Raw genomic sequence first — 226698 nt, 5'->3', positions numbered from 1 at the left:
AGGCCGGCCCACTCCGCGGGGGTCAGGTCCAGGTGCGCCACCTGGCCGCGCGCGTGCACGCCGGTGTCGGTGCGCCCCGCCACGGCGACCCGCACCGGGCGCCGGACCAGCACGGCGAGGGCGTCCTCCAGCGACCCCTGCACGGTGGGCAGTCCCGGCTGCCGGGCCCAGCCGGAGAAGGGGGCGCCGTCGTAGGCCAGGTCGAGGCGCACGCGCACGGCGGGCTCGGACGGGCTCATGCTCAGCTCCTGGTCGGATTTCGGTGGGGGCGGGCACGACGACGCCGCCGGGGACCAGGTCCCCGGCGGCGTCGCGGTGGTCGTGCGGCGGGACGTCCGGTCAGCGCATCTTCTGCGCGGCGGCGCCGCCGGCCGGCTGGAAGCCGGCGGCCTCGGCGTTGGCCGGGGAGTCGAACCAGATCTCGGCGGTGGTCCCCGCGTACCAGCGCGAGCCGGGCACGTGGTACTTCATCGAGTTCTTGTTGCCCTTGACCTCGAAGCCCTCGGGGGCCTCGCCGGACTCGAGCGGGGCGTGCGAACCGGGGAACTCCGCGTCGGTGTTCTCGGCGGCGACCTCGGCGGCCTGCTCCGAGCCGACCTCGGGGGCCTGCTCGTCGGCGGGGATCTCCTCGGCGGCGACCTCGTCGGCGGTGGACTCCGCCGGGGTGTCGACCGGGGCGGCGGGGGCCGGGGCGGCCTTCGCGGTGGCGCGCTCGGCCTCGGCGACGGTCGCCTTGGTCGCGACGGGCTCCATCACGAGCTCGATGACGGCCATGGGGGCGTTGTCGCCCTTGCGGTTGCCGATCTTGGTGATCCGGGTGTAGCCGCCGTTGCGGTCCTCCATCGCCGAGGCGATGGTCGTGAACAGCTCGTGCACCACGGACTTGTCGCTCAGCTGGGCGAGCACGCGCCGGCGGGCGGCCAGGTCACCGCGCTTGGCGAAGGTGATGAGCCGCTCGGCGTAGGGACGCATCCGCTTCGCCTTCGTCACCGTGGTGGTGATGCGCTTGTGCTCGAACAGCTGCTGCGAGAGGTTCGCGAGCATCAGGCGCTCGTGCGCGGGTCCGCCTCCGAGGCGGGGTCCCTTGGTGGGAGTAGGCATGGTTGTTGATCTCCTGGAAGTCTGTCCCGGCCCGGGCGGGCACCCGTCGGGACGTCAGCGGGAAGGACTAGTGGTCGTCGTCGTCGAACGGGTTCTCGTCGTCGATCGCGGCGGCGCGAGCGGCGAGGTCGAAACCGGGGGGCGAGTCCTTGAGGGACAGGCCGAGGTCGACGAGCTTGGCCTTGACCTCGTCGATCGACTTGGCGCCGAAGTTGCGGATGTCCATCAGGTCCGCCTCGGAACGGCCCACGAGCTCACCCACGGTGTGGATGCCCTCGCGCTTGAGGCAGTTGTAGGACCGCACCGTGAGCTCGAGGTCCTCGATGGGCAGCGCCATGTCGGCGGCCATCGCGGCGTCGGTCGGCGAGGGCCCGATCTCGATGCCCTCGGCGGCCGTGTTGAGCTCCCGGGCGAGACCGAACAGCTCGACCAGGGTGGTGCCGGCGGAGGCCACCGCGTCGCGCGGGGTGATCGCCTCCTTCGTCTCCACGTCCAGGACCAGCTTGTCGAAGTCGGTGCGCTGCTCCACGCGGGTGGCCTCCACGCGGAAGGTCACCTTCAGGACGGGCGAGTAGATCGAGTCGACCGGGATGCGCCCGATCTCCGCGTCCCCTGCCTTGTTCTGGGCGGCGGACACGTAGCCGCGGCCGCGCTCGATGGTCAGCTCGAGCTCGAGCTGGCCCTTCGCGTTGAGGGTCGCGATGTGCAGGTCCGGGTTGTGGATCTCCACACCGGCCGGGGCCGTGATGTCCGCGGCGGTGACGACGCCGGGACCCTGCTTGCGCAGGTAGGCGACGACGGGCTCGTCCTGCTCCGAGGAGACGGCGAGCTTCTTGACGTTGAGGATGACCTCGGAGACGTCCTCCTTGACGCCCTCCACGGTGGAGAACTCGTGGAGCACCCCGTCGAGCCGGATGCTGGTCACGGCCGCACCGGGGATCGAGGACAGGAGGGTGCGGCGGAGGGAGTTGCCGAGGGTGTAGCCGAAGCCGGGCTCGAGCGGTTCGATCACGAAGCGGGACCGGTTGTCGGCCACGACCTCTTCGGAGAGGGTGGGGCGCTGTGCGATGAGCACTGATGTTTCCTTTCAGCGGGCATCCGCTATATGACGCGCGCAAATGGTGGAAAACAGTTGAGGGGTGCGGACCGGTGCCGGTCCGTTGTCGGCACGCGCACCGGGACCCCGCGGGGTCCCGGTGGGCGTGCTCGCATCAGACGCGCCGGCGCTTCGGCGGGCGGCACCCGTTGTGCGCGCTCGGGGTGACGTCCGAGATGGAGCCGACCTCGAGACCCGTGGCCTGCAGGGAGCGGATGGCCGTCTCGCGCCCGGAGCCCGGGCCCTTGACGAACACGTCGACCTTGCGCACGCCGTGCTCCTGCGCGCGCTTCGCGGCCGCCTCGGCGGCCATCTGGGCCGCGAAGGGGGTGGACTTGCGCGAGCCCTTGAAACCCATCTCGCCGGCGGACGACCAGGACAGGACGGCGCCGGAGGGATCGGTGATGGTGACGATGGTGTTGTTGAACGTCGACTTGATGTGGGCCTGGCCCTGGGTGACGTTCTTCTTGTCCTTGCGACGAGGCTTGCGGGCAGCCGTCGCTCGTGTCTTCGGGGGCATGGAGATCTCCTACAAAGTATGGAAGGGCGGTGAAGAGTGTTGATGGGCCGCTCGGGGACCGCGGGGTCCGCGCGCGAGCGGCAGCGGGCTACTTCTTCTTGCCGGCGACCGTGCGCTTGGGACCCTTGCGGGTGCGGGCGTTGGTCTTGGTGCGCTGACCGTGCACCGGCAGGCCGCGGCGGTGCCGGATGCCCTGGTAGCTGCCGATCTCGACCTTGCGGCGGATGTCGGCGGCCACCTCGCGGCGGAGGTCACCCTCGACCTTGTAGTTGTCCTCGATGTAGTCGCGCAGCTCCACGAGCTGGGCATCGGTGAGCTCGCGCACGCGCAGGTCGCCCGAGATGCCGGTGGCCTCCAGGGTTGCCAGCGCGCGGGTGCGACCCACGCCGTAGATGTAGGTGAGCGCGATCTCCAACCGCTTCTCACGGGGAAGGTCGACGCCTGCGAGACGAGCCATATCGGCGGTTCTCCTTGTGGTGTTCCAGAGGTCTGGAGCATCGCTGCCCGGTCGGGGACGTCACGTCCGTCCGCCGGTCCCCGGCCTCTGTACCGGGGGCACCCGCCTGGATCTCTCCGGTCGGGAGCGGTGCCTATGTCGATCCACTTGCGTGGGTGGTCGGGGCTGGTCAGCCCTGACGCTGTTTGTGGCGCGGGTTCTCGCAGATCACCATGACCCGCCCGTTGCGGCGGATCACCTTGCACTTGTCGCAGATCGGCTTCACGCTCGGTTGGACCTTCATCGCATTCCTTCGCGTCGTTCTCTCGAGTGGTGTGCGGCCCGGACGGCCGCCGGTCCTACTTGTAGCGGTAGACGATACGACCGCGAGTGAGGTCGTACGGGCTGAGCTCCACCACCACGCGGTCCTCGGGGAGGATCCGGATGTAGTGCTGTCGCATCTTCCCGGAGATGTGGGCGAGGACCAGGTGACCGTTGTTCAGCTCAACGCGGAACATCGCGTTGGGCAGAGCCTCGACCACAGTGCCTTCGATCTCGATGACTCCGTCTTTCTTGGCCATATCCTCCGCTAACTTCAGGTGCCCCCCGCCGGGGCGGCGGGCAGGGTTTCGGGTGTACTTGATCGTTAAACGCCGCGGCGGACCCGTACGCGTGCACCATCACCGTTCGTGGTGCACGGTGAGGGTCGGCGCGGCCCGATGAGTGCGGAATCGCTGGAGCACAGACAACCAACAGGACACTCTACGGGATCGGGGCCGCCTCCCGCAACGCGGGAGGCGGCCCCGCCCGTCAGCGGCGGGCCGGTGACGGGCCGGTGACGGGCCGGCGGGACCGGCGGCGCCGTGTCAGACGGTCGCGGCGAGCTGCCCGCAGGCGCCGTCGATGTCGGAGCCGCGGGTGTCGCGCACGGTGGTGGGGATGCCGTGGGCGCGCAGGCGCTCCACGAAGTTCTGCTCCACGCCCGGTCGCGAGGCGGTCCACTTGGAGCCGGGCGTCGGGTTGAGCGGGATCGGGTTGACGTGCACCCATCCCCCGCCGCGGGCGTTGAGCTTCTCCCCGAGGAGGTCGGCCCGCCACCCGTGGTCGTTGATGTCGCGGATCAGGGCGTACTCGATCGACACGCGCCGCCCGGTGGCCCGGTAGTAGTCGTAGGCGGCGTCGAGGGCCTCGTCGACCTTCCAGCGGGTGTTGATGGGGATCAGCTCGTCGCGCAGCTCGTCGTCGGGGGCGTGCAGGGACAGCGCCAGGGTGACCGGCAGCTTCTCCTGGGTGAACTTCCGGATCCCGGGCACCAGACCCACCGTGGACATGGTGATGCCGCGGGCCGAGATGCCGAGGCCCTCCGGGGAGGGGTCGATGAGCCGGTGGATCGCGCCGATGGAGGCCTTGTAGTTGGCCAGGGCCTCCCCCATGCCCATGAAGACGATGTTGGAGACCCGCAGGGGCTCCTGCTCGGCGCGTCCCACCCGGCCGCCGCGGAGCATCCGCGCGCCCTGCACCACCTGCTCGACCATCTCGGCGGTCGAGAGGTTGCGGGTGAGCCCGGCCTGGCCGGTCGCGCAGAAGGGGCAGTTCATGCCGCACCCGGCCTGGGAGGAGATGCACATGGTCACGCGGTGGGTGTAGCGCATGAGCACGGACTCCACGGTGGCCCCGTCGAAGCACCGGTGCACGTTCTTCACGGTGGCGCCCTGGTCGGCCTCGAGGGTGCGCACGCTCGTCAGCAGCGGCGGCAGGGCCTGGGCCACGAGCTCCTCCCGCCCGGCCGCGGGCAGGTCGGTCATGTCCTCGGGGGCGGTGGCGAACCGGTCGAAGTAGTGCCGGGAGAGCTGGCCCGCGCGGAAGGGCTGGTGGCCCAGCTCGGCGAGGAACTGCCGGCGGCCCGCCATGTCGAAGTCGGCGAGGTGCCGGGGCGGCTTGCCGCGGCGCGGCGCGGCGAAGGTCAGCTGACCGGGCTTCGGCTTCACGGTGAGCTCGACGGCGGTGCGGGTCGTGCCGGTCTGCTGCGGCTGCTGGGCCACGGTGTTCTCCTCGCGGGGTCGCGGGTCCTGGACGGTCGGGGGCTGCCGGCTCACGGCAGGTCCTCCGGGATGGGGACGGGGCGCACGCCGAGGGGCTCCAGCTCGGAGGCCCCGCCGTCCTCGGCCGTGAGCACCCAGACGCCGTCGGCGTGCAGCGCCACGGAGTGCTCCCACTGGCTGGAGCGGGCCCCGTCGGTGGTGACCACGGTCCACTCGTCGTCGAGCACCCGGGTGCCGATCCCGCCGCGCACGAGCATCGGCTCGATCGCCAGCGCCATGCCGGCGCGCAGGCGGGGCCCGCGGTCGGTGCTGCGGAAGTTGAGGACGTCGGGGGCCATGTGCATCTTGGAGCCGATGCCGTGGCCCACGTACTCCTCGAGGATCCCGAAGCGGTGCCCGGAGACCCTGCGCACGTAGTCCTCCACGGCCGCGCCGATGTCCCCCACGTGCGTGCCGGTGGCCGCCGCCGCGATGCCGTGCCACATGGCGTGGCGGGTCACGTCGGAGAGCTCGGCGTCGGCGGGGTCGGGCCGGCCGAGCAGCACGGTGCGGGCGGAGTCCCCGTGCCAGCCTTCGACGATCGCCCCGCCGTCCACGGAGAGGATGTCCCCCTCCTGCAGCACCTGCTCCCCCGGGATGCCGTGGACCACGACCTCGTTGACGGACACGCACACCGCGGCCGGGTAGCCGTAGTAGCCGAGGAAGTTGGAGCTCGCCCCGTGCTCGTCGAGGACGGACCGGAACACGCCGTCGAGGGACGCGGTGGTCGCCCCCGGGACGGCGGCCGCCACGGCGGCGTCGAGGGCGCGCGAGGTCACCACCCCGGCGCGCTGCATGGCGCGCAGCTGGGCGTTGGTCTTGTACTCGATCCGGCGGCGGCCGAACATGCGGTCTTCCTTCCGAGCCGCTCCCCCGGTCGGGGAGCTCGCGGCTGTCGTGGGTTAAACGTGAGACCCCCGGGGGTGTCCGGGGGTGTCACGGCGTCGGTGGTGCGGGGCGGTGCGTCAGGACAGCGCCGTCATGATCCGCTGGGAGACCTCGTCGACGGTTCCCAGCCCGTCGACCTCGCGGACGATGCCGCGCCGGTCGTAGACGTCGACGACCGCGGCGGTCTCCGCGTCGTACACGTCGAGGCGGTGCCGGATGACGTCCTCCGTGTCGTCGGTGCGCCCCTCCTTCCGGGCCCGCCCGAGCAGCCGCTCCACGAGCTCGTCCCGGTCGGCGGTCAGCTTCAGCACCACGTCGAGCTCCTGGCCCAGTTCGGCGAGGATGGCGTCCAGCTCGTCGACCTGCGCGGCGTTGCGGGGATAGCCGTCCAGCAGGAAGCCGTCGGCCGTGTCCGTCTCGGCCAGGCGGTCCCGCACCATGCGGTTGGTCACCGAGTCCGGGACGAGGTCCCCGGCGTCGATGTAGCTCTTGGCCTCCTCGCCCAGCGCCGTCCGCCCCTTGATGTTGGCCCGGAAGATGTCCCCGGTCGAGATCGCCGGGATGCCGAGCCGCTCCGAGATGCGCACGGCCTGGGTGCCCTTGCCTGCGCCGGGGGGGCCGATGATGAGCATGCGGGTCATGAAGTCTCCTTGCGGTCGGTGGTGGCTGCGGTCACAGTCTATCGGGAGGGCCCCTGCGCCCGGGGGCCGGGGCTCAGCGCAATAGGCCCTCGTAGTTGCGCTGCTGCAGCTGCGCCTCGATCTGCTTCACCGTGTCCAGGCCCACGCCCACCATGATCAGCAGGGACGGCCCGCCGAAGGGGAAGTTCTGGTTGGCGTCGACCAGCACGAGCGCCACGAGCGGGATCATGGACACGATGCCCAGGTACAGGGCGCCCGGGAACGTGATGCGGCTCAGCACGTAGGCGAGGTACTTCTCGGTGGGCCGGCCGGCGCGGATCCCCGGGATGAAGCCGCCGTAGCGCTTCATGTTGTTGGAGACCTCCTCCGGGTTGAACGTGATCGACACGTAGAAGTACGTGAAGAACACGATCATCAGGAAGTACATCACCATGTACACGGGGTGGTCGCCGGTGACGAGGTAGCTGTTGATCCAGTTGACCCAGCCGGGGATGTCCGTCCCGTCGTCCGGCATCCCGAACTGGGCGAGCATGCCGGGCAGCATCAGCATCGAGGACGCGAAGATGATGGGGATCACGCCGGCCATGTTGACCTTGAGCGGGATGTAGGTGGTGGTGCCGCCGATCGTGCGCCGGCCCACCATCCGCTTGGCGTACTGGACCGGCACGCGGCGCTGGGACTGCTCCACGAACACCACGCAGGTGATCACCACGAGACCCACGGCGAGCACCGAGAGGAACACGCCCCAGCCCCGGGTGCGGAGGATCTCGCCCAGCGCGGAGGGGAAGGTCGCGGCGATCGAGGTGAAGATGAGCAGCGACATGCCGTTGCCCACGCCCTTCTCGGTGATCCGCTCCCCCAGCCACATGATGATCGCTGTGCCCGCGGTCATCGTGATGATGATGATCAGCACGGTCAGCCAGGTGTCCTCGGGGATGATCGGCAGCGGGCAGTTGCCCAGCAGGGCGCCGGAGCGGGCCAGCGAGACCACCGTGGTGGCGTTGAGCAGCGCGAGGCCGATGGTGAGGTAGCGGGTGTACTGGGTCAGCTGCGTCTGCCCCTGCGCGCCCTCCTCGTGCAGCTCCTGGAAGCGCGGGATGACCACGCGCAGCAGCTGCACGATGATGCTCGCGGTGATGTAGGGCATCACGCCCAGGGCGAAGACCGACAGCTGCAGCAGGGCGCCGCCGCTGAAGAGGTTCACCATGTCGTACACGCCGCCCGTGGTGGTCCCCAGGGCGAGGCACTGCTGCACGTTGCCGTAGTCGACGCCCGGCGCCGGGATGAACGTGCCCAGACGGTAGAGCACGATGAGGGCGAGGGTGAACCCCAGCTTGCGTCGCAGGTCGGGGGTTCGCAACGCCCGTCCGAAAGCGCTGAGCACATGTCCTCCTAGAGACTGGGTCCGACCGGCATCCGGTGACGGGGGGTGGTGGGGCGGGAGCTCGGTCCTGGGTCCGCCCCCGGGGTCCGGGTGCGGACGGCTCCGGCAAGTCTAGCGAACGCGCCGGGTCCGGGACTCACCCGGGGGCGCGCCACGGCGCGGGCCGGCTCCCGCCGCCGACGGGTCAGGCCCCGTCCACGCTGGCGTGGACGGGGCCTGGCCGTCGGTGCCGCGGTGCCGGGGCGGGCCCGGCACCGCGGCGCGCGCTCACAGCGCGGTGGTGCTGCCGCCGGCGGCGGCGATCTTCTCGGCGGCGGAGCCGGAGAAGGCGTGCGCCTTCACGTCGACCGCGACCGCGATCTCGCCCGAGCCCAGCACCTTGACGGGCTGGTTCTTGCGGACCGCACCGCGGGCCACGAGCGACTCCACGGTCACCTCGCCGCCCTCCGGGAACAGCTCGGTGAGCTTGTCCAGGTTGACGACCTGGTACTCCACGCGGAACGGGTTCTTGAACCCGCGCAGCTTGGGCAGGCGCATGTGCAGCGGCAGCTGCCCGCCCGCGAAGCCCGCCTTGACCTGGTACCGGGCACTGGTGCCCTTGGTGCCGCGGCCGGCGGTCTTGCCCTTGGAGCCCTCACCGCGACCCACACGGGTCTTGGCGGTCTTCGCGCCCGGGGCCGGACGCAGGTGGTGCACCTTGAGGGCGTGCACCTTCTCGTTCTTCTCTGCAGTGTTCTCTGCCATGGTTACTTGGCCTCCTCGACCTTGACCAGGTGGGCGACGGTGTTGACCATGCCCGCGGTCACGCCGTCGGCCTTGCGGACCACGACGTTGCCCGGCCGCTTGAGGCCGAGGGACCGCAGGGTGTTGCGCATGTTCTGCTTCTGGCCGACCACCGACCGGATCTGCGTGATGCGCAGCTCCGCGCCGTCGGGCTGGATACGCTTGCCGGACATCAGGCACCTGCCTTCTGGATCGAGCGCAGCAACGGCGCGGGGACGACCTCGTCGATCGGCAGCCCACGGCGGGCCGCGACGGCCGCCGGCTCCTCGAGCTGACGGAGCGCCTCGATGGTTGCGTGCACGATGTTGATCTGGTTCGACGAGCCGAGGGACTTCGACAGCACGTCGTGGATGCCGGCGCACTCGAGCACGGCGCGGACCGGGCCACCGGCGATCACACCGGTACCGGGGGTCGCCGGGCGCAGCATGACGACGCCGGCAGCGGCCTCGCCCTGCACGCGGTGCGGGATGGTGCGGTCCTCGATGCGCGGGACGCGGAAGAAGTTCTTCTTCGCCTCCTCGACGCCCTTCGAGATCGCGGCCGGCACCTCCTTGGCCTTGCCGTAGCCGACGCCGACCATGCCGTTGCCGTCGCCGACGACGACGAGGGCGGTGAAGCTGAAGCGGCGACCGCCCTTGACGACCTTGGAGACACGGTTGATGGTCACGACGCGCTCGAGGAACTTGTCCTTCTCCTCGTCGCGGCCGCCGCGGCCGCCGCGGCCGCCGCGCTCGCCACGGCCCCCGCGCTCACCGCGGCCGCCGCGCTCGCCACGGCCCCCGCGGTCGCCGCGGGAGTCCTGGGAGCGGGTGGTCTCGGTGGTCTGCCCGGTCGCCTCCGTGGAGGCAGTGCTCGCTTCGGTCACCTGGGTTTCCTTCTCGTTGTTCCGCTCGGTGTTCTGCTCGCTCACAGTGCCAGACCTCCTTCGCGGGCGCCGTCGGCGACAGCCGCCACGCGACCGTGGTACTTGTTGCCGCCGCGGTCGAACACGACGGCCTCGACACCGGCCGCCTTGGCGCGCTCGGCCACGAGCTCACCGACGCGCTTGGCCTTCGCGGTCTTGTCCGCGTCGGCGCCGCGCAGGTCGGCCTCCATGGTGGACGCCGAGGCGACGGTGACACCCTGGGTGTCGTCGACGACCTGGACGAACACGTGGCGGGCCGAGCGGTTGACGACCAGGCGCGGGCGCGCGGCTGTGCCGGCCAGGTGCTTGCGCACCCGGACGTGGCGGCGGCTGCGGGCGGCGGCCTTGGACTTGCCCTTGATCTTCAGAGCCATGATTACTTACCAGCCTTTCCGGCCTTGCGGCGGATCTGCTCGCCGGCGTACCGCACGCCCTTGCCCTTGTAGGGCTCGGGGGCGCGGAGCTTGCGGATCTTCGCGGCGACCTCGCCGACCTGCTGCTTGTCGATGCCGTTGACCGAGAGCTTGTTGACGCCCTCGACGGCGAACGAGATGCCCTCCGGGGCCTTGAAGGTGATCGGGTGGCTGTAGCCGAGGGCGAACTCGAGGTCCTGGCCCTTGGCCTGCACGCGGTACCCGGTGCCCACGATCTCGATGCCCTTGGAGTAGCCCTGGGTGACGCCCTGGATCATGTTGGCGATCAGGGTGCGGGTGAGGCCGTGCAGCGAGCGGGACTCGCGCTCGTCGTCGGGTCGGGTGACGGTGAGGGTGCTGTCCTCGAGCGCGACGGTGATCGGGCTGGCAACGGTGTGCTGCAGCTCGCCCTTCGCGCCCTTGACGGAGACGACGTTGCCGTCGACCTTGATCTCCACACCGGCCGGCACAGAGATGGGGAGACGTCCGATACGTGACATGTTCTCTTCCTTTCTGTTCCGGGTTACCAGACGTACGCGAGGACTTCGCCGCCCACGCCCTTCTTCGCGGCCTGCTTGTCGGTCAGCAGCCCGGAAGAGGTGGACAGGATGGCGATGCCCAGGCCGCCCAGGACCTTGGGGAGGTTGGTGGACTTGGCGTACACGCGCAGGCCCGGCTTGGAGATGCGCCGGACGCCGGCGATGGACCGCTCACGGTTGGGACCGAACTTCAGCGACAGCGTGAGGGTCTTGCCGACCTCCGCCGCCTCCTCGCGGTAGTCCGCGATGTAGCCCTCGGCCTTGAGGATGTCCGCCACGCGGGCCTTAAGCTTCGAGTACGGCATGCTCACGGAGTCGTGGTAGGCGGAGTTGGCGTTGCGCAGACGCGTCAGCATGTCCGCGACAGGATCTGTCATTGTCATTTTGGGGGCACGTGCCCTTCCTCGTCCCGGTTTCCACCGGCGCCGTGCGGCGCGCGGGCGGACCTGGAACGTAGCGAGATTAGTTGGTCTTGAAGGGGAAGCCGAGCGCCTTCAGCAGCGCGCGGCCCTCGTCGTCGGTCTTCGCGGTGGTGACCACCGTGATGTCCATGCCGCGGACCCGGTCGATGCGGTCCTGGTCGATCTCGTGGAACATGGACTGCTCGGTGAGGCCGAAGGTGTAGTTGCCGTTGCCGTCGAACTGGCGGTCGGACAGACCGCGGAAGTCGCGGATGCGCGGCAGGGCCAGGGTCACCAGGCGGTCGAGGAACTCCCACATGCGGTCGCCGCGCAGCGTGGTGTGCGCGCCGATCGGCATGCCCTCGCGAAGCTTGAACTGCGCGATGGACTTCTTCGCCCGGGTCACGAGCGGCTTCTGGCCCGTGATGGCGGTGAGGTCGCGGACGGCGCCGTCGATGAGCTTCGAGTCCTTCGCGGCGTCGCCGACGCCCATGTTCACGACGACCTTGACGACGCGCGGGATCTCCATGACGTTGCCGTAGCCGAACTGCTCCTGCAGCGCGGGCACGACGGTCTCCTGGTACTTGTCCTTGAAGCGCGGGGACACGCTGATCTCGGTGGTTTCGCTCATCACAGGTCCTTGCCGGTGCTCTTGGAGACGCGGACGCGGACGGTCTTCTGGCGTCCGTTGCGCTCCACGGTCTCGGTGCGGTAGCCGACGCGGGTCGGCTTCTGGGTCTCCGGGTCCACGAGCGCCACGTTGGAGACGTGGATCGGGGCCTCGACCTTGTCGATGCCGCCGGCCTCGCCCTGCATGGTCGCCTTGCGGTGGCGGGTGATCACGTTGATGCCCTCCACGACCACGCGGGAGGTCTCCGGGATCACGCGCAGGACCTTGCCCTGCTTGCCCTTGTTGTCCTTGCTGCCGGAGATGACCTGCACCAGGTCGCCGGTCTTGATCTTGAACTTCGCCATGGTCAGAGCACCTCCGGGGCCAGCGAGATGATCTTCATGAACTTCTTGTCGCGCAGCTCGCGGCCCACGGGGCCGAAGATGCGGGTACCACGGGGGTCACCGTCGTTCTTCAGGATCACTGCGGCGTTCTCGTCGAACTTGATGTAGGAGCCGTCCGGACGACGGCGCTCCTTCTTGGTGCGGACGATGACGGCCTTGACGACGTCGCCCTTCTTCACGTTGCCGCCCGGGATCGCGTCCTTGACGGTGGCGACGATGATGTCGCCGATGCCTGCGTAGCGACGTCCGGATCCACCGAGAACACGGATGGTGAGGATCTCCTTCGCACCCGTGTTGTCGGCGACCTTCAGTCGCGACTCCTGCTGAATCACTGATTACTCCTGTCGTCTCGCCGGTTCCAACACCGATCGAGAGCACGGTGCGGGCCTTGCGGAACAGCTTGTCGGATGATGTGCCCTCCCCCGGCGTCGCACGCCGGACCGGGCCAGCCCTCCATGCCAGGAGCATCTGAACCCGCCACCAGGTGGCACGGGGGCGCCCTGCACGCGGTCATTATGCGCTGGCACGAAGAGCTGTGGGTCGTACGGGCGGACAAATCGGCCCATACAAGCTCACCAGCCTAGCACAGCCGGCGGCGGGTGCGGGCGGGGCGGTGGACGGACGACGGCCCGCCCCTCGCACGGAGGGACGGGCCGTCGTCGTGGCCGTGGCCGGCGCTAGCGCGACCGGGTCACTTGGCCTTCTCGAGGATCTCCACGATCCGCCACCGCTTGGTGGCGGACAGCGGGCGGGTCTCGGAGATCAGGACGAGGTCGCCGACACCGGCGGAGTTCTGCTCGTCGTGGGCCTTGACCTTCGAGGAGCGGCGCATGACTTTGCCGTACAGCGAGTGCTTGACGTTGTCCTGCAGCTGGACGACGACGGTCTTGTCCATCTTGTCGGAGACCACGTAGCCGCGACGGCTCTTGCGGTCACCGCGCTCGGGGGCCTGCTCGGCCCCGTTGTTGATCTGCTCGGTCACTTGGCGTCCTCCTCGGAGGTGTTCTCGGCGGTGGTCTCGGCGTCGCCCGCCTGGGGCCGGATGCCGAGCTCGCGCTCGCGCAGCACCGTGTAGATGCGGGCGATGTCGCGCTTGACCGCCTTGAGGCGGCCGTTGTTCTCGAGCTGACCGGTTGCGGACTGGAAGCGGAGGTTGAACAGCTCCTCCTTCGCCTTGCGCAGCGCCTCACCCAGAGAGTCCTTGTCGAGGGCCGCGAGGTTCTCGATGCTCAGATCCTTGGATCCAACAGCCATTCTCATTCACCACCTTCGCGACGCACGATGCGTGCCTTCATCGGGAGCTTGTGGATCGCCAGGCGCAGGGCCTCGCGGGCGACCTCTTCGGAGACACCGGAGAGCTCGAACATCACGCGCCCGGGCTTGACGTTGGCGACCCACCACTCGGGGGAGCCCTTGCCGGAGCCCATGCGGGTCTCGGCGGGCTTCTTGGTCAGGGGACGGTCCGGGTAGATGTTGATCCAGACCTTGCCGCCACGCTTGATGTGGCGGGTCATGGCGATACGGGCGGCCTCGATCTGACGGTTCGTCACGTAGGCCGGCGTGAGCGCCTGGATGCCCCACTCGCCGAAGGCGACGGTGGTGCCGCCCTTGGCAGCGCCCGACCGCTTCGGGTGGTGCTGCTTGCGGAACTTCACACGACGTGGGATGAGCATTTACTTACCACCCTCTGCGTTGGTCGCCCCCGCGGCCGGGGCCGGGGAGGCGGCGGAGTCGTTGCGCTCACGGCGTCCGCCACGGTCGTTACGGTCGGTGCGCCGGCGGTCGCCGCCGCCGCCGCGACGCTCGCCCGGGCCGCCACGACGGTCACGGTCGCCGCCGCGGCCGCGCGAGGGAGCGGCGGCCTGCTGGGCCGCCAGTTCCTTCGCGGTGAGGTCGCCCTTGTAGATCCAGACCTTCACGCCGATGCGGCCGAAGGTGGTCTTGGCCTCGAAGAACCCGTAGTCGATGTTCGCGCGCAGGGTGTGCAGGGGCACACGGCCTTCGCGGTAGAACTCGGAGCGGCTCATCTCGGCGCCGCCGAGGCGGCCGGCGCACTGGATGCGGATACCCTTCGCGCCGGCGCGCTGCGCCGACTGGATGGCCTTCTTCATGGCGCGGCGGAAGGCCACGCGGGAGGCGAGCTGCTCGGCGACGCCCTGGGCGACCAGCTGGGCGTCCACCTCGGGGTTCTTGACCTCGAGGATGTTCAGCTGGATCTGCTTGCCGGTGAGCTTCTCGAGCTCGCCGCGGATGCGGTCCGCCTCGGCGCCGCGGCGGCCGATCACGATGCCGGGGCGGGCGGTGTGGATGTCCACGCGCACGCGGTCCCGGGTCCGCTCGATCTCGACCTTGGAGATGCCGGCCCGCTCCATGCCCGTGGACATGAGCTTGCGGATCTTGATGTCCTCGCGGACGTAGTCCTTGTAGCGCTGGCCCTCCTTGGTGGAGTCCGCGTACCAGTGCGACACGTGGTCGGTGGTGATGCCCAGCCGGAACCCGTGCGGGTTGATCTTCTGTCCCACTTAGCGGACCTCCTCGCTGTCAGGGCTGGCCACGATCACGGTGATGTGGCTCGTGCGCTTGTTGATGCGGTAGGCGCGGCCCTGGGCCCGCGGCTGGAACCGCTTCATGGTCGGACCCTCGTCGACGAAGGCCTCGCTCACCACGAGCTCCTCCTCCTTGAACGGCAGGCCGTCGCGGTCGGCCAGCTGGCGCGCGTTGGCGACCGCCGACTGGAGGACCTTGAACACCGGCTCCGAAGCGCCCTGGGGGGCGAACTTCAGAATCGCCAGAGCCTCATTCGCCTGTTGGCCACGAATCAGGTTGACGACGCGCCGGGCCTTCATAGGCGTCACGCGGATGTAGCGCGCAGATGCCTTGGCTTCCATTGCTTTCCTTCTCTCGTCTTCTCGAAGTGCTCACGCTGCGGGATCCCGGAGGATCAGCGGCGCTTGCCCTTCTTGTCGTCCTTCACATGGCCGCGGAAGGTCCGCGTGGGGGCGAACTCGCCGAGCTTGTGCCCGACCATCGACTCGGTGATGAACACGGGGATGTGCTTGCGTCCGTCGTGCACGGCGATCGTGTGGCCCAGCATGTCGGGCACGATCATCGAGCGGCGGGACCACGTCTTGATGACGTTCTTGGTGCCCTTGTCGTTCTCCTTGGCGACCTTCAGGTAAAGGTGCTGATCGACGAAAGGGCCCTTCTTCAGGCTGCGTGGCATGTGTCAGGCTCCTTAGCGCTTGTTCTTGCCGGTACGACGACGGCGGACGATGAGCTTGTCGCTCTCCTTGTTGGGGCGGCGGGTGCGGCCCTCGGGCTTGCCGTTCGGGTTGACCGGGTGGCGGCCACCGGAGGTCTTGCCCTCGCCACCACCGTGGGGGTGGTCGACCGGGTTCATGACCACACCGCGGACGGTCGGGCGGACGCCCTTCCAGCGGTTGCGGCCGGCCTTGCCCCAGTTGATGTTCGACTGCTCGGCGTTGCCGACCTCGCCGACCGTGGCGCGGCAGCGCACGTCGACGTTGCGGATCTCGCCGGAGGGCAGGCGGAGCTGGCCGTACTTGCCCTCCTTGGCCACGAGCTGCACGGACGCGCCGGCGGAGCGGGCGAGCTTGGCGCCGCCGCCCGGACGGAGCTCCACGGCGTGGATCACGGTGCCGACGGGGATGTTGCGCAGCGGCAGGTTGTTGCCGGGCTTGATGTCGGCGCCGGGGCCCGACTCGACGACGTCGCCCTGGGCGAGGCGGTTCGGCGCGATGATGTAGCGCTTGGAGCCGTCCACGAAGTGCAGCAGCGCGATGCGCGCGGTGCGGTTCGGGTCGTACTCGATGTGCGCGACCTTGGCGTCGACGCCGTCCTTGTCGTGGCGACGGAAGTCGATGACGCGGTACTGCCGCTTGTGCCCGCCACCCTTGTGCCGGGTGGTGATGCGGCCGGTGTTGTTCCGCCCGCCCTTCTTGGGCAGCGGCCGGACCAGCGACTTCTCGGGGGTCGTGCGCGTGATTTCTGCGAAGTCGGCAACGGAGGAGCCGCGACGGCCCGGGGTTGTCGGCTTGTGCTTACGGATAGCCATGTGTCAGTTCCTCGTTAAAGTGGTCTCCGCTCAGGCGAGCGGACCGCCGAAGATGTCGATGGTGCCTTCCTTCAGGGTCACAACGGCACGCTTGGTGCCCTTGCGCTGACCCCAGCCGAAGCGCGTGCGCTTCCGCTTCCCGGCACGGTTGATGGTGTTCACGGACCCGACCTTGACGCCGAAGATCTGCTCCACGGCGTACTTGATCTCGGTCTTGTTCGAGTCGGCCGCCACGAAGAACGTGTAGCGGCCCTCGTCGATGAGCCCGTAGGACTTCTCCGAGACGACCGGCGCGATGATGACGTCCCGGGGATCCTTGATGGTGGTCGCGCTCACTTGGCGTCCTCCTGCTTCTTCTTGCTGGCGGCCGCCACGAAGGACTCGAACGCGTCCTTCGTGAAGACCACGTCGTCGGAGACCAGCACGTCGTAGGTGTTGAGCTGGTCGGCGTAGACGGTGTGGACGTCGGCGAGGTTGCGCACCGACAGCGCGGACGCGTCGTCCGAGCGGTGCAGGACGACCAGCAGGTTCTTGCGGTCGGTGAGCCCGCGCAGCGTCGCCTGGGCGGCCTTCGTGTTGGGGACGGTGCCCTCCACGAGAGCCTCCAGGACGTGGATGCGGCCGTTGCGCGCCCGGTCCGAAAGGGCACCGCGCAGCGCGGCGGCCTTCATCTTCTTGGGGGTGCGCTGGCTGTAGTCGCGCGGGGTGGGGCCGTGCACCACGCCGCCGCCGGTCATGTGCGGGGCGCGGATGGAGCCCTGGCGCGCCCGGCCGGTGCCCTTCTGCTTGAAGGGCTTGCGGCCGGCGCCGGAGACCTCGGCGCGGTTCTTGGTCTTGTGCGTGCCCTGGCGGGCAGCGGCCAGCTGAGCGACGACGACCTGGTGCAGCAGCGGCACGTTGGTCTGGACGTCGAAGATCTCGGCGGGCAGGTCGACGTTGACGGTCTGAGTTGCCATGGTCTGATCAGGCTCCCTTCACTGCGGTGCGGACGAGGACGACCGAACCCTTGGGGCCCGGCAGGGCGCCCTTGATGAGCAGCAGGGAGTTCTCGGCGTCCACGGCGTGAACGGTGAGGTTCTGCGTCGTGTGACGGACGGCGCCCATGCGGCCCGCCATGCGCATGCCCTTGAACACGCGGGCGGGGTAGGACGCGCCGCCGATGGATCCCGGCTTGCGGTGGTTCTTGTGGGCACCGTGGGAGGCGCCGACGCCGGAGAAGCCGTGGCGCTTCATGACACCGGCCGTGCCCTTGCCCTTGGTCTTGCCGATCACGTCGACCTTCTGGCCGGCCTCGAAGAGCTCGACGGAGAGCTCCTGGCCCAGCTCGTAGGTGTCGGCGTCGGCCGTGCGCAGCTCCACGACGTGGCGGCGCGGCGTCACGCCGGCCTTCTCGAAATGGCCGGCCAGCGGCTGGGTGACCTTGCGGGGGTCGATCGCACCGAACCCGATCTGGACGGCGGAGTAGCCGTCGCGGTCCTGGGTGCGCAGCTGGGTGACGACGTTGGAGTCCGCCTTGACGACGGTCACCGGCACGAGCTTCCCGTTCTCGTCCCAGACCTGGGTCATGCCGAGCTTCGTGCCCAGCAGGCCCTTCACCTGGCGTTCGAAAGTGGTAGTCATTGGGATGCGATCCTCTTTACAGCTTGATTTCGATGTTCACGTCAGCCGGCAGGTCGAGGCGCATGAGCGAGTCGACGGCCTTCGGCGTGGGGTCGATGATGTCGATCAGCCGCTTGTGCGTGCGCATCTCGAAGTGCTCACGGCTGTCCTTGTACTTGTGCGGCGAGCGGATGACGCAGTACACGTTCTTCTCCGTGGGCAGCGGCACGGGGCCGACCACCGTGGCGCCTGCGCGCGTCACCGTCTCAACGATCTTCCGGGCCGAGACGTCGATGACCTCGTGGTCATAAGACTTCAGCCGGATGCGGATTTTCTGTCCCGCCATGGCGTCGTGACTCTCTTTCTTGAACGTACTTCCCTGTGACGGAGCCTGGGGACTCCTTGTGCATGGCGCCTCCTGGTGGGCGCCCCTCCACGCAGGCTGAATCCGGAGTGATCCGGGTTCCTCACCCTGCTGGAGCTCCGACCCCCGAACTCGGGCGTGTCGCCTCGTGCAGAGCACGAGGGCGCACCGGGTCCGTTTCTCGGGGTGGGCTGTCTTGTGGTCCGTGCGTGGCAGCTTCCACGAGCTGCTGGCCCCCGGTTCTGCTTCGGGACCCGATGGTGTCCTGGGGTCTGCCGGTTCGAACCGTTGAGAGCACGCGTCGGCGCTTGAACAACGTCCTCCATCCTGCCAGAGAAGCCGACCCCGTGCAAACGCCGGGTCCGGACCCCGGGAGCCGGGCGCGCACGGGGGGCCGTGCGCAACCGTGCCGCAACCGTGAGCCGCCCGCAACCACAGGCGGCGCCGGCGGCCGTATCCTGGGCGCGTCCACACCCCGACGCCCGCAGGAGATGGGTCCCATGCTGTCCACCGCGCGACTGGTCGCGATCGTTCCCGTCCGGGAGCTCGAGCGCGCCCGGCAGTTCTACCAGGAGACCCTCGGCCTCTCCCCCGGCCCCGAGCTCGAGGCCGACAGCGTCCTGTTCAGCGAGGACGGGCACGCCGGTCTGCAGCTGCTGCTGCGCCCGGACGCCCCCGCCTCGGAACTGACGCAGGCCAGCTTCGAGGTCCCCGACGTCGAGGCCGCGGTGCGCGAGCTCGAGGGCCGGGGCGTGCACTTCGAGGACTACGACCTGCCCGGCCTGCGGACCGTGGACCACGTCCTCACCGCCGAGGGCATGAAGGCGGCGTGGTTCACCGACTCCGAGGGCAACGTCCTGTGCCTGCACCAGGTGACGGGCTGAGTCCCGGCCCACCGGCCCCGGACGTGCGGAACCCCCCGCCGCTGACGAGAGCGGCGGGGGGTTCCGTGCAGATCGGCAGTCCGGGGACTACTTGATGATCTTGGTGACGCGGCCGGAGCCCACGGTGCGGCCACCCTCGCGGATGGCGAAGCCGAGGCCCTCCTCCATGGCGATCGGCTGGATCAGCGCGACCGTCATCTCGGTGTTGTCGCCCGGCATGACCATCTCGGTGCCCTCGGGCAGCGTGATGACGCCGGTGACGTCGGTCGTCCGGAAGTAGAACTGCGGACGGTAGTTGGAGTAGAACGGGTTGTGACGCCCGCCCTCCTCCTTGGAGAGGATGTAGACGTTGGCCTCGAAGTCGGTGTGCGGGGTGATGGAACCCGGCTTGCACACGACCTGGCCGCGCTCGACGTCGTCCCGCTTGAGACCGCGCAGCAGCAGGCCGCAGTTCTCGCCGGCCATGGCCTCGTCCATCTGCTTGTGGAACATCTCGATGCCGGTGACCGTGGTCTTCTGGACCGGGCGGATGCCGACGATCTCGACCTCGGAGTTGATCGGCAGCGTGCCGCGCTCGGCACGGCCGGTCACCACGGTGCCGCGGCCGGTGATCGTGAAGACGTCCTCGATGGGCATGAGGAACGGCTTGTCCATCTCGCGGACGGGGTCCGGCACGTTCTCGTCGACGGCTTCCATGAGCTCCTCGACCTTGGCGACCCACTCGGGGTCGCCCTCGAGGGCCTTGAGGGCCGAGACGCGCACGACCGGGGCGTTGTCGCCGTCGAAGCCCTGGTCGGAAAGGAGCTCGCGCACCTCCATCTCGACGAGGTCCAGCAGCTCCTCGTCGTCGACCATGTCGGACTTGTTCAGGGCCACCAGCAGGTAGGGCACGCCCACCTGGCGGGCGAGCAGCACGTGCTCGCGGGTCTGGGCCATGGGGCCGTCGGTGGCGGCGACCACGAGGATGGCGCCGTCCATCTGCGCCGCACCGGTGATCATGTTCTTGACGTAGTCGGCGTGGCCCGGGGCGTCGACGTGGGCGTAGTGACGCTTCTCCGTCTGGTACTCGATGTGCGCGATGTTGATGGTGATGCCGCGCTGCTTCTCCTCCGGGGCGGAGTCGATGGCGCCGAAGTCGCGCTGCTCGTTGAGGTCCGGGTACTTGTCGTGCAGGACCTTCGAGATGGCAGCGGTGAGCGTCGTCTTGCCGTGGTCGACGTGGCCGATGGTGCCGATGTTGACGTGCGGCTTGGTGCGCTCGAACTTGGCCTTCGCCATGGTTGTTCCTCCTAGAACATTTGTCGAAACTTGCTCAGCACTTCCCCGCCGCAGATGTCCGGGGGGAGCTTGAGGCACTCAGCAGTACTGAAACCTCTGCAAGTCTACTTTGGCTGTGCGTGATTGATGAAATTCCCGGCCGGGGCCGAGGGGTGGTGCCTACTCGCCGCGGTTCTTCTGGACGATCTCCTCGGCGACGGCCTTGGGGACCTCCGAGTAGCTGTCGAACTGCATCGAGTACACGGCGCGGCCCTGGGTCTTGGACCGGAGGTCGCCGATGTAGCCGAACATCTCGGACAGCGGGACGAGGGCCTTGACCAGCTTGACGCCCGAGACGTCCTCCATGGACTGGATCTGGCCGCGGCGGGAGTTCAGGTCGCCGATGACCTCGCCCATGTACTCCTCGGGCGTGCGGACCTCGACGGCCATCAGCGGCTCGAGCAGCACGGGCTGGGCCCGGCGGGCGCCCTCCTTGAAGACCATGGAGCCGGCGATCTTGAACGCCATCTCGGAGGAGTCGACGTCGTGGTAGGCGCCGTCGAGCAGCGTGGCCTTCACGCCGACCATCGGGTACCCGGCGAGGATGCCCAGGCGCATCGCGTCCTGGATGCCGGCGTCCACGGAGGGGATGTACTCGCGCGGGACGCGGCCGCCGGTGACCTTGTTGTCGAACTCGTAGAGCTCCTCGGCGTCCAGCGGGATCGGCTCGAAGGCGACCTGCACCTTGGCGAACTGGCCGGAGCCGCCGGTCTGCTTCTTGTGCGTGTAGTCGACCTTGTCGACGGCCTTCTTGATGGTCTCGCGGTAGGCGACCTGGGGCTTGCCCACGTTCGCCTCGACGCGGAACTCGCGCTTCATGCGGTCCACCAGGATGTCCAGGTGGAGCTCGCCCATGCCGCCGATCTCGGTCTGGCCGGTCTCCTCGTTGAGGGACACGGTGAACGTGGGGTCCTCGGCGGAGAGCTTCTGGATCGCGGTGGAGAGCTTCTCCTGGTCGCCCTTGGTCTTGGGCTCGATGGCCACGGAGATCACGGGGGCGGGGAAGGTCATCGACTCGAGCACGATGGGCTCCTGCGGGGAGCACAGGGTGTCGCCCGTGGTGGTGTCCTTCAGCCCGATGGCCGCGTAGATGTGGCCGGCGCGGATCTCGTCGACCGGGTTCTCCTTGTTGGAGTGCATCTGGAACAGCTTGCCGATGCGCTCCTTCTTGCCCTTGGTCGAGTTGAGGACCTGCTCGCCGTTGACGGCCTTGCCGGAGTACACGCGGATGTAGGTCAGCTGCCCGTAGAAGGGGTGCGAGGCGACCTTGAACGCCAGCGCCGAGAAGGGCGCGCTGTAGTCGACGGGGCGGGTGAGGATCTCCTCCTCGTCGTTGAGCGCGTGGCCCTCGACGTTCGGCACGTCCAGCGGGGACGGCAGGAAGTCGATGACGGCGTCGAGCATCGGCTGCACGCCGCGGTTCTTGAACGCGGAGCCGCACAGCACGGGGTAGGCCTCGGAGTTGATGGTCAGCTTCCGGATGCCGGCCTTGAGCTCCTCGAGGGTGAGCTCCTCGCCGCCCAGGTACTTCTCCATGAGCTCGTCGTCGGCCTCGGCCACGGACTCGACCAGCTGGTTGCGGTACTCCTCGGCGCGCTCCTGCAGATCGGCGGGGATCTCCTCGATCTCGTACTTCGCGCCCAGGGACACGTCGCCCTTGGAGTCGCCCGGCCAGACGAAGGCCTTCATGGTGAGCAGGTCGACGACGCCGGTGAAGTCGGACTCGGCGCCGATCGGCAGCTGCATGACCAGCGGCTTCGCCCCGAGGCGGTTGATGATGGTGTCGACCGTGAAGTAGAAGTCGGCGCCCAGCTTGTCCATCTTGTTGACGAAGCAGATGCGGGGGACGTCGTACTTGTCGGCCTGGCGCCAGACCGTCTCCGACTGGGGCTCGACGCCCTCCTTGCCGTCGAAGACCGCCACGGCGCCGTCGAGCACGCGCAGGGAGCGCTCGACCTCGACCGTGAAGTCCACGTGACCGGGGGTGTCGATGATGTTGATCTGGTTGTCGTGCCAGTAGCAGGACGTCGCGGCGGACGTGATCGTGATGCCGCGCTCCTGCTCCTGAGCCATCCAGTCCATGGTGGAGGCACCATCGTGGGTCTCGCCGAGCTTGTGGGAGATACCGGTGTAGAACAGGATGCGTTCGGTGGTGGTGGTCTTGCCGGCATCGATGTGCGCCATGATGCCGATGTTGCGGACCTTCTTGAGGTCGGTAAGCACGTCAAGTGCCACGGTGATTCCCTTTCGGAGATGGTGCCGGCGGCCTGCCGGCCCTGGTGGGGCCGACAGGCCTGGAAGATTCTACCAGCGGTAGTGGGCGAAGGCCTTGTTGGACTCCGCCATCTTGTGGGTGTCCTCGCGGCGCTTCACGGCGGCACCGAGACCGTTGGACGCGTCCAGGATCTCGTTCTGCAGACGCTCGGTCATGGTGTTCTCGCGGCGGATCTTCGAGTAGCCGACGAGCCAGCGCAGGGACAGCGCCTGGGCGCGGCCCGGCTTCACCTCGACCGGGACCTGGTAGGTGGCACCGCCGACGCGGCGGGACTTCACCTCGAGGGCCGGCTTGACGTTCTCCAGGGCCTTCTTGAGGGTGACGACCGGGTCGGCGCCGGACTTCGCCCGGACGCCCTCGAGGGCGCCGTAGACGATGCGCTCGGCGGTGGACTTCTTGCCGTCCTGGAGGACCTTGTTGATCAGCTGCGTGACGACCGGGGAGCTGTAGACCGGGTCGACGACGAGCGGGCGCTTGGGAGCGGGACCCTTACGAGGCATTACTTCTTCTCCTTCTTGGCGCCGTAACGGGAACGGGCCTGCTGGCGGCCCTTGACACCCTGGGTGTCGAGCGCGCCGCGGACGATCTTGTAGCGGACACCGGGGAGGTCCTTCACGCGACCGCCGCGGACGAGCACGATGGAGTGCTCCTGGAGGTTGTGGCCCTCACCGGGGATGTAGGCCGTGACCTCCACGCCGCCGTTGAGCTTCACGCGGGCGACCTTGCGCAGCGCGGAGTTCGGCTTCTTGGGGGTGGTGGTGTACACGCGGGTGCACACCCCGCGCTTCATGGGGCTGCCCTTGAGTGCGGGCGCCTTGGTCTTGACGACCTTCGGGGTCCGGCCCTTGCGGACCAGCTGCTGGATTGTAGGCACAGTGTCTCCTGATCGGACGGGACGCGTCAGCGGCCCGCTGGGTGTTCGGTTCCCGCGCGGCCGGGGCCGGGTGCGGGTGCGGTGCGCGGGGCGGACCCGGCGGGCGGGCGCCCCGGTCGTCGCGCCGAAGGTAGCTGGGCAGACGAAAAGGATGGCATTTCGGTACACACCGCGTACCTGAGGACCGAGTCCGTTCTGCCATGATTTTTCCGGCCTCCGGGGGCGGCGGGCGCCGAGGGATGACCGTTCAATTCCTCGACAGCCTATCAGACCCGGGCAGGGCGGGAAAACGCGACCGGTCGCCGCGGGGAGACCCGCCCGCGGGCCCGGCGCTCAGCGCCCGGTGGCGGCGAGGTCGGCGGAGATCCGCCGGGCGCACTCGAGCAGCGGCGGCACCACGTCCGCCACGGGGTCGCCGGCGCTCGCGCCCGGCATCCCCACCCGCATCGAGACGTTCACGGCCGCGACCACGCGCCCGCTGCCGTCCGTGACGGGGGCGGCGACCGAGCGCAGCCCGATCTCGAGCTCCTGGTCCACGAGGGCCCAGCCCTGGGCGCGGACCCGGCGCAGGTCGGCCTCGAGGGCCGCGCGGTCGGTGAGGGTGTGCTCGGTCAGGGGCTCGATCCGGGCCGTGCGGAAGTACCCGGCCAGCTCCTCGGGCCCGAGGGCGGCGAGCAGGACCCGGCCCATGGAGGTGGCGTGGGCGGGGAACCGGGTGCCCACGGCGATCGCCACGGTCATGATCCGGTGCGTGGAGACGCGGGCGACGTAGACGATGTCGGAGCCGTCCAGCACGGAGGCGGACGTGGACTCCTCGACCTGCTCCGAGAGCGTCTCGAGGTGCGGCGCCGCCAGGGCCGGCAGCGAGAGCGAGGAGAGGTAGGAGTAGCCGAGCTGCAGCACCAGGGGGGTGAGCTCGAAGAGCCGCCCGTCGGTCCGGACGTAGCCCAGCTCCTCGAGCGTGAGCAGGAACCGGCGTGCCGTGGCGCGGGTGAGCCCGGTGCGCCGGGCCACGTCGCTGAGGGTCATCCGGGGGTGCCGGGCGTCGAAGGCCGTGATCACACCGAGCCCGCGCGCCAGCGACTGCACGAACTGTCCCGGGCTGCCCCGCTCCCCCGCCGCGGCGGGGTCCTGCTCGTCGGTCATCGGTGGCCTCCTGGGGCCTCGTCCGGGGGCGCGGCGGCCGGTGCCGTCCGCCGCGCCCCGCGGGTCGGTGCGGTGCTCAGCGGGCGGGCCGCAGCGGGACGTCGACGATCCGCTGGAGCTCCTCGAAGCTCGTCCCGAAGGTCTCGCGCACGGACACCCCGTCCTCCTCGATGAGGAACACGGCCTGGTCGGTGTAGATCCGGGACACGCAGGCCACGCCGGTGAGCGGCATGGTGCACTTCTCGACGAGCTTGGACTGGCCCTTCTTCGTCTGCAGCGACATCATCACGAACGTCATCTTCGCACCCGTGGCCAGGTCCATGGCCCCGCCCACCGCGGGGATCGCGTCGGGCTTGCCGGTGTGCCAGTTGGCGAGGTTGCCCTCCCGGTCCACCTGGAACGCGCCGAGCACGCAGCAGTCGAGGTGACCGCCGCGCATCATGGCGAAGGAGTCCGCGTGGTGGAAGTAGGAGCAGCCGGGGGTCTCGACCACGGGGATCTTGCCGGCGTTGATGAGGTCGGCGTCGACCTCGTCGCCGTGGGCCTCCGGGCCCATGCCGAGCATGCCGTTCTCGGTGTGCAGCGTGACGTCGTCCTCGGCCGTCAGGTAGTTGGAGACCAGCGTCGGCTGGCCGATGCCGAGGTTGACGTAGGAGCCGGCGGGGATGTCGCGGGCCACCACGCGGGCCAGCTCCTCGGGGGCGAGCGGGGTCTCGGACGTCCTGGGCACGACGTCCACGGTGTTCTCGCTCATGTCAGAGCTCCTCTCGGGGGTCGGTCTGGGCGGGCGCGTCGATCCGCACGACGGTGTCCACGTAGATGCCCGGGGTCACGACGACCTCGGGGTCGATCCCGCCGCGCTCCACGATCTCCGCGACCTGCACGATGGAGGTGGTGGCGGCGGCGGCCATGATGGGGCCGAAGTTGCGCGCGGTCTTGCGGTAGACGAGGTTGCCCGCCCGGTCCGCGACGTGCGCCTTGGTCAGGGAGAAGTCGGCCCTGATGGGGTGCTCCAGGACGTAGTGGCGGCCGTCGATCTCACGGACCTCCTTGCCCTCGGCCAGCGGGGTGCCGTAGCCGGTGGGGGTGAAGAACGCCCCGATGCCGGCGCCGGCGGCGCGGATCCGCTCGGCGAGGTTGCCCTGCGGGACGACCTCGAGCTCGATCTGCCCGGCCCGGTACCTCTCGTCGAAGTGCCACGAGTCGGACTGGCGCGGGAAGGAGCAGACGATCCTGCGCACCCGCCCGAGCTGGATGAGCCGGGCCAGGCCCACGTCGCCGTTGCCGGCGTTGTTGTTCACGACCGTCAGGTCGGTGGCGCCGTGGTCGATCAGCGCGTCGATGAGCTCGACGGGCTGGCCGGCCACGCCGAAGCCGCCGATCATGACGGTGGCGCCGTCGTGGATCGGGGCCACGGCCTGTGCGCAGCTCTCGGCGATGTTCAGCATGCGGTGTGCCTCTCTTCGGGGGGTCGGGACGGGTCTCAGGCGTTCGGGTTCTCGAGCACCACGGCGAGGCCCTGGCCCACGCCGATGCAGATCGCGGCGACGCCCCAGCGTCCGCCGGAGGCCTGCAGCGACCGTGCGAGGGTGCCGAGGATGCGGGTGCCGGAGGCGCCGAGGGGGTGGCCGATGGCGATGGCGCCGCCGTGCCGGTTGACGATCGCGGGGTCGATGCCCCAGGCGTCGACGCACGCCAGCGACTGCGCGGCGAAGGCCTCGTTGAGCTCCACGGCGGCGACGTCCTCCCACGTGATCCCCGCGCGCCGCAGGGCGAGGTTCGCGGCCTCGACCGGGGCGAAGCCGAAGAACTGGGGCTCGTTGGCCGCGGCGCCCCGGCCGGCGATGCGGGCGAGGGGCTGCAGACCGGTCAGCTCGGCGGCCCGCTCGGAGCCCAGCAGGGCCGCGGAGGCGCCGTCGTTGAGGGGCGAGGCGTTGCCGGCGGTGACGGTGCCGCCCTGCTCCGCGGAGCGGAAGACGGTCTTCAGCCCTCCGAGCTTCTCGACGGTCGAGGACGCGCGGACGGACTCGTCCTGGGTCAGCTCGGTGCCGGGGACCTGGACCGTGAGGTCGGCGTAGAAGCCCTCGTCCCACGCCTGCTGCGTGAGCTGGTGGGAGCGGTACGCGAACTCGTCCATCCGGTCGCGGGTGATGCCGTGCCGCTCGGCGAGCTGCTCGGTGGCCTCGCCCAGGGACACGGTCCACTCCGGGTTCATCCGCGGGTTGACCAGGCGCCAGCCCAGCGTGGTGGAGGCGAGGGTCAGGTCCCCGGCCGGGTAGGGCCGCTCCGTCTTGGGGAGCACCCAGGGGGCCCGGCTCATGGACTCGACGCCGCCGACGAGCATCAGGTCGGCCTCGCCGGCGCCGATCTGGCGGGACGCGATGATCGCGGCGTCCAGGGAGGACCCGCACAGGCGGTTGACGGTGGTGCCGGGGATGCCGACGGGCAGACCGGCGAGCAGCGTGCCCATCCGGGCGACGTTGCGGTTCTCCTCGCCGGCGCCGTTGGCGTTGCCCAGCACGACCTCGTCGATCGCGGCGGGGTCCAGCGCGGACGCGCGGCGGACCTGCTCGCCGATCACCAGCGCGGCCAGGTCGTCGGGGCGCACGCCCGCCAGGGCGCCGCCGAAGCGGCCGAAGGGAGTCCGCACGGCGTCGTAGATGTAGGCGTCGGTCATGGTGTTCCTCACTTGCGTCGTGGCACGTCGGTCACGGGGTGTCGGGGTCAGGGTGTGCCGGGGTCAGGGTGTGCCGGGGTCAGGGTGTCGGGGTCAGGGGTGCCCGGGTCGCGGGGCGCGCGGCCCGGTGGCGCGGAGGTCTCAGGAGCCCTCGGCGTCGAGGGCGTCGAGGACCTGCCGGGCGTGCTTGAAGGCGTTGTTGGCCGAGGGCACGGAGAGGTAGATCGCGGACTGCAGCAGGATCTCCTTGATCTCGTCCCGGTCCAGGCCGTTGCGCAGGGCGGCGCGCACGTGCATCTCGAACTCCTCCCAGTGCCCGGCGGCGATCAGGGCGGTCAGGGTGACGGCGCTGCGCATCCGCCGGTCCAGTCCGGGCCGGGTCCAGATCTCGCCCCACGCGTAGCGGGAGATGAAGTCCTGGAACTCGGCGGTGAAGGCGTCCTTGCCGGCCTCGGCGCGGTCCACGTGGGCGTCGGAGAGCACCTCGCGGCGCACCGCCATGCCCTCCGCGTGCGCCTCCTGCTCGGTGCGCCGGGGGTTGCTGCTCATGCTCGTGCTCCTTCGGGGTCGTGGGAGGGCGGGGTGCGGAAGTGCTCGTCGAGCAGCCGTGCCACGTCCTGCGGGGCCTCGGCGGGCACCAGGTGGGCGGCGTCCTCGACGACGACGAGGCGCCCGCCGGCGGCCTCGGCGAGCTCCGCCACCGACTCCGGCGGCGTCGCGGTGTCGTGCGCACCGGCCACGGCGAGCACCGGCACACCCGCGGGGCCCAGGCCGGCGCGCACGTCGAAGGCGGCGAGTGCCTCGCACGCCCGGGCGTAGGAGAACCGGTCCGCGTCCTGGAGGTCGTGCAGCAGGCCCGTGGTGGTGACGGCGTCCCGCTCGATGAAGCCCGGGGCGAACCACCGCTGCGCGGAGCCCACGACCTGGGTGGGGGTGCCGGCGGCGGCCACGAGCCGGGCGCGCTCCCCCCAGGCACCGGGCTCCCCCACCCGGGCCGCGGTGCTCACGAGGGCGGCGGCGCGGACCCGGCCCGGGGCGTCGAGGAGCAGCTGCTGCCCCACGCAGCCGCCGATCGAGCACCCCGCGTAGAAGAACGGTTGTCCGTTCGGCATCCCGGCGGCCGCCCGGAAGCGGTCCACAGCCGTCAGCACCGCCCCGGCGAGCTCGGCGACCGTGAAGGGGTCGCCGGTGGGCGCGGAGCCGCCGTGCCCGGGCAGGTCCCAGCCCAGGACCCGGACGTCGGCCGCGAGCCGGCGGGCGACGCCGGACCACAGCGAGGTCACGGACGTGCCCAGCGACGGACCGAGCACCAGCAGCGGGGCCTGCGCCGACGGGGCGGGCCGGTCCGTGAACTCGACGAGGGCGAGGACGGGGACGCTCATGCGCTGCTCCTGGGGGTGAGGCCGGCGGGGCCTCCGGCGGCGTCGTGGTCGGCGGCCCCCGCCGGTGTGCCGGGGGCCGCTGGGGGGGCGTCCGCGCCGCGGCGGTGGCGCGCGAGCACCCGGTCGATCAGCAGGTCGTTGGCGCCGAGGTAGCCGGCGGGGTCGAGCAGGTCCGCCACGAGGCCGCGGTCCACGGGCGTGCCGTCGGCCAGGACGGTGCCCGCGGTGAGGTCCAGGAGGGCCTCGAGCATGCCCTCCCGGTCGGTCGCGTGCTCGCGCACGACCGCCTGGACCCGCTGCCGGCCCGTGGCGCCGTCCGGGCCGGGGCCGAGCAGGGGGGCGAGGGCGGCGCTGATCCGCTCGGCGAGCACGGCGGGACCGGAGGCGTCCAGGTTGGCCCGCATCCGGGCGGTGTCCACGCCCAGTCCGGCGGTGAGCTCCTGCGCGTGCGAGGACGCCGCGACGGCGAGCCGGGCGAGCTCCCGCAGCGCCGGCCACTCCGTGTGCCAGGCGCCGTCGGGGCGCTCGTCCACGTACTGGGAGGCGGCGAGGTGCAGCTGGGCCACCAGCTGCGGGGCGGTCAGGGCGGTGCGCCGCAGCAGCACGGAGAGCACGGGGTTCTGCTTCTGCGGCATGGCCGAGGACACGCCGCGTCCCTCCGCGGCCGGTTCGCGCAGCTCGCCGAGCTCGGGCCGGGAGAGCAGCAGGACGTCGTTGGCGATCCGGCCCAGGGCGGCGCACACCGCCCCGAGGGTCTCGGCGCTGCGCAGCACCGGCCGCCTGCTGGTGTGCCACACGTGCGGAGGCGTGCCGAGCCCGAGCTCGTCGGCCCAGCGGCGGGCCAGGTCCACGGCCTGCTCCGCGGCGTCGGGAGCGCCGGGGAAGAGCGCGAGGCTCCCGGCGAGGGTGCCGGCCGCCCCGCCGTAGGCCACCGGCAGCCGGCCCAGCCCGGCGACGTCCTGCTCCAGGTCCTGCAGCCCGGCGAGCCAGCCGGCGGCCTTGAGCCCGAAGGTGCTGGGCAGGGCGTGCTGCGTGAGGGTGCGGGCGGCCTGGACGGTGCCGCGGTGGGCCTCCACCAGCCGGGCCAGGGCCTCCGCGGTGGCGCGGAGCTGCCGCCCCAGGGGCACGGACGCACGGCGCAGCACCAGCATCATGGCCGTGTCCATGACGTCCTGGCTCGTCAGGCCGCGGTGCACGAAGCGCACGGCGCCGGGGTCGAGCTGCTCCAGCCGCCGCCGGTAGTCGGCGAGGAGCGGGATGACCGGGTTCCCGCCGCCCTCGGCGCGCCGGGCGACGTCCACGGCGTCGTAGTCCTCCGCCCGGGCGGCCGCGCGGGCGGCCCCGGCCGCGGCGGGCGGGGCGAGCCCGGCGTCCGCCTGCGCGGCGACCCAGGCCGCCTCGACGTCGAGCAGCGCCTGCAGCACCGCGGTGTCGTCGGTGTGCGCGTCGCCCCGGTGGGTCCCGGGGCTGAGCAGCCCGGCGTCGGTCATGCGCGTTCTCCTCGGGTGGCGTCCGGTCTCCCGGTCGTGGGTGGTGCCGCCGTGGCCGGGGCGGGGCTGCGGCGGGGTGCAGGGGCGGCGTGCGGGGACCCGGCCGGTGCGGCCGGGTCCCCGCACGGACCGGTCAGGGCTCGAGGTTCGGGTAGGTGAGGAAGACGGTCTCGTCCTCCCCCTGCATCCGGACGTCGAAGCGCAGGGAGCCGTCGGCCTCGCGCTCGGCGATCAGCGTGCGGCGCCGGTCCTCCGGCAGCGAGCGCAGCAGCGGGTCGTTGGCCAGCGCCTCGGTGTCCTCCGGCAGGTAGATGCGGGTGAACAGCCGGTTGAGCAGGCCGCGGGCGAAGACCGTCAGGGTGATGAACGGCGCCCTGCCGGGCTCGGTGGGGCCCGGGTCCACGGTGGTGAAGGTGTAGTGGCCCTCGTTGTCGACCGCGGCGCGGCCGAAGCCGGTGAAGGTGTAGCCGTCCCGCACGAGCGAGCCGGTCGCGGTGGGGACCGCGCCGTCGCCGTCCGCCTGCCAGATCTCGAGCATCGCGTCCGGGACGGTGTCGCCGCGGCCGTCGGTGACCGTGCCGTGCAGCCGGACCGCACGGGGGTGCCCCAGCGGCACGAGCAGCTCGCCCTTGTCGTAGGGCAGCGCGTAGCCGAAGAAGGGCCCGATGGTCTGGCCGGGCGTGGCCGGGAGAGCGGGGGTGGCCGAGGTCTCAGACATGGGTGTCGCCTTCCGTCCAGGTGCGGTTCGAGCCGCTGAGCACGATGTCCCAGGTGTAGCCGAGCAGCCACTCGTGCTCGGAGGTCTCGTGGTCGTAGCGGGCCACGAGCCGTTCGCGGGCCTTCGGGTCCACGATGGAGCGGAAGATCGGGTCCAGCGCGAACAGCGGGTCGGAGGGGAAGTACATCTGGGTGATCATCCGCTGGGTGAAGTCCGTGCCGAACAGCGAGAAGTGCACGTGCGCGGGCCGCCAGGCGTTGTGGTGGTTCTTCCAGGGGTACGGCCCGGGCTTGATCGTGACGAACTCGTAGGAGCCGTCCTCGCCGGTCAGGCACCGCCCCACCCCGGTGAAGTTGGGGTCGATGGGCGCGGGGTGCTGGTCCCGCTTGTGGATGTAGCGCCCGGCGGCGTTGGCCTGCCAGATCTCCACGAGCTGATGGCGCACGGGCCGCCCGTCGCCGTCGAGGACCCGGCCGCGGATCTTGATCCGCTCGCCGACGGGCTCCCCGCCCGACTGGATGGTCAGGTCCGACTCGAGCCGGTGCACGTCCCGCTCACCGAAGGCGGGGGCGTGCAGCTCGATGGTCTCGGGGTCGGCGTGGTGCAGGTCCTTGGTGGGGTGCCGCAGGATCGAGCTGCGGTAGGGCGCGTAGTCCAGCCGCGGCTGGGTCTCGGTGCGGTCCGCGGCCGCGTAGTCCGCGCTGATCCCCGCCATCTCGCGGTCGAGGTCGGACTGGGTGTCCGCCGCGTCGTCGGGGCCCTTCGGGGTGAGGTGCACGAAGGCCTCCTCCGGCTCCTGGTCCTGGTCGGTCATGGGTCGACTCCTTCTGTCGCGAGGTGGCTGCCGCACCGGTGGGCGTCGCGCCCGCCGCGGTCGGCGGCTCCCCGGAGACCTCTCCGAGGGTAGCGCAACTGGTGCAGCATTCGCACACATGTTCGTTGTGCGAACTTATTGTGGGGTCACAGTGGGGCGCGCGGCCGTCAGCGGTCGTCGGGCCAGCCGGTGTAGGACTCGGCGAAGTAGGCGGCGCCGCGCGGGGAGCCGGTGATCGCCGTGAACTCGCCGCGCCGGCGCTTCTGGTGGAAGGGGTTCTCCCCCGGCTGGGTGTGCAGGAGCTGGGTGGCCCAGTAGGAGAAGTTCTGCGCCTTCCAGACCCGCTCCAGGGCGGTGGCAGAGTACCCGGCCAGCCCGGAGTCGTCGCCGGAGCGGAAGTACTCCACCAGCGCCGGGGCGAGCACGCGGACGTCGCAGAACGCGAGGTTCAGGCCCTTGGCGCCGGTCGGGGGCACGGTGTGGCCGGCGTCGCCCACGAGGAAGAGGTTGCCGTGGCGCAGGGGCTCGCAGACGTAGGAGCGGAACTTGAGCACCGTCTTGTCGAAGATGGGCCCCTCCTGGAGCCGGAGCCCGTCGGGCCCGGCGACACGGCGCTGGAGCTCGGCCCAGATCCGCTCGTCGTCCCAGTCCTCGACGTCCTCCTCCGGGTCGCACTGGAAGTACATCCGCTGGACGGTGTCGCTGCGGGAGGAGACGAGGGCGAAGCCGTGCTCGGAGTTCGCGTAGATCAGCTCGGGGGCGCTGGGCGGGGCCTCGGCGAGGATCCCGAACCACGCGAAGGGGTACTCGATGAAGTTGTCGGTGCGCTCCTGCTCGGGGATGGCGCGGCGGCAGATGCTCTGCGAGCCGTCGGCGCCCACCAGGATCTCGCAGCGGACCTCGACGTCCTCCCCCGCGGCGTCGGTGAAGCGGATCGCCGGCCGGTCGGTGGTCAGGTCGAGGACCTCGGTGTCGGTGACCGACCAGCGCACGTCGCCGCCGTCGCGCTCCCGCGCCTCGGCCAGGTCGAGGAACACCTCGTTCTGCGGGTAGAGCCACACGGACTCGCCGACGAGCTCCTGGAAGTCGATGCGGTGGCTGCGGCCGTCGAAGCGCAGGACGGTGCCCTCGTGCTCGTGGCCCTCGGTGAGGACCCGGCCGTCGACCCCCTCGTCGACGAGCATCCGCACGGTCGGTGCCTCGAGGATGCCGGCCCGGTGAGTCGCGTGGATGGTCTCCTTGTCGCGCTTCTCCACGACGATGCTGTCGATGCCGGCGCGGCCGAGCATGTGGGCCAGCATCAGCCCGGCCGGGCCTCCGCCGACGATGCCGACCTGGGTGCTGAGTACGGTGCGCTGTGCGCTCATGGGGGCTCCTGGTGGGACGGACGTCGAATCGTGTCCAGTGTCCCAGCGCCCTGTGGGCGGCACCACAGTCGTCCCGTTCAACGGGACGGCGTCGGAGCGGGTCAGCGGTCGGCGTCGCGCAGCGTCCGGCGGATGCCGTGCGCGGCGGTGTGCAGGGCCTGCACGATCGCCCCGGCCCGGGCGGCCGGGTCCCCCGCCGGGGTGATGACGCCCAGGCCGGCCACCACCTGCTCGCCGCGCCCCCGCACGGGCACGGCGATGCCCGCCGTCCCGGTCTCCAGGTAGCCGGTCTGCAGGGCGTGCCCCGCCGCGCGGATCCGCTCGAGCTCGGCGGCGAGGACGCCGGGGTCCGTCGGGGAGAGCTCGGTGAACGCCGGCAGGGGGCCCTGCAGGTACTCCTCCCGGTACTCCGCCGGCGCGTGCGCCAGCAGGACGAGGCCCGTGGCGGACAGGTGCAGGGGCAGCCGGCCCGCCACCTCGGCGCGCACGGGCACGGCGCGGGGGTGCGAGAGCCGCTCCACGAGCAGCACCTCGCGGCCCTCCACGATGCCCAGCTGCACGTGCTGGCGCAGCACGGCGTGGATGTCCCCCATGAACGGGCGGGCGGCGCGGGCCAGCCCGAGCTCGCGGGAGGAGCGGTTGGCCAGCTCCCACAGCCGGGTGCCCACCACGTAGTGGCCGCCCTCCACCCGCTCGAGCCAGCCCTGGCGGGCCATGTCCCGGGCGAGCCGGTGCGCGGTGGCGGTGGGCAGGCCGGTGAGGGCCGCGATCCGGCCCCCCGTCAGCCGGGAGTTCTCGGCGGTGAACGCCGCGAGGATCCGGTCGGCGCGCTCGAGCACCGACTCCCCGGTGGGTGAGTTCGCCATGGTCGTCCCTCGGGCTCCTTCCTGGTCCGCGGCCGTCCGTGCCGGCGTCCCGCCGGACGGGAGCAGCCCCGCCCCGGAAGACGCTGCTTCCGGGACGGGGCTGCCGCGGCGACCACGGGCGTGATCACGTCCTGCTCAGGACACCGGCCTCAGTTGGAGCCGAAGTCGTAGTCCTCCAGCGGGATCGCCTGGAACTCGGCGGGCGAGGAGTTCTCCTCCGCGTAGCTGAAGTCCGAGAACGAGCCCGGCTCCGTGAACAGCGAGGCCTTCGCCTCGTCCGTCGGCTCCACGTCGATGTTGTTGTACCGCGCGAGCCCGGTGCCGGCCGGGATCAGCTTGCCGATGATCACGTTCTCCTTGAGGCCCACCAGCGGGTCGGACTTGCCCTCCATGGCCGCCTGCGTGAGCACGCGGGTGGTCTCCTGGAAGGACGCGGCCGACAGCCACGAGTCGGTGGCCAGCGAGGCCTTCGTGATGCCCATGAGCTCCGGCCGGCCGGCGGCCGGGCGGGTGCTCTCCGCCACGGCCTTGCGGTTGGCCTCGAGGAAGCGCACGTTCTCCACGAGCTCGCCCGGCAGCAGGTCGGTCTCACCGGACTCGATGATCGTCACGCGGCGCAGCATCTGCCGCACGATGACCTCCACGTGCTTGTCGTGGATGCCCACGCCCTGGGAGCGGTACACCCGCTGGACCTCGTCCACGAGGTGCTTCTGCGCCTGCCGCGGACCGCGGATGCGCAGCACCTCCTTGGGGTCCACGGCGCCGGAGACCAGCTGCTGGCCGACCTCGACGTGGTCGCCCTCGGTCACCAGCAGCTTCGCACGGCGCAGCACCGGGTACCCGATCGCCTCGTCCCCGTTGTCCGGGGTCACGACGAGCTTGAGGGCCTTCTCGGTGTCCTCGATGCTGACCCGCCCGGCGACCTCCGAGATCGGCGCCACGCCCTTGGGCGTGCGGGCCTCGAAGAGCTCCTGGATGCGGGGCAGACCCTGGGTGATGTCGCCGTCCGAGGACGCCACACCACCGGTGTGGAAGGTGCGCATGGTGAGCTGGGTGCCCGGCTCACCGATCGACTGCGCGGCGATGATGCCCACCGCCTCGCCGATGTCCACCAGCTGGTTGGAGGCCAGCGAGCGGCCGTAGCACGCGGCGCACACGCCCACCGCCGACTCGCAGGTCAGCACGGAGCGCACGCGCACCGTGTCGGCCCCGCCGGTGAACAGCGCGCTGATGAGCCCGTCGGAGAGGTCCGTGCCGGCCTCGGCCAGGATCTCGCCGTTGGCGTCCACCACGTCCACCGCGAGCACGCGGCCGTGCACGGTGTTCTCGATGTCCTCGTGCAGCACGCGGGCACCGGTCTCCTGCACGTCGGCGAGCGGCAGGTTCAGGCCGCGCTCCGTCATGCAGTCCGCCTCCCGCACGATGACGTCCTGGGAGACGTCCACGAGACGACGGGTCAGGTAGCCCGAGTTCGCCGTGCGCAGCGCGGTGTCGGCCAGTCCCTTGCGGGCGCCGTGGGTCGCGATGAAGTACTCCAGCACCGACAGGCCCTCGCGGTAGGAGGACTTGATCGGGCGGGGCATGATCTCGCCCTTGGGGTTGGACACGAGCCCGCGGATGCCGGCGATCTGGCGGACCTGCATCCAGTTGCCTCGGGCGCCGGAGGACACCATGCGGTTGATGGTGTTCAGCGGGGACAGGTTCGCCTGCATGGCCTGGGCGACCTCGTCCGTGGCCTTGGTCCAGATGTCGATGAGCTCCGAGCGGCGCTCGTCGTCGTCGATCAGACCGCGGTCGTACTGGCCCTGGATCTTCGCGGCCTGCGCCTCGTAGCCCTCCATGATGGCGGGCTTCTCCGGCGGGGTCGCGATGTCCGAGATCGCCACGGTCACGCCCGAGCGGGCCGCCCAGTGGAACCCGGCGTCCTTGAGCTCGTCCAGCGTGTGCGCCACGGTCACCATCGGGTACCGCTCCGCGAGATCGTTGACCAGGGCGGACAGGTGCTTCTTGTCCGCGACGGCCTCGTCCCAGGGGTAGTCCTCGGGCAGGGTCTCGTTGAACAGCACCCGGCCCAGGGTGGTCTCCACGATCACGGGGCGGCCGGGCTCCCAGCCCTCGGGGGCCTGCCAGCCCTCGAACGGCACGAAGTGCTCCAGCTCGATCCGGCACAGCGCGTTCAGGTGCAGCCTGCCGGCGTCGTGGGCCATGATCGCCTCGGCCACCGAGGAGAACGAGCGGCCCTCCCCCTCCTCGCCCTCGCGGACGGTGGTGAGGTGGTAGAGCCCGATGATCATGTCCTGCGAGGGCAGGGCGATGGGCTTGCCGTCCGAGGGCTTCAGGATGTTGTTCGAGGACAGCATCAGGATGCGCGCCTCGGCCTGGGCCTCCGGGGACAGGGGCAGGTGCACGGCCATCTGGTCGCCGTCGAAGTCGGCGTTGAACGCGCCGCACACGAGCGGGTGGAGCTGGATGGCCTTGCCCTCGACGAGCTGCGGCTCGAACGCCTGGATGCCCAGACGGTGCAGGGTGGGCGCACGGTTGAGCAGCACCGGGTGCTCGGTGATGACCTCCTCCAGCACGTCCCACACCTGCGGGCGGTAGCGCTCGACCATGCGCTTGGCCGACTTGATGTTCTGCGCGTGGTTGAGGTCCACGAGCCGCTTCATCACGAACGGCTTGAACAGCTCGAGGGCCATCTGCTTGGGCAGACCGCACTGGTGCAGCTTCAACTGGGGGCCGACCACGATGACCGAGCGGCCGGAGTAGTCGACGCGCTTGCCGAGCAGGTTCTGCCGGAAGCGGCCCTGCTTGCCCTTGAGCATGTCGGACAGCGACTTCAGCGCCCGGTTGCCCGGCCCGGTGACGGGCCGGCCGCGGCGGCCGTTGTCGAACAGCGAGTCCACGGCCTCCTGCAGCATCCGCTTCTCGTTGTTGACGATGATCTCCGGGGCGCCCAGGTCCAGCAGGCGCTTGAGCCGGTTGTTGCGGTTGATCACGCGCCGGTAGAGGTCGTTGAGGTCCGAGGTGGCGAAGCGGCCGCCGTCGAGCTGGACCATCGGCCGCAGCTCCGGCGGGATCACCGGGACGGCGTCCAGGACCATGCCCAGCGGGGAGTTGTCCGTGGTCAGGAACGCGTTGACGACCTTGAGCCGCTTCAGGGCACGGGTCTTGCGCTGGCCCTTGCCGGTCGCGATGGTCTCGCGCAGCGCCTCGGCCTCGGCCTCGAGGTCGAAGGTCTCCAGGCGCTTCTTGATCGCCTCGGCGCCCATCGAGCCCTCGAAGTACATGCCGTAGCGGTCCACCATGACGCGGTAGAGCGCCTCGTCGCCCTCGAGGTCGTTGACCTTGAGGTTCTTGAAGCGGTCCCAGACCTGCTCGAGGCGGTCGATCTCCACGTTGGCGCGCTTGCGCACGTTGGCCATCTGGCGGTCGGCGGAGTCGCGGAGCTTGCGCTTCTCCGCGGCCTTGCCGCCCTCCTCCTCGACGCGGCCGAGCTCGGTCTCGAGGTCCCGGGCGATCGCGGCGATGTCGGAGTCGCGGGTGGACTCCATCTGCGCCTTCTCGCGGTCCACGGCCGCCTGCAGGTTCGGCAGGTCGTCGTGGCGGGCGTCCTCGTCCACCGACGTGATCATGTACGCCGCGAAGTAGATGACCTTCTCCAGGTCCTTCGGGGCGAGGTCCAGCAGGTACCCCAGGCGCGAGGGGACGCCCTTGAAGTACCAGATGTGGGTCACGGGAGCGGCCAGCTCGATGTGGCCCATGCGCTCACGGCGCACCTTGGCCCGGGTGACCTCCACGCCGCAGCGCTCGCAGATGATGCCCTTGTAGCGCACGCGCTTGTACTTGCCGCAGTAGCACTCCCAGTCCCGGGTGGGACCGAAGATCTTCTCGCAGAACAGGCCGTCCTTCTCGGGCTTGAGCGTGCGGTAGTTGATGGTCTCCGGCTTCTTGACCTCGCCGTAGGACCAGGTCCGGATGTCCTCCGCGGTCGCAAGACCGATCCGCATGAGGCCTAGTGAAGATTCGTTGGACATGAGGGTCCTTTATCTCTTTCTCTGGAAAAGTTGACGTCTCGTCGGGCTGGAACGAGGGGGATCAGACCTCTTCGACCGAGCTGGGCTCGGAGTGCGAGAGATCGATGCCCAGTTCCTCGGCCGCCCGGAAGACCTCGTCATCCGAATCGCGCATCTCGATGGTGTTGCCGTCCGCCGAGAGCACCTCGACGTTCAGGCACAGCGACTGCATCTCCTTGATGAGGACCTTGAAGGACTCGGGGACACCCGGCTCGGGGATGTTCTCGCCCTTCACGATGGCCTCGTAGACCTTCACGCGCCCGTGCACGTCGTCCGACTTGACCGTCAGCAGCTCCTGCAGCGTGTAGGCCGCGCCGTACGCCTCGAGCGCCCAGACCTCCATCTCGCCGAAGCGCTGGCCGCCGAACTGCGCCTTACCGCCCAGCGGCTGCTGGGTGATCATGGAGTACGGGCCGGTCGAGCGCGCGTGGATCTTGTCGTCCACGAGGTGGTGCAGCTTCAGGATGTACTGGTAGCCCACCGACACGGGGTCCGGGAACGGCTCGCCGGAGCGCCCGTCGAACAGCCGGGCCTTGCCGGAGCGGTCGATGAGGCGCACGCCGTCGCGCGTGGGGTTGGTGTGGTCCAGGAGGTCGAAGATCTCCTCCTCGCGGGCGCCGTCGAACACCGGGGTGGCCACGTTGGTGGGGCCGGACTGCTTCGGGAAGTTCGGCAGCCGGTCGAGCCACTCCGGCTCGCCCTCGATGTTCCAGCCCTGCTTGGCCAGCCAGCCGGTGTGCACCTCGAGGACCTGCCCGAGGTTCATGCGGCCGGGCACGCCCAGCGGGTTGAGGATGATGTCCACGGGGGTGCCGTCCTCGAGGAACGGCATGTCCTCCAGGGGCAGGATCTTCGAGATGACGCCCTTGTTGCCGTGGCGGCCGGCGAGCTTGTCGCCGTCCGTGATCTTGCGCTTCTGCGCCACGTACACCCGGACCACCTGGTTGACGCCCGCGGGCAGGTCGTCGTCCTCGTCGTCGCGGTCGAAGACGCGCACGCCGATGACGGTGCCGGACTCGCCGTGGGGCACCTTCAGGGACGTGTCGCGCACCTCGCGGGACTTCTCGCCGAAGATCGCCCGGAGCAGGCGCTCCTCCGGGGTCAGCTCGGTCTCGCCCTTCGGGGTGACCTTGCCCACGAGGATGTCGCCGGCCTGGACCTCCGCGCCGATGTGGATGATGCCGCGCTCGTCGAGGGCGGACAGCACCTCCTCGGACACGTTCGGGATGTCCCGGGTGATCTCCTCGGCGCCCAGCTTCGTGTCGCGGGCGTCGATCTCGTGCTCCTCGATGTGGATCGAGGTGAGCACGTCCTCCGAGACCATGCGCTGGGAGAGGATGATCGCGTCCTCGTAGTTGAGGCCCTCCCAGGACATGTAGGCGACCAGCAGGTTCTTGCCCAGGGCCAGCTCGCCCTGGTCGGTGGAGGGGCCGTCGGCGATGACCGAGCGCTCCTCGACCCGCTCGCCCTCGGAGACGATGACGCGCTGGTTGTACGTGTTGCCCGGGTTCGAGCGCGTGAACTTGTTGATCGGGTAGACCGTGGTCGTCCCGTCGTCGTTGAGCACGCGCACGAGGTTCGCCGAGACCTCCTCGACCACGCCGGCCTTGCGGGCCAGCACGGAGTCGCCGGCGTCCAGGGCCGCGTAGCGCTCCATGCCGGTGCCCACGAGCGGGGCCTCGGACTCGAGCAGCGGCACGGCCTGGCGCTGCATGTTGGCGCCCATGAGCGCGCGGTTGGCGTCGTCGTGCTCGAGGTACGGGATCAGGGCCGTCGCCACGGACACCATCTGGCGCGGGGAGACGTCCATGTACTGCACGGCGGTCGGGTCGACCAGCACGGCCTCGCCCGAGCCGTCGGCTGCGCGCGCGAGCACGGCGTCCTCTGCGAACCGGTTGTCCGTGGTCAGCGGGGCGTTGGCCTGCGCGATCGTGACCCCGCGCTCGTCGTCGGCGGTGAGGTACTCGACGTCGTCGGTCACCAGGCCGTCGACGACCTTGCGGTACGGCGTCTCGATGAAGCCGAACGGGTTGATCCGCCCGTAGGTCGCCAGCGAGCCGATCAGACCGATGTTGGAGCCCTCAGGGGTCTCGATCGGGCACATCCGGCCGTAGTGCGAGGGGTGGACGTCACGGACCTCCATGCCGGCGCGGTCGCGGGAGAGACCGCCCGGGCCGAGCGCGGACAGCCGGCGCTTGTGGGTCAGGCCCGCCAGCGGGTTGTTCTGGTCCATGAACTGCGACAGCTGCGAGGTGCCGAAGAACTCCTTGATCGCCGCCACCACGGGACGGATGTTGATCAGGGTCTGCGGGGTGATCGCCTCGACGTCCTGGGTGGTCATCCGCTCGCGCACCACGCGCTCCATCCGGGACAGACCGGTGCGGATCTGGTTCTCGATCAGCTCGCCGACCGCGCGGATGCGGCGGTTGCCGAAGTGGTCGATGTCGTCGACGTCGACCACGACCTCGCGGGGCTCGCCGTCGCGCACGCCCTTCATGGTCTCGCCGCCGGCGTGCAGGGTCACGAGGTAGCGGATCATCGCGACGATGTCGTCGACGGAGAGGACCGAGGCGTCCTCGTCCTCGAACGCCTTGTCGAGGCCCAGCTTCCGGTTGATCTTGTACCGGCCCACCTTCGCCAGGTCGTAGCGCTTGGCGTTGAAGTACATGTTGTCCAGCAGCGCCTGCGCGGCGTCGACCGTGGGCGGCTCCCCCGGGCGCAGCTTGCGGTAGATGTCGAGCAGCGCGTCCTCGCGGGACTCGACGGTGTCCTTCTCGAGGGTCGCCCGGATGGAGTCGAACTCGCCGAACTCCTCGAGGATGCGGGACTCGCTCCAGCCCAGGGCCTTGAGCAGCACGGTCACGGACTGCTTGCGCTTGCGGTCCAGGCGAACGCCCACCTGGTCGCGCTTGTCGATCTCGAGCTCGAACCAGGCGCCGCGGGAGGGGATGATCTTCGCGGAGTAGATGTCCTTGTCCGAGGTGCGGTCCTGGCCGCGCTCGAAGTACGCGCCCGGCGAGCGGACGAGCTGGGAGACCACGACACGCTCGGTGCCGTTGATGACGAAGGTGCCCTTCTCGGTCATCAGCGGGAAGTCGCCCATGAACACGGTCTGCTGCTTGATCTCGCCCGTGTTGTTGTTCATGAACTCGGCCTTGACGTACAGGGGCGCCGAGTAGGTGGCGTCCCGGTCCTTGCACTCGTCCATGGTGTACTTCGGGTCGTAGAACTCCGGCTCCGAGAAGGACAGGGACATGGTGCCCTGGAAGTCCTCGATCGGGGAGATCTCCTCGAAGATGTCGGAGAGCCCGGAAGTGCGGGCGATGCCCTGCTCCCCCGTCTCGATGGCCTGCTGGACGCGGGCCTGCCACCGCTCGTTGCCGACGAGGCGGTCGAAGCTGTCCGTCTGGAGGGCCAGCAGGTTCGGCACGTCCAGCGGTTCGTGGATCTTGGCGAAGGAGATGCGGCGCGGGATGTTCCCGTCGGCCGGTCGGTTAGCGGTTACGTTCGAATCGGTGCTCGAGGCGACCAAGATGGATTCCTTCCACAGACCTGCAGTTGAATCGCGCAGTTCCCGGCTCGGGGTGACGGGTGTGCGAGGTCCAGCGGGCTGACGATGCTGGTTCGCTCCCCGGGGGCGCCCACCGCTATATGAAGGCACGCAGAATGAGGGACAACGCAAAGATCCAGCATAGGCGCGAACGGCGCTCCTGTCCACACGGGCGGTGGACGCGGGCGCCGTCCGCTCGTAGGATGGTAGATTCCGTGTGCCGGGTCTCAGGGCTCCCGGCGGCGCCGGGGCGGCCTGCTCACCGGGCGGCCCCCACGGCTCCGCCGCGCACGGCCGCCGCGTCCGGCTCCGCGCCGGCCGCGGCGGGGGTCTCGACCGCGAAGGCCTCGATCGGCGGGCAGCTGCAGACGAGGTGGCGGTCGCCGGCGGCGTTCTCGACCCGGCCCACGGGCGGCCAGTACTTGGCCAGGCGCAGGGCGGGCAGCGGGTAGGCGGCCCGGGAGCGGGGGTAGGCCCGGTCCCACTCGTCCGCGGTGAGCACCTCCGCGGTGTGCGGGGCGTGGTGCAGCACCGAGTCCTCGAGCGCGACCTCGCCCTGCGCCACGGCGGTCATCTCCGCGTGGATGGCGCGCATCGCGTCCACGAACCGGTCCAGCTCCGCGAGGTTCTCGGACTCCGTCGGCTCGACCATGAGCGTGCCCGCGACCGGGAACGCGAGGGTCGGGGCGTGGAAGCCGTAGTCGACGAGCCGCTTGCACACGTCCTCCGCGGTCACCCCGGAGGCCTTGGTGAGCGCGCGCAGGTCCAGGATGCACTCGTGGGCCACGAGGCCGCCGGGACCCGTGTAGAGCGTGGGGAAGACGTCGGCGAGCCGGACGGAGACGTAGTTCGCGCTGAGGATCGCGGTGCGCGACGACGCCGTGAGGCCCTCGGCCCCGGTCATCGCGATGTACATCCAGGTGATGGGCAGCACCCCGGCCGAGCCGTAGCGGGCCTGGGAGACGGGGAACGTGTCCTCCCCGGTGTCCGCGGCGCCGGGGTCCCCGGGCAGGAACGGCACGAGGTGCTCCGCGACGCCCACGGGCCCCACGCCCGGGCCGCCGCCGCCGTGCGGGATGCAGAAGGTCTTGTGCAGGTTCAGGTGGGAGACGTCCCCGCCGAAGCGGCCCGGCCGGGCGAGGCCCATGAGGGCGTTGAGGTTGGCGCCGTCCACGTAGACCTGGCCCCCCGCGTCGTGCACCGCGGCGCACACCGCGGTGATCTGCTCCTCGAACACGCCGTGCGTGGAGGGGTAGGTGACCATGATGCCCGCGAGCCGGTCGCCCACGGCCTCGATCTTCGCGGCGAGGTCGTCCATGTCCACGGAGCCGTCCTTGGCGGTGGCCACGACCACCACCGTGAGGTCGGCGAGCACCGCGGAGGCGGCGTTGGTGCCGTGGGCCGAGGACGGGATGAGGATCGTGGTGCGCTGCCGGTCGCCCCGGGAGAGGAGGTAGCGCCGGATCGCGAGCAGCCCCGCGAGCTCGCCCTGGGAGCCCGCGTTGGGCTGGACGGAGACCGCGGCGTAGCCGGTGATCTCCGTGAGCCAGGTCTCGAGCTGGGTGATGAGCTCGCGCCAGCCCAGGGTCTGGTCCTCCGGGGCCAGCGGGTGGATCGAGGCGAGCTCGGGCCAGCTGATGGGCTCCATCTCCGCGGCGGCGTTGAGCTTCATGGTGCACGAGCCCAGCGGGATCATGGTCCGGTCCAGGGCCAGGTCCTTGTCGGCGAGCGAGCGCAGCCAGCGCATCATCGCGGTCTCGGAGCGGTGCAGGGTGAACACCGGGTGGGTCAGGTAGGCGTCGGTGCGCAGCAGCTCGGCCGGCAGCTCCCAGGCCGGCCCCGCGCCGCCGTCCGGCGTGGCCGAGGCGCCGAAGGCGGCGAGCACGGCGTCGACGTCCCGCTCGTCGTGGGGCTCGCCCACCGACACGGACACGTGGTCCGGGCCGGCCCGGCGGACGTTGATCCCGCGCTCCGCGGCCGCCGCCACCACGGCGTCGGCGCGGCCGGGGACCTCGGCCAGCACGGTGTCGAAGAACCGCTCGTGCACCACCCGGACGCCGGCCGCGGCGAGCCCGGCGGCCAGGCGGGCGGCCAGGCCGTGCACGCGCTCGGCGATGGCCCGCAGCCCGTCGGGGCCGTGGTAGGCGGCGTAGGCGCCGGCCACGATCGCCAGCAGCGCCTGGGCGGTGCAGATGTTGGAGGTGGCCTTCTCCCGGCGGATGTGCTGCTCCCGGGTCTGCAGGGCCAGCCGGTAGGCGGGCCGGCCGGAGGAGTCCGTCGAGACGCCCACCAGGCGGCCCGGCAGGTTCCGCTCGAGCCCCGTGCGGCAGGCCAGGAACGCGGCGTGGGGCCCTCCGAAGAACAGCGGCACCCCGAAGCGCTGGGCGGAGCCCACGGCGATGTCCGCGCCCTGCTCCCCCGGGGAGCGCAGCAGGGTGAGCGCCAGCAGGTCGGTGGCCACGGCCACGAGCGCGCCCCGCGCGTGCGCCTCCTCGGCGACCCCGGCGAGGGGGACGACCTCCCCGTCGACGCCCACCTGGGTCAGGACCACGCCGAACAGGTCCCCCTCGGGCAGCCCCTCCGCGAGGTCGGTGACGACGAGCTCGATGCCCACGGCCCGGCAGCGCCCGCGGAGCACGGCGAGGGTCTGGGGCAGGGTCCGGGCGTCGACGACGACGCGCCGGCTCGTGGCCCTGCGGTTGGCCCGGCGCATCATGAGCACGGCCTCGGTGACGGCGGTGGCCTCGTCCAGGAGGGAGGCGTTGGCCAGGTCCAGCCCGGTGAGGTCCATGACCGCGTTCTGGAACGTCAGCAGCGCCTCGAGACGGCCCTGGGAGATCTCGGGCTGGTACGGGGTGTAGGACGTGTACCAGGCGGGGTTCTCGAGGATGTTGCGGCGCAGCGCGGGCGGGGTGACGGTGTCCGCGTAGCCCTGTCCGAGCATCTGGGTCATCACGCGGTTCTTCGCGGCCACCCGGCGCAGGGCCGCGAGGGCCTCGTGCTCCGACATCGGGGCGGGCAGCCGCAGGGGCTCGTCCGAGGCGATGGCGGCGGGGACCGCCCGGGCGACGAGCTCGTCGAGGTCGGCGGCGCCGACGGTGCGGAGCATGCTCCGGGTCTCGGCGGCGTCCGGTCCGAGGTGGCGTGGCAGGAAGGTCACAGTGGGCTCCTCGTGGTTCGCGGCCCCGTGGGCGGCCCCGGCCCCGGCCGGGGCGGGTGGGCGGAGCCCGTCGGAGCGGCCTGCTCGCGGCGGTGCCGGGGTCCTCCGGGCGGGAGGTCCTCCGGTGGCGCCGGCGGCAGTCCGGAGCGTGCGCTGCCCCGGGCCGGCCGGTGCGCGTGGGCGGCCGGTGTGGTGGTGCCCTCCAGTGTCCCACAGGGCGGCCGGGACGGCACGAGGCCCCGGACGCCGAGCGTCCGGGGCCTCGCCGGTGCGTTCCCCGCGGGAGCGCACCCGGGGTCCTGCTGGGTCCTACTTGAGGGTGACGGTGGCGCCGGCGCCCTCGAGGGCCTCCTTGGCCTTGTCCGCGGCCTCCTTGTTGGCGCCCTCGAGGACGGCCTTGGGAGCCGAGTCCACGAGGTCCTTGGCCTCCTTGAGGCCGAGGGAGGTCAGCGCGCGGACCTCCTTGATGACCTGGATCTTCTTCTCGCCGGCGGCCTCGAGGACGACGTCGAACTCGGTCTGCTCCTCGGCCTCCTCGGCGGCGGCGGCCGGGGCGGCGGCACCGGCGACGGCCACGGGGGCGGCGGCGGTGACGTCGAAGGTCTCCTCGAAGGCCTTCACGAACTCGGAGAGCTCGATGAGGGAGAGCTCCTTGAACGCGTCGATCAGTTCAGCGGTGGTGAGCTTGGCCATGGTTGTGGCTCCTTTTCGATGGTGTGCCCGGCCGGGTTCGTCGGCGCGGGACGGTCTGGTTCCGTGGTGAGAAAGTGCCTCGCGGCGGGGTGCTGGTCAGGCGTCCTGCTCCTCGACCTTGGCGCGCAGCGCCTCGGCCGTGCGAACCGTCTTCGACAGCGGGGCCTGGAACAGGGCCGCGGCCTGGGACAGGGACGCCTTGGCGGCACCGGCCACCTTGGCCAGCAGCACCTCGCGGGACTCGAGGTCCGCGAGCTGCTTGATCTCCGCGTCGCTGAGCGCCTTGCCCTCGAGGTAGCCGCCCTTGAGGACGAGCTGCGGGTTCGCCTTGGCGAAGTCACGCAGGCTCTTGGCGGCCTCGACGGGATCCCCCGAGATGAAGGCGATCGCGCTCGGGCCGGCGAGCTGGCCGTCGAACGCGTCGATCCCCAGCTCCTTGGCCGCGATCGCGGTCAGCGTGTTCTTCACCACGGCGTATTCGGCGTTCTCACCGAGCGCGCGGCGCAGCTCCTTGAGCTGGGCCACGGTGAGGCCGCGGTACTCAGTCAGGACAGCGGCGTCCGAGTTGGAGAACAGTTCCTTCAACTCGGCGACCGCGGCTGCCTTTTCCGGGTTCGCCATGGTACTCCTTCCGGTCTTCGATGCCGGCCGCTGCCGGAAGGCTCCGGGCACAGAAAAAAGCCCCGCGCAGATGCCCGGGGCTCGGCGTCACGGCCCGTGCAGGACGGGACGTGCTCGCTGTGCTGGTTCACCTGCGCTGGCGGTTCCTGGCGGAACTCTTACGGCCGTCCCCCGTGGCGCTCGCTCCGAAACGGGGCGCACGCGGCAGGAGGACAACGACCGGCGGTCTTTGGTACCCCCAGGCTACCGGAGGGGCCCGCCGCCGCCAAATCGCGGCCGGCGCGGGCCCGTGGCGGGCGGCTCAGGCGGCCGGGAACTCGCGGGCCCACACGCCGCTGCGGCCGGCCACGCGGAAGCCGAGCCGGGCGTTGACCCTGCTCATCCGGTCGTCGCCGCTGTGGCTCCAGGAGTAGAGGGTGCGCACGCTCGGGGCGAGCCGCTCCAGCTGCCGCAGGTTGGCGAGCTTGAGCCGGGTGGCGAGCCACCGGCGGCGGTGCTCGCGCAGGACCACGGTCTCGTCCTGCATCCCGATCGGCGGGTCCTCCCCGGCCAGGACGATCTCGGTCATCCCGACGAGCCGCCCGGTGGGCTCGTGCTCGGCGACGGCCACGAGCGAGAGGTTGCCCGCCTCGGCGCGCAGCTGGTCGGTGCGCCGCACGCGCTCGGCGTCCCAGGGCTCGGGGTCGGCGCCGGCCACGGGGGCCAGGAACGAGTCCGCCGCCATCCGCGAGTGCAGGGCCGCGAGCTCGTCGAGCCGGTCCTCGGGGGCCGGGCCACTCCAGACGTGGATCCGGTAGGGCTCCGGCGCGGGCGAGGCCTCGACCTCGCGCTGCAGCGCCTCGAGGCGGCCGGGCGGCAACGGGACGTCGAGCACCCCGAAGTCGCTCACGGACTCGAGCCGGTAGCCGGCGTGGAGGGCGAAGCGGGTCTGCCGGTTGGACACGGGCAGCCGGCCGGAGCCGTCCGCGGCGTCGACCCACTCGACCATCCCGGGCGTGATCACCGGGAAGACCCCGGTGACGCTGCCGTCGCCCTGGATCTCCTCGGGCCCGGGGTGCTCGGTCTGGATCCGCAGGTGCCGGCGGGACTCCCCGACGGCGAGCTGCTCGGCGGCGGCCAGCAGCTCGGTGCCGGTGCCCTGCGAGGTGACGTCCGGGTCCACGTCCACGGTGATGTGGGCGGAGTCGGTGAGCGCGACCAGGGGCATCCGCACCTCGGCGCGTCCGGCGAGCCGGTCCTGCGACCAGGCGAGCAGGACGACCACGCGCTCGAAGGGGTCGTGCAGGTCCCGGTAGAGCTCCTGGGCGTCGCCGGTGAGGTCGGAGATCCCCCACACGTGCTGCCGGGACCGGCGCACGAGCTCCACGACCCGGCCCAGCAGCTCCTGGGCGTCGGCGTCGAACTCGTCGGGGATACGCATCTGCTCGATGTGCACTGGGGGGTGCTCGCTCACGTGGGGGTCTCCGTTCCGTGGGCGCCGGCGGGCGCCCGTCGGCTGCTGGGTCGTGGGTGGGGTGGTCCCGGAGGACGGGAAGGGGCCCGGCCGCATCGGCCGGGCCCCCCACACCCGTCGGAGCCCCGCGGGCCCCGGTGCACGGCGTCAGGCGCCGACGACGACCTCGGTGGCGTTCGGGTCCACGGGGATGCCCGGGCCGAACGTGGTCGAGACGGTCGCCTTCGTGATGTAGCGGCCCTTCGACGCGGAGGGCTTCAGACGCAGGATCTCCTCGAGGGCCGCGCCGTAGTTCTCCGCGAGCTTCTGCACGTCGAAGGAGGTCTTGCCCACGATGAAGTGCAGGTTCGAGTGCTTGTCGACGCGGAAGTCGATCTTGCCGCCCTTGATGTCGTTGACGGCCTTGGTGACGTCCATGGTCACGGTGCCGGTCTTCGGGTTCGGCATCAGGTTGCGGGGACCGAGCACCTTGCCCAGGCGGCCGACCTTGCCCATCATGTCCGGGGTGGCCACGGCGGCGTCGAAGTCCGTCCAGCCGCCCTGGATGCGGGCGATCAGGTCGTCGGAGCCCACGTGGTCCGCACCGGCCTCCTCGGCCGCGGCGGCCTTGTCGCCGGTCGCGAAGACCACGACGCGGGCGGTCTTGCCGGTGCCGTTGGGCAGGTTCACGGTGCCGCGGACCATCTGGTCGGCCTTGCGGGGGTCGACGCCGAGGCGGAGGACGACCTCCACGGTGGAGTCGGTCTTCGCGGTGTCGAGCTCCTTGGCCAGGGCCACGGCCTCGGCCGGGGCGTACAGCGTGCCCGCGTCGATCTTGGCGGCGGCCGCCTGGTATGCCTTGCTGCGCTTTGCCATCTGCTTCTTCTCCTTGTGCAGTTGTGGTCTGCGGGCCGCGCTCGGCCCTGCCACGTCAATAACGGTGGGTGGTGTCAGCCGAGGCTGATCACTCGACCTCGATGCCCATGGAGCGGGCGGTGCCGGCGATGATCTTCGCGGCGGCGTCGATGTCGTTGGCGTTGAGGTCTTCCTTCTTGGTCTCGGCGATCTCCCGGACCTGGTCCATGCTGAGCTTGCCGACCTTCTGGGTGTGCGGGACACCCGAGCCCTTGGCGACGCCGGCGGCCTTCTTGATCAGCTGCGCGGCGGGCGGGGTCTTGGTGATGAAGGTGAACGAGCGGTCCTCGTAGACCGTGATCTCCACGGGGACGATGTTGCCGCGCTGGGACTCCGTGGCCGCGTTGTAGGCCTTGCAGAATTCCATGATGTTCACGCCGTGCTGGCCGAGAGCCGGACCCACGGGGGGCGCCGGGTTGGCGGCGCCTGCCTGGATCTGCAGCTTGATCAGGCCGGAGACCTTCTTCTTCTTGGGAGCCATGTGCTGGTCCTTCTTCTGCTGGACGTACCGGCGCACAGGAGCGTACGACGGCGGGTGGCCGCCGTGGCGCGGCGGCCGGGCGGCCCCGGCGGCGAAGCATGCACCGCGGGGCCGGGAACTGGGGCGGACCGGAGCGGCCCGCGGGGCTCAGATCTTGGAGACCTGGTTGAAGCCGAGGGTGACGGGGGTCTCGCGCTCGAAGATCGACACGAGGACGACGAGCTGCTGGGACTCCACCTTGATCTCGGAGATCGTGGCGGGGAGGGTCTCGAACGGGCCCTCCTTGACGATGACGGACTCGCCGACCTCGAAGTCGACGTCGACCTGCGGCTGCGCGCTCGGCTGCGCGGCGGACTCGCCGGCCGCGCCCTGCGGGGCCTCGAAGACCGGGTTGAGCATCTCGAAGACCTCGTCCAGGCGCAGCGGGACGGGGTTGTAGGCGTCCTGGCCGACGAAGCCGGTCACCCCTGGGGTGTGGCGGACGGCGCCCCAGGAGGCGTCGGTGAGGTTCATCCGCACCAGCACGTAGCCGGGGATCCGCACCCGGCGCACGATCTTGCGCTGGGCGTTCTTGATCTCGACGACCTCCTCCATCGGCACCTCGATCTGGAAGATGTCGTCCTCCATGTTGAGGGACTGGATGCGGGTCTCGAGGTTCGTCTTCACGCGGTTCTCGTAGCCGGCGTAGGTGTGGATGACGTACCAGTCACCCTCCTGGCGGCGCAGCTTCGACTTGAACTCCTCGACGGGGTCCACGGCGGGGACCTCGTCCTCGGCCGCGGGGGCGTCCGCAGGGGCCGGGGCGTCCTCGTCCGCGGCAGGGGCCTCCTCATCGGCCGCGTCCGCGGCGGCCTCGTCGAGGTCCGGCGCCGCCGGGGCGTCGTCCGGCTCGTGGGCGGCCGCGAAGTCCTCCTCCTGCACGGAGGTCTCGGCCTCCGGCAGCTCCGGAGCCTGCTGGTCGACCTCGGCCGGTGCCTCGGTGCCGTTTTCGAGCTCGTGCTCGGTCACTGGATCTCCCTCACGTTCTTTCGTGGATGTCGTGCTCTGCGTAGGTCACGGTGGCCGGCCGCGCCGGTCCGTGCGCCGCCCGGATCAGCCGGCGGCGTCACCCCGCCCGAAGATCCACAGGGCGGCCTGCCCGAACGCGAGGTCCAGGACCGAGATGAGCACCATCATGAACGCGACGAACACGAGGACCACCAGGACATAGTTGACCAGTTCGTGCCGGGTGGGGGTGACCACCTTCCGGAGCTCCCCCACGACCTGGCGCAGGAACAGGAACAGGCGCCCGAGGACGCCGCGCGGGCTCTCGGCCCCCTGCTCCGGGGGCTGTCCCGACGCCCGGCCGGCGGTGGTCTGCGACATCGGCTCTCCCTGTGTGGACTCGTGCGTGCCGCGCGGTGCTGCCGGCCCGCCGTCGCCGTGGCGGCTCCCGGCACCCCGGTGGAGGGGTGCCGGGGACCGCCCCGGACTGGAGCAGGGCAGACAGGACTCGAACCTGCAACCTGCGGTTTTGGAGACCGCTGCGCTACCAATTGCGCCACTGCCCTACGTGCCTCGCGACCGCCGCCGGCGCCGGAGCGCCGGTCCCGATCGCTCGGACCCGGTTACCGACTCTACCACCCGGTCCCGCCGTGACGGCGCGGCCGAGCAGGCGCCGATGACACCAGTCGACCATCCTAGGCGACCCGGGCGGCGGGGTGCAATCCGGGGCGGACGCCGCACCCGGCGCGCCCGACCCGCCCGCCGGGCCCCGGGCGGTGCGGACGCCCCCGAGTAGCATGGGGGCGTCCGCACCGCCGCCGCACCCGGCGGACACCGCCCGTTCCTTCCAGGAGGCCCCCGGTCATGACCACGTCCCGCATCTCCCGGCGCGTCGGCGCCATCGCAGAGTCCGCGACGCTCGCCGTGGACGCCAAGGCGAAGGCGCTCAAGGCCGCCGGGCGCCCCGTGATCGGCTTCGGCGCCGGGGAGCCCGACTTCCCCACGCCCCAGTACATCGTGGACGCGGCCGCGGCCGCCCTGCAGGACCCGGCGAACTTCCGGTACACGCCCGCCGCCGGCCTGCCCGAGCTGCGGAAGGCGGTGGCGGAGCAGACCGCCCGGGACGACGGGTACACGGTGGAGCCCTCGCAGGTCCTCGTCACCAACGGCGGCAAGCAGGCCGTGTTCCAGGCGTTCGCCACGGTCGTGGACGAGGGCGACGACGTCCTGCTGCCCGCCCCGTACTGGACGACCTACCCCGAGGCCATCAAGCTCGCCGGCGGCAACCCGGTGGAGGTCTTCGCCGGCCCGGAGCTCGGCTACAAGGTCACCCCGGAGCTGCTCGAGGCCGCGTGGACCGAGCGCACCAAGGCCTTGCTGTTCTGCTCGCCGTCCAACCCCACGGGCGCCGTGTACTCCCCCGAGGAGACGGCGGCGGTGGGCCGCTGGGCCGCGGAGAAGGGGATCTTCGTGCTGACGGACGAGATCTACCAGCACCTCACGTACGACGACGTGCCGTTCACCTCGATCGCCGCCGCCGTGCCGGAGCTCGGCGACAACGTGGTGATCCTCAACGGCGTGGCCAAGACCTACGCGATGACCGGCTGGCGGGTGGGCTGGATGATCGGCGCCCCGGACGTTATCAAGGCCGCCACGAACCTGCAGTCCCACCTGACGTCCAACGTCAACAACGTGGCCCAGCGGGCCGCGCTCGCCGCCGTGTCCGGTCCCCTCGACGAGGCCCACCGGATGCGGGAGGCCTTCGACCGCCGGCGCCGGGTCATGGTGGACGCCCTCAACGCCGTCGAGGGCGTGGCGTGCCCGACCCCGACCGGCGCGTTCTACGCCTACGCGGACGTGCGCGGGCTGCTCGGCCGGCGGTTCGGCGACGCGACGCCGCAGACCTCCGCCGAGCTCGCCGAGCTGATCCTGGAGCGGGCGGAGGTCGCGGTGGTCCCCGGCGAGGCGTTCGGCCCCTCCGGCTTCCTGCGCCTGTCCTACGCGCTGGGCGACGACGACCTGGCCGAGGGCCTGCGCCGGCTCCAGGAGTTCCTGGGGGGCGCCGCGTGAGCGGCCTCGGCCGCGCGGTCGCCGCGGCGGAGTCGGTGCCCGCGGCGGCGCTGGTGAGCGCCGGGCTGGTCGGCGGGTACGCCACCGCCCGGGCGACCGGCGTCCGCCCCCTGGGCGGGGTCGTGCTGGCCGCTGCCGGGGCCGCGGCCGCGCACTCGTGGTGGCACCGGGGCGGACCGGGCACCACGGCGGCGCTCGGCGCGCTCTACGTCCTGGGCTTCGGGCTGTCCCACCCGCTGGCCAAGCACATCGGAGCCTGGCCCGCGGTCCTGGCCGTGACCGCCGTCAACGCCGCCGCCAACACCGTCCTGGTGGACCGCCCCGGCCGCTGATCCTCCGGCGATCGGCGCCGCCCGCGGCCCCCTCCGGGAGAGGCCCGCGCCCCGGCAGAGGGGCGCGGCGGCGCCGTCGCACGGTCCCGCCTCAGTCGCCGACCGCGTCCCGGCCGCGCCGGACGATCAGCGGATCGGGGGCGTGGACCACCTCCGGGTCCTTGTCCTCGTAGTCGAACTGGTCCAGGAAGAAGCGCAGCGCGTTGATCCTCGCCCGCTTCTTGTCGTTGGACTTCACCGTGATCCACGGGGCGTGGTCGGTGTCGGTGCGCAGGAACATCTCCTCCTTCGCCTCCGTGTAGTCCTCCCACCGGTCCAGGGACGCCAGGTCCATGGGCGAGAGCTTCCACCGGCGGACGGGGTCGATCTGGCGGATCGCGAAGCGGGTGCGCTGCTCGTGCTGGGTGACGGAGAACCAGAACTTGGTCAGGTGGATGCCGGAGTCCACGAGCATCTTCTCGAACACCGGGGCCTGGGCCATGAACTGCTCGTACTGCCGGTCCGTGCAGAAGCCCATGACGCGCTCCACGTTGGCCCGGTTGTACCAGGAGCGGTCGAACATCACGATCTCCCCGGCGGTGGGCAGGTGCTGGATGTAGCGCTGGAAGTACCACTGGCCCCGCTCGCGGTCCGAGGGCTTGGTCAGGGCGACCACGCGGGCCGCGCGCGGGTTGAGGTGCTCGGTGAACCGCTTGATGGTCCCGCCCTTGCCGGCGGCGTCCCGGCCCTCGAAGACGATCACGTGCTGCAGGTCGTGGTCCTGGCCCCAGTACTGGAACTTCAGCAGCTCGATCTGCAGCTGGTACTTCTCGAGCTCGTACTCCTCCCGGCTCATCCGCTCCTCGTAGGGGTAGTCCTCCCGCCAGGTCTCCACCGCCGAGCCCCCGGGGTCGATCAGGTCCGGGTCCGGGGACTGCCCGTCCCGCACCGTGTACCCCTGGTCGACCAGCTTGTCGATGAACTCCCGCAGGTTCTCCCGCACCGGTTCCTTCTCCGCGCTCACCGCCACCTCTCCTTCCGGGCCCGGCGGGGCCCTCCCCGGCAGTCTAGGCCGCGGGCCGGGCCCGCCCGGTCCCCGGCGGCCGGGCGGGCCCAGGCGCTCCCGGGCGGGGCCCGCCCAGCCGCCGGGGACCGGACTCACTAGACTGGGCGTGCCGGCGCCGTCCGGCCGCCACGCACACCCCGCTCACCCGGAGGAGACTGTACGGATGAAGATCGGACTGCTGACCAGCGGCGGGGACTGCCCCGGACTCAACGCGGTGATCCGCGGCGCGGTGCTGCACGGGATCAAGAGCTACGGCCACGAGTTCGTGGGCTTCCGCGACGGCTGGCGCGGTGTCGTGGAGGGCGACATCATGGACCTGCCCCGGACCCGGGTGCGCGGGCTGGCCCGGGAGGGCGGGACCATCCTGGGGACCTCCCGCACCAATCCCTACGACGGGCCCGGCGGAGGCCCCGAGAGCATCGGGGTGATGCTCGAGCGCCACCACATCGACGCGATCGTGGCCATCGGCGGGGAGGGCACCCTGGCCGGGGCCGCCCGGCTGGCCGAGGCCGGGCTGCCGGTGATCGGGGTGCCCAAGACCATCGACAACGACCTGCAGGCCACCGACTACACCTTCGGCTTCGACACCGCGGTGCAGATCGCCACCGACGCCATGGACCGGCTGCGCACCACCGGGGAGTCCCACCACCGGTGCATGGTCGCCGAGGTCATGGGCCGCCACGTGGGCTGGATCGCCCTGCACTCGGGGATGTCCGCCGGCGCGCACGCGGTGCTGATCCCCGAGCAGCAGGTCTCGATGGAGCAGGTCTGCACCTGGGTGAGCGAGGTGCACGAGCGCGGCCGCTCCCCGCTGGTGGTCGTGGCCGAGGGCTTCATCCCCGAGGGCCACGAGGACGTGCTCGCCGGCAAGGGCACCGAGGCCTCCGGGCGGCCCCGGCTGGGCGGGGTCGGGGAGTACGTCACCGAGCAGATCGAGGCGGCCACCGGCATCGAGACCCGCAACACGATCCTGGGCCACATCCAGCGCGGGGGCGCCCCGACCGGTTTCGACCGGGTGCTGGCCACCCGGTTCGGCCTGGCCGCCGTGGACCTGGTGCACGACAAGGGCTGGGGCCAGATGGTCGCCATCCGCGGCACCGACATGATCCGGGTGCCCTTCGACCAGGCGCTGGCCGGGCTCAAGACCGTGCCCCAGCACCGCTGGGACGAGGCCAAGGTCCTCTTCGGCCGCTGAGCGGGGCCGGCGGCGGGAACGGCCGGCCGCACCCCGGGGCGGGCCTCGGCCCGCCCCGGGGCGTGCACTCAGGGGCGTGCACTCAGGGGCGTGCACTCAGGGACGTGCACTCAGGGACGTGCACTCAGGGGCGTGGGCTCGCAGGGTCGTGCGCTCAGGAGCGCGCGTCGCGGGGAGCGCGGAGGAACCCGGCCTGGCGGCCGACCACCTGGCCGGCGTCCGGCGGCACGACGACCTGCTGCGCGGCGGCCCAGCGCTGCTCGCCGTCCGTGACGACGAGGTCGGCGGCGGGGTCCACGGTGCGCTTGAGCACGGCGAGCGCGACCGGTCCCTGCTCGTGGTGCAGCTGCACCGAGGTGACCCGTCCGACCGTGCGCTCCCCCGCGACGACCTCGGCCCCGGCGGCGGGCAGCGTGTGCTCGGAGCCGTCGAGGTCGAGCAGCACCAGCCGCCGGGGCGGGTGCCCGAGGTTGTGCACCCGGGCGACCGTCTCCTGGCCCTTGTAGCAGCCCTTGGCCAGGTGCACGGCGGTGCGGAGCAGGTCGAGCTCGTGCGGGATGGACCGCTCGTCCGTCTCGGCGCCCCAGCGGGGGCGCCAGGCGGCGATCCGCAGCGCCTCAGCGGCCCAGGCCCCGGCGAGGGGGCAGTCGCGGGTGAGGACGTCGAGCTCGTCGCGGGGCACGAGGTGCTCCCACCAGGTGCGCTCCTCGCCGGGGTGGGGGCCGTCGAGGACGGCGTAGCTCCAGCCGCCGGGGGCGACCTCGGGCCACGGGTCGCGCCAGACGACAGTGGCGGGCAGGCCGGGCACGGGTCCCGCGGCGCCGAGCACGGCCCACTGCGCGGTGCGGTCCTCGATCTCCACCCGGAGCGCGAAGCGCATGGCCTCCAGCCACGCCACCAGGGGGGCGGCCTCCTCGGCCTCGGTCAGCAGCCAGGTGGTCGCGCCGTCGTCCACCACGTGGGGGGCGTGCTCGATCCTGCCCTGCACGGAGAGGAAGAGGGTCTCGGTGCTCTGCCCGGGCTCGAGGCCCGTGAGCACCTGCGAGGACAGCGTGGTGAGCCAGCTCAGCCGGTCGGGCCCCGTCACGGTGACGACGCCCTTGTGGGAGAGGTCCACCACGGTCCCCGGCGTCCGCACGAGGGAGCGCTGCTCCCGCAGCGGGTCGCCGTAGTGGGCGGCCACGCCGTGGTCCAGGCCCTCGGCCTCGACGGCGCCCGGGCGCAGGAGCAGGGGGGAACGGTAGGAGGTCACGGGGTTCAGCCGATCTTCCGCAGCTGCGCGGAGGCGTGGGTGGCCAGCGGCTCGCCGAGGGCCGCCATGTCCCAGGCCCAGAACAGGTCGCCGTGGACGAGGCCGTACATGCGGGTCGAGGAGCTGTACTCCTTGGCGCCGCGGGCACGGATGACGGCGTCGGTGGCGAGGTCGATCCGGGGACCCTTGATCTGCCCGGCGTAGAGCTCGGCCACCCCGCCGGGGTGGGTCAGCGTCACGAGGACGTCGAAGCCGCCGTCCGCGTTGCGCATCCGCTCCACGTCCTCGGCGCCCTGGAGCACGGGCACGACGTCGGGCGGGAGCATCCCGGGCCCCACGTCGCCGTCCTCGAGGGTGCGGTCGAGCTGCCAGAAGCCGTGTTCCACGGTGGCCGGGCGCATCGGCTGCCCCTCCTCGTCGAGGAGCGTGGTCTGCGCCCGGTACTCGAGGAACGGCAGGCCGTTCTGCTCGAAGGTCACGCGCTGCCGGAAGGGCCGTTGCTCGACCTCTCCGTAGCCCATGAAGCCGTCACCCTCCCAGGTGCCCAGCAGCCAGGCGAACGGGACGAGCTCCGGTGTCAGATCCGAGGGGATCTCGATGGGCACGGGACTAGTGCTGTCCCTTGAACAGGCCCAGGACCACCTTGAGGGAGATCCCGGCGATGAACAGACCGGAGATGCCGAGGAGGGCCAGGTAGAAGATTTCGAGTGCAAGCATGGTCCCTAAACTACCACGGTGCTCACCAGGCGGGCAGTGAAGACGGCCCCCACCCCGAGGAACGCCACGGGGGTGATGCCCAGCGCCACGACACCGCGCTTGGGGGAGCTCTTCGGGGCCGCCGCGATCACCCGGCCGCCCACGAGCGCCACGAGCGCGGCCAGCACGGCCCCGACCACCACGAGCAGGGCGGGGTCCGAGCCCGCGGCCCGGTAGTCCCCGGCCAGGGCGATCCAGCCGGAGGAGCTGACCGCGGCGAGCACCCCGGCGGTCGAGGCGATCGCGGACTCGAGCCGGTGCTCGGCCCCCTCCCCGCGCACCAGCTCCGCCGCGAACACCGTCATGAGAGCCACCCCGACCACGGCGGGCAGCCAGACCAGCTGCTGGCCGGGCAGCAGCTGCACGAGCAGGGCCGCGACGGCCCCGGCGGCGCTCATGATCACGTTGTGGCGGTGCCTCGCCGCGATGCCGGTGGCCGCCGGCCAGCCGAAGCCGATGACCACGGACATCCCGAGCGCGAGCAGCAGCGGCGCGGGCCCGGCGACGGCGACCGCGGTGAGCGCCGCCACGAGCCCGGCCACGCTGCACGCGGCGATCATGGCGTATCTCATGGCGATCGGGTTCCTGCACTGTTCGTGGGTCGGGGCACGGGCCCGCGCGGACACGAGCAACGATAGCGGCTCACCGGGCGCTCCGGGCGGTCGCCGGCCGGGGGCGGGGCGCCCGACGGGAGGCACTCCGGGCGGCGGGGTCGCGGAGCGGGCCGCCGGCCCGGACCTATACTGACAGCTCAGTCCGTACGCCAGAGTGGAGAAGCACGAGTGTTCCAGATCCTGATGCTGACCGACGCGGACGGACCCTCGGCATCGGTGCTCCCGGCCCTCGACCTGCTCAACCACAAGGTCTCGGTCGCGCCGACCCGGACCGTGTCCGGCAGCCTCGACGGGCGGTCCCCGGACGTGGTCCTGCTGGACGGGCGCACCGATCTGATCACGGCCCGCAACCTCGCGCAGCTGCTGACGGCCAAGGGCCTGGCGGCGCCGCTGCTGATGGTCCTCACCGAGGGCGGGATGGCGGCGGTGGCCGCGAACTGGATGGTCGACGACGTCGTGCTCGACACCGCCGGCCCCGCCGAGGTCGAGGCCCGGCTGCGCCTCGCCTCCTCCCGCACCGCAGAGGCCCCCGAGGACGACACCCGCATCCGGGCGGGCTCGGTGGTCATCGACGACGCCGCCTACTCGGCGCACGTCAACGGCCAGCCCCTGAACCTCACCTACAAGGAGTTCGAGCTGCTCAAGTACCTGGCCCAGCACTCCGGGCGGGTCTTCACGCGCGCCCAGCTGCTGAGCGAGGTCTGGGGCTACGACTACTACGGCGGCACCCGCACCGTGGACGTGCACGTGCGGCGTCTGCGCGCCAAGCTGGGCGCCGACCACGAGCACCTGATCACCACGGTGCGTAACGTGGGCTACAGCTTCGCCACGACGCGGGCCCGGGAGAGCTGAGCACGGCCCCCGTCCCGCCCGTTCCGCCCCACGTCCCGCAGGAGGTCCCCATGTCCCAGCCCGTGCCGTACGACCTCGAGCGCCCGGACGTCCCGCCGGCGGAGGAGATCGCTGCGCTCGCGTCCCGGGCCGCCGCCGCCGACGGGGACCCGCCGTTCTCCGACCAGACGCTCGTGGACCTGCGCGCGGGGCGGGACGGCCGGGTCCGCACGGTCCTGGCCCGCGCGCGCGGCGGGGAGCTGCTGGGCGCGGCGGTGGGCGTGCCCGAGCCGGACGGCGCCCGGCTCGTGGAGCTCGTGGTCTCCCCCGGCCACCGTGGAGCCGGGATCGGCGCGGCCCTGGCCGGCGCCGTGGCCGGGGAGACCACCGGCACGGTCCGGGCGTGGGCGCACGGGGGCCACCCCGCCGCCGCCGCGCTCGCCGCCCGGCACGGGCTGAGCCCCGTGCGGGACCTGCACCGGCTGCTGCGCCCGCTGCGCGGCGCGGCCGACCTACCCCTCCCGGAGCGGATGCCCGCGGGATTCCGGCTGCGGGCCTTCGAGCCCGGCCGCGACGAGCAGGAGTGGCTGCGCGTCAACGCGGCCGCCTTCGCCGGGCACCCCGAGCAGGGCCGGATGACCCTCGACGACCTCCGGCAGCGGGAGGCCGAGGCGTGGTTCGACCCCGCCGGGTTCCTGCTCGCCGTGCGGGCGGACGCACCGGGCACCGTGGCCGGCTTCCACTGGACCAAGGTCCACCCCGGGGACGCCGGGCGGGCCCCGCTCGGCGAGGTGTACGCCGTGGGGGTGGCCCCCGGGCACCAGGGCACGGGTCTGGGCCGCGCCCTGACCGCCGCCGGCGTCAACCACCTCGCCCGGCAGGGACTGGACGAGGTCATGCTCTACGTGGACGGCGACAACACCGCGGCCCTGCGGCTCTACGAGGCCCTGGGTTTCCGGCCCTGGCACCTCGACGTGATGTACGCCGGCACCCTCCCCGCCACCGCCCGGCCCGGACCGGCCGGCAACGACCAGACAGGACCGCGATGACCACGCACCAGCAGGAGAGCCCGCAGTCCGCAGCCGCCCCCGGGACCCCGCCCCCCGCGGGTGCCGCGGGCCCCGAGGACGCCCCCGACGCAGCCGCCCGGGGCCACGGGGACCGGGACCGCATCGACGACCCCGTGCCCGCGGCCCGGCAGGTCCTGGAGGGCCGGCACGGGCCCGAGCGCTTCCTCGACCGCGAGGCGAGCTGGATCGCGTTCAACTCCCGGGTCCTGGAGCTCGCGGAGGACCCCGACCTCTTCCTCCTGGAGCGCGTGCACTTCCTGTCGATCGTGGCCTCCAACCTCGACGAGTTCTTCATGGTCCGGGTGGCGGGGCTCAAGCGGCGCATCGCCACGGGGATCGCCCGGCCGGCCGCCTCGGGCCACTCCCCCGCGGAGCAGATGGCCACCATCGCCGCCCGTGCCCACGATCTCCAGGAGCGGCACGCACGGGCGTTCCACGAGCTGGTGCGCCCCGAGCTGACGCGCCAGAACATCCACCTGGTCGGCTGGGAGGACCTCGACGCCGCCACGCGGGAGCGGCTGAGCCGGGACTTCCACCGCCAGGTGTTCCCCATCCTCACGCCCCTGGCCGTGGACCCGGCCCACCCGTTCCCCTACATCTCCGGGCTCAGCCTCAACCTGGCCGTGATGGTCCGCAACCCGCAGTCCGGCAAACGGCTGTTCGCCCGCGTGAAGGTCCCGGACCAGCTCCCGCGGCTGCTGTCGGTGGACGGGGCCCGCGCGTCCCGGCTGCCGCACGGGCAGGCCCGGTTCATCCCGCTCGAGGACGTCATCGCCCAGCACCTGGACGACCTCTTCCCGGGGATGGAGGTCGAGGAGCACCAGGTGTTCCGGGTGACCCGCAACGAGGACCTGGAGGTCGAGGAGGACGACGCCGAGAACCTCCTGCAGGCCCTGGAGAAGGAGCTGCTGCGGCGCCGCTTCGGCCCCGCGGTGCGCCTGGAGGTCACCGACAGCATCAGCACCGAGGTGCTCGAGCTGCTCGTCTCCGAGCTGGGCATCGACGAGTCCGAGATCTACCGGCTGCCGGCCCCGCTGGACCTGCGCGGCCTGGGGGTCATCGCCGGGATCGACCGCCCGGAGCTGCACTACGCCCGGCACGTGGCCCACACCTCCCGCTACCTCAACGCCGCGGAGACCGCCAAGGCCGCGGACGTCTTCGCGGCGACCCGGGCCCGGGACGTGCTGCTGCACCACCCCTACGACTCGTTCGCCACGAGCGTCCAGGCCTTCCTGGAGCAGGCCGCCGCGGACCCGAAGGTCCAGGCCATCAAGCAGACCCTGTACCGGACCTCGGGCGACTCCCCCATCGTGGACGCGCTGATCGACGCCGCCGAGGCCGGCAAGCAGGTGCTCGCGCTGGTGGAGATCAAGGCCCGCTTCGACGAGCAGGCGAACATCTCCTGGGCCCGCAAGCTCGAGCAGGCCGGGGTCCACGTGGTCTACGGCATCGTGGGGCTGAAGACCCACTGCAAGCTCTCCCTCGTGGTGCGCCAGGAGGAGCAGGGGCTGCGCCGGTACGTGCACATCGGCACCGGCAACTACCACCCCTCCACCGCGCGGTTCTACGAGGACCTGGGCCTGCTCACGTGCGACCCCGAGGTCGGGGAGGACGTCTCGAGGCTCTTCAACCAGCTCTCCGGCTACGCCCCGAAGACCACGTTCCAGCGCCTGCTCGTGGCGCCCCGGTCGGTGCGCTCCGGGCTCGTCGACCTGGTCGAGGCCGAGATCCGCCACCACCGGGAGGGCCGGCCGGCCCGGATCCAGCTCAAGTGCAACTCGATCGTGGACGAGGCCGTCATCGACGCCCTGTACCGGGCCTCGCAGGCCGGGGTGCCCGTGGACGTGGTGGTCCGCGGGATCTGCGCGCTGCGCCCGGGGGTGCCGGGGCTCAGCGAGAACATCCGGGTCCGCTCGGTGCTGGGCCGGTTCCTGGAGCACTCCCGGGTCTTCTCCTTCTGCAACGCCGGGGAGCCCCTGGTCTACATCGGCTCGGCGGACATGATGCACCGCAACCTGGACCGCCGGGTGGAGACCCTCGTGCGGATCACGGACCCCCAGCAGGCCGAGGCGCTGGTGCGCCTGCTGGCCCGCTACGTCTCGGACGCCACCGCGAGCTGGCACCTGGACGCCGAGGGGATGTGGACCCGCCACCACCGGGACGCCGAGGGGAACCCGCTCGTGGACGTCCAGGAGCACCTGCTGCGCAGCCGGGCCCTCGGCCGGCCCACCGTCTAGACGGCGGTAGCATCGTGGGGGTGCCGGCAGGCCCGGACCGCCGGGCCCGGCACGCCCGTGCAGCACGGACAGGGGACGAGAGAGGGACCATGCCCAGGACCGCAGAGACGACCGCCGAGCCGAGCACGGCCGCGCGCACCCGCCGGCCCGCCGACGTGCTCGCGGCAGGGTGCCTGTGCTGGCGCCGGACCGGCAGCGACCTCGAGGTCCTGCTCATCCACCGGCCGCGCTACGACGACTGGTCCTTCCCCAAGGGCAAGCAGGACGACGGCGAGACCCTGCCCGAGACCGCCCACCGGGAGGTCGGCGAGGAGATCGGGCTGCTCCCGCGACTGGGGGTGCCCCTGCCCACGATCCGCTACGAGGTCAAGGACGGGACGAAGGACGTGCACTACTGGGCCGCGGAGTTCGGCCCCGGGGCGCGGCCCGAGCCCGACGGCCGGGAGGTCGACGACGTGCGCTGGGTCGGTCCCGGCGAGGCGCACCGGATGCTGAGCAACCCCTCGGACCGGGAGCCGCTGGCCGCCCTCGTGGAGCTGCACGAGCGGGGGGACCTGGCCACGCGCCCGGCGATCGTCGTGCGCCACGCGAAGGCGAAGCCGCGCTCGTCCTGGTCGCGGGCCGAGGGCGACCGGCCGCTGGCCGCGACCGGCAAGCGGCAGGCCCTGGCCGTGACCCGCCTGCTGCGGGCGTGGTCCCCCGAGCGGGTGCTCACCTCGCCGTGGCTGCGCTGCCTGTCCACGGTGGTGCCGTACGCGCGCAAGGCCGGGGTCTCCGTGCGCGAGCGGCCCCAGCTCACCGAGGCCTCGCACAAGCGCCACCCCAAGAAGGCCGCCGCCGTGGCCCAGACGATGTTCGACAAGGACACCCCCGTGGCCCTGTGCACGCACCGGCCGGTGCTGCCCACCGTGCTCAAGGTCATCGCCCGGCACACGGGCCCGGAGCTCGCCGCGCTGCTGCCGGCCAAGGACCCCTACCTGTCCCCCGGGGAGATGATCGTGCTCCAGGTCTCCCGCCGGCACCGCCGCCGAGTGGTCTCCGTGGAGCTCGTGAAGCCCTTCGACGACTGACGTCCCGCCCCGGGCCCCGCCCGGGGCCCCTGCCCCGAGCCCCTCCGAGGAGTCCCGCATGACCTCCCCCGCCCCCGAGCCCGCGGCCGAGCCCGCCCCGGTGCCGACTCCCTACGAGGACCTCCTGCGCGAGGTCCTCGAGACGGGCGTGCACAAGTCCGACCGCACCGGCACCGGCACGCGCAGCGTCTTCGGCCGCCAGATCCGCTTCGACCTGACCGAGTCCTTCCCGCTGCTGACCACCAAGCGCGTCCACTTCCGTTCCCTGGCCCTCGAGCTGCTGTGGTTCCTGCGCGGGGACTCCAACGTGCGGTGGCTGCAGGAGCGGGGGGTGTCCATCTGGGACGAGTGGGCGGACGCGGACGGGGAGCTCGGCCCCGTCTACGGCGTGCAGTGGCGGTCCTGGCCCACCGCCGGCGGCGGGTCGATCGACCAGATCGCCAAGGTCGTGGAGCAGATCCGCACGAACCCCGACTCCCGGCGGCACGTGGTGACCGCGTGGAACCCCGCCGAGGTGGACGAGATGGCCCTGCCGCCGTGCCACGCGCTGTTCCAGTTCTACGTGGAGCCCCGGCAGGACGGGCCGGGGCGGCTGTCCTGCCAGCTCTACCAGCGCTCCGCGGACATGTTCCTGGGCGTGCCCTTCAACATCGCCTCCTACGCCCTGCTCACCGTCATGATCGCCCAGCAGACCGACCTGGAGCCCGGGGAGTTCGTCTGGACCGGCGGGGACTGCCACGTCTACGACAACCACGTGGCGCAGGTGACCGAGCAGCTCGCCCGGGAGCCCTTCCCCTACCCGCGGCTGCGGCTCGCCCGGCGGCCCGCCACCGTCTTCGACTACGAGCTCGAGGACTTCGAGGTCCTCGACTACCGCCACCACCCGGCCATCAAGGCCCCGGTGGCCGTATGAGCGGCGCACCGTCCCCGGCCGGGGCCCCCGGACCCGGCGGGCAGATCGGGGCGATCTGGGCGCAGACCGCCGGCGGCGTCATCGGCCGCGCCGGCGGAATGCCCTGGTCCCTGCCGGAGGACATGGCCTTCTTCCGCCGCACGACCACCGGCCACCCCGTGATCATGGGACGGCGCACGTGGGAGTCCTTCCCCGAGCGCTTCCGGCCCCTGCCCGGGCGCACCAACATCGTCATCACGTCCTCCCCCGAGCGGGTGGAGCACGGGCGGCCCCCCGGGTCGGTGCTGACCGCACCGTCCTACGCCGAGGCCGTGCGCCTGGCGCGCACGAGCCCCGGAGCGGAGCGGATCTGGGTGATCGGCGGCGGGGAGGTCTACCGGCAGGCGCTCGAGGACCCGGAGCACCCGGTGACGGAGGCGCTCGTGACCGTCATCGACCTCGACGCCGACGGGGACACGCGGGCCCCGGCGCTCGACGACTCCTGGGACACGGAGCCGGTCGTGGGACCGTCGGTCTCCCGCACCGGACTGGGCTACCGGATCGACCGACGCACGCGCTGACGCCCCGGGGCGCCCCGGGGCGCCCCGGGGCGCCCCGGGGGGCCCGAGGTTCCGGTGCCCCCGCGGCTCCGGTAGCGTGAGCGGCACCACGACCAGGAGGACGACCGTGACCGACCGGCACCCCGACCCCACGATCCGGGACGACGAGCAGCTGCGCGTCGTGAAGAACACGGACCTCGACCGCTACGAGCTGTGGCGCGGCGAGCAGTTCATCGGCTTCGAGGGCTTCCACGACCACGAGGACGGCACGGTCGAGCTCCAGCACACGATCATCGGTGAGCAGTTCGGCCGGCAGGGCTACGCACGGACCCTCGTGACGATGCTGCTCAACGGCTTCCGGGACCAGGGCGTCACGGTGCGGCCCACGTGCACCTACGTCCAGGACTACCTCCACCGCTTCCCCCAGTACCGGGACCTGGTGGCGCCCGGCCTGGAGCTCCCGCCCGCGCGGAAGGTGAAGGAGAAGCGGCGGCGCTGGGCCCTGCACCGCGCCCAGTAGACTGGGGGCCATGACTTTTCGCGCAGGTGATTCGGTAGGGTTCGTCGGCTGGCGGGGCATGGTGGGATCCGTGCTCATGCAGCGCATGCAGGAGGAGGGGGACTTCGAGGGGATCACCCCCGTGTTCTTCTCCACCTCCAGCGCCGGCCGGCCCGCCCCGCAGTTCGCCGGGGACGCCGGCACGCTGCAGGACGCCTACGACCTCGAGACCCTGTGCCGGCTGCCCGTGATCGTCACCGCCCAGGGCGGGGACTACACGAAGGACGTGCACGGCCGGCTGCGCGCCGCCGGCTGGGACGGGCTGTGGATCGACGCCGCCTCGACCCTGCGGATGAACGACGACGCGATCATCGTCCTGGACCCCGTCAACCGGGACGTCATCGACCGCGGTCTCGCGGGCGGGGTGAAGGACTTCGTGGGCGGCAACTGCACGGTGTCCTGCCTGCTCATGGGGCTGGGGGGGCTCTTCCGCAACGACCTGGTGGAGTGGGCCACGTCGATGACCTACCAGGCCGCCTCGGGCGGCGGGGCCCGGCACATGCGCGAGGTGCTGGCGCAGTTCGGCGCCCTGCACGGCGTCGTCGCCGACGAGCTGGCCGACCCCGCCTCCGCGATCCTCGACATCGACCGCCGGGTGCTCGAGGCGCAGCGCGGCGACGCGCTGGACACCTCGATGTTCGGCGCGCCCCTGTCCGGTTCGCTCATCCCCTGGATCGACGCCGACCTCGGCAACGGGCAGTCCCGGGAGGAGTGGAAGTCCGCGGCCGAGACCAACAAGATCCTGGGCCGCACGGACCGGTTCGCCCAGGACTGGGTGCCCATGGACGGACTGTGCGTGCGGATCGCCACGATGCGCTCGCACTCCCAGGCCCTCACGATCAAGCTGCGGGAGGACCTGCCGGTGGACGAGATCGAGCGGATCATCGACGCCGACAACGAGTGGGCCACCGTGGTGCCCAACACCAAGGAGGACTCGATGCGGGACCTCACCCCCGTGGCGACCTCCGGGACGCTGGACATCCCCGTGGGCCGGATCCGCAAGCTGTCCATGGGACCGGGCTACATCAGCGCCTTCACCATCGGCGACCAGCTGCTGTGGGGCGCGGCCGAGCCCCTGCGCCGCATGCTGCGCATCGCCACCGGAACCCTGTAGCCGGTGGCGGAGACCTCCGTCCCGCCGGGACTGGCCCTCGCCCCGGACGACCCCCGGCCGCCGTCCGAGCAGCTCAGGCACCGGGTGCAGCAGGGCCGCGCGGACGGCACCCTGCCCGCCGGCACCCGCCTCCCGCCGGTGCGCCGGCTCGCCGAGGCCCTGGGTCTCGCGGCCGGCACCGTGGCGAAGGCCTACCGGGAGCTCGAGGCCGCCGGCGTGATCGAGACCCGGGGCCGTCAGGGCAGTTTCGTGCGCGCGGCGGATCTCACCGAGGACCTGGCGGTGCGGGCCGCCCGCCGCTACGCCGCCGAGATCACGGAGCTCGGGCTCTCGCCCCAGCGCGCCCTCGAGCTGGTGGCCGCGCAGCTGGGCCGCTCCGGCTGAGCACCGCCCCGGCCGCGGCGGTGGGCGCGAGCCCGGCGGTGGGCACGACCCGGGCGGAACGGCCCCGGCGACCCGGTCGTACCGGCGGGACCGTGGCGGGAGCGGCCTGCGCCCGGGCTCAGGTCCCGGGCGCGCGCAGGTGCCGGGGAGCCGGCACCAGGTTGCGCGGGCCGGCGAGGGCCCGGCGGTGGCGCCCCTCGGCGGTGCGGTCCAGCCACCACCGCCAGCCGCGCACGACCTGTGCCTTCGCCCACTGGTTGAGCCGGTGCGCCCAGTGGAACTCGGTGCCCCAGATGCCGAGGCCCAGGAAGATCGCGAGCCAGCCCGGTCCCGGGGTCACGAGCATGACGAACCCGGCGAGCACGAAGACGCCCCCGATGACCGTCACGAGCGTCCGGTAGACCGCGAAGAGCACGGGGTGGCCGCGCGACCAGCGGCGCAGCCGCCCCAGGGCGCGGCGCACGCGGCCCTCGGAGCTCTCCCCCTGGGCGATCTCCTCCTCGAGGCTGCTCACGGCCGCCCTCCCTCAGACCGCCGTGCCCACGATGACGGGCTCGGCGACGAGGTCCACGCCGTAGACGGACGCGACGCCGTCGCGCACCGTCCGGGCCAGGGCCATGAGGTCCTGTGCCGAGGCGCCGCCGCGGTTGGTCAGGGCGAGCGTGTGCTTGGTGGACAGCGAGGCCCGGCCCCCGGCGACCGCGGCGCCGTCGAGGTCCAGCAGCTCGTTGCGGGTGCCCGGCAACCCGAAGCCCTTGCCGAAGCCGGCGTGGTCGATCAGCCACGCGGCGGAGAGCTTGACCCGGTCCTCGAGCGGTCGCCCCTCGGCGTCGACCACGGGGAAGCGGGGGGCGTCGGCGGGCAGCCGCTCCCCCAGGGCGTCCGCCGGGAGGACGGGGTTGGTGAAGAACGACCCGGTGCTGTAGGTGTCGCGGTCCTGCGGGTCCAGGACCATGCCCTTGCCCGCGCGCAGGGCCAGGACGGTCTTCCGCACCTGGCCCAGCGGGGCACGCTCCCCCACCGCGATCCCGAGCCGCCGGGCGAGCTCCCCGTAGCGCACCGGGGCGCCGTCGGTGCCGCGCCCGAGCCGGAACCGCACGGCGAGCACCACGAAGCGCGGCGAGCCGGCCACCGTGCTGCGCTTGAGGGCCGAGTCCCGGTAGGAGAACTCCAGCTCGGCCGGCGCGAACTCGCGCACGCACCGCTCCTGCCGGTCCCAGGCACGCACCAGGTCGACGGTCTGGGCCACCTCCTGGCCGTAGGCCCCCACGTTCTGCACCGGCGTGGCACCCGTGGTGCCGGGGATCCCGGACAGGGCCTCGATGCCGACCAGGTCGCCGGCCACGGCCTCGGCCACGAGCTCGTCCCACGGGTGGCCGGCCTGGACCTCGAGGAGGACGCCGTCCGGCCCGTCCTCGAGGACCTCGACGCCGCGCGAGAGCACGTGCACCACGGTGCCCGCGAACCCGGCGTCGGCCGCGATGAGGTTGGAGCCTCCCCCGACCACGAGCACGTCCCGCCCGGCGGCGTCGGCGGCCGCGACGGCGTCGACGACCGCCTGCTCGGACTCGGCGCGCACGTAGTGCCGGGCGGGTCCGCCCACGGCGGCGGTCGTGAGGTCTGCGATGCGGGGGGACGTCATGCGGCCCAGTTTATCGGTCCGCCCGCGGCACGCGGGCTCACCCCAGCCGCACCACGGCCTGGGCCTTGACCAGGACCTTCAGCGGGGCGGCGGTCGCGGGATCGGCGTCCTCCGCGGAGAGGTCCGGGGCGGTCACCGTGAGGTCCACGCGCGCGGTGCGGGCGGCGTCGTCGAGGGCGCCGATCTTCCCCGAGACCGTCAGGGCCGTGGAGGCCTCGACAGCGGTCCCGAACCGGTTGGGCACGACCACCGGCTTGGTGAAGCGCGTCTGGTAGTCGACGACGGCGCCCGGGTCACCGGCCCAGTCCGTCACGAGCTGCACGGCGGCGCCCATGGTCAGCATCCCGTGGGCGATGACGTCGGGCAGGTCCACGGAACGGGCGAACTCCTCGTTCCAGTGGATGGGGTTCAGGTCGCCGGAGGCCCCCGCGTACCGGACCAGGTCCGCGCGGGAGAGCTCGATCCGCCGCTGCCCGATCTCCTGGCCCTTCTCGAGGCTGTCGAAGTCGATGCGCACGGTCACCGGTCCTCTCCTCGCACCAGCAGGGACGACACGGTGGTGGCGACGTGCTCGCCGTCGGCCGCACGGATCTCGGCCCGGGACGTCACCATGGCCCCGGAGCCCATGGCCCGGACCTGGTCCACGTGCAGCTCGGCCACGAGCTCGTCCCCGGCGACGATCGGGCGGTGGTGCGTGAAGCGCTGGTCGGCGTGGACCACGCGGGAGAAGTCGATGCCGGCCTCGGGGTCGGCGATCAGCGCGGCGTCGGCACGCTGGGCCACGACGATCGCGAAGGTGGGCGGCGCCACGAGGTCGGCGTGGCCGAGGGAGCGGGCCGCCTCGACGTCGTGGTGGGCGGGGTGACCGGCCTGGACCGCGCGGGCGAAGTCACGGATGGCCTCACGCCCCACGCTGTAGGGCTCGGCCGGCGGGTACGTCCGCCCGACGAGATCGGGGTTCACGGGCATGGCAGCTCCTCGCTGGACGGGGCCGCGCGCACGCGGCGGGACGCGCCCAGTCTACGGGGGCGCGCCCCGCCCGGCGCCCCGCCGCGTCCCGGCCCCGTACACTCCTGGCCATGGATCTGCTGGACGTGGGCCGGATCCTCGCCGGGCTGGTGCTGCTGGTCCTGGGCGGGGAGCTCCTGGTGCGGGGCGCCTCCGCGCTCGCCCGCCGGGTGGGGATCTCCTCGCTGGTGGTCGGGCTCACCGTGGTCTCGGCGGCCACGTCCGCCCCGGAGCTGGCCGTGTCCGTGGGCGCCGTGCTGCGCGGGGAACCGGGACTGGCGGTCGGCAACGTGGTGGGCAGCAACATCGCCAACGTCCTGCTCATCCTCGGGCTCTCCGCGCTCGTGCTGCCGCTGGTCGTGAAGCAGCGGCTGGTGCGGATCGACCTGCCCTGGATGGTGGGCCTGTCGATCGGGCTGCTGCTCGTGTCCCTCGACGGGCGGATCGGCGCGGTGGACGGCCTGGTCCTGCTCGGCGCCGTGGTGGCGCACACGGCCCTGACGGTCGTCCTCGGCCGGCGCGAGGCCGGGCTCGCCGCCCGGGCGGTGGCGCCGGACGGGAGTCCTGCCGCCCCGGGCCGCGCCGCGCCCGCCGAGGCCGGTGCGGGAAGGCCGGCCCCGGCGGCCGGACGGTCGCTGCTGCTCGTGGTCCTGGGGATCGCGCTGCTGGTCGCGGGCGCCACGCTGCTCGTGGAGGGGGCGGTGAGCATCGCCACCGGCCTGGGCGTGAGCGGCCTGGTGGTGGGGCTGACCGTCGTCGCCGTGGGGACGTCGCTGCCGGAGCTGGCGACGTCGGTCATCGCCGTGCGCCGCGGTGAGCGCGACCTGGCCGTGGGCAACGTGGTGGGCAGCAACATCGTCAACATCGGGGTGGTGCTCGGCCTGCCGGCACTGCTCTCGGGCCGGGGCATCCCCGTCTCGGGTGCCGCGGCGGCCCTCGACATCCCGGTGATGTTGGCCGCGTCCGTGGCCCTCCTGCCCGTGGCCTTCACCGGCTTCGCGGTGGCCCGCTGGGAGGGCGGGCTCTTCGTGGGCCTCTACCTGGCCTACACGGGGTACGTGGTCCTCGCCGCCACGGCGCACGACGCGCTGGCGGGCTTCACCGCGGTCATGGCCTGGTTCGTGCTGCCGCTGCTCGCGGTGACCCTGGTGGCGTTCACGGCCTTCGAGCTGGGGGTGCGCCGGGGCCGGCGGGAGGTCCGGCGCCGGCCGTGACCCGTCCGGGCGTGACCGGCGCCCGCGCCCCGGGTACGACAAAGGCCCGTGACCGGGGGTCACGGGCCTTGCGCCGTAGCGGTGGACGGGCTCGATCCGTCGACCTCACGATTATGAGTCGTGCGCTCTAACCAGCTGAGCTACACCGCCAGAGGGATGGGACACCGCGGCGTTCGGCCTGGTCGGCCGGGCCGCGGGATCTCATCACGAGAGCCCCGACCGGGAATCGATCCCGGGACCTCCATCTTACCAAGATGGCGCTCTACCACTGAGCTATCGGGGCAACGACGAAGACTCTACCAGCACGTTTCGGCAGAACCAAAATCGCCGGACAGCACGTTCCGGCCGTCCCGGCGGCGTCCCGTCCGGCCTGACCGGGCACGGTTTCCGGGTCCGATCGGGGGGCTGCCGGCGAGCGGCGGGCGCACCGGTCGCCGGCAGGGCGGGCGGCGGCGCCGGAGCCCACGGCTCGGCCATCGGCCGCAGAAACGGGTAACGTAGCGGTACTCGACTCCCCTGAGCCGAGAACGAGACAGATGTCACAGGTGTCCGTCGCACGCAGGCATCCGGAACGCGAGGTGGTGCCATGACCGGCCGGATGGTCCCTGTGCTCCGACGAGCCGGCGTCCTCGCGGGACGCCTCCTGGTCTACCTCCTGGTCTGGGCGGGGCTCGCCCTGCTCATGGCCGCCGTCGGCATCCGGTTCTTCTGGGGCGAGATCTCCGTGGGCCAGATGCTCCTGAACCTCGTCTCCGTGGAGCTCGACGGCGGGGGCGGACCCATCGTCTGGATCGGCATCCTGGGGATCGGCGTCATCCCCGTGCTCGTCACCGCCGGGATCGCGCTGTGGCAGCACGTGCGGCGCCGCAGGCGCCGCCGCTCCGGCGGCGACCTGCGTCCTGCCCGCTCACCGTGGATCGTGCGCACCGTCTCCACCGCCCTGGTGGCCGCGGTCGTCGTCGGCGGCACCACGGCCTTCGCCACCACGGTGGGCGTGGGCGAATACATCCGGGCGGGGAACTCCCAGTACGACCTCCGCGACCACTACGTGGAGCCGACCGTCACCGGGGACGAGCGGCGGCGCAACCTGGTGCTGGTCTACCTCGAGTCCGGTGAGGCCACCCTCGCGGACGACCAGCTCTTCGAGAAGGACGCGTTCGTCCCCCTGAAGGAGGTCACCCGTCCCGCGGACGGCTGGCGGAGCGTGACCGGGCTCCAGCAGTACCGGGGCGGCGGCTGGACCATGTCGGGGCTCGCCTCGACACAGTGCGGCATCCCGCTGAAGGGGCTCGGCTCCGCGGAGGGCAGCGGCGCCCTCAACGCGCTCGGCGGCGACGTCGGCACCTATCTGGGAGGGGTCCGCTGCCTGGGCGACGTCCTGGCGGAGCACGGCTACCGCAACGTCTTCCTCGGCGGGGCCAACGCCTCCTTCGCCGCGAAGGACACCTTCCTGGGCAGCCACGGCTACACCGAGATCAAGGACCTCTCCGACTGGCGCGCCGCCGGCGAACCCGAGAAGAACTTCCGCAGCGACTGGGGCCTGAGCGACGAACGGCTCATGGCCCACGCCAAGGACGAGGTCGACGAGCTGCACGCCGAGGCGGAGCGGACCGGCCGGCCGTTCAACCTCACCGTGCTGACCCTGGACACCCACGAACCCGTGCACGTCTACGACTACTGCCCCGTGGACACGCGCAGCGAGGTCACCTCGGTGTTCGCCTGCTCCATGACCCAGGTGGCCGGCTTCGTCGCCCACATGGCGGAGCGGGGCTACCTCGAGGACACCGCCGTGGTGATCATGGGCGACCACCTCAAGCACATGAGCGCCGGCGACGCGTTCCACGAGCAGCTGGACGACCACGACGACCGCACGATCTTCAACCGGATCCGGGTTCCGGGCGAGGACGGCGACACCGCGCTGCGCCCCCGGGTGGACCAGCTGAGCATGTTCCCCACGCTCCTGGAGGCCGCCGGCCTGGCCCTGGAGGAGCGCTCGGCCGGGCTGGGGGTGTCCGCCTTCACCACCGAGATCCCGGAGGGCTCCGCGCAGGCCCTGCCGCCGGGCCCCTACGCGGAGCTGCTGGGCTCGCGCTCCCCCCTGTTCTACGCGGAGGCCTGGGCCGGCGAGGACTCCGTCCGGTAGCGCGGGCGGGGCCGGCGCGGCGGGACCCGGCGGTCGACCGGGTCGACCACGGCCGGCGGAGCCCGGAGGACCTCTCCGGGTGGCAGGCCAGCGCGTCCCGCGACCGGCCGGCCGGTCCCACCCCACCGCAGATCATCCGCGTGGACCCCCGTCCCACCGCCGTGGCCCGGCACGCCACGGTGCACCTGGCCCCGCGCCCGGGCACCGACGCGGCGCTGATGAACGGGCTGCTGCACGATGTCATCGCCCACGACCGGGTGGACCACGACCACCTCGACGCCCACGCCGTGGGCTGCGCCGAGCTGCAGGAACGGGTGCAGGAGTACACTCCCGAGGCCGTCTCCACGATCTGCGACATCCCGGCGGAGCACGTCCGCGAAGCCGCGCGCATCCTCGGAGGCACCGGACGGCTGCTGCGGGTGGTCCAGGACATCGTCCTGTCCGGGACCGCCCGGCTGGCCGACGTGGTGCTGCCGGCGGCGACCTGGGGGGAGAAGACGGGGACGTTCACCGACTGGGACGCAACCTCCGAGCAGCCGATCCTCACAACCGCCGCCGCCCGGATCGAGAAGACCGCCCCGGCCGAGGGTCCGTCCCGGGCCCCGACCACCACTGCTGCGGCGCCCGTCTCCGACGTGGGGTGCCGGACCGCCGGCAGCCCACGTCGGCAGCAGCCGACGAGGACGTCCACGAGATCCCCGCGGAGGCGACGCGATGAAGATCGGTCTGGTCCTGCACGAGCTGCACCGCTTCGAGAACGACCTGGCGCGAAAGCTGCTGCACGTCTCCGGGCGCCACAAAGTCGACCACGAGATCCACCACCTCGTCAGCTGAGCGTGCAGCGGCGGCCGCAGCGCGCGGGCGCCGGTGCGGTGCTGGGCACGGCGCTGACGATCAAGATGATCGCCTACGTCGGGATCGCCCCGGTGGTCAACGCCCTGGTGGCGGGGCTCCCGCCCAGACCGGTGCTGATCGGCGCCGATGTGGTCCGGGCGGCCATGGCCCTGTGCCTGCCGTTCATCGACCAGGTGTGGCAGGTCTACGCGGTGGTGTTCGTGCTGCAGGCGGCCTCGGCGACCTTCACCCCGGCCTTCCAGTCGGTGATCCCCGCCGTGCTGCCGGCCGAGCGCGACTACACGAACGCGCTGTCGCTGTCGCGGCTGGCCTACGACCTGGAGTCGCTGGTGAGCCCGATGGCGGCGGCGGTGCTGCTGAGCGTGCTCAGCTACCACGACCTGTTCCGGGGGACCGCGGGCGGGTTCGTGGTCTCAGCACTCGTGGTCGCCACCACCGCCCTGCCCGTCTCCCGCACCGTCACCGGGGCGCAGGGCTCGGTGTGGCACCGCACCACCCTGGGCGCCCGGATCTTCGTCGCCACCCCGCGGCTGCGGTCCCTGCTGGCCCTGGACCTGGCGGTAGCCGCCCCCACCGCCCTGGTGCTGGTGAACACGGTGGTCTACCTCCGTGACGTGCTCGGGCGATCCGCGACGGACCTGGCGATCGCCCTGGCCGCCTACGGCATCGGCCCCATGCTCGTGGCGCTGGCCGCCCCGGGCGTGCTCGAGCGGTGCGGGACCCGCACGGTGATGCTCACCGGGGCGGCGGTGCTGGCGGTGACCATGGTCGCCACCACGGTGTTCTCCTTCCGGCCCGGCACCGGGTGGGGGGTGCTGCTGGGCCTGTGGCTGGTGCTGGGCGCGGGCACCTCCATGATCCTCACCCCCTCGGCGAGGGTGCTGCGCGATGCCACCGACGAGCACACCCGCCCCTACGTGTTCACCGCCCAGTTCTCCCTCTCCCACGCCTGCTTCGTGCTCACCTACCCCCTCGCCGGGTGGGTCGGGGCCCAGGGCGGGCTCGGGGCCGCCGCGACCGCCCTGACGGTGATCACCGCCCTCGGGACAGGTGCGGCCCGGCTCTCCTGGCCGCGCCCCGGCTCCCTTGCGAGTGCGACCGTCGCGCCTGCGACCGTGGCGACGGCGACCGGGGCGGCAGGAGAGGATGGGTCGCGTGCCCACCGCTGCTGAGAACCCCGCGCCCGCCCCCGTGCCACCGTCCCGGGTGCACCCGGTCGTCCCCAGCCCGGAGCTGCTGGAGTCGGCCGCGGCCACGCTGCGGATGCTGGCCGAGCCCACCCGGCTGCACCTCTTGTGGCAGCTCACCCACCGGCCGCACACCGTCACCGAACTGGTGGAGGCCACGGGGGCGGCCCGCACGGTGGTGTCCCAGCACCTGGCCAAGCTGCGGATGTCCGGGCTGGTGGAGGCCCGCAAACAGGGCCGGCACGTGATCTACTCCGTGCCCGACGGCCACCTCCACCGGCTGGTGGCCGAGATCGTCAACCACGCCGACCACCGGCTCACCGGCGAACCCGTCCACGAGTGACCCGTCCACGATCGACCCCTCCGCCCGGAAGCTGCCCCAGGACCCGGGCGAAACACCCGGTCGCACCGATGAGCGGCCCTCCCCCGGGACCGGACGATCCGGGGATGCGGCCGCCCTGGCCCGGGCCGGGACATCCAGGCCACAGCCGGTGCGGGGGCCGACCGGCACCTGCACCGGCGAGGAGAGCTCCCGGGGTCAGGGGGCGCAGCAGGAGCAGCCGGGGCCGCACCCGTCGGCGCACCCCTCGCCGTGCCCGTCCTCACCGTCCTCGTCGCCGACGAGCACGGACACCGGGGTGCAACAGGCGTCCCCGCGCCAGGCCTCCAGGCCCTCCCGGAGAGCGAACCCGGCGATGACCAGGGCGGCCAGCGGGTCGGCCCAGGTCCAGCCCAGCGTGCTGTTGAGCACCAGGCCCACCAGCAGCACGGCCGAGAGATAGCTGCAGATCAGGGTCTGCTTCGAGTCGGCCACCGCCGAGGCCGAGCCCAGCTCGCGTCCGGTGCGGCGCTCGAACCAGGACAGCAGGGGCATGACCACCAGGCTGACGGCGGCCAGGCCGATGCCGACCGGGGAGTGCTCGGGCTCGGCGGCACCCAGCAGCGTGCGCAGCGCGTCGACGGTGACGAAGGCGGCCAGGCCGAAGAAGGAGAAGGCGATCACCCGCAGGGCCACCTTCTCCCGGCGGTGCGGGTCGGGGGCGGCGAACTGCCAGGCCACGGCCGCGGCCGAGAGGACCTCCACGATCGAGTCCAGGCCGAAGCCGATCAGCGCCGCGGAGGAGGCGATGGTGCCGGCGGTCAGGGCGATGACCGCCTCGAGGACGTTGTAGGTGATGGTGCCGGCCACGATCCAGCGCACCCGCCGGTGCAGGACCGTCCGCCGGTCGGTCGTGAGGGGCTTCGGGCCCAGGGACAGTGGGGTCATGCGCAGGTGCATCCTTCCGGGGAGCAGCAGTCGGGGTCCACGGTGACCACCAGGTCGAGCAGGTCCCCCAGGGCGGCGCCGAGGCGGGGGTCGGCCAGGGAGTACCAGGTGCCGCGCCCTGCGGAGGTCGCTGTGACCAGTCCGCACCCGCGCAGGCAGGCCAGCTGGTTGGACATCACCTGCTTGGAGACGCCGAGGGCCCGGGCCAGCTCCGAGGGCCGGGCCGGGGCGGCGCGCAGCTCCAGCAGGATCCGGGTCCGCGTCCCGTCCGCGAGGGCAGCGCCCAGCCGGGACAGCGCTGACGTGTGGGCGAGGGTCACCGTGGACATCCCTCGATGGTACATGAACCGCTGTACGCTCCGGCAGCGGGCGGGCATGCCCCGGGGCCGCGGACGAGGGCCGCGGACGAGGGGCCGCGGACGAGGACCGCGACCCCTCGGACGCACACCCCGCCCGCCCCCGTGCGCGGGACCGGCCACCACCGGCCCGGTCACCGGCGCAGTCCCGCACAGTCCGGCCCGTGGCGGGGACGACGACGTGCCGGAGGCACCGGGAGGGCCAGACCGTTCACCCCGGGCCGCCACGGCTGCCTGTCCCGCGCCGTGAAGTTCGTGTAGCTTAACTTTTCATGAGCGTCAGGACGGGCCGCACCGGCTCCACAGGAATCTCCGCCGCCGCCCCCGGGGACCGGTGGGTGCGGCACCAACCCCTGCCGTGGTTGCTGGGACCGGCGTTCGTGGCCGCGGTCGCCTACGTGGACCCGGGCAACGTGGCGGCCAACCTCACGGCCGGCGCCCGGTTCGGATACCTCCTGGTGTGGGTCCTCGTGGCCGCCAACGGCATGGCCGTGCTCATCCAGTACCTCTCCGCCAAGGTCGGCCTGGTGACCGGGCACAGCCTGCCCGAGCTGCTGGGCGACCGTCTGCCCCGGGGCCGGCGGCTGGCCTACTGGGTCCAGGCCGAGCTGGTGGCCGCGGCCACGGACCTGGCCGAGGTGATCGGCGGGGCGATCGCTCTGCACATCCTCTTCGGCCTTCCACTCCTGCCGGGGGGAGTCATCGTCGGCGCGGTCTCCATGGTCCTGCTGGCCGTCCAGAGCCGCCGCGGGCCCCGCCACTTCGAGTTCGTGATCACCGGTCTGCTCCTGGTCATCACGGCCGGGTTCGTCGCCGGCCTCTTCGTCGGCCCGGTCTCCTGGGGCGAGGCCGCGGCCGGGATCGTCCCGCGGTTCGAGGGCACCCAGACCGTGCTGCTGGCCGCGAGCATGCTCGGGGCCACGGTGATGCCCCACGCCATCTACGCCCATTCCGCCCTGGCCAGGGACCGCCACGGACACCCGCCTCCCCGGGCGGCCCTCCCCCGGCTGCTGAGCGCCACCCGGTGGGACGTGCTGCTGTCGTTGCTGGTGGCGGGGTCCGTGAACATCGCGATGCTGCTGCTGGCCGCCGGCAACCTGGCCGGGGTGCCCGGCACCGACAGCATCGAAGGGGCCCACGCGGCGATCGCCGCCGCGCTGGGCCCCGGCATCGGGATCGTCTTCGGCATCGGGCTGCTGGCCTCCGGCCTCGCCTCGACCTCGGTGGGGTGCTACGCCGGGGCGGCCGTCATGGGCGGGCTGCTGCACCTGCGCATTCCCGTCCTCACCCGACGGCTGCTGACCCTGGTCCCGGCCCTCGTCGTCATCGCCGCCGGGGTGGACCCGACCTGGGCGCTGGTGCTCTCGCAGGTGCTGCTGAGCCTGGGCATTCCCTTCGCCCTGGTCCCCCTGGTGCGGCTGAGCAGCGACCGCGCGCTGATGGGGAACTTCGTCAACAGGAAGGCGCTGACCATGATCGCCTGGGGAGTCGTGGCCCTGATCGTGGCCCTGAACCTGGCCCTGATCGTGCTGACCGCCACCGGGGCGGGCTGAGACCGGGGCGCCCGGTAGCGTGGTCACCATGGACCCGAGCGAGATCACCCCGGTCGCCCAGGACTACCTCAAAGCCATCTGGTCGGCCACCGAGTGGGGAGACCCACCGATCACGACCAAGGGCCTGGCCGAGCGCATGGGCACCACCGCCCCCAACGTCACCGACACCGTCAAGCGCCTGGCCCTCCAGGGACTCGTCGAGTACCGGCCCTACCGGCCGGTCACGCTCACCGCCCGCGGGGAGCAGCACGCCATCGCCATGGTGCGCCGCCACCGGTTGCTGGAGACCTTCCTCGTCAGCACGCTCGGCTACGCCTGGGAAGAGGTCCACGAGGAGGCGGAGCGCCTCGAGCACGCCGCCTCCGAGGCCATGATCGAGCGCATCGACGCCCGGCTCGGCCGCCCCACCGCCGATCCGCACGGCGACCCCATCCCCACGGCCGACGGGGCCGTCCGCCACCCGCCCGGGACCACCCGGCTCTCCGGGACGACGCCGGGCGTCTACCGGAGCATCCGCGTCTCGGACGCCGACCCACGGCTCCTGGCCCGGCTGCGGGACCAGGGGATCGCGCCGGGCACCACGCTGACCGTCACGGGCCACGACGACGACGGGGGAACCACCGCTGTCCTCGACGGCGAGCCCGAGCCGGTCGTCATCCCGGCCGAGGAGTCACGGGCCGTCTGGGTGACCCCCGTTCCCCTCGCCGCGGACGGGAGCGCCCCAGCCGACAGCCCGTGATCCCGCCCGCGGCGAGCACCGCAGCCGCCCGTCCCGGGGCGACCGGGGCCGTGCCCGCGCCGACGGCCTGCCCGGCAGCCGGGCCGCGGGCAGCGCCGGCACCCGCGGGCCCGCTCCTCGGCACCGCCGTCGACTCACCACGCCGGCCACCGGCCGGGCTCTGCGGCCTCCGCGCGAGGAGGACGACGCAGGGGACGGGCCGTGCGGCCCGTCCCCTGCTGTGCCGGTGCGGATTCCCGCCCCGGGCTCAGTACTTCTTGTGGCGCGGCTTGCGGAACGGCTTGTCGCCGTCCCGGTCCCCCGCGGAGAACCCGGACCGCTTGCCCTGGTAGCCGCCGCGGGAGTCCTCGCCGCGGGCCCCGCCGCCCCGGCGGGGCCGGTCCTGGTAGGAGGACGAGGTGCTGCGGGGCCGGCCCCGGCCGCCGCCGCCGGGGCCGCGGTCGGCCTCGAGCTGGATGAGCTCACCGTTGATGCGCGTGCGGGAGAGCCGGTCGAGGGTCGAGGCCGGCAGGTTCTCGGGCAGGCCCACCAGGGTGTGGGTGGAGCGGATGTCGATCGCCCCGATCTGCTCGCCGCTCAGGCCGCCCTCGTTGGTGAGGGCTCCGACCACGGATCCCGGCGAGACGCGGTGCCGGTGCCCGACGGACAGCCGGTAGGTGGCCATGCCCTTCTCGGTGCGCGGCTCGCGGCGCGGCCGGTCGTCGCCGTCCCGTCCCGGGCGGTCCCGGTCACGGGTGCGCTGCACCGGCTCGGGCAGCTCCTCCACGAAGAAGGGCCGACCGTCCTGGGCCATCACGGCGATCGCGGCGGCGATCTCCACCGCGTCGACGTCGTGCTCGGCCTGGTACTGCTCCACGAGCTCCCGGAACTGGGCGAGGTCCTCGGACTCCATGGTGTCCGTGATCTGCTGGGCGAACTTGTCCTTGCGGGTCTGGTTCACGTCCTCCGTGGAGGGCATCCGCATGAGCTCCACGGGCTGGCGGGTGGCCTTCTCGATCGCCCGCAGCAGGTACTTCTCCCGGGGGGTCATGAACAGGATCGCCTCGCCGGAGCGCCCGGCGCGGCCGGTGCGCCCGATCCGGTGCACGTAGGACTCGGTGTCGTGCGGGATGTCGTAGTTGACCACGAGGGAGATCCGCTCGACGTCGAGACCGCGGGCCGCCACGTCCGTGGCCACGAGGACGTCGATCTTGCCCTCGCGCAGGGCCTCGACCGTGCGCTCGCGCATGTTCTGCGGGATGTCGCCGTTGATGGCGGCGGCCGCGTAGCCCCGGGCCTTGAGCCGGTCGGCGACCTCCTCGGTGGCGGCCTTGGTGCGCACGAAGACGATGACGCCGTCGTAGTCCCCGACCTCGAGGATCCGGGTCATGGCCTCCATCTTGTGGGAGCCCATGACCTGCAGGTACCGCTGGCGGGTGTTGGTGCCCGTGGTGGTCTTGCCCTTGACGGCGATCTCCTGCGGGTCCCGCAGGTACTTCTTGGCGATCTTGCGGATGGCCGGGGGCATGGTCGCGGAGAACAGCGCCACCTGCTTCTCGACCGGGGTCTGCGAGAGGATCTCCTCGACGTCCTCGGCGAAGCCCATCCGGAGCATCTCGTCGGCCTCGTCGAGCACCACGTACTGCAGGTGGGAGAGGTCCAGGGACCCCTTCTTCAGGTGGTCGATCACGCGGCCGGGCGTGCCGACGACCACCTGGGCGCCGCGGCGCAGACCGGCCAGCTGCGGGCCGTAGGGGGAGCCGCCGTAGACCGGCAGGACGGTGAAGTCCTCGAGGTGGGTGGCGTAGGACGAGAACGCCTCGCCGACCTGGAGGGCGAGCTCGCGGGTCGGGGCGAGCACCAGGACCTGCGTGTCGCGGGAGACGCCGTGGACGTCGGAGAGCTCGGCGAGCCGGGACAGCGCGGGCACGGCGAAGGCCGCGGTCTTGCCGGTGCCGGTCTGGGCCAGGCCCACCACGTCCTGGCCCTGCAGCAGCACCGGGATGGTGGCGGCCTGGATGGGCGTGGGGTTCTCGTAGCCGACCTCGTCCAGGGTGGCGAGCACCCGGGGGTCGATGCCGAGCTCGGCGAAGGTGGTGGTGTGCTCCTCGGCGGTGCCGGCGGTGCTGGGGGTGTCGACGGTCATGGAGAGATACCTCGTGATCTGTGCTGGTGGCGGCCCGGGAGCGGGTCCGGGGGCGTCGGCCACGGTCGGGGTGTCCGGACGTCCCTGCCAACCACTTGGAGCCCCGTCCGGGGACGGGAGCGTCGGACACGGCGCGGCACGGGCCGCCGCCGAACACGATGCGCGTCATGGCATCGCGTTGCACGAGAAAGTGAGGGAGTGACCGGATTCGGTCCGACCAGTCTAGCGCACCGGGCGGCGCGCTCAGCCCCGCCGGCGCACCAGCACGAGGTGCTTCTCGTCACGCACCACCGTGTACTCGGCGCCGTAGCGCTGCCGGGCCCAGCCGGCGACGTCCTCCGGGGGATTCCCGCCCCACGTGGCGCCGATCCGGTCGACCACCACGTACTCCGGGGCGGGGTCGCCCTCGGAGCCCAGCCAGTGCACCTGCGCGCGGGGCACGAGGTGGTGCAGGAGCGTCAGGTCCGCGGCCACCGCGGCGCCCTCCGGGACGGCCCGGACGAGCGCGCTCTTGGCGTCCGCCCGCGGGTCCGGCCGGTAGGATGCGGGGTCCGCGAGGTCGGCCAGCGGGCGCCCCGGGAGGAGCAGGAGCGCGACGACGAGGGCCAGCGCCGGCGCGGCCCGGGCGAGCCGGTGGAGCCGGCCGCCGCGCAGCAGCAGCACGGCGTCGAGCAGCGCCATGAGCACGACGGGCATGAGGACGGCGCTGTAGTGCCACCCCGTGCCCCAGTAGCCGTGGTTCGGGGAGAGCATCCGCCAGAGCAGCGTGGGCAGCGCCACGAGCGCCAGCGGTGAGCGCACCGCGACCACCGCCCCCACGGCCAGCACCGTCAGCCAGGTGAGCGCCTTCTGGGACGGCACCACGAGGGACACCAGGGCCCCGAGAGGGTCGGCGGCGGCACCCGCGAGGTCCAGCCGGTCCGCGTACGCGAACCGGCCGTCCGGGCTGAGGGCGGGCAGCACCACGGTCACCGCGAGCACCGACCAGCCCGCGCCCCACACGGCGAGCGCCAGCCCCAGCAGCACCGGCCGGCGGTCCCCGCCCGCCTCCCGGTGCGCGCGGCCGGCGAGCACCAGGCCGAGCACCGCGACCGTGACGCCCAGGTCCTCCTTGACGAACACCACGGGGGCGGCCCACAGCGCGGCCGCCGTCCACCGCCGCTCCACCAGGCCGCCGAGGGCGAGGACCAGCAGCGGCAGGGCGAAGGCCACCTCGTGGAACTGCACGGACACGGCGGCCTGCAGCCCGAAGCTCAGGCCGTAGGCCAGGCCCAGGGCCGCGCCCGGGGCCGCGCCCAGCGCCCGGACCGCGCACCGGGTCAGGGCCCATGCGGAGACGGCCACGAGCACGTCCTGGACCACGAGCAGGGTGAGCGCGGAGGGGAACAGCGCGTAGACCGGGCCCAGCAGCACCAGGATCGGGTGGAAGTGGTCGCCCAGCAGGTTCGCGCCGTGGCCCTTGATGTGCACCACGGGGCCCTGCCCGGCGGCGTAGGACTTGGCGAGCTGGGTGAAGATCCCGAGGTCCCAGGAGGGGACCTCCCAGCGGTGCCACTGGAGCAGGGACCACCACAGGTACAGCACGAGGACCAGCACTCCCACGGCCGGGGGCACCAGCCGTGCCCGCCCGGTGAGCGGCACGGGGCCGGCCGGCGGGGCGGGGCGGCGGAGCGCGGTGGCGGGCATGGCCTCCTCGGGGCGGGGCGCCGTCGGACAGGACTGCCATCATGGTCTCATGGCCCTCACCGCTCCCCCGCCCGCCCGCCGGCACCCGGCCGGCCCGGACGCCGAGCTCGTGTGGGACCCGGAGGGCGCCCTGCACCTGGGCCAGACGCTGGGCGTGCTGGGCCGCGGCAGCGCCGACCCCCTGGTCCGGGTCGCGGCTCCCGACGTCGTGTGGGTCACGGCCCGCACCGCGGCGGGCCCGGTCACGGCCCGCTTCTCCCGCACCGGGGCCGGCCGCCCCCTGCAGCGGCCCGTGCACGTGCGGGCCTGGGGCCCGGGCGCCGAGGAGTTCCTCCGCGAGGCACCGCGCTGGGCGGGCGCGGAGGACGCGTGGGAGCGGTTCGAGGCCTCGGACGCGTTCCGGGCGCTGCCCCACCGGCTGCGCACGGCCCGGCACCACCACCCGGGGCTGCGGCTGCCCTCGACCGGCCGGGTGCTGGACCGCGCCGTGCTCTCGGTGCTGGAGCAGCGCGTCACCGTGCGCGAGGCCGTGGCCGCGCACCGGCAGCTCGTGCGGCGCCACGGCGAGCCCGCCCCGGGCCCCGCCCCGGAGGGGATGCGGGTCCCCCCGGCCGCCGAGGCCTGGCGGCGGGTGCCGGCGTGGGAGTGGCACCGGGCGGGCGTGGACGGCGCCCGGGCCGCCACGGTCCGGCGCGTGGCGGAGCGGGCCGCCGCCCTCGAGCGCCTGGGCCGTGCTCCCCTGGACGCCGAGCTGCACCGCGCGCTGCGCTCCGTCCCCGGGCTCGGGCCCTGGACGGTCGCGGAGATCGTCCAGTGCACCCACGGGGACCCGGACTCGGTCAGCGTCTTCGACTTCCACCTGGCGGACACGGTGTGCTGGTTCTTCGACCGGCGCCCCGGCGACGACCGCCGGATGCTCGAGCTGCTGGAGCCCTGGCGGGGCGACCGGCAGCGGGTGGTGCGCCTGCTGCGCGCCTCGGGCTTCCGCAAGCCCTCCTTCGCCCCGCGGCTGCACCCGGAGGACCACCGGCGCCGGTGAGGACACCCTGTCCTTGCTGGCACGGCGGGGCCCGCGGGCGTTGAATGGAGCCATGACGACCGAACACGTGATCGAGGAGCCGCACGGTGCGGGCTACACCGAGCGGATGAACAAGCTGCGCGCCGGGGTCCTGGGCGCCAACGACGGCATCGTCTCGGTGGCGGCGGTGGTGGTCGGCGTGGCCGGCGCCACGACGAGCACCAGCGCGATCCTGCTGGCCGGCGGCGCGGCCCTGGTCGGCGGTGCCCTGTCCATGGCCCAGGGCGAGTACGTCTCCGTGTCCAGCCAGGCGGACTCGCACCGGGCCCTGATCGAGAAGGAGCGGCAGGAGCTGGTCGACATGCCCGAGGCCGAGCTGCAGGAGCTCGCGGGGATCTACGAGTCCAAGGGGCTGTCCGCGGGGACGGCCCGGCAGGTGGCCGTGGAGCTCACCGAGCACGACGCCCTGGCGGCGCACCTCGACGCGGAGCTCAACATCGACGAGGACGACATCGTCAGCCCGTGGGGGGCGGCGGTCGCCTCCGCGCTGGCCTTCCTGGTCGGGGCGGCGCTGCCCATGCTGGCGATCCTGCTGCCGCCGGAGGCCTGGCGGATCCCCGTGACCTTCGTGGCCGTGCTCGCCGCGCTGGCGGCCACCGGCTGGCTCGGCGCCCGGCTCGGCGACACCCCGCAGCAGGGCCGCGCGGTGCTGCGCGTCGTGGTGGGCGGGGCGCTGGCCCTGGTGGCCACCTTCGCGCTCGGCTCGCTGTTCGGCGTCGCCGGCGTCGTCTGAGCCGCGACGGCGCCGGGCGCACGCCCCGCGCACGACGACGCCGGGCCCCACCTCCTCGGAGGTGGGGCCCGGCGTCGTCGTGCTCGGCGTGGTCGTGCGGTCGCGGTGCCGCGCTCAGGCGTTGGTCGCGTCCTGGGACTGCTTGGCGACCTCCGCGCGGACCTCCTCCATGTCGAGGCCCTTCACGGCGTCGATGACCTGGTCGAGGGCCGAGGCGGGCAGGGCGCCGGGCTGGGAGAACACGAGGATGCCCTCGCGGAAGGCCATGAGGGTGGGGATCGACGAGATCTGGGCCGACGCGGCGAGCATCTGCTGCTCCTCCGTGTCCACCTTCCCGAAGACGATGTCCTCGTGCTTCTCCGAGGCGGCCTCGTAGGTCGGTGCGAACTGCTTGCAGGGTCCGCACCACTCGGCCCACCAGTCGAGCAGGACGATGTCGTTCTCGGCGATGGTCGGGCCCAGGGTGTCCTGGGTGATGTCAACAGTAGCCATGCACTCCAGCCTAGGGCCCGGACGCCCCCGGAGGCACCGGATTTCACTGCCGGCTCAAGACCGGGCGGGCAGGAGGGCTGCCGCACCCCCTCCCGCCGTGCCCGGCCGCGGGGTTCGGCGCCGGTGTCCGGCTCCTGGCCGGGCGGCCCGGCCGGGCTCAGGCCGGGGACGCCGTGAGGACGACGTTCTTGCCCCACAGGTCCTCGGTGTAGCAGCTGACGATGACCAGCCGGTCCGGCACGATCCGCCAGATGTCGCTGTCCTTGAGGGTGGTCTTGTCGTGGGTGACCACGGAGTCCACCACGTACTCCAGGGTCCCGGTGGCCGTCCGGACCTCGACCTCGCTGCCCACCAGACCGGGGTCGCTCAGCCGGTTGAACGGGGCGTCCCGGCCCTCCCAGCTGTGGCCGGTGATGTAGGTGGTGTTCTCCGAGCCCTCCCCCGGCACGCCGTACGGGGTGAGCCAGTAGCCGTCCAGGGTGTCCGGCGGGACCAGCAGCTCCGAGGCCAGCTCCTGCTCGCTGGGCGCCAGCGGCAGGACCGCGACGTCGAACCCGGCGTCCTCGACGGTCAGCCGCACGGGGGCCGCCGCGGCGGGCCGGTCCGGCTCCGTCCCGGCGGACGGGGAGAGCCGGGGCGTCGCCGCCGGGGTCGACGGGCGGTTCTCCGCCGGGGCCGTCGCCGTCGCGGCCGGGGCTCCGGCGTCGGGGCCGTCCGCGCCCCACGGGTCCGTCAGGAGCACCGCGGAGAGCACCGCCGCGGCGCCGAGTCCGGCGGCGGCCCAGCGCGTGCTCGCACCGCGGCGGGAGGCGCGCTCCGGGGCGGGTGCGTCCATGCGGTGGTCCTCCGGGGTCGGCTGGGGAGACGGCGCCGCCCTGGTGCCGCGCGAACGCGGCACCAGGGCGGTCAGCGGTGCTGGATCAGGCGCGCCCGCGGCGGACCCGGAAGGCGACGGCCCCGGCCACGGCCGCGCCGGCGGCGAGCAGGCCGGCCAGCACACCCGTGCTGAGCCCGCCCTCCTCGGCGGTCTGCATGTTGATGCCCTGGTTCATCCCGGCACCCGTGTCGGTGCCCGCACCGGTCCAGTCGTCGGAGTCGTCCCAGTCCCCGGAACCGGCACCGTCCGTGCCGGTGCCCAGGACGTCGCAGTTGTTCTGGAACAGCGCCACGAGATCCGCGCCGTCCTCCATGAAGACCTCGCCCTGGGCGCGGGCCTCCGTGGCGGCGGTCTGGAAGTTCGCGGCGGCGGCCGAGCTGGCCGCGTAGGCCTCGTCCACGGCGGGGTCGTCCGTCGAGGCGGCGTAGGCCTTCTGCAGGTTGAGGATCTCGGTCCAGGCGGCCCGGGCGCGGTCCATGGTGTCGTCGTTCACGATGGCGTCCTCCAGCACGGCCTGCTGCGTCTGCAGCTGGGCCAGGACCTGCTGGTCCGTGACGAGCGAGTTGAAGTGCGCACCCGTGTCGTAGAGGTGGTCGGCCGCGGTGACCAGGTTGCTCACCGTGGTGCTGGCGGCGGGGGCCACGCAGGTGTCGGCGTGGGCGGCGGGGGCGCCCAGGAACAGGCCTCCGGCCAGGACGGCAGCCGACGAACCCGCGGCCACCCACTTCTTCACAGCAGTCATATCGGTCTGTCTCCTCAAGTCATTCAGAACCCCGGGCCTGCCCCTGGGGTACCAGCGCGCGGCACGGGCCGTCCCGGCCTCCTCGGCGTCGCGTGCCGGCGGGTGCGCTGCGGGGGCGGTCGTGCTGCGGGTCATCCGGTGTAGGGGGTCCCGACGTGCCGGCTCGGGGTGTGCTGGCACGTGGCCGGATGATGCTGTCGCCTCAAGCTACAAGGGTATTCATCTTCTTAGCAATTGTTAAGGCTGACACGGCGCGGCGGGCCGCGCCCGGTGTCCCCGGTTCGGGGGATGCGGACTGCGCGCCCGGGGTGTGCGCGGGGCCGTCCCGCCGCGGGACGCACCGCCCTCCGGCGGCACGGGGCGCGGCCCGGACGGACGGTGGCGTCCCGGCCGCAGGGGACTGCCCGGACAGGACCGCGGACATGCGGAAGGCCCCGGTCCTGTCGGACCGGGGCCTTCGCGCCGTCGTTCGTGGCAGATGAGGGATTCGAACCCCCGTAGGCATTGCCAGCTGATTTACAGTCAGCCCCCTTTGGCCGCTCGGGTAATCTGCCGGGGTGCTGCCGCCGGCCCGTCCGGACCGGTGGTGGCCGCCCCCGCGTGCGGGAGCAGTTCAACAGTACAGAAGATCCGCCGCGATGCGAAATTGCCGCGACCGGTCAGGGCACCAGCCGCGCGCAGACATGCCGGAGGAACTTGGTGGCCTGCTCAGCGGTGATCTCGCCGTGGGTGACCGCCTCCGCGAGGTCCTCGGCGACGCCGAGCAGCCGCTGCGCCACCTCCGGGTCGATCTCGGAGCCGGTCCGCTCGGCGGCCGCGGCGCCGGCGCCCGGCCGCAGCTGCGGCGTCGGCTCGGCCGCGGTGGCCGCCGGGGCCAGCCCGATGCCCATCAGCAGGACCGCCGCCAGCGCGGTCGCCGCGACGGCGCCGCCGCGCCGGGCCCGGCCCGGGACGGGAACCACGTCGTCGTGGCCCTGGGGTGTGCTCATGCCGCCATCCTGGGAGACCGACCTGAACGGTTCCTTGAGCGCAGGTCACGAAACGGTGACGGGCTCGCCCGGTAAGCTGGAGGGCAGTCCCACGGGCCGCCCGCCGCCCGTCCACGATCCCAGCACAGGAGGCAGCATGGCCAGCGATTCCTCGTTCGACGTCGTCAGCAAGGTCGACAAGCAGGAGGTGTCCAACGCCCTCAACCAGGCCCAGAAGGAGATCGCGCAGCGCTACGACTTCAAGGGCGTGGGCGCCGAGATCGACTTCTCCGGCGAGAAGATCCTCATGAAGGCGAACTCCGAGGAGCGCGTCACCGCGGTGCTCGACGTCTTCCAGTCGAAGCTGGTCAAGCGTGGCATCTCCCTGAAGTCCCTCGACGCCGGGGAGCCCTTCGCCTCGGGCAAGGAGTACCGGATCGAGGCCTCCGTGAAGGAGGGCATCGCCCAGGACCAGGCGAAGAAGATCACCAAGCTCATCCGCGACGAGGGCCCCAAGGGCGTCAAGGCCACCATCCAGGGCGACGAGCTCCGGGTGTCGTCGAAGTCCCGCGACGACCTCCAGGACGTCATCACGCTCCTGAAGGGCGCGGAGCTCGAGGTGGACCTGCAGTTCATCAACTACCGCTGACCCGGCGGGCCCGTCCCCCGGCGGGCGCGCCGGTGCTCAGACGAGCCCGTGGCCGAACGCGAACGCCGCGGCGGCGGTGCGGGTCTGCACGTCCAGCTTGGTGAAGATGTTCGACAGGTGGCGCGAGACCGTCTTCTCGCTCAGGAACAGCTCGGCGGCGATCTCGGGGTTGGTCCTGCCGGTCGCCACCAGCCGGAGGACCTCCACCTCGCGGTCCGTGAGTCCGTGCGGGGCCGCCGGACCGCACTGCCGCGCCGCCTCCGCCTCGTCCGCGGCGGCACCGAGCTCGTGGAAGACCTGCCGCGCCGCGCCCAGTTCGGCACGGGCGGAGCGGATGTCGCCGAGGGCGCGCAGGGCGGCGCCGACGAGCACCCGGGCGCGGGCGGTCTCGTAGGGCGCCTCCAGCCGCTGCCAGCCGAGCATCGCCGCGCGCAGCTCGGTCAGGGCCTCGGCGGGGCGGTCCAGCGCGAGCAGCACGCCTCCGCGCGCGTGGTGGGCCATGGCCCGCAGACCGGCGCACCCGAAGGACTCCGCGAGGGCGGCCAGCTCCCGGCTCAGTGCGTCCGCCTCCTCCACCGCGTCCCCGGCCAGGAGGACCTCGACCGCGGCCGGCAGCAGCCGGGACCGGTGCACCGGGTCGCGCGGCTCGGCCAGCAGCCGCCGCACCGCGGCCAGGGCGTCGGCGGTCCGGCCGCGGGCGAGCCAGAGCAGGGCCAGTCCCGGTTGCGGGTCGTGGCCGAAGCGGATGGACCGCGCGTAGGCCGCCTCGGCGGACGGCAGGTCGCCGAGCACGCGCAGCACACCGCCGCACTCGTCCATGGCCAGACCGGCGGGACCCGGCGTCCCGATCCGCTCGTAGCGCTCCACCGCCAGCCGGAACTCCTCCACCGCCTCGGGGAAGGCCCCCCGCAGCCGCATGATCTGCCCCCGGTGGACCGCGCACTGTCCCGTGAAGGCGACGAGCCCGGGCTGGGCCTCGATCCAGCCGGTGAGGGCCGCGGTCCACTCGGCCGCCCGGCCGACGTCGGAGACCTCCTGGCATGCCTCGACCAGCGAGCAGTAGGTCGACCCCGCCACGATCGGGGAGACCTCCCCGGTGGAGATGCCGATCATCGCCTCGTCGAGCAGGGCGAGGCCCTCGGGGACCCTCCCGGCGTACATCAGCAGCCGGCCCTGGACGTTGAGCCCGGTGGCGAGCAGGTCCGCGTCGTCGTACCGGCGGCCGTAGTCGGTGACCTGCACGGCCAGCTCGTGCGCCCGGTCGTACTCCTGGTCCAGGACGTGGCGGAGCATGACCGGGGCCAGCACCTGGCCGCGCTCGACGACGTCGCCGTCCACGTCGGCGAGCATGCGCTGGGCCCGTGCCGTCCATCCGCCGGCGACGGCGCCCTCCCCGCTGGTGAGCAGCACCATCGCCAGTTGGACGGCGCACCGGACGGCCGCCAGGGTCTCCCCGGCCGCGGCGTGCGCGGTGTAGGCCCGCTGCATGGCCTGGATGAAGTCGTTCAGCCGCCCCAGCAGGTAGGCCGTGGTGGCGAGCCGGGTGAAGTCCTCGGCCGGCACGGCGGCCTCGTCCGCGCCGGACAGCGCGTCGTACGCCGCGACCCACTCACGGCGCTCGTACGCCTGCCGGGCCCGGGCGAGATCCTCGACGACTCCCATGGGCACCTCCCCCACCTCCCGAGGATAGTCCCCGGTGCTGGGCGGGAAGCGGTCGCCGGGACCGCGCGGACGCCGTCCCGGCGGCACGCCGGGCGATCTGCCGGGCGATGTGCTCGGCGTCGCGGCCGACGCCCGGCAGGAGCATGGAGGTGAAGGAGTACTGGAAGCTCAGTCCGCAGAAGTACAGCCCCGGGGAGTCCTGGGCCACGCCCCGGAACTCCCGGGGCCAGCCGCTGTCGTCGAGGACCCCCGGCGGAAGCCAGCCGAGGCTCTGCCGGAAGCCGGTGCACCAGACCACGTTCTCGACCTCCACCGGATGCTCCCCCACCACGGGCAGTCCTCCGGAGACCCCGGTGACGCGGTCCGTGACCCGCCGCACCCCGCGCTCCTGCAGGTCCTCCCGCTTGACCCGCAGCATGGGAGCGCCGTGGAACCGGACGTGGGCCATCGCCCGGCGTCCGAGCGGGGTGCGGCGGGTGAGCACGTGGCGTCCCAGGAACAGCAGCAGTGGCAGCGCGACCCGCGCCCTGCGGGACTCCAGCCGGACGGGCAGCTGGCCGGGGTCCCGTCCGCACAGGACGGTCTCGTGGGTGCGGGCGAGCTCGTAGGCGATGTCCGTGCCCGAGTGGGAGGCGCCGACCACGAGCACCCTCCCGGGCCGCAGCTGCTCCGGCCGGCGGTACTCGCTGGAGTGCAGCTGGAGGATGGCGGGGTCGAGGTCCTGCGCGAACGGCGGGACGGACGGCGCACGGCCGAACGTCCCGGTCGCGACCACCACGTGGTCACAGGTCATCGTGTCCCCGCCGAGGGACACCGTGTAGCCGCCGCCGGGGCGGGCCGCCACGGACTCGACCGTGGTGCTCGTGCGCACGGGGAGGTCCCAGTGCAGGGCGAAGCTCTCGAGATAGGCGGCGACCTCGTCCTTGCCGGGGAAGGACCAGGGGTCGGCGGGGAAGGGGAGACCGGGCAGGCCGTCGTACCGGGCGGGCGTGTAGAGGCGCAGGCTGTCCCACTGGCGCCGCCAGGTGTCCCCCACCCGGTCCTGGGAGTCCACGACGAGGAACGGCCGCCCGAGCCGCTGCAGGTGCCGCCCCGTGGCGAGGCCGGCCTGGCCGGCCCCGATGACGAGCGTCTCGATGTGCTGGGTGTTCATGGTGGAGACCTCCCCCGATCTGCTGGGACGGCTCCAGCCTAGGAATCCGGGGGTCGCGGCCGCATCGGACGGATGCCGCAGCGGCCGGCGGACGCCGTGGGGCGATCGCCCCACGGCGGGGTCTCCCCCGGCGCGCGCGAGGTCAGCGGCGGCCGATCCCCGCCATGCCCTCGAGCCGGGCCACGCGGTCCGCGGTCGGCGGGTGGGTGCGGAACAGGCTCGCCGCGCCGCCCCGGAAGGGGTTGGCGATCATCAGGTGCGAGGTGTTGACGAGCTTCTGGTCGGCGGGGTTCAGCGGCCGGGCGCTGGTGCCCGTCTCGATCTTGCGCAGGGCCGAGGCGAGCGCCAGCGGGTCCCCGGTGAGCCGCGCACCGTCCTCGTCGGCGTCGTACTCGCGCGTGCGGGAGACCGCGAGCTGGATGACGGTCGCGGCGAGCGGCGCCAGGAAGGCCAGCAGCAGGCCCACCAGCGGGTTGCCCCGGTCGCCGTCCCGGCCGCCGCCGAAGATGGCCGTGAACTGGAGGAACTGGGCGGCCGAGGTGATGATGCCGGCGACGGCGGCGGCGATCGAGGACGTCAGGATGTCCCGGTTGTAGACGTGCATCAGCTCGTGGCCGAGCACGCCGCGCAGCTCGCGCTCGTCGAGCATCTGGAGGATGCCCTCGGTCACGCAGACCGCCGCGTTCTCCGGGTTCCGCCCGGTGGCGAACGCGTTGGGGCTCAGGGTCGGTGCGATGAACAGGCGCGGCATCGGCCGTCCCGCCCGGTGCGACAGCTCCCGCACGATGCGGTAGTACCCGGGGGCCTGCTGCTCGGTGACGGGGATGGCCCGCATGGAGCGCAGCGCGAGCTTGTCGCTGTTCCAGTAGCTGTACGCCGTCGAGGCCAGTCCGATCAGGGCGAAGACCCAGATGAAGACGCTGCTGCCCGTTCCGCTCGCCACGAACCACCCGATGGCCAGCAGCACCGCCCAGAGGCCGCCGAGGAGCAGGACGGTCTTGAGCCCGTTGTTGTGGTGGTGCATGGCGGGGGTGGCTCCTTCATCGGGGACAGGGGTTCTCCACTGAGCACAACCGCGTCCGGGCCACGGGTCTTCCCGCGCCGGGCAGCGTCCAGTGGTCTCCCAGCGGACTCCCGTGGAGTTCCCACCCCCCTCCGGAGCGGGATGCGGTCACGCCGTGGGGCCGCCGCCGTCCCCGCCGGGCGCGGGGGTCCCGGCGGCGGGCGCTCCTGTCGCCGGGGGCTGTGACGCCGGGAGGCCGGACGCGGGGGTCTCCGCCGCCGGGGCCTCCGCCGCCGAGTTCTCTGCCTCCGGGGGCGCCTCGACCGGAGCCGTCGGGCCCGGGGTTCCGGCCCCGGGTGCGTCGGGCCCGGGCGCCTCGGTCGCCGGGCTGCCGAGGACGGGCGCCCCGGACGCCGGGGGCTGGGTCCCCGGGGTCCCCGCGACCGGATCCTCGGGTGCCGGAGTTCCCGGCGCCGGAGTTTCCGGCGCCGGAGTTTCCGGCGCTGGAGTTCCGGGCGCTGGAGTTCCGGGCGCCGGAGCCCCGGGCGCCGGCGCCCCGGGTCCGGCGGTCGCGGGGGGCTGCTCGTCGCGGGATCCGCCGGTCGGCGTGCCACCGCCCTGCGCGGGGGGCGCGGCAGCGCTGCCGCCGTCGGCGCCGCCCCCGGCAGGGGACCCCGGCCCCGGGGACCCTGCCTCGTCCGCGGGTGCCGCCGTGGGCCGCGGCGCACGACCGTCCGCCTCGGTGCTGCGCTGCGTGCCGGGGCCCGCCGCCGTCCCCCGGCCGGTGGGCCCGCCGGAGCCCTCGCCGGCCTCCCGGGCCCCCGCGGTCCGCCCCGGGGCGGTGGCGGCGGTGACGATCGTGCCGCTGCTCGCCCGCGCGGTGCGCGCCTCGGCCGCGTCCTCGGTCAGCGGACCGGCAGACGGCTCGGAGGTTGGCAGGGACAGCACGAGGTCGCCGCCGGCAGGTGCCGCCGGACCCGGGCCGCGGGCCGGGGTCTGCTCGCTGTCGGCGGCACCGGAGGACGCGGGGGGTGGGGACGGGACCGTGGCGGTCGTGCCGGACCCGCCGCGGCCTCCCATGGCCTGAGTGGTCCCGTCGCCGAATCCCCCGGAGCCCGTCACGGCGACACCGGCGAGCGCCGCGGCGGCCGCCAGGGCGCCGGCGCCGAGCAGCACCTTCCGTCCCCGCCGGGAGACGTGGACCGCGGCGAGGGCACCGCCGGCCACGTCGGTGCCCGGAGCCGCGCCCAGTCGTCCCGCGCTGATCCGTCCCGCGGTCCGGACCAGCTCCACGACCTCGTCGGTGCGGGTGTCCCACAGCGGGACCCCGGCGAGCACGGGCAGCAACCAGCCGCGCAGGCCCGCTTCGGTGTCCTGCAGGTAGAGGTGGTCGGCGGTGCAGCGGGCGCACTCGGCGAGGTGGGACTGCACGGCCTGCGTCCGCTCGGCGGACAGGCCGCCGTCGGCGAAGGCGCCGAGGTCCGCCGCGCACTCGCTGCACCCGTCGACGCCGGGGAGCTCCAGCCGGGCCCGCCGGTACGCCGCTCGCAGCCCGGCGCGGGCCTCGAGGTGCAGGGCCGTGGTGGCGGCCGGGCTCAGCCCGAGCACCGCGGCGGTCCGCTCGAGGTCGAGCGCCTCGATCTCGAGGTGCCACAGCACGGCCTGCCAGGAGGCGGAGAGGCGGAGGAAGATGCCGGCGACGGTCTCGGCGGCGGGCTCCCGCTCCACGCCGGCCCGGCCGACGACGGCGACCAGCCGCGCCCGCAGGAAGACGCCCCGGCCGGACCCGCCCGCCGCGTGCGCGGCGCTGTCCTCGGTCGGGCCCCTCTCCTCGTTCTCGGCCTTCTTCTCGTTCTCCGCCGTGTCCGCGCCGGGATCCGCGCCGCCGATCTCCGCGAGCACCTGGTCGACGGCGGTGCCCGCCAGCTGCTCCGCGTCCTGGCGGCTCGGGGTGTGGAGCCGGGCCACGACCACGGCGGTGTGCCAGTGCCGGTCCCGCAGGTCCGGGAAGGCATCGGGCTGCCCCGCCCGCACCGCGGCGAGCAGCTCCTCGTCGGTGCGCGGGGTGCGCCCCTGGGCGAGCGGCTCGGACGTGCGCGTCATGGGATCTCCGTGGGTCTCGGGAAGCTCGGTCACCGTGCGGTGCGGGCGACCCGGGAGCGGTGCCGCGGGGTCCCCGCCCCCCGGCGATCTCGATGACGACGCGCACGCCGACGGCGCGCGGTGGCTGACTGCGGACCCCCGGTCCCCCGGCCCCATCGTAGAGCGCCGCGGCGGAGGGCGGCACGCACCCCCGTCACGAGCCGTTCCCGTTCGTCATACAGGCAGACCGGAGTGCCGGTGGGAGCGGTGCCCACGGACGGACCGGGCGCGCACCCATGCGCTCACCGGGTCAGCCCCGGCGGTCGCCTTCCCCGCCCCGGCCGCCGCGCCGGTCGTCCCGTCCCCGCTCGTGGTGGCGGTCGCGGCCGTCGTGGTCCCAGCTCCGCTCCCACGGACGCCATCCGCGCTCGGCCTGCCCCTGGCGTGGGGTCCGGACCTCGGCGTGCGGGGACCGGCGTGCGGGAGCGGTGCCGGTGCGTGCCGGGTCGGCCGGCGTCGCGGTCACCGGCGCGGGCGCCCGGAGCGGCGCGGGACCGGCCTCCAGGGTGGGCAGGGAGGTCGGCAGCGCGGGGGCCGGGGCGGCGGTCTCCCGCGCCGGGGAGGCGGCGGGAGACGGGGTGCCGGTCCGGGCCGGCGGCGGACCGCTCGGGGCGGTCCCGGACGCGGCCTGCCGCACGGGACCGGCGGAGGACGCGGCTCCGGGTGCCCCGGTCTCCGCGGCACCGCTCCCGGACGCCGGCCGCTGCGCGGCGGCTCCCGGCCGGGCGGCGCCGCGGTCCGCGGAGGACCCGGGCACCTTCGCGGAGGTGCGCCCCTCCTCGGCCGCCGCGGCTCCCGCTCGGCCGGATCCGCTGCCCGCGACCAGCGCCGCGAGCTCCGGGCCCGCACCGCCCGAGATCGTCCCGGGCGCCGCCTCCACCGGGCCCTCGCCGGAGGCCACCGCAGGGCCCGGGCCCTGCGGGCGGCCCGGTGCCGCGCCTTCGGAGCCGGTCCCGTCCGCCTCCGCCCGCGCGGCACCCGCCGCGGAGCCACCGGACCCAGGGTCACCGGACTCAGCGTCACCGGTCCCGGGGTCGCGGGTTGCGGGATCGCCGGCGCCGGCCCGCTCCAGGTCCTGGGCGGTGCGCGGCGCCCGCTCGGCGGCCGGTCCGCCCGCGGCGGGCACCGGGTCCCCGCCGCCGGACACGCCCACGGCGGCGACGGCCACGGCGGTCGCGAGGGCACCGGCCCCGAGGAGGACCTTCGCCCGGCGGCCGGACCACACGGAGGCGCCCGCCGCGCCGATCGTGCGGGGACCGGTGGCGTCCGCACCGGCCGCCGCGGCACCGGCTCCGGCCGCCACGGCACCGGCACCTGCCGCCCCCGCCGCGGCGGCGCCCGGTCCCGTCGCGGCAGCCGCCCCGGTGCGGGTCCCCGCGACGAGCCCGGCGAGCTCGAGGGCCTCGGTGCCCCACAGGGGCAGGCCGGCCAGCACGGGGAGGGTCCAGGTCCGCAGGCCCGTCCCGACGTCCTGGCGGCTCAGGTACTCGGCGGTGCAGCGGGCGCACCCGTCCAGGTGGGCCTTGACGTCGCCCCGGCTCCGCTGTCCGCGGGTGCCGCGGACGAAGTGGGCGAGCTCCGCGGAGAACTCTGCGCACTCCGGTCCCGCCGGGCGCTCCGCCGCCGCCCGGCCGTAGAGCCCCCGGAGCCCCCGGACCATGTCCCGGTGCAGGCCCGCGGCCGCCACGGCGCCGAGTCCCAGGGCCGCCGCGGCCCGGCGCGGGCTCTGCCCCAGCACCTCGGTGCGCCAGAGCACGCCCTGCCACTCGGCGGGCAGTCCGCTGAAGACGCGGACCAGGGACGTGGGGTCGGCGGGGTCGTCCGGCAGCGCGACCGGGCGCGTGCCGCCGTCGGCCTCGCGGCCGACCATCCACACGACGAAGGCACCGAGGAAGGCGCGCGGTCCGCCGCCCTCGCCGATGATCTGCTCGACCCGCCCGAGGGCCGCTTCGGCGAGACGCTCTGCCTCCGCCGCGCTGCCGGTGCGCGACCGCGCCACGGCCAGGGCCGTGCCGTGGTACCGCTCCCGGAGCGCCCGCAGGGCCGCGGCGTCCCCGGAGTGGGCGGCGTCGAGCAGGACGTCGTCCCGGGAAGCCTCCGGCCCGCCGGCGGGTCCGTTCGAGCGGTCGTGGGCAGGACGCGTCATGTCTGTCTCCGTGGTGGTGGCGGTCGTTCGGGAGGAACAGGCCTCACCGACGTCCCGTCCGCCCCTGGGCGCACGACACGGCGACAGTTGTGGATCCCCATCCCCCGCGCACATCGTAGGCGCAGGTCAGAGGCGGGTAAAGACGACGGAGAGGACCCACGACCCGCACGGTCACACGGGGGTCACCATCGCGAACGCCAGGGGGGCGGAGCGCATGGGTACTATTGTGAGTTCATCGTGATAACGCTACCCTGGGGGGATGCAGACCACGGATCGCCCCGCACCGGACGCCGCCCGGACCGCCGCGTGGTCGGACCTCCTGCGCTCCCACGGCCGCCGCGTCACCAAGCAGCGGCTGGCCGTCCTCGACACGGTGGACCGCCGCCCGCACTCCACGGCCGAGGAGGTCCTCGCGGACGTCCGCTCCGCCCTGCCGGCGATCACGCTCCAGTCCGTCTACGTCGTCCTCTCCGACCTCACGGCCGTCGGCATGCTCCGCAAGTTCGAGCCGCCCGCGTCCCCGGCCCTCTACGAGACCCGCACCGGGGACAACCACCACCACGCGTACTGCGTGCGCTGCGGAACGGTCGCCGACGTCGACTGCGCCGTGGGCCACACCCCGTGCCTCACGCCCTCCGACCACCACGGCATGCAGCTGCTCACCGCCGACGTCGTCTACCAGGGCATCTGCGCCGACTGCCTCGCGGCGGGCAGGACCCCCGCGGCGCCGTCCCCCACCGCGGACTGACCGCGCCCCGGGATCAGCCCTCGGCCTGGCCCGTCCCCGTCCCCCCGCCGGCCGAGCCCTCCCGCTGCTGCTGGTCGTCCACCAGGGCCAGCAGCTCCCGGACCTGGTCCGCGGTCAGCGTGGCCACGGGGGCGTGGGCGTTGATGCTGACCTTCCGCGCCCCGGCGTCGAGGGCGAAGCGCAGCGCCTGGCGCGCCGGCGCGGAGCGGACCTCGAGCCCGGCGTCCAGCACGGCGACCTCGGCGGCGGACGTGAACAGCAGCAGGGTGTCCGGCGCGGCCCCCTCCTCCTGGGGCTTCGCGTAGACCGGCACGGCGCGCCCGTCCTGCACGCGCGCCCCGAGCAGGAGCACCGCGTCCGGGGCGAGGAGCCCGGCGAGCAGCTGCGACATGTCGTTGGCGAGCATCGCGGTCTTCACGGCCTCGTTGTGCGGCGCCCGCACGGCCCACTCGACCTGGGGGCGGCTGATCCGGCAGCCCGTGCGGGCCGGGTCGATGACCAGGTGGTCGTACTGCGGGTCGTCCGCGACCATCCTCAGGATCTTGACGGCGGACTCGCGCAGCAGCACCGGCGTCCCGCCGTCCGGACGGTGGCGGTCGAACATGGCCTGGGCCTCGGCCGCCGAGGTGTACACCGCCAGCGAGCGCGTGCCGTCGGGCTCCCCCAGCGTCTGGACGCGCAGGGTCGACTCCGGCCCCAGGGCCTCCCCGGCCGGTCCCTCCACGAGGTCGCTCGCGGTGACGTCCAGCAGCAGGGAGCCCGCCATGCACTGGCGGATGACCTCGATCATGGCCCGGTTGTCCGGGGCGCTCGCGAACCGGTCGACGGCTGCCCGCACGCGGGCGTGGACGACGCCCTCGGGATCGGCCTGCTGCTCCGCGCCCGGGGCGAGGACGGGCAGCTCGACGCCCTCCCGCTCGGCGAGCTCGGCCGCCCACGCCGGGATCCGGGCGCGGGTGCGGGGGAAGCGCTCGAGGTGCTCCAGGACGTCCTGGGCCGTGAAGGGGCCCTCGGCGCCCCACTGCCGGGGCTCGCCGTCGAGGTCGTAGGTCCCCCCGATCCGGTGCGTCGGCTCGGGCCAGCCCTCGGCGAGGATCACCACCGTGGCGGTGAACCACGTCCCGCGCCCCGGGACGTGGACGTCCTCCCGCAGCTGCTCGACGGCGGGCAGCACGGCACTGTCCTCCTTGATGGGCCCGGCGGTGCCGGGCACCACCTCCTGGCCCCGCTGCTCCCGCACGCGCAGGTGCACACGACCGCCCTGGACCTTGAGGTCCACGACCATCCGGTCCCAGCCGGGCTCTGCGCGCAGCACGGAGAGCACCCACGAGCCGATGGTGTTCAGCAGCTCCTGCCGGGCGGGTCCGGGGGTCGGGGTGGCGGGGGTCTCGCTCATGCGGTGGCTCGTTCCCGGCCCGCGAGGGGCCTGCTCGGATCGGGTGGTCACGGGACGGGCGGAGTGCCCGCACGGCACCGCCGGGCGCCGGGGGCCGCGCCACCACCCTATCGAAGCGCCCCTCCGCCGCCCGGGCGCGGGCCGCCGCCCGGGGCCCCGCCGGCCCGCCGGACGGCGTCGCCGTGACGCTCCGGGGTCCGCGATGGTTGCTAGCCTGGACGCATGACGAAAACGCTGCAGGACCTGATCGACGAGTCGATCTTCATCTCCACCGAGTACCAGGCCAGGCTGGCCGAGCTGACCCAGGGCGCCGGGTGGGACGTCGACTTCTCCGCGCCGGCGTTCACCCTGCAGACCGAGCCTCCCGTGACCCTGACGCCCTACCTGCTGGGCACCGAGTCCGCCTCCCGCGGGTCCTGGATCTGGTCCTGGCAGGAGCTGGGCCACTTCCCGGCCGAGGTGGTCTCCGCCGCCGTGCAGGCCCGCGAGGCCGGGGACCGGCTGGGCGTGGCCGAGCTGTCCACCGACGAGCTGCCCGTGGCCGAGGGCCTGGCCCGCCGGCTGACCCTGGCGGCCAAGGCCGTCACGGGCGTCTACGCGCACTATCCCGCGGGCGCGGGGGGCGGCGTCACGGCGTGGCTGCTGCTGGACGGGCCCGAGTTCGAGCTGCCGGAGCTCACCGTGGAACGGATGATGCGGGTCATCGCCGAGGCGCTGACCACCGACACCGCGGTGGACCACAACCTCGCCGTCGACTCCTACGCCAAGTTGCGCGGCGCCCACGTCGAGTGGGACACCGAGGCCACGTGCGTGGTGACCGTCCGGGACGGCGCGCAGCGGTTCTGGTTCGACGACCACCAGATCTCCGGCGTCGAGCCCGCCGAGCCCGCCGTGGGCCCCGACGTCCTGACGGGCCTGGCGGCCGACGCCCGGGCGCGCGCCGCCACCCTGCGCGAGGACCGCGCGGCCGCCGAGGCCACGGCCGCCCGGCAGGAGGCCGAGCCGCGGCCCGCCGCGGCCCCGGAGCAGACCCCCGTTCCCGTGGAGGTCCCGGAGGAGCAGCCCGAGCCCATCGAGGTGCCCGAGTTCGTCGGGACGGACCACGCCCACCAGGAGCAGCCCGAGCCGGTGGAGGAGCCGCGGGAGGCCGGGGAGCCGGTCACCGCGCACGCCGGTGCCGCGGACGGCGACCTGCCGTTCGACCAGGAGCCCTCGGACCGGGACGTGCGCCCGGGCCGGGTGAGCACCACCGTGGTGCCCGGGCCCGAGCCGGTCCGCCCGGCCGCCGAGGAGGCTCCCGAGCCGGCCGCCGCCCAGCACCGCGAGCCCGCCGCTCGCCCCGAGGCCGAGCGGGAGGTCGAGCGCGAGGTCGTGGCCGGACCCGGTGTGCCCGGCAGCGCCGGGACGGAGCCGGTCGTGGAGGGCGAGGACTTCGCCGAGGAGACCGACGAGGAGACCGCCGAGGAGGAGCAGGGCGAGCGGAAGAAGGGCTTCTTCAGCCGATTCTTCGGCCTCTGAGCCCCGGCGGTACCCTCGAGCGTGACCGCATACAACACCGCCCCCGGCCCGGACCCCGACGAGCAGTCGAGGATCCGGGCCGGTGTGCTGTCCGGGTTCGCCGCCTACGGCATCTGGGGGCTGCTGCCGCTGTACTTCGTGGCCCTGGAGCCCGCCACCCCGGTGGAGATCGTGGCGCTGCGCGTGCTCTTCTCCCTGCTCTTCTGCCTGGCGCTGCTGGCGCTCACCGGAGGGCTGCGCCCGCTGGGCCGCGCGCTGCGCTCCCCCCGGACGCTCGGGGCCCTGGCCGTGGCCGGGCTGCTCATCGGGGCGAACTGGCTGCTGTACACGGTCGCGACGACCACGGGGAACACCCTGGAGGCCTCCCTCGGCTACTTCATCAACCCCCTCGTAGCGATCCTGCTCGGCGTGCTGGTGCTCCGGGAGCGGATGCGCGCCCTGCAGTGGACGGCGGTGGGGATCGGCTTCGTGGCGGTGGTGGTCATGGCCGTCTTCTACGGGCAGGTGCCGTGGCTCTCGCTGGGCCTGGCCTTCTCCTTCGGCTTCTACGGCCTGGTGAAGAACAGGATGGGCGGGTCCTACCCCGCCATCGTGACCCTCACGGTGGAGACGATGGCGCTGACCCCGCTCGCGGCCCTGGTGGTGGCCCTGCTCGGGGCCGACGGCCGGCTCACCCTGGGCACGGAGGGCACGGGCCACCTCCTGCTGATGCTGTCCTCGGGCGTGATCACGGCCGTGCCGCTGATCCTCTTCGGCGTCGCCGCGACCCGCCTGCCGCTGAGCACGGTGGGCATGATCCAGTACGTGGCGCCCATCGGGCAGTTCCTGCTGGCCGTGCTGGTGTTCGGGGAGCAGATGCCCGTCGAGCGCTGGGTGAGCTTCTGCTTCGTCTGGCTCGCGGTGCTCCTGCTCGTGCTGGACGCGGTGCGCGCCCCGCGGGTCCGCCGCGCCTGACCCCGCCGCATCAGGCCGGCCGGACGCACGAAGGCCCCCGGCGCCGTTCGGCGCCGGGGGCCTTCGTGCGCGACCCGGGACGGGGCGCGGGGCGGATCAGGTGGTGCGGACGTAGTCGTCGCTGCCGAAGCCCTGGTCGTTCTCCTCCACCTCCGGGGTGCGCCGGAGGTGGAGCACGGCGGCGACGAAGCCGCCCCACACGGTGAGCACGGAGACGACGAGCATGATGATGGCGGGAACGGTCATCGGGGGTCCTCCTGGGATCCGGTGGTGCTGGTCGGGGCGCCCGAGCTCCAGGGCGCCCGGCCGGTCCCCTCGGCGGGGGTCTCCGCGTGCCGGCCCCCGGACCCGGCCGGGCCCTGGGCGAGGGAGCGGTACGAGAAGTCCTGGTCGAGGGCCGGGGTGCGCAGGGCGGTGTCCGACCAGCGCGAGAGCGGCTGGCCCCCCTGCAGCCGGCGCCGGTCCACGGAGGCGTCGACGATGGCCGGGGACGGGCTCAGGTCCGAGGCCGCCGACCCGGCGGGCCACGGCAGGCGGGAGAGCAGCACGGCGACCACGACGATGCCGATGGCCGTGCCCCAGCCGAACGTGGTGACGAACCAGGCGGGCATCCCGCCGTAGCCCTCCGCCAGGGTGGTGGTGAGCGTGTTGATGAGGATGTAGCCCAGCATGATCGGGGTGATGCCCCCGACCACGACCATCCAGGTGCGGCCCAGCCGGAAGGAGGACACCGAGTTCAGGTGGTCCCGCAGCGTGGGCAGCGCGGAGAAGCCGGCCGTGAGCAGCATGATCGACACCAGGGCCGCGGCGACGATGCCGAACTGGTTCACGAAGTTGTCCGTGACGTCCAGCAGGTTCAGCCCCGTGGTGGTCGTGAACAGGGCCAGGGAGATCAGCGCCATGGGCACCACGACGGCCACCACGGCGGTGCGCCGGCGCAGGCCGAGCTTGTCCTGGGCGGCGGCCACCACGACCTCCACGATCGACACGAGCGACGTGAAGCCCGCGAAGGTGAGGGTCGCGAAGAAGAGCACGCCGATGAGCGTGCCGAGCGGCGCCTGGGAGATGATCGTGGGGAACGCGATGAAGGCCAGGCCGATGCCCGAGGTCGCGACCTCGTCCACGCCCACCCCGGAGACCCCGGCCATGAAGCCCAGCGCCGCGAACACGCCGATGCCGGCGAGGATCTCGAAGCTGGAGTTGCCGAAGCCGACCACGAGCCCGGAGCCGGTGAGGTCGGTCTTGGGCTTGAGGTAGGACGAGTAGGTGATCATGATGCCGAAGCCGACCGAGAGCGAGAAGAAGATCTGGCCGTAGGCGGCGACCCACACGGCGCTGTCGGTGAGCGCGGCCCAGTCGGGCGTGAAGAACGCGTTGAGGCCGTCGGTGGCGCCCGGCAGCGTCAGGGCGATGACCACGATGGTCAGGAACATCAGCACCAGCAGCGGGATCAGCACCAGGTTCACCCGCCCGATGCCCTTGGCCACGCCCAGCAGGAGCACCACGAGCAGCGCGATCCAGGCGACCGCCGTGACGGCCAGCACGTTGGGGACGAAGTCGAGGCCCACCGTGATCTCCTCGGAGCTCTGCAGCACCTCGGAGAGGAAGAACGTGCCGGGGTCGTCGCCCCACGCCTTGCCGAACGAGAAGTAGGTGTACAGCATCGCCCAGCCGAGGATGACGGCGTAGTAGACGGCGATCACGAAGCTGATGCCCATCTGCCACCAGCCGATCCACTCGGTCTTGGGGTGCAGGCGGCGGTAGGCCAGCGGCGCCGAGGCGCGGAAGCGGTGCCCGATGCCGTACTCGAGCATCAGCAGCGGCAGACCGGCCGTGAGCAGCGCCACGAGGTAGGGGATGAGGAACGCCCCGCCGCCGTTCTCGTAGGCGATGTAGGGGAAGCGCCAGATGTTGCCGAGGCCGACGGCGGAGCCGATCGCGGCCAGGATGAAGACCGTGCGGCTGGAGAACGCCTCGCGGGGCGCGGCGGCACGGCCGGGTGGGGACTGTGGGGTCATGGTCGTCCTCGGGTGCGGGAAGTGGTCTGCGGACGGCTACAGGCTAGCCCGTGGGACCGCCGGAACCACATCCGGCGCCGGACAGGACCGGGCGGGCCGGCGAGGACCCCCCGGTCCCGCCCCGCGGTTCAGGCCTCGCGGTGGACGACGGCGTGCGCGAAGGCCACGAGCGCCCGCTTGGCCACCGTGTCCGGCAGCGGCTCGAGCGAGGCGATGGCCTCGTCCGCCCACTGCCGGGCGATCCGCCACGCCTCCTCGGTGGCCCGGTGCCCGGAGACCGCGGCCACGGCCCGGGCCAGGGCCTCGTCGGAGTCGAGGTCCGCGTCGAGGTGCTCCAGGGCGCGCACCGCCTCGGCGTCCCCCTCCCCCGCCATCCGGCGCAGGATGAGCACCGGCAGGGTGGGCACCCCCTCGCGCAGGTCCGTGCCGGGGGACTTCCCGGAGACCTCGTCCTCGCCGGTCACGTCGATCACGTCGTCGGCGAGCTGGAAGGCGATCCCGACCTTCTCCCCGTACTCGACCATCACGTCCACGACATCCTGCTCGGCGCCGGCCAGGACCGCGCCGAAGTGCCCGCACGCCGCGATGAGGGAGCCGGTCTTGCCCGCCAGGACGTCGAGGTAGTGCTCCAGCGGGTCCTGCCCGTCCCGCGGGCCGACCGTCTCGTGCAGCTGGCCGAGCACCAGCCGCTCGAACGTGTCCGCCTGGATCTTCAGGGCGCGCTGGCCGAGGTCGGAGACCATCGAGGAGGCGCGGGCGAAGATGAGGTCGCCCGTGAGGATGGCCACCGAGTTGCCCCACACGGTCTGGGCGGTCGCCACGCCGCGGCGCAGCGGCGCGGAGTCCATGACGTCGTCGTGGTACAGGGTGGCGAGGTGGGTGAGCTCGACGACGGCGGCGGACTCGAGGACGGCGTCGTTGATGCCGCCGCCGATCTCCCCGGCCAGCACGGTCAGCAGGGGCCGCACGCGCTTGCCGCCGGCCTGGAGCAGGTGGCGGGAGGTGACGTCGGCCAGGTGGTCGGCGCTGCGCACCGCCTCGTCCAGCCGTTCCTCGATCCGGGCGAGCGACCGCAGCACGACCGGGCCCAGCCGGTCGTCGGACGCGATGAGGTCGAAGCCGGCGGGCAGCTTCACCTGATCGGTGCCGAGACCCGTGGCGGGGCCGTCGGCGCTCGAGGAGGAGGTTTCAGTCACGGTCCACCACTCTAGCGAGTTTTCGGGGGGCGGGTGTTGCCGGTCGCGGGCGTCAGGGCGTCCAGGAGGGCCACCACACGGTCCTCCCACGTGGCGGCGGGACGGTCGGAGAGCTCGGTCATGACCCGGACCACGAAGCGCATCAGCGCGGGCACGGCCATGCCGGTGCGCACGGCGGCCTTCATCACGGCGGGGCTGCCGATGAGCTGGGCCAGGACCCGGCCCTGCGTGAAGTGGGCGCCCCACTCCTGCCGGACCCGGTCCGGGTAGCCGGCGAGCACGAGCTCACGCTGGGCCGGGCCGTTCGCGGCCGCCGCGGCCACGACGTGCTCGGCGGCGTAGCGGGCGGACTCCATGGCGTTGGAGATCCCCTCCCCGTTGAACGGGGAGACGAGCCCCGCGGCGTCGCCCAGCAGGAGCATCCCCGGCACGTGGTGCGGCGTGCGGTTGAAGGCCATCGGCAGCGCCGCGCCGAGCACGCGGCCGCGCCGGTGCTCGTCGTCGAAGGTCCACTCGGCGGGCATGGACGCGGTCCAGTCGGCGAGCACCTTCCGGTAGTCGAGGGCCCCGAAGGCCGGGGAGCTGTCCAGGATCCCGAGCCCCACGTTGGCCGTGCCGTCGCCGACCCCGAAGACCCACCCGTAGCCGGGCAGCAGCGCCCGGTCCGGGTCGGTGCCGTCGGTGAGCTCGAGCCAGCCCTCCATCCAGTCCAGGTCCGCCCGCGGGGACTCGTAGTAGGCGCGCACCGCGACCCCCATCGGCCGGTCGTCCCGCCGGTGCAGCCCCGCGGAGACCGCGGTGCGGGAGGAGGTGCCGTCCGCGGCGAGCACGACGTCGGCGCGGTGCTCCTCGGACTGCCCGGTCCGCCGGCCGGCGGCGTCGAGCACGGTGGCACGGGCCCCGACGACCCGCCCGGTGGCGTCGCGCAGCACCCCGGTCACGGCCCGGCGCTCGAGCACCCGCGCCCCGGCCCCGCGCGCGTGCCCGGCCAGCTGCTCGTCGAAGCCCCGGCGGGTGCGCACCAGCCCGTAGCCGGGGAAGTCGCTCAGCTCCGGCCACGGCACCTCCACGCTGCGCTCGCGGGCCACGAGCCGCAGGCCCCGGTTGCGGGCGTAGCCCAGCTCCGGTCCGTGCGGGAGGCCCATGAGCTGCATCTCGCGCACGGCACGCGGGGTCAGCCCGTCGCCGCAGACCTTCTCCCGCGGGAACGCGGTCTTCTCCAGGACGGTGACCTCGATCCCGTGCGCCGCGAGCCAGTACCCGGCCGTGGCGCCGGCCGGTCCGGCGCCGAGGACGAGCGCCCTCATCGGGCGGCGGCGTCCGCGGCGGGCCGCACCGCCCGGTGCACGGCCACGATGCCGCCGGTGAGGTTGCGGTACTGCACGCCCGTCCAGCCGGCCGCGAGGATCTCGGCGGCGAGCTCCTCCTGGTCCGGCCACGCCGCGATGGACTCGGCGAGGTAGCGGTAGGCCTCCGGGTTGGAGGCCGCGCGCGCGGCGATCCCGGGCAGGGCCTTCATGAGGTACTCCGTGTAGACGGTGCGCAGCGGGGCCGCCGTGGGGGTCGAGAACTCGCAGATCACCAGCCGCCCGCCCGGGCGGGTGACCCGCAGCATCTCGGCGAGGGCGCGGCGGAAGTCCTGGATGTTGCGCAGCCCGAAGGAGATGGTCACGGCGTCGAAGGAGGCGTCCGCGAACGGCAGCCGCGTGGCGTCCGCCTGGACGAACTCGATGTCGGGGCGGCGGGCGCGGCCCACCTCGAGCATCCCGAGCGAGAGGTCCGCGGCCACGACGTCCACGCCCGCGTCCGCGTACGGCTCGGACGAGGTCCCGGTCCCGGCGGCGAGGTCGAGGACCTTCTCCCCCGGCACGGCGCCCACGGCCTCCGCGACGACCCTGCGCCATCCGCGGGTCCGCCCCAGCGAGAGGATGTCGTTGAGGAGGTCGTAGCGGGGCGCCACGTCGTCGAACATGGCGGAGACTTCGTGCGGCTGCTTGGACAGGTCTGCTCGGTTCACCCGGTCATTGTCGCACCTCGCTCCGACGCCCCCGCCCGGGCCCGCCCCCGGCGCCCGGGCCCGGGGCTGTCCGGCGGGCGGCTTAGACTGGTGGGCGATGTCTCCCACCGATCCCCCGGCCGGGCCCCCGGCCGACTCCCAGGCCGAGCCCGCCGCCGCCCCGCCGGTCCCCGTGCTGCACGCCCTCACGGTGCCGCTGTCCGCCCTGGGCGCGGACGCCGGGGCCGCCCCGGACCTGCGCGAGCTGCTGGTCGGACCGGACCTGCTCACCTGGACGGTGGACGGGCGCGGACTCGTGGCCTGGGGCCGGACCGCCGAGCACACGGTGCGCGGCGCGGACCGGTTCACGGCCGCTCGCGTGTGGTGGGACGACGTGGCCGCCGCCGCCGTGGTCGAGGACCGCGTGGGCGTGCCCGGCACCGGGCTCGCCGCCCTCGGCGCGTTCACGTTCGCGACCAGCTCGGCCGTGGACTCGGGTCTCGTGGTCCCGGAGCTGCTCGTGGGCCGCCGGGACGACGTCGCGTGGGCGAGCCTCGTGGTGGCCGTGGCCCCGGGCACGCCCTTCGCACTGGGCACCGAGGACGTGGCGGCCGCCTGGGTGCGCCGGCTCGGCTCGGCCCCCGGCCGGGCGCCGGCCCGCGCGGAGGCACCCGCGCCGGACGCCGTGGTCCGGCTCTCCCCCGGCACCCTGGGCGAGCACGAGTGGAGGGAGGCCGTGCGCGAGGGCGTGGAGCGGATCCGGGCGGGCCGGATGGACAAGCTGGTGCTGGCCCGGGACGTCGTGGCGCGCACGGACGCCGCCCTGGACGCCGTGGCGGTGGTCCGGGACCTGGCCCGCCGCTACGACCAGTGCTGGACGTACTGCGTGGGCCTCGGCGGGAGCCCCTCGGGTGCGGGCCGCCTGATGGGCGCCACCCCCGAGATGCTGGTGCGCGTCCTCGACGGCGTGGCCCACGCCCGGGTGCTCGCCGGCACCCTGGACCGGGACGCCGCGCCCCCGGGCGAGGACCCGCACGAGTACGCCGCGCGGGTGCTCGGGGAGTCGGAGAAGCAGCAGCACGAGCACGGCTTCGCGATCGACTCGCTCGAGGCGTCGCTGGCCCCCTACACCGACGCGGTCACGACCTCCCCCGAGCCGTTCATCCTCGAGCTGCCCAACGTGTGGCACCTGGCCTCGGACGTCACCGCCGCGCTGCGGCCCGGCCCGGCCGGGGACCCTCCCTCCTCCCTCGAGCTCGCCGAGGCGCTGCACCCCACCGCCGCCGTGTGCGGGACGCCCACCGCCGTGGCCGCCGCCACGATCCCGGAGCTGGAGCAGATGGACCGGGGTCTGTACGCGGGACCCGTCGGCTGGCTCGACGCGGCCGGCAACGGGGACTGGGGCATCGCCCTGCGCGGGGCGGTGCAGGAGGACGAGCGCACCGTGCGCCTCTACGCGGGCTGCGGGATCGTCGCCGCCTCGGACCCCGAGTCCGAGCTGGCCGAGACCTGGGCGAAGCTGCGCCCCATGCTCCAGGCCCTCGGGCAGCGGGCCGCGGGGGCCCCGGAGCGCCTCGTGCCCGCGCCGGGGCTCTCCGCCGGCTGAGCCGCCGGTGGGATCGCACCGTATCCTGGTGCCCGAACACGGTCGGGGCCACCGCCCCGCAGGACCGGCCCCGTGCCCGGCCCGACCGTGCCGACGACCACTGCTCCCACCGGAGGAATCCCGCATGCCCCGTCCGACGACCCGACCGGCCCGCGCGCACGCCCTGGTGGCGCTGTCCGCGAGCGCCGCCCTCGCCCTGACCGCCTGCACGTCCGAGAGCCCCTCCGGGGACGCCGCGGACGGCGGCGGGGACCCCGCGGGGGCCTCCGCGTCCTCGGCCGTGGCCCTGGTGGAGCCCGGGTATCTCACCGTGTGCTCGGAGTCCAACTACCCGCCGTTCGAGATGGAGCAGGACGGCGAGATGGTCGGCCTCGACATGGACCTCGGCCGGGAGATCGCGCAGGACCTCGGCGTGGAGATGAAGAACGTCACCCTGGCCTTCGAGTCGATCCAGTCCGGGGCGGCCCTCGGGACCGACCAGTGCGACGTGGCGATCTCCGCCCTGTCCATCACCGAGGAGCGGCAGACCGTGATGGACTTCTCGGACCCCTACTACGACAACGAGGTCGGTCTCGTGACCGACGGCGGGGACGGGGTCGGCTCGATCGCGGCCGCCCGCGACCAGCAGGTGCGGGTCGGGGTGATGCAGGGCACGGTCGGCGAGACGCAGGCGCGGGAGCTCGGCCTCCAGACGGTCCAGTTCGAGGACGCGACCACGATGTTCACCGCGCTCAGCACCGGCGGCGTGGACGCGGTGCTCGACGACGTCACCGCGATCGCCCAGCACGCCGAGGACGACCCGGACTTCGTGGTCCAGGAGACCGCGGACCTCGACGACCAGCTCGGCGTAGCCGTGGCCGAGGGCGACGAGGCCATGCTGCGGGAGGTCGACGCGACCCTGGACCGCATCGAGTCGGACGGCACGCTCGAGCGGATCGTCGAGACCTGGATCCCCGTCCGGGAGAACTGACCCGGGGGCCGGCCGCCCGCACCCGGGACGCCGGCCCCGACACCGTCCCACCCGTACCACCCAGAACGGACCCACCCATGGCCATGACCATGCACCAGAGAGCTCGTCTCTCCCGCGGCGTCCAGTACGCCGTCCTGATCCTCGTCGTCCTCGCCCTGATCGCCGTCGCGGACTGGCCGCTGCTGGTCGAGAAGGTCTTCAACCCGCAGATCGCGGCCCAGCAGTTCCCCGGCATCCTCGTCGTGGCGCTGAAGAACACCGTGATCTACACGCTCCTCGGCTTCGTGGTCGGGCTCACCGGCGGCGTGGTGCTCGCCCTCATGAAGCTCTCCTCCGTGGCCCCCTACCGCTGGCTGGCCACGCTCTACATCGAGTTCTTCCGCGGCGTGCCCGCCCTGCTCGTCTTCCTGGCCTTCGGCTACGGCATCCCGCTGGCCTTCGGCTTCCGCTTCAACCACTACGTCACGGTCATGATCGCCCTGGGCCTGGTGGCCGCCGCCTACATCGCGGAGTCGCTGCGGGCGGGGCTGCAGGCCGTGCCGAAGGGCCAGTACGAGGCCGCGCGCTCACTGGGCATGTCCCACGCCCGGGCGATGGTCACGATCGTCATCCCGCAGGCCCTGCGGATCGTGCTCCCGCCCCTGACCAACGAGGTGATCCTGCTGACCAAGGACTCCTCGCTGGTCTACCTGCTGGGCATGGGCGTGGGCCAGTACGAGCTCACCAAGTACGGCCGCGAGGCCATCTCGGCCGCCGGGGCGGGACTGACCCCGCTGGTGGTGGCCGGCGTGTGCTACCTCATCATCACGGTGCCCCTCGGCATCCTGACCCGCCGTTTCGAGTCCAAGACCGACCGCATGAAGAAGTCCTAGGAGCCTGACCGTGAGCACTGCATCCTCCCCCACCCCCGGGTCCGGCGGCGCCGACCGCCTCGCGGGCGCGGCCTCCGTCGTCGTCGAGGGCCTGCACAAGTCCTACGGCTCCCTGGAGGTGCTCAAGGGCATCTCCCTCAGCGTCGGGGCCGGGCAGGTGGTCTGCCTCATCGGGCCCTCCGGTTCCGGCAAGTCCACCCTGCTGCGCTGCGTGAACCTGCTCGAGACCCCCCAGCAGGGCCGGATCACGATCGGCGACTTCGAGGTCACCGATCCCGAGGCCGACGTCGACCGGATGCGCCGGCACGTGGGCATGGTCTTCCAGCAGTTCAACCTGTTCCCCCACCTGAGCGTGCTGGAGAACTGCACCGTGGCCCAGCTCAAGGTGCTCAAGCGGGACAAGGCCGAGGCCCAGCGGATCGCCCGGGACAACCTGGAGCGCGTGGGGCTGGCCGAGAAGGCGGACAGCTACCCGGACCAGCTCTCCGGCGGGCAGCAGCAGCGCGTGGCGATCGCCCGGGCCCTGTCGATGGACCCGTCCCTCATGCTCTTCGACGAGCCGACCTCCGCCCTGGACCCCGAGACCGTGGGCGACGTCCTGGCCATCATGCGCACCCTGGCCGCCGAGGGCATGACGATGCTCGTGGTCACCCACGAGATGGAGTTCGCCCGCGACGTCGCCGACCGGGTCGTGTTCATGGACGGCGGCGTGGTGGTCGAGGAGGGCCCCGCGGCGGAGCTCATCCGCCACCCGCAGGAGCCGCGCACCCAGGCCTTCCTCTCCCGCGTGCTCAATCCCACGCAGGTGCAGGCCCCGGATCAGTGACCCGCCGCCCACCGGGCCCGTCGTCCCCGGACGGCGGGCCCGGAGTCATATTCACAACACCATGGATTCGGCCGATTGATATGCTGAGCCGCTGAACACCCCCCCTGGTGGATCCCTGGGGCATTGCCTCATATGACGGGGATCACAGCTCTGTCAGGCTGGAATCCGCAGGGGGACGACCGCCGGTCCCCCTCCTTCCAGCCCTGTCCACGCGCTGCCCAGAGAGGTCCCGGGGAACATGACCCAACCACACATCGACATCGCGGAGAACCCGCAGCTCGAGCAGAGGACCGCCCGCTTCGTGGCGTTCGTCATCTGCCTCGCCCTCCTCTTCGACGGCTACGACCTCGTCGTCTACGGCGTGGTCCTGCCGGGCCTGCTCGCCGACCCCACGCAGATCGGGACCCTCGAGCCGGCCGTCGCCGGGCTGGTGGGCTCCTACGCCCTGATCGGCGTGCTCATCGGCTCGCTCGTCTGCGGTGCCGTCGGCGACTTCTTCGGCCGTCGCCGGCTGCTGATCACCGGTGTCGCCTGGTTCTCGGTCGGCATGTTCGTCACCGCGCTCACCACCAGCGTGCTCGCCTTCGGCGCGATGCGCTTCCTCACGGGCATCGGCCTGGGTCTCGTGATCGCCACCGCCGGCGCCACCATGGCCGAGTTCGCCCCCGGCGGCCGCCGGCAGTTCTACAACGGCATCGTCTACTCCGGCATCCCCGCGGGCGGCGTGTTCGCCGCCGTGGTGGGCATCGCCCTCCTCGGCGACCTGAGCTGGCGCGGGCTGTTCATGATCGGTGCCCTCCCGCTGGTCCTGCTGGTCCCGCTCATGCTGTGGAAGCTCCCCGAGTCCCCGCGCTGGCTGCTGGCCCGGGGCAGGACCGAGCAGGCCGAGGCCGTCGCCCTGCGCACCGGGGTCCCGCTCGTCGAGGAGCAGGTCATCCGGCAGGCCGGCGCCGCCCCGCGCCGGACCGGCTACGCCGCGGTGTTCTCCCGGCAGTTCGCCCTGGCCTCGGTCCTGCTGGGCTTCATGTCCTTCTGCGGCCTGCTGCTCACCTACGGGCTCAACACCTGGCTCGCGGTCATCATGAACGGCTACGGCCACAGCGTCAGCCCGCTGTACTTCGTGCTCGTGCTCAACGGCTCCGCGCTGGTCGGCGGCCTGCTGGCCTCCCGGCTCGCGGACCGCACCGGCCCGCAGCGGATGATCGCCACCACGTTCGCCCTGGCCGCGGTCGCCCTGATCCTGATGACCTTCAGCTTCCCGCTGCCGCTGCTGCTGCTCTTCATCGGCGTGGCCGGCGTGGGCACCATCGGCACCCAGGTGCTCGTCTACGGGTTCCAGTCGAACTACTACACCACCAACGCCCGGGCCGCCGGCGTGGCCTTCTGCGCCAGCATGGGCCGGTTCGGCGGGATCTTCGGGCCCATCATCGGCGGCTGGCTCGCCGCGGCGGGCTTCGGCGGCCCCCAGGCGTTCTACGTCTTCGCCGGCGTGGCCCTGCTCGGCGCCGTCGTCACGCTCGTGGTGCCCCACCAGCGGAAGCTGGAGGAGGCCGAGCACCGGGTCGAGGAGATCGCCGGGCACCACCCGCCGGTCTCCTCCGGGGGTGCGGCGCCCGCCGCCCGCGGCTGAGCCGCACGACACCGCCGGAAGGCCCCGCCCCCTCGAGGGGGCGGGGCCTTCCGGCGTGCCGGGGCCCGCGCACCGGCGGGCACGGTCACGGCGGGCACCGTCACGGCGGGCACGGTCACGGGCACGGTCACGGGCACGGCGCCCGCAGCCCCCGGCACGGGAGGCTCAGGGCGCGGCGCCGGTGCGGGCGGCGGCCTCCTCGGCGGCGCGCGCGACGGCGGCCCGGACCCGGGCGTGCTGCTCCCGCAGCCCGCCCCGGTCCGCGGCGACCTCCAGGACCGAGCGCCCGCGCACGGGTCCGTGGAGCGCGCGCTCGAGCTCGGCGAGGTCGGCGACGCGCCGGTGGGCCACGCCGTAGCCGGCGCACAGCGCGTCGAGGCGGGCCCGGTGCGGGGTGCCGAAGAACCGCTCCACGACCGCCCGGTACTCCTCCTGCTCCCCCACCGCACCGTGCTCGAGGGTCGTGAAGATCCCGCCGCCGCCGTCGTTGAGGACCACCAGCTGCAGGTCCGGCTCGCGCTCGCCCGGGCCCAGCAGCAGGGAGGAGACGTCGTGCAGGAACGTCAGGTCGCCCAGGAGCACCCGGACCGGCCGGCCGCCGCCGAGCGCGGCGCCGGCGGCGGTGGCCACGGTCCCGTCGATCCCGGCGAGCCCCCGGTTGGCGAGCACGAGCGGGGACCGGGGACCCGGCCGGGCGGCGAGGTCCAGGTCACGCACCGGGTTGGAGGAGCCGGCCACCAGCACCGACCCGTCCCGGCGGCACGCCTCCCACACGGCCGCGGCCACGGCGGGGCCGGTGACCTCCGGCGGCGCACCGGCGGAGAGCAGCCGCGCCACGGCGTCGTCCGCGGCGGCGCCCGCCATCTGCCAGGCGGCCGCCCAGCCGGGGGCGCCGCGGCCCGTGAAGGACGCCGCCTCGCGCCAGCTCGCGAGCACCCGCTCGCGGCGCCGCCCCGGCTCGCACCAGGCCACGGGGGCCGGGCGCACGGCCGCCGTCGTCACGTCCGGCCGGGCCAGCAGGGCCCCGACGGGCCGGGAGAGCGTGGGGCGGCCCACCAGCAGCACGCGCTGGATCCGTGCGCCCAGCGGGGAGTCCAGGAGCAGCCGGTAGGCGCCCACGGCGTGCGGGCCGGACCGGGCGTTGGAGGAGGGCTCCGCGAGCAGCGGCAGCCCGCACGCCGCGGCGAAGCGGGCCGCAGCGGGTCCGGCACCGTCCCCGGCCACCACGACGGAGCGCGACGTGCCCGCCGCGGGCTCCGGGGCGGACACCTCCCCGGCGGCCACCGCGGCCGGCCCCGGGTCCTGCCGTGCTCCCTGCCGCGTCCCGGCGCGTGCGGCGAGCCGCCGCGCCGCGGCGGCGAGCACGGGCCCGTCCTCCGGCCCCGGGTGCAGCGGCTCGCGCAGGGCCACGTTGAGCTGGACCGGGCCGGGGGGCCGGGGACCGTCCGGCCCGCGGCCGGCGAGGGCGGCGAGGGGGCCGGCGAGCCGGGCGGGCACGTCGTCCTCCGGGAGGAGGTCCACGGCGGCGCGCACGTGGTCCCCGAAGATCCCCGGCTGGCGGGTGGTCTGGTTGGCGCCGGTGCCGCGCAGCTCCGGCGGGCGGTCGGCGGAGAGCACCACGAGCGGCACCTCGGCGTGGTCGGCCTCCAGCACGGCCGGCAGCAGGTTGCCCACCGCCGTCCCGGAGGTGGTGAGCACCCCGGCGGGCCGGCCGGTGGCCCGGGCGATGCCCAGGGCCGTGAACGCCGCGCCGCGCTCGTCGACGCGCACGTGGACCTCGAGCGCGCCGGCGGCCTGGGCGGCCGCCGCCGCGTAGGCCAGCGGCGCGGACCGGGAGCCGGGGGCGACGACGAGGTGGCGCATCCCGGCGTCGACGAGCTCCTCCAGGACGGTGCGGGCGGTGTCGAGGGACGGTGTGGTCACAGGAGACCAGGGTAGTCCGGCACAGCGCCGGTCCCCGGCCCGCCGTACGGCGGGCCGGGGACCGGCGGGATCCCGGGCTCTGCGGTGCGCTCCGGGGGCGGGCTCAGTAGGAGCGGGCGGCACTGCGGGCCGCGCGCTGCGTCTCCGGCGTGGCCTTGCCCTTGTAGCCGCGGTAGCGGGGTCCGCGCGCGCCGTTCTTGCGGCGCTTGTGCTGGTTGCGGCCCCGTCCCGGCCGGTCGGACACCGCCCCGGGGAACTCCGGCTCGGCACCGGGGGCGAGGGCGAAGACCTGTGCCACGGAAGGGCGCGGCAGCGACCACTCGCCCTCGCCCTGGCGGGTCCGCACCACGTAGTCCGGGAAGTAGGAGCGGGGCTGCTCGAAGGAGCCGTCCTCGCCCGGGTGCTGCACGGCCACGTAGACCATGCGCTCCCGGTCGTGGATCACGGGCCCGCAGGTCTCGGCGTCCTGCGGCACGGCGAGGAACTGCTCGACGTGCCCGCGCTCGCGCCCGGACAGGCCCACCCGGAACAGTCCGTCGTTGTAGCCGATGGTCCCGGGCTGGCCGTCCGTGGAGATCCAGAGGCTGCCCTCCGAGTCGAAGGCGAGGTTGTCCGGGCAGGAGATCGGCGAGACCTTGTCCACCGGGTAGCCGGAGAAGTAGGTCGAGGCGTTCTTCGCCGGATCGCCCGCGACCAGCAGGATGTTCCAGTCGAAGGCGAGCGCGTCGGCCCGGCCGTGGCGCTCGGTCAGCTCGATGACGTGCCCGTCGCGGTTCTGCGTGCGCGGGTTGGCCTCGTCCGGACCGGCCTTGCCCGCGGTGCCGCGCTGGGTGTTGTTGGTCAGCGCCACGTACAGCATGCCGGTGCGCGGGGACGGCTCCACGTCCTCGGGGCGGTCCATCTTGGTGGCCCCCACACGGTCGCCGGCCAGGCGGGTGAACACGAGCACCTCCTCGACGGACATCCCCTCCACGGCGGACTGCCCGTCCACGACCAGCGGCAGCCACTCGCCGGAGCCGTCGAACGCGCCGTCGGAGGGCAGCCGCCCGGAGCCGTCGATCTCGGCGGCGGTGTCCCCGGTGAACCTCGCCACGTACAGGTTCCCCTCGGAGAGCAGCGTCATGTTGTGCGCGCGGTCGCCCTCCACGTACTTCCCGGCGGAGACGAACTTGTAGAGGTAGTCGAAGCGCTCGTCGTCGCCGGAGTAGGCGACCACGGTGCCGTCCTCGGCCACGCGCACGGTGGCGCCCTCGTGCTTGAAGCGGCCCAGGGCGGTGTGCTTGACGGGGGTGGAGGCCGGGTCCTGGGGGTCGATCTCGACGACCCAGCCGAAGCGGTGGGGCTCGTTCTCGTAGCCCGGCAGGGTCGAGTCGAAGCGGGGCTCGACCTCGTGCCAGCGGCGGCTCGGGGCCTCGGTGGAGATCCCGTAGCGCCGCTGCTCGGCGGAGCCGTTGCCCTTGAAGTACTGGTTGAAGTTCTCCTCCCCGGACAGCACCGTCCCCCACGGGGTGGTGCCGCCCGCGCAGTTGTTCTGCGTGCCCAGGACCAGCGTGCCGGTGGGGTCGTCCACGGTCCGGAGCAGCTCGGAGCCGGCCGCGGGCCCGTCCACGGCGAAGGGGGTGCTGAGGGTGATCCGCCGGTTGCGGGCCCCGCCGCGCACGTAGGACCAGGGGCGGCCCGGGCCGGTGCGGGCGATCTCCACGACGGACATGCCGTGGGCGGCCATGGCCACCCGGGCCACGCGCTCCAGGTCGCCCTGCTGCTCCGCCGGGAACATCAGGTTCTCGTTGGTGTACTCGTGGTTGTTCACGAGCACCCCGCTGCGCCCGCCGCGGTCCTGGATGATGTCCAGGTAGTCGCTGTTGTAGCCGAACTGGCCCGCCTGGGACTCGGGGGTCTGCTGGAAGGGGTCGAACTCCGCGGAGTCGGCGAACAGGGGGTCGCCCCAGCGGATGATCGGGGACCAGTCGAAGCCCTCGGGGACCGTGAGGTCGTCCACGGTGTTCGGCACGGGGGCGATCGGCGCGAAGGAGAGCCCGGAGCGGCCGCGGCCGTGGGCCTGGGCGGCCTCCGGGGCGGCGGTGGCCACGCCGACGGTCACCGCCGCCGCAGCCCCGAGGCCGAGCGCGGAGCGGCGGGACAGGGCCGCGCTCGCGATGTCGCGGAAGTAGCCGTTGCCGGAGGTGTTGCACTCCGGGCCGGCGCAGGCGCTGCCGCACTTGAGCTGGCAGGTGAGGGGGCTGCGCTTGCCGCGGGTGTGGCCCAGCAGGGGAAGGACGGTGCGCTTGGCGGTTTCGGACATGGCTCTCCCAGGGGATCGGGCCCGCGGCGGACCGCGGTCGGGGATCGGGTGCTCCGCCACTGCACCACTGCCCGGTGAGGCCTCGGGGGCGGCCGGGCGAACCGGAGGTGAACGGGCTGTGACCGGCGGGGGGACGCACCGCCTCCTGGTCAGGGTCTCCGTCCCCGGGCGTGTTCACGAGAAGAAACAATGCCCCGGCCGATTCCGTGCCCGCCCCGCGTCTGGGATGCTCGTGCCGTCAGACCGTCCCCTCCGAGCCGCGACCCGGACCGTGACCGGGAACCCCGGAAGACCCCCCTCCTTCTGCTCCACCCGCCACGGACCGTGCCGCCGCGGCGGGCGGGCCGGTCCGGACACCGGTGAGGGAGGCGCGGAATGCACACGGAACCAGAGGTGGGACTGCTCGCCCCGCAGGAGGCCTGGGACCCCGGCCCGGCCGGGCACCGCACGCACCGGTACGGGCGCGCGGTGGTGGACTGCCGGACCGTCCACCGCGCCTGGGACCTGCACCCCGGCGACTGCCTGCACGGACGCGTCATCGCCTCCGCCCGCGGGGTGGTGGGGCTCGCCGGCAGCCCCGTGGCGGTCTTCTCGTTCACGGGCGACGACCCCGAGCACACGGCCCGGACGCGGATCGGCGCCGCCCACCCGGACGTGGAGCTGGGCTGCGACGACGTCTGGCGGGCCGCCCGGGCGTGGGTGCGGCGGCAGGGGCTGCACGAGGGCGAGCCCGTGGACCTGGACCGGCTCCGGGCCGAGGTCCTGGGGGACGCCGCTCAGCGCTGAGGCGCCGCCCCGGCCAGGGCGTGCACGCGGCGCAGCCGCTCCAGCCACCACCGGCGCCGGTCCGCGGTCACCGCGTGCCGCTCCAGCAGCGCGGGGTCCGGGACGGCGTCCCGCAGCTCCAGCATCCCGTCCACCGGCCGCAGCGGCTCCCGCAGCACGTCCGCCCCCAGCAGGGACACGGTCCCCAGCCCGCAGGCGTACGGGAGCTCGGGCAGGGCGGCGGCCAGCGCCAGGCCCGCCCGGATGCCCACCGAGGAGTCCAGGGCGGAGCTGACCACCACCGGGAGACCGGCCTGCGCCACCACGTCCAGGGCCCGGCGCACCCCGCCGAGCGGGGCCGCCTTGACCACGAGCAGGTCGGCGGCGCCCGCCCGGGCCACCGCCAGGGGGTCCTCCTCCTTGCGCACCGACTCGTCCGCGGCCACCAGCACCGGCACGCCCCGGGCCGCGAGGCCCTCCCGGACGGCCGCGAGGCCCGCGATCGTGGGCACCGGCTGCTCCGCGTACGCCAGACCGTGCCGGCCGAGCCGTTCGAGGGCTGCGAGCGCCGCGGGCACGTCCCAGCCGCCGTTGGCGTCCACCCGCAGCTCCGCGTCCGGCAGCAGGGCCCGCACGGCCGCCACCCGGGCGTCGTCCTCGTCGGGTCCCTGGCCGCGCTCGGCGACCTTGATCTTGACGGCGCGCACCCCGCCCCCGAAGCCCGCGAGCACGTCCGGGACCCGCGCCGCCGGCACGGCGGGCACGGTGGCGTTGACGGGGATGCGCGTGCGCCGGGGCGCCGGGTAGCCGTGCCACCCGGCGTCGGCGGCGGCGCGGAGCCAGGCGACGGCCTCGGCGTCCCCGTACTCGGGGAAGGGGCCGAACTCCGCCCACCCCGCGGGGCCGCGCAGCAGCACCGTCTCCCGCACGTCGATGCCGCGGAAGCGCACGCGCATGGGCAGCGCGACGACGTGCGCGTGCGCGAGCAGGTCGTCGAGCGGGGGCAGGGCCGCGGCGGGGAGCATCCCCCCAGCCTAGGGGGAGTCTCTCAGCCTGCTCCGATGCGTGCGTGGAATGATGAGCTCGGCGTGGGCCGGCACGGCCGTGCCGCCGCCCCGCCGTCCCGACCCACCGCCCAGGAGCTCGATGACCACGACCGCCCGCCGCCCCGCGCCCACCGTCCTGCAGGTCCTGGGCCACCTGCTCGGCGCCGCCGCCCTGTGGGCGGCGGCGGCCCTGGTCGGGGTCGTGGCCCTGACCACCGCGACCGGGCAGTGGCTCGACGAGCTGGCCCTGCGCCAGGCGAACAACGCCTTCCCCGACCTGACCGGCCGCGTGGCGCAGCTGCTCGACGCGGTGCCGTGGGCGGTGGGCGCGGTCTCGGCCCTGTGCCTCGCGGTCCTGGCCGTGCGCTCCCGCCGGCTCGCCCCCGCGGTGGTCGGGGCGGCGGTGGTGGTGCTGTCCAACCTGACGGTCCAGCTGCTCAAGCGGGTGCTGCTGGAGAAGCCGGACCTCGGCATCCAGGAGGCCGCCGCGAACTCCTTCCCGTCGGGGCACACCGCGGCGGCGGCCGCGGCCGTGGCGGTGGTGCTGCTCGCGGCGCCCGCCGCGTCCCGGCCGTTCGTGGCGCTGCTCGGCGCGGGCGCGATGACCGCCACCGGGGTGGCGACGCTGCTCAACGGCTGGCACCGGCCCTCGGACGTCGTGGCCGCCCTGCTGGTCGTCTCGGGCTGGGCGGCCCTGGGCGGGCTCGTGCTGCGCCTGACCGGGCCCGTGGAGCGGCCCGTGCCGGGCGGGGGCCTGACCGCCCTGCTGGCGGTCCTGGGCGCGGGGGCGATCCTCACCGGGCTGCTGCCGCTGTGGGCGGCCCTGCGCGTGCCGGGCGGCGGCTGGGCCGCGGTCGCGGCGTGCGCGGCGATCCTCGGCGTCAGTCTCCTGGCGGCCGCGGCGCTGACAGCGCTGCAAGCTCCCCGGTCGCGGCGTCCTCGGCCCTGATCCGCTCGAGCCGGTCCAGCAGGATCCGTGCCGCCCCCGGGTTGTAGGGCAGCCGGAACATCGAGGCGGTCACCGGCCGCATCCCGTCGGGCTGCGCCGCGGCGGCCTCGCTCGAGTCCACCCGTTCGATCGCCGTGCGCATGAGCCGGGCCTGCTGGAGCACGTGGCCGCGCTCCACGGGGTTGCCGTGGCCCGGGACGAAGACCCGGTACCGCTCCAGGGCGGCCAGGTTCTCGAGGGCCGTGGCCCAGCCCCGCGGATAGGAGTCGTCGAAGCTGGGGTCGGCGCCCTGCTCCACGAGGTCCCCGGTGAAGACGACGTCGTCCACCCCGACGCAGAGGTCGTTGTCGGTGTGCCCGGGGCCGAACGAGAACAGCACCGCCGCGCGCTCCCCGAGGTCCACCCGGGTCAGGGCGGGACGGCGCCCCGTGCCCGGCAGGTTCCGGTTGGGCACGACCAGGCGGGTGTCCGGTCCCTCGGCGGCGGCCATCTCGGGCTCGTGGGTGCCCACGAACGAGCGCTGGAAGTCGCCGTGCGCCTCGATCGCCGCCGCGCAGCCGCGGTGCGCCCAGAAGTCCTCGGCCCCGGCGCGCTGGAACACGGCGTTGCCCAGGAAGTGGTCGTAGTGGGCGTGGGTGTTCACGACCGTCAGCGGCAGGTCGGTGAGCGTGCGCACGGCCGCCAGGATCTCCCGGGCCTGCCGCGGCCCCGCGCCCGTGTCGATCACCAGGGCGCGACGGGTCCCGAGCACGACACCGGAGTTCAGCCTCCAGTTGTCCGTGCTCACGGCGAAGACGCCGTCGCGGAGTTGGTTGATGCGCGCCACCCGACCAGGGTACCGACCGCCGCTGGCTATCCTGGCACCCATGACCACTTCCGGCGCGGACCGTGCGGTGGGAGGAGCCGGCCGCTATGCTCCGTCCCCCTCCGGGGACCTCCACCTCGGCAACCTCCGCACGGCGCTGCTCGCGTGGGCCCTCGCGCGCTCGACGGGCCGCCGCTTCGTCCTGCGCGTCGAGGACATCGACCGGGTGCGGCCGGGGGCCGCCGAGCGGCAGCTGGCGGACCTCGCCCGGCTGGGCCTCGACTGGGACGGCCCGCCGCTGCTGCAGTCCTCGCGGGAGGCGGAGCACCGCGCCGTGGTGGAGCGGCTGACCGAGGCCGGGCGCACGTACGAGTGCTTCTGCACGCGCCGGGAGATCCAGGCGGCGGCGAGCGCGCCGCACGGGGCGCCGGGCGCCTATCCGGGCACGTGCCGGGACCTCGACGACGCCGGGCGGGCGCGGCGCCGGCGCGAGCGGGCCCCCGCCGTGCGGCTGCGCGCGGAGGAGCGCTCCCGCACGGTCGTGGACCGCTGGGCCGGGGCGCACACGGGGCTGGTCGACGACTTCGTGCTGCTGCGCACCGACGGCCGCCCCGCCTACAACCTCGCGGTCGTCCTCGACGACGCCCACCAGGGCGTGGACCAGGTGGTGCGCGGCGACGACCTGCTGCCCTCCACGCCCCGGCAGGCGTACCTGGCCTCGGTGCTGGGCCTGCCGGAGCCGGAGTGGGCGCACGTCCCCCTCGTGCTCGATCCGCACGGGCGGCGCCTGGCCAAGCGGGCCGGGGCCGTGACCCTCGCGGACCTCGCCGCGGCGGGGCACGGCACGGCCGAGGTGATGGGCTGGATCGGGCGCTCCCTGGGCCTGCCGGGTCCGGTCCGCACGGCGCAGGACGTCCTCGCCGGCTTCGACGAGGACGTCCTGCCCCGGGAGCCCTGGCGCGTGGACCCGGCCCGGTGGGCCGCTCAGGAGCGCGCGGACACGGGGGCCGGCGCCTCCTCCGGGGCGTGCGGGTCCTCGGGCTCGGCCAGGAACCGCTCGTAGGCGGGGGTGGTCAGGAACGCGGGGTAGTCGTCGCCCAGGGCCACCTCCTCGAAGATGCCGCGGGCGTCGTCGAAGCGGTCGCCCTCGGCGCGCTCGATCCTCCCGAACTCCTCCTCCATCAGCTCCTGGACCCAGTCGCGGGTGATCTCCTCGCCCTCGTCGGTGATGGCCCGGGTGCTGACCCACTGCCAGATCTGCGAGCGGGAGATCTCCGCGGTCGCGGCGTCCTCCATGAGGTTGTGGATGCCCACGGCGCCGTTGCCGCGCAGCCACGCCTCGATGTAGCGGATCCCGACCTCGATGTTGTTCCGGATCCCCACCTCGGTGATCTTCCCCTCGGCGGAGGCGATGTCGATGAGCGCCTTGTCGTCGGGCACCACGTCCTCGCGGAGCCGGTCCAGCTGGTTGGGCTTCTCGCCCAGGACCGCGTCGAAGACCTCCCGGCACACGGGCACCAGGTCGGGGTGGGCCACCCAGGACCCGTCGAAGCCGTCCTCGGCCTCACGGGTCTTGTCCGCCTGCACCTTCTCGATCGCCGTGCGGTTGACCTCCTCGTCCCGGCGGGAGGGGATGAACGCGGCCATCCCGCCGATGGCCATCGCCCCGCGCCGGTGGCAGGCGCGCACGAGCTGCTCGGTGTAGGCCCGCATGAACGGCTGCGTCATGGTCACGGCGTTGCGGTCCGGGAGGATGAAGCGGGGCCCGCGGGTGCGGAAGTTCTTGATGATCGAGAAGATGTAGTCCCAGCGCCCGGCGTTGAGCCCCGCGGCGTGCTCGCCGAGCTCGTACAGGATCTCCTCCATCTCGAAGGCCGCGGTGATCGTCTCGATCAGCACGGTGGCGCGGATGGTGCCGCGGTCCGCCCCGAGGAGGGACTCGGCCCGGCTGAAGATGTCGTGCCACAGCCGTGCCTCCTGGTGGGACTCGGTCTTGGGCAGGTAGAAGTAGGGGCCCAGGCCGAGCTTCCTGAGCCGGCGCGCGTTGTGGAAGAAGTAGAGGCCGAAGTCCACGATGGCGCCCGCGATGGGCTCGTCCCGCACCGACAGGTGCTTCTCGTCGAAGTGCCACCCGCGGGGGCGCACCACGATGGTGGGGTTGGCCCGGGCGTCCTTGTTCTTCAGGGCGTACTTCTTGCCGTCCGGGTTGGTGAACTCGATGGTCCCCTCGAGCGCGTCGATGAGGTTGAGCTGGTTGCTGACCACGTTGGTCCAGTGCGGGGTGTTGGCGTCCTCCATGTCCGCGAGCCACACCTTCGCCCCGGAGTTGAGGGCGTTGATGGTCATCTTCCGCTCGGTCGGGCCGGTGATCTCCACGCGGCGGTCCTCGAGCCCGGGCGGGGGCGGGGGCACGCGCCAGGAGTCGTCCTCGCGGATCTTCCGCGTCTCCGGCAGGAAGGCGGGGTCGGTGCCGCGGGCGATCGCCCGGCGCCGCTCCTCGCGGGCGGCGAGCAGCTCCCGACGGCGGGGCTCGAACTCGCGGTGCAGCGCCGCGAGGAAGCCGAGCGCGTCGGGGGTGAGCACACTGTTCTGCCGGGGCACGTGGTGACCGGTGAGGGTCACGCCGTTGATCGTCACGGGGTTGCTGGTCATGGTCATCATGGCTGGTTCCTCGCCTGAAGAGTGTCCTGGGTGGATCGGGTGGGGCGGCCCCGGTGCGGAACCGGGGCGGATCGCGGACGGGAGCCGCGCGGCCGGGAACCCGTGGGGTCCCCGGCCGGCGGCCGCCGCTCGGCTCAGAACTGGGCGGTCTCGGTGGAGCCGGCCAGCGCCGTGGTCGAGGACTGCGGGTTGAGGACGGTGGAGACCAGGTCGAAGTATCCGGTGCCGACCTCGCGCTGGTGCCGGGTGGCGGTGTAGCCGCGCTCCTCGGCCGCGAACTCGCGCTCCTGCAGCTCCACGTAGGCCGTCATCTGGTTGCGGGCGTAGCCGTGGGCCAGGTCGAACATCGAGTAGTTCAGGGCGTGGAAGCCGGCCAGGGTGATGAACTGGAACTTGAAGCCCATCGCGCCCAGCTCGCGCTGGAACTTGGCGATCGTGGCGTCGTCCAGGTGCTTCTTCCAGTTGAAGGACGGCGAGCAGTTGTAGGCGAGCATCTGGTCGGGGTGCTCCGCGCGGATGCCCTCGGCGAACTTCTTGGCCAGCTCCAGGTCCGGGGTGCCGGTCTCCATCCACAGCAGGTCCGCGTACGGGGCGTAGGCGTTGCCGCGGGCGATGCAGGCCTCGAGGCCGTTGCGGACCTTGTAGTAGCCCTCGGCGGTGCGCTCACCGGTCACGAACGGCTTGTCGCGGTCGTCGACGTCGGAGGTGATCAGGGTGGCCGCCTCCGCGTCGGTGCGGGCGATGATCAGGGAGGGGACGTCGGCGACGTCCGCCGCGAGCCGGGCCGCGCTCAGGGTCCGGACGTGCTGCTGGGTGGGGATGAGCACCTTGCCGCCCAGGTGCCCGCACTTCTTCTCGGAGGCCAGCTGGTCCTCCCAGTGCACCCCGGCCGCGCCGGCGGCGATCATGGACTTCATGAGCTCGTAGGCGTTGAGCGGGCCGCCGAAGCCGGCCTCGGCGTCGGCCACGATCGGGACCAGCCAGTCCTCGACGGTCCGGATCCCCTCGGCGTGCTCGATCTGGTCCGCGCGCATCAGCGCGTTGTTGATCCGCCGCACGACCGCCGGCACGGAGTTGGCGGGGTAGATCGACTGGTCCGGGTAGGTCTGCCCGGCGAGGTTCGCGTCACCGGCGACCTGCCAGCCGGAGAGGTAGATGGCCTTCAGACCGGCCTTCACCTGCTGGACGGCCTGGTTGCCGGTGAGCGCGCCGAGCGAGTTGACGAAGTCCTCGGTGTGCAGCTTCTCCCACAGCTGCTCCGCGCCGCGTCGGGCGAGGGTCTGCTCCTCCTGCACCGTGCCGCGCAGGCGGACGACCTCCTCCGCCGTGTACTCGCGGGTGATCTGCGCCCAGCGGGGATCGGCGTCCCACTCCTGGCGGATCTCGTCGGCGGTCTTGGGGGCGCTGGGGTACGGCATGTCGGCTCCTCGTTGAGTGGTCCGTGGACGGGTGCCCGTCGGTCTCGATGTCACCCTCGATGTCGGCGGGAAGTTCTCTCTCCCGTGGTGACACACCCCACTTTGCCTCAAAGCCGACCGGGTCAACCCTTGATGTTCTCGTGAACTTTCGTCCTTTTTCGCGTATGGTGAAGAAATGACGACCAGCGCCTGGGGATACGAGGAGACGACGTCGGCCGAGCCGTCCGGCGGCACCGATCTGATCGGTCTCGGCCGGCGCATCCGGTCGCTGCGCAAGGACCGGGGGCTCACGCTCGCCGAGCTCGCGGACCGGGCGGGCACCGCCACGTCGCAGCTGTCCGTGATCGAGAACGGCCGGCGCGAGCCGCGGCTCAGCCTGCTGCAGCGGCTCGCCGACGTCCTGGGCACCAGCGTGGACGCGCTGCTCGGGGCCGAGCCCGGCAACCGCCGCGAGGCGCTCGAGATCCAGCTCGAGCGCGCCCAGCGCTCCCCGTTCTACGAGCAGCTGGGGCTGCCGACCGTGCGGGTCAGCTCCGCCCTGTCCACCGAGGTGCTCGAGGCGCTCGTGGGGCTGCAGGAGAAGCTGGCCGAGGCCCTCGAGAAGAACTCGGCCACCCCCGAGGAGGCCCGCCGGGCGAACGTGCAGCTGCGCCGCCTCATGCGGGCGCAGGACAACTACTTCCCCGACCTGGAGCAGGCCGCCAAGGAGCTGCTGACCCTGGGGGGCTACTCCTCGGGACCGGTCTCCAACTCCGTGATCTCCGAGATGGTGGGCCGGCTGGGCTACAGCATCCACCACGTCACCGACCTCCCGCACTCGACCCGGTCGGTCACGGACCTGCTCAACCGGCGGATCTACCTGGTGCAGAGCCCGCGGGCGGACCACGACCCGCGCGCGGTGCTGCTCCAGGCGGTGGGGCACCAGGTGCTGGGCCACGAGCCGCCGAAGGACTACGCCGAGTTCCTCGCCCAGCGGGTGCAGACCAACTACTTCGCCGCCGCGGTGATGCTGCCGGAGGACAAGACCGTCCCGTTCCTGCTGGAGGCCAAGCGCAACCGGAACCTGTTCCTGGAGGACCTCAAGGACCGCTTCGCGGTCTCGCACGAGACCGCGGGCCACCGCTTCACGAACCTCGCCACCCGCCACCTGGGCATCCGCACCCACTTCCACAAGGTGCACTCGTCCGGGGTGATCCACAAGGCCTACGAGAACAACGGCCTCGCGTTCCCCACGGACCACACCGGGGCGATCGAGGGCCAGATCTCGTGCCGGAAGTGGTCCGGGCGCACCGTCTTCGACCAGCCCAACCAGTTCACGGCGTTCGCCCAGTACACCGACACCCCCTCCGGCACGTACTGGTGCTCCACCCGCACGGAGCTCTCCAGCCAGGGCGTGTTCTCGATCGGCGTGGGCGTTGCGTTCACCGACGCCCGCTGGTTCCGCGGCCGCGACACCCCGCACCGGACCGTGTCCACGTGCCCGGATCCCTCCTGCTGCCGGCGCCCGCCCGAGGAGCTCAGCCGGGTGTGGGCCGGGCACGCGTGGCCCAACACCCGGGCGCACTCGCACGTGCTGGCCGCGCTCCCGGAGGGCGCTTTTCCGGGGGTCGACGAGCGGGAGGTCTACGAGTTCCTGCAGTCCCACGACGGCGCCTGAGGGGCGCTCCCGGGGCGCCGGGGACCTCCCCCTATACCGGTAGTGGCTGGCCACTGCCTCGGAGCGGGCGTAAAGTCCTGTGGGACCTCTGTACCACCCACCCCCCTGGACGCTGCGCTCCACCGGGCCGGCGCCGGGCGGAAAGGACGCCATGACCCAAGAGATATCCCAGACGATCGCGATCGTCATCTATTTCGCCGCGATGATCGCGATCGGCCTCTACGCCAACAGCAGGACGAAGAACCTCGACGACTACATGCTCGGCGGGCGCAACCTCAAGCCGGGCGTCGCCGCGCTCAGCGCCGGTGCCTCCGACATGTCCGGCTGGCTGCTCCTCGGCCTGCCCGGCGCGGTCTTCCTGTCCGGTCTCGTCGAGGCGTGGATCGCCATCGGGCTGATCATCGGCGCGTGGGTCAACTGGAAGTTCATCGCGCCCCGGCTGCGCTCCTACACCGAGGTCTCGCACAACTCGATCACGATCCCGTCCTTCCTGGACAACCGGCTCAAGGGCGGGACCCGGCTGCTGCGCATCGTCTCCGGGCTGATCATCCTGGTGTTCTTCACCTTCTACGTCTCCTCCGGCATGGTCGCCGGCGGGCTGTTCTTCCAGTCCTCCTTCGGCTCCACCTACCACGCCGGGCTGCTCCTGGTCGTGGGCGTGACCATCGCCTACACCCTCTTCGGCGGCTTCCTGGGCGCCACCTACACCGACGTGGCCCAGGGCGTGCTCATGTTCCTCGCCCTGATCGCGGTCCCCGTCGTCGGGATCATCAACGTGGGCGGCTTCGGGCAGATGGCGGAGAACATCACCGCCGTGGACCCGGACGCCCTCTCGCTCGTGCGCGGCGCCACCGTGATCGGCGTCATCTCGGCCCTGGCGTGGGGCCTGGGCTACTTCGGCCAGCCCCACATCATCGTCCGCTTCATGGCCATGCGCTCCCCCGCCGACGCCAAGACCGGCCGCCGGATCGGGCTGAGCTGGATGGTGCTGAGCGTCATCGGGGCCATCGCCACCGCCCTGGTCGGCCTCGCCTACTACGGCAACCGCCCCGAGGAGAGCCCGACCGACCCCGAGTCCGTGTTCCTGGACCTCGCGCAGGTCTTCTTCCACCCGGTGGTCGCCGGGTTCGTCCTGGCCGCGGTGCTCGCGGCGATCATGTCCACCGTCTCCTCCCAGCTCATCGTGTCCTCCTCCGCCCTGGTCGAGGACCTGTACAAGCTGACCGTGAAGCGGAGCCCGTCCGAGCGCAAGCAGGTCTGGATGGGCCGTGCGGGCGTGGCCGCCGTCGCCCTCGTGGCCACGTTCCTGGCCTGGGAGCAGAACAACACGATCCTCGGCCTCGTGGCCTTCGCCTGGGCCGGCTTCGGCGCCTCCTTCGGGCCGATCGTGATCCTGTCCCTGTTCTGGCGCAAGCTCACGAACCTGGGCGCGATCACGGGCATGGTCCTGGGCGCGGTCACCGTGTTCGCGTGGACCGTGACCCCGTGGGCCGACCTCTACGAGATCATCCCCGGCTTCGTCGTCAGCCTCGTCTCCGCCATGCTGGTCTCCAAGGCCACGTACACGCGCGACGAGGAGGTCGAGCGCGAGTTCGACGACGCCGTGCGCCTCGCCCACGCGGCGCAGGAGGAGATGGCCGAGCGCTGATCCCCCGCACCGTGCCCCGGGGCCCGTTCCGCAGCTGCGGAACGGGCCCCGTCGCCGTCCGGGGTCAGTACCCGATCGAGGCCAGGGTGGCCCGGATCGCCTCGGCGGAGCGGTGCAGCATGGCCAGCTCCTGCTCGTCCATGGGCACCAGCAGGCGCTCGACGACGCCCCGCCGGGCGACGACCGAGGGCACCGACAGGGCGACCCCGCTGATCCCCCGGTAGTCCTCCAGGACCGTGGACACGGGCAGCACCGCGTGCTCGTCCCGCAGCACGGCCTCGGCCACGCGCGCCCCGGCCAGGCCGATCGCGTAGTTGGTGGCGCCCTTGCCCTGGATCACCGTGTACGCCGCGTTGATCGTGCGGTGCGTGATCTCGTCGAGCCGGTCCTCGGTGAAGGGCCGGCGTCCCCCGACCGTCCACTCGCGCAGCGGGATCTGCCCGATGTTCGCGTTCGACCACAGGGGGAACTCGGTGTCCCCGTGCTCCCCGACGATCGTGGCGTGCACGCTCGTGGTGGACACCCCGCCCTCCTCGGCCAGCAGCCACCGCAGCCGGGAGGTGTCCAGCACGGTCCCGGAGGACAGGACGCGCTCCGTGGGCAGCCCGGTCACCTTCTGGGCGATCACGGTGAGCACGTCGCACGGATTGGTCACCAGCACGTACACGGCCTCCGGCGCCTGGTCCACCAGTCGCGGCATGAGCTGCTCCAGGATGGACGCGTTGGCCCCGGCCAGCTCCATCCGGGTCTGCCCGGGCCGCTGCTTGGCCCCGGCCGTCACGAACACGACGTCCGATCCGGCCAGCACCGCGACGTCGTCGGATCCGGTCACCCGGGAGCTGGGGGTGAACATGGCCCCGTGGGCCAGGTCCAGGCCCTCGGCGCGGACCCGGTCCCCTGCCAGGTCGTAGAGGGCCACCTCCTGGGCGACGCCCCGGATGAGGGCCGCGTAGGCGAGGGACGAGCCGACGGAGCCGGCGCCGACCACGCCGATCTTGGTCCGGGCGGGGGTGCTGGTCACGGTCTCGGGCACGGGGTCTCCTGACGGGTTCGGCGGGTCCGCGGCGGCGGACGGGGTGCTCCCATCCTGGTCCGGCGGCGCCCGTCGCGGAAGGGGCGCCCACCGCCCCGGCGTGCCTCAGCCGCCGCGGGAGGCCGCGGCCAGGAGGTCGCGCGCGAGGGGGCCGCCGGTGATCGAGCCCAGACCGCCGTCCTCCACGAACACCGCCACGGCGAGGTCCTCGTGCTCGGCGATCACCCAGGAGTGGGTCCGGGGCGGGTCCTCGTCGCCGAACTCGGCCGTGCCGGTCTTGCCGATCGCCGTGTCCGGCTCGAGCTCCCCGAGCACGCCCAGGTGCCCCGTGGAGACCACGGCCCGCATCATGGTGCGCAGCTGCTCCGTCTCCCCGGCCGTCAGCGGCTCCTCCGGGCCGGCCCCGGCGGTGGCGTCGTCCCCGGCCGGGTCCTCCGTGCTCACCAGCCGGGGCCGCACGAGCTCGCCCGCGGCGACCGAGGCCGCGAGGTTCGCCATGGACAGCGGGGACACGAGCGTGCGGCCCTGCCCGAACATCGCCGCGGCGTGCTGGTCCGGCGGCTCCTCCGGCGGGACCTCCCCCCAGAACGCGGGCACGGGCAGCTCAGCGGGCACCCCGAGGCCGAGCGCGGCCGCGGCGGCTGCGAGCTCCGCCTGGTCGATCCGCTCGTGCTGGTCCACGAACACGGTGTTGCAGGAGTGGGCGAGGGCCTCGGTGAGGGTGATCGGGCCGGTGAACTCCGCCGGGTAGGACTCCACGTTGTCGATCCGCACGCCCGCCGCGGTGGTGGACGGCGGGCACTCCACGACCGTCCCGGGGTTGTCCCCCTCCCGCAGCATCGCCAGGGCCGTGACGACCTTGAAGGTGGAGCCCGGCGCGTACTGGCCGAGCAGCGCGGTGGGGTAGCCCTCGGAGCCCGGGCCGTCGGCGGCCACGACGAGCTCGCCCGTGGAGGGCCGGACCGCCACGATCGCGGAGGGCGAGTCGATCCCGGCCAGCAGCTCCTCCGCGGTGGCCTGGAGCCCGCGGTCCAGGGTCAGGGCGACCGGTTCGCCGGGCCGGGCCGGCACCTCGAACAGCGGGTCCCCGGCCGGGGCCGCGCCGTCGCCGCCCTGCCCGGTCTCCTCCACCACGACCCCGGGCGTGCCGCGCAGCCGCTCGTCGAAGTGCTCCTGCACGCCCCCGCGGCCGATCGCCGTTCCGGGGGCGAGCTCCCCGCCCGAGTCCGCGACGTCCTCGGCCGTCGCCTCGCCCACGCCGCCGAGGAGGCCGGCGGCGAAGCCGCGGGCCGGGGCCAGCGGCAGCTCGTCCTCGACCACGCGCAGACCCGGGACCGTGTCGAGCTGGCCGGCGTCGAGCTCCCGGTAGTCCTCCTCCCGCAGCGGCAGGGCCTCGACGAACGCCTCGGGCCCCGCCTGCTCGACGGCCCCGGCGTAGGCGCCGGCGTCGATCCCCACGATCCCGGCCAGCCGGCGCGCCGCCTCGCCGGGGTCCGCCCCCGCCAGCCGCGACCGGTCGATGCCCAGGCGCCGGACCGGCCGCTCGGTCACCAGCGTCTCGCCGTCCGCCCCGAGGACGTCCCCGCGGTCCGCGTCGACCGTGCGGGCGCGCAGGGCCTCCCCCTCCTGCAGGCCCGGGTGCACCACGGCCGGCGACCACGCGGGCGTCCAGTCGCCGGACCCGGTCCGGGCCAGCGGGAGGACCGCCTCGTAGCTCCAGTCCTCGTCGGTCCCGGGGAGGTCCCACGTCCAGGACAGGGTGGCCTCGCGGCGCCCCTCCTCCCCTGCGTCCTCGACCGCGGCGACCTCGACGGCCGGGGCGGCCTCGCCGAGCCCCGCGACGAGCCGCTCGAGCTGCTCCTGCGCGGAGGCGCCGTCGACGTCGCCGAAGGACAGCTCCGCGACGTCGCCGGCGCTCAGGGCCGCGGCCACCTGCTCCGCGGCCTCCCGGCCCCCGTCGGGGGCGAGCACCGAGCAGCCGCCGGTCAGGAGGGCTGCGGAGAGGACCGCCGCCAGGGCCGCCGCGGACCGCGGGCGGCAGGGGCGGGGCACCGGGGCGGGACGGGGAGTGTGCACGCCCTCACAGTAGTCGGCCCCGGCGGGACACGGACAGAGCGGTCACGGGGCGGCCGGTCGCCGGAAGACCGGTCGCGGGACGCCGGGCCCCGGTGCGAAGCGGGGCGACGGGCCCCGGGTGCGTTGCGGGGCGACCGGCCCTGGGTGCGTTGCGGAGCGACCGGCCCTGGGTGCGTTGCGGAGCGACCGCCCCCGGAACGGGCCGGAGATCCGTCCGCGGAGCGGGCGGGGTCCGGGCACGGAAGAACCGGTGGGCACCGTGTCTGCACGGCGCCCACCGGTCCGTCGGACGCGGCAGGAGGGGGGTGCGCTCCCGCGCGGGGCGGGGCCGGTGACCGGCCCCTCACCACCGGATCAGCAGTGGTACGTGTCGGTCGGCGCCTCGAAGTGGACGTCGTAGCCCTCGGGGATACTCAGGCCGAAGGCCCCGGCCAGGCCCAGGATCTTCTTGGCCCGGGCCAGGCGCGGCAGGTCGGAGCCGTTGCGGATCTCCCCGCCGTCGGCGTCGAACTCCTGGAGGAACTCGGTGGCCCAGGACAGCTCGGACAGGGACGGGCTCAGGCCCTCGTTGACCGTGGCCGTCTGCTCCGGCATCAGGCACAGCTTGCCGGTCATGCCGAACTCCAGGGTCACGGACGTGGCCTCGGCCAGCTTGGGGCCGAGCGCGCCGACAGCGGGCCCGTCGATGGGCCCGGGCAGGTTGGCCGCGCGGGAGGCGATGGTGAACTGCGAGCGCGTGTAGGCCAGCGTCATGGGGTTCTCGCCGAAGCCCGTGTCACGCCGGAAGTCGCCCAGGCCGAAGCCGAGGCGGTACGTGGAGCGGGCGCCGGCGATGGCCTGCAGGTGCTGCACGCCCCGGGCCGTCTCCACGAGCGCCACGATCTTCGTGTCCTTGAGCAGTTCCGCGGTGCGGGTGACGTGCTCGGGGGACTCGACCATGGCCAGCATGACGCCGTCGAGGCCGCGGACCCCGGCGAGGGCGCGGAGGTCGTCCTCCCACCACTGGGTGCCGAAGCCGTTGACCCGCACCCAGGCACGGTGCTGATCGCCGTTCTCGTCCCGGGCGTCGAGCCAGCTGATCACGTTGCGGCGGGCCCGCTCCTTGTCCTTGGGCGCCACGGAGTCCTCGATGTCCAGGACCACGACGTCGGCCGCGCTCGCCCGGGCCGCCGCGAACCGCTCGGCCTGGGCGCCGTTGACGAGCAGCCAGGAGCGGGCGAGCTCCGGGCCGACCGCGGGGACGGCGGCCTGCGGGACCAGCGGCAGGGACGAGGTGGTCGGGGTCGTCGACGAGGTCTCGATCGAGGTGGCAGTCATGAGGGCGTACCCGTTCTCCGTGAGGTGCAGCGTGCTGCGTGCAAGTGCGTGCCGGGGCACCCGTGCTGGGAGGGCAGGTGCGGCCCGGCGGAACCGTGCCCGGTGCCGGGCCCGCGGGAACGATCGCGTCGCGGGGGTCCGGCCGGTGCGTGCCTCGGACCGGGGATCGCGAGGTGGGCGAGCCGGACCGTGCGTGCTGGATCAACGCGCTCGGCAAGTGCGGTAACACCACCGTAACGCAGATCACACGCGGGCGCCACCCGCCGGACGCGGGCACGGCACCGGGCCCGGGCCGGGCCGACCGGGAACGGGACTCAGGAGCGGCGCGCCGTGCGGGCGGTGGCGGGCGCCGTCCAGGGGTCCTCCGGCCAGGGGTGCTTGGGATAGCGGCCGCGCATCTCGGCGCGCACCTGGGCGTAGGGCCCGGACCAGAACGAGGCGAGGTCGTCGGTCACGGCCAGCGGCCGCCCGGCCGGGGAGAGCAGGTGGAACAGGACGGGGACGCGGCCCTCGGCCACCGTGGGGGACGCCGCCCACCCGAAGCACTCCTGGAGCTTGACGCTGACCACGGGCCGGCCCGCGGGGTCGTCGGCGGCCGGGTAGTCGATCCGGGCGCGGGAGCCGCTGGCCACGGTCAGCCGCTCGGGCGCGAGCTCGTCGAGGCGGGCGGCCTCCGGCCACGGGAGCAGCCGCCGCAGGGGCGCGGCGAGATCGGTCCGGCCGCCGCCGGCGAGGGCGTCGAGCTCGGGGGCGAGCCACTCGTCGAGCCGGCCGAGCAGCGCGGCGTCGGCCACGTCGGGCCACGGCTCCCCGAGCCGGTGGTGGAGCAGGGCGAGCCGGCGGCGGAGCCGGTCGGCGCCGTCCGACCAGCCGAGCAGCCCCAGGCCCTGCTCGGCCAGGGCGGCGCGCAGGGCCTGCCGGGCCGCGTCGGGGGCGGGCCGGACCGGCGTGGAGGACAGCTCGATCGCCCCGAGGGCGCGGACCCGGCGGGCGCTCGCCCGCCCGTTCTCGAACCGCGTGCGGACCTCGTCGGTGAGCAGGTGCTCGGCGCAGCGCTCGGCGAGGGGACGGTCGAGGGCGGCCGCCGCGCGCACCACCGCCCCGGTCCCGGCGGCGGCCTGGCCGGCTCCCCGGGTGACGTCGGCGACGGCGAGCCACTCGTAACCCGCGAGGCCGCTCCCGGGCGCCAGGCCCGCGCGGGTCCCCGAGGCGAGCAGGTACGAGTCCCCCACCTTCCGGGCGACCCGCTCCGGCAGGGCGAGCGCCACGACGGCCCCGGCGACGAGCCCGGCCGGGACGTCCCCGGGCGCCGGCGGACCCGGCGGAGCGGCCGGGCCGGGGGCCGGCGTGTCCGCGGCGACCCGCTCCAGGCGGCGGGCCTCCTCCGCCCACCGGCGGGAGTCCGGGGCCCGCCCGGAGCGCAGCTCGGCCAGCAGGCGGGCCAGGTCCCCGCCGGGCGGGCGGTGGTCGTCCGAGACCATCGCGACGACCTCGGCCGCCGCCCGGGCGCCCACGGCCCGGGCGCCGTCCAGCAGGCCGCGGGCCAGCCGGGGGTCCACGGGCACCGCCGCGAGCAGCCGGCCGGTGGCGGTGGCCCGGCCGTCGTCGCCGAGGGCGCCGAGCCCGCGCAACACGGCGAGCGCGTCGGCCAGGGCCGGTCCGGGCAGCGGGTCCGGCAGCGCCAGACCCCGTCCGCCGGGGGCGCCCCAGCAGGCCAGCAGCAGGGCCGCGCCCGTGAGGTCGGCGGCGGCGACCTCGGGGGTCGGGTGGGGCGGCATCGCGGCCCAGGTGCGCTCGTCGTAGCAGCGCACCACCTCCCCGGGCCCGAGCCGGGCGGCGCGGCCCGCCCGCTGCTCGGCCGACGCCCGGGAGGCCGCGACCGTGACCAGGCCGGTCATGCCGCGCCCGGCGTCCCGCCGGGGCTCCCGGGAGAGCCCGGAGTCGACCACGAGGCGCACCCCCGGCACCGTCAGGGAGGACTCGGCCAGGGACGTGGAGACGACCACGCGGGGCGGGTCCCCCGGCCCGCGCCCGGAGGTCGCCCGGTCCTGCTCGGCGGCTCCGGCCCGGCCGTGCAGCTCGAGCACCTCGGTCCCGCGGGAGCCCTCCCGGAGCCGACGGGCGACCTGGGCGACCTCCCACGCCCCGGGGACGAAGACGAGCGCGTCCGTGGTGCCGTCCCGGCCCAGGGCCTGGGCGTGCGCCTCGGCCGCCGTCCGGGCCACGTGGTCGAGGAACGCGCGGGTGACCCCGCGCTCGTCGGTGCGCCGGCCGGCCGCCGGCGCCCAGCGGAGGGTGAGCGGGTGCAGGACGGCCGGGCGCTCCACCACCGGGGCCGGGGCGTCCTCGCCCAGCAGACCGGCGAAGCGCGGGGCGTCGAGCGTCGCGGACATCGCGACGAGCACCAGGTCCTCGCGCAGCTGGCGGACCTCGGCCAGCAGGCCGACGAGCAGGTCCGACTCGAGGCCGCGCTCGTGGACCTCGTCGAGGACCACGGCGCCCGTGCCGGGCAGCCCGGGGTCCTGCAGCAGCCGGCGCAGGAGCACACCGGGGGTGACGAACTCGACGAGCGTGCGCGGACCGGCCCGCCGGTCCCCGCGCACCGTGTGGCCGACGAGCTCCCCCACCCGCGTGCCGGCCAGGTGCGCCAGCCGGCGGGCCGCGGAGCGGGCGGCGACGCGGCGGGGCTGAGTGACGACCACCCGGCCGGGGGCGGACCCGGCGGCGCGCTCGTGGAGCAGGTCCGCGACCAGCGGGGGCACCAGCGTGGTCTTGCCGGTGCCGGGCGGGGCCTGCACCACCGCCGCCCCGCCGGCCAGCGCCGCGCGGAGGTCGGCGAGCACCCCGGCGACCGGCAGGCCGGCGCCGATCCGGGCGAGGTCGAAGGGGACGGAGCTCATGCTCCCAGTCTCCCACCGCCGCAGGAACCGCGACCCCGGTGGAGGGCGGGCGCAGGCCACCCGTCCGGGGCCGCCGTGCCCCGGACGGGGAGTGCGGTCAGGGCCCGGTGTGGGCCAGGAACCCGCGCAGCACCTCCGCGAACTTCTCCGGCTCCTGGGAGTGGACCCAGTGCCCGGCCTCCCGGATCGTCACCCGGTGCGTGCGGGGGAACAGGTCGCGCATGAGCGGCCCGTGCTCGTCGCGCACGTAGTCCGAGCGCCCTCCGGCCACCCAGAGCACCGGGCCCTCGTAGACGGCGTCCCCGGTGTCGGGGAAGCCGCCGATGGCGTCCAGGCTGGAGCGCAGCAGCTCGAGGTTCGGCTCCCAGGAGAGCCCGTCCGGGCCGCTGCGCAGGTTCTGCAGCAGGAAGCTCCGGGTGGTGTCCCACGGGATGGGCTCCCGCAGCGCCGCGTCCGCGTCCGAGCGGCGCTCGACGGCCGACAGGTCCACGGCCGCGAGGCTGTCCAGCAGGTGCGCGAACTCGCCCTCGCCGCCGCCGGAGCGCGCGGGGGCGATGTCCACCACCACGAGCCGGGAGACGAGGTCCGGGTGCCGCAGGGCCAGCACCATGGCCACCTTGCCCCCGAGGGAGTGGCCCACGACGGCCACGGGGCCCTCCGCCGCGAAGTCCGTCCGCAGGGTCTCGGCCACGGAGTCCGCCATCTGCTCGTAGTCCACTCGCTCCGTCCACGCGGACCGGCCGTGGTTGGGCAGGTCCACCAGCAGGCTCCGGTAGTCCGGCTGGAGGTCCTTGGCGATCCTGGTGAAGTTCTTGCCCCGGCCGAACAGGCCGTGCAGGAACACGACGCGGTCGCCGCTGTCCCCCACGGGGGTGGTGTGCAGGGTGCTCGTCCGGAAGTCAGCCATCCTCCGAGCTTAGGGTCTCGGCCGCAGCAGGGGGACACCACAGGAGCACAGCGCGGCGTCGGGGGAGCGCTCCCCGGGCGCCGGGGCGCGGTTCCGGCCCCCGGCGGGACGTCCGCCGCCGGCGCGCCGAGGACTCAATGGCCCACAGTCGCCCGGAACTGTTGTCCGGACCACCGGCGGAGTGGTCGGATAGGAGGCATGAAGAAGCTCATCAACGACCCGGCCGACGTCGTCCGGGAAGCGCTGCTCGGCATGCAGGCGGCGCACGGGGACCGCCTGCGCGTCGACCACTCCCACCGCGTCGTCTTCCGCGCCGAGGCACCCCGGCGCGGCAAGGTCGGCCTCGTCTCCGGCGGCGGCTCCGGGCACGAGCCGATGCACGGCGGCTTCGTGGGCCCGGGCATGCTGGACGCCGCCTGCGCCGGCGAGGTGTTCACCTCCCCGGTGCCGGACCAGGTGCTCGCCGCGACCCTCGGCGTGGACGGCGGCGCCGGTGTCCTGCACATCGTGAAGAACTACACCGGCGACGTCATGAACTTCGAGATGGCCGCCGAGCTCGCCGCCGAGAACGGTGTCGAGGTGGTCCAGGTCGTCACCGACGACGACGTCGCCGTGCAGGACAGCCTGTACACCGCCGGGCGCCGCGGCGTGGGGGTCACCGTGCTGCTGGAGAAGATCGCCGGTGCGGCCGCCGAGGAGGGCCGTCCGCTCGCCGAGGTCGCCGACATCGCGCGGCGGGTCGACGGGCAGGGGCGCAGCATGGGCATGGCGCTGACCTCGTGCACGGTGCCGGCCGCGGGCAGGCCGACGTTCGAGCTGGACGAGAACGAGATCGAGGTCGGCATCGGCATCCACGGCGAGCCCGGGCGCGAGCGGCGTCCGATCGCCCCCGCGCGGGAGCTCGCGGCCGTGCTCGCCGAGCCGGTCCTCGCCGACCTGCCCGCGGCCGGCGGCGCCCCGGTGATCGCGTTGCTCAACGGCATGGGCGGCACGCCGCTGATCGAGCTGTACATCATGTACTCCGAGGTCCAGCAGCTGCTGCAGAAGGCGGGCATCCCGGTCGCCCGCAGCCTGGTCGGCAACTACATCACCTCGCTGGAGATGGCCGGTTGCTCCCTGACCCTGCTGCGCGCCGACGACGAGATGCTGCGCCTGTGGGACGCCCCGGTCAGCACGCCCGGGCTGCGCTGGGGCATGTGATGGCCGAGGTCACCGCCGAGGGTCTCGAACGCTGGCTGCGGAGGTTCGCGGACGTCGTCCACGAGCACGCCGCGGAGCTCACCGAGCTCGACTCCGCCATCGGCGACGCCGACCACGGCAGCAACATGGACCGGGGCATGCGGGCGGTCGTCGGCGCCCTCGACGCGGGCGACGCCGGTGCCGCCGACGCGATGCTGAAGAAGGCCGGGATGACCCTGGTCAGCACCGTCGGCGGGGCCAGCGGCCCGCTGTACGGCACGTTCTTCCTGCGGGCCGGCGGCGGGCTGGGCGGCGACCAGGACCTCGACGCCGCCGCGCTGGGCAGGGCCCTGCGGGCCGGGCTGGAGGGTGTGCTCGCCCGCGGCAGGGCCCAGCCGGGCGACAAGACGATGGTGGACGCCCTGGCGCCGGCGATCGACGCCTACGACGCGGCGGTGGCCGGGGGCGCCGGCCTGGCCGAGGCGCTGTCCGCGGCGGCCGGCGCGGCGGAGGAGGGCTGCGCCGCGACGATCCCGCTCGTGGCGCGCAAGGGCCGGGCCAGCTACCTGGGCCCGCGCAGCGCCGGCCACCAGGACCCGGGCGCCACCAGCACGGCGCTGCTGCTGCGCTCCGCCGCCGACAGCCTGCCGTGATCGGCATCGTCGTCGTCTCGCACAGCCGCGCGCTGGCCGAGGCGGCCGTCGAGCTGGCCTGCGAGATGGTCGACGAGCGCCCGCCGATCGCCCTGGCGGCGGGCGCCGGCGGCGGGTTCGGCACGGACGCGGCCGCCGTCGCCGACGCCGTCACCGCCGTCGACTCGCCGGACGGCGTGCTGGTGCTGCTCGACCTCGGCAGCGCCGTGCTCAGCGCGGAGATGGCCCTGGAGTTCGTGGCCCCCGACGTCGCCGCGCGGGTGCGCCTGTCCCCCGCTCCGCTCGTCGAGGGGCTGGTCGCCGCGGTGGTGACGGCGGCGACCGGCGCGCCGCTGGAGTCGGTGCTCGAGGAGGCCGGCCGCGGCCTGGCCGCCAAGCAGGACCACCTGGACGGGGCCCCGGACCCGCCGGCGGCCGCGACGACGGCACCGCCCGCGGCGCCCGAGGTCGTCGCCGAGCTGCCCGTGGATACCCCGCACGGCCTGCACGCCCGCCCGGCCGCCCGGCTGGTCGGGCTCGTGCGGGCCGCCGACGCGGCCGCGGCGGTCACGAACCTGCGCACGGGCCGCGGTCCGGTCGACGCCCGCAGCCTGTCCGGGCTGGTCACGCTCGCCGTCCGGCAGGGCGACCGGCTGCGCTTCGAGGCGTCCGGGCCCGGTGCCGCGTCGTTGACCGAGGCGGTGCGAGCGCTCGCGGCGGACTCCTGGGGCGACCGGCCGCCCGCGCCGGCGCCGCCCCCAGCACCCGGACCGGGGGCCGTGACCGCTCCGCCCGCCGTCGGAGCGGGCACCGACGTGGCCCTCGGCCCGGCGGTGGTGCAGGGCGGCGCCGTCGACCTCTCCGGCTACCGGCCGGGCGGCCCGGACGCGGAGCAGCGGCGCGCGGACGCGGCGGTCGACCGCGCGCTCGCCGAGCTGGCCGCGCTGCGGCGGTCCGCCGCCGGAGGCACCGGCCCGGCGGGGGCCGTCCTCGAGGCCCACGAGGCCCTGCTGGCGGACCCCGAGCTGACCGGCGCCGTGGCCGCCGACATCGCCGCCGGTGCCCCCGCGCCCACGGCGTGGGGCGACCGGCTCGCCGCGCTGGGCGGCGAGCTCGAGGCGATGGACGACCCCTACCTGCGGGCGCGCGCCGAGGACGTCCGCGGCGTGCGGCGGCGGGTGCTCGCCGCGCTGGCCGGCACCGGCGCCCCCGACGGCACGGTTCCGGCGGACGGTCCGCCCGTGGTCCTCGTCGTGCGGGAGCTCGACGCCGCGACGGCGGCGACGCTGGACCCGGAGCGGGTCGCGGGCGTCGTCACGCTGGCCGGCGGGGACACCGGGCACGGCGTCCTCGTCGCCCGCTCCCGGGGCATCCCGGTGTACCACGACGCCGGTCCGGCCGCGGCGGGGGTGGCACCCGGCGCCGTGCTGGGCTTCGACGCCCGGGACCGGCGGTTCGTCGTCGACCCCGACGAGGACACCCGGCGCCGCCTGCGCGAGCTGTCGGACGCCCGGGCCGCCGAGGCCGAGCGCGCCCTGGCCACGGCCCGCGCCCCGGGAGCGACCGCGGACGGCCACCCGGTGCCGGTGCTCGCCAACGTCACGACGCCCGCCGACGCCGGCCGGGCGGTCGCGTCCGGCGCGCAGGGGTGCGGACTGCTGCGCACCGAGGTCCTGTTCGGCCACCTGGACGAGGCCCCGTCGGTCGAGGCGCAGGCGGCCGCGTTCGCCGGGATCGCCGAGGCGTTCGCGGGGCGGCCGGTGACGATCCGCACCTGGGACGTCGGCGGCGACAAGCCGCTGGCCTTCCTGCCGGCGCCCGCCGAGGCGAACCCGTTCCTCGGCGAGCGCGGGCTCCGGCTCCTGCGGCGGGCACCGGAGGTGCTCCGCGACCAGCTGACCGCGGTCTGCCGGGTGGCCCGGGACCACCCGGTGCACGTCATGTTCCCCATGGTCAGCACCGCCGAGGAGGTGGCCTGGGCGCTGGAGCGGCTCGACGAGGCCGCCGGGGCGGCCGGCGGCCGTCCGGCGGGGATGGAGGTCGGCGTGATGGTCGAGGTCCCCGCCGCGGCCCTGGCCGTCCGCCGCGTCGCCCACGGGCTCGACTTCGTGAGCATCGGCACCAACGACCTCGCGCAGTACACGATGGCGGCCGAACGGGGCAACACCGCGGTCTCCGCGCTGGCGGACGCCCGGCACCCCGCGGTGCTCGGGCTGGTGGCCCGGGTGTGCGCCGAGGTGCCCGGGGGCACGCGCGTCGCCGTGTGCGGGGACCTCGCCGGCGACCCCGCCGCGGCGGTGCTGCTCGCCGGGCTGGGCGTCCAGGAGCTCAGCGTGGTGCCCGACCGGGTGGCCCTCGTCAAGGCGCGGCTGCGGACGGTGACGCTGGCCGGCGCGCGGGACCTCGCGCGGCGGGCCCTGGCGTGCGGGTCCGCCGACGAGGTCCGTGCGCTGCTGGCGGAGACCGGGGGCGCGGACAGCACGGGGCGCCGGCCGTGACCGCCCGTGCCGGCCGCGGCCCCGCGTCGGCCGCCCACCGCGGCACCTCTCCGGACGGTCCGGGGACACGCGGCTCGGGACCCGCGGAGCAGGCCCCGTAGACTCGGACCCGTGACCGACGCGACCCGGACCCCCGCCAGCAGCGACCTCCCCGAGCAGGTCTCGGAGCTCTTCGACCCCGCGCAGTGGCGGACGGTCGAGGGCTTCCAGGACCTGCAGGACCTCACCTACCACCGCGGCGTGGAGCGCGGCCCGGACGGGGCGGTCCTCCGGGACCTGCCGTGGGTGCGGATCGCCTTCGACCGCCCGGAGGTGCGCAACGCCTTCCGCCCGGGCACGGTCGACGAGCTCTACCGGGCCCTCGACCACGCGCGGATGAGCTCCGACGTGGGCGCCGTGGTCCTCACCGGCAACGGGCCCTCCCCCCGGGACGGCGGCTGGGCCTTCTGCTCCGGCGGGGACCAGCGCATCCGGGGCCGCGACGGCTACCGCTACGCCGGGGGCGAGACCGCGGAGAGCATCGACCCGGCCCGGGCCGGGCGGCTGCACATCCTCGAGGTGCAGCGGCTGATCCGCACCATGCCCAAGGTCGTCATCGCGGCGGTGCCCGGCTGGGCCGCCGGCGGCGGGCACTCCCTGCACGTGGTCTGCGACCTCACGATCGCCTCCCGGGAGCACGGGCGGTTCAAGCAGACGGACGCCACCGTGGGCTCCTTCGACGCCGGCTACGGCTCCGCCCTGCTCGCCCGGCAGGTGGGGCAGAAGGCGGCCCGCGAGATCTTCTTCCTGGCCCGGGAGTACGACGCGCAGCGGATGCACGAGATGGGCGCGGTCAACGAGGTGGTCCCGCACGCCGAGCTCGAGCACGCGGCGGTCGCCGCCGCCCGGGACGTGGCCGCCCAGTCCCCGCAGGCGATCCGGATGCTGAAGTTCGCGTTCAACCTGCCCGACGACGGGCTGGTCGGCCAGCAGGTCTTCGCGGGCGAGGCGACCCGCCTGGCGTACATGACCGACGAGGCCGTCGAGGGCCGGGACGCGTTCCTGGGCAAGCGGGACCCGGACTGGTCCGGCTTCCCCTACTACTTCTAGACAGCACGCCGTCCGGGCCCGGACGGCGGCGCGAGGAGGAGGGCCGCCATGGCCGATCCGATCGTCCCCGGGGACGCCGTGGTCCTCGACGGTCCCGTGGCCGGCGACCCGCTGCGCCTGCTGCCCCCGCTGACCCGTGCCCTCGGCCGGGCGGGCCCGGCCGTCGTCGTGCGCACGTCAGGGTCCACCGGCCGCGCCAAGCGCACGGTCCTCACCCGGGACGCGCTCGCGGCGTCCTCGATGGCCACCGCGCGGCGCACCGGCGGGGTGGGCCAGTGGCTGCTGGCCCTGCCCGTCCACTACGTGGCCGGGGTGCAGGTGCTCGTGCGCTCCCTCTACGCCGGGACCGAGCCCGTGGTCCTCGACCCGGCGGCCCGGTTCACCCCGGAGTCCTTCGCGGCGGCGGCCGCGGAGCTCGACGACCCGGTGCGCTACACCTCGCTCGTGCCCACCCAGCTGCAGCGGATCCTCGAGCCGGCGTCCGGGACGCGCAACGGGGACGCGGTGGCCGCCCTGAAGAGCTTCGCCGCGATCCTGCTCGGCGGCTCGGCCGCTCCCCCGCGGCTGCTCGAGGCCGCCCGGGCCGCCGACGTCCGGATCGTGTCGACCTACGGGATGTCGGAGACGTGCGGGGGCTGCGTCTACGACGGCGTGCCCCTGGACGGGGTCTCCGTGCACGTCGGGAGCGCAGGACCCGGCGACGACGCGGCGTCCGCCGGGGAGCCCGGCCCGGCCGGGGCGGGCCGGATCTGGCTCGGCGGGGACGTCGTCGCGGCCGGCTACGCGGGGGACCCCGAGCAGACGGCGCGGCACTTCCGGGAGGCCGCCGGCACGCGCTGGTACCGCACGGACGACCTCGGCGAGCTCTCCCCCGAGGGCGTGCTGACGGTGCACGGGCGGATCGACGACGTCGTGAACACGGGCGGGGTCAAGGTCGCCGCGGGGCTGGTGACCGCGGTGCTGACGGAGCACCCCGCGGTGCGCCAGGCCCTGGTGCTGGGCGTGCCGGACCCCGAGTGGGGGCAGGCGGTGGGGGCAGCAGTGGTCGCGGCCCCCGGCACGGACCGGGAGGAGCTGCGCGCCGAGCTGGAGCACGCGGTGCGCGCCCGGCACGGCGCCGCCGCGGTGCCCCGGCGCTGGGCCTGGCCGGACGAGCTGCCCCTGCTGCCCACCGGGAAGCCGGACCGCGCCGCGGTCGCGGCGCTGCTCCGCTGAGGCGGCCCCGGCCTCCCCGGCCTCCGCGGCCTCCCCGGGCGCCCGTCGCCCCGCGGCGGTGCGGGCCGTAGGGCCCGGGCCGGACCGGGGCCGCACGGGGGACCGTGGCAGAATGGTCCGCGGCCCCGGACCCCTGCCGTGGCCCGCATCCCGCACCGCGCACCCGCGCGGGTCGTCCCCGACGGAGGTAGCCCGTGGCCACGCCAGCCCAGTGGATCGAGGGAGCCCGGCTCCGGACGCTGCCGATGGCCCTCGCCCCCGTGGTGGCCGGCTCCGCCGCGGCCCAGGCCCTGCACTCCTTCGAGCCCGTCCGGGCGCTGCTGGCCCTGCTGGTGGCCCTCCTGCTGCAGGTCGGCGTGAACTACGCCAACGACTACTCCGACGGCATCCGCGGCACCGACGACGACCGGGTGGGCCCTCTGCGCCTGACCGGGTCCGGGGCCGCCGCACCGGGGCGCGTGAAGGCGGCCGCGCTGCTGTGCTTCGGACTCGCCGCGCTCGCCGGCGCGCTGCTCGTGGTGCTCAGCCGGCAGTGGTGGTTCGTCCCGGTGGGTCTCTCGGCCGTGCTCGCCGCGTGGGGCTACACCGGCGGGCGGAGCCCGTACGGCTACCGCGGGCTCGGGGACGTCTTCGTGTTCGTCTACTTCGGGCTCGTGGCCGTGCTCGGCACCACGCTCACCCAGGCCGGGACCCTCAACCTCGAGGCGCTGGTGGCGTCCCTGTCCACCGGGCTGATCGCCACCGCGCTGCTGATGGCCAACAACATCCGGGACCTGCCCGGGGACCGGGAGGTCGGCAAGCGGACGCTGGCCGTGCGGCTGGGCGACCCGCTGGCACGGGTGGTCTTCACCGCCGAGATCGCGGTGGCGTTCGCGCTGGTGCTGTTCCTGGTGCCCCACAACCCGTGGATGCTCCTGGTGCTGCTGCTCCTGCCGGCGGCGTGGGCGCCGGTGGCCACGGTGCTGCGCGTCCAGGACCGGCGCCGGCTCATCCCGGTGCTCCGGCAGTGCGGGGTGCTCAACGTGGGCTGGGCGGTGCTCTTCCTGCTCGCGGTGCTGCTGCGGCAGTGGGCCTGAGCCGCGGCCCGAGGGCTCCGCGGCCGGGGACTCAGACCTCGCGGCCGTCCTCGCGCAGGCGCCGGTCCACGTAGGCGTCCTCGACCTCCTGGTCCTCGAGCGCCACCCGGTTGCGCGGCTTCGGGGCCCGGGCGAACCACCGGTGGAACTCCTCCCCCGCCGCGGCGTGCAGGCGCGGGAAGAAGAGGTAGGACACCGCGAAGGAGATCGCCACGGCGGCCACCCCGGACAGGACCAGGCCCACGCCCAGCCACAGGCAGAGCAGGAAGGCCAGCACGAGCAGCGCGAACCGGAGCAGGGAGTACTTCAGGAAGTTCACGCCCCCAGTCTACCGGGGCCACCTGGAAGAACTCCCCGGGCGCTGAGGTGGCGCCCAGGCAACTCCCCTACGATTGTCGGCATGGGCAGAGCCATTCTCATCATCGGCGCGGCCGCACTGGCGGTGGGCGTCATCGTCTACTCCCTCATCGAGTGCGCCCGGACCGACAGCGCGGACATGCGGGGCCTCCGCAAGGGCGGCTGGATCGCGGTGATCCTCCTCCTGCCGCTCGTCGGCGCCCTCCTGTGGCTGTTCCTCGGGCGCCCTAAGGGCACCGCCGAGTCCTCCCGGCCGGTGCGCGGCAGGGGCCCGGACGACGACCCCCAGTTCCTGCGCAACCTCGAGGAGCGCCGCCGGCAGCAGGAGAAGGCGGAGAAGCTGCGGCAGTGGGAGGAGGAGCTGCGGCGCAACGGCGGGACCGGACCGGACGGGGACACCCGGCCGGAGGACGGCCCCGGCGAGCGCCCCGACGAGGGACCCTCCGGCGGCTCCTCCGCCGGTCGCTCGGACGGCCCCACGGACGGTTCCCCCGGCAGCAGGCCCCCGCACTCCTGACCCCGCCACCGTCCCCGCCCGCGGCGGGGACGGCGAACGGCCCGCACCGTGACGGTGCGGGCCGTTCGCCGCTCCGGGACCCGTTCCCGGTCCGTGCTCCTGCTCCGGGGGCCGGGACCGGGGCCAGTATCTGGGATCAGACCCCGGAGTAGGAGTGCAGGCCGGGGAAGACCGTGTTGACCACGGTGAAGTTGAAGACGACGCAGAGGTAGCCGACGATCGACAGCCACGCCGACCGGTTGCCGGTCCATCCCCGGGTGGCGCGGGCGTGCATGTAGGCGGCGTAGACCACCCAGATCACGAAGGTCCAGACCTCCTTGGTGTCCCAGCCCCAGTAGCGGCCCCAGGCCTGCTCGGCCCAGATCGCCCCGGCGGCCAGGGTGAAGGTCCAGAACGCGAAGCCGACCGCGTTGAGCCGGAAGGACAGGTTCTCGAGCGCCTGGGAGGACGGGACCATGGCGAGGAAGCCCGCCCCGGGCCGGTCGCCGGAGAGGATCGCCCGCTCGCGGCGGTCCTGCGCCAGCTGCAGCACGGCCATCGCGAACGTGATGGTGAAGATCCCGGAGGCGGCCACCGCGATGGACACGTGGATCACCAGCCACCAGGACTGCAGCGCGGGCTGCAGCGGACCCACCGGGGTGGGGAAGCCGATGGTCGCCGCGCACAGCATGATCACCACGAGCCCGGACACCAGGGAGCCCACGAAGCGCAGGTCCCGCGCCAGCAGCGACAGCAGGTACACGCCGGCGACGACGAGGGCGCCCGTGGTGCAGAACTCGTACATGTTGCCCCACGGCACCCGGCCGGCCGCGAACGCCCGGCTGAGCACGGCGGCGAGGTGCACCGCGAAGCCCAGGACCATGACGGCCACGGCCACGCGGGCCGCCGGGCGGCGCTCACCGGTGTAGCGCATCTGCTCGTCCGCCACGTGCCCGGCCAGGGCGGAACGGGCGCTCGTGCGGTAGCCGCGGCCGCGGTGGCCCGCACCGTGGCCCGCCCGGGCGTCGGCGGGCTCGGCGGCCTGCCGGGAGGCCGCCGCCGCACCGGCCCCGACGAGCTCCCGCTCCCCGTCCGCACCGGCCGCGCGCAGCGTCCGGGAGTGGGACGCCACGTCCCAGGCGAAGGCCACGAAGGCCACCAGGTAGGTCATGGCGGCGAGCAGCATGAACAGCTGGCTCCAGGCGCCCAGGGTCTCGTTGACGGTCATGCCGCCCATCCTCTCACTCGTTGCCGGTCGCGGCGCCGGGCCCGGTGCCCGGGCGGCCGCCGGCCCGCACCGCGTCGACCGCGGCCGCGGTCGTCGCGCTCGTCGTCGTGCCGGTCGTGCCGGTCGTCGCGCTCGTCGTCGTGGTCGTCCGGTCGGTGTCCCGCACCCCGGCGTCCTGCCACTGCTCGGTCCACAGCCGGTCCAGCCGCTCGGCCTCGGTGCCGAGCCGGGGGTCCTCGCCGCGGGCGAGCAGCCCGTACTCGAGCACCGTGCACGGCCGGCCGTCCTCGTCGGCGGTCTCCGCCGCGCGCACCCAGACGCGGCGGCGGGAGATGAACAGGGACATGAGCAGGCCGGTGAACGCCGCCACGAAGGACACGAACGCGCCCGTCTTGCCGGGGTCGTAGTGGATGTCGAGACCCACGTAGCGCTTCACGTCCAGGAACTCCACCGTGCCCTTGCCCTCGGGCAGCTCGTACACCGGGTTCGCGGCGTCCAGGGTGATGGCGCCGTTCTCACTGGTCATGGCGTTGAGCTCGGTGAGCTGCTCGACGTCGAGCACGTACACGTTCTGGGGCTGCCCGCTGTCCAGGCCGAGATCGCCGTGGTAGGCGGAGAGGATCAGCCGGGGGTTGGCCAGGCCCGGGTCCACCGAGCGGGGCATCTCGCCGTCCCCGCCCACGGCGGTGGGCAGCAGCAGCCCCACGAAGCCCAGCTGGTCGGGACGGGCGTCCGGCACCTTGAGCACGAGCGAGGACGTGTAGACGCCGTCGGAGGGCACGGTCACGACCGGCCCCTCGAAGGCGACGTCCCCGTTGCCGTCGGTCACCCGGATCACGGGGGCGTAGCCGTTGCCCACGAGGTAGCTCTTCACGCCGTCCACGTTCAGGGGCTGGTTCACCTTCAGGACCTCCTGCCGCGGCTCGGCGCCGGGCGCGTCCCGCACCGTGACCTCCGCGGTGAAGTCCAGGGGCGCCCCGTAGCTGCGCGGGTCGGTGGTGTCCCGGTTGAACTCGGCCTCGAAGCTGTCGAGCCGCACCGAGAACGGGTCGAGCCAGTCGGCGTCGAAGTTGGTGCCGGGGGTGAAGGAGTCGTAGCCGATGAGGGTGTTGACGAAGGACTCGCCCTCCACGACCACCCGCTGGCCCTTGTAGCCGAAGAGGGAGCCCACGGCCACGGACACCAGCACGCCCAGCAGCGCCAGGTGGAAGACGACGTTGCCGACCTCCTTCCACATCCCGCGCTCGGCGGCCACCGACGGCGCCGCGGTCCCGGCGTCCCGCACCGCCACCCGGTAGCCCCGCCGGCGCAGCAGCCGGGCGGCGTCGGCCACCACCTCGTCCGGGGCCGGCGCCGCGGCGCCGTCGCGCCCGCCGAGGAGCAGGGAGCGGTGCTCGGGCAGCCGCTCGAGCCGCCGCGGGGTGCGCGGGGGCTCGGCCCGCCACGCCTGCCAGTGCTTGGCCGCGCGCGGGAGGACGCACCCCACCAGGGAGACGAACAGCAGGATGTAGATCGCGGAGAACCACGCCGAGGAGAAGACGTCGAAGAGCTGGAACCGGTCCAGCCACTCCCCCAGGACGGGGTTGGTGTCGAGGTAGTCCTGGACGGCCGCGGGGTCCTGGATCCGCTGCGGGAAGATCGAGCCCGGCACGGCGGCGATCGCCAGGAGCAGCAGCAGGAACAGGGCGGTGTTCATCTTGGTCAGCTGCGTCCAGGCCCACCGGGCCATGCCGCGGGGCCCGAGGGCGGGCAGCTCCGCGTCCGGTCCCGGCCGCCCCGAGGGGTCCGGGGACGAGGGGTCCGACGTCGGGGTCGCTGCGGTGCTCATGCCGGCCTTTCTGCTGGCGGTGCGGGCTCGGGGGTCGGCGGCGCTCAGATCGGCATCACCCAGTCGGTGACGAGCTCGGCCTGCACCCAGGAGACGAACGCGGTCCACGCGCCCGTGACCATGAGCAGGCCGACGAGCACCAGCAGAGCCCCGCCGGCGCGCTGGATGCCGAGCCGGTGCCGGCGGAAGAAGCCCATGGCGCCCATGCCCCGGCGCAGGGCCATGGCCAGGACGAGGAACGGCACGCCCAGCCCCAGGCAGTAGGCCACCGTGAGGACGGCCGCCTTCCCGGTCGAGGCGCCGTCCACGTAGACCAGCGCCTGCACCGCCGCGAAGGTGGGGCCGATGCACGGCGCCCAGCCGAGTCCGAACGTGACGCCCAGCAGGGGGGCGCCCCAGAGACCGGGGGGCGGGCGGCGCTCGATCTTGCGGTCCCGCTGGAAGAAGGAGACCCCGCCGAGGAACACGATGCCCATGAGCACCACGAGGACGCCGAGGGCCACGGTGATCCAGTTCTGCCCCAGGAACCAGGCGTAGGCGCCCAGCTGGGCCAGCAGCACGGACATCAGCAGGAACACCGCGGAGAAGCCGAGGACGAACAGCGTGATCCCCGCGAGCACGCGCCCGCGCCGCTGCTCCTGCAGGTCCGCGCCGGTCAGGCCGGTGACGTAGCCGAGGTAGCCGGGCACGAGGGGCAGCACGCAGGGGGAGGCGAAGGAGACGAGGCCCGCGAGCAGGGCCACGGGCAGGGCGACGAGCAGGGAGCCGTCCAGGACGATCTCGGCGAAGGGGTTGCCTGCCGTCATGCCGCTTCGGCCACCGTGTCCTCGAGGAGGGTCTCGAGCACGGACCGGTCGGCGATGCCGAGGATGCGGGCGGCCACCCTTCCCTGGGCGTCGAGCACCAGCGTGGTCGGCACGGCCTGGGGCGGCACGTAGGCGCTCAGCGCCATGAGCACTCCGCCGTCCTTGTCCTCGAAGGACGGGTAGGGGATCTCGAAGGTGCGCTCGAAGGCCCGGGCGGTGGCCTGCTCGTCGCGCAGGTTCACGCCGTAGAAGGCGGCCTGCCCCTCGAACCGCTCGGCGAGCTCGCGCAGGTCCGGGGCCTCGACCCGGCACGGGGCGCACCCGGCGTACCAGAAGTTGAGCAGGGCGGGCCGCCCGCGCAGGTCCTCGGCGGAGAGGCTCGTGCCGTCGAACAGGGTGCCGGAGAACTGCACCGGCTCCCCGCGCTCGGCGGGCGGGTACTCGGAGACCGTGCCGTCCCCCGCGATGTAGCCCTTCCGGTCCCCGGAGTTCGCCTGCTGGGCCAGGGAGTCCTCCTCGGTGCACCCGGCGAGGGCGATCCCGAGGACGCCGAGGCCCGCGAGCGAGAGCACGCGGCGGCGGGACGGGCGGGGGGCGGACGCGGGGCGGGAGGTCACGGGCGGATCACCTGGTGCTCTGGACGGGACGGGGAGGGGCGGCGGGGCCCGGCCATTATGAACCGGGAAGCTGGTTGACCCCTGAGTAGAGGTCGGCGGCCGGTTCGCTGTAGCGCGTCCGGGGCGGGCGCCCGGCGTCGAGGTCGTCGAAGACCAGCGAGGTGATGGAGGCGAGGTTGCACTGCCGCCGCCGGGGGTCGTGGGGCAGGGGGCGCCCCTCGGCGGAGCGCCGGGCGAGCCAGATCGGCAGCTGGTGGGACACCAGCACGGCCTCGGCGCCGTCACCGCCGAGCTCCACGGCGGTGCGCCCGGCGTCCAGCACGGCCTCCGCCATGCGCGCCACCTGGAGCCGGTAGGGCTCACCCCACGAGGGGCCCAGGGGGTTGCGCAGGTGCGCCCAGTGCCGGGGCTTGAGCAGCTCCGGGACGTCCACGTGCAGGCCCTCGAAGTGGTTGGGGGCCTCGATGATCCGCTCGTCCAGGTGCACCGGCAGGTGCAGTTCCCGGGCCACGGGCGCGGCGGTCTCCCGGGCCCGCTGCAGGGGGGAGGAGACGAGGTGGACGATGCGCGAGCCGCTGTTCACGCGCCGGGCGAACTCCGCGGCCGCGGCCTCCGCCATCCGCGCCCCGAGCTCGGTGAGACCGTAGCCGGGCATCCGCCCGTAGACGAGGCGGTCCGGGTTGAGGACCTGGCCGTGGCGCAGCAGATGGACCGTGGAGGAGGGCATGGCGCCCATGATCCCAGACGCGGCGCACCGTCCCCAAAACGGCGGGGCCGCTCAGCCGGGCAGGCGCTCGCGCAGCAGCCGGGCCAGCCGCCGCTCGTCGATCTGCCAGAAGTCGCGGGGGACGCCGTCGACGAGCACCACGGGGATCTCCTCGGCGTACCGGCGGGTCAGCTCGGGGTCCGTGGTGATGTCGACCTCGTCCCAGGACAGGCCCAGCCCGGAGGTGACCCGCCCCACGGACGCCCGGGCCGCCTCGCACAGGTGGCACCCCGGCCGGGTGAGGAGGGTCACGACAGGGGGCTGCGGAGAGGTCATGGGGTCATGCTACGGCCCGCACGGGGCGCCGCCGGGCCCGGGAAGGCCGCCGGGCCCGGGCCCGGGAACGCCGCGGGGCCGTCGCCGGGCCCGGGAACGCCGCGGGGCCGCCGTCCGGGATCGGACGGCGGCCCCGCGGGCGCGCTCAGCGCAGGGTCACTTCTTGTTGCGGCGCTGGTGACGGGTCTTGCGGAGCAGCTTGCGGTGCTTCTTCTTGGACATCCGCTTGCGGCGCTTCTTGATCACTGAACCCATAGGATCCCTCGCATCTTCATGTCTCGGTGGTGTTCCCCGGCAACTCCGCGCGACAGGCGGGAACCCGGGGTGCCGGCCTGCGGACGGTGACGGCCGGGCAAACGTTCACTGACACCCTACCGTCTCGGGGGCGAATTGCTGCATTCGCCCCCGGCGGCGGACGCCTCAGGCGCTGCGCGGCACCGGGGTGGGCCCGCCGCCGGCCCCGTCCCCGGCGGCCTCCGGCTGCTCCCCCGCGGCCTCCGCCCTCTCCCCCGCGGCGCCGGGCGGGACGAGCTCCGCCGGCGCGTCCGGGGCGGGGCCGGGGGTGCGCTGCTCCTGGTCCGGGTCCACCCCGGCCTCCCGGTACTGGTACTCGATGTGCTCGGCCACCAGCCGGGACGCGAGCCCGCGGTCCCCGGCCGCCACGGCGGAGTAGATGGCGTGGTGCTCCGCGCGCAGCCGCTCCGAGGTGGTGCTCCACAGGGGCACGTGGCCCACGAGGGCCATCGTGTACTCGTAGATCGAGTCCCGGAGGGAGGACATCAGGGCCGAGACCACCGAGTTGCCGGCGGTCTTGCACAGGGCGATGTGGAAGCTGACCTCGAGGTGGTGGAACTCCTTGAGCGACAGGTCGTCCCGGGCCATCTGCTCGAGCAGCGCCCGCAGCTCGGCCATGGCCGGGTGCTCCGGGTCCGAGCGCTCCAGGGCCCACGTCTCGAGCAGCACCCGGGTCTGCACGATGTCGCGCAGGGGGTAGTCGGAGGTGGCCATGTGCAGCTGCAGCGCCGGGCCGGCGGAGGCCGCGGGCTCCCGCACCAGCATGGGCAGGATCGACTTGCGTGGACCGTCGAACAGTCGCACGATGCCCTGGGCCTCCAGGGTCTTGAGCGCTTCCCGCATGGTGTTGCGGGAGACGCGGTGGATGGCCGCGAGGTCGCGGTCCGAGGGCAGTTGTTGGCCCAGCACGAGATGGCCGTCGAACAGCTCGTTCTCCAGCCACTGCAGGACCTGCCGATGCGTTGCCATAGTCTCCAGGGTAGGACCTCCGCGCCGCTCCGCGGAGCGATCGCGGGTCCGGACGTGTCGGACGTGCGTTCGGCGGCCGGGCCGGGCCCCGCGGGGCCCGGCCCGGCCGGGGCTCAGATGAGGCCCTGCGCCATCATGGCGCCGGCCACCTTCGTGAACCCGGCGATGTTCGCGCCGGCCACGTAGTTGCCGGGCATGCCGTAGTCCTCGGCGGTCTCGGCGCACGTGTCGTGGATCGACGTCATGATCTGGCCGAGCCGCTCCTCCGTGTACTCGAAGGTCCACGAGTCCCGGGAGGCGTTCTGCTGCATCTCCAGCGCGGAGGTGGCCACGCCGCCGGCGTTGGCCGCCTTGCCGGGCGCGAAGAGCACGTCGGCCTCCTGGAACAGCCGCACCGCCTCGCCGGTGGTGGGCATGTTGGCGCCCTCCGCCACGGCGAGCACGCCGTGGCCGAGCAGCTTCTTGGCATGGGAGCCGTCCAGCTCGTTCTGGGTGGCGCACGGCAGGGCCACGGTGCCCGGCACGTCCCACACGGAGCCCTTCGCGACGAACCGGGCGCGCCCGCCGCGGCGCTCGGCGTACTCGGAGATCCGGCCGCGCTCGACCTCCTTGACCTCGCGGAGCAGGTCCAGATCGATGCCGTCCGGGTCCAGCACGTAGCCGCCGGAGTCGGAGGCGGTGACCACGGTGGCCCCGAGCTGCTGCGCGCGGCTGATCGCGAAGGTCGCCACGTTGCCCGATCCGGAGACCAGCACGGTCTGCCCGTCGAAGGACTGGCCGCGGGTGCGCAGCATCTCCTCGGCGAACATCACGGTGCCGAAGCCCGTGGCCTCGGTGCGCACCAGGGAGCCGCCCCAGCTGAGGCCCTTGCCGGTGAGCACGCTGGACTCGTAGCGGTTGGTGATGCGCTTGTACTGGCCGAACAGGTAGCCGATCTCCCGCCCGCCCACGCCGATGTCACCGGCGGGGACGTCGGTGTACTCGCCGATGTGCCGGTAGAGCTCGGTCATGAAGGACTGGCAGAAGCGCATGATCTCCGCGTCGGAGCGCCCGCTGGGGTCGAAGTCCGAACCGCCCTTGCCGCCGCCGATGGGCATGCCCGTGAGGGCGTTCTTGAAGATCTGCTCGAAGCCCAGGAACTTCACGATGCCCAGGTACACGGACGGGTGGAAGCGCAGACCGCCCTTGTAGGGCCCGAGGGCGGAGTTGAACTCCACGCGGAAGCCGCGGTTGATGTGCACGCGGCCCTGGTCGTCCGTCCAGGGGACCCGGAAGATGATCTGGCGCTCCGGCTCGCAGATGCGCTCGAGCACCGCGGCGTCGAGCAGCTCGGGGTGGCGCGCCACCACGGGGCCCAGGGAGTCGAAGACCTCGTCCACGGCCTGGTGGAACTCCACCTCTCCGGGATTGCGGGCGAGTACGGCCTGGCGGATCGGGTACAGCTCCTCGTGCATGGTGCTCCTCGTTCGGATCGGGTGGGCCGGACCGGTCACCGCCGCGGGTTCCTGGTGCGGCGGCGCAGGCCGGAGAGGCTGGACAGGATGTCCGCCGCGCGCGCTCCCGCCCCCCTGCTCGGTCGTGCGGGTGTGCCGGCGGGGGCCGCCGGCACCGGTGCGGGCGCGGCGGCCGGCGTCGGCACGGACGCCGCCCCGGCGTCCACCGGCTCCCCCTCGGGCACCGGGTCGGTGACCGGCCCGGGCGTCCCGGCCGTGTCGGCCGCATCCGGCCCGCCCGCCGTCGCGGCGGTGCCGGGAGCGGGTGCCGGAACGGGTGCCTCGCGCGCCGCCCCGCCCGCGACCTCGTGGACCCAGGCGGTGACCTCGGCCAGCGGCTCCGGCTGCACGGCGTAGAGACGTCGCTGCCCCTGTGCCTCCATGGACACCATACCGGCCTCGCGCAGGATCTTCAGATGCTTCGAGACGGTGGGCTGGGACACCCCCAGCTCGTCCACGAGGTCCCCCACGGGTCGCTCGCCGTCCTTGAGCGCGGTGAGGATGCCGCGCCGGGTCTTGTCGGCGATCACCGCGAACACGTCGTTGTTGCCCATCCGAACACTGTAAACGGGATGCCCGGCGGCTCCCGGCAGCGGCACGTCAGCGCCGTCGCACCCGCCGGCACGGTCCCGCCCCGGACCGTCGGGGGCGCCGGGGGCACCGGGACCCGCGGCCGGCGGGGTCAGTCGAACCACGGGTCGAGCCCCCACTGGGGGAAGACCTCCTTGCGGGTGGCCATGATGGTGCGGTCCGTCTCGTCGTTCGGGTCGAAGCCCACCTCCCAGGAGCGCCACCACAGGTCCACCTCGTCGCCCATCACCCGGGGGGCCTCCACGCCGTAGCGCTCCCGGACGTGGTCGCGCCACGGCTGCGGCACCGCGGCGCGCACGTCGATCGGGTGTCCCGCGGCGACGCCCACCAGGTGCGTCCAGGACCGGGGCACCACGTCGTAGCAGTTGTAGCCGCCCCCGCCCGTGGCGATCCACCGCCCCTCGCACAGCTCGTCGGCGAGTCCGGCCACGGCCACGGCGGTCTGCCGCTGCGCGTCCACGCTGACCCGCAGGTGGGTGAGCTCGTCGGCGAAGTGCGAGTCGCAGCCGTGCTGGCTCACGATCACCTCGGGCTCGAACTGGCGCAGCAGGGGCGGGACCACGGCGTCGAAGGCGCGCAGCCACATGGCGTCGTCGGAGGTGGTGGGCATCGCGACGTTCACGGCGTGCCCCGTGGCCGGCCCGCGGCCGGTCTCGTTGGCGAAGCCCGTGCCCGGGAAGAGGGTCAGGCCCGTCTCGTGCAGGGAGATCGTGAGGACGCGGGGGTCCTCGTAGAAGATCGACTGGGTGCCGTCGCCGTGGTGGCCGTCCACGTCCACGTAGGCCACCCTCCGCACCCCCTGGTCGAGCAGGTGCTGGATCGCCACCGCGCAGTCGTTGTAGATGCAGAAGCCGCTGGCCCGGTCCGCGTGGGCGTGGTGCATCCCGCCCCCGAAGTTCACGGCGCGCACCGCATCCCCCGCGAGCACGGCCGCCGCGCCCTGGTAGGTGCCGCCCACGAGCCGCGCGCTCGCCTCGTGCACCCCGGGATAGGCGGGGGTGTCCTCGGTGCCGAGCCCGCACTCGGGGATCTCCACGGTGGGATCGGCGCTGACGGCCCGGACCGAGTCCACGTAGTGCCGCGGATGGACGAGCTGGAGGACCTCGTCCGGCGCCACCTCGGGGGCCTCCACCGTGACGTTGTCCCGCCGGTCGAGGCCGAACCCCTGGACCAGCCGGTACGTGGCCTCCAGCCGGGAGGGGTGCATGGGGTGGTGGTCCCCGAAGTTGTACTCGAGCAGGGCGGGGTCCCAGAACAGTCGCGTGGGGTACGGGGCGCCGGGCCCGGATGTAGCAGGAGTCACACCGCTCATTAGATCACCCGGGGCCCCGGCCGGCGCCCCGGACCCCGCCCGGGGCCGGCTATGTGTCGGCACCCCCGGGCGCCCCGGGCAGTGCGATACTGTCAGCGGTCGCGGCGACCGCCGCGCCCGTCCCGCCCCGGCGGCCGCGGCCCGGACACCAGGAGGAGGCCCCGTGAGCAACCTGCAGCGCAGCCCCTGGATCCGCCCGGAGGAGCGCGGCCGGTTCTGGCTGCTGACCTCCCTGCGCGACGTCGTGGACCGGATCGCGGCATCCTCCCCGGCGCGCCTGGCGCTCATCGTCTTCGCCGTGGTGGTCGCGGGCTTCTCCCTCCTGCTGTGGCTGCCGGTGTCCGCCGCCCCCGGCGTCGAGACGTCGCTGGAGGACGCGGTGTTCACGGCGACGTCCGCCGTCACCGTGACCGGCCTGACCACCGTTCCCACGGGCACGCACTGGTCCTTGTTCGGGCAGTTCGTGATCATGATCGCGATGCAGATCGGCGGGCTGGGCACCCTGACGATGACCTCGATCCTCGCGCTCGCCGTGGGCCGCAAGCTCGGCCTCCGGTCCCGGCTGCTGACCCAGGAGGCGCTCAACATCGGTCGGCTCGGGGAGGTCGGCTCGCTCCTGCAGATCATCGTGCTGACGTCGGTGAGCATCGAGGCGGTGCTCGCGGGGGTGCTCACCGTGGGCTTCCTCCTCGAGGGGGAGCCGGTGCCCTCCGCCCTGTGGCAGGGCGTGTTCTACGCCATCTCGGCGTTCAACAACGGCGGCTTCGTGCCCAACGAGGCCGGTCTCGGCCCGTACACCACGGCGTGGCTGATCGTCGTGCCCATCGCCCTGGGCGTGTTCATCGGCTCCCTCGGCTTCCCCGTCATCCTCGTGGCGCGGCAGGTGGGGCTGCGCTTCACCCGCTGGAACCTCAACACGAAGCTCACCGTGACGACCACCACCGCGCTGCTCGTGCTGGCGTGGATCATGTACACGGCGTTCGAGTGGTCCAACCCGGGGACGCTGCGGGACCTCTCCGTGGGCGAGAAGATCTTCAACGGGTTCTTCTCCTCGGTCAACATGCGCTCCGGGGGCTTCGCCCTCGTGGACACCAACAGCGAGCTGCCGCAAACCATGCTCATGACGGACGCCATGATGTTCGCGGGCGGCGGCTCCGCGTCCACGGCCGGCGGGATCAAGGTCACCACCCTCGCCGTCGTGTTCCTCGCGGTCCTGGCCGAGGCCCGGGGCGACCGCTCCGTCATCGCCTTCCACCGCACCATCCCCGAGGAGGCGTTGCGGATCGCGATCTCGGTCATCATGATGGGGGCGACGATCGTGCTGCTCGGCTGCGGGCTCCTGCTCGCCGTCTCCGACGCGCCCCTGGACCGGGTGCTGTTCGAGGTGATCTCGGCCTACGCCACGTGCGGGCTGAGCGTGGGCCTGTCCGCGGAGCTGCCGCCGGAGGGCAAGTACGTGCTCGCGGCGACCATGTTCGTGGGGCGCATCGGCATCACCACCGTGGCCGCCGCCCTGGCCCTGCGCTCGCGCCGGCGCCTCTACAAGTACCCCGAGGAAAGGCCCATCATTGGCTGACCGTTCGTCCCACAGCGTCCCCGTGCTCGTGATCGGCCTCGGCCGCTTCGGCACGGCCACCGCGCTCCAGCTGGCCCGCCAGGGCCGGGAGGTGCTGGGCGTGGAGCGGGACGCCCAGCTCGTGCAGAAGCTCTCCGGGCAGCTCACCCACGTGGTCGAGGCCGAGGCCACCGACATCGACGCGCTGCGCCAGCTGGGGGCGGCGGAGTTCGACTCCGCCGTGGTCGGCGTCGGCACGTCCATCGAGTCGAGCGTGCTCATCACGGCCAACCTCGTGGACCTCGGCGTGAGCCGGATCTGGGCGAAGGCGATCACGCCCTCGCACGGCAAGATCCTGTCGCGGATCGGGGCGCACCACGTGATCTTCCCCGAGGCGGACGCGGGGCGGCGCACCGCGCACCTGGTCTCGGGGCGGTTGCTGGACTACATCGAGTTCGACGACGACTTCGCCATCGTCAAGATGTATCCGCCGCGGGAGGTGCAGGGCTTCACGCTGGGCGACTCCAACGTCCGCTCCAAGTACGGCGTGACGGTGGTGGGCGTGAAGTCCCCGGGCGAGGACTTCACGTATGCCCGCCCCGACACCAAGGTCACCTCGCGGGACCTCCTGATCGTCTCGGGCCACGTTGACCTGCTCGAGCGGTTCGCGGCCCGCCCCTGACCGGGCCCGCCCCTGACCGGGCCCGCCCTGCACCGGGCCGCCCTGCACCGGGCCGGGCCGGGACGAGGGGCGGGCCCGGGACCGGCTCAGTCGCTGAACTCGCGGGTGAGCTCCGCCGAGCGGTCCGCGGAGGCCTGCGCAGCGGAGGCCACAAGGTCCTCGAAGCCGTTCTCCTGGAAGGTCGTGATGGCCCGGTCCGTAGTGCCCTTCGGGCTCGTGACCGCCTTGCGCAGGGCGGCGGGGTCGGCCTCCGCCGGGCGCAGGAGCTCACCGGCCCCGGACACGGTCTCCTTGGCGAGGACCCGCGCGACGTCCGCGGACAGCCCCATCCGCTCCCCCGCCCGCTGCATGGCCTCGGCCAGCAGGAACACGTAGGCGGGTCCGGAGCCCGAAACTCCGGTGACGGCGTCCACCTGCTCCTCCGGGACCTCGACGACGGTGCCCACGGCCTCGAGGACCCGGCGCACGGCGTCCGTCTGCTCGGCGGTGGTGGCGCCGCCCGGGGTCACCGAGACGACCCCGCGGCCCACGCTGGAGGGCGTGTTCGGCATGGTGCGCACCACCGGCTGGCCGGCGGGCAGGGCGCGCTCGAGGGCGCCGACGGAGATCCCCGCGGCCACCGAGGCAACGACCGTGCCGGGGCGCAGGGCGGGGGCGATCTCGCGGGCGAGGTCGAGGATGCCGACGGGCTTCACGCCGAGCAGCACGACGTCCGCCTCCTGCGCGGCCCGCCGGTTGGCCTCGGGGTCCTCCCCGGTGACGTAGGGGCGCACCCCCGTCTCGGCCTCGAGTCGGCGGGCGCTCTCCGCGGAGCGGACGGTGGCCCGGATCCGGTCGACGGGCACGCCGGAGGCCAGCACCCCCCGCAGGATGGATCCGTTCATGGAGCCGCAGCCCAGGAAGGCAAGCACAGGAGTCATGGTCGGTGAGGTCCTCTCGTCGGTGGTCGTGGATCGGTGTCGGTCGGACGGTGTGGATCGGTCGGTGAGGAGGGGGCGGTGTGGAGGGGTCGGTGTGTGCGGTCGGACGGTGGTCGTGGGGAGGTCTCGCTCGGGAGCCGTCGGTCGGGCGGTGCGCTTCGGGTGCCGGGTGGTGGCCGGACGCCGTCCGGGGCCGCGCGACGCCGTGGGCCCGGGCCGGGCGGCCGGGTGCCCGCCGCGGTCAGGCGTCGGCGGCCCCGGTGGCCCCGGCCCCGGTCGCCCCGGTGTCCCCGGGCCCGGGAGCACCGGCGGAGCCGTCGGCGCCCTCCGCGGTGCCGGAGCCGTCGGGGTCGTCGGGCCGGCTCGTGTGCCGGCGGGCGAACTCGAGGGACTCCGCGAGCCACTGGGTGCGCTCCTCGGCGCTCTTCGAGCGGCGCGTGGAGACCTCGACCCCGATGATGCCCTGCCACCGGGTGGAGGCGAGGTGCTGGAGGGACTCGGCGACGGGCTGCACGCCGTGCCCCGGGAGCAGGTGCTCGTCCGCCGTGGTCTCGCCCGAGCCGTCCGTCAGGTGCACGTGGCCGAGCCGGGGGCCCAGCTCCCGGATCGCGGCCAGGGAGTCCATGCGGGCGGTCGCGGCATGGGAGAAGTCCCACGTCACCCAGTCGTAGTCCAGCCCCAGCGGGCTGTAGTGCGGGGCGTAGACCACGGTGTCGCGTCCGCGCACCCGCCAGGGGTACATGTTCTCGACCGAGATCTTCACGCCGGTGGCGCGGGAGACCACCCGCACGCCCTCCACGAAGTTCGCCGCGTACCGGCGCTGCCAGCGGAAGGGCGGGTGGACGACCACGACCTCCGCGCCCACCTGCTCGGTGAGGGCTGCGGCCATCTGGATCTTGGTCCAGGACTTGCCCCACACCTGCTGGGTCAGCAGCAGGGTGGGCGCGTGGATCGTCGAGATGGGCAGCTGGTGGCGCTGCACGAGGTCCTGCAGCTGGTGGGTGAGCTGGCTCATCCGCTCGTGCGTGACGAGCACCTCCACGCTGTCGTAGCCCAGCTCCACCGCCGCCTCGAACGTCTCCGGGACCCCGAGCGGATAGAGGGAGCTGGTGGACAGGGCCACGTGGGGCCGGTACGGCTCCGCGGCGGGGCCCGGCTGCGCGCTCACGCCGCACCCACCAGGTGCCGGGGGTCCACGGTGCGGACGTCCGAGTGGCTGTTCAGCTGGTCCAGGCGGCGCAGGATGAGTCCCTCGCGCAGCGCCCACGGGCAGATCCGGATCGACTCGACGTCGTAGGCGTCCATGGCGGCCTCGGCGACCACGGCCCCGGCGAGGATCTGCCCGGCGCGGGCGGGCGAGACGCCGGGCAGCTCGGAGCGCTCGTCCGGAGTCATCGCCTCCATCCGGCGGGTCCACAGCCGCAGGTCCTCGAGGTGGAGGGTCCGCGGGACGTAGGGGCCCATGGCGTAGGGCGCGGCCCCGCAGATCCGGGCGAGGGAGCGGAAGGTCTTCGACGTGCCCGCCACGCAGGTGGGCTCCCCCGCGTCCCGGACCTTCGCCACCGCGGGTTTGAGCTCCTGGCGCACGTGCTTGCGCAGCGCCTTCATCTCCTTGGGCGTGGCGAGGTCCCCGGCGATGAACGAGCGGGTGAGCCGTCCCGCGCCGAGCGGCACGGAGGTCGCCACGGTGGGCAGCGCGTTGCCGCCCAGCGCCATCTCGAAGGACCCTCCCCCGATGTCGAGGTCCAGGACGGTCCCCGCGCCCCAGCCGAACCAGCGGCGCACCGCGAAGAACGTCACGGCGGCCTCCTGGTCCCCGGCCAGCTCCGTGAGGGTCACACCGGAGCGCGACTGCACGTGGTCCAGCACCTCCGCCCCGTTGCCGGCCTCACGGATCGCGGAGGTCGCGAAGGCCAGGAAGTCCTCGGCCCGGTTCTCCACGGCGAAGTCCCGCGCCTCGATCACGAACGCGGTGAGGGCGTCCCGGCCGTCGTCGGAGATGTTGCCCTCCGCATCCAGGTACTGCACCAGCCGCAGGGCCAGCTTGTGGGAGGCGTACGGCTCCGGCCGGGAGCCCGGGTAGACGTCCAGCAGCAGGAGGTGGACGGTGTTCGACCCCACGTCGAGGACTCCGAGACGCATGCCGTGGTGCTCCTTCGAATTCCGTGTCCGTCCCGCGCGAGCGGGGCGGCTCAGCCCTTGGCCCCGGCACGGGCGGGCTTGCCGGCCGTGCTCTTCTTCGCGCCGGCCCTCGCCGCGCCGGACTTCGTCGTGCCGGTCTTGGTCGTGCCGGTCTTGGTCGTGCCGGTCTTCGTCGTCCCCTTGGCCGACGAGCGTGCCGTCTTCTTCGGGGCGGGGCCCTGGGCCCGCTTCTCCGCGAGCAGCTGGCTGGCGCGCGCGGGGGTGATCTGCTCCACGGTCTCCCCGCGGGGGACCGTCACGTTGGTCTCCCCGTCGGTGATGTACGGGCCGAAGCGCCCGTCCTTGATCACCATGGGCCGCTCCGTGATCTGGTCGGTGCCCAGGTCCGCGAGCGGGGGCTTGGCGGTGCCGCGGCCGCGCTGCTTGGGCTGGGCGTAGATCGCCAGCGCCTCGTCGAGGGTGACCGTGAACAGCTGCTCCTCGGACTGCAGGGAGCGCGAGTCGGTGCCCTTCTTGAGGTAGGGGCCGAACCGGCCGTTCTGCACCGTGATCTCGGTGCCCTCGGCGTCCGTGCCCAGCGTGCGCGGCAGGGACAGGATCTTGAGGGCGTCCTCGAGGGTGACGTCCTGCAGGGTCATCGTGGACAGCAGGGACCCCGTGCGGGGCTTCTGCTTGACGGGCTTCTTCGGGGGCTTCGGCTTGCCGTTCTTGTAGTACTCCACGGGCTGGGCCGCGAGCTCCTCGGCGGTGGGCTCGGGGATGACCTCGGTGACGTAGGGCCCGTAGCGGCCGTCCTTGGCCACGATGGCGCGCCCGGTCTCCGGGTCGCGGCCCAGCTCCCGGCCGTCCGCCTTGCCGGTCTCGATGAGCTTACGGGCCTTCTCGGGCGTGAGCTCGTCGGGGGCGAGGTCCTCCGGGACGTTCGCCCGGACCGGGTCGGTGATCTCGCCGGTCTGCGGGTCCACGGCCCCGGTCACCTCGAGGTAGGGGCCGAACTTGCCGACCCGGAGGGTGATGTCCTCGGTCACGGGGATCGAGTTCACGGCACGGGCGTCGATCTCGCCGAGATCGTCCACGATGGGCTTGAGCCCGTTCTCGTGGCCCTGGGAGCCGAAGTAGAAGTCCTGCAGCCAGTCGGTGCTGTCCTCCTCCCCGCGGGCGATCCGGTCGAGGCCCTCCTCCATCTCCGCGGTGAAGTCGTAGTCCACGTAGTCGGAGAAGTGCTCCTCGAGCAGCCGGACCACGGAGAACGCGGTCCACGAGGGGATCAGCGCGGAGCCCCGCACCCGGACGTAGCCGCGGTCCATGATCGTGGAGATGACGGCCGCGTAGGTCGAGGGCCGGCCGATGCCGAGCTCGTCCAGGACCTTGACGAGTGACGCCTCGGTGTAGCGCGGCGGCGGCGACGTGCGGTGCCCGTCCGCCTCGACCCCGGTGGCGTCCAGGCGGTCGCCCTCCGCCATCCGCGGCAGACGCTTGTCGCCGTCCTTGGCGTCCTTGCCGTCCTTGCCCTCGGCGGGGTCCTCGTCCCGGCCCTCCTCGTAGGCGGCCAGGAAGCCGCGGAAGGTGATGACGGTGCCGGACGCGGAGAACTCGGCGTCCCGGCCGGTGGAAGAGGTCGCCCCGAGCCGCACGGTGGCCGTGGACCCCTTGGCGTCGGCCATCTGGGAGGCCACGGTGCGCTTCCAGATCAGCTCGTAGAGCCGGTACGCGTCCGCGGAGAGCTCGCCGCGGACCTGGTTCGGGGTGCGGAAGGAGTCCCCGGCAGGACGCACCGCCTCGTGCGCCTCCTGGGCGTTCTTCGACTTGGAGCTGTAGAGCCGCGGCGAGCCGGGCACGAAGTCGGCGCCGTAGAGCTCCGTGGCCTGGCGCCGGGCGGCCGAGACCGCCTGGTCGGACAGCGCCACGGAGTCGGTGCGCATGTAGGTGATGTAGCCGTTCTCGTAGAGCTTCTGCGCGACCTGCATGGTGGTGCGGGAGGTGAAGCGCAGCTTGCGCGCCGCCTCCTGCTGCAGCGTGGAGGTGGTGAACGGCGCGGCCGGGCGGCGGGTGTAGGGCTTGGTCTCGAGCGAGCGGACGGCGAACGCCGCGTCCTCCAGACCGGCGGCCAGCTCGCGGGCGGCCTGCTCGTCCAGGTGCACGAGCTTGCCGGCGGCGCCCTTGAGCACGCCGTCGTCCCCGAAGTCACGGCCCCCGGCCACCCGCTTGCCGTCCACGGAGGAGAGCCGGGCGCCGAACGCGGTGCCGGCGTCCTCGCCGTCGGCGCGGGCGAAGGTCCCGCTGAGGTCCCAGTAGTCGGCGGGCACGAAGGCCATCCGCTGCCGCTCCCGCTCCACCACCAGCCGCGTGGCCACGGACTGCACGCGCCCGGCGGACAGGCCCGAGGCGATCTTGCGCCACAGCACCGGGGAGATCTCGTAGCCGTAGAGCCGGTCCAGGATCCGCCGGGTCTCCTGGGCGTCCACCAGGTCCTGGTCGAGCTCGCGCAGCTCCCCGAAGGCCCGCTCGATCGCCTCGCGGGTGATCTCGGGGAACGTCAGCCGGTAGACGGGGACCTTGGGCTTGAGCACCTCCAGCAGGTGCCAGGCGATGGCCTCGCCCTCGCGGTCGCCGTCGGTGGCGAGGTAGAGGGCGTCGGACTCCTTGAGCTTGCGCTTGAGCTCGGTGACCTTCTTCTTCTTGTCCGGGTTGACCACGTAGTACGGCTCGAAGCCGTGCTCCACGTCCACCGCGAACTTGCCGTAGGGCCCCTTCTTGAGCTCCGCCGGCAGCTCGGACGGCTGCGGCAGGTCACGGATGTGCCCCATGGAGGACTCCACCTCGTAGGCGTCGCCGAGGTACCCGGCGATCGTCTTGACCTTGGAGGGGGACTCCACGATGAGCAGGCTCTTGCCCGTTCCCGGGCTCTGGGTGGCCTTCGTTGGCACGGTACTCCTTGCTGCGCTCCGCGGTGCCGCGGGCCGCGGCGCTGCTGGACGTCGGGGTCGAACGGGCGGGCGTCGGCCCGCCGTTGCGCTCCACCATAACGCCTCACCGCCGTCAAGCCCCGCGCGGCGCTGCCCCCGGGGAGCACGGCGGGCCCGGACGGGCGCCCCGTCCGTCCCGGCCCGCCGGGCGGAACCGGGCGGGCCGGGCGCCCGGTTCAGGAGGGGTAGCGCTCGGGCTCGTCGCCGATCGTGAACTCGCGGCCGGTGGCCGTCTCCACGTCGATGACCACGAAGTTGTACTTGAGCGTGGGCGCCCACGGCTTCAGGGGCAGCTCCTCCGCGGCGTCCACCTCCGCGCGCGTCTCGAGCCGCCGGGCCCGGCCGTGGACCACCACGGAGCGCACGACGTCGTCCTCCGAGACCTCGTCGATCTCGAACGCCACCTGGTCGTTGACGATCAGGCTCGAGAGCTTCGACCCCTGCGCGGTGCGGAAGTACAGCTTGTGCTGGTGCACCACGTAGTTCACCGGGAAGATGTCCACGAGCCCGGCGGCCTCCACGGCGAGCCGGCCGAAGGGGTGCTTCTCGAGGAGCTCCCAGACGGTGTCCTTGTCCAGGGTCTTGATGGGGTTCAGGTTGTCTCCGATGCTCATGCTCCCATCCTTCCACCCCCACCGCCGCGGCGCCGCCTGCTCATCCGCCCACAACGGCCCGGCCGGGGACGTCCCGGTCCACGACCCCGCACGGCACGGCCCCCTCCTGCGCACGCCGCGCGCAGGAGACGGCCTCACGCCGGGGACGGCGGCAGGTCCTGCGGGACGAGGAAGCCGTCGAGCACGAGGTGGCGGACCTCCTCGGTCAGCCGCCGGCGCTCGTCGCCCGCCCAGTCCAGCAGGGCGGCGAGCGCGCCGAGGATCTGCCGGGCGCTCAGCTCGCCGTCGCACGCCCCGGCGAAGCCGGCGGCCTCGCTGGAGAGCACCACGGTCCGGCGCAGACCGGCGCCCTGCCGCAGCAGGATCACGCCGGGGTGCTCCGCGCCGGGGCGCTGGTGGCGCTCCTCGGTGACGTCCTCGGCGGCCACGAGCCGGGCGTCCAGCCAGTCCTGCGGGTGCGCCGCGAGCCAGTCGGCCCGCGCCCAGGTGGCCGCGAGCGCGGGCGCGAGCGGCTGCTGGAGCGCGTGGGGGACGTGCTCGAAGCGGCGGAGCACGTCCCCGGGCCGGTCCCGGGCCGGCCGGCGGAGGCGGATCATCCCGAAGCCCACGGCCTCCACCCCGCGCGCGGCGAAGTCGTCGAGATAGGCGCGGTAGGCGCGTTCGTAGGGCTCGGGCTCACGGGACTCCGCCGCGTCCCGCAGCCACGTCTCGGCGTACTCCTCCGGGCCCGTCAGCTCCCGCTGGAGGAACCACGCGTCGACGCCCTCGGGCACCCACTGCGCGGGCCGCTGCGCCCAGCGCTCGAGGGCCGGCCGCTCGTCGCCGGGCTCCGGGGCGAGCACCTCCCAGTTGCCGAGCAGGTGGGCGGTGGCCCCGGGGGCCATGACCTCCGGCAGCTCCCGCACGAGGTCGGCCACGATGCGGTCCCCCGGCAGGCCGCCGTCCCGGTAGGTGTAGCGGTCCTGCGGTCCCTCGCCGGCGGAGCGCGGGGTGATCACGAACGGCGGGTTGGAGACCACCAGGTCGAACCGCTCGCCGCGCACGGGCTCCAGCAGGGAGCCCGCCCGCAGGCTCACCCGGTCCTCGAGCCGGTCGGGGTCGAGGCCGAGCGCCCTGGCGTTGAGCACCAGGTTGAAGCGGGTGAAGCCCAGTGCCCGGTCGGAGACGTCGGTGGCGGTCACGTGGGCCGTGTGGCCGAGCAGGTGGAAGGTCTGGATGCCGCACCCGGTGCCCAGGTCCAGCGCCCGGTCCGCGCGGCGGCGGTCGGTCGTGCGGGCCAGCGTGAGGGACGCCTGCCCGATGCCCAGGACGTGGTCGCGGCGCAGCGCTCCGGGCCGCTGGGACTCGCCCAGGTCGCTGGCGACGTACAGCTCCGTGCCGTCGTCGGCAGCGTGCGGGCGCAGGTCCACCGTGGCGCGCAGCCCGCCCGCCGTCTCCTCGGCGAGTCCGAGGCCCAGGAGCTGCTCCGGGCGCACCGGGGCCAGCGCGTCCGCGGGGGCGGTGCGCCCCAGCAGGAAGAGGACGACGACCGCGGCGAGGGCCCGGTCCGGGTGCCCGGGCGTGCGCAGGGCCGGTTCGAGGACCCGCAGGGCGGGCACCGCCTGGTCCCGGGCGAGGGCCTCCATGGCGGCCGCGCCCAGCAGCTCCGCCACCCGGTCGTGCGTGTAGCCCGTCCGGCGGAGCGCCTCGTGCAGCTCGGCCGGCGCCCGGGGGTCGTCGGAGACGGGGGTGCCCGGGACCCGGGAGAAGTCCGGGATCGCTCCGGGCCCGGCGGCCTCCGGGCTCACGCGGCGCTCCCCGGCACGGCGGTCCGGCCCGGGGCGGGGCGGGAGGCCGCGGCGTCCACCGGGACCGACGCGTCCGCAGGGACCGATGCGTCCGCAGGGGCGCTGCCGCACCCGGCGGGGCAGGTGAGCCGCGGGTGCCCCGCCTGGCAGCCGGGGCACGCGAGGACGAGGGCGCGGCACGAGGGGTCCGCGCAGTTGACGAAACGGTTCGCGGGGCCGGCGCACCGGTCGCAGCGCCCGATCGTGACGGCCTCCGGGGTGAAGCTCACGTGCATGCGCCGGTCGAAGACGTACAGGGATCCCTCCCACAGTCCCCGGTCCCCGCGCTCGCGGCCGTACGCGGCGATGCCGCCGTCGAGCTGGTAGACCTCCTCGAAGCCGCGCCGGCGCAGCATCGCCGAGAGCACCTCGCAGCGGATCCCGCCGGTGCAGTAGGTGACGACCGGCCGGGACCGGAGGTGGTCGTACGTCCCGGAGTCCAGCGCGGCCACGAAGTCCCTGGTGTGCGCCACGTCCGGGACCACGGCGCCGCGGAACCGGCCGATCCGCGCCTCGTGGGCGTTGCGCCCGTCGAAGAACACGACGTCCTCGCCGCGGCTCGCCACGAGCTCGTCCACCTCGGCGGGGGCCAGGCGGGTGCCGCCGCCGACGACGCCGTGCTCGTCGACCTCCAGCTCGCCCGGGGCGCCGAAGGAGACGAGCTCGTCGCGGACCCTGACCGACAGCCGCGGGAAGTCCTCGTCCGAGCCGTCCGACCACGCGAACGCCGTGTCCCGCAGACGCGGGTGGGAGCGGGTGGTGCGGGCGTACCGCTTGAGCGCCCCGATCTCACCGCCCACGGTGGCGTTGAGCCCGTGCGGGGAGACGATGATCCGCCCGCGCAGCCCCAGGCCCTCGCACAGGGCGCGCTGCCAGAGCATCACGGCCGTGGGGTCGGGGAGCGGGGTGAAGACGTAGTGCTGGACGATCCGGTGCTGTGCCACGGGTCCAGGCTACAAGCGGGCCGGGACCGTCGGCGCCGGCGCGGGCACCGGAGCGGGTCAGTGGCCCAGGTGGAACACCCGTCCGGTGACCCGGGTGGGGGTCACCTCCACGTACTCGAGTTTGGTGGTCCCCACCCACGGCCGCAGGGGCAGCTCGTCCACCCGGGCGGTCTCCTCCGGGTCGGTCAGCTGACGGGCCGTGCCGCGCACGATCACCGACCACGCCTCCCCGCCCTGGGCCTGGTCGATCTGCACGGCGACGTGCTCGTTGAGCACCAGGTGCAGCAGCTTGGTGCCCCGGGCGGTGCGGAAGTAGATCCTCCCGTCGTCGGCCACGAGGTTGATCGGGGTGATCTCGATCTCGTCGCCGTCCATGGTGGCGATCCGGCCGAAGCGGGCGCTGTAGAGGTGCTCCCAGCACTGCTCCGGGGTCAGCTCCGTGACCGGGGCCCGGTGCGCCCGGGCCTCCTTCTCGGGGTTGCGCCCGGAGATGTTCATGGGGTTGCTCATGCGGTCATTCTGGCACGCGGCCCCCGGGGAGGTGACCCGTGTCATGTTCGTGACCGGCACCGCCGGGCGGGGCCGTCACCGGACCCGCCCGGCGCCCTCCCCCGGCGCCACGGCGAAGACGTCGGGCGCCCGGAGGCCCGCCGCCGCGAAGGCCTCCGTGACAACGTCCCGGACCCGGTCCGCCCGGGCCGCGGGGACCAGGGCGATCGCGGAGCCGCCGAACCCGCCGCCGGTCATCCGTGCGCCCACGGCACCGGCGGCCAGTGCGGTGTCCACGGCGAGGTCGAGCTCCGGGCAGGAGACCTCGAAGTCGTCCCGCAGCGAGGTGTGGGACGCGGTCAGCAGCGTCCCGATGCCCCGGACGTCGCCGGCCCGCAGCCGCGTCACCGTTTCCAGGACCCGGCGGTTCTCGCTCCGCACGTGCCGGACCCGCCGCGCGGTCTCCTCGTCGAGGACACCCAGGTCGGCCCCGTCCGGGACGTCGCGCAGGGTGGCCGCTCCGAGGGCGGCGGCCCCGCGCTCGCAGGAGGCGCGCCGGGCGCCGTAGCCGCCGTCGGCGTGGGAGTGGGCGACCTTCGTGTCGATCACCAGGACGGTGAGCCCGTGCTCCGCCACCGGCAGCGGCACGAGCTCGGCCTCCAGGCTGCGGCAGTCCAGGAACAGCGCGGCCCCGGCCCGGGCCCGCAGGGACGCCGACTGGTCCATGATCCCGGTGGGCGCCCCGACGAACTCGTTCTCCGCCCGCTGCGTCAGCCGCGCCATCTCAGGGCGGTCCAGGCCCAGCCCCAGCAGGTCGTTCAGCGCCACGACCGTGGCGACCTCCACGGCGTGCGAGGAGGACAGGCCCGCGCCCACGGGGACGGTCGAGTCCAGCAGCAGCTCGAAGCCGGGCACCTCCACCCCGTCGAGGCCGTCGAGCACGTGCACGACCCCGGCCGGATAGGCTCCCCACCCGGGCACCGTCCCCGGGCGCAGCTGCGGGATCCGAAACCGCGCCCGGGACAGCCCGGAGCCGTCCGGGGCCCAGGTGGAGGCCAGGTCGACGACGTCGTGCCCGGCCGGCTCCCGTTCCTCGCCGTGCCCCGGTCCGTGTTCCTGCCCGTGCTCCGGCGCCGGCCCGGGATCGCGGCGCAGCCGGACGGCGGCCATCGCCGAGCGGTCGATGGCGAAGGGCAGCACGAGGCCCTCGTTGTAGTCGGTGTGCTCCCCGATGAGGTTCACCCGGCCCGGGGCCCGCCACACCCCGTCCGGGGCGTGCCCGTAGAGCTCGGCGAAGCGCCGGGAGAGCTCCTCGGCCCGGGCGGCGTCGTCGTGCCCGGGCCGCCGGACGGCCTGCCGGGGGGTCATCGTGCGGCCTCCCTCAGGCGGGCAGCCGTCTGCTCGGCGGTGACGTCGTTGATGAACGCCCCCATGGCCGCCTCCGAGCCGGCGAGGAACTTCAGCTTGTCCTCGGCCCGCCGTGGGCTGGTCAGCTGCAGGTGCAGCCGGCCGGCCTCACGGTCCGCCGCGGTCACGGGGGTCTGGTGCCAGGCGGCGATGTAGGGGGTCGGGGTCGAGTAGAGCCGGTCGACGCGCCGGAGCAGGTCCTGGTGCACCACGGCCAGCTCGTCGCGCTCGGTCCCGGTCAGCGCGGCGAGGTCCGGGACCTGCCGGTGCGGGACCAGGTGCACCTCCAGCGGCCACCGCGCGGCGTAGGGCACGAACGCGGAGAAGTGCTCGCCCTGGAGCACCATCCGCTCCCCCGCGGCGGTCTCGTCGGCCAGGACCTCCCCCATCAGGTCCCGCCCCGTGCGCTCGAGGTGCGCCCGGGAGCGTGCCGCGAGTCGGGCCGCGTGCGGGGCGGGGTAGGGGTAGGCGTAGATCTGCCCGTGCGGGTGGTGCAGGGTCACCCCGATCTGCTCGCCCCGGTTCTCGAACGGGAAGACGTGCCGGATGCCCTGCAGCGCCGAGAGCGCCGCGGTGCGCTGGGCCCAGGCCTCCACCACCGTGCGCGCCCGTCCAGGGGGAAGGGACGCGAAGGAGCCCTGGTGCTCCGGGGTGAACACCACCACCTCGCACCGTCCTGCGGCCGGGAACGGGACGCCCCACAGGGACCGCTCCCCCACCCGGTCCGGGTCCGGCAGCTCGGCCAGCTCCGGGCCCAGCGAGGGGAAGCGGTTCTCGAGGACGACGACGTCGAAGTCCTCCGCGGGGATCTCGGACTCGCGCCCGCCCACGGACGGGCACAGCGGGCACCGGTCGGCCGGCGGCAGGTGGGTGCGCGCCTGGCGGTGGGCGGCCACCGCCACCCACTCCCCCGTCAGCCGGTCGAAGCGCAGCTCCCCACCGCCGGACCGGGCGTCCAGGGGCCGGCGGTCCACGACGTGCTCCACGGGCGGGCGGCCGCGGTCGCCGAAGAACACGGCCTCCCGCCCGTCGGCGAGGTGGTGGGTCCGGTGCGCGAGGACCCCGGCACGGTCGGTGGGCAGAGGCGGTGTCATCGGACGGGCTCCGGTCGCAGGTCGGGTGCGGAGGGGACGAGGACCCCCGGTGCAGCGCGGTGGTGGGTGCCGCACCGCGGACGGGGTCCGCTGGAACCATTGTGGGCGCAGCGGTGCCGTCCCGCACCGGGTGTCGCAGCGGCGGCCCCGTCCAGCACACTGGTCGGGTACCGAGACCGGTCGTGCCGGAGCAGCCCCTCTGCCGCCCAGAGGGGCTGGTCCGGTGCCGGCCGGCCCGTCCACGGCGTCATCCGAGGAGCAGCCGCATGAACACCCTTCCCCAGCAGGACATCACCGCCGAGCGCCCCGGCAGCGGCGGAGGCACCGGGCAGGCCCCCGCGTGGTGGACCGATGCGGTGGTCTACCAGATCTACCCTCGCTCCTTCGCGGACTCGGACGGCGACGGCATCGGCGACCTCGGCGGGATCCTCGCCCACCTCGACCACCTGCAGGACCTGGGCGTGGACGTCATCTGGCTGTCCCCGATCTACTCGTCCCCGCAGGACGACAACGGCTACGACATCAGCGACTACCAGGACATCGACCCGGTCTTCGGGACCCTGGAGCAGTTCGACGAGCTGCTGGCCGCGGTCCACGCCCGCGGCATGAAGCTGGTCATGGACCTCGTGGTCAACCACACCTCCGACGAGCACCCGTGGTTCGTGGAGTCCCGCTCCTCGCCCGACTCGCCGAAGCGGGACTGGTACTGGTGGCGGACGCCCCGCCACGGCATGGAGGCCGGCGCCCCGGGAGCGGAGCCGACGAACTGGCAGAGCTTCTTCTCCGGGTCCGCCTGGGAGCTCGACGAGGCCTCCGGGGAGTACTACCTGCACCTGTTCTCCCGCAAGCAGCCGGACCTCAACTGGGAGAACCCCGAGGTGCGCCAGGCGGTCCACGCCATGATGCGCTGGTGGCTGGACCGCGGGGTGGACGGCTTCCGCATGGACGTCATCAACATGATCAGCAAGGACGTCGCCGAGGACGGGCACCTGCACGACGGTCCGCCCGTGGAGGGGACGCCCTACGGGGACGGCTCGGCGTCCTACCTCTGCGGTCCGCGGATCCACGAGTTCCTCCAGGAGATGCACCGCGAGGTCTTCGCGGGCCGGGACGCCGAGCTCATCACCGTGGGCGAGATGCCGGGCGTCACCGTGGAGGAGGCCCGGCTGTTCACCGATCCGGCCCGGGCCGAGGTGGACATGGTCTTCCAGTTCGAGCACGTGGACCTCGACCACGGCCCCGGGGGGAAGTTCGACCCGAAGCCGCTGCGGCTGACCGATCTGAAGGCCTCCCTGGGCCGCTGGCAGGAGGGTCTCGAGGAGGTCGGCTGGAACTCCCTGTACTGGAACAACCACGACCAGCCGCGGGTGGTCTCCCGGTTCGGCGACAACGGCCCCGAGCACCGCGTGGCGTCCGCGACCTGCCTGGCCACGCTGCTCCACCTGCACCGGGGCACGCCCTACGTCTACCAGGGCGAGGAGCTGGGCATGACCAACGCCCCCTTCGGCGCCATCGAGGACTTCCGCGACATCGAGTCGATCAACCACTACCGCCACGCCGTGGCCGCCGGCGCGGACCCCGCCGGGGTGCTGCGCGGACTGCGCTGGTCGAGCCGGGACAACGCCCGCACCCCGGTGCAGTGGACCGGCGGGGAGAACGCCGGGTTCACCACCGGCACCCCGTGGATCGAGGTCAACCCGAACCACGGCACGGTCAACGCCGAGGCCGCCCGGGCCGATCCGGACTCGGTGTTCCACCACTACCGGCGTCTCATCGAGCTGCGGCACACCGAGCCCGTGGTGGCCCTGGGCGACTTCACGATGCTGCTCCCGCGCCACGAGCAGGTCTACGCCTTCACCCGGCGGCTCGGGGACGTGGAGCTGCTCGTGCTGGCCAACGTCTCGGGCGGGACGGTCCGCGCCGACCTCCCCGGGGGATGGGGCGGCGCCGAGGTCCTGATCGGCAACCGCCCCGACGCCGTCGACGCCGGTGAGAAGGGGCTGCTGCGGCCGTGGGAGGCCCGCGTGCACCGCCGGACCCGGGGGTCCGCGGCGCAGGCCTGAGGCTCCGGCGCGGTCCCGTGCCGCTGCCGTCCCGGCGGCCCGTCGCCAGTGGGCCCGCCGGGACGGCGGTGGCACAATGAACCGGTGCCGTCCCACGACTCCCTGATCCCGCTGCTCGGCCGCGGCGACGCGCCGGAGCAGGTGCGCCACGTCCGGGAGCTCCCCGACCGGGACGCCGTGACGGCGCCGTGGCCCGGCCACCTCCACCCGGACGTGGTCGCGGCCTACGAACGGCTCGGCGTGCACGCACCGTACCTGCACCAGGTGCAGGCGATGCTGGCCCCGCGGCACGTGGTGGTCGCCACGGGGACCGCCTCCGGGAAGTCCCTGGCCTACCAGGCGCCCGTGGCCGACGCCGTGCACCGGGGCCGGCTCGCGGCGCTGGCGAACCCGGGCCTGATCCACCACCCGGACGAGGCCACGGCCCTGTACCTCTCCCCGACCAAGGCGCTCGCGGCCGACCAGCTCAAGGGCCTGGACGCGCTCGGCCTGCCGACCCTGCGGGCCGCGACCTACGACGGCGACACCGACCCCGCCGAACGCCGGTGGGTCCGCGACCACGCCGACGTGGTGCTGTGCAACCCGGACATGCTGCACTACGGCGTGCTCCCCAACCATGCGCGCTGGTCCCGGTTCTTCCGCCGCCTGTCCTACGTGGTGGTGGACGAGGCGCACTCCTACCGGGGCGTCTTCGGCTCCCACGTGGCCAACCTGATGCGGCGGCTGCGGCGGATCTGCCGCACGTACGGGGCGGACCCGGTCTTCATCGGGGCGTCCGCGACCTCCTTCGAGCCGCACGCCTCCTTCGCCCGCCTCGTCGGGGTCCCCGAGGCCGAGGTGACCCCGGTGACCACGGACTTCTCCCCCCACGGGCCCGTCACCGTGGTGCTCTGGGAGCCGGAGCAGACGGACGGCGGCGGCGAGAACGACGCCCCGGTGCGCCGCACGGCCCTGGCCGAGACGGCCGACATGCTCACCGACCTGGTGCTGCACCAGGTCCGCACCATCGCGTTCATCAAGTCCCGTCGCGGCGCGGAGACGATCGCCCAGATCGCCCACCGCCAGCTGGAGGAGGTCGCCCCCTCCCTGGCCCACCGGGTGGCGGCCTACCGCTCCGGGTTCCTCCCCGAGGAGCGCCGGGAGCTCGAGGAGGCGCTGCGGGACGGGCGGCTGCTGGGGATCGCCAGCACGTCCGCGCTCGAGCTGGGCATCGACGTGGCCGGGCTGGACGCCGTGGTCGTGGCGGGCTGGCCCGGCACCCGGGCGTCCTTCTTCCAGCAGATCGGCCGGGCGGGCCGGGCCGGGCAGGAGGCCCTGGCGACCTTCGTGGCCGGCGACGACCCGCTGGACACATACCTCGTGAACCACCCGGAGGCGATCTTCGACGTGGACGTCGAGGCCACCGTCTTCGACCCCTCGAACCCCTACGTGCTGGCCCCGCACCTGTGCGCGGCCGCGGCCGAGCAGCCGCTGCGCGCGGAGGAGGTCGAGGGCTTCGGCCCCACCGCCCCGGAGGTGCTCGGCTCCCTCGTGGCCGGCGGGCACCTGCGCCGCCGGCCGAGCGGCTGGTTCTGGACGCACCCGCAGTCCGCGGCGGGCATGGTCTCGCTGCGCTCGGACGGCGGCGGGCCCGTGCGGATCATCGAGACGGACACCGGTGCGGTGCTGGGCACGATGGACTCCCCGCAGTCCCACTACCAGGCCCACCCGGGGGCCGTGTACGTGCACCAGGGCCGCACCTACATCGTGGACGAGCTCGACGAGGCCGGCTCGGTCGCCGCCGTGACGCGGGCGCACCCCGACTTCTACACCACCGCGCGGGACATCACCCAGGTGAGCGTGGTCGCCGAGGAGCGCGCCGAGCGGTGGGGACCGGTGGGCGTGCACTTCGGCCGGGTGCAGGTCACCACGAAGGTGGTCTCGTTCCAGCGCAAGGCGGTGATCTCCAACGAGGTGCTGGGCGAGGAGCCCCTCGACCTCGGGGCCCGGGACCTGTTCACGAAGTCCGTGTGGTTCACCGTCCCGGGAGCCGTGCTGACCGGCGCGGGCGTCGAGGAGCCCGACGTCCCCGGGGCGCTGCACGCGGCGGAGCACGCGGCGATCGGCCTGCTCCCGCTCGTGGCCTCGTGCGACCGCTGGGACGTGGGCGGGCTCTCCACCGCGCTGCACGCCGACACGGAGCTGCCCACGATCTTCGTCTACGACGGCCACCCCGGCGGCGCGGGGTTCGCGGAGCGCGGCTACGCCACGGCGGTCGCGTGGCTGCGCGCCACCCGGGAGGCGATCTCCTCGTGCGAGTGCGAGCACGGGTGCCCGTCCTGCGTGCAGTCGCCCAAGTGCGGCAACCGCAACAACCCCCTGGACAAGGCCGGCGCGGTGCGGCTGATCGACGCCGTGCTGCAGGACGCCCCCGGGTCCTGAGTCCTCACGGGCCGCCGGTGGCCTCCGGCGGCCCTGCCCGGGCCACGCCCCGGGCGGGGCCGAGCCGGGAGAGCGGCCCGCCGAGGGCCACGGTGGTGCGCACGTCGACGACGACGCGCTCCGGCTCCACGAGCTCGCACCGCTCCAGCCGCGCCCCGTTGTCCCGGGCCACGCGCTCGGCGGTGCCGCACGGGTCACCCGCCACGAGGCCCCGGGCGGTGTCCGCGGCGGCGAGCGCCGCGAGGTCGGCGGCCTTGCCGGCGCGGTGGGTCGCGATCCCCGCCTGGCCGAGCAGCAGCACGGTCAGCAGCAGCACGCCCAGCACCAGCGTGAGGGTCAGCGCGTGCACCGCGCCGCTGCCCCGGTCACCGTCCCCGTCCGCTGCGTGCCGGGGCGGCGCCGGGCGGGCGGGCGCCGGGCGCTCAGCCACCGGGCCCACCGCCGGCGCCGCCACCGGCTCCGCTGCCGGCAGCGGCTCCCTCCGTCGCGGCGGAGGCGTCCGCGCGCAGCCGCCACCCGCCCCAGGACCCGAGGACGCCGGGGGCCGGGCCGGTGACCGTGACCGAGGCCGTCCCGGGACCGCCGTCCAGGTGGACGACGGCGTCCTCCCCGGCCACGCGCAGGGCGGTGGAGCGGACGACGGCGGTGCTCTCGCCGCGGGCGGCCGCCCGGGCCGAGGCGCGAGCCGCCTCCTCGTAGCGGATCAGGGTCATCCCCGCCGCGGCGGCCGCCAGCAGCACGGCGAGGAGCAGCACGAGCGCGGGCAGGAGCACGGCCGTCTCGGCGGTGACGGCGCCGCCGTCCGCAGGCCCGGCCCGGGTGCCCCGGCGAAGGAAGGACCCGCAGCGGGGCTGGTGCCGGGTCCCGGTCCGGGCAGGACGCCGGGGCCGGGCGCCGGGGTGGGAACGGTCATCGGTCATGGCGGGCTCCTGGAGAGGCATGGAGGCAGGGCAGTGGCAGGGCGATGGCAGGACAGGGGCGGAGCGGTGGCCGGACGGGCCCGTGACCGGGCAGATCCGCGGCCGGACAGGTCCACGTCTTGCCTGCACGTCCACCGGACAGACCCGTGGCCGTGCGGGAGGACCGGATCCCGGCCCGGGGTCCGCGGCGCCGGAGCGCGGGCCGCGGACCCCGGGGCGGGACGGACGGTCAGACGCCGAGCGCCCGCTCGACGATCGCGGCCAGGAGCTCGCGCACCTGCCCGGAGGACAGGACCGCGGCCATGACGCCGCCGAAGGCCGCCGCCGCGAGCACGACCATCGCGTACTCCACGGTGGTCGCGCCGAGGTCCGCGTCCCCGGCCGGGGCGGACGGCCGGGGCGCGGCTGCGGCTCTCCGGCGGACGGGCGGTGCCGCGGGCCGGCGCCCGGCGGGTGCGCCCGGCGCGGTCCCGGGGCGGTTCCGCCGCTGCAGGGCGGCGCGGGACGGTGGGGTCTGGAGCTGGGACATGACATGCCTTTCGGTGCGGGACGAGCGGAGGAGGAGGACGAGCGGTCGAGGACCGGCCGATCAGCACGGGCCGATCAGCACGGGCGGAACGGCCGGCGAAGGGAACGCGGGCCGGCGGCGCGCGGCCGGGGGCGCCCGGATCCTTGGCCGGCGGGTCACCCGAACACCTCCGGGACGAGCCCCAGCACCACGGGCAGGACGCCCCAGCAGACGAAGGCCGGCAGTGAGCACAGCCCGAGCGGCAGGACGAGCTGCACGGACAGCGACTCCGCGGCCCGCTCGGCCCGGCGGTAGGCCGCGCGCCGCACCTGGGCGGCCTGGGAGCGCAGGCTCCGGGCCGAGGGCGCCCCGGAGGTCGCGGTGAACGCGAGCGCCTCGCGGTAGTCCTCCAGGTGCGGGGGCAGCTCTCCCGCCGAGGCCCACGCGGTGTGCCACGGAAGCCCCAGCCGCAGCCGGGAGCCCACGCCCTGCAGGGTGCTCCCGGTGTCGTCCGTCCGGCTCCCGCCGAGCACGGCCACGACCTCCGCGAGCGGCAGACCGGCGTCCAGCATGGCGGCGGTGAGCTCCACGAGGACCCCTGCCGAGACGTCCGCCGCGGGCGGGCGGCGAGCCGCGGCCGGACGGTGCGGGCCGGGCAGCCGGGAGCGGGACGGGAGGACGGCCAGCAGCACGGCGGCCAGCAGGAGCAGACCGGCGGCGGGGGCGGCGAGGCCGGTCATCGTGCGCCCACCGCCTCGGCGCGGCGGATGAGCGCGTGCGTCCACACCCGTCCGAGGCCGGTGAGCACCGCCCCGGCCACGAGCGCGGCCAGGCCCCACGGGGTGGTGAGCAGCGTGCGCAGCGGGTCGACGCCCATGAGCACGCCCAGACCGATGCCGAGCACCGGCAGCCAGGTCAGGATGCGCACGGTGGAGCGGGGACCGGCCAGGGCGGTGCCGCGGGCCGCCTCGGCGTCCAGCTCCGCCTCGAGGGCGTCGGCGAGACCGCCGAGCAGGGCGGCGAGGGGCGCGCCGGTGCGCTCGGAGACCTCCCAGCACAGGGCGAGCTCCGCCGTGGTGGTGACGGCCCGCCGCTCCAGCGGGCGGTGGCCGAGCGCGGGGGCCGGCACCCCCGCCAGGGCGGCCGACACGCCCAGCCCGAGGCGGGCGGCGGCCGCCACGGACGTGCACAGCAGCTCGACGTGCCGGCCGGTGGCCGTGCGGCGGGCACTCGCCCCGGCCGGGCCCGCCCCCTCGAAGGCGGCCGCCGGGGACCGGCCCGCCTGCAGGAGTGCGGCCAGCCGGCGCAGCAGCGCGGTCCACTCCGCGGCCTCCGCCGCGGCGTCCCGGCCGAAGCGTGTCCGCCACGGGGCTGGGGCCACCGCGCCGTCCACCGCCCGCCCGGCCCGGCGGACACGGTGGACGGGCCCCGCGAGCAGGACCGTCGGGCCCGCCGCGACGCACAGCACGAGGAGCAGGGGCACGGCCGGCTGGAGGACCGGGGCCGCGCTCACGGCCGCCGCCCTGCCGGCCCGCCGGCGGCCGGGGCCCGGTCGAGCAGGACGCAGAGCCCGTCCCAGCCCGGGCCGCGGCGCACCCCGCCGGGCCCCCGCACCGCGGCGGGCACCGTGGTCAGGGCCCCGGAGCGGTCCTCCAGCACGGACACGGCCTGCACCTCGCGGCGGCCTCCCGCGCGGGCCACGTGGACGACCAGGTCCAGGGCGCTCGCGGCCTGCAGCGTGACGGCGTCCCGGCTCATGCCGGCCAGGGCGCCCAGCGCCGCGAGCCGGGCGGGGACCGCCGCGGCGGAGTTGGCGTGCACCGTGCCTGCCCCGGCGTGGCCGGTGTTGAGGGCGGTGAACAGCTCCCGGACCTCGGCGCCGCGGCACTCCCCCACCACGAGCCGGTCGGGCCGCATCCGCAGGGCCTGGCGGACGAGCTCCGCCAGGTCGATGCCGCCGGCACCCTCGGTGTTGGCGTGGCGGGCCTGCAGCCCGACCACGTGGGGGTGCTCGGGCCGCAGCTCGGCGGCGTCCTCGATGAGCACGATCCGCTCGTGCTCCGGGACGCAGGCGAGCAGGGCGTTGAGCACGGTCGTCTTCCCGGCCCCGGTGGCGCCGCTGACCAGGAAGCTGGCGCCCGAGCGCACGGCGCCCACCAGCAGCTCGGCGGTGGCCGGGTGCACGGTCCCCGCGGCCACGAGGTCCGGCAGGGTCAGGGTCACGGGGCTGCGGAAGCGCACGGACAGCAGGGTGCCTCCCGTCGAGACGGGCGGGAGGACGGCGTGCACCCGGTACCCGGCGGCTGTCTGGACGTCCACGCACGGGTGGGCGGCGTCGAGGCGCCGTCCCGCGGCGGTGACGAGACGCACGGCCAGGGCCCGGACCTCCGCGTCGGAGCCGAAGGGGGACGGGACCCGCCGCACCCCGGACGTGGTCTCGAGCCACACCTGCTCCGGCCCGTTGACGTAGACGTCGGTGAGCCCCCGGTGCGGCAGCAGCGGCTCGAGAGGTCCGAGGCCGGTCAGCTCGGCCCGCACGGCCTGGACCGCGCGCAGGGTCCCGGCGGCCCCGAGCACCCGGCCGCTCGCGCGCACCGCCTCGGCGATGTCGGCGTCCGTGACGGGGCCGGGGGCGGACAGCAGCCGGTCCCGCACGTCGTCGAGCAGGGCGGCCGGCGGACCGGGCTCCCGGCCGGGCGCTGCGGTGCTCACGGGACCACGCCCACGGAGTCGAGCAGAGCTCCCACGTCCCGGGCGAGCCGGCGGGAGCGGCCGGCCTCGAGCAGGCGACCCGTCTCGGCGGCCTCCGGCACCGCCCCGTGGAAGCGCACGGAGCCCGCGACGGGCAGGCCGGTCGTGGCCGCGGCGAGGGCGTCGTCGACGTCGGCCACGTTGAGCCCGGCCGGCACGAGCCGGGCCGTGGTGCCCGGCAGGAGGCCCGCGGCCCAGCGCGCGGCCAGCATGCCGCGGACCGTCCGGGGCGTGAGGACCAGGACCTCGTCGCACAGGGCCGCGGTGTCCGCGGTGCCCGGACCCGCCCGGCCCAGGTCCACGACGACGAGCTCCGCCGCCCGCCGCAGCGCCTCGAGCACGGCGGCGTAGGGGGCGGCGGATCCGTCCGGCAGGGAGCGGTCCCAGGAGAGCCAGCGCAGCTGCCCGGCCCGGGCCATGGCCGGCCACAGCTGCTCGGCGTGCACCGTGCCCGCGATCCGGAGCAGGTCCGGCCAGCGCAGCCCGTCCTGGTGCTCGAGGCCCAGCAGCACGTCGAGGCCGCAGCCGGCGCGGTCCCCGTCCACGAGGGCGGCCGCCCGCTCCCCGTGCGCGGCACGGTCGGCGAGCCAGCACGCCAGGGTGGAGGTGCCGGCCCCGCCCACGGCACCGAGCACCCCGAGCACCCGTCCCGTGCCGCCCGGGCCGGCCGCCCCTCCCGGGCCGCCGGCGAGCAGGTCGGCGAGCCATCCGGCGGCGTCCGGCAGCACGGCCACGGCGCAGCCGCCGAGGTCCGCCGCGCGGTCCCAGAGGCCGGGGTCCTCGGGGCGGCCCACGAGCACGGTGCCCGGGCGGACCCGGCCCCGCACGGCGTGGCGCACGTCCACGAGGTCGGTGTCCGCGACGGCGCCCGGGGAGCCGGCGGCGGACGGGCCGGTCAGCAGCTCCGCGCCCGCGGCGGCGCAGACGCGCTCGACCGTGGCGCGCAGCCCGGCGTCGTCGCTGACGAGCCGCACGGTGCGGCCGCGGGCGGCCGGGACGGCCTGCGGAGGGTGCGGTGCGGGACGGGGGACGGCGGTGCTCATGGGCCCACTCTCGGCGCGTCCCGGTCCCGGCCGCGCCGGCCGGGACGCCGCTGTGGACCTGGGAGCCGGCTCCGGCGGGCCCCGCCGCGTGTGCAGTCCGGGCACCGGCCTGTCGTGACGGACCCGTGCAGGACAATGGGCGGATGCACATCGTGGTGGGACCAGGAGAGGACGGCCGGGGCGGGCACCGGGTCCAGGTCCTGACGGGCTCCGGCGACCCGGACGGCCCGGGGATCGACGTCGCCGCCGGGGAGCTGGCCGCCTTCGTCGCCGACCGCGAGGAGACCGCCCGGCGGGAGGGGACCACCCCGCCCCGCTGGACCTGGGAGCGCACGGGCGCGGTCTATCCGCAGCTGCTGGCCGCCGGGACCCGGGTGGAGCGCTGCCACGATCTGAGGCTGTGCCAGGCCGTGCTGGCCACGGCCGCCACCGCGCACGGCTCCGGCGCCGAGGGCCCGCTGCCCTACGAGCCGGTGCTGCCGCCGCTGCCCGCCGACGAGGCCCCGGGGCTGCTGCCGCCGCCGTCCCCCGCCGGGGACCAGTCGAGCCTGTTCGACCTCCCCCGCGCCACCGGTCCCGACGTGTCCGTGCTGGTCGCCGAGCTGCGCGCGCAGCTCGCCGCGGTGGCCGGTGCCGTGGCCCCCCGCCGGCTGACCCTGCTGCTGGCGGCCGAGTCCCAGGGCGCGCTGATCGCCGCGGAGATGCAGCACGCCGGGGTGCCCTGGCGGGAGGACGTCCACCGCGCCCTGCTGGAGGAGGCCCTGGGCCCCGAGCCGGCACCCGGGCGGCGGCCCCCGCGGATGGAGGAGACCGTGGCCCGGCTGCGGGAGGCGCTGCACGCGCCGGGGCTGAACCCGGACTCCCCGCAGGAGCTGCTCAAGGCCATGCGGGCGGCCGGGATCGACGTGACGAGCACCCGGCAGTGGGAGCTCGTGGAGTGGGCTCGGGCCGTGCCCGGCCTGGCCGCGCAGCGCCAGGCGCTGATCGAGCCCGTCCTGGAGCACAAGAAGCAGGCGCGGCTGCTCAGCGCCAACGGGTGGCACTGGCTGGCCACCTGGGTGCGGGACGGCCGCTTCCGCCCGGAGTACGTGGTGGGCGGCGTGGTCACCGGCCGCTGGTCGGCCCGCGGCGGGGGTGCCCTGCAGATCCCGCACGTGGTGCGGGACGCAGTGCGGGCCGACCCCGGGCGGGTGCTCGTCGTGGCCGACGCCGCCCAGCTGGAACCGCGCGTGCTCGCGGCGCTGGCCCACGACGACGCGCTGGCCGCCGCCTCCCGCGGCCGGGACCTGTACCAGGCGATCGCGGACCTCGGCGAGGAGCGGGGCTCGGAGCTGACCGAGCGGCCGCAGGCGAAGGTCGCCATGCTGGGCGCGATGTACGGGGCCACCACCGGGCAGTCCGGCCGGCTCATGCCGCACCTGGCCCGGATGTTCCCCCGCGCCGTGGACTACGTGGAGCGGGCCGCCCGGGTGGGCGAGACCGGCGGGCAGGTGTGCACGCACCTGGGCCGGTGGTCCCCGCGGCCGGGCCCGGGGTGGGACGAGGCGCAGCGGGACACCGCCACCGCGGAGGCGGAGCGGCGCGCCGCGGCGATGGCCCGGGGCCAGGGCCGGTTCACCCGCAACTTCGTGGTGCAGGGCACGGCGGCGGAGTGGGCCGTGTGCTGGATGGGCGCCGTGCGCTCGGCCCTGCGGCGCGAGGGCCTCGACGCCGAGCTCGTGTTCTTCCTGCACGACGAGGTGGTGCTGCACTGCGCGCGGGAGGACGCCGAGCGCGCGGCCGAGCTGGTCCGCGGCTGCGCCGAGCAGGCGGCGCGGCTGGTGTTCGGCCGGATCCCGGTGGAGTTCCCCGTCAGCGTGGCCGTGGTGGAGTCCTACGCGGACGCCAAGTGAGCCGCCGCCCCGGGACCGGCCCAGGGACCGGTGCCGGGAGTGGTCTCAGCACAGCTCCCGGTAGGGGGCGCCCGTGACGTGCCGGCGCCACTCGTCCTCGGTGATCGGGTCGCCCCGCTGGGTGCAGATCGCCGCGACCGCGTCCTCGGCGTCGACCAGCCAGCTGCGCACCACGCCGTCGTCGCCGGTGCCGACCAGGCGCTCCCCGACGAAGCGGACGTCGTTCATCCGGTCGCCGGAGGCGGACAGCGCGGCGTGCACGGCGAGATCCGCGGCGCCCACGGTCCACATCCACACGAACTTGTCGCCGGAGGCGCCCGCCAGCAGCCCTCCGTCCGGGGAGAAGTGCAGCCCCTTGACGGAGGACAGGGCGTCCGAGGTCTCGGCCACCGGCCGCGGATCGGCCGGGTCGGCGACGTCCCAGAGGCGCACCCGGCCCGCCTCGGTGCCCACGGCCAGCAGGTCCGCCACCGGGGAGAACGCGATGGCGGTGGCGACGGAGTCGAGGGCCAGCTCCGCCGTCCGCCGCGGGGCCGCGGGATCGGTGACGTCCCACAGCTCCACGCCGTTCGCGTCGTCCGCGGCGGCCAGGAGCGTGCCGTCCGCGCCGAAGCGCGCGGCCTCCGTGCCGGCGACCGGGATCGTGGCCACCCGCCGGAGCGGCCCCTCGGGCCCCCGGCGCAGCAGGGCGATCTCGGAACCGACCTCGGACCACGCCACGATCGTGTCCCCGTCCGCCGTGACGTCCGCGCCCGTGACGCCGGCGCCGATGGCCTCGGCGCGCTCCGGCTCCTGCGGCCGGCCCTCGTCCAGGGGCCACACGAGGACGTCGCCGTCCTCGGTCCCGCCGGCGACGACCGAGGCGTCGGGGGCCACGGCGCCGGCGTACCAGAGCTCCTCCCCGGGCGGGGCCTCGGGAGCCGGCAGCGGCCGCGGGGCGTCGTCCGTGACGTCGAAGAGGGCGACGACGTCGGAGCCGATGCCGACCGTGCTCAGCACCGTGTGCTCCCGGTCGACGGAGAGCTGGTAGACGGGCTCGCCCCGCCGGTCGATGACGGGCCCGCGCCGGTCCCAGGAGCGGGTGGTGCCGTCCTGGGACGTGGTCAGCACCCGGTCGCCCACGGTCAGGGCGCTGGTGACCCGGGCGGCGGTGGGGAAGGAGTCCACGCGCGCGAGGTCGGAGAGCCGGTGCACGTAGGCGCTCTGGTCGAAGCTGGCGGCCACGACGCGCTCCCCGTCCGGGGTGAAGGCGACGTCGCTGATCCAGCTGCCGAAGTCGCTGATGGTCCCGGAGCGGGAGATCTGCTCGCCCGCCACGTCGTAGAGCCGCAGCTCGCGGGCGCTGAGCCCGGCGGCGAGGCGCGCGCCGTCGTCGTCGAGGTCCAGGGCCCGGACCACCCGCCCGGTCGGGACAGGCTCGAGGCGCTCGGCGCGGGCGCCGTCCGTGGCGTACCGGGTGATCTCCCCGGCGGTGCCGCCCGCGTACACGGTGCCGTCGGGGGCGGCCGCGAGGGCCAGGACGTCGGCGTCCTCCCCCAGCGGCAGGGGCGGCAGCCGCTCGGGGGACCGGGGGTCCTCGATCGACCAGCGCAGCACCTCGCCCCGGCCGCCCGCCAGCAGCTGCCGGCCGTCGGGCGAGAGGACCACGGCGTTGACCGGTGTCGACGCGCCCACGTCGAGCCCGCCCAGCCGGCGGGCCGGGCGCTCGGTGACGTCCCACAGGCTCACGTGCCCGCGCCCGCCCGCCGCCGCGAGGACCCGTCCGTCCACCGCCCGCAGGTCCACGTCGGCCAGCCCGGGCGCGCCGTCGACCACGGCGAGGTCCTCCCGGTTCTCGTGCAGGCTGCTGCTCTGCCGCCACACGGACAGCCGCCCGTCCCCCGCGGCACGGGCGACGACGGAGCCGTCGTCCAGCGCCGCGAGCCGGGACGCACCGTCCGGGCCGAGCCACCGTTCCGGGGCGTTGACCGCGGTGGCGTCGATCAGCGCGGAGGTGCCCTCGCGGGTGGGAGCCATCCGGTAGGCCGCGAGGCTCAGCTGCGAGGCCAGGTTGGGCGACTCGCCGCGGATCCTCGACGCCTCGAGCGCGGTCTGGCGGGAGAGCGCCTCGTCGCGGGCGATCTCCGCGTCGGCCTGGAAGCGCTCCGCCCGCACCCCCAGGGCGCCGGCCACCACGGCCGCGCAGACCGCCAGGGCCAGCAGGACGAGGGCCACGTGGCCGCGCCGCTCGATCTCCCGGGCGGCGCGCTTCTGCCGCTCCAGGGCGTCCTCGTAGTGGCGTCCGCTCTCCTCGAGGTACTCGCGCTCGGCGAGGCTCAGCAGCGCCTGCTGGCGCGGGTCCCCGGTCCAGTCCCGGAAGGAGGCCAGCTGGCCCAGCGGGATGAGCGCGAGGGGGTCGCGGTCGTTGGCGAGCCACATCAGGGTGGCGCGCTGCAGCTGCTGCCGGACGTAGAGGTCGCGGCGGCTGTCCTCGATCCAGCGGCTGAGCCGGGACCAGTGGTCCAGCAGGGACTCGTGGCTGAGCTGGATCTCGTCCCGGTCGATGGTCAGCAGCCGGGCGCGGGCGAAGTCCTCGACCACGGCCGGCCCGCCCTCCGGCAGCTCCTCCCGGAGCACCGGGGTGCGCACCACCGTGGCGGAGCCGCCGGTGCCGACCACGCGCACCAGCCGCAGGAACACCGCTCGGGCCACCTCCTGCTCACGGGGTCCCAGCCGGGCGTGGACCTCCTCGGCCCGGCGCTCCACGGCCTCCGTGATGCCGCCGGCCGCGTGGTAGTCGGCGACCGTCAGCTCCCGGGTGCGGGCGTGCTCCCAGGTCCCGAGCATCGCCTGGGAGAGCAGCGGCAGCAGCCCCGCCCCCACCTCCGTGCCGCGCGGGGCGACGTCCCGCAGGACGACCTCGACCAGGTCCGGGGAGACGCGGGCGCCGACCGCCGCGGCGGGGCCCACGACGATCTGCTGCAGCTGCTCGCGGCTCAGCGCCCCGAGCAGCACCGGGTGCTCCAGGGCGGCGCGCAGCTCGGCGTGCCGGCTGGCGGTGCCGAAGAAGTCCGCCCGCAGGCCGACCACGACCACCCGGCCCCGGCTCGCCGCGGCGAGCCGGTCCAGGAACCGCCCGGGCTCCTCGGCGTCCCGGGCCGCCGTCCAGAGCTCCTCGAGCTGGTCGACCACCAGCAGGTCGGGGGCCGCGGCGACGGCCTCCTCGAGCCGGCCCACCGGGTCGAGGCCGGGAGTGGTGGCCACGGCGCTCCACCCGTGCAGGGGTCCGCCCTCGGCGCGCAGCCGCCCGAGCAGGCCCGCGCCCAGCAGCGAGGACTTGCCCGCGCCGGAGGCCCCCACCACGGCCAGGATGCGGGCCCCGCCGGCGTGCGCGAGCCGGGCGACCCGCTCGCCGAGCACCGTGACCTCCGCGGCCCGGCCGAAGAAGTGGGCCTCGTCCTCGGGCCGGTAGGAGCGCAGCCCCACGTACGGGGTGGAGTCCGGCCGCACGGGCGTGCGGGAGCGGCTGACGTCCTCCCACCACAGCTCCGCCGGGCGCTCGTCGGTCAGCCCGAGGGCGTCCAGCAGCGCCGTGAACTCCCCGCGCAGGGCCGGTCCGGGCAGGTGCGCGCCGCTGAGCCAGCCCTGGATGGTGCTGGCCGGCAGCCGGCAGGAGGCAGCGAGCGCGCGCACGGACAGGCCGCGGCGGCGGCGCGCGGCGCTGAGCTGCTCGGCGAGCGCAGGCCGCTCGGCGCCGGGTCGGGACGGGGCCACCGGGAGTCTCCTGGGGGGTCGTGGACGCGGGGGACCCTGGCATCGTAGGTCGGCCCGCGCGCGCCCCGGCAATGTTGCGCCCGGGAGGCGTCACGGGCCCGATCCGTGCTACAGCGGAGCGGGCAGGACCCGGCCGGCGTCCCACGGCACGGCCCAGCCGAGCGCGGTCAGCACCCGGTCCAGGAGCACGCCGGTGAACCCCCAGACGGTCACGGACGAGTCGCTGCCGGGCACGGGCACCGTGAAGGCGGGCGAGCGGTAGGTCTGCCGCCCCCGCGTGACGCTCGCGGAGTGCCGGTTGGCCGGGTCCACGAGGTCCAGCACGGGGACGCGGAAGACGAGGGAGGACTCGGCGTGGTCCACGACGTCCACCGGGGAGACGTCCCGCCACCAGCCCAGCACCGGGGTGACCAGGTGGTTGGAGACGGGCAGCGGCACCGGGGCGAGGGCGCCGAGCACCTCCACGCCCTGCGGGTCCAGGCCGGTCTCCTCCTCGGCCTCGCGGACGGCCGCGCGGACGTGGGCGGCGCTGACCTCTCCGCCGGGCACGGTCAGCAGCTCGTGCAGGTCCCCGTCCTCGGGGTCGAGCCGTCCGCCCGGGAAGGCGACCTGCCCGGGGTGCGAGCGCAGGGTGGCGGCCCGCTGGACGAGCAGCACGTCGAGGTCCCGGCCCACCCCCTCCGCGTGCTCCGTGGCGTGCGAGGGCAGGTCGTCGAGCGCCCCGAAGAGGATGAGCACGGCCGAGCGGCGGTAGTTCTCGTCGATCTGCCCGATCCGCCACGGCTCGCGGTCCTCCATCCGCAGCTGCCGGCCGGTGCGGGCCACCCGCAGCAGGTCCTGGTAGGCGTCGCCCATGATCCGTCCTCCTCTCCCGTCGGTGCCCGTCACGAGCTCAGGGGCCATCCGTCGGCCTGCAGCTGCGCCCGGGTCCGCCCCGCGAGGAACTGCTCCAGCAGCTCCTCGCGGCCGGGAGCGAACTCGTACTTGAGCAGCGCTGCCGCCTGCGCGGTGTCCGTGGGCCCCTCGCCGTAGGACGGGCACAGGTCCGCGACGGGGCACGCGCCGCACGCGGGGCGCCGGGAGTGGCAGATGCGCCGCCCGTGGTAGACGAGCCGCTGGGACAGGTCCGTCCAGTCGCGCGGCTCGAACAGCGCGGCGACGTCCCGCTCGACCTTGACCGGGTCCTCCTCCTGCGTCCAGCCGAAGCGGCGGGCGAGCCGGCCGAAGTGGGTGTCCACGGTGAGGCCGGGGACCCCGAAGGCGTTGCCGAGCACCACGTTGGCGGTCTTGCGGCCCACGCCGGGCAGGGTGACGAGGTCCTCCAGCCGTCCGGGCACCTCGCCGTCGTGGTCGTCCACGATCTTCTGCGCGAGGGTCCGGATCGCCCGGGTCTTGTCCCGGTAGAAGCCGAGCGGGCGGACGATCTCCTGCACCGCGGCCTCGTCCGCCTCCGCGAGCGCCCGCGGCGTGGGGCAGGCGGCGAACAGGCGCGGGGTGGTCGCGTTCACCCGCACGTCCGTGGTCTGGGCGGAGAGCACCGTGGCCACGAGCAGCTCGTACGGGGAGCGGAAGTCCAGCTCGGCGACCGCGTACGGGTACGTCTCGGCGAGCACCGCGTTGATCCGGCGGGCACGCCGCTTGCGCGCCAGCGGGGACTCCGGGGCGCCCGTGCGCCGGCGTCGTGCGGCACCGGCGCGAGCCTTCGCGGGGTCCACCACGCGCAGGTGGGCGGGCGGGCGGGGCACGGCGGGGAGGACCATGCCCCGATTCTAGGCGGCGCGCCCGGGGCCGCTTCCGTGACCCGGCGCGGCGCGGCCTCTGTGGAACCGGGTGCACCGATCGTCTAGGGTGACAACGACACTATGTGAGCCGCGACACGGACGTCCGGTGTTCCGGGGGCCCGTGCGCGGCGTGCCACGAGAAGGGAAGACCACATGGCTTCGGAGACCACGCCTGTCGAGACCAAGACCTTCGCCCCGAACCCCGAGTTCGCGGCGCAGGCCAACGCCACCGAGGAGCTGTACCGGCAGGCGGAGGAGGAGGGCGTCGACTTCTGGGGCCGCCAGGCGCGCGAGCTGCTGAGCTGGGACAAGGAGTTCACCGAGGTCCTGGACTGGACCAACCCCCCGTTCGCGAAGTGGTTCCAGGACGGCACCCTCAACGCCTGCTACAACGCCGTGGACCGGCACGTGGAGGCCGGCAACGGGGACCGGGTGGCCATCCACTTCGAGGGCGAGCCCGGCGACAGCCGCAGCTACACCTACGCCGAGCTCAAGGACGAGGTCTCCCGGGCCGCCAACGCCATGGAGGCCCTGGGCGTGGTCAAGGGCGACCGCGTGGCCCTGTACCTGCCGATGATCGCCGAGGCCGTCATCGCGATGCTGGCGTGCGCGCGCATCGGCGCGATCCACTCCGTGGTCTTCGGCGGGTTCTCCGCGGACGCGCTGCTCTCGCGCGTGGAGGACGGCGAGGCGAAGCTCGTGGTCACCGCGGACGGCACCTTCCGCCGCGGCAAGCCGTCCATGCTCAAGCCGGCCGTGGACGACGCCCTGTCCCGCGGCGGCTCCTCCGTGGAGCACGTGCTCGTGGTCCGCCGCAACGAGTCCGACATCGAGATGACCGAGGGCCGGGACGTGTGGTGGCACGAGGCCGTCGGGTCCGCCTCCACGGAGCACACCCCGTCCGAGCAGGGCGCCGAGGACCCGCTGTTCATCCTCTACACCTCCGGGACCACCGGCAAGCCCAAGGGCATCATGCACACCACGGGCGGCTACCTCACCCAGGGCGCGTTCACGCACAAGTACGTGTTCGACCTCAAGCCGGAGACCGACGTCTACTGGTGCACCGCCGACGTCGGGTGGGTCACCGGCCACTCCTACGTGGCCTACGCGCCCCTGGTCAACGGCTCCACCCAGGTGATCTACGAGGGCACGCCGGACTCCCCGCACCGCGGCCGGTTCTGGGAGATCGTGCAGAAGTACCAGGTCTCGATCATGTACACCTCCCCCACCGCGATCCGCACGATGATGAAGTGGGGCGAGGAGATCCCGGCCGAGTACGACCTCTCGTCCCTGCGGGTGCTCGGCACCGTGGGCGAGGCCATCAACCCGGAGGCGTGGACCTGGTTCCACCGGGTCATCGGCGGCGGCCGCTGCCCGATCGTCGACACCTGGTGGCAGACCGAGACCGGCGCCATCATGATCTCCCAGCTGCCGGGCGTCACGGTCGCCAAGCCGGGCTCCGCCCAGGTGCCCATGCCCGGGATCAAGGTCGACGTCGTGGACGACAACGGGCAGCCGGTGCCGAACGAGACCTCCGGCTTCCTCGTGCTGCGCGAGCCGTGGCCGTCGATGCTGCGCACCATCTGGGGCGACGACGACCGCTACGTGGACACGTACTGGTCCCGCTTCGGCGACATGTACTTCGCCGGCGACGGCGCCAAGCGCGACGCCGACGGCGACGTGTGGATCCTCGGCCGTGTCGACGACGTCATGAACGTCTCCGGCCACCGGCTCTCCACCCCGGAGATCGAGTCCGCCCTGGTGTCCCACCCGTCCGTGGCGGAGGCCGCGGTCGTGGGCGCCACCGACGAGACCACCGGGCAGGCCGTGATCGCCTTCGTGATCCTCTCCGACCACGCCGCGGCGGAGGACCGGGACAAGGCCGAGCTGGCCGAGGAGATGCGCGCCCACGTGGGCAAGGAGATCTCCCCGATCGCCAAGCCCAAGAAGGTGCTCATCGTGCCCGAGCTGCCCAAGACCCGGTCCGGGAAGATCATGCGCCGGCTGCTCAAGGACGTGGCGGAGGACCGCGAGGTCGGCGACGTCTCGACCCTCGCCGACCAGACGGTGATGCAGCAGATCGTGGACTCGCTGGCCAGGTAGTCCGCGCCCACCGCTCCGCAGCGCCCCCTCGCCCCTGCCGCGCGAGGGGGCGCTGCGGCGTCCGGGGACCGTTCCCGGACCGTCGCGCGCCGGAGTGAGAGGATGCGGGCATGACGACCACGCGCAGACCGATCTACGTCCTCAACGGCCCCAACCTGAACCTGCTCGGCACGCGCCGCCCGGAGGTGTACGGCACCACGACGCTCGCCGACATCGAGGAGGCCGTGCGCGCCCGCGCCGCCGCGGGCGGCCGGGACGTCGAGTTCCACCAGTCCAACCACGAGGGCGTGCTGGTCGACCGGATCCAGGAGGCCCGCACCGCGGGCGCGGCGATCATCATCAACCCCGCGGCGTTCACCCACTACTCGATCGCGATCCACGACGCGCTCGAGGCCGCGGAGCTGCCCGTGGTCGAGGTGCACCTGTCCAACGTGCACCGGAGGGAGTCCTTCCGGCACACCTCCTACGTGTCCCTGCAGGCGGACGTGGTCATCGCCGGGGCCGGCGCCTTCGGCTACGAGATGGCCGTCGAGCACCTGCTGCGGACCCTCGGAGGCTAGCCGGCCAGCCAGCCCCTCAGGCCGCGCAGGAGCCGGACCCCACGGCCTGCGTGCTGCCGCCGGTGGCCTCGAGCGCGCCGCGCAGCTCGTCCAGGGTCAGGGCGTAGCCGACCTGCCCCTCGAGGGCCTTGGCGAAGACCACGCCGACGACGGTGCCGTCCTGCGCCACCAGCGGGCCGCCGGAGTTGCCCTGCTGGACCTGCCCCGCCAGCTGGATGATCTCCATGGTCCCGCCGGTGCCCTGCACGGGCGCGAGCGCCGTGCCCTGCACGGTGGCGGACCCCGCGGCGAACGGCCCGCCCAGGGGGTATCCCATGAAGGCGACCAGGTCCCCGGCCGCGGGGTCCTCCCCGAGCGCCAGGGGGTCCAGCGGCAGGGACGGCACGGAGAGGACGGCGAGGTCGGCGGCCGGGTCGTAGTGCACCACGGCGGCGGAGTGCACCTGGCCGTCCTGGGTCTGCACGACCGGTTCGCCCACCCCGGCGACCACGTGCGCGTTGGTCACCACCTGCCCGGCGGCGGTCACGAAGCCCGAGCCGGTCTGGTTCTGCCGGCACTCCACCGCCATCCCGTACACCTGCACCACGGAGCGGCCCGCCTCCTGCAGTGCCGGGGTGTCCACGCTCTCGTCCGGGGCCTCCTGCGCGGGGAAGAGCAGGGCGTCCAGCTGGCGGATGCCGGTGGCCCCGCCCACGGCATCCCGGGCCTCGGTCACCGCCTCGCGCACGGGCCCGGGGGTGTGCTCGTCGATGGTGCGCAGCACCGTGGAGGACGCCACCTGCTGGGACAGGGAGGGGATCCCGAGCTGGCCGACGAGCGAGCCGAGCAGCGAGAGCACGAGCGCGGCGACGGCCACGTCCAGGGCCGCCCCGGCGATCCGGTTGAGCGCGCCCAGGCGCATCCGCTCGGTCACGGCGGACAGGGCCCGCCCGAGCAGTCCGCCCAGCATCTGCCCCGCCACCAGCAGGACGATCACCGTGACGAGCACGGCGCCCACCCGGTACTGCGCCTCCACCTGCGCGCTGACCCAGGGGGCGGCCGAGAACGCCGCCACGCCGCCGAGCACGAGCCCGGCCAGGGAGAACAGGGAGTTGAAGAAGCCGCGGCTGAACCCGTAGAAGAGGTAGCCCAGCAGCACGACGGCCAGCAGGACGTCGAGCAGGTTGAAGGACGGGGACATCGGGTTCCTCTGCGAGTTCTCTGTGGGGCCGGGAGCCGGGTGCGAGCCCCCAGCATAGGGAGCGCGGCTGTGAGATCCGTGGAGCCTTCCTGTCGCCCCGCCCCGGCCCGCCACGCCCGTCCTTGGGAAACGCGCGCCGGAGACACTACAGTGAACGTCAGGTACGTTAGGTCGCTCACACACCGGTGCGGGCGGCTCCCGCTGACATCGGCCGCCGCGGGCCCCTGCCCGGCGGCGGCACTTCTTGAGGAGAACCATGGATATCGACGTCCTCCGCCGCGCTCCCCTGTTCGCGTCCCTGGACGATCAGGCGTTCGCCGCCCTCACCGAGGAGCTCACCGAGGTCGACCTCTCGCGCGGCTCCACGCTGTTCCACGAGGGCGACCCGGGTGACCAGCTCTACTTCATCATCTCGGGCAAGATCAAGCTGGGCCGCACCGCCCCGGACGGCCGGGAGAGCCTCGTGGCGATCATGGGCCCGGGCGAGCTGTTCGGCGAGATGGCGCTGTTCGACCCGAGCCCGCGGTCCACGTCCGCGACCGCCGTGTCCGAGACCCGCCTGGCGGGGCTCAAGCACGAGAACCTCAAGAAGGTCATCGAGCGCTCCCCGGACGTCTCCGCGCAGCTGCTGCAGGCCCTGGCCCGCCGGCTGCGGCGCACCAACGAGAGCCTCGCGGACCTGGTCTTCTCCGACGTGCCCGGCCGCGTGGCCAAGGCCCTGCTGGACCTGGCCGACCGCTTCGGCCGGCCCGCCACGGACGGCATCCTCGTGGCGCACGAGCTGACCCAGGAGGAGCTGGCGCAGCTCGTCGGCGCCTCCCGCGAGACGGTCAACAAGGCGCTGGCCGAGTTCGTCCAGCGCGGCTGGATCCGGCTCGAGGCGCGCGCCGTGGTGATCCTGGACCTGCAGCGGCTCAAGCAGCGCAGCCGCTGAGTCCCGCCCACCGGCGACGGCCCGGTCACCCGCACGGGTGACCGGGCCGTCGCCGTCTCCGCGGCCGGGCGCGGCGGTGGGCTCAGGTGAGGTCGAGTCAGGTGAGGTCGAGGCGCAGCACGGGCCGCCCGTCGACGACCTCCAGCACCGGGTTGCGGGCCACCACGGCCCGCTTCCGTGCGAGGAAGGAGATCGCCGAGGAGCACTCGGCCACGGACTCGAGCACGCACTGCACGCCTGGGGAGGAGAGGTCGTCGACCGTGCGGCCCACGGTGTCCTCCCGGCCCACGAGGTCCCCGAGCCAGCTGCCCTCCGGGTCCGCGACCGCCTGGGCGGCGTCCACCCACCGGCCCCAGACGCCCTTGGACTCCAGCACGGACGGCACCTGCCCGTCGGGGACCACCGCCGTGAAGTAGTGGATGTCGTAGCGGCGGTGGGCGAAGTCGGAGGTGATCCAGTGCGCGAGGGGCTTGAGCAGGTCCGAGCGCAGCACGAGGCGGCGCCGGCCCAGCACCTGGGCGAGCGAGACGTCCCCCAGGGCGAGGGCCTCCCGGGAGCGCATCCACTCGGCGCCCTCCACGGATTCGACGGTGCTCATGCCGTCCGCCCCCGCCAGCAGCACCCCGGCCTCCTCGAAGGCCTTGCGGACCGCGGCGACCACGGCGCGCCGGGCACGGCCCAGGTCGCCCTCGGTGCCGAGCCGGCGGGCCCAGTCCGAGGGGCTGGGCCCGGCCCAGTCCAGGGGGTCGTCGTCGTGGGCCTCGAGAGTGCCGCCGGGGAAACCGACGGTGCCGAGCGGGGAGTTGCCCGGCCGGTAGGCGAGGTAGGTCTCCACCCCGTGCTCCCCGTCCCGGACGAACACCACGGCGGCGGCGGGCGAGGGGGCGCTGCCGGGGATGCCGGCGCCGCGCTCGATCCACGCCTGCGCGGCCTCGCGCTGGCTCTCGGGGATCTCGAACCAGCGCACGGCCGGCCGGCGGTCCGCCCGGGAGGACGGGACGGGCGGATCAGCGGAACTCGGCAACGAGCTCCACCTCGACCGGTGCGTCGAGCGGCAGGACCGCGACGCCCACCGCCGAGCGGGCGTGCACGCCCGCGTCCCCGAAGATCCGGCCCAGCAGCTTGGAGGCGCCGTTGACGACACCGGGCTGACCGGTGAACCCGGGGTCGGAGGCGACGAAGCCGACGACCTTGACGACCCGGACCACCCGGTCCAGGTCCCCGACGGCCTCCTTGAGCGCGGCCACGGCGTTGAGGGCGGCCCGGGCGGCGAGCTCGTGGGCGGTCTCGGGGGAGACGGTGCCCGCGGTCCCGGACGCGGACACCTTCCCGGTGGCGGGCAGCTGCCCGTCCACGAAGGGCAGCTGGCCCGAGGTGTGCACCCACGAGCCGGTGACCACGGCGGGGACGTAGGCGGCCACGGGCGCCGCGACGGCCGGGAGCTCGAGACCGAGCTCGGCCAGGCGGGATTCGACGGCGGAGCCGTTGTGCATGGAGATCCTCCGGAGTTCTCGGGGCGGCAGCCGGCCGTCAGCCCTTGGGACGCTTGAAGTAGGCGATGGGGTTGGTCTGCACGGGCGCGTTCACGTTGCCCGCCGGGACGTCGGCGGGGGTGGAGCCGGGCAGCACGGTGACGAGCTCCCACCCGTCGTCGCCCCAGTTGTCGAGGATCTGCTTGGTCGCGTGGATCATGAGCGGCACGGTGGCGTATTCCCAGGTAGTCATGGCCCCAGCGTAGCCACGAACGCCGGGACGCGCTCCGCGGTGACGGGTGGCACACCGGCGACGGTCAGGTTCACGCTTGTAGACTGTCCGAATGGCTTCCCGCAAGAACCCTGCCGCGCAGGCACCGTCGGCTCTGGGCAACATCGTGGCGTTCGTCGCCACGAGCATCGTTGCCGGCATCGTCGCCGCCGGTCTCCTGGTCCCCCCCGCAGCCGCCACGGGCCTCGCCGCGAACGCCTCGATCGGGTGGTTCAAGGACCTCCCGGCCCAGATGGAGGCCGGGCCGATGTCGCGCGCCTCCACCGTGGTGGCCCGGGACGGGACCGAGATCGCCACCTTCTACGCGCAGAACCGCACTCCCGTGGGCCTGGACGAGATCTCCCCGCACATGGAGGCCGCGATCCTCGCGATCGAGGACCGCGACTTCTACGAGCACGGCGGAGTGGACCTCGGCGGCATCCTGCGCGCCCTGGGCAACAACATCATCCATCCGGACGCCCGCCAGGGCGCCTCGACCATCACCCAGCAGTATGTGAACAACCTGCTCATCGACTCCCAGGTCCGGGCCGGCGAGGAGGCCACCACCATCGGCGCCGACAAGGGCTACACGGACAAGATCAAGGAGATCAAGCTCGCGCTGTCCATGGAGCAGGAGCTGAGCAAGGACGAGATCCTCGAGGGCTACCTGAACATGGTGCTCTTCGGCGGGCAGAACTACGGCGTGGAGGCGGCCGCCCAGTACTACTGGGGCATCCCCGCGTCCGACCTGAGCATCTCGCAGGCCGCCGTGCTGGCCGGGATGGTGCAGTCCCCGAACTACTACGACCCCGCCGCGAACCCGGAGGCCGCCACCGAGCGGCGCAACATCGTGCTGGACACGATGCTCACCACCGGCGCGATCACCCCGGAGGAGCACGCGGCCGCCGCCGCGGAGCCGATCGAGGTGGACCTGCACCCCACGAACTCCGGGTGCACGGCCGCGGAGATCGCGCCGTACTTCTGCGACTACGTGGAGAACTCCATCCTCCAGGACTCGGCGTTCGGCGAGACCCCCGAGGAGCGGCTCAAGACGCTGCAGCTGGGGGGCCTTACGATCACCACCACGCTCGACATCGAGGCCCAGCGAGCGGCCCAGGAGTCCGTCAACGAGACGCAGCCCCGGGACGACAACCCGGACAACGTCTCCACCGCGCTGGTCTCCCTCGAGCCCTCCAACGGGGACATCGTGGCGATGGCGCAGAACACCTACTACTCCACCGCCGAGGGCGACTCCAACACCACGTACAACTTCAACGTGGACTCCTGGATGGGCGGGGCCGGCGGGTTCCAGGTCGGCTCGACCTACAAGCCGCTGACCTACGCCGCGTGGCTCGACGCCGGCAACGGCGCCGAGGACGAGATCGACGCCTCCCAGACGAAGTGGCCCGCCGACTACCGGTGGAAGGCGTCCTGCCTCGAGCGCGGGTACAAGATCGAGCCCGGCCGGAACAACGACGGGTTCGAGATCCAGAACGCCGAGTCCGGCTACACCCGGGAGATGGAGGCCGACTTCGGCCTGTACAACTCGATCAACACCGCGATCTACGCGATGGCCGAGGACCTCGACCTGTGCGACATCGGGGAGATCTCCGAGTCGCTGGGCATCGTCAACGGCAAGAACGGCGAGCCGGTGGACACCACGGTCCTCTCGTCCCTCCTGGGCGGGTCCGTGGACATCTCGCCCATGACCATGGCCCGGGCCTACTCCGCCTTCGCCAACCGCGGCGTGATGTGCGAGCCGCGGGCCCTCGAGCGGGTCGTGGACTACACGGGCAAGGAGTACGACATCCCCGAGACGTCCTGCGAGCGCGTCATCAGCGAGGACGTGGCCGACGGCGTGAACTTCGCGCTCAACCAGACCCTGATCCGCGGCTCCGGCTGGCAGCGGGAGATCGGGCTGCCGGGCGCGTCCGCGGCCAAGACGGGCACCACGGACAACTCGACCCAGACCTGGATGGTGGGCTACACCAAGGGTCTGGCCACGGCGTCCTGGGTGGGCAACTACGAGTTCGGCTCCCGCTCCCTCAACGGGCTGTCCATCGGCGGGGAGCGCACCACCGGCGACGACTGGGTGGACGGCTCCACCTACGCCGGCGCCCAGTGGCAGCGGTTCATGCGCGACGTGGCCCGGGACTACGACACGGACGAGTTCGAGGAGCCCGACGACGACGTGCTCGAGGGCCGCAACGGCACCTCCGAGCCCGGCTGATCCCGGCCGCCCGGATGCCCAGCGCACCCACCCCTCCGCCCGCCGTCGCGCCCGCCCTGCGCACCGCCGCCGCCGTGACGGCCGCCGCCGCCGGCGCGGCGGCGGGCCTCGGCGCCTGGGGCGTCGTCGTCGAGCGCCGCCGCTTCCAGCTGCGCACGGAGCGGCTCCGGCTGCTGCCCGGGGGCAGCGCGCCGCTGCGGATCCTGCACCTGTCCGACCTGCACGTCTGGCCCGGCCAGCGGTCGGTCCGGGAGTTCGTGCACTCGCTCGCGGCGCTGGAGCCGGACCTCGTGGTGGACACCGGGGACAACCTGTCCCACCCCGAGGCCCTGCCCTGGCTGCTGGAAATCCTGGAGCCCCTGCTGCGCCTGCCCGGGGCCTACGTCCCGGGGTCCAACTGCTACTTCGCGCCGCGGCCGAAGAACCCGTTCCGCTACCTGTGGCGGGACACCTCCGGGGAGGGCCGGGACGAGGCCCCCCGGCTGCCCACCCAGGACATGCACGACGCGTTCGACGCCGCCGGCTGGACGCCGCTGATCAACCGCGCCGCCCGGATGGAGGTCGCGGGCCTGACCCTGGACCTCTCCGGGGTGGACGACCCGCACCTGGGCTACGACCGGCACCCCGGCTTCGGCGACCCGGCCACGGCGGACCTGCGCCTGGGCGTGGCCCACGCCCCGTACCTGCGCACCCTGGACCGCTTCGCCGCGGACGGCGCGCAGCTCGTGCTGGCGGGGCACACCCACGGCGGGCAGGTCTGCCTGCCGGGCGGGCGGGCGCTGGTCAGCAACTGCGACCTCGAGCCGGAGCGCTGCAAGGGTCTCATCACCCAGGGCGGGGTGCCGGTCAACGTCTCGGCGGGCCTGGGGACGTCCCGCTTCGCGCCGATCCGGCTGTTCTGCCCGCCGGAGGCCGTGCTGCTGACGCTCACCGACTGAGCGGGCCGCCGCCGCGCGGCCGCAGGGCCTCGAGCACCTCGGGAAGCCGGGTGACGCCGTCGGAGCCGCAGAAGTGCCCGGCGCCGGGCACCACCTGCACCGGGGCCTCCAGCCGCGCCGCGAGCGCCTCGGTGGCGGAGGCGGGGACGGTCGGGTCGTCGTCGGAGCGCAGCACCAGCCGGCGCCGCGTGTTCGCGCGCACCGCGGAGACGTCCACGTCCTCGGCCAGGAACCGGTCCAGCTGCGGCAGGCCCTCGAGCGGCCCGGTGAAGCCGGCCACGAGCACGAGCCCGCCCAGCGTCCAGGGACCGGGCAGGCCGGCCAGGTGGCGCAGCAGGGTGAGGCAGCCGAGGCTGTGGCCCACGAGGTGGGTGTGCTCGTCCGGCTCGCCCACCGCCCGCGCCACGGCCGCCCGCCACGCGCCGGCCTCGGGACGGGACGGCTCCGGGAGCTCCACGACGTCCGTGGGCACGCCCTCGGCCTCGAGGCGCTCCCGCAGCCACGGGAACCAGTGCCGGTCCGGGGCGGCGTCGTAGCCGTGCACCACCACGACCCTGCGGACGTCCGGCCCGGGGCCGCTCACCCGGAGATCTCGGGGACCGCCACGATGATCCGGTGGTTGGTCCGCTCGCACAGGTACATCTCGACCGTGCCCTCGGGCACGGGGCCTCCCTCGGGCCACTGGTCCTCGGGGATCTGGCGCAGGGCTCCGCCGCAGGACGGGCAGTTGGGATCCATGGTGGTCTCCTCCGGATGTCGGGGCACGGGCTGTCGGGCCCGTGGCCCGAGCCTCTCCCAGATCGGCCTCTCCCACAATCCCCCGCGCCGCTCCGGAACCGGCCGGAGCGGGCGTCCGGGCGGAGCCGGAGAGGAAGCCGCGGCCGGGCGGAGCCGGAGAGGAGGCCGGGGCCGGGCGGCGCAGGACGGGGACGGCCGGAGGGGCCGGTGCCGGGGCGGGGGGTCGTTGCCTACACTGTGTCGTGGGCCACACCGGCTGCGCCGACCTCCGGAGGAGACACCATGACCGCCCCCAGCACGCGCCGCTCCCCCGCCCCCGAGGCCCTGGTGGAGGACCTCCGGACCTGGTGCGGCCGCAACGCCGTGGTGACCTCGGAGCTCGAGCACCGCGCCCTGGCCCACGACGCCTCGCACTACCTGCTGCAGCCCGCCGCGGTGGTGCGCCCGCGCTCGGCGGCGGACATGGGCAACCTCTTCCGGGCGGTCGCCCGGCACGGCCTGGGCCTGACCTTCCGCGCCGGCGGGACGTCCCTGTCCGGGCAGTCCGTGACGGACCAGGTGCTGGTGGACGTCCGCCGCAACTTCCGGGACGTCGAGGTGCTGGACGGCGGCCGGCGGGTCCGCGTGCAGCCGGGGGCCACGGTGCGCCAGGTCAACGCCCGGCTGGCCCCGTACGGCCGCCGGCTGGGACCGGACCCGGCGAGCGAGGCCGCGTGCACGATCGGCGGCGTGGTGGCCAACAACTCCTCGGGCATGGCGTGCGGCACGGAGACCAACACCTACCGGACGCTGGAGTCCCTGGTGTTCGTCCTGCCGTCCGGGACCCGGGTGGACACCGCGGACCCGGACGCCGACCGGCGGCTGCGGGAGCTCGAGCCCGGTCTGCACGAGGGCCTGCTGCGGCTGCGGGACCGGGTGCGGTCCGACCCGGCGTCGGTGCGCACCGTCCAGCGGCAGTTCTCGATGAAGAACACCATGGGCTACGGCCTCAACTCGTTCCTGGACCACGACGAGCCGGCGCGGATCCTCGAGCACCTGATGATCGGCAGCGAGGGCACCCTGGGCTTCGTGGCCGAGGCGGTCTTCCGCACGGTGGAGATCCTGCCCTTCACCGCCACCGGGCTGTTGGTGTTCCCGGACCTGGCCGCGGCCACCCGGACCGTCCCCGCCCTGGTGGAGGCGCGCTCCGCCACGGTCGAGCTGCTGGACGCCACGTCCCTGAGGGTCTCCCAGCGCACCGGCCTGGCCCCGGCGCAGATCCTCGACGTGGAGGTCCAGGACCACGCGGCGCTGCTGGTCGAGTACCAGGGCCGCACCCGCGAGGAGGAGCAGGAGCTCTCGGCCGGCGCCGCCGCGCTGTTCCGCACCCTGGACCTCACGGTGCCGCCGGCGCTCACGGACGACCCCGCGGCCCGGGCCGCGCTGTGGACCGTGCGCAAGGGCCTCTACACCACCGTGGCGGGGGCCCGGCCGAGCGGGTCCAACGCGCTGCTCGAGGACGTCGTCGTCCCCGTGGCGGAGCTCGGCGAGACGTGCGAGCAGCTCACCGGGCTCTTCGACGCCCACGGCTACCGGGACTCCGTGATCTTCGGGCACGCCAAAGACGGCAACGTGCACTTCATGCTCAACGAGCAGTTCGACCGCCCGGATTTGCTGGCCCGCTACGAGCGCTTCACCGAGGACATGGTGGACCTGGTCCTCGCCCACCACGGCTCCCTCAAGGCCGAGCACGGCACGGGGCGCAACATGGCCCCGTTCGTGCGCCGGCAGTACGGTGACGAGCTCTACGACGTCATGGTCCGCCTCAAGCGGCTCGTGGACCCGGGCGGCCTGCTGAACCCGGGCGTGCTGCTCAACGAGGACCCCACGGTCTACGTGCGGGACCTCAAGACCGCGCCCACGGTGGAGCAGGAGGTGGACCGGTGCGTGGAGTGCGGCTACTGCGAGCCGGTCTGCCCCTCGAAGGACCTCACCCTCACGCCCCGGCAGCGCATCGTGGGCCGCCGGGAGATCGCGGCGGCCGAAGAACGCGGGGACGCGGAGCTCGCCGCCCGGCTGCGCGCCGAGTACGACTACGAGGGCCTGCAGACGTGCGCCGTGGACGGGATGTGCGTGACGGCCTGCCCCGTGCTGATCAACACGGGGGACCTCGTGCGCCGGCTGCGCGCCGAGGACCACAGCCGGGTCGCGGACGCCGGCTGGGGTGCTGCGGCGAAGGCGTGGGGGGCGACGACGACGGGCGCGGGACTCGGCCTGACGGCCGCGAAGGCCCTGCCCACCGTGCTGCCGGCCACCGCGACCGCCGCGGCCCGGGCCGTGCTGGGCGCCGAGCACGTCCCGCAGTACAAGGACGAGCTGCCCGCCGGCGGGCCGCCCCGGCCGCGCCGGCAGGACCCGGCGGCGGAGGCCGTGTTCTTCCCGGCGTGCATCAACACGATGTTCGGCACGGCCGCGCGCGCCGGGGACCGCGAGGCCCTGACGGCCTCCCAGGCGTTCCTGGCCCTGTGCGACCGCGCGGGGGTGCACGTGACGGTCCCGGAGGGCATCGGCGCCCTGTGCTGCGGGACGCCGTGGAAGTCCAAGGGGCTGCCCTCGGGCTACGCCACGATGTCCGAGCGGACGCTGGCGGCGCTGTGGGAGGCGACCCGCCAGGGCGAGCTGCCGGTCGTCTGCGACGCCGCGTCCTGCACCGAGGGCCTGGAGACCATGGCCGAGCTCGCGGCGGCGTCCAGCGAGTACCACGCGCTGCGGTTCGTGGACGCGGTGGAGTTCGTGGCCGACCGCGTCCTGGGGCACCTGACCGTGCGCCGGCCGATCGCCTCGATGGCGCTGCACCCCACGTGCTCGAGCGTGCACCTGGGCATCACGGGCGCCTTCGAGACCCTGGCCCGGGCGATCAGCGCGGACGTGGTGGTGCCGGCGGCCTGGGGCTGCTGCGCCTACGCCGGGGACCGCGGCATGCTGCACCCCGAGTTCACGGCCTCGGCCACCGCCGACGAGGCGCGGGAGGTCGGCGGGCGCCGCTTCGCGGCCTACGCCTCGCTCAACCGCACGTGCGAGCAGGGCATGACGGAGGCCACCGGCCACCCCTACCGGCACGTCCTGGAGCACCTGGAGGAGGCGACCCGCTGACCCGCTCCGCACATTGGTTGCGCACAACCGAGTTGTGCGCAACTGTCTTTCTTGCCAGCATGGGGTCATGGACGCAGATCTCCGGCTCGACGCACAGCTGTGCTTCGCGCTCTACGCCGCCTCCCGGGCCACCACCGCGGCCTACCGCGAGCCGCTGGCGGAGCTCGGGCTGACCTACCCGCAGTACCTCGCGCTGCTCGCGCTGTGGGAGGAGGACGGCCCGACCGTCTCGGCGCTGGGCTCCCGCCTGCACCTGGACAGCGGCACCCTCTCCCCGCTGCTCAAGCGCATGGAGACCGGCGGCCTCCTCGAGCGCCGCCGCGGCCACGACGACGAGCGGCGGGTCACCGTCCACCTCACGGACGAGGGCCGCCGGCTGCGCGAGCGCGCCCCGGCCGTGCAGCGGCGGGTCCTCGAGTCCTCGGGACTGACCCCCGGGGAGATGGAGACCCTGCACCGGCTGGCCCGCAGGATCGGCGCCCCCGCCGGCAAGGACAACACCGACACCACCCACCCCACCACCACCCACACCAGCACTCAGGAGTGAGCACCATGGACACCGTCTACACCGCCGAGGCCCTCGCCACCGGCTCCGGCCGCAACGGCCGCACCCGCACCACCGACGGCCGCATCGACCTGGACCTGGCCGTCCCCCAGGAGATGGGCGGCTCCGGTGACGGCGCCAACCCGGAGCAGCTCTTCGCCGCCGGCTACGCCGCGTGCTTCCACTCCGCCCTGCAGATGGTCGCCCGGCAGGAGAAGGTGACGCTCGGCGACTCCAGCGTGGGCGCCCGCGTGGGCATCGGCGGCAACGGCCAGGGCGGCTTCGGCCTCGAGGTCGACCTGGAGGTCGTGCTCCCGGACCTCGACCAGGACACCGCCCGGTCCCTGGCCGACAAGGCCCACCAGGTCTGCCCGTACTCGAACGCCACCCGCGGCAACGTCGACGTCCGCGTGACCGTCGCCGACGACTGATCCCGCTCCCCCGCCCGCACCGCACCGCACCGGACCGTCCACCCCTCAGGAGAACCGATGACCCTTCCCACCAGCACCCGCCAGGTCGTGCTCGCCTCACGCCCCGAGGGCACGCCGACGTCCGAGAACTTCCGGCTCGAGGAGGCCCCGCTGCCCGAGCCCGGCCCCGGACAGGTCGTGGTCGCCAACCGCTGGATGTCCGTGGACCCGTACATGCGCGGCCGGATGAACGACGTGAAGTCCTACGTCCCGCCGTTCCAGGTGGACCGCCCGCTCGACGGCGGCGCCGTGGGCGAGGTCGTCGCCTCCTCCGTGCCCGGGCTGCCCGTGGGCGCCACGGTGCTGCACGGCGCCGGGTGGCGCGAGCACGCGGTGGTCGACGCCGGGTCCGCCACCCTGGTGGACCCGGAGGCCGCGCCGGAGTCCGCCTACCTGGGCGTGCTCGGCATGCCGGGCCTCACCGCGTACGCCGGGCTCATGGCGGCGGCGCGCTTCCGGCCCGGGGACACCGTGTTCGTCTCGGGCGCCGCCGGGGCCGTGGGTTCCCTGGTGGGCCAGATCGCGAAGCTCAGCGGCGCCGCGCGCGTGGTGGGCAGCGCCGGCTCCCCGGAGAAGGTCGCCCGCCTGCTGGAGCTCGGCTTCGACGCCGCCTTCGACTACCACGACGGCCCGGTGCTCCCCCAGCTGCGGCGCGCCGCGCCCGAGGGTATCGACGTGTACTTCGACAACGTGGGCGGCGAGCACCTGGAGGCCGCGATCTCCGCGCTGAACCCGCACGGGCGCGTGTGCCTGTGCGGTGCCATCTCGCAGTACAACGCGACCGAGCCCCCGGCCGCACCGCGGAACCTGGCGCTGGCGATCGGCAAGCAGCTGAGCCTGCAGGGCTTCCTGGTGAGCGGTCACCAGGACCTCGGCCCCGAGTTCCGCGAGAAGATGGCCGGCTGGCTGGCGGCCGGCGAGATCCGGTGGGACGAGACCGTGCGCGAGGGCCTCGACGACGCCCCGCAGGCGTTCATCGACCTGCTCGCCGGCGCCAACACCGGCAAGATGGTCGTCAAGCTGTGAGCCGAGCGCTCAGCCGGTGACCTCCGCGCCGCCGGCCTCCAGCCGCGCGGCGAGCTCCCGCACCCCGGACACCCTGAGGTCCGGGGTGCGCGCGTACTGCGGATAGGGCGCTCCGTGCCGGTCGATCCAGGCCGTGCGCATCCCGGCCCGGGCCGCCCCGTGCAGGTCCCAGGGGTGCACGGCGATCATGAGCATCCGCTCCAGCGGCACGCCCCACACCCCGCTCGCCCAGCCGTAGGCCTCGGACGCGGGCTTCCAGCACGGCGCGTCCTCGACCGAGCAGACCTGCTCGAAGTGCTGCCGCACCCCTCCGCGCTCGAGCAGGCCCTCGGCGGTGGCCGCGGAACCGTTGGTCAGGGCGGTGAGCCGGAACCCGGCCGCCGCCAGGGCGCGCACCCCGTCCGGGACGTCCGCGTGCAGGGACAGCCCCTGCACGGCGTCCAGGACGTGGCGCACCGCGTCCTCCACGTCCCGGGAGGGCGGGTGGGTCGTGAAGAGCGTGCGGGCCGTCTCCTGCCCCAGCACGGAGAACGGCTGGGCCTCCCCGTGCACGGCCAGCGCGAAGCCCTCCCGCAGCACGGTGGCGAACCACGTGGCCGCCAGCTCCCCCGGCACGCCCACCTCCTCGAAGGCGTGGTGCAGGGGTCGCATGTCCGAGAGGGTCTCGTTCACGTCGAACACGAGGACGGGCCGGTCGTCGGCGGTCATGGCGGATCCTTCCGTAGGAGTGGCGCACGGCGTCGTCCGGCCGGGCGGCGAGGAGGGTCGTTCAGCGCGCGGGCGCGAGCCGGCCCAGGGGGCTGTTCTCGAAGTCGTCCAGCAGGGCCTGCGGGTCCGCGTAGACGGCCACGGCACCGGCCTCGCGCAGCTCGGACTCGCTGATCCCGCCGCTCGTCACGCACACCGCGTCGAGGCCGAGCTTCCACGCGGACTCGACGTCCCAGCGGGCGTCCCCCACCACGATCGCGTCCTCGGGGCGCAGGTTCCCGGCCTCCAGCGCCGCGGCGAAGATGTCCGGGTGGGGCTTGCTGCGCTCGGCGTCGGTGGCGGTCGTGACCGCGGTCAGCAGGTCGTCCGAGCCGAGGGCCTCCCGCATGGCGGCCACCTCGGTGACGTTCGACGACGATGCCAGCACCACCACGAGCCCGGCGTCGGAGCAGCGGCGCAGCAGCTCCGCGGCGCCCCGGGTGGCCTTGAGCCCCGGCCAGTGCACGGAGAACAGGGCGCCGTGGGCGGCGCCGATGGCGTCGTCCCCGTCCCGGTCCCGATCGGCGGGCAGCAGCTCGTCGATCAGCTGCTCCGATCCCATACCGATGAGCCGGTGGATGCGGTGCATGGGGACGTCGTGACCGGCCTGGTTGAAGGCGTGCCACCAGGCGACGGTGTGCAGGTAGCTCGAGTCGATGAGGGTGCCGTCGACGTCGAACAGGACACCGCGCCGGGTCGGCGCGGCGGGATCGGGGGTCCGGGGAGCAGTCATGACCCCACCCTTCCACCCGGTGCCCGGGGGATCAATCGATCGCGGACTGCCGGCGCGGAGGATGATCCCCGGCCGGGTCCGTCCTCCTGCCGGCCCCGTCCCTGCTCCCGCGCGCCGGTCCTGCGGCCGGCCCCTCAGCGCGCCGCCGGCTCAGCGGCGGCGCTGCGCGGGCCGTCGCCCTGGTCCACGGTCGCGGGACCGAGCGGGAGCTCGGTGCTCCCCGGCTGCCCGGCCTCCTGCGCGTCGTCGAGATCCTGGGTGGAGGCCGCGAAGCGCAGCACCACGGCGGCCGCCGCGTCGGTCATCTCGCGCAGCCCCTGGAGGTCGACGTTGGCGAGGTCGTCGCACGCGCCGTGGTAGCAGAAGTCGTAGGCGACACCGGCCCGGCCGCCGAACAGCGCGGCCTGCTCCGCCGTCTTGATCCCCTCGGCGCCCGTGAAGAGCCCGCCCGAGGGGATGCCCTCGGCGATGAACGGCCCGTAGTCGCTGCGGCCGCTGAACTCGGTCTCGCCGGAGGCCAGGCCCACGGAGCCGAAGTGCTCGTGGAAGGCCGCCTCGATCGCCGCCGAGCCCGCCGGGGCCGTCACCGGGCCCTCGGGGCCCTGCACCGGCGGGAACGCGGAGTGGTCGCCGTCGTAGACGAAGCGGCCGTAGTTCGGGGAGCCGATCATGTCGAAGTTCAGGTACAGCGCGACGTCCTCGAGCGCCCCGGGATCCCGGGCCTTGAGGTCGGCGACGTAGTGCTGGGAGCCGCGCAGGCCGAACTCCTCCGCCCCCCACCACGCGAAGCGCACCCGGTTGGCGGTCTCCGTGTCCGCAAGGGCCTCGGCGACGGCCAGGATCCCCGCGGAGCCCGAGCCGTTGTCGTTGATCCCCGCGCCCTCGAGCACGCTGTCCAGGTGGGCGCCGACCATCACCGTGTTCCCGGGGTCGCCCGTGCGCGTCTCGGCGAGGACGTTGACGGTCCGGCGGTTCTCGGACACCGTCTGCGCCGTCACGGTCACCTCGCCCCCGCCCAGCAACGCGGTGCCGACGGCGTGGCTGAGGCCCACCACGGGAAGGGTGGTGGCGCCGGGCTCTCCCAGCGTTCCGGCGACCACGCCCTCCTCCCCGGGCAGACCGGTGTTGAAGATCAGCACGGCGGACGCGCCGGCCGCCTGCGCGTTGGCCGCCTTCACCGCGAAGGTGCACGTGCCGCGCTGGAGCAGCGCGATGTTCCCCGCGGTGAAGCCGGCGAAGTCCTCCGTCTCGCAGCCGCTGGTGCTCGCCTCCCGGGCGCCGGTGGTGTCCACGGCCTGGACCGGTGCGGTCACCGTGCCGGAGCCGGAGTAGACCATCACGGCCGCCTCCTCGGCGGTCAGGGTCCGGGGGACCCCGCCGGGGCCGGACACGGCGACGGTCGCGGGCACGACCTCCTGGAAGAACGGGAACGTGAACTCCTGGACCCGCGGGGCGTAGCCGGCGGCCCGGAGCCGGCCGAGCACGTAGTCCGCGCTGCCCCGGTAGCCGGGCGTGCCGGAGGCCCGGTTGCCGCCGTTGGCGTGGGCGACGGCCTGGAACACCTCGAGGTGCTCCAGCACCCGCTCCGGCGGCACGGCCACGGCGGTCCCGGCCGCCGCCCCGGCGTCGTCGATCCCCGGCGGGGCCGCCACGGCGCCCGGCGCGGAGAACGCCAGGGTGCCGGCCAGGGCCGCGGCCACGGTCCAACGGCGGGGTGTGCGGTACGGCATGGGTCCTCCCGGGGCCGGGGGCCGATCGGGGGCTCGACCGTGTCCGTCATCGGCTCCACCGGACGGGTGGAGCTCTGCGCACAGAATCTCAGCTCCAGGTCAGAGGCACAATGACCGGACGGATTGTGGCGAGATCATCGACTCCGGCCCGGCGGCCCCGCCGCGCCGGCGCCATGGTGGCGGCGTCGTCGGAATGGCGTCGCCGGGAGGGTGTCGCTGGGACGGTGTCGCTGTGCCTGTGCCTGTGCCTGTGCCGGGGCGCCGGTGCCGCGGCGCTCGCCTCACTGCGCCTGCCGGTCCTCGGCGGCGTTGCCGGGGCCGTGGCCCTGGTCGACCGCGGCAGCCGGAATGGCCCCCACAGCGCTGCGCATCCGCCGCCCCACCTCCTCGAGGTCCTCCAGGGAGGAGCCGGCGAAGCGCCGGACCACGGCGGAGGCCGCAGCGGTCATCTCGTCGAGCGTCCGGAGGTCGATGTTGCTGAGGTCGTCGCACGCCGCGTGGTAGCAGAAGTCGTAGCCGATCCCGGCCCGGCCGCCGAACAGCGCGGCCTGCTCCACGGTCTTGATCCCCTCGGCGCCCGTGAACAGCCCGCCGGAGGGCACGCCCTCGGCGATGAAGGGGCCGTAGTCGCTGCGGCCGCTGAACTCGGTCTCGCCGGAGGCCAGCCCCACGGAGCCGAAATGCTCGTGGAAGGCCGCCTCGATCGCCGCCGATCCGGGCGGTGCGGGCACCGAGCCGTCCTCCGGGCCGAAGGCCGAGGCGTCGCCGTCGTAGACGAAGCGGCCGTGGTTCGGGGAGCCGATCATGTCGAAGTTCAGGTACAGCGCGATCGTCTCCAGCGTCCCGGGGTCGTTGGACTTCAGGTCCGTGACGTAGTGCCGGGACCCCAGCAGACCCAGCTCCTCGGCGCCCCACCAGGCGAAGCGGACGCGGTTGACGGTCTCCGTGTCCGCGAGCGCCTCGGCGACGGCCAGGATCCCCGCGGAGCCGGAGGCGTTGTCGTTGATCCCCGGCCCCTCCGGCACGCTGTCCAGGTGGGCGCCCACCATGACCGTGCTCCCGGGCTCGCCCGTGCTCGTCTCGGCGAGGACGTTGAAGGTCTCCCGGCTCTCCGAGACGGTCTGCGTGCTGACCGTCACCTCGCCCGCGCCCAGCAGCGCCCTGCCGGCGGCGTGGCTGAGGCCGACCACCGGGACGGTCACCCCACCCGGCTCACCGAGGGTGCCGGCGACCACGTCCTCCTCGCCGGGCAGGCCCGTGTTGAAGATCAGCACGGCGGACGCCCCGGCGGCCTGGGCGTGGGCGGCCTTCGTCCCGAAGGAGCACGTGCCCCGCTGCAGCAGCGCGATGTTCCCCGGCACGAATCCGGCGAAGTCCTCGGCCTGGCACCCGCTGGTGCTCGCCGCTGGCTCCCCGGTGGTCCCCACGGCCTGCACCGTGGCGGTCACGGTGCCGGAACCGGAGTACGTCATCACCGCCACGTCCTCCGCGGGCAGCGCCCGGCCGCCGGCGCTGACCGTGGCCGGGCCGAGCGCCTGGAAGAAGGGGAACGTGAACTCCTGGACCCGCGGGGCGTAGCCCGCGGCCCGCAGCCGGCCGACCACGTAGTCCACGCTGCCCCGGTAGCCGGACGTGCCCGAGGCCCGGTTGCCGTCGTTGGCGTTGGCGATGGCCTGGAACACCTCGAGGTGCTCCAGCACCTGGTTGGAGGGCACCTCTGCCGCGGTCACCGGGACCACCTCGGCGCGGTCGGCGCTGCGGCGGCCACGTCGTCGGGTGTCGGGGCGCCGGGGTGAGGGGCTCCGGGGCTCGGGGCACCGACGCTGCCGGCGCCGCTGCCGAAAGGACTGACGGACACCGTGGCGGCCGCGGGGGCCTCGGTCCGGTGGTGATGGGTGCGGTGGCGCATGGGGTCTCCCGGGGAAGGGGCCGTCCGGGAGCTCGTCCCGGACAGCGGCTCCACCGAGCTGATGGAGCGATGTGCACAGAATCCCAGGCGCCGCCCGGCGGCACAACGACCGGACGGATTGTGGCAGGGAACGGCCCCGCCCCCGGCGTGGACTGCCGGGGGCGGGGCCGTGGAGCACTCGTGCGCGGAGGCCGTCAGGCGGCCGCCTTGTCGTGGCCGTGCCCGTGGCCGCGACCGTGCTCGGAGTGCGGGCCGTGGCCGCGGTCCTTGCCCTGCGGGTGGCCGACGGCGCCCTTGCCCTTCTGCTGGTAGGGCCGGCCCTCGCCGTTGACGTCGTGCGTGGACATCGCGTACCGGAGCACGACGGCCGCGGCGGCGTCGGACATCTCCTCCATGCCCTGCAGGTTCACGTTGGAGATGTCGTCGCACGCGGAGTGGTAGCAGGAGTCGTAGGCGACACCGGCCTGGCCGCCGAACAGCGCGGCCTGCTCCTCGGTCTTCACGCCCTCGGCACCCGTGAACAGACCACCGGAGGGCACGCCGACCTCGATGAAGGGCCCGTAGTCACTGCGGCCGCTGAACTCCGTCTCGCCGGAGGTCAGCCCGGCCGAGGCGAAGTACTCGTGGAACGCCGCCTCGATGGCACCCGACCCCTCGGGGACGTTCGTGTCACCGGGGTCGAAGGCGGAGGCGTCGCCGTCGTAGACGAACCGGCCGTAGTTCGGGGAGCCGATCATGTCGAAGTTCAGGTACAGCGCGATGTCCTCGAGCGCCTGCGGATCGTTCGCCGCGAGGTCCTGGACGTAGTGCTCGGCGCCCAGCAGGCCGAGCTCCTCCGCGCCCCACCAGGCGAAGCGGACGTTGTTCTCGGTCTTCGTCTTGGCCATGGCCTCCGCGATGGCGAGGATGCCCGCCGACCCGGTGCCGTTGTCGCTGATGCCGGCGCCTTCGAGCACGCCGTCCAGGTGGGCGCCGACCACCACCGTGTTCCCGGGGTCGCCCGCGCCGGTCTCGGCGAGGACGTTGTAGGTGGTGCGGGTCGCCGAGACGGTGTCCGTGGCGACCGTGACCTCCTGGGCGTCGAGCAGGTCCACACCGGCCTGGTGGCTCAGCCCGACAGTCGGCAGGGAGGTCGCCTCCGGGGAGCCCAGGGTGCCGTTGAGGAGGCCTTCGCTGCCCGCGGCGCCGTTGTTGAAGATCAGCACGGCGCTCGCGCCGGCGGCCTCCGCGTTGGCGGCCTTCGTGGCGAAGGAACAGGCGCCGCGCTGGATCAGGGCGACGCTGCCCGGCACGAAGTCCGCGAAGTCCTCGGCCTCGCAGCCGCTGGTCGAGGTGCCCGCGGTGCCGTCGGTGTCCACGGCCTGCACCGGGGCGGTGACCGACCCGGTGCCGGAGTACGTCATCACGGCGACGTCCTCGGCGGCGAGCTGGACGCCGTCCGCGCTGACCGTGGCCGGGCTGACCTCCTGGAAGTACGGGAAGGTGAACTCCTGGACCTCCGGGGTGTAGCCGGCGGCCTGCAGCTTCTGGACGACGTAGTCGACGCTGGCCCGGTAGCCGGACGTGCCGGAGGCGCGGTTGCCGTCGTTGGCCTCCGCGATCGCCTGGAACGCGTTCAGGTGCTCCGTGAACTTCTGCTGGGAGACGGCCTGGGTGATCTTGTGGGTGGTGTTGTTGTTGCTGGTGTCGCGGGTGGGGGCTGCGACGGCACTGGTCGCCGTGAGAGTCAGGGCGCCGGCCAGGGCGGCCGCGGTGATCCAGTGACTGGGCGTGCGGACGGGCATGGAACCTCCAGGTGAGCGGCGGCCAGGAGGTGACCCGGCCGTGACGCGGTTCACAGTCATCGGGGGATGACTCGGATTTGCACATGCTCACAAATGGGTTACCGACCGGTCAATAACTTTTGTCCACTACTTGGTGGACAGGCGCCACGATGAGGCGCTCGCCGGTGCAGAGCTCACCGGCGCCGGCGGGCACGGCGCCGCGCCACCAGGCCGGCCGCCACGAGCATGGCGGCGACCACCCCCACCGCCAGCACCCAGGTGCGGCCCGAGCCCGGAGCCTCGAGCATCCCGCGGTCCGGCCATCCATCCGGGGGATGCAGGGGCGCCCCGTCCACGATCGCCGACGAGGCGAAGCCCAGGACCACCGCAGCCGTGGCGTCGCTCATCTGCTCCACGACCTGGAGGTCGACGTTGCCCAGGTCGTCGCAGGCAGAGTGGTAGCAGGGATCGTAGTCAACACCGGCCTCGCCCCCGTACCGGTCCGCCTGCCGCCGCGTCTTCTCGCCAGTGTCGCCGGTGAAGAGCCCGCCCACCGGGATCCCGGCCCCGGCGAACACGAGGTGGTCGCTCCCGTCGTCGAGCGGCACCTCCTCGACAGCCATCGCCACGGACTCGAAGTAGCCCGTGAACGCCACCTCGATGGCCTTCGATCCGGCCGGGGCCTCGACGGAGTCGTCGTGCCAGCCGCCCCCGGATGCGTCGCCGTCGTAGATGAAGCGCCCGTAGTTCGGGGAGCCGATCATGTCGAGGTTCAGATACAGCGCGATGTCGTCGAACGCCCCGGGATCGTTGGCCCGGAGGTCGGAGACGTAGTGGTCGGCGCCGTTGTAGTTGACCTCCTCGGCACCCCACCAGGCGAAGCGCACCCTGTTCCGCGTGTCGGTGCCGGCCAGGGCCTCGGCCACGGCGAGGACACCTGCGGCGCCGGAGCCGTTGTCGTTGAGACCGGGGCTCTCCGGCACGCTGTCCAGGTGCGCGCCGACCAGCACGGTGCTGGCCGGGTCCCCCGTGGCCGTGTCCGCCAGGACGTTGTACGTCACGCGGGGCTCCGCGGCCGGCCCCTCACCGTGGTCGTCGTCGTGGTCGTCGTCGTGGTCGTCGTGCTCCTCGTCGGAGGGGAACGTGAAGGCCTGCACCCGGGGGCGGTAGCCGGCGGCCCGGAGTCGCTCCACGACATGGTCGACGCTCGCCCCGTAGCCGGCGGTTCCGGCGGCGCGGTTGCCGCCGTGGGCGTCCGCGGCATCCTGGAACGCCCGCAGGTGGCCCTCCAGCTGCTCGGCGGTGACGGCCCGCGTGATCTCCTCCGTCGAGGCGGCGCCGTCGGTCCCGACCGGCAGGGCGATGACCGGGACGTCGGCCGGCAGGAAGAGGGCCACCGCCAGCACGGCCGGGGCGAGCCCTGTGCTGACTGCCCGTCGACGCACGATCCCTCCCCCGGGACATGGCACCGCGGACGCTCCGGACGGACGAATCTCCTGACGTCCGCCGCGGATCGGCAGTGCTGTGCGATCACACAAGCACAGGCCGGCGCCCCGGTCAATGGTCCGCAGGTCGCTCATGGCCGCGGTGCGACACGGCCGCGGGCGCCCGATTTCCCACGCGCAGGACCGGATGGCTATGATGGAGCAGTTGTTTCCGGTCGAGGCCGGATGCTTCACGGGATGTGGCGCAGCTTGGTAGCGCGCGTCGTTCGGGACGACGAGGTCGCAGGTTCAAATCCTGTCATCCCGACCATGTGATGTCTCAGGACATCGGCAAGGCTCGAACCCACGGATGTGGGTTCGAGCCTTTGTCATGCTTGTGTGCCATGTCCGGTCGGGCCGACGGACGGCGGCACAGGCGACGGCCGACCTGCGGAGCGGAGCACCAAGCCGCAGCCCCGCTCCGCAGGTCGGCGGCCGGCGTCAGAACTGCTTCATGGCGGTGAGCACCACAGGCCCCATGATCATCAGCAGCAGGACCGGCAGGATCAGCAGCATCAGCGGCACGGTGATCTTCACCGGGATCTTCATGGCCTGCTCCTCGGCCCGCTGCCGTCGCTTGAGGCGCATCTCGTTGGCCTGTGTCCGCAGCACGGAACTGATCGAGATGCCGTAGGCGTCCGCTTGCACCACGGCGCGAGTGAAGCTGCGCAGATCCGGGACGTTGGTCCGCTCCTCGAGCGCGAGGTAAGCATCCTTGCGGGGGACGCCCACCCGCATGTCGCCGAGGGTGCGCTGCAGTTCCTCGGCCAGCGGGCCTTTGCCGTTCTCGCCTGCTCGCGACATTGCCGACTCGAAGCCGAGTCCGGCCTCGACAGCGATCAGCATCTGGTCCAGCGTATCGGGCAGCTCCAGTCCGATCGCCCGCTGGCGCTCGATGCCGCGGCTGTACAGGAGCAGATCCGGAACGAAGTAGGCCACCGCTGTGACCACGAGGACGAGAGCGAACATCCTCCCGCTGGCGTTGCCGGCGAGGAGTAGCACCCCCAACCCCAGTCCGGCACCGGCCAGAAGCGGTTTGGCAGCGAGCAGTCTGGACAGAGGCCATGCCGCCGGGCGGCCGGCAAACGCGTGCAGACGATCGAGCCGAGCCACGCCCTTCGCCGTCGTCAGACGGCGCAGACTGCTGCTTGACGTGCGGATCGGCGTTCCTGCAGCGGCGACTTCCACACTGAGACCGCGCGACAGGTTGTTCCGCACCTGACGCGCGGAGGCGCCTGCGGTGCTGAACACGGCCCACAGCGCCAGAGCCAGTGCCGCGCCGAAGGCCACGGCGGCAATGGTAAGTGTCGATGCCACGGTAATTCTCCTGGGTTCAGGTCGAGGCGGAGGGGATCAGAACTTGAAGCTGACGATCTTGCGCATCCAGAGGGCCCCCACGGTCAGCATGGACACGGCAAGGAAGAGAATCCCGTAGCCGATGATGCTCTCGAACAGAGGCTGGATGAACGCAGGATTCATCACGGTCATGATTCCCGGAACGATGATGGGAAGTGCGATCAGGATGTACGCGGACATCTTCCCTTCAGCGCTCAAGGATTTGACCTGGCGGCGGATCTGGTTCCGTTCCCGGATGGTCTGTCCGACCTGGTCCAGGACCTCGGCGAGGTCACCGCCCACTTCTCGGTGGATGCCGATGGCCTGGGACACCCAGCTGAAGTCCTCGTTGGCCATCCGTTCCGCCGTCTCGTCGAGAGCGCTGTTGAGGTCGCGGCCGAGACGGGTCTGGTTGACCACGCGTGCCAGCTCCTCGCTCGTCGGCGCCTGGGCCTCGCGCGAGACGGCGTCAACGGCGCGCAGGAGGCTGTGCCCGGCACGCAGGCTGCCCGCGAACAGTTGGAGGGTGTCGTCGAGCTGATCGGCGAACTCCCGCCGACGTTTCCCGACGGCCAGCGTGAGGAACAACTTTCCGCCGACCGGCGCCAGGATGAGCAGCAGCAGCCCCAGGACAGGTCCGCCGACCAGAAAACCGAGGATGGCGAAGACCAGGCCAGCTGTGCCGACCAGCACCAGGAAGTCGGCCGGTGACAGCCGCAGCCCGGCCCGGTCCAGGGCATCGGTGATGGAACGAGTCCAGCCATGGCGGTTCAATGTGTCGGCGATCGCATTCGTGGTGATACCGGTGACCCGGCTGAGCACGGAGGGTGGGGCCTCATCGAGACGAGGTGGCCGTCGCCGGTCCACCGGGAGTCGCGGCGTGGACGAGCTGAAGGTGATGAACAGCAGCAACAGCAACGCCAGAAGGCATAGCAAGGTTCCAAGAGCGCCGGCCATCATCGCCCCCGTCCGGGTGCCGACGCCTCGCCAGGCATCTCGAAGACCTTGGGCGAGACGTGGATGCCCAGGTCCTCGAACCGGTCCACGAACCGAGGACGCACTCCGGTGGGGATCGCCTTGCCCAGGAATCGGCCGTTGGAATCCACGCCGGCGCTGTAGTCGAAGACGAAGGCATCCTGAAGGGTCACGATCTCCCCCTCCATGCCCTGGACCTCGGTGATGTGGGTGACGCGCCGGGTGCCGTCGCGCAGGCGCGTCAGCTGGACGACGACGTCGATGGCCGAGGCGATCTGCTCCCTCACGGCGCGCAGGGGAAGGTCCATGCCGGCCATGAGCACGAGGGTCTCGAGACGGGCGATGACGTCGCGCGGCGAGTTCGCGTGGATGGTGGACAGCGACCCGTCGTGACCGGTGTTCATGGCCTGCAGCATGTCGAGGGCCTCGCCGCCGCGGCACTCGCCCACGACGATGCGGTCCGGGCGCATGCGCAACGAGTTCTTGACGAGGTCGCGAATGGTGATCTCGCCCTTGCCCTCGATGTTCGCCGGGCGGCTCTCCAGGCGCACCACATGCTCCTGCTGGAGCTGGAGCTCGACGGCGTCCTCGATGGTGATGATCCGCTCGTCGTGCGGGATGAACGAGGACATCACGTTGAGCAGGGTCGTCTTGCCGGTGCCGGTTCCGCCGGAGATGAGGATGTTCAGGTGCGCCTTGACGCAGGCGTTGAGCAGCTCCGCCATCTCCGGCGACATCGACCCGAACTTGACCAGGTCCGCGACCTTGAGCGGGTCCGCGGCGAACTTGCGGATGGTGAGCGAGGACCCGTTGACCGCCAGCGGAGGAATCACGGCGTTGACGCGGGAGCCGTCCTCGAGCCGGGCGTCCACGAGCGGTGAGGACTCGTCGATGCGGCGGCCCACCTTCGAGACGATCTTCTCGATCACCTGGCGCAGATGTTCCTCCGACTTGAACTGGGCGTTGCTGAGACCGACCCGGCCGCCCTGTTCGATGAAGATGTGATCCGGGCCGTTGACCATGATCTCGGTCACGGACTCGTCGTCCAGGAACCGCTGCAGCGGTCCGAAGCCGAGGACGTCGTCGCTGATCTCCCGGACGAGGCGCTGGCGTTCCTCGACGGTGAGCGGCACCTGCTCGGCGTCGACGATCTGGGTCAGTTCCTCGCGGGCGTAGACCTGCAGGGAGGCTTCGGTCAGGCCGGAGTCGTTGAGCCGGCTGCCGATCCGCTCGAACAGCGCTTCGGCCACGCGGTCCTTGAGCGCACCGAGAGCATCGGAGGCTGGGGCCACCGAGACGGGAGCGGAGTGGGCCTCCACGACGAACGTGGGGGTGAAGTCCTCCCCCACCGTGTCGTCGGCGGTCGGCGCGGGTTCGGCGACCGGAGGGGCAGCCACGCCGCGGGCCGCATCGAGGCGTTGTGAGAGCTTCACTGGAGCACCGCCCGTCGGTGCACGGCCTTGCGAGGCGCTGTGGAGTGGGCGGGATCGAAGCGCCTCACCAGCTGGTTCAGGGCCTTCGCGGCCTTGTCCCGCGACGCCTCCTGGAGGATCGGCTCCCCCTTGTTGGTGGAGTAGGTCACGGCCTTGGAGCGGGGAACCACCACGTCCACCGGCGTCCGGACGGTGGACTCGATGTCCTGGACGCTCAGCCCGCTGGCACGGTCGGCCATGTTCACCACGATGTGCCGGGAGCCGGGCAGCATCTGCAGCTCGGTGAGGACATCGATCTCCTTGCGGAGCCCGCGCACACCGGGCACGTCCATACCGGAGATGAACACCACGTCGGTCGCCGCCTCCAGAGCTGCCAGGGTGTGCTCACCCAGGCCCGGGGCGGTATCCACCACGACGAACTGGAACTCGCTGGCCAGTTGCTCCAGCATGTGCCCGATCTGGCCCGCATTGATGAGGTCCGCTTCGGCCGGCGACTCCGGGGTGCAGAGGGCGTAGATCGACGTGGGATGGACGCTGAGGAACGCCTTGAGGACCATCGTGTCCTGGGCGGCGGCGCCCGTCACGGCGTCCGTGAGCGTGTGCTCGGGGGTCAGGTTGAGCACCGCGGCGACGTCGCCGAACTGCACGTCCAGGTCCACCAGGACCGTCGACATGGGCGCGAGCTTCCCGAGGCCGACCGCCAGATTGGTGGCCACGGTGGTCTTGCCGACACCGCCCTTGGGAGAGGTCACCGCGATGACGCGTCCGCCGAGGCGGGACGGAGCCGAGTCCAGGGACGGATCGGGGATCAGTCCGCGCCGCCGGCTGTCCGCGGAGTGGCAGGCGCGCTCGAGCAACACCCGGATGACGTCGGCGTCCGCCTGAGGCTCGAGGATGTCGCGAACCCCGGCTCGCATGGCCGCCAGCGCGAGCGTAGGATCCGCGTCCGCGACGAGGACCAGGCTGATCTCGGGGTGCTGGACGTCGAAGACGGACGCCAGACGCAGGGCATCGCTCGGGTCGACCCCGGGGCCCAGCAGCAGCACCGCAGGCAGCTCGCCGACCACCTTGCGCAGGAGCTCGTCGGGAGTGTCCGGGACCTGGGTGTTGTAGACCGTCTGCACCGACCCCGGGATCCGGCCGGCGATGGCCGTCTGCACGCGCTGCTCGAACGTCACGTCCGAGGTGACGAGTAGGAATCTGCTCATTTGAAGAAGTCCTCCATGCTGGCTCCGGCGTCGTTCCACTTCGCGTCCACCGGCTGGTTCGACAGCCAGATCCTGCCGAACTCCGCTGCGAAGACGGTCTTCTCGGCATCGGCCGCGTCCTGGGCGAGGGTGACGAGCATCGCCCCCTCTGGGACAGGAGGCGCACCGGTGGTGGCCTCTTCCTCACCGCTCGCCTCGGCTGCGGCCGGTGCGCCCTGGACACTGGTGACCAGGACCCGATGGAAGACCAGCTCCGTGGCTGGCTTGTCGCCGGGCCCCTCGTCGAAGGACGCGAAGATCCCGACGAAGTCGCCGGCCTTGACCTGACCGCCGACCACACGGTCGGCGCTGACCTGGATGGTGACCTCCTGGAGCTCCTTGGGCACCGCCACGCGGCCCGGCTCCTGGAGGGAGTTGAGGGTGACGAGACGGCTGCCCAGCAGCTGCTCGCCCGGCCGGAGCTCGACGGCAGTGACACGGCCCTCGAACTCGGAGAGGTCGGTCACGGCATCCTCGGCGAGAGCGGAGACCGGAAGTGTCTGCTTGCGCAGGTGCTCGGACAGGTCCTCGACAGGCGTCTCGGCCCGCACCTCGGTCTCGACCACGAGCACCTCCTTGGTCTCCGTGCCCTCCAGGGCACGGGCATCGGCGGCCTGGACGTATCCGGTGACGAGCACCGTGCCGACCACGGCGAGGAGTGCGGCCACAACGGCGGCAATGACACGTACTTTCACGGGCGTACTTTCTACTCGGTCAACGAGACGACGGTGGCGCCCAGATTCGGGCCGCCAAGGGTGAAGCCCTCTTCGAGGGAGGCAAATCGCACGAACTCGCCGATGATCCCGTTGCAGCTGCCGACACACTTGGGACCGGCAGCGGTGTTGTTGTTCACTTCATTGCCGGGGAAGCGCCAGCCGTAGATCTTGAACGCCGCCCACCCGGTGAGCCGGTAGGAGGCGCCGGACCCGGTACCGGTCTTGTCGCCGTAGACAGGCAACAGCACGGTCTCTCCGACGAGCGACGGCACCAACACGCTGGAACAGGCACTGGGAGCGCTGGCCCCAGGGCTGCTCGGCACCCAGGTACTGATGCTGTACTCCACGGAGCACGTGGTGCTGGTGGAACCAGCGAGCCAGGAGAAGCCACCGGGAAGCGTGGCGCCCGACGGACTGGTGCTCGTACAGGTCGGAGCACCCGAACTACCGTGTGTCTCGATGACCTGGCGGACGCCGCTGAGATTGAACACGCACGGGGCGAAGGCGAGTGGCAGCACCGCCGGCCCTCCGGCAGGACTGCCCCAGGCAGCCGTCGACGTGGCCGACACCGTTTCTCGGTCGAACCCCAAGAGGGGTGCGAACGACAGCGCCAGTGAACCGGCCCCGCCGGCGTCCCGGGTCGTCGCCCGGACCCGGACCGATGTCGCGGTGGGGAACGTCGGGGTGTCGACATTGGCGGCGTTGTCCTTGGCATTCGAGTTCACGAAGGACTGCGCCGTCGTGGACGGGGTTCCGCAGCTGCCGGCCGCGCAGTTCTGTGCGATGGCCAGCGCAGCGGCGTCGCTCCCGTTCTGCAGCTCGGCGCGTTCGGCGTACAAGGCCCCCGCGTCGACGACGAGGGCAACAATGCCGAGCAGGACGACCAAGGACAGTGCGATCAGCACGGAGATTCCTCCACGCTCGCCTCGCCGCAACGTCGACGTCAGCCTCCGCATCGCATGGCCGCCGTTCCGCGAATGGTGACATCGGCCCCGAACAAGCCGGTGACCAGCGTGTGGTTGTGGCGAATGGTCACCGTGGCCGTGTTCCCGGCGGTGCAACTGCTGGGCGTGACCGTGATCTCCCCGTCGGTGAGGGCGGGGATCAAGGACGGTGCGGCAGCGATGGCCGTCGCTCGCGCAGCTCCTGGATCGTCCCGGATGGCCATGGTGCGGACGGCTTCCCGGGCAGCGTGGGTCACCGAGATCTGTGAGTTGAAGGCGAATCCCATCTCCACGATCCCCAGAAGTATGGTCAGGAGCAGTGGAATAGCGAGCGCGAACTCGACGGCCACTGCCCCTCGGTCGGAACGGAAACGGCTCATGGTCCCCTCCTTCGAGCCGAAACGAACCGCGGCGCCCCCGCAGGGACGCCGCGGCGCATTGTGGGCCCTGATATCAGGGAAGCCGGGCGATGATGTTGCCCATCATGGTGGTGAAGGCCGGCCCCAGGAGAGCGATGGCCGTCACCAGGACAATGGCCACGAGCCCGATCAGCAGGCCGTACTCCACGGCGGTGGCACCCTTCTCCTCGCCGGTGAGGCGGGCCTTGGCGTCGCCGAAGATGGTCTGGAGGGTGATGAAGAGAGGCAGCATGGCAGGATCCTTCGATGAAAGGGATGATCGGAAAGGGTCGTCAGCTCTGTCGGTATTTGCCTTGCGGCTTCTCCCCGTACCGGGCTACTGACCTGTATGAAGATTAGGCTTTGCTCCCGCAAAGACACAAGCATTCAGATGCATGCACTTTGGGGGACGTCAAGAACGGACGTAATGCCTAGTGAGAGTCTGTATCGATCTGCATCTACCACGGTGCCGATGCCCTTGTCCCCCGAAGGGCGTCAGTACAGGCCCGGCAGCAGGTACTCCCGCGCCAGCAGTTCTCCCCAGACGACCGCCACGAGGGCGCCGGCGAGCATCGACGGACCGAACGGGACGTCGCTGCGCAGGCCCCCGCGGCGGGACGCCAGCACCACGATTCCCGCGACCATGCCGGCCACGGACGCTAGGACCGCACCGACGAAGAGGGCGCCCCATCCCTGGAAACCGAGGAACAGCCCCAGCACGGCGGCGAGCTTGACGTCCCCCATGCCCAGGCCGGCCGGTGAGACAAGCGCGAGGATGAGATAGAGCACGAACAGCAAGAGGGCGCCCAGCACCGCGCGCAGCAGCGCCCCCCAGGCGTTCTCCCCGGCCGCGGCGAGGGCGAGCAGCAGCACGCCGATGCCCAGCGCCGGCAGCACCACGGCGTTGGGCAGGAGGTGGTGGCGCAGGTCGATCACCGTGAGCACCACGGCGACCCCCGCGAGGAACAGGTACGCCGGCAGCTGCCAGCTGAGACCGAGGAACGCGGCCACGAGGACGAACAGGGCCGCCGTGACCACCACGAGCAGCGGACGGGACGGCGCCCGCACGGGCTCCTCCGCGGGGCTGTAGCGCAGAACGACCCGGGGCAGGACGGAGCCGATGACGGCGCCGGCCACCACGGCGCACAGCACCAGCCACAGTGGGGCGTGCCCCACGGTCTGCTCCACGTCCTCGTCCCTCCGTCCGGTGGACATCACGACCCGCGCCTGACGGGCGGTTGTCCCCCGATCGGGGGCGGTGTCCGGGACAGAGACTAGCCGAGAAGGTGAATTCCCCGACGCATCGGCAGGTCACCACGCATTTCGGAATTCACGGTGATCCGCATTTCGGGCAGGAGAGAAAACCGGCGTCGACTTTGTCCGGAAACGACGCAGAACGGCCGTCGATGAACAGCATCCTGCGCATTTGTCGAATTCAGAGCGCGGTGAGCACGGACAGCGCCGTCTCCAGGCCGCGCTCCGCCCGCACCGCACGGCCCACGCGCTCGGCGGCTGGACGGCACCCCAGGGCCTCGCCCATCGCCGGGGTGAGCCGCTCCGCCGTCAGCTTCTTCTGCGGGATCGGCGCGGCCGCGAGTCCGAGCCGGTGGAGCTGCCGGCCCCAGAACGGCTGGTCGGCCAGGAACGGCACCACCACGTGCGGGACGCCGGCGCGGGCCACGGCGTGCACGGTCCCGGCCCCGCCGTGATGGACGGCCAGCGCCGCGCCGGGCAGCACCGTGTCGAGCGGCAGGGAGGCCACCGTGAGCACGTCGTCGCCCCGGAGCTCGTCCGGCAGGGCGAGCCCGCCCCAGCCGGTGAGCATCAGCGTGCGCAGACCGTGGGCGCGGGCGCTCTCGACCACGGCCCTCCCCCGGGCCACCGGGTCCCCGGAGGCCATGGAGCCGAAGGTCGCCACCAGGAAGGGCCCGTCCCGCAGGAACGCGCGCACGGCGTCAGGAGGCTCCGGCACAGGAGCGCCGGAGTGCCACGACCCGGTGAGGTGAGCCGTGGCCGGCCAGTCGTCCGGGCGGGGCAGCAGCTGCGGGCTGATCGGCAGCAGCGTCGCCGCCGGGGCGGGGACGGACGCCGGGGCGCCGCCGGGCAGCGGCGCGCAGGCCCGTTCGATGTCGCGATGGAACATCCGTTCGGCAGCCCGGGCCACGGCGTAGGTGCGGCGGTTGAACCGGCCGAGGTCCCGGTTCACCACCCCGGGCGCCGGGAACTGCCGGGTGGGCGTGAGCACGGGAATGGCCTCGACCAGCACGGACGGCATGCCCAGGGCGTCCGCCACCAGCGGCGCCGTGAGCACCTTGGCGTGGTGGACCACCACGTCCGGCTCGTGGGCGAGCGTCTCGCGCACCGCGGCGGCCAGCATCCGGCGCATGCCGGGGCGGATCTCGGTGCGGAAGTGCCGCACGGCCGTCCACGGGGAGATTCCGCGCTCCTGGACCAGCCGGTGGAAGTCGACCTCCAGGCCCACGGTGTCGAGCCCGGACAGGTCCACCCCGGAGTTCTCGGGCACACCCAGCCGGACCTCGTGCCCGTGCTCGGCGGCGCAGCGTGCGAGGGCGGCGAAGGGCTCCACGTCGCCGCGGGTGCCCGAGGTCAGCAGCATCATCCGCATGACCCCAGTGTGCTCCTCCCCTGCGCCGGGAGCAGCCCCGGCGCGGCGATCCGCCCGGAGAGAGGGCTCGTCGTCGTCGGTCTGCGCGCACGACGACGCACCCGCCGGTCCGGCTCAGGCCGCGTCGTCGTCCGGGCGGTCGTCCGTGTCGCCGGCCTGCCGCCGGCGGTAGGCCGTCATGTTGGTGCGGTTCGCGCAGCGCTGGCTGCAGAAGCGCTTGGAGCGGTTGCGGGAGAGGTCGAGGAGCACGCCGTCGCAGTCCTCGGCCCCGCACTCCCGCAGCCGGTCGGTCTCGTCGGCGCGGATCACGTCCACGAGGGCGAAGGCCGTCTCCAGGCGCAGGCGGGCGGCCAGAGGTGCATCCGAGGGCGAGGCGTGCAGGTGCCAGTCCTTCCCGTCGTGGCGCACCAGGTGCGGGGCGATCTCGGTGGTGTCGAGCACGGCGTTGACCGCGTCCACCATGGCGTCCCGGTCCAGGGCCCAGACCCGCCGCAGCTCGCCGCGGACCTGGCGCACCTCGTCCAGCTCGCGCTCGTCCCGGTCGAAGCGGCCCGTCCAGCCGTGCTCCTGGAGCAGGGTCTGCAGCTGCGCAGCGGTCACCAGCTCGTCCTCCCCGGAACGGGAGGCGCCCGGCGCGGTGTTCATCAGCGCCACGTCGGACTCGAGCACGTCTTCAGTGTCATAGGCAAAGTGCACTTGACTACTTATCCCTTCCACGACTAGCGTGAGTGTCATCAACAGTTTAGACCCTTACGCGACGATGGTCGCGAGAAGGAGTTCCTCATGGTCGGCGGACTCTACCTCCTGGCGCTGCTCTTCGTGTTCGCCACCGTGGGCCGGCAGTCCGTCCCGCGGCGGGAGCGCACGGAGCTGCGCAGCTGGACGCTGCGGGACGTGTACTACAACGTCCGGCGCGGCGTGAGCGTGCTCGGTGAGCACGGTCCCTCCTACCCGGCCCTGGACAGCGCGGAACCGCCGACGACGCAGCGGACGCGCTGAGCGGCGCTCCGGTCAGCGCCCGGTCTTCTGGAACAGGGCCGCGGTGCCGATGCCGCCGGCGGAGCTGATCATCGCCAGCACCAGGCTGCCGGTGGGCAGCCCCCGGGACCGGGCGAGCAGCCGCACCACGGACACCGCCCCGGAGGCGCCGTAGGCGTGGCCCAGGGCCAGGGCGCCGCCCTCGGCGTTGAGCACCTCCTCGTCGAGACCGAGCAGGTCGGTGCAGGCCAGCACCTGCCCGGCGAAGGCCTCGTTGAACTCGACCGCCGCCAGCGACGCCACGGGAACGTCCTGCTCCCGCAGCAGCCGCCGGGCGGCCACGGCCGCGCCGAGGCCCAGCCGCGCCGGATCCACTCCGGCCGTGACCGCACCGCGGAAGGCCAGTCCGTCCGGGACGCCGAGATCGCGCGCCGTGGCCGGGTCCGTCACCAGGACGGCCGCCGCGCCGTCGGCGTCACCGCACGAGTTCCCGGCCGTGACCGTCCCCCCTGCCGCGAACACGGGCGGGAAGCGCGCCAGCAGCCCGGCGGTGAGCGTCCGGCGCGGGCCGTTGTCGGCCCGTACCACGCCGCGCGGTCCGGTCACCGGCACCAGCTCGCCCTCGAAGGCACCGGCCTCCGCGGCGGCCAGCGCCCGCCGGTGGCTGCGCAGCGCGTAGGCGTCCTGGCGGGCCCGGTCGATCCCGTGCTCGCGGGCGACGGTCTCGGCGGCCTCCCCCATGTCCGGATCGCCCAGGTGCTCCGGGGCGAACCGGGCGCGGCGGTAGAGCTCGACCTCGCCGTCCTCCCGTCGTCGTCCGCGCAGCGGTGCGGTGCTGATGCTCTCCGCCCCGCCGGCGAGGAAGGCCTGCCCGGCCCCGGCCTGGGCGAGGCGGCAGGCCAGCACCACGGCGTCCAGGCCCGAGCCGCACTGCCGGTCCACGGTGATCCCCGGCACGGACAGCGGCAGACCCGCCTCGAGGGCGGCGAGCCGGGCGAGGTTGCCGCCGGCGCCCACGGCGTTGCCGACCACCACGTCTGCCAGCCGCTCCGGGTCCAGCCCGGAGTCCTCCACCAGGGCGCGGAGCACCGGGGCCATCAGCCGGTGGACGGGCACACCTGCGAGCAGGGTCCCGGCCCGGGCCAGCGGGGTGCGCCGGCCCAGGACCAGCACGGGGGCCTCAGCCGAGGGGACGGACACGGGAGTCTCCTTCGAGGATCCAGTCGCGCAGCAGCGCGCGGCTGGTCTTGCCGCTGCCGGTGAGGGGCAGCTCGTCCAGCGCCACGTACTGCTGGGGGCGCTTGGCCGGCGCCAGTCGCCCCTCCAGCCCGGCCCGGAGGCGCCGCCGGTCCGTCCCGCCGGGCGCGGGGAGGATCCCGGCCACGATCCGCTGACCGCGCTGGGCGTCGGGCAGACCGGCCACGACGGCGTCGGCCACGCCGGGGATCCCGGTCAGGGCGGCCTCGACCTCGTGCGGATAGACGTTGTGCCCGCCGGTGTTGATCATCTCCGCCGCCCTCCCGAGCACGTGCAGCTGCCCGTCGCGGAGGAAGCCCTGGTCCCGCACGGTGGTCATGCCGCCGAGCCGGCCGAGGGCCCGGCCGTCGTCGCCCCACAGGTAGCCGTCGCAGACCAGCTCAGAGCGGACACCGATGGTGCCCGTTGCGCCCTCGGGCACGGGGGTCCCGGTCCCGTCCAGCACGGTCACCTCCACGCCGGGAAACGCCGTCCCCACGGCGGTGCCGGAGCCCTCCGCGGGCTCCTCGGCCGGTTCGTCCGGGCGGTGGCAGCGGGCGGCGACGAAGCCGAGCTCGGCGGCGCCGTAGTACTCCCAGATCGCGGCGTCCGGCGCCCAGCGGCGGGCGGCGGCCAGCGTGGTGGGGTCCAGCTTCTGCCCGGCGCACACGATCGCCGTGATCCCCCTCGCGTCGATCCCGGCGGCGAGGCCGCGCTCGGCGAGCACGCGCAGCATCGTGGGCACGAGCACGAGCCGGGTGACGCCCCGGGCGGTGATCTCCCTGTGGGCGGCGGCGACGTCGAAGCGCGGCAGCGTGACGAAGGCCGCCCCCGCCCAGAGGCACTCGGAGAGGGCGTAGAGGTTCAGGCTCGCCGCGAGCGGGCCCGGGGCCAGCACCCGGTCCCCGGGGCGCAGGCCGAAGTGCGCGGCCGAGGCCGCGAAGGAGCTCTGCCAGGAGGCCCGGCTGCGGCCGAAGCCCTTGGGCACGGCGGTGGTCCCGGAGGTCAGCCCGATGAGGAACACCGCACCGGGGTCGCCGTCCTGCAACCGCGCCGGGGCGGGGGCGGTGGGCAGCCGTTCCGCGCAGCGCTGCTCCACGGGCCCGGCCACCTCCTCGGGCCAGGACGGGTCCAGGACGGCGCACACCCGGTCCTCGGCCACCCCGGCGGCCCAGCGGAGAACGAAGCCCGTGCCGTTGTCCTGCCGCAGGATCCCGGTGGGCTCACCCGAGGCCGCCAGGGCGGAGGCGCCGGCTCGCAGCTCGTCCCAGCGCAGCTCCTCGTGCCCGCAGGCGACGGCGAGCTCCCGCGGGCGCCCCTCGGCCCAGCGGGTCACACGGTCCAGGAAGGGCATGTCCTCCTCCTCGGGGGGAGTCCCACGCAGCGGGTGCGGGCCTGCGCAGTGAGCGGGGTGTCGCCGGCGGGATGCCGGCGGGGCCTCAGCGGGTGGTGGGCGTCCCGCCCAGGAGGCGGCGGTAGCTGCGGTGGACGTTGATCGCGGCCAGGGTCGCCACGACGGCCTTGAGCAGGTCCCCGGGAAGGAACACCAGCGTGCCCAGGGCGGAGGTGGACAGCGGCAGCCCGGTGACCACGGCCGTCCACGGGATGCCGAAGGCGTAGATCACCACGATGCCGCCCAGGACCACGCTCAGCAGCACCGCGGCGAAGCGGGCAGCGCGGCCGGCGCGCCGGATCGCCCAGTACTGCACCAGGGCCCCGATGACCAGGGCCGCAGGGATCCAGCCCACCAGGTAGCCGCCGGTCGGGCCCAGGAACACCCCGAGCCCGCCCCGGCCCCCGGCCAGCAGCGGCAGTCCGGCCAGCACCAGGGCGTGCAGGACGACGACGGAGAGCATCCCGCGCACCGGCCCGAGCAGGGCGCCGGCGAGCATGACGCCGAGGGTCTGCAGGGTGATGGGCACCGGGATGATCCCGACCGTGATCGGCGGCACCAGGCCGAGGGCCGCGATGAGGGCGGCGAAGACGGCCACCAGCACGGTGTTCTGGGTGGTCCGGGAGCTGTCGGTGGTCCGGGAGGTCATGGTGGTCATGGGGGTCCTTCGGTCGGGGACGAGCGGCTGGGCTCGATCAGGCGGGGCGGAGCGGAGGGGCGGAAACGGTCGGGCTGGATCCGTCGGGGTGGGACGGTCGGGCTGGATCCGTCGGGGTGGGACGGTCGGGGTCGGGCCAGGGTCAGTCCGTGGCGGCCCGGCGCGCGGCCCGTGGTGGGGGCGCGGAGTCGTAGCAGCGGGCGTCGAGGGCGGAGGCGATCTCCTGGGCCGACTCCAGGGTCCGCACCAGCAGGGGCACCAGCACGGCCACGGGGCTGTTGTGCAGGCCGCGGGCGAACTGGGCTTCGCGGACCTCGAGGTACTGGCCGCGGATGTGCGGGATGAACCGGATCGTCATCGACAGGGCCAGGCTCATCTGGGCCGGGTTCAGCCCGAGGCGCCGGGTCGGGGCCAGCAGCCGCTCGAACAGGGTGAGCATCTGGCCGAAGGTGGTGGACAGGCTCACCGCGTAGGCGAACAGGCAGAGGCTGAGCAGCCGCAGGGCCGAGACCGCCGCGGCCTCCCAGGTGGTGGTGAACCCCAGGGTGAGGAAGACGATCCCCACGATGAGCACCAGCCCCGCCAGCAGTCGCGCCAGCCGGGCCACCGGGGTGCGGGTCAGCACCGCGGCGACCACCGCCAGCACGAAGACCACGATCTGGACCCCCAGGTCCGTCACGGCGTAGATGCCGAGGCTGGCGGCGAACAGGACCGCGAACTTGTACCCGGCCGGGATCCGGGCCAGCACCCCCGTGGGCCCGGCTGCGCGGGTCCGCGCGCCGTGGGTCCGCGCGCCGTGGGTCCGCGCGCCGTGGGTCCGTGCGTCGTGGGTCCGTGCGTCGTGGGTCTGCGAGTGGGGGGTCCGCGCGCCGTGGGTCCGTGCGTCGTGGCCGGGCTCGTGCTGTCGCCTCGGCTCCATCAGTCGCTGATCCGGCAGTAGAACTCGACCGCCGGCCCCGGGGCGCCGTCGAAGGCGACGCGGCCCTCGTGCACCACCAGGACCCGGTCGTAGCCGCCGATCAGCTCGAGGTCGTGGGTCACCACGACCGCCCGCTGGTCGAGCTCGTCGATGGTGGCCTGCAGCCGGCGCCGGTTGCGCCGGTCGAGCATGGTGGTCGGCTCGTCGAAGACGATCGTGGACGGCTCCATCACCAGCACCGAGGCCAGGGCCACCAGCTGCTTCTCGCCCCCGGACAGGGCGTAGGACTCCCGCTCGCGCAGGTGGGAGATGCCCAGCCGTTCGAGGACCGCGTCCACCCTCGCGGTGAGCTCGGCCCCGCGCAGGCCCAGGTTCTTGGCCCCGAAGGCGAGGTCCTCGGCCACGAGCGGCATCACGATCTGGTTCTCCGGGTTCTGGAACACGAAGCCCACCTGCCGCCGGATGCGCTTGGCGTCGGTCGCGGTGGACAGCCCACCGACCTGCACGGTGCCCCGGGAGGGCAGCAGCAGTCCGTTGAGCAGGCGCACCAGGGTGGACTTGCCCGAGCCGTTGAGCCCGATCACCGCGATGCGCTGCTCGTCCAGGGACAGGTCGACGTCCCGGAGTACGTCCACGCCCTCCCTGGTCACCGTGACCCCTGACAGCCGGAGGCCCGGGGAAGCGGTCCCCAGCGGCGCCGCGGACTCGCCACGGCGAGACCGGTCCCGCAGCGGATGCTTGATCGACACCGTGAAAGCCTCCCTCTCCTCGTCGTGCTCACCGGCACGCGGACACCGCCGCGCCTGGCCCCAGTGCGTCCCGGAGGCGATGGCGCAGCCCCGGGACGTCTCAGTCCTGAGGTGCCGGCTCGAAGTACAGGTGGGCGTGCAGGGCGCACCCCGGGTTGAACCGCGCACTGCACCGCGGACAGACGTCCACCGCCAGGTACTCGCGCACGGTGAGCTCATGGGCGCAGACCCCGCAGAGCACGGCCGCGGCGTCGTGTTCCTCGACCGGCCACTGCTCCGCCGGGTGGCCGGCGGTCTCCTCGTGGCACAAGTGACAAGGATAGTACTCCCGGCAGCACCGGAACTTGATGGCGATCACGTCCAAGGGCGTGCGGTAGTGCACGCACCGCGTCTGCTCGTCGACGGGACGCCCCCGGATCTGCTGCATCGCGGTCCTTTCCATGACGCTCCATGACCCGCGGTCCGGTTCCTCCGGGGAGGAACCGGCCCGCGGTGCCGTGTCAGTTCCCGGTGGGGTCGAGGACGATCAGGAGGTCGCCTCCGGAGACCTGGGTGACGCCGGTGAGGGCGACCCGGGTGACGGTGCCTCCGGTGGGGGCGGTGATGGAGGCCTCCATCTTCATGGCCTCGATGGTCGCGACCTGCCCGCCGGGCTCCACGGTGTCGCCCTCGGCCACGGTCACGGTGACGGCCCCGGCGAACGGGGCGGCCACGTGACCGGGGTCCGAGGGGTCGGCCTTCTCCGTCTCGGGCACGGCCGAGGCGACCGAGGTGTCGCGGACCTCGATCATCCGGGGCTGGCCGTTGAGGGTGAGCATCACGGTGCGCATGCCCTTCTCGTCGGCCTCCGAGATCGCCTGCAGGGTCACCAGCAGGCGCACGCCCTTGCCGAGGGAGATCACGTGCTCGTGCTCGGTGGTCAGCCCGTAGAGGAAGTCGCGGGTGTGCAGCAGGGCGAGGTTGCCGTACTTGGCCCGTCCGGCCTCGTACTCGCGGGTAGGGCCGGGGAACAGCAGGCGGTTGAGCGTGGCCCGCCGGGTCGCGGAGTCCCCGTTGAGGGCCTCGGCGTCCTCGGGCGCCAGCTCGGTGACCCCGACCCGCACGTTGCGCCCTTCGAGCGCCTTGGAGCGGAAGGGCTCGGGCCACCCGCCCGGCGGGGTCCCCAGCTCACCGGCGAGGAAGCCGATCACGGACTCCGGGATGTCGAAGCGCTGCGGGTCGGCGGCGAACTCCGCCGGGTCCACGCCCATCCCCACCAGCTGCAGGGCGAGGTCGCCGACGACCTTGGAGGAGGGGGTGACCTTCACCAGCCTGCCCAGCATGGCGTTGGCGGCGGTGTACATGTCCTCGATGTCCTCGAACCGTTCGCCCAGGCCCAGCGCGATCGCCTGCTGGCGCAGGTTCGAGAGCTGACCCCCGGGGATCTCGTGCCGGTACACCCGCCCGGTCGGGGCGGTGAGCCCGGACTCGAACGGGGCGTACATCCGGCGGATGACCTCCCAGTAGGGCTCCATCGCCGAGATCGCCGCCAGCTCGATCCCGGTGTCCCTCTCGGTGTGGGCCAGGGCCGCCACCAGCGCCGAGGCGGGCACCTGGGAGGTGGTCCCGGCCATCGAGGCGTCGGCCACGTCCACCGCGTCCACCCCGGCCTCGATCGCGGCCATCAGCGTGGCCAGCTGCCCGCCGGCGGTATCATGGGTGTGCAGGTGCACCGGCAGCTCGAACCGCTCCCGCAGGGCGCTCACCAGCTTCGCTGCCGCACCCGGGCGCAGCAGCCCGGCCATGTCCTTGATCGCCAGCACGTGCGCCCCGGCGTCGACGCACTGCTGCGCGAGGTCCAGGTAGTAGTCCAGCGTGTACAGGTCCTCGGCGGGGTCCAGCAGGTCACCGGTGTAGCACAGGGCGACCTCGGCCACCGCGGTCCCCGTGGCGCGGACGGCCTCGATGGCCGGGGTCATCTGCTCCACGTCGTTGAGGGCGTCGAAGATCCGGAAGATGTCCACCCCGGTCGCGGCCGCCTCGGCCACGAACGCGTCGGTGACCTCGGTCGGATACGGGGTGTACCCGACGGTGTTGCGCCCGCGCAGCAGCATCTGGATCGGGATGTTCGGCATCGCCTCGCGCAGCAGTCGCAGCCG

The 226698-nt window shown here is 73.6% G+C and carries 213 protein-coding genes and 5 tRNA genes (1 of these 218 only partly in view); 58 read left to right on the top strand and 160 right to left on the bottom strand.

Annotated features, from left to right (window positions below; genetic code table 11):
- The 31 genes from truA to rpsJ form a co-directional block, all read right to left on the bottom strand.
- A protein-coding gene (gene truA, locus QYM41_RS07580; protein WP_368799129.1) for a tRNA pseudouridine(38-40) synthase TruA crosses the window boundary here: on the bottom strand, positions 1 to 239 show its 5' portion. The gene continues 697 nt to the left of window position 1, outside the view; 239 of the gene's 936 nt are visible here — the first part of the coding sequence; the start codon lies at positions 237 to 239; its stop codon lies off the left edge, out of view.
- Between the two features lie 100 nt (positions 240 to 339).
- Positions 340 to 1101 carry a 50S ribosomal protein L17, sunset domain variant gene (gene rplQ, locus QYM41_RS07575; RefSeq protein WP_368799128.1) on the bottom strand — a complete coding sequence of 254 codons (762 nt, stop codon included), beginning with the start codon at positions 1099 to 1101 and terminating at the stop codon, positions 340 to 342.
- Between the two features lie 67 nt (positions 1102 to 1168).
- Entirely contained in the window at positions 1169 to 2176 is a 1008-nt protein-coding gene (locus QYM41_RS07570; RefSeq protein WP_368799127.1) for a DNA-directed RNA polymerase subunit alpha, read from the bottom strand.
- A gap of 136 nt (positions 2177 to 2312) precedes the next feature.
- On the bottom strand, positions 2313 to 2717 hold the full coding sequence (gene rpsK, locus QYM41_RS07565; RefSeq protein WP_368799126.1) for a 30S ribosomal protein S11: 405 nt from the start codon (positions 2715 to 2717) through the stop codon (positions 2313 to 2315).
- An 88-nt stretch (positions 2718 to 2805) separates the two neighbouring features.
- Positions 2806 to 3174: a 30S ribosomal protein S13 gene (gene rpsM, locus QYM41_RS07560; RefSeq protein WP_368799125.1), complete on the bottom strand. Its 369-nt coding sequence runs from the start codon at positions 3172 to 3174 to the stop codon at positions 2806 to 2808.
- A gap of 169 nt (positions 3175 to 3343) precedes the next feature.
- Entirely contained in the window at positions 3344 to 3457 is a 114-nt protein-coding gene (rpmJ, locus tag QYM41_RS07555) for a 50S ribosomal protein L36 (protein WP_017833320.1), read from the bottom strand.
- A 55-nt stretch (positions 3458 to 3512) separates the two neighbouring features.
- Entirely contained in the window at positions 3513 to 3734 is a 222-nt protein-coding gene (infA, locus tag QYM41_RS07550; protein WP_017833319.1) for a translation initiation factor IF-1, read from the bottom strand.
- A gap of 285 nt (positions 3735 to 4019) precedes the next feature.
- Positions 4020 to 5195 (bottom strand): 23S rRNA (adenine(2503)-C(2))-methyltransferase RlmN, encoded by a 1176-nt coding sequence (gene rlmN, locus QYM41_RS07545; protein WP_368799149.1) that lies wholly within the window; start codon positions 5193 to 5195, stop codon positions 4020 to 4022.
- Between the two features lie 50 nt (positions 5196 to 5245).
- Entirely contained in the window at positions 5246 to 6082 is an 837-nt protein-coding gene (map, locus tag QYM41_RS07540; RefSeq protein WP_368799124.1) for a type I methionyl aminopeptidase, read from the bottom strand.
- 117 nt (positions 6083 to 6199) lie between these two features.
- Positions 6200 to 6763, bottom strand: coding sequence for an adenylate kinase (locus QYM41_RS07535; protein ID WP_368799123.1), 564 nt, complete (start codon positions 6761 to 6763; stop codon positions 6200 to 6202).
- Positions 6764 to 6836: 73 nt separating this feature from the next.
- Entirely contained in the window at positions 6837 to 8147 is a 1311-nt protein-coding gene (gene secY, locus QYM41_RS07530) for a preprotein translocase subunit SecY (protein ID WP_368799122.1), read from the bottom strand.
- A gap of 267 nt (positions 8148 to 8414) precedes the next feature.
- Positions 8415 to 8891: a 50S ribosomal protein L15 gene (rplO, locus tag QYM41_RS07525; protein WP_368799121.1), complete on the bottom strand. Its 477-nt coding sequence runs from the start codon at positions 8889 to 8891 to the stop codon at positions 8415 to 8417.
- Positions 8892 to 8893: 2 nt separating this feature from the next.
- Positions 8894 to 9103, bottom strand: coding sequence for a 50S ribosomal protein L30 (rpmD, locus tag QYM41_RS07520; RefSeq protein ID WP_368799120.1), 210 nt, complete (start codon positions 9101 to 9103; stop codon positions 8894 to 8896).
- Positions 9103 to 9840, bottom strand: coding sequence for a 30S ribosomal protein S5 (rpsE, locus tag QYM41_RS07515; RefSeq protein ID WP_368799119.1), 738 nt, complete (start codon positions 9838 to 9840; stop codon positions 9103 to 9105). The genes rpmD and rpsE overlap by 1 nt, the downstream gene beginning before the upstream one ends.
- Complete coding sequence (rplR, locus tag QYM41_RS07510; RefSeq protein ID WP_368799118.1) at positions 9837 to 10208, bottom strand: 50S ribosomal protein L18; 372 nt, start codon at positions 10206 to 10208, stop codon at positions 9837 to 9839. Before rplR ends, rpsE begins: the two co-directional genes overlap by 4 nt.
- Positions 10209 to 10210: 2 nt before the next feature.
- On the bottom strand, positions 10211 to 10747 hold the full coding sequence (gene rplF, locus QYM41_RS07505) for a 50S ribosomal protein L6 (RefSeq protein WP_058872535.1): 537 nt from the start codon (positions 10745 to 10747) through the stop codon (positions 10211 to 10213).
- A 23-nt stretch (positions 10748 to 10770) separates the two neighbouring features.
- Complete coding sequence (rpsH, locus tag QYM41_RS07500; protein WP_368799117.1) at positions 10771 to 11169, bottom strand: 30S ribosomal protein S8; 399 nt, start codon at positions 11167 to 11169, stop codon at positions 10771 to 10773.
- Positions 11170 to 11248: 79 nt separating this feature from the next.
- Positions 11249 to 11818 (bottom strand): 50S ribosomal protein L5, encoded by a 570-nt coding sequence (rplE, locus tag QYM41_RS07495; RefSeq protein ID WP_368799116.1) that lies wholly within the window; start codon positions 11816 to 11818, stop codon positions 11249 to 11251.
- A complete protein-coding gene (gene rplX / locus QYM41_RS07490) occupies positions 11818 to 12162 on the bottom strand; it encodes a 50S ribosomal protein L24 (RefSeq protein WP_368799115.1) in 345 nt (114 codons plus the stop codon). Before rplX ends, rplE begins: the two co-directional genes overlap by 1 nt.
- 2 nt (positions 12163 to 12164) lie before the next feature.
- Entirely contained in the window at positions 12165 to 12533 is a 369-nt protein-coding gene (rplN, locus tag QYM41_RS07485) for a 50S ribosomal protein L14 (protein WP_017833306.1), read from the bottom strand.
- A 359-nt stretch (positions 12534 to 12892) separates the two neighbouring features.
- The gene (gene rpsQ, locus QYM41_RS07480) at positions 12893 to 13183 is read right to left on the bottom strand and encodes a 30S ribosomal protein S17 (protein WP_368799114.1); all 291 of its coding nucleotides are present in this window, start codon (positions 13181 to 13183) and stop codon (positions 12893 to 12895) included.
- On the bottom strand, positions 13180 to 13455 hold the full coding sequence (gene rpmC / locus QYM41_RS07475; protein WP_368799113.1) for a 50S ribosomal protein L29: 276 nt from the start codon (positions 13453 to 13455) through the stop codon (positions 13180 to 13182). Before rpmC ends, rpsQ begins: the two co-directional genes overlap by 4 nt.
- A 2-nt stretch (positions 13456 to 13457) precedes the next feature.
- On the bottom strand, positions 13458 to 13874 hold the full coding sequence (gene rplP / locus QYM41_RS07470; protein WP_017833303.1) for a 50S ribosomal protein L16: 417 nt from the start codon (positions 13872 to 13874) through the stop codon (positions 13458 to 13460).
- The gene (gene rpsC / locus QYM41_RS07465) at positions 13875 to 14723 is read right to left on the bottom strand and encodes a 30S ribosomal protein S3 (protein ID WP_368799112.1); all 849 of its coding nucleotides are present in this window, start codon (positions 14721 to 14723) and stop codon (positions 13875 to 13877) included.
- Complete coding sequence (gene rplV / locus QYM41_RS07460) at positions 14724 to 15089, bottom strand: 50S ribosomal protein L22 (protein WP_017833301.1); 366 nt, start codon at positions 15087 to 15089, stop codon at positions 14724 to 14726.
- Between the two features lie 53 nt (positions 15090 to 15142).
- A complete protein-coding gene (rpsS, locus tag QYM41_RS07455; RefSeq protein ID WP_058859361.1) occupies positions 15143 to 15424 on the bottom strand; it encodes a 30S ribosomal protein S19 in 282 nt (93 codons plus the stop codon).
- Positions 15425 to 15436: 12 nt separating this feature from the next.
- Positions 15437 to 16276: a 50S ribosomal protein L2 gene (gene rplB, locus QYM41_RS07450; RefSeq protein WP_368799111.1), complete on the bottom strand. Its 840-nt coding sequence runs from the start codon at positions 16274 to 16276 to the stop codon at positions 15437 to 15439.
- A gap of 30 nt (positions 16277 to 16306) precedes the next feature.
- Positions 16307 to 16612 carry a 50S ribosomal protein L23 gene (gene rplW / locus QYM41_RS07445; protein WP_368799110.1) on the bottom strand — a complete coding sequence of 102 codons (306 nt, stop codon included), beginning with the start codon at positions 16610 to 16612 and terminating at the stop codon, positions 16307 to 16309.
- On the bottom strand, positions 16609 to 17232 hold the full coding sequence (rplD, locus tag QYM41_RS07440) for a 50S ribosomal protein L4 (protein WP_368799109.1): 624 nt from the start codon (positions 17230 to 17232) through the stop codon (positions 16609 to 16611). The genes rplW and rplD overlap by 4 nt, the downstream gene beginning before the upstream one ends.
- A 7-nt stretch (positions 17233 to 17239) precedes the next feature.
- Entirely contained in the window at positions 17240 to 17896 is a 657-nt protein-coding gene (rplC, locus tag QYM41_RS07435) for a 50S ribosomal protein L3 (RefSeq protein ID WP_368799108.1), read from the bottom strand.
- Positions 17897 to 17912: 16 nt separating this feature from the next.
- The gene (gene rpsJ / locus QYM41_RS07430) at positions 17913 to 18221 is read right to left on the bottom strand and encodes a 30S ribosomal protein S10 (RefSeq protein WP_003803825.1); all 309 of its coding nucleotides are present in this window, start codon (positions 18219 to 18221) and stop codon (positions 17913 to 17915) included.
- Between the two features lie 518 nt (positions 18222 to 18739).
- Between rpsJ and QYM41_RS07425 the strand changes: the two genes are divergently transcribed.
- Entirely contained in the window at positions 18740 to 19123 is a 384-nt protein-coding gene (locus tag QYM41_RS07425) for a VOC family protein (protein WP_368799107.1), read from the top strand.
- Positions 19124 to 19210: 87 nt separating this feature from the next.
- On the opposite strand, the gene tuf is transcribed toward QYM41_RS07425, so the two are convergent.
- The 26 genes from tuf to QYM41_RS07295 form a co-directional block, all read right to left on the bottom strand.
- Entirely contained in the window at positions 19211 to 20401 is a 1191-nt protein-coding gene (gene tuf, locus QYM41_RS07420; protein ID WP_368799106.1) for an elongation factor Tu, read from the bottom strand.
- A 159-nt stretch (positions 20402 to 20560) separates the two neighbouring features.
- Complete coding sequence (fusA, locus tag QYM41_RS07415) at positions 20561 to 22675, bottom strand: elongation factor G (RefSeq protein WP_368799105.1); 2115 nt, start codon at positions 22673 to 22675, stop codon at positions 20561 to 20563.
- A 69-nt stretch (positions 22676 to 22744) separates the two neighbouring features.
- Complete coding sequence (gene rpsG / locus QYM41_RS07410; RefSeq protein ID WP_368799104.1) at positions 22745 to 23215, bottom strand: 30S ribosomal protein S7; 471 nt, start codon at positions 23213 to 23215, stop codon at positions 22745 to 22747.
- Positions 23215 to 23589, bottom strand: a complete 375-nt coding sequence (rpsL, locus tag QYM41_RS07405; RefSeq protein ID WP_017833291.1) for a 30S ribosomal protein S12 — start codon at positions 23587 to 23589, stop codon at positions 23215 to 23217. Before rpsL ends, rpsG begins: the two co-directional genes overlap by 1 nt.
- A gap of 333 nt (positions 23590 to 23922) precedes the next feature.
- Positions 23923 to 24735: an IclR family transcriptional regulator domain-containing protein gene (locus tag QYM41_RS07400; protein ID WP_368799103.1), complete on the bottom strand. Its 813-nt coding sequence runs from the start codon at positions 24733 to 24735 to the stop codon at positions 23923 to 23925.
- A 76-nt stretch (positions 24736 to 24811) separates the two neighbouring features.
- Positions 24812 to 25489: a 3-oxoacid CoA-transferase subunit B gene (locus QYM41_RS07395; RefSeq protein ID WP_368799102.1), complete on the bottom strand. Its 678-nt coding sequence runs from the start codon at positions 25487 to 25489 to the stop codon at positions 24812 to 24814.
- 1 nt (position 25490) lies between these two features.
- On the bottom strand, positions 25491 to 26183 hold the full coding sequence (locus QYM41_RS07390) for a 3-oxoacid CoA-transferase subunit A (RefSeq protein WP_368799101.1): 693 nt from the start codon (positions 26181 to 26183) through the stop codon (positions 25491 to 25493).
- A 35-nt stretch (positions 26184 to 26218) separates the two neighbouring features.
- Positions 26219 to 27412: a thiolase family protein gene (locus QYM41_RS07385; protein WP_368799100.1), complete on the bottom strand. Its 1194-nt coding sequence runs from the start codon at positions 27410 to 27412 to the stop codon at positions 26219 to 26221.
- A 141-nt stretch (positions 27413 to 27553) separates the two neighbouring features.
- A complete protein-coding gene (gene pcaC / locus QYM41_RS07380) occupies positions 27554 to 27961 on the bottom strand; it encodes a 4-carboxymuconolactone decarboxylase (protein WP_368799099.1) in 408 nt (135 codons plus the stop codon).
- Positions 27958 to 28794, bottom strand: coding sequence for an alpha/beta fold hydrolase (locus QYM41_RS07375; RefSeq protein WP_368799098.1), 837 nt, complete (start codon positions 28792 to 28794; stop codon positions 27958 to 27960). Before QYM41_RS07375 ends, pcaC begins: the two co-directional genes overlap by 4 nt.
- Positions 28791 to 30284 (bottom strand): lyase family protein, encoded by a 1494-nt coding sequence (locus tag QYM41_RS07370; protein WP_368799097.1) that lies wholly within the window; start codon positions 30282 to 30284, stop codon positions 28791 to 28793. The genes QYM41_RS07375 and QYM41_RS07370 overlap by 4 nt, the downstream gene beginning before the upstream one ends.
- 133 nt (positions 30285 to 30417) lie before the next feature.
- The gene (gene pcaG, locus QYM41_RS07365) at positions 30418 to 31002 is read right to left on the bottom strand and encodes a protocatechuate 3,4-dioxygenase subunit alpha (RefSeq protein ID WP_368799096.1); all 585 of its coding nucleotides are present in this window, start codon (positions 31000 to 31002) and stop codon (positions 30418 to 30420) included.
- A complete protein-coding gene (pcaH, locus tag QYM41_RS07360) occupies positions 30995 to 31816 on the bottom strand; it encodes a protocatechuate 3,4-dioxygenase subunit beta (protein WP_368799095.1) in 822 nt (273 codons plus the stop codon). Before pcaH ends, pcaG begins: the two co-directional genes overlap by 8 nt.
- 167 nt (positions 31817 to 31983) lie before the next feature.
- Positions 31984 to 33183 carry a 4-hydroxybenzoate 3-monooxygenase gene (locus QYM41_RS07355; protein ID WP_368799094.1) on the bottom strand — a complete coding sequence of 400 codons (1200 nt, stop codon included), beginning with the start codon at positions 33181 to 33183 and terminating at the stop codon, positions 31984 to 31986.
- A gap of 101 nt (positions 33184 to 33284) precedes the next feature.
- Complete coding sequence (locus tag QYM41_RS07350; protein ID WP_368799093.1) at positions 33285 to 34049, bottom strand: IclR family transcriptional regulator; 765 nt, start codon at positions 34047 to 34049, stop codon at positions 33285 to 33287.
- A 149-nt stretch (positions 34050 to 34198) separates the two neighbouring features.
- Positions 34199 to 38083 carry a DNA-directed RNA polymerase subunit beta' gene (locus tag QYM41_RS07345; RefSeq protein WP_368799092.1) on the bottom strand — a complete coding sequence of 1295 codons (3885 nt, stop codon included), beginning with the start codon at positions 38081 to 38083 and terminating at the stop codon, positions 34199 to 34201.
- 61 nt (positions 38084 to 38144) lie between these two features.
- Complete coding sequence (gene rpoB, locus QYM41_RS07340; protein WP_368799091.1) at positions 38145 to 41654, bottom strand: DNA-directed RNA polymerase subunit beta; 3510 nt, start codon at positions 41652 to 41654, stop codon at positions 38145 to 38147.
- Between the two features lie 277 nt (positions 41655 to 41931).
- Positions 41932 to 44832, bottom strand: coding sequence for an aminomethyl-transferring glycine dehydrogenase (gcvP, locus tag QYM41_RS07335; protein ID WP_368799090.1), 2901 nt, complete (start codon positions 44830 to 44832; stop codon positions 41932 to 41934).
- Between the two features lie 309 nt (positions 44833 to 45141).
- A complete protein-coding gene (gene rplL / locus QYM41_RS07330) occupies positions 45142 to 45525 on the bottom strand; it encodes a 50S ribosomal protein L7/L12 (protein ID WP_058872512.1) in 384 nt (127 codons plus the stop codon).
- A gap of 96 nt (positions 45526 to 45621) precedes the next feature.
- Positions 45622 to 46146 (bottom strand): 50S ribosomal protein L10, encoded by a 525-nt coding sequence (rplJ, locus tag QYM41_RS07325; protein ID WP_368799089.1) that lies wholly within the window; start codon positions 46144 to 46146, stop codon positions 45622 to 45624.
- A gap of 301 nt (positions 46147 to 46447) precedes the next feature.
- Positions 46448 to 47599, bottom strand: coding sequence for a GNAT family N-acetyltransferase (locus QYM41_RS07320; protein ID WP_368799088.1), 1152 nt, complete (start codon positions 47597 to 47599; stop codon positions 46448 to 46450).
- A gap of 147 nt (positions 47600 to 47746) precedes the next feature.
- Positions 47747 to 48454 (bottom strand): 50S ribosomal protein L1, encoded by a 708-nt coding sequence (rplA, locus tag QYM41_RS07315; RefSeq protein WP_368799087.1) that lies wholly within the window; start codon positions 48452 to 48454, stop codon positions 47747 to 47749.
- A gap of 88 nt (positions 48455 to 48542) precedes the next feature.
- On the bottom strand, positions 48543 to 48974 hold the full coding sequence (gene rplK / locus QYM41_RS07310; RefSeq protein WP_368799086.1) for a 50S ribosomal protein L11: 432 nt from the start codon (positions 48972 to 48974) through the stop codon (positions 48543 to 48545).
- Positions 48975 to 49121: 147 nt separating this feature from the next.
- The gene (nusG, locus tag QYM41_RS07305; protein ID WP_368799085.1) at positions 49122 to 49982 is read right to left on the bottom strand and encodes a transcription termination/antitermination protein NusG; all 861 of its coding nucleotides are present in this window, start codon (positions 49980 to 49982) and stop codon (positions 49122 to 49124) included.
- Between the two features lie 84 nt (positions 49983 to 50066).
- Positions 50067 to 50339 (bottom strand): preprotein translocase subunit SecE, encoded by a 273-nt coding sequence (secE, locus tag QYM41_RS07300; protein ID WP_368799084.1) that lies wholly within the window; start codon positions 50337 to 50339, stop codon positions 50067 to 50069.
- A 112-nt stretch (positions 50340 to 50451) separates the two neighbouring features.
- Positions 50452 to 50524, bottom strand: a tRNA-Trp gene (locus QYM41_RS07295).
- A 298-nt stretch (positions 50525 to 50822) separates the two neighbouring features.
- On the opposite strand from QYM41_RS07295, the gene QYM41_RS07290 reads away from it, so the two are divergent.
- Complete coding sequence (locus QYM41_RS07290; protein WP_368799083.1) at positions 50823 to 52028, top strand: pyridoxal phosphate-dependent aminotransferase; 1206 nt, start codon at positions 50823 to 50825, stop codon at positions 52026 to 52028.
- Positions 52025 to 52360, top strand: coding sequence for a hypothetical protein (locus QYM41_RS07285; protein WP_368799082.1), 336 nt, complete (start codon positions 52025 to 52027; stop codon positions 52358 to 52360). The genes QYM41_RS07290 and QYM41_RS07285 overlap by 4 nt, the downstream gene beginning before the upstream one ends.
- Before the next feature lie 91 nt (positions 52361 to 52451).
- Here QYM41_RS07285 and ppk2 read toward each other — a convergent pair whose 3' ends face one another.
- Entirely contained in the window at positions 52452 to 53363 is a 912-nt protein-coding gene (ppk2, locus tag QYM41_RS07280) for a polyphosphate kinase 2 (protein WP_368799081.1), read from the bottom strand.
- Positions 53364 to 53568: 205 nt separating this feature from the next.
- On the opposite strand from ppk2, the gene QYM41_RS07275 reads away from it, so the two are divergent.
- Positions 53569 to 54600, top strand: a complete 1032-nt coding sequence (locus tag QYM41_RS07275; RefSeq protein WP_368799080.1) for a 6-phosphofructokinase — start codon at positions 53569 to 53571, stop codon at positions 54598 to 54600.
- 154 nt (positions 54601 to 54754) lie between these two features.
- Here the strand turns inward: QYM41_RS07275 and ygfZ are convergent, their stop codons facing one another.
- The 3 genes from ygfZ to QYM41_RS07260 all read right to left on the bottom strand — a co-directional run bounded on the left by ygfZ (position 54755) and on the right by QYM41_RS07260 (position 57180).
- Positions 54755 to 55852: a CAF17-like 4Fe-4S cluster assembly/insertion protein YgfZ gene (gene ygfZ / locus QYM41_RS07270; RefSeq protein WP_368799079.1), complete on the bottom strand. Its 1098-nt coding sequence runs from the start codon at positions 55850 to 55852 to the stop codon at positions 54755 to 54757.
- Positions 55853 to 55857: 5 nt separating this feature from the next.
- Positions 55858 to 56457 (bottom strand): heme-binding beta-barrel domain-containing protein, encoded by a 600-nt coding sequence (locus tag QYM41_RS07265; RefSeq protein WP_368799078.1) that lies wholly within the window; start codon positions 56455 to 56457, stop codon positions 55858 to 55860.
- Between the two features lie 117 nt (positions 56458 to 56574).
- Positions 56575 to 57180 (bottom strand): hypothetical protein, encoded by a 606-nt coding sequence (locus QYM41_RS07260; RefSeq protein ID WP_368799077.1) that lies wholly within the window; start codon positions 57178 to 57180, stop codon positions 56575 to 56577.
- Between the two features lie 210 nt (positions 57181 to 57390).
- Here QYM41_RS07260 and QYM41_RS07255 point away from each other — a divergent pair, with 210 nt between their 5' ends.
- The 9 genes from QYM41_RS07255 (at position 57391) to QYM41_RS07215 (ending at position 65939) form a co-directional block, all read left to right on the top strand.
- Positions 57391 to 58074 (top strand): response regulator transcription factor, encoded by a 684-nt coding sequence (locus tag QYM41_RS07255; protein ID WP_368799076.1) that lies wholly within the window; start codon positions 57391 to 57393, stop codon positions 58072 to 58074.
- 50 nt (positions 58075 to 58124) lie between these two features.
- The gene (gene mshD, locus QYM41_RS07250) at positions 58125 to 59102 is read left to right on the top strand and encodes a mycothiol synthase (RefSeq protein ID WP_368799075.1); all 978 of its coding nucleotides are present in this window, start codon (positions 58125 to 58127) and stop codon (positions 59100 to 59102) included.
- Positions 59099 to 61360, top strand: coding sequence for an RNA degradosome polyphosphate kinase (locus QYM41_RS07245; RefSeq protein ID WP_368799074.1), 2262 nt, complete (start codon positions 59099 to 59101; stop codon positions 61358 to 61360). The genes mshD and QYM41_RS07245 overlap by 4 nt, the downstream gene beginning before the upstream one ends.
- Positions 61361 to 61449: 89 nt before the next feature.
- A complete protein-coding gene (locus QYM41_RS07240; RefSeq protein WP_368799073.1) occupies positions 61450 to 62430 on the top strand; it encodes an NUDIX hydrolase in 981 nt (326 codons plus the stop codon).
- A gap of 58 nt (positions 62431 to 62488) precedes the next feature.
- Positions 62489 to 63343, top strand: a complete 855-nt coding sequence (locus QYM41_RS07235; RefSeq protein ID WP_368799072.1) for a thymidylate synthase — start codon at positions 62489 to 62491, stop codon at positions 63341 to 63343.
- Positions 63340 to 63903: a dihydrofolate reductase gene (locus QYM41_RS07230; protein WP_368799071.1), complete on the top strand. Its 564-nt coding sequence runs from the start codon at positions 63340 to 63342 to the stop codon at positions 63901 to 63903. Before QYM41_RS07235 ends, QYM41_RS07230 begins: the two co-directional genes overlap by 4 nt.
- Positions 63904 to 64009: 106 nt before the next feature.
- Complete coding sequence (locus QYM41_RS07225; protein ID WP_368799070.1) at positions 64010 to 64402, top strand: GNAT family N-acetyltransferase; 393 nt, start codon at positions 64010 to 64012, stop codon at positions 64400 to 64402.
- A gap of 10 nt (positions 64403 to 64412) precedes the next feature.
- The gene (gene asd, locus QYM41_RS07220) at positions 64413 to 65555 is read left to right on the top strand and encodes an aspartate-semialdehyde dehydrogenase (RefSeq protein ID WP_368799069.1); all 1143 of its coding nucleotides are present in this window, start codon (positions 64413 to 64415) and stop codon (positions 65553 to 65555) included.
- 3 nt (positions 65556 to 65558) lie between these two features.
- Entirely contained in the window at positions 65559 to 65939 is a 381-nt protein-coding gene (locus QYM41_RS07215; RefSeq protein ID WP_368799068.1) for a GntR family transcriptional regulator, read from the top strand.
- A 118-nt stretch (positions 65940 to 66057) separates the two neighbouring features.
- Here QYM41_RS07215 and QYM41_RS07210 read toward each other — a convergent pair whose 3' ends face one another.
- The 4 genes from QYM41_RS07210 to QYM41_RS07195 are packed head-to-tail and all read right to left on the bottom strand — an operon-like array spanning position 66058 to position 68550.
- Positions 66058 to 66453 (bottom strand): TIGR02611 family protein, encoded by a 396-nt coding sequence (locus QYM41_RS07210; protein WP_368799067.1) that lies wholly within the window; start codon positions 66451 to 66453, stop codon positions 66058 to 66060.
- A 12-nt stretch (positions 66454 to 66465) separates the two neighbouring features.
- Positions 66466 to 67581, bottom strand: coding sequence for a UDP-N-acetylmuramate dehydrogenase (locus tag QYM41_RS07205; RefSeq protein ID WP_368799066.1), 1116 nt, complete (start codon positions 67579 to 67581; stop codon positions 66466 to 66468).
- Between the two features lie 37 nt (positions 67582 to 67618).
- Entirely contained in the window at positions 67619 to 68098 is a 480-nt protein-coding gene (locus QYM41_RS07200) for a MaoC family dehydratase (protein WP_368799148.1), read from the bottom strand.
- 2 nt (positions 68099 to 68100) lie between these two features.
- Entirely contained in the window at positions 68101 to 68550 is a 450-nt protein-coding gene (locus tag QYM41_RS07195; RefSeq protein WP_368799065.1) for an FAS1-like dehydratase domain-containing protein, read from the bottom strand.
- A gap of 110 nt (positions 68551 to 68660) precedes the next feature.
- Between QYM41_RS07195 and QYM41_RS07190 the strand changes: the two genes are divergently transcribed.
- Positions 68661 to 69803 (top strand): calcium/sodium antiporter, encoded by a 1143-nt coding sequence (locus QYM41_RS07190; protein ID WP_368799064.1) that lies wholly within the window; start codon positions 68661 to 68663, stop codon positions 69801 to 69803.
- Between the two features lie 76 nt (positions 69804 to 69879).
- On the opposite strand, the gene QYM41_RS07185 is transcribed toward QYM41_RS07190, so the two are convergent.
- Both QYM41_RS07185 and QYM41_RS07180 read right to left on the bottom strand, forming a co-directional pair.
- Positions 69880 to 69953, bottom strand: a tRNA-Met gene (locus tag QYM41_RS07185).
- A 61-nt stretch (positions 69954 to 70014) separates the two neighbouring features.
- Positions 70015 to 70086 (bottom strand) — tRNA-Thr (locus QYM41_RS07180).
- 315 nt (positions 70087 to 70401) lie between these two features.
- Here QYM41_RS07180 and QYM41_RS07175 point away from each other — a divergent pair.
- The 3 genes from QYM41_RS07175 (at position 70402) to QYM41_RS07165 (ending at position 74331) form a co-directional block, all read left to right on the top strand.
- The gene (locus QYM41_RS07175; protein ID WP_368799063.1) at positions 70402 to 71946 is read left to right on the top strand and encodes a sulfatase-like hydrolase/transferase; all 1545 of its coding nucleotides are present in this window, start codon (positions 70402 to 70404) and stop codon (positions 71944 to 71946) included.
- Between the two features lie 140 nt (positions 71947 to 72086).
- Positions 72087 to 73973 (top strand): MFS transporter, encoded by a 1887-nt coding sequence (locus QYM41_RS07170; RefSeq protein WP_368799062.1) that lies wholly within the window; start codon positions 72087 to 72089, stop codon positions 73971 to 73973.
- Complete coding sequence (locus QYM41_RS07165) at positions 73957 to 74331, top strand: ArsR/SmtB family transcription factor (protein WP_438612559.1); 375 nt, start codon at positions 73957 to 73959, stop codon at positions 74329 to 74331. Before QYM41_RS07170 ends, QYM41_RS07165 begins: the two co-directional genes overlap by 17 nt.
- A 195-nt stretch (positions 74332 to 74526) precedes the next feature.
- On the opposite strand, the gene QYM41_RS07160 is transcribed toward QYM41_RS07165, so the two are convergent.
- Positions 74527 to 75255: a cation diffusion facilitator family transporter gene (locus QYM41_RS07160; protein WP_368799060.1), complete on the bottom strand. Its 729-nt coding sequence runs from the start codon at positions 75253 to 75255 to the stop codon at positions 74527 to 74529.
- A complete protein-coding gene (locus tag QYM41_RS07155; protein WP_368799059.1) occupies positions 75252 to 75584 on the bottom strand; it encodes an ArsR/SmtB family transcription factor in 333 nt (110 codons plus the stop codon). Before QYM41_RS07155 ends, QYM41_RS07160 begins: the two co-directional genes overlap by 4 nt.
- A gap of 299 nt (positions 75585 to 75883) precedes the next feature.
- Between QYM41_RS07155 and QYM41_RS07150 the strand changes: the two genes are divergently transcribed.
- Positions 75884 to 77164 carry an Nramp family divalent metal transporter gene (locus tag QYM41_RS07150; protein WP_368799058.1) on the top strand — a complete coding sequence of 427 codons (1281 nt, stop codon included), beginning with the start codon at positions 75884 to 75886 and terminating at the stop codon, positions 77162 to 77164.
- Between the two features lie 28 nt (positions 77165 to 77192).
- Positions 77193 to 77903, top strand: coding sequence for a metal-dependent transcriptional regulator (locus QYM41_RS07145; RefSeq protein ID WP_368799057.1), 711 nt, complete (start codon positions 77193 to 77195; stop codon positions 77901 to 77903).
- Between the two features lie 247 nt (positions 77904 to 78150).
- Here QYM41_RS07145 and QYM41_RS07140 read toward each other — a convergent pair whose 3' ends face one another.
- Together QYM41_RS07140 and QYM41_RS07135 are read right to left on the bottom strand one after the other, a co-directional pair.
- On the bottom strand, positions 78151 to 80028 hold the full coding sequence (locus tag QYM41_RS07140) for a DEAD/DEAH box helicase (protein WP_368799056.1): 1878 nt from the start codon (positions 80026 to 80028) through the stop codon (positions 78151 to 78153).
- A 243-nt stretch (positions 80029 to 80271) separates the two neighbouring features.
- Positions 80272 to 81714 carry a DUF2079 domain-containing protein gene (locus tag QYM41_RS07135; RefSeq protein WP_368799055.1) on the bottom strand — a complete coding sequence of 481 codons (1443 nt, stop codon included), beginning with the start codon at positions 81712 to 81714 and terminating at the stop codon, positions 80272 to 80274.
- Positions 81715 to 81763: 49 nt separating this feature from the next.
- Here QYM41_RS07135 and QYM41_RS07130 point away from each other — a divergent pair, with 49 nt between their 5' ends.
- Entirely contained in the window at positions 81764 to 82753 is a 990-nt protein-coding gene (locus tag QYM41_RS07130; protein ID WP_368799054.1) for a DNA-3-methyladenine glycosylase family protein, read from the top strand.
- A gap of 52 nt (positions 82754 to 82805) precedes the next feature.
- Complete coding sequence (locus QYM41_RS07125; protein ID WP_368799053.1) at positions 82806 to 83525, top strand: VIT1/CCC1 transporter family protein; 720 nt, start codon at positions 82806 to 82808, stop codon at positions 83523 to 83525.
- Positions 83526 to 83639: 114 nt separating this feature from the next.
- On the opposite strand, the gene QYM41_RS07120 is transcribed toward QYM41_RS07125, so the two are convergent.
- From QYM41_RS07120 to QYM41_RS07100, 5 genes are all read right to left on the bottom strand, one after another.
- Entirely contained in the window at positions 83640 to 84017 is a 378-nt protein-coding gene (locus QYM41_RS07120) for a thioredoxin family protein (protein ID WP_368799052.1), read from the bottom strand.
- A 157-nt stretch (positions 84018 to 84174) separates the two neighbouring features.
- Positions 84175 to 84852: a class F sortase gene (locus QYM41_RS07115; RefSeq protein ID WP_368799051.1), complete on the bottom strand. Its 678-nt coding sequence runs from the start codon at positions 84850 to 84852 to the stop codon at positions 84175 to 84177.
- A gap of 85 nt (positions 84853 to 84937) precedes the next feature.
- Positions 84938 to 85636: a hypothetical protein gene (locus QYM41_RS07110; RefSeq protein WP_368799050.1), complete on the bottom strand. Its 699-nt coding sequence runs from the start codon at positions 85634 to 85636 to the stop codon at positions 84938 to 84940.
- A gap of 472 nt (positions 85637 to 86108) precedes the next feature.
- Positions 86109 to 86190, bottom strand: a tRNA-Tyr gene (locus QYM41_RS07105).
- Between the two features lie 105 nt (positions 86191 to 86295).
- The gene (locus QYM41_RS07100) at positions 86296 to 86625 is read right to left on the bottom strand and encodes a hypothetical protein (protein ID WP_368799049.1); all 330 of its coding nucleotides are present in this window, start codon (positions 86623 to 86625) and stop codon (positions 86296 to 86298) included.
- Positions 86626 to 86761: 136 nt separating this feature from the next.
- On the opposite strand from QYM41_RS07100, the gene QYM41_RS07095 reads away from it, so the two are divergent.
- Positions 86762 to 87253, top strand: coding sequence for a YajQ family cyclic di-GMP-binding protein (locus QYM41_RS07095; protein ID WP_368799048.1), 492 nt, complete (start codon positions 86762 to 86764; stop codon positions 87251 to 87253).
- A gap of 36 nt (positions 87254 to 87289) precedes the next feature.
- Here the strand turns inward: QYM41_RS07095 and QYM41_RS07090 are convergent, their stop codons facing one another.
- The 5 genes from QYM41_RS07090 to QYM41_RS07070 all read right to left on the bottom strand — a co-directional run bounded on the left by QYM41_RS07090 (position 87290) and on the right by QYM41_RS07070 (position 95359).
- Positions 87290 to 88915, bottom strand: a complete 1626-nt coding sequence (locus QYM41_RS07090; RefSeq protein WP_368799047.1) for a LuxR C-terminal-related transcriptional regulator — start codon at positions 88913 to 88915, stop codon at positions 87290 to 87292.
- On the bottom strand, positions 88863 to 90068 hold the full coding sequence (locus tag QYM41_RS07085) for a flavin-containing monooxygenase (protein ID WP_368799046.1): 1206 nt from the start codon (positions 90066 to 90068) through the stop codon (positions 88863 to 88865). Before QYM41_RS07085 ends, QYM41_RS07090 begins: the two co-directional genes overlap by 53 nt.
- Positions 90069 to 90210: 142 nt before the next feature.
- Complete coding sequence (htpX, locus tag QYM41_RS07080; protein ID WP_368799045.1) at positions 90211 to 91092, bottom strand: zinc metalloprotease HtpX; 882 nt, start codon at positions 91090 to 91092, stop codon at positions 90211 to 90213.
- Between the two features lie 147 nt (positions 91093 to 91239).
- A complete protein-coding gene (locus QYM41_RS07075) occupies positions 91240 to 93174 on the bottom strand; it encodes a zf-HC2 domain-containing protein (RefSeq protein WP_368799044.1) in 1935 nt (644 codons plus the stop codon).
- Positions 93175 to 93463: 289 nt separating this feature from the next.
- A complete protein-coding gene (locus QYM41_RS07070; protein ID WP_368799043.1) occupies positions 93464 to 95359 on the bottom strand; it encodes a hypothetical protein in 1896 nt (631 codons plus the stop codon).
- Between the two features lie 259 nt (positions 95360 to 95618).
- Between QYM41_RS07070 and QYM41_RS07065 the strand changes: the two genes are divergently transcribed.
- Positions 95619 to 96107 (top strand): Fur family transcriptional regulator, encoded by a 489-nt coding sequence (locus QYM41_RS07065; protein ID WP_368799042.1) that lies wholly within the window; start codon positions 95619 to 95621, stop codon positions 96105 to 96107.
- A 13-nt stretch (positions 96108 to 96120) separates the two neighbouring features.
- On the opposite strand, the gene QYM41_RS07060 is transcribed toward QYM41_RS07065, so the two are convergent.
- Entirely contained in the window at positions 96121 to 97503 is a 1383-nt protein-coding gene (locus QYM41_RS07060) for an SseB family protein (RefSeq protein ID WP_368799041.1), read from the bottom strand.
- 222 nt (positions 97504 to 97725) lie between these two features.
- On the opposite strand from QYM41_RS07060, the gene QYM41_RS07055 reads away from it, so the two are divergent.
- Positions 97726 to 99021: a DUF6882 domain-containing protein gene (locus QYM41_RS07055; RefSeq protein WP_368799040.1), complete on the top strand. Its 1296-nt coding sequence runs from the start codon at positions 97726 to 97728 to the stop codon at positions 99019 to 99021.
- A 21-nt stretch (positions 99022 to 99042) separates the two neighbouring features.
- On the top strand, positions 99043 to 99975 hold the full coding sequence (gene rarD / locus QYM41_RS07050) for an EamA family transporter RarD (protein ID WP_368799039.1): 933 nt from the start codon (positions 99043 to 99045) through the stop codon (positions 99973 to 99975).
- A gap of 96 nt (positions 99976 to 100071) precedes the next feature.
- Here the strand turns inward: rarD and QYM41_RS07045 are convergent, their stop codons facing one another.
- The 5 genes from QYM41_RS07045 to QYM41_RS07025 form a co-directional block, all read right to left on the bottom strand.
- Positions 100072 to 100221: a methionine/alanine import family NSS transporter small subunit gene (locus QYM41_RS07045; RefSeq protein ID WP_368799038.1), complete on the bottom strand. Its 150-nt coding sequence runs from the start codon at positions 100219 to 100221 to the stop codon at positions 100072 to 100074.
- Positions 100218 to 101993 (bottom strand): sodium-dependent transporter, encoded by a 1776-nt coding sequence (locus tag QYM41_RS07040; protein ID WP_368799037.1) that lies wholly within the window; start codon positions 101991 to 101993, stop codon positions 100218 to 100220. Before QYM41_RS07040 ends, QYM41_RS07045 begins: the two co-directional genes overlap by 4 nt.
- Positions 101994 to 102121: 128 nt before the next feature.
- Positions 102122 to 103189, bottom strand: coding sequence for a polyprenyl synthetase family protein (locus QYM41_RS07035; RefSeq protein WP_438612558.1), 1068 nt, complete (start codon positions 103187 to 103189; stop codon positions 102122 to 102124).
- An 11-nt stretch (positions 103190 to 103200) separates the two neighbouring features.
- Positions 103201 to 104496, bottom strand: coding sequence for a geranylgeranyl reductase family protein (locus QYM41_RS07030; protein WP_368799036.1), 1296 nt, complete (start codon positions 104494 to 104496; stop codon positions 103201 to 103203).
- Positions 104493 to 105206, bottom strand: a complete 714-nt coding sequence (locus QYM41_RS07025; protein WP_368799035.1) for a demethylmenaquinone methyltransferase — start codon at positions 105204 to 105206, stop codon at positions 104493 to 104495. The genes QYM41_RS07030 and QYM41_RS07025 overlap by 4 nt, the downstream gene beginning before the upstream one ends.
- A 97-nt stretch (positions 105207 to 105303) precedes the next feature.
- On the opposite strand from QYM41_RS07025, the gene QYM41_RS07020 reads away from it, so the two are divergent.
- The 5 genes from QYM41_RS07020 (at position 105304) to QYM41_RS07000 (ending at position 111089) form a co-directional block, all read left to right on the top strand.
- On the top strand, positions 105304 to 106791 hold the full coding sequence (locus tag QYM41_RS07020) for an isochorismate synthase (RefSeq protein ID WP_368799034.1): 1488 nt from the start codon (positions 105304 to 105306) through the stop codon (positions 106789 to 106791).
- A gap of 124 nt (positions 106792 to 106915) precedes the next feature.
- Positions 106916 to 107761, top strand: coding sequence for an ABC transporter substrate-binding protein (locus QYM41_RS07015; protein WP_368799033.1), 846 nt, complete (start codon positions 106916 to 106918; stop codon positions 107759 to 107761).
- A 77-nt stretch (positions 107762 to 107838) separates the two neighbouring features.
- Positions 107839 to 108633 (top strand): amino acid ABC transporter permease, encoded by a 795-nt coding sequence (locus tag QYM41_RS07010; protein WP_368799032.1) that lies wholly within the window; start codon positions 107839 to 107841, stop codon positions 108631 to 108633.
- Between the two features lie 10 nt (positions 108634 to 108643).
- Complete coding sequence (locus QYM41_RS07005) at positions 108644 to 109459, top strand: amino acid ABC transporter ATP-binding protein (RefSeq protein ID WP_368799031.1); 816 nt, start codon at positions 108644 to 108646, stop codon at positions 109457 to 109459.
- A gap of 238 nt (positions 109460 to 109697) precedes the next feature.
- Positions 109698 to 111089 (top strand): MFS transporter, encoded by a 1392-nt coding sequence (locus QYM41_RS07000; protein ID WP_368799030.1) that lies wholly within the window; start codon positions 109698 to 109700, stop codon positions 111087 to 111089.
- Between the two features lie 165 nt (positions 111090 to 111254).
- Here the strand turns inward: QYM41_RS07000 and menD are convergent, their stop codons facing one another.
- Together menD and QYM41_RS06990 are read right to left on the bottom strand one after the other, a co-directional pair.
- A complete protein-coding gene (gene menD, locus QYM41_RS06995) occupies positions 111255 to 113012 on the bottom strand; it encodes a 2-succinyl-5-enolpyruvyl-6-hydroxy-3-cyclohexene-1-carboxylic-acid synthase (protein ID WP_368799029.1) in 1758 nt (585 codons plus the stop codon).
- A 103-nt stretch (positions 113013 to 113115) separates the two neighbouring features.
- On the bottom strand, positions 113116 to 115314 hold the full coding sequence (locus QYM41_RS06990; protein WP_368799028.1) for a PhoX family protein: 2199 nt from the start codon (positions 115312 to 115314) through the stop codon (positions 113116 to 113118).
- A 375-nt stretch (positions 115315 to 115689) separates the two neighbouring features.
- Between QYM41_RS06990 and QYM41_RS06985 the strand changes: the two genes are divergently transcribed.
- Positions 115690 to 116100 carry a hypothetical protein gene (locus QYM41_RS06985; RefSeq protein ID WP_368799027.1) on the top strand — a complete coding sequence of 137 codons (411 nt, stop codon included), beginning with the start codon at positions 115690 to 115692 and terminating at the stop codon, positions 116098 to 116100.
- Here QYM41_RS06985 and QYM41_RS06980 read toward each other — a convergent pair.
- A complete protein-coding gene (locus QYM41_RS06980; RefSeq protein WP_368799026.1) occupies positions 116091 to 117104 on the bottom strand; it encodes an o-succinylbenzoate synthase in 1014 nt (337 codons plus the stop codon). The genes QYM41_RS06985 and QYM41_RS06980 overlap by 10 nt on opposite strands.
- 121 nt (positions 117105 to 117225) lie before the next feature.
- On the opposite strand from QYM41_RS06980, the gene QYM41_RS06975 reads away from it, so the two are divergent.
- The gene (locus QYM41_RS06975) at positions 117226 to 118074 is read left to right on the top strand and encodes a phosphatase PAP2 family protein (RefSeq protein ID WP_368799025.1); all 849 of its coding nucleotides are present in this window, start codon (positions 117226 to 117228) and stop codon (positions 118072 to 118074) included.
- On the opposite strand, the gene QYM41_RS06970 is transcribed toward QYM41_RS06975, so the two are convergent.
- A complete protein-coding gene (locus QYM41_RS06970; RefSeq protein WP_368799024.1) occupies positions 118007 to 118900 on the bottom strand; it encodes an MBL fold metallo-hydrolase in 894 nt (297 codons plus the stop codon). The two genes, QYM41_RS06975 and QYM41_RS06970, sit on opposite strands and share 68 nt — an antisense overlap.
- A gap of 40 nt (positions 118901 to 118940) precedes the next feature.
- Between QYM41_RS06970 and gluQRS the strand changes: the two genes are divergently transcribed.
- Complete coding sequence (gluQRS, locus tag QYM41_RS06965; RefSeq protein ID WP_368799023.1) at positions 118941 to 119942, top strand: tRNA glutamyl-Q(34) synthetase GluQRS; 1002 nt, start codon at positions 118941 to 118943, stop codon at positions 119940 to 119942.
- Here gluQRS and aceB read toward each other — a convergent pair.
- Together aceB and aceA are read right to left on the bottom strand one after the other, a co-directional pair.
- Complete coding sequence (gene aceB / locus QYM41_RS06960) at positions 119864 to 121537, bottom strand: malate synthase A (RefSeq protein WP_438612560.1); 1674 nt, start codon at positions 121535 to 121537, stop codon at positions 119864 to 119866. The two genes, gluQRS and aceB, sit on opposite strands and share 79 nt — an antisense overlap.
- 137 nt (positions 121538 to 121674) lie before the next feature.
- Positions 121675 to 122958, bottom strand: coding sequence for an isocitrate lyase (gene aceA, locus QYM41_RS06955; RefSeq protein ID WP_368799021.1), 1284 nt, complete (start codon positions 122956 to 122958; stop codon positions 121675 to 121677).
- Positions 122959 to 123133: 175 nt separating this feature from the next.
- Here aceA and QYM41_RS06950 point away from each other — a divergent pair, with 175 nt between their 5' ends.
- Both QYM41_RS06950 and putP read left to right on the top strand, forming a co-directional pair.
- Positions 123134 to 124615 (top strand): helix-turn-helix domain-containing protein, encoded by a 1482-nt coding sequence (locus QYM41_RS06950; protein WP_368799020.1) that lies wholly within the window; start codon positions 123134 to 123136, stop codon positions 124613 to 124615.
- A gap of 151 nt (positions 124616 to 124766) precedes the next feature.
- Positions 124767 to 126263 (top strand): sodium/proline symporter PutP, encoded by a 1497-nt coding sequence (putP, locus tag QYM41_RS06945; RefSeq protein WP_368799019.1) that lies wholly within the window; start codon positions 124767 to 124769, stop codon positions 126261 to 126263.
- Between the two features lie 64 nt (positions 126264 to 126327).
- Here putP and QYM41_RS06940 read toward each other — a convergent pair whose 3' ends face one another.
- From QYM41_RS06940 to QYM41_RS06920, 5 genes are all read right to left on the bottom strand, one after another.
- Positions 126328 to 127296 carry an L-lactate dehydrogenase gene (locus QYM41_RS06940; RefSeq protein WP_368799018.1) on the bottom strand — a complete coding sequence of 323 codons (969 nt, stop codon included), beginning with the start codon at positions 127294 to 127296 and terminating at the stop codon, positions 126328 to 126330.
- Positions 127297 to 127401: 105 nt separating this feature from the next.
- Positions 127402 to 129372 (bottom strand): penicillin-binding transpeptidase domain-containing protein, encoded by a 1971-nt coding sequence (locus QYM41_RS06935; protein WP_368799017.1) that lies wholly within the window; start codon positions 129370 to 129372, stop codon positions 127402 to 127404.
- A 354-nt stretch (positions 129373 to 129726) separates the two neighbouring features.
- Positions 129727 to 130689 carry an HpcH/HpaI aldolase/citrate lyase family protein gene (locus tag QYM41_RS06930; RefSeq protein WP_368799016.1) on the bottom strand — a complete coding sequence of 321 codons (963 nt, stop codon included), beginning with the start codon at positions 130687 to 130689 and terminating at the stop codon, positions 129727 to 129729.
- 314 nt (positions 130690 to 131003) lie between these two features.
- Entirely contained in the window at positions 131004 to 133589 is a 2586-nt protein-coding gene (gene hrpB, locus QYM41_RS06925) for an ATP-dependent helicase HrpB (RefSeq protein WP_368799015.1), read from the bottom strand.
- Between the two features lie 97 nt (positions 133590 to 133686).
- Positions 133687 to 134496: an alpha/beta fold hydrolase gene (locus tag QYM41_RS06920; RefSeq protein ID WP_368799014.1), complete on the bottom strand. Its 810-nt coding sequence runs from the start codon at positions 134494 to 134496 to the stop codon at positions 133687 to 133689.
- 198 nt (positions 134497 to 134694) lie between these two features.
- Between QYM41_RS06920 and dhaK the strand changes: the two genes are divergently transcribed.
- From dhaK to QYM41_RS06890, 6 genes are all read left to right on the top strand, one after another.
- The gene (dhaK, locus tag QYM41_RS06915; RefSeq protein ID WP_368799013.1) at positions 134695 to 135696 is read left to right on the top strand and encodes a dihydroxyacetone kinase subunit DhaK; all 1002 of its coding nucleotides are present in this window, start codon (positions 134695 to 134697) and stop codon (positions 135694 to 135696) included.
- Positions 135696 to 136328, top strand: coding sequence for a dihydroxyacetone kinase subunit DhaL (gene dhaL / locus QYM41_RS06910; RefSeq protein WP_368799012.1), 633 nt, complete (start codon positions 135696 to 135698; stop codon positions 136326 to 136328). The genes dhaK and dhaL overlap by 1 nt, the downstream gene beginning before the upstream one ends.
- The gene (ptsP, locus tag QYM41_RS06905) at positions 136325 to 138805 is read left to right on the top strand and encodes a phosphoenolpyruvate--protein phosphotransferase (protein WP_368799011.1); all 2481 of its coding nucleotides are present in this window, start codon (positions 136325 to 136327) and stop codon (positions 138803 to 138805) included. The genes dhaL and ptsP overlap by 4 nt, the downstream gene beginning before the upstream one ends.
- Before the next feature lie 111 nt (positions 138806 to 138916).
- Entirely contained in the window at positions 138917 to 139894 is a 978-nt protein-coding gene (locus QYM41_RS06900; protein ID WP_368799010.1) for a 1,4-dihydroxy-2-naphthoyl-CoA synthase, read from the top strand.
- Positions 139895 to 139942: 48 nt separating this feature from the next.
- Entirely contained in the window at positions 139943 to 141109 is a 1167-nt protein-coding gene (locus QYM41_RS06895; RefSeq protein ID WP_368799009.1) for an AMP-binding protein, read from the top strand.
- 194 nt (positions 141110 to 141303) lie between these two features.
- Positions 141304 to 142185 (top strand): 1,4-dihydroxy-2-naphthoate polyprenyltransferase, encoded by an 882-nt coding sequence (locus QYM41_RS06890; protein WP_368799008.1) that lies wholly within the window; start codon positions 141304 to 141306, stop codon positions 142183 to 142185.
- A gap of 31 nt (positions 142186 to 142216) precedes the next feature.
- Here QYM41_RS06890 and QYM41_RS06885 read toward each other — a convergent pair whose 3' ends face one another.
- Positions 142217 to 142504, bottom strand: a complete 288-nt coding sequence (locus tag QYM41_RS06885; protein WP_368799007.1) for a DUF4229 domain-containing protein — start codon at positions 142502 to 142504, stop codon at positions 142217 to 142219.
- Positions 142505 to 142585: 81 nt separating this feature from the next.
- On the opposite strand from QYM41_RS06885, the gene QYM41_RS06880 reads away from it, so the two are divergent.
- The gene (locus QYM41_RS06880; RefSeq protein WP_368799006.1) at positions 142586 to 143059 is read left to right on the top strand and encodes a PLDc N-terminal domain-containing protein; all 474 of its coding nucleotides are present in this window, start codon (positions 142586 to 142588) and stop codon (positions 143057 to 143059) included.
- A gap of 136 nt (positions 143060 to 143195) precedes the next feature.
- Here the strand turns inward: QYM41_RS06880 and ccsB are convergent, their stop codons facing one another.
- From ccsB to QYM41_RS06825, 11 genes are all read right to left on the bottom strand, one after another.
- Positions 143196 to 144266 (bottom strand): c-type cytochrome biogenesis protein CcsB, encoded by a 1071-nt coding sequence (gene ccsB / locus QYM41_RS06875; protein WP_368799005.1) that lies wholly within the window; start codon positions 144264 to 144266, stop codon positions 143196 to 143198.
- Positions 144267 to 144279: 13 nt separating this feature from the next.
- Positions 144280 to 146094: a cytochrome c biogenesis protein ResB gene (gene resB, locus QYM41_RS06870; RefSeq protein WP_368799004.1), complete on the bottom strand. Its 1815-nt coding sequence runs from the start codon at positions 146092 to 146094 to the stop codon at positions 144280 to 144282.
- Positions 146095 to 146138: 44 nt separating this feature from the next.
- A complete protein-coding gene (locus tag QYM41_RS06865) occupies positions 146139 to 146900 on the bottom strand; it encodes a cytochrome c biogenesis CcdA family protein (protein WP_368799003.1) in 762 nt (253 codons plus the stop codon).
- On the bottom strand, positions 146897 to 147517 hold the full coding sequence (locus tag QYM41_RS06860; protein ID WP_368799002.1) for a TlpA family protein disulfide reductase: 621 nt from the start codon (positions 147515 to 147517) through the stop codon (positions 146897 to 146899). The genes QYM41_RS06865 and QYM41_RS06860 overlap by 4 nt, the downstream gene beginning before the upstream one ends.
- Positions 147518 to 147572: 55 nt before the next feature.
- On the bottom strand, positions 147573 to 148244 hold the full coding sequence (locus QYM41_RS06855; RefSeq protein ID WP_368799001.1) for a histidine phosphatase family protein: 672 nt from the start codon (positions 148242 to 148244) through the stop codon (positions 147573 to 147575).
- A gap of 51 nt (positions 148245 to 148295) precedes the next feature.
- Positions 148296 to 148559 carry a glutaredoxin family protein gene (locus QYM41_RS06850; RefSeq protein ID WP_368799000.1) on the bottom strand — a complete coding sequence of 88 codons (264 nt, stop codon included), beginning with the start codon at positions 148557 to 148559 and terminating at the stop codon, positions 148296 to 148298.
- A 156-nt stretch (positions 148560 to 148715) separates the two neighbouring features.
- Complete coding sequence (locus QYM41_RS06845) at positions 148716 to 148814, bottom strand: 30S ribosomal protein bS22 (RefSeq protein WP_005504750.1); 99 nt, start codon at positions 148812 to 148814, stop codon at positions 148716 to 148718.
- A gap of 165 nt (positions 148815 to 148979) precedes the next feature.
- Positions 148980 to 149822 (bottom strand): FadR/GntR family transcriptional regulator, encoded by an 843-nt coding sequence (locus QYM41_RS06840; protein WP_368798999.1) that lies wholly within the window; start codon positions 149820 to 149822, stop codon positions 148980 to 148982.
- A gap of 113 nt (positions 149823 to 149935) precedes the next feature.
- A complete protein-coding gene (gene gdhA / locus QYM41_RS06835; RefSeq protein ID WP_368798998.1) occupies positions 149936 to 151276 on the bottom strand; it encodes an NADP-specific glutamate dehydrogenase in 1341 nt (446 codons plus the stop codon).
- Between the two features lie 35 nt (positions 151277 to 151311).
- Positions 151312 to 151869: an ArsR/SmtB family transcription factor gene (locus tag QYM41_RS06830; protein ID WP_368798997.1), complete on the bottom strand. Its 558-nt coding sequence runs from the start codon at positions 151867 to 151869 to the stop codon at positions 151312 to 151314.
- Between the two features lie 128 nt (positions 151870 to 151997).
- Positions 151998 to 153218, bottom strand: coding sequence for an acetoin utilization protein AcuC (locus QYM41_RS06825; protein WP_368798996.1), 1221 nt, complete (start codon positions 153216 to 153218; stop codon positions 151998 to 152000).
- A gap of 172 nt (positions 153219 to 153390) precedes the next feature.
- Here QYM41_RS06825 and QYM41_RS06820 point away from each other — a divergent pair, with 172 nt between their 5' ends.
- Positions 153391 to 154794, top strand: coding sequence for a TrkH family potassium uptake protein (locus QYM41_RS06820; protein ID WP_368799146.1), 1404 nt, complete (start codon positions 153391 to 153393; stop codon positions 154792 to 154794).
- Positions 154787 to 155455, top strand: a complete 669-nt coding sequence (locus QYM41_RS06815) for a potassium channel family protein (RefSeq protein ID WP_017832491.1) — start codon at positions 154787 to 154789, stop codon at positions 155453 to 155455. Before QYM41_RS06820 ends, QYM41_RS06815 begins: the two co-directional genes overlap by 8 nt.
- An 86-nt stretch (positions 155456 to 155541) precedes the next feature.
- On the opposite strand, the gene proC is transcribed toward QYM41_RS06815, so the two are convergent.
- The 10 genes from proC to galT form a co-directional block, all read right to left on the bottom strand.
- Positions 155542 to 156375 (bottom strand): pyrroline-5-carboxylate reductase, encoded by an 834-nt coding sequence (proC, locus tag QYM41_RS06810; RefSeq protein ID WP_368798995.1) that lies wholly within the window; start codon positions 156373 to 156375, stop codon positions 155542 to 155544.
- Positions 156376 to 156616: 241 nt separating this feature from the next.
- On the bottom strand, positions 156617 to 157543 hold the full coding sequence (locus tag QYM41_RS06805) for a sugar phosphate isomerase/epimerase family protein (protein ID WP_368798994.1): 927 nt from the start codon (positions 157541 to 157543) through the stop codon (positions 156617 to 156619).
- Positions 157540 to 158517: a Ppx/GppA family phosphatase gene (locus QYM41_RS06800; protein ID WP_368798993.1), complete on the bottom strand. Its 978-nt coding sequence runs from the start codon at positions 158515 to 158517 to the stop codon at positions 157540 to 157542. The genes QYM41_RS06805 and QYM41_RS06800 overlap by 4 nt, the downstream gene beginning before the upstream one ends.
- A 50-nt stretch (positions 158518 to 158567) precedes the next feature.
- Entirely contained in the window at positions 158568 to 161444 is a 2877-nt protein-coding gene (gene topA, locus QYM41_RS06795; RefSeq protein WP_368798992.1) for a type I DNA topoisomerase, read from the bottom strand.
- Positions 161445 to 161659: 215 nt separating this feature from the next.
- Positions 161660 to 162097, bottom strand: a complete 438-nt coding sequence (locus QYM41_RS06790) for a pyridoxamine 5'-phosphate oxidase family protein (protein WP_368798991.1) — start codon at positions 162095 to 162097, stop codon at positions 161660 to 161662.
- 134 nt (positions 162098 to 162231) lie between these two features.
- Positions 162232 to 163884: a DUF7059 domain-containing protein gene (locus QYM41_RS06785; protein WP_368798990.1), complete on the bottom strand. Its 1653-nt coding sequence runs from the start codon at positions 163882 to 163884 to the stop codon at positions 162232 to 162234.
- Positions 163881 to 164867: an oxygen-dependent tRNA uridine(34) hydroxylase TrhO gene (trhO, locus tag QYM41_RS06780; RefSeq protein WP_368798989.1), complete on the bottom strand. Its 987-nt coding sequence runs from the start codon at positions 164865 to 164867 to the stop codon at positions 163881 to 163883. The genes QYM41_RS06785 and trhO overlap by 4 nt, the downstream gene beginning before the upstream one ends.
- A 57-nt stretch (positions 164868 to 164924) precedes the next feature.
- Complete coding sequence (locus tag QYM41_RS06775; protein WP_368798988.1) at positions 164925 to 165377, bottom strand: pyridoxamine 5'-phosphate oxidase family protein; 453 nt, start codon at positions 165375 to 165377, stop codon at positions 164925 to 164927.
- A 75-nt stretch (positions 165378 to 165452) separates the two neighbouring features.
- Positions 165453 to 166724: a galactokinase gene (locus tag QYM41_RS06770; RefSeq protein WP_368798987.1), complete on the bottom strand. Its 1272-nt coding sequence runs from the start codon at positions 166722 to 166724 to the stop codon at positions 165453 to 165455.
- Positions 166721 to 167857, bottom strand: a complete 1137-nt coding sequence (gene galT / locus QYM41_RS06765; protein ID WP_368798986.1) for a galactose-1-phosphate uridylyltransferase — start codon at positions 167855 to 167857, stop codon at positions 166721 to 166723. The genes QYM41_RS06770 and galT overlap by 4 nt, the downstream gene beginning before the upstream one ends.
- A 266-nt stretch (positions 167858 to 168123) precedes the next feature.
- Between galT and QYM41_RS06760 the strand changes: the two genes are divergently transcribed.
- Positions 168124 to 169920, top strand: coding sequence for a glycoside hydrolase family 13 protein (locus QYM41_RS06760; RefSeq protein ID WP_368798985.1), 1797 nt, complete (start codon positions 168124 to 168126; stop codon positions 169918 to 169920).
- A gap of 84 nt (positions 169921 to 170004) precedes the next feature.
- Positions 170005 to 172341: a DEAD/DEAH box helicase gene (locus QYM41_RS06755; protein ID WP_368798984.1), complete on the top strand. Its 2337-nt coding sequence runs from the start codon at positions 170005 to 170007 to the stop codon at positions 172339 to 172341.
- A 4-nt stretch (positions 172342 to 172345) separates the two neighbouring features.
- Here the strand turns inward: QYM41_RS06755 and QYM41_RS06750 are convergent, their stop codons facing one another.
- The 7 genes from QYM41_RS06750 to ssd form a co-directional block, all read right to left on the bottom strand.
- Positions 172346 to 172771: an Rv3654c family TadE-like protein gene (locus QYM41_RS06750; protein ID WP_368798983.1), complete on the bottom strand. Its 426-nt coding sequence runs from the start codon at positions 172769 to 172771 to the stop codon at positions 172346 to 172348.
- Positions 172764 to 173261, bottom strand: coding sequence for a TadE family type IV pilus minor pilin (locus QYM41_RS06745; RefSeq protein ID WP_368798982.1), 498 nt, complete (start codon positions 173259 to 173261; stop codon positions 172764 to 172766). Before QYM41_RS06745 ends, QYM41_RS06750 begins: the two co-directional genes overlap by 8 nt.
- 229 nt (positions 173262 to 173490) lie before the next feature.
- Positions 173491 to 173790 carry a DUF4244 domain-containing protein gene (locus tag QYM41_RS06740; RefSeq protein ID WP_368798981.1) on the bottom strand — a complete coding sequence of 100 codons (300 nt, stop codon included), beginning with the start codon at positions 173788 to 173790 and terminating at the stop codon, positions 173491 to 173493.
- 155 nt (positions 173791 to 173945) lie between these two features.
- Positions 173946 to 174509, bottom strand: a complete 564-nt coding sequence (locus QYM41_RS06735; protein WP_368798980.1) for a type II secretion system F family protein — start codon at positions 174507 to 174509, stop codon at positions 173946 to 173948.
- Positions 174506 to 175282, bottom strand: coding sequence for a type II secretion system F family protein (locus tag QYM41_RS06730; protein ID WP_368798979.1), 777 nt, complete (start codon positions 175280 to 175282; stop codon positions 174506 to 174508). The genes QYM41_RS06735 and QYM41_RS06730 overlap by 4 nt, the downstream gene beginning before the upstream one ends.
- Positions 175279 to 176481: a TadA family conjugal transfer-associated ATPase gene (locus QYM41_RS06725; protein ID WP_368798978.1), complete on the bottom strand. Its 1203-nt coding sequence runs from the start codon at positions 176479 to 176481 to the stop codon at positions 175279 to 175281. The genes QYM41_RS06730 and QYM41_RS06725 overlap by 4 nt, the downstream gene beginning before the upstream one ends.
- Positions 176478 to 177563, bottom strand: a complete 1086-nt coding sequence (gene ssd / locus QYM41_RS06720) for a septum site-determining protein Ssd (RefSeq protein WP_368798977.1) — start codon at positions 177561 to 177563, stop codon at positions 176478 to 176480. The genes QYM41_RS06725 and ssd overlap by 4 nt, the downstream gene beginning before the upstream one ends.
- 143 nt (positions 177564 to 177706) lie before the next feature.
- Here ssd and QYM41_RS06715 point away from each other — a divergent pair, with 143 nt between their 5' ends.
- Positions 177707 to 179455: a bifunctional 3'-5' exonuclease/DNA polymerase gene (locus QYM41_RS06715; protein WP_368798976.1), complete on the top strand. Its 1749-nt coding sequence runs from the start codon at positions 177707 to 177709 to the stop codon at positions 179453 to 179455.
- A 45-nt stretch (positions 179456 to 179500) separates the two neighbouring features.
- On the opposite strand, the gene QYM41_RS06710 is transcribed toward QYM41_RS06715, so the two are convergent.
- The 3 genes from QYM41_RS06710 to nth all read right to left on the bottom strand — a co-directional run bounded on the left by QYM41_RS06710 (position 179501) and on the right by nth (position 184968).
- On the bottom strand, positions 179501 to 183208 hold the full coding sequence (locus QYM41_RS06710) for an nSTAND1 domain-containing NTPase (protein ID WP_368798975.1): 3708 nt from the start codon (positions 183206 to 183208) through the stop codon (positions 179501 to 179503).
- A gap of 108 nt (positions 183209 to 183316) precedes the next feature.
- On the bottom strand, positions 183317 to 184063 hold the full coding sequence (locus QYM41_RS06705; RefSeq protein WP_368798974.1) for an NUDIX hydrolase: 747 nt from the start codon (positions 184061 to 184063) through the stop codon (positions 183317 to 183319).
- A 29-nt stretch (positions 184064 to 184092) separates the two neighbouring features.
- The gene (nth, locus tag QYM41_RS06700; protein WP_368798973.1) at positions 184093 to 184968 is read right to left on the bottom strand and encodes an endonuclease III; all 876 of its coding nucleotides are present in this window, start codon (positions 184966 to 184968) and stop codon (positions 184093 to 184095) included.
- Between the two features lie 174 nt (positions 184969 to 185142).
- On the opposite strand from nth, the gene acs reads away from it, so the two are divergent.
- Positions 185143 to 187092 (top strand): acetate--CoA ligase, encoded by a 1950-nt coding sequence (acs, locus tag QYM41_RS06695; RefSeq protein WP_368798972.1) that lies wholly within the window; start codon positions 185143 to 185145, stop codon positions 187090 to 187092.
- A 110-nt stretch (positions 187093 to 187202) separates the two neighbouring features.
- Positions 187203 to 187652: a type II 3-dehydroquinate dehydratase gene (aroQ, locus tag QYM41_RS06690; RefSeq protein ID WP_368798971.1), complete on the top strand. Its 450-nt coding sequence runs from the start codon at positions 187203 to 187205 to the stop codon at positions 187650 to 187652.
- Between the two features lie 16 nt (positions 187653 to 187668).
- Here the strand turns inward: aroQ and QYM41_RS06685 are convergent, their stop codons facing one another.
- Positions 187669 to 188832, bottom strand: a complete 1164-nt coding sequence (locus QYM41_RS06685; RefSeq protein WP_368798970.1) for a MarP family serine protease — start codon at positions 188830 to 188832, stop codon at positions 187669 to 187671.
- Between the two features lie 256 nt (positions 188833 to 189088).
- Between QYM41_RS06685 and QYM41_RS06680 the strand changes: the two genes are divergently transcribed.
- The gene (locus QYM41_RS06680) at positions 189089 to 189766 is read left to right on the top strand and encodes a Crp/Fnr family transcriptional regulator (protein WP_017832519.1); all 678 of its coding nucleotides are present in this window, start codon (positions 189089 to 189091) and stop codon (positions 189764 to 189766) included.
- Positions 189767 to 189863: 97 nt separating this feature from the next.
- Here the strand turns inward: QYM41_RS06680 and QYM41_RS06675 are convergent, their stop codons facing one another.
- Genes QYM41_RS06675 through QYM41_RS06665 form a run of 3 tightly spaced genes read right to left on the bottom strand, consistent with a single transcriptional unit; the run spans position 189864 to position 191491 of the window.
- Positions 189864 to 190790: an NUDIX hydrolase gene (locus tag QYM41_RS06675; protein ID WP_368798969.1), complete on the bottom strand. Its 927-nt coding sequence runs from the start codon at positions 190788 to 190790 to the stop codon at positions 189864 to 189866.
- A complete protein-coding gene (locus QYM41_RS06670; RefSeq protein WP_368798968.1) occupies positions 190774 to 191259 on the bottom strand; it encodes a RidA family protein in 486 nt (161 codons plus the stop codon). Before QYM41_RS06670 ends, QYM41_RS06675 begins: the two co-directional genes overlap by 17 nt.
- Positions 191260 to 191296: 37 nt before the next feature.
- The gene (locus QYM41_RS06665; RefSeq protein ID WP_031282517.1) at positions 191297 to 191491 is read right to left on the bottom strand and encodes a DUF4177 domain-containing protein; all 195 of its coding nucleotides are present in this window, start codon (positions 191489 to 191491) and stop codon (positions 191297 to 191299) included.
- Positions 191492 to 191582: 91 nt separating this feature from the next.
- Between QYM41_RS06665 and QYM41_RS06660 the strand changes: the two genes are divergently transcribed.
- Together QYM41_RS06660 and QYM41_RS06655 are read left to right on the top strand one after the other, a co-directional pair.
- Positions 191583 to 193739: a transglycosylase domain-containing protein gene (locus QYM41_RS06660; RefSeq protein ID WP_368798967.1), complete on the top strand. Its 2157-nt coding sequence runs from the start codon at positions 191583 to 191585 to the stop codon at positions 193737 to 193739.
- A gap of 14 nt (positions 193740 to 193753) precedes the next feature.
- The gene (locus tag QYM41_RS06655; protein ID WP_368798966.1) at positions 193754 to 194677 is read left to right on the top strand and encodes a metallophosphoesterase; all 924 of its coding nucleotides are present in this window, start codon (positions 193754 to 193756) and stop codon (positions 194675 to 194677) included.
- On the opposite strand, the gene QYM41_RS06650 is transcribed toward QYM41_RS06655, so the two are convergent.
- Positions 194667 to 195260: an RBBP9/YdeN family alpha/beta hydrolase gene (locus QYM41_RS06650; RefSeq protein ID WP_368798965.1), complete on the bottom strand. Its 594-nt coding sequence runs from the start codon at positions 195258 to 195260 to the stop codon at positions 194667 to 194669. The two genes, QYM41_RS06655 and QYM41_RS06650, sit on opposite strands and share 11 nt — an antisense overlap.
- Positions 195257 to 195415, bottom strand: a complete 159-nt coding sequence (locus QYM41_RS06645) for a hypothetical protein (RefSeq protein WP_368798964.1) — start codon at positions 195413 to 195415, stop codon at positions 195257 to 195259. Before QYM41_RS06645 ends, QYM41_RS06650 begins: the two co-directional genes overlap by 4 nt.
- Before the next feature lie 282 nt (positions 195416 to 195697).
- Between QYM41_RS06645 and QYM41_RS06640 the strand changes: the two genes are divergently transcribed.
- The 4 genes from QYM41_RS06640 (at position 195698) to QYM41_RS06625 (ending at position 200587) form a co-directional block, all read left to right on the top strand.
- Positions 195698 to 198547, top strand: coding sequence for an FAD-binding and (Fe-S)-binding domain-containing protein (locus QYM41_RS06640; RefSeq protein WP_368798963.1), 2850 nt, complete (start codon positions 195698 to 195700; stop codon positions 198545 to 198547).
- A 67-nt stretch (positions 198548 to 198614) separates the two neighbouring features.
- Positions 198615 to 199094, top strand: coding sequence for a MarR family winged helix-turn-helix transcriptional regulator (locus tag QYM41_RS06635; protein WP_368798962.1), 480 nt, complete (start codon positions 198615 to 198617; stop codon positions 199092 to 199094).
- 5 nt (positions 199095 to 199099) lie between these two features.
- Complete coding sequence (locus QYM41_RS06630; protein WP_368798961.1) at positions 199100 to 199522, top strand: organic hydroperoxide resistance protein; 423 nt, start codon at positions 199100 to 199102, stop codon at positions 199520 to 199522.
- A 57-nt stretch (positions 199523 to 199579) separates the two neighbouring features.
- Complete coding sequence (locus tag QYM41_RS06625; protein WP_368798960.1) at positions 199580 to 200587, top strand: NADP-dependent oxidoreductase; 1008 nt, start codon at positions 199580 to 199582, stop codon at positions 200585 to 200587.
- Positions 200588 to 200596: 9 nt separating this feature from the next.
- On the opposite strand, the gene QYM41_RS06620 is transcribed toward QYM41_RS06625, so the two are convergent.
- From QYM41_RS06620 to QYM41_RS06595, 6 genes are all read right to left on the bottom strand, one after another.
- Entirely contained in the window at positions 200597 to 201295 is a 699-nt protein-coding gene (locus QYM41_RS06620) for a haloacid dehalogenase type II (protein ID WP_368798959.1), read from the bottom strand.
- A gap of 61 nt (positions 201296 to 201356) precedes the next feature.
- Complete coding sequence (locus tag QYM41_RS06615) at positions 201357 to 202067, bottom strand: HAD family hydrolase (RefSeq protein ID WP_368798958.1); 711 nt, start codon at positions 202065 to 202067, stop codon at positions 201357 to 201359.
- 134 nt (positions 202068 to 202201) lie between these two features.
- Positions 202202 to 203797 carry a M28 family peptidase gene (locus tag QYM41_RS06610; protein WP_368798957.1) on the bottom strand — a complete coding sequence of 532 codons (1596 nt, stop codon included), beginning with the start codon at positions 203795 to 203797 and terminating at the stop codon, positions 202202 to 202204.
- Between the two features lie 281 nt (positions 203798 to 204078).
- Positions 204079 to 205527: a M28 family peptidase gene (locus QYM41_RS06605; RefSeq protein WP_368798956.1), complete on the bottom strand. Its 1449-nt coding sequence runs from the start codon at positions 205525 to 205527 to the stop codon at positions 204079 to 204081.
- Between the two features lie 373 nt (positions 205528 to 205900).
- Positions 205901 to 207490 carry a M20/M25/M40 family metallo-hydrolase gene (locus QYM41_RS06600; protein WP_368798955.1) on the bottom strand — a complete coding sequence of 530 codons (1590 nt, stop codon included), beginning with the start codon at positions 207488 to 207490 and terminating at the stop codon, positions 205901 to 205903.
- Positions 207491 to 207663: 173 nt separating this feature from the next.
- Positions 207664 to 208914, bottom strand: a complete 1251-nt coding sequence (locus tag QYM41_RS06595; RefSeq protein ID WP_368798954.1) for a M28 family peptidase — start codon at positions 208912 to 208914, stop codon at positions 207664 to 207666.
- 233 nt (positions 208915 to 209147) lie between these two features.
- Between QYM41_RS06595 and QYM41_RS06590 the strand changes: the two genes are divergently transcribed.
- Positions 209148 to 209224 (top strand) — tRNA-Pro (locus tag QYM41_RS06590).
- A 170-nt stretch (positions 209225 to 209394) separates the two neighbouring features.
- Here QYM41_RS06590 and QYM41_RS06585 read toward each other — a convergent pair.
- The 11 genes from QYM41_RS06585 to QYM41_RS06535 all read right to left on the bottom strand — a co-directional run bounded on the left by QYM41_RS06585 (position 209395) and on the right by QYM41_RS06535 (position 219296).
- On the bottom strand, positions 209395 to 210270 hold the full coding sequence (locus QYM41_RS06585) for a type II secretion system F family protein (RefSeq protein WP_368798953.1): 876 nt from the start codon (positions 210268 to 210270) through the stop codon (positions 209395 to 209397).
- A 36-nt stretch (positions 210271 to 210306) separates the two neighbouring features.
- The gene (locus QYM41_RS06580; protein WP_368798952.1) at positions 210307 to 211206 is read right to left on the bottom strand and encodes a type II secretion system F family protein; all 900 of its coding nucleotides are present in this window, start codon (positions 211204 to 211206) and stop codon (positions 210307 to 210309) included.
- 38 nt (positions 211207 to 211244) lie between these two features.
- A complete protein-coding gene (locus QYM41_RS06575) occupies positions 211245 to 212696 on the bottom strand; it encodes a TadA family conjugal transfer-associated ATPase (protein ID WP_438612557.1) in 1452 nt (483 codons plus the stop codon).
- Entirely contained in the window at positions 212693 to 213904 is a 1212-nt protein-coding gene (locus QYM41_RS06570) for a CpaE/TadZ family protein (protein WP_368798950.1), read from the bottom strand. Before QYM41_RS06570 ends, QYM41_RS06575 begins: the two co-directional genes overlap by 4 nt.
- Positions 213901 to 214638 carry a Flp pilus assembly protein CpaB gene (cpaB, locus tag QYM41_RS06565; protein WP_368798949.1) on the bottom strand — a complete coding sequence of 246 codons (738 nt, stop codon included), beginning with the start codon at positions 214636 to 214638 and terminating at the stop codon, positions 213901 to 213903. The genes QYM41_RS06570 and cpaB overlap by 4 nt, the downstream gene beginning before the upstream one ends.
- Positions 214639 to 214649: 11 nt before the next feature.
- Positions 214650 to 215564: a pilus assembly protein TadG-related protein gene (locus QYM41_RS06560; RefSeq protein WP_368798948.1), complete on the bottom strand. Its 915-nt coding sequence runs from the start codon at positions 215562 to 215564 to the stop codon at positions 214650 to 214652.
- 38 nt (positions 215565 to 215602) lie between these two features.
- Entirely contained in the window at positions 215603 to 215983 is a 381-nt protein-coding gene (locus tag QYM41_RS06555) for a TadE/TadG family type IV pilus assembly protein (protein WP_368798947.1), read from the bottom strand.
- 73 nt (positions 215984 to 216056) lie between these two features.
- Positions 216057 to 216254 (bottom strand): Flp family type IVb pilin, encoded by a 198-nt coding sequence (locus QYM41_RS06550; protein ID WP_368798946.1) that lies wholly within the window; start codon positions 216252 to 216254, stop codon positions 216057 to 216059.
- 242 nt (positions 216255 to 216496) lie between these two features.
- A complete protein-coding gene (locus tag QYM41_RS06545) occupies positions 216497 to 217216 on the bottom strand; it encodes a prepilin peptidase (protein ID WP_368799145.1) in 720 nt (239 codons plus the stop codon).
- A 220-nt stretch (positions 217217 to 217436) separates the two neighbouring features.
- Positions 217437 to 218627, bottom strand: a complete 1191-nt coding sequence (locus QYM41_RS06540; RefSeq protein ID WP_368798945.1) for a glycosyltransferase — start codon at positions 218625 to 218627, stop codon at positions 217437 to 217439.
- 114 nt (positions 218628 to 218741) lie between these two features.
- Positions 218742 to 219296: a CGNR zinc finger domain-containing protein gene (locus QYM41_RS06535; protein ID WP_368798944.1), complete on the bottom strand. Its 555-nt coding sequence runs from the start codon at positions 219294 to 219296 to the stop codon at positions 218742 to 218744.
- A gap of 114 nt (positions 219297 to 219410) precedes the next feature.
- Here QYM41_RS06535 and QYM41_RS06530 point away from each other — a divergent pair, with 114 nt between their 5' ends.
- Positions 219411 to 219626 carry a hypothetical protein gene (locus QYM41_RS06530; protein WP_368798943.1) on the top strand — a complete coding sequence of 72 codons (216 nt, stop codon included), beginning with the start codon at positions 219411 to 219413 and terminating at the stop codon, positions 219624 to 219626.
- A 12-nt stretch (positions 219627 to 219638) separates the two neighbouring features.
- On the opposite strand, the gene QYM41_RS06525 is transcribed toward QYM41_RS06530, so the two are convergent.
- From QYM41_RS06525 to QYM41_RS06495, 7 genes are all read right to left on the bottom strand, one after another.
- Positions 219639 to 220805 (bottom strand): thiolase family protein, encoded by a 1167-nt coding sequence (locus QYM41_RS06525; RefSeq protein WP_368798942.1) that lies wholly within the window; start codon positions 220803 to 220805, stop codon positions 219639 to 219641.
- A complete protein-coding gene (locus QYM41_RS06520) occupies positions 220786 to 222195 on the bottom strand; it encodes a class I adenylate-forming enzyme family protein (RefSeq protein ID WP_368798941.1) in 1410 nt (469 codons plus the stop codon). Before QYM41_RS06520 ends, QYM41_RS06525 begins: the two co-directional genes overlap by 20 nt.
- An 85-nt stretch (positions 222196 to 222280) precedes the next feature.
- Positions 222281 to 222892, bottom strand: coding sequence for a biotin transporter BioY (locus QYM41_RS06515; protein WP_368798940.1), 612 nt, complete (start codon positions 222890 to 222892; stop codon positions 222281 to 222283).
- A gap of 142 nt (positions 222893 to 223034) precedes the next feature.
- Positions 223035 to 223811: an energy-coupling factor transporter transmembrane component T family protein gene (locus tag QYM41_RS06510; RefSeq protein ID WP_368798939.1), complete on the bottom strand. Its 777-nt coding sequence runs from the start codon at positions 223809 to 223811 to the stop codon at positions 223035 to 223037.
- A complete protein-coding gene (locus QYM41_RS06505; RefSeq protein ID WP_368798938.1) occupies positions 223811 to 224446 on the bottom strand; it encodes an energy-coupling factor ABC transporter ATP-binding protein in 636 nt (211 codons plus the stop codon). Before QYM41_RS06505 ends, QYM41_RS06510 begins: the two co-directional genes overlap by 1 nt.
- Positions 224447 to 224660: 214 nt before the next feature.
- Entirely contained in the window at positions 224661 to 225002 is a 342-nt protein-coding gene (locus QYM41_RS06500; protein WP_368798937.1) for a CHY zinc finger protein, read from the bottom strand.
- A gap of 58 nt (positions 225003 to 225060) precedes the next feature.
- On the bottom strand, positions 225061 to 226698 hold a 1638-nt coding region (locus QYM41_RS06495; RefSeq protein WP_368798936.1), incomplete at its 5' end, for a hydroxymethylglutaryl-CoA lyase-like TIM-barrel protein.

It is taken from the genome of Kocuria oxytropis (assembly GCF_040981195.1).
In the GTDB taxonomy this organism is placed as follows: Bacteria; Actinomycetota; Actinomycetes; order Actinomycetales; family Micrococcaceae; genus Kocuria; species Kocuria oxytropis.
The sequence above is the reverse complement of the archived record's forward strand: the minus strand, read 5'-3'. Positions and strand labels throughout refer to the sequence as shown.

Coding starts and splice junctions, on each gene's coding strand:
- rplQ (WP_368799128.1), bottom strand. CDS start 1,101: ATGCCTACTCCCACCAAGGGACCCCGCCTCGGAGGCGGACCCGCGCAC.
- rpsK (WP_368799126.1), bottom strand. CDS start 2,717: ATGCCCCCGAAGACACGAGCGACGGCTGCCCGCAAGCCTCGTCGCAAG.
- rpsM (WP_368799125.1), bottom strand. CDS start 3,174: ATGGCTCGTCTCGCAGGCGTCGACCTTCCCCGTGAGAAGCGGTTGGAG.
- rpmJ (WP_017833320.1), bottom strand. CDS start 3,457: ATGAAGGTCCAACCGAGCGTGAAGCCGATCTGCGACAAGTGCAAGGTG.
- infA (WP_017833319.1), bottom strand. CDS start 3,734: ATGGCCAAGAAAGACGGAGTCATCGAGATCGAAGGCACTGTGGTCGAG.
- map (WP_368799124.1), bottom strand. CDS start 6,082: ATGTTCGGCCGCCGCCGGATCGAGTACAAGACCAACGCCCAGCTGCGC.
- QYM41_RS07535 (WP_368799123.1), bottom strand. CDS start 6,763: ATGACCCGCATGCTCATCATCGGCCCCCCCGGCGCAGGCAAGGGCACC.
- rplO (WP_368799121.1), bottom strand. CDS start 8,891: ATGGCAGAGAACACTGCAGAGAAGAACGAGAAGGTGCACGCCCTCAAG.
- rpmD (WP_368799120.1), bottom strand. CDS start 9,103: ATGTCCGGCAAGCGTATCCAGCCCGACGGCGCGGAGCTGCGCATCACG.
- rplR (WP_368799118.1), bottom strand. CDS start 10,208: ATGGCTCTGAAGATCAAGGGCAAGTCCAAGGCCGCCGCCCGCAGCCGC.
- rplF (WP_058872535.1), bottom strand. CDS start 10,747: ATGTCACGTATCGGACGTCTCCCCATCTCTGTGCCGGCCGGTGTGGAG.
- rpsH (WP_368799117.1), bottom strand. CDS start 11,169: ATGACAATGACAGATCCTGTCGCGGACATGCTGACGCGTCTGCGCAAC.
- rplE (WP_368799116.1), bottom strand. CDS start 11,818: ATGAGCGAAACCACCGAGATCAGCGTGTCCCCGCGCTTCAAGGACAAG.
- rplX (WP_368799115.1), bottom strand. CDS start 12,162: ATGGCGAAGTTCAAGATCAAGACCGGCGACCTGGTGCAGGTCATCTCC.
- rpmC (WP_368799113.1), bottom strand. CDS start 13,455: ATGGCTGTTGGATCCAAGGATCTGAGCATCGAGAACCTCGCGGCCCTC.
- rplP (WP_017833303.1), bottom strand. CDS start 13,874: ATGCTCATCCCACGTCGTGTGAAGTTCCGCAAGCAGCACCACCCGAAG.
- rplV (WP_017833301.1), bottom strand. CDS start 15,089: ATGGAAGCCAAGGCATCTGCGCGCTACATCCGCGTGACGCCTATGAAG.
- rpsS (WP_058859361.1), bottom strand. CDS start 15,424: ATGCCACGCAGCCTGAAGAAGGGCCCTTTCGTCGATCAGCACCTTTAC.
- rplB (WP_368799111.1), bottom strand. CDS start 16,276: ATGGCTATCCGTAAGCACAAGCCGACAACCCCGGGCCGTCGCGGCTCC.
- rplD (WP_368799109.1), bottom strand. CDS start 17,232: ATGGCAACTCAGACCGTCAACGTCGACCTGCCCGCCGAGATCTTCGAC.
- rplC (WP_368799108.1), bottom strand. CDS start 17,896: ATGACTACCACTTTCGAACGCCAGGTGAAGGGCCTGCTGGGCACGAAG.
- rpsJ (WP_003803825.1), bottom strand. CDS start 18,221: ATGGCGGGACAGAAAATCCGCATCCGGCTGAAGTCTTATGACCACGAG.
- QYM41_RS07425 (WP_368799107.1), top strand. CDS start 18,740: ATGCTGTCCACCGCGCGACTGGTCGCGATCGTTCCCGTCCGGGAGCTC.
- tuf (WP_368799106.1), bottom strand. CDS start 20,401: ATGGCGAAGGCCAAGTTCGAGCGCACCAAGCCGCACGTCAACATCGGC.
- rpsG (WP_368799104.1), bottom strand. CDS start 23,215: ATGCCTCGTAAGGGTCCCGCTCCCAAGCGCCCGCTCGTCGTCGACCCG.
- QYM41_RS07400 (WP_368799103.1), bottom strand. CDS start 24,735: ATGACCGACGAGCAGGACCCCGCCGCGGCGGGGGAGCGGGGCAGCCCG.
- QYM41_RS07395 (WP_368799102.1), bottom strand. CDS start 25,489: ATGAGCGAGAACACCGTGGACGTCGTGCCCAGGACGTCCGAGACCCCG.
- QYM41_RS07390 (WP_368799101.1), bottom strand. CDS start 26,183: ATGCTGAACATCGCCGAGAGCTGCGCACAGGCCGTGGCCCCGATCCAC.
- QYM41_RS07385 (WP_368799100.1), bottom strand. CDS start 27,412: ATGACCGACGCCTACATCTACGACGCCGTGCGGACTCCCTTCGGCCGC.
- pcaC (WP_368799099.1), bottom strand. CDS start 27,961: ATGAGCAGCAACCCCCGGCGCACCGAGCAGGAGGCGCACGCGGAGGGC.
- QYM41_RS07375 (WP_368799098.1), bottom strand. CDS start 28,794: ATGAGCGTCCCCGTCCTCGCCCTCGTCGAGTTCACGGACCGGCCCGCC.
- QYM41_RS07370 (WP_368799097.1), bottom strand. CDS start 30,284: ATGACCGACGCCGGGCTGCTCAGCCCCGGGACCCACCGGGGCGACGCG.
- pcaG (WP_368799096.1), bottom strand. CDS start 31,002: ATGTCTGAGACCTCGGCCACCCCCGCTCTCCCGGCCACGCCCGGCCAG.
- pcaH (WP_368799095.1), bottom strand. CDS start 31,816: ATGACCGACCAGGACCAGGAGCCGGAGGAGGCCTTCGTGCACCTCACC.
- QYM41_RS07355 (WP_368799094.1), bottom strand. CDS start 33,183: ATGAGCGCACAGCGCACCGTACTCAGCACCCAGGTCGGCATCGTCGGC.
- QYM41_RS07350 (WP_368799093.1), bottom strand. CDS start 34,049: ATGGCGAACTCACCCACCGGGGAGTCGGTGCTCGAGCGCGCCGACCGG.
- QYM41_RS07345 (WP_368799092.1), bottom strand. CDS start 38,083: ATGTCCAACGAATCTTCACTAGGCCTCATGCGGATCGGTCTTGCGACC.
- rplL (WP_058872512.1), bottom strand. CDS start 45,525: ATGGCCAAGCTCACCACCGCTGAACTGATCGACGCGTTCAAGGAGCTC.
- rplJ (WP_368799089.1), bottom strand. CDS start 46,146: ATGGCGAACCCGGAAAAGGCAGCCGCGGTCGCCGAGTTGAAGGAACTG.
- rplA (WP_368799087.1), bottom strand. CDS start 48,454: ATGGCAAAGCGCAGCAAGGCATACCAGGCGGCCGCCGCCAAGATCGAC.
- rplK (WP_368799086.1), bottom strand. CDS start 48,974: ATGGCTCCCAAGAAGAAGAAGGTCTCCGGCCTGATCAAGCTGCAGATC.
- secE (WP_368799084.1), bottom strand. CDS start 50,339: ATGTCGCAGACCACCGCCGGCCGGGCGTCGGGACAGCCCCCGGAGCAG.
- QYM41_RS07290 (WP_368799083.1), top strand. CDS start 50,823: ATGACCACGTCCCGCATCTCCCGGCGCGTCGGCGCCATCGCAGAGTCC.
- QYM41_RS07275 (WP_368799080.1), top strand. CDS start 53,569: ATGAAGATCGGACTGCTGACCAGCGGCGGGGACTGCCCCGGACTCAAC.
- QYM41_RS07260 (WP_368799077.1), bottom strand. CDS start 57,180: ATGAGATACGCCATGATCGCCGCGTGCAGCGTGGCCGGGCTCGTGGCG.
- mshD (WP_368799075.1), top strand. CDS start 58,125: ATGTCCCAGCCCGTGCCGTACGACCTCGAGCGCCCGGACGTCCCGCCG.
- QYM41_RS07245 (WP_368799074.1), top strand. CDS start 59,099: ATGACCACGCACCAGCAGGAGAGCCCGCAGTCCGCAGCCGCCCCCGGG.
- QYM41_RS07240 (WP_368799073.1), top strand. CDS start 61,450: ATGCCCAGGACCGCAGAGACGACCGCCGAGCCGAGCACGGCCGCGCGC.
- QYM41_RS07235 (WP_368799072.1), top strand. CDS start 62,489: ATGACCTCCCCCGCCCCCGAGCCCGCGGCCGAGCCCGCCCCGGTGCCG.
- QYM41_RS07230 (WP_368799071.1), top strand. CDS start 63,340: ATGAGCGGCGCACCGTCCCCGGCCGGGGCCCCCGGACCCGGCGGGCAG.
- asd (WP_368799069.1), top strand. CDS start 64,413: ATGACTTTTCGCGCAGGTGATTCGGTAGGGTTCGTCGGCTGGCGGGGC.
- QYM41_RS07205 (WP_368799066.1), bottom strand. CDS start 67,581: ATGACGTCCCCCCGCATCGCAGACCTCACGACCGCCGCCGTGGGCGGA.
- QYM41_RS07195 (WP_368799065.1), bottom strand. CDS start 68,550: ATGCCCGTGAACCCCGATCTCGTCGGGCGGACGTACCCGCCGGCCGAG.
- QYM41_RS07190 (WP_368799064.1), top strand. CDS start 68,661: ATGGATCTGCTGGACGTGGGCCGGATCCTCGCCGGGCTGGTGCTGCTG.
- QYM41_RS07175 (WP_368799063.1), top strand. CDS start 70,402: ATGGTCCCTGTGCTCCGACGAGCCGGCGTCCTCGCGGGACGCCTCCTG.
- QYM41_RS07160 (WP_368799060.1), bottom strand. CDS start 75,255: ATGACCCCACTGTCCCTGGGCCCGAAGCCCCTCACGACCGACCGGCGG.
- QYM41_RS07155 (WP_368799059.1), bottom strand. CDS start 75,584: ATGTCCACGGTGACCCTCGCCCACACGTCAGCGCTGTCCCGGCTGGGC.
- QYM41_RS07150 (WP_368799058.1), top strand. CDS start 75,884: ATGAGCGTCAGGACGGGCCGCACCGGCTCCACAGGAATCTCCGCCGCC.
- QYM41_RS07145 (WP_368799057.1), top strand. CDS start 77,193: ATGGACCCGAGCGAGATCACCCCGGTCGCCCAGGACTACCTCAAAGCC.
- QYM41_RS07140 (WP_368799056.1), bottom strand. CDS start 80,028: ATGACCGTCGACACCCCCAGCACCGCCGGCACCGCCGAGGAGCACACC.
- QYM41_RS07135 (WP_368799055.1), bottom strand. CDS start 81,714: ATGCCCGCCACCGCGCTCCGCCGCCCCGCCCCGCCGGCCGGCCCCGTG.
- QYM41_RS07130 (WP_368799054.1), top strand. CDS start 81,764: ATGGCCCTCACCGCTCCCCCGCCCGCCCGCCGGCACCCGGCCGGCCCG.
- QYM41_RS07125 (WP_368799053.1), top strand. CDS start 82,806: ATGACGACCGAACACGTGATCGAGGAGCCGCACGGTGCGGGCTACACC.
- QYM41_RS07120 (WP_368799052.1), bottom strand. CDS start 84,017: ATGGCTACTGTTGACATCACCCAGGACACCCTGGGCCCGACCATCGCC.
- QYM41_RS07115 (WP_368799051.1), bottom strand. CDS start 84,852: ATGGACGCACCCGCCCCGGAGCGCGCCTCCCGCCGCGGTGCGAGCACG.
- QYM41_RS07110 (WP_368799050.1), bottom strand. CDS start 85,636: ATGACTGCTGTGAAGAAGTGGGTGGCCGCGGGTTCGTCGGCTGCCGTC.
- QYM41_RS07100 (WP_368799049.1), bottom strand. CDS start 86,625: ATGAGCACACCCCAGGGCCACGACGACGTGGTTCCCGTCCCGGGCCGG.
- QYM41_RS07095 (WP_368799048.1), top strand. CDS start 86,762: ATGGCCAGCGATTCCTCGTTCGACGTCGTCAGCAAGGTCGACAAGCAG.
- QYM41_RS07090 (WP_368799047.1), bottom strand. CDS start 88,915: ATGGGAGTCGTCGAGGATCTCGCCCGGGCCCGGCAGGCGTACGAGCGC.
- QYM41_RS07085 (WP_368799046.1), bottom strand. CDS start 90,068: ATGAACACCCAGCACATCGAGACGCTCGTCATCGGGGCCGGCCAGGCC.
- htpX (WP_368799045.1), bottom strand. CDS start 91,092: ATGCACCACCACAACAACGGGCTCAAGACCGTCCTGCTCCTCGGCGGC.
- QYM41_RS07075 (WP_368799044.1), bottom strand. CDS start 93,174: ATGACGCGCACGTCCGAGCCGCTCGCCCAGGGGCGCACCCCGCGCACC.
- QYM41_RS07070 (WP_368799043.1), bottom strand. CDS start 95,359: ATGACGCGTCCTGCCCACGACCGCTCGAACGGACCCGCCGGCGGGCCG.
- QYM41_RS07065 (WP_368799042.1), top strand. CDS start 95,619: ATGCAGACCACGGATCGCCCCGCACCGGACGCCGCCCGGACCGCCGCG.
- QYM41_RS07060 (WP_368799041.1), bottom strand. CDS start 97,503: ATGAGCGAGACCCCCGCCACCCCGACCCCCGGACCCGCCCGGCAGGAG.
- QYM41_RS07055 (WP_368799040.1), top strand. CDS start 97,726: ATGACGAAAACGCTGCAGGACCTGATCGACGAGTCGATCTTCATCTCC.
- QYM41_RS07045 (WP_368799038.1), bottom strand. CDS start 100,221: ATGACCGTTCCCGCCATCATCATGCTCGTCGTCTCCGTGCTCACCGTG.
- QYM41_RS07040 (WP_368799037.1), bottom strand. CDS start 101,993: ATGACCCCACAGTCCCCACCCGGCCGTGCCGCCGCGCCCCGCGAGGCG.
- QYM41_RS07030 (WP_368799036.1), bottom strand. CDS start 104,496: ATGAGGGCGCTCGTCCTCGGCGCCGGACCGGCCGGCGCCACGGCCGGG.
- QYM41_RS07020 (WP_368799034.1), top strand. CDS start 105,304: ATGTCTCCCACCGATCCCCCGGCCGGGCCCCCGGCCGACTCCCAGGCC.
- QYM41_RS07015 (WP_368799033.1), top strand. CDS start 106,916: ATGCCCCGTCCGACGACCCGACCGGCCCGCGCGCACGCCCTGGTGGCG.
- QYM41_RS07010 (WP_368799032.1), top strand. CDS start 107,839: ATGGCCATGACCATGCACCAGAGAGCTCGTCTCTCCCGCGGCGTCCAG.
- QYM41_RS07000 (WP_368799030.1), top strand. CDS start 109,698: ATGACCCAACCACACATCGACATCGCGGAGAACCCGCAGCTCGAGCAG.
- QYM41_RS06990 (WP_368799028.1), bottom strand. CDS start 115,314: ATGTCCGAAACCGCCAAGCGCACCGTCCTTCCCCTGCTGGGCCACACC.
- QYM41_RS06985 (WP_368799027.1), top strand. CDS start 115,690: ATGCACACGGAACCAGAGGTGGGACTGCTCGCCCCGCAGGAGGCCTGG.
- QYM41_RS06980 (WP_368799026.1), bottom strand. CDS start 117,104: ATGCTCCCCGCCGCGGCCCTGCCCCCGCTCGACGACCTGCTCGCGCAC.
- QYM41_RS06975 (WP_368799025.1), top strand. CDS start 117,226: ATGACCACGACCGCCCGCCGCCCCGCGCCCACCGTCCTGCAGGTCCTG.
- gluQRS (WP_368799023.1), top strand. CDS start 118,941: ATGACCACTTCCGGCGCGGACCGTGCGGTGGGAGGAGCCGGCCGCTAT.
- aceB (WP_438612560.1), bottom strand. CDS start 121,537: ATGACCATGACCAGCAACCCCGTGACGATCAACGGCGTGACCCTCACC.
- aceA (WP_368799021.1), bottom strand. CDS start 122,958: ATGCCGTACCCCAGCGCCCCCAAGACCGCCGACGAGATCCGCCAGGAG.
- QYM41_RS06950 (WP_368799020.1), top strand. CDS start 123,134: ATGACGACCAGCGCCTGGGGATACGAGGAGACGACGTCGGCCGAGCCG.
- putP (WP_368799019.1), top strand. CDS start 124,767: ATGACCCAAGAGATATCCCAGACGATCGCGATCGTCATCTATTTCGCC.
- QYM41_RS06930 (WP_368799016.1), bottom strand. CDS start 130,689: ATGACTGCCACCTCGATCGAGACCTCGTCGACGACCCCGACCACCTCG.
- hrpB (WP_368799015.1), bottom strand. CDS start 133,589: ATGAGCTCCGTCCCCTTCGACCTCGCCCGGATCGGCGCCGGCCTGCCG.
- QYM41_RS06920 (WP_368799014.1), bottom strand. CDS start 134,496: ATGGCTGACTTCCGGACGAGCACCCTGCACACCACCCCCGTGGGGGAC.
- dhaK (WP_368799013.1), top strand. CDS start 134,695: ATGAAGAAGCTCATCAACGACCCGGCCGACGTCGTCCGGGAAGCGCTG.
- dhaL (WP_368799012.1), top strand. CDS start 135,696: ATGGCCGAGGTCACCGCCGAGGGTCTCGAACGCTGGCTGCGGAGGTTC.
- QYM41_RS06895 (WP_368799009.1), top strand. CDS start 139,943: ATGGCCGATCCGATCGTCCCCGGGGACGCCGTGGTCCTCGACGGTCCC.
- QYM41_RS06880 (WP_368799006.1), top strand. CDS start 142,586: ATGGGCAGAGCCATTCTCATCATCGGCGCGGCCGCACTGGCGGTGGGC.
- ccsB (WP_368799005.1), bottom strand. CDS start 144,266: ATGACCGTCAACGAGACCCTGGGCGCCTGGAGCCAGCTGTTCATGCTG.
- resB (WP_368799004.1), bottom strand. CDS start 146,094: ATGAGCACCGCAGCGACCCCGACGTCGGACCCCTCGTCCCCGGACCCC.
- QYM41_RS06865 (WP_368799003.1), bottom strand. CDS start 146,900: ATGACGGCAGGCAACCCCTTCGCCGAGATCGTCCTGGACGGCTCCCTG.
- QYM41_RS06855 (WP_368799001.1), bottom strand. CDS start 148,244: ATGCCCTCCTCCACGGTCCATCTGCTGCGCCACGGCCAGGTCCTCAAC.
- QYM41_RS06850 (WP_368799000.1), bottom strand. CDS start 148,559: ATGACCTCTCCGCAGCCCCCTGTCGTGACCCTCCTCACCCGGCCGGGG.
- QYM41_RS06845 (WP_005504750.1), bottom strand. CDS start 148,814: ATGGGTTCAGTGATCAAGAAGCGCCGCAAGCGGATGTCCAAGAAGAAG.
- QYM41_RS06840 (WP_368798999.1), bottom strand. CDS start 149,822: ATGGCAACGCATCGGCAGGTCCTGCAGTGGCTGGAGAACGAGCTGTTC.
- gdhA (WP_368798998.1), bottom strand. CDS start 151,276: ATGCACGAGGAGCTGTACCCGATCCGCCAGGCCGTACTCGCCCGCAAT.
- QYM41_RS06830 (WP_368798997.1), bottom strand. CDS start 151,869: ATGGGCAACAACGACGTGTTCGCGGTGATCGCCGACAAGACCCGGCGC.
- QYM41_RS06825 (WP_368798996.1), bottom strand. CDS start 153,218: ATGAGCGGTGTGACTCCTGCTACATCCGGGCCCGGCGCCCCGTACCCC.
- proC (WP_368798995.1), bottom strand. CDS start 156,375: ATGACTCCTGTGCTTGCCTTCCTGGGCTGCGGCTCCATGAACGGATCC.
- QYM41_RS06800 (WP_368798993.1), bottom strand. CDS start 158,517: ATGCGTCTCGGAGTCCTCGACGTGGGGTCGAACACCGTCCACCTCCTG.
- QYM41_RS06790 (WP_368798991.1), bottom strand. CDS start 162,097: ATGAGCATCGGAGACAACCTGAACCCCATCAAGACCCTGGACAAGGAC.
- QYM41_RS06775 (WP_368798988.1), bottom strand. CDS start 165,377: ATGAGCAACCCCATGAACATCTCCGGGCGCAACCCCGAGAAGGAGGCC.
- QYM41_RS06770 (WP_368798987.1), bottom strand. CDS start 166,724: ATGACCCCCCGGCAGGCCGTCCGGCGGCCCGGGCACGACGACGCCGCC.
- galT (WP_368798986.1), bottom strand. CDS start 167,857: ATGACACCGCCTCTGCCCACCGACCGTGCCGGGGTCCTCGCGCACCGG.
- QYM41_RS06760 (WP_368798985.1), top strand. CDS start 168,124: ATGAACACCCTTCCCCAGCAGGACATCACCGCCGAGCGCCCCGGCAGC.
- QYM41_RS06745 (WP_368798982.1), bottom strand. CDS start 173,261: ATGACCGATGACCGTTCCCACCCCGGCGCCCGGCCCCGGCGTCCTGCC.
- QYM41_RS06740 (WP_368798981.1), bottom strand. CDS start 173,790: ATGTCCCAGCTCCAGACCCCACCGTCCCGCGCCGCCCTGCAGCGGCGG.
- QYM41_RS06735 (WP_368798980.1), bottom strand. CDS start 174,509: ATGACCGGCCTCGCCGCCCCCGCCGCCGGTCTGCTCCTGCTGGCCGCC.
- ssd (WP_368798977.1), bottom strand. CDS start 177,563: ATGAGCACCGCCGTCCCCCGTCCCGCACCGCACCCTCCGCAGGCCGTC.
- QYM41_RS06715 (WP_368798976.1), top strand. CDS start 177,707: ATGCACATCGTGGTGGGACCAGGAGAGGACGGCCGGGGCGGGCACCGG.
- QYM41_RS06705 (WP_368798974.1), bottom strand. CDS start 184,063: ATGGGCGACGCCTACCAGGACCTGCTGCGGGTGGCCCGCACCGGCCGG.
- nth (WP_368798973.1), bottom strand. CDS start 184,968: ATGGTCCTCCCCGCCGTGCCCCGCCCGCCCGCCCACCTGCGCGTGGTG.
- acs (WP_368798972.1), top strand. CDS start 185,143: ATGGCTTCGGAGACCACGCCTGTCGAGACCAAGACCTTCGCCCCGAAC.
- aroQ (WP_368798971.1), top strand. CDS start 187,203: ATGACGACCACGCGCAGACCGATCTACGTCCTCAACGGCCCCAACCTG.
- QYM41_RS06685 (WP_368798970.1), bottom strand. CDS start 188,832: ATGTCCCCGTCCTTCAACCTGCTCGACGTCCTGCTGGCCGTCGTGCTG.
- QYM41_RS06680 (WP_017832519.1), top strand. CDS start 189,089: ATGGATATCGACGTCCTCCGCCGCGCTCCCCTGTTCGCGTCCCTGGAC.
- QYM41_RS06670 (WP_368798968.1), bottom strand. CDS start 191,259: ATGCACAACGGCTCCGCCGTCGAATCCCGCCTGGCCGAGCTCGGTCTC.
- QYM41_RS06665 (WP_031282517.1), bottom strand. CDS start 191,491: ATGACTACCTGGGAATACGCCACCGTGCCGCTCATGATCCACGCGACC.
- QYM41_RS06660 (WP_368798967.1), top strand. CDS start 191,583: ATGGCTTCCCGCAAGAACCCTGCCGCGCAGGCACCGTCGGCTCTGGGC.
- QYM41_RS06655 (WP_368798966.1), top strand. CDS start 193,754: ATGCCCAGCGCACCCACCCCTCCGCCCGCCGTCGCGCCCGCCCTGCGC.
- QYM41_RS06645 (WP_368798964.1), bottom strand. CDS start 195,415: ATGGATCCCAACTGCCCGTCCTGCGGCGGAGCCCTGCGCCAGATCCCC.
- QYM41_RS06640 (WP_368798963.1), top strand. CDS start 195,698: ATGACCGCCCCCAGCACGCGCCGCTCCCCCGCCCCCGAGGCCCTGGTG.
- QYM41_RS06635 (WP_368798962.1), top strand. CDS start 198,615: ATGGACGCAGATCTCCGGCTCGACGCACAGCTGTGCTTCGCGCTCTAC.
- QYM41_RS06630 (WP_368798961.1), top strand. CDS start 199,100: ATGGACACCGTCTACACCGCCGAGGCCCTCGCCACCGGCTCCGGCCGC.
- QYM41_RS06625 (WP_368798960.1), top strand. CDS start 199,580: ATGACCCTTCCCACCAGCACCCGCCAGGTCGTGCTCGCCTCACGCCCC.
- QYM41_RS06620 (WP_368798959.1), bottom strand. CDS start 201,295: ATGACCGCCGACGACCGGCCCGTCCTCGTGTTCGACGTGAACGAGACC.
- QYM41_RS06615 (WP_368798958.1), bottom strand. CDS start 202,067: ATGACTGCTCCCCGGACCCCCGATCCCGCCGCGCCGACCCGGCGCGGT.
- QYM41_RS06610 (WP_368798957.1), bottom strand. CDS start 203,797: ATGCCGTACCGCACACCCCGCCGTTGGACCGTGGCCGCGGCCCTGGCC.
- QYM41_RS06600 (WP_368798955.1), bottom strand. CDS start 207,490: ATGCCCGTCCGCACGCCCAGTCACTGGATCACCGCGGCCGCCCTGGCC.
- QYM41_RS06570 (WP_368798950.1), bottom strand. CDS start 213,904: ATGAGCAGATTCCTACTCGTCACCTCGGACGTGACGTTCGAGCAGCGC.
- QYM41_RS06555 (WP_368798947.1), bottom strand. CDS start 215,983: ATGAGCCGTTTCCGTTCCGACCGAGGGGCAGTGGCCGTCGAGTTCGCG.
- QYM41_RS06550 (WP_368798946.1), bottom strand. CDS start 216,254: ATGCTGCCTCTCTTCATCACCCTCCAGACCATCTTCGGCGACGCCAAG.
- QYM41_RS06545 (WP_368799145.1), bottom strand. CDS start 217,216: ATGTCCACCGGACGGAGGGACGAGGACGTGGAGCAGACCGTGGGGCAC.
- QYM41_RS06540 (WP_368798945.1), bottom strand. CDS start 218,627: ATGCGGATGATGCTGCTGACCTCGGGCACCCGCGGCGACGTGGAGCCC.
- QYM41_RS06530 (WP_368798943.1), top strand. CDS start 219,411: ATGGTCGGCGGACTCTACCTCCTGGCGCTGCTCTTCGTGTTCGCCACC.
- QYM41_RS06520 (WP_368798941.1), bottom strand. CDS start 222,195: ATGCCCTTCCTGGACCGTGTGACCCGCTGGGCCGAGGGGCGCCCGCGG.
- QYM41_RS06515 (WP_368798940.1), bottom strand. CDS start 222,892: ATGACCACCATGACCTCCCGGACCACCGACAGCTCCCGGACCACCCAG.
- QYM41_RS06510 (WP_368798939.1), bottom strand. CDS start 223,811: ATGGAGCCGAGGCGACAGCACGAGCCCGGCCACGACGCACGGACCCAC.
- QYM41_RS06500 (WP_368798937.1), bottom strand. CDS start 225,002: ATGGAAAGGACCGCGATGCAGCAGATCCGGGGGCGTCCCGTCGACGAG.